The following is a 230,686-nucleotide window of genomic DNA, read 5'->3' on the forward strand; positions in this document are numbered from 1 at the left end:
CCGCACCGACTGCTGCTCCACCTGGCCGAGGGCACAGACCAGGCGGCTCGGGACCACTTCCTGGCCCTGAAACTCAAGGACGACCAGTGGGCGATCAACCAGAACCTGGTCGGCATCCACTGCACCGGCCTGAAGGCCGAAGACTTCAAGGTCCTGGCCGGCCACGGCGGCTCGATGGTGTGGTCGCCGCTGTCGAACCTGCTGCTGTACGGGCAGACCGCCGACATCGCCGCCGCCCGCGAAGCCGGCGTGCTCATCGGCCTGGGCTCGGACTGGTCGGTCTCCGGCAGCAAGGGAATGCTGGGCGAGCTCAAAGCCGCCCGCCTGGCCGCCAAGGTCGGCGAAGTGGAGCTCAGCGACCGGGACTTGGTGGCCATGGCCACCCGGGACGCGGCCCGGATCCTGCGCTGGGAGGACGCCCTGGGCTCGCTGCAACCCGGGATGCGCGCCGACCTGCTCGTCACCGCCGGCATCACGGGGGACCCGTACACGGCGCTGATCAAGGCTACGGACACCGACATCCGGCTGGTCGTCATCGACGGCACAGCCCGCTACGGCACCCGTGACCTGGTCGGGGCGATCCACCCGCACGCAGCCGTAGAAGACGTGCCGTCGGCAGGGGCGGTTGAGCCCTCGACGAGCTCGCCCCCACCGGAGCAGAACTGCGCCCGCGCCTGCCCCTGCTCACCGCTGCCGGAGACACAGGACCGACTGGACCGGAGGTAGGTCTCGCTGCGGCTGCGGCACCTGTGACCCCCGTCGCCTTGGACGGCCTGACTGCTAGCGCCGATGCCACTTTCCTTTCCGTCCTGGTCGGAGAGGACAACCTGCCCGCCGACTACGGCAAGCACCTGTCGCAACTACTGACCTGACGCTTCCTCCCTTCCACGCCCAGTGCGACGGCGCCGGGTGCCGATTCGACAGAACAGGAGCCCAGCATGCTCGTCATCAACCTCGCCCTGGTGTCCCAGACCAGGCAGATCACCGCCTCCCAGCTCACCCGGGTGGCCGCAGCCTTGCAGAAACAAGCGATGCGGGACTTCGCTCCGATCTGGAACGTCCATGCCACCGTCGACGCGTTCGACTCCCTCCACGACGTGCCACCCGGTTACTGGCCCATGATTGTCAAGGACGACATCCACCAGGCCGGGGCGGGCGGCATCCACCTCGACCACAACGGGCAGCCCTTCGCTCTGATTGAGTACAGCGACAGCTGGTCGCTGACCGCCAGCCACGAAATGCTCGAAACGCTCGGCGACCCCGGCGGCAACCGGCTCGTCGCCGGCCAGTCCCCCAAGCCTGGTCAAGGAGTGGTGGAGTTCCTCGTCGAGGTCGCCGACCCGTCTGAGGCTCCGGAGAACGGCTACACCATCAACGGCCTGCTGGTGTCAGATTTCTTCACTCCGCGTTTCTATGACCCGGTGGCCGCTCCGGGAGTGCGCTACAGCTTCACCGGTGCCGTTGATGCACCCCGCAAGATCCTTCCCGGTGGCTACATCAGCTGGCACGACCCGGTCGGCGACCACTGGTGGCAGCAGGTCTGGTTCGACACGCAAGAGCCCGTGTTCCACGACCTGGGCCGCCTGACCGCCCGCGCCGGCAGTCTGCGCTCCGCCATCGACTCGCGCACCGAGACCATCTCGCGCATCGCCAACAGCGGCCCGCAGTCGGCGCTCTTCGCCACCGCTCGCACCCGGACTGCCGCGGTGAAGGAAGCCACCGCCGCGCGGGCCGACCGGTGGAGCGCCCGTATCGAGGAGTTGCAGTCCCAGCCCGTCGTCGAGGGCACCTGGGAAGGCGGCGAGTAGAACAATGACCGCGCGGCAGAGCCAGCTCACCCGAGACGGAGGGCGTGCCGTGGCAGGCGATGAGAAACACGGCCAGGACCGCGCAGATGAGCTGCAACAAGTAATCGACCAGCTCACCTCGGGTGCTGCACCCGGCGCTCCGGCGCCGACCGGGCCGCACGGTGAGAGCCTGCGCGAGGCTGTTCACCGTCGGATGCACGAAATGGATGCTGAGGCCAAGGCCGATCAGGAGTGCACCGAGACCGCGACCGCATCTGCATCGGACGACGACTCCTCGTGAGTTCTTCGATCACGGTGGTACGCAGGAAATCCTGAGACGACAGAAGGCGTCCCCTGGAGACCCACCAGGGGGCGTAACTGAGGTGCAGTCACTTCCGTCTACCGAACGGACCACGCTTCGAAGGTGCTCTGCTGGGGGATGCGGGTGCTCCCACAATGGGCGCTGCCAGCTCCTGGGGTGTCACAGCCGCAAGCTGAAGGGCTGTTGCCACGGCCTCGTCACGCCTAGTTTCTGCGTGCTGAGTTGCTTGCTGACCACTCTGAGAACCGAAGTAGGCACCGACTAGAGTCCCCACCACTCCCGTTACACCAGAGAACATTCCGGGAATAGCTCCCTTCTGATGGACAACGATCGCTGCGATGCCAAATGCTGTGGCTACAACGACGAATCCCCCTATGCACACCCATAGGCCGTATGTCCAACGCCATGGGCTTTCCTGGTCAGGGTTTGACCCCGGATTGCTCTCACTCATTGCCTGCCTCCTTTGAATGAAGGATGGCCTTTATTTGTAATCTCTTCTGTTGCGGGGTTCGCAAATTGAAGATATAGGCCAGGAAATTCCAGCGGCTGGCAACCCCTAATGTAATATGGAGAGTTGCCGGTGAGCGATGAGGCAGCAGGGGGATCGGACTGCGAGCCGGCCGTCATTCAGCGCCGCCTGGGTCCTTGGTAGTCCGTTTCCGCTCAGCAGTTGATGTCAGCCAAGGTGAGTGATGGCCGACCTCGGATTCCTGTTGAGGGCTCAGGCCGATGCTCGGGTCGCCTCATTCAGGCTCCCGTAACAGGCTTCGAGGACCACGGCGCCTGTCTTGAGATACTTCCGGAGCTTGGGCGGTCGGTAGGACGCATCGTTCGCGTAACGGTCTTTGGCAGTTTGAGAAAGGTATTCTCGCCCGTCCAGAATTCCCTTCTCGTTTGCGGACGTTCCGATGGGCCGGTGCAATCGCGGCTGCAGCCGGTAGAACCACGTGCGCGATTTGTGCCTCCTTCCCATGCTATCCGGTTTCACCTGGAAGTCGATGATGCTTTTCGGCGTCATCTTGCCCGGCTCGGTCCCACTGAGGAACTCCGGGTTGAACTCCAGCCCGTATCTGCGAGCCTGGTCGACCATCCACAGCAGGCTGATGTCGGACAGCCCTGTCTCCGGATAGCCGCCACCGATGTCTTTGTGCACACCGGCGAACCACACCTGTTTGAGTTCCTGGCCGTTCTCGGCACCGGATTGTTGATGCCACAGCGCAGGGCGGAAGGGTCTCCGCTGCTCATCGATGGCCAGCGCCTGAAAAGCCCCCTGCACCCAGCTGCTCAGTTCGGTGTCATGAAATGCCCACCGTCGCGTCAGCCACCGGGGGCCCGGAATCCCGTACGCGCCGACCGTGTCCCACACTCCCACGAAGTGGATCTTCGTCTCGCGTGCATATGTCCGGCGAAACAGGGCGGAGGCTGTACTGGTCGGTCTCTCGCTCCGGTCGCGGTACAGAGCCCATGCATTCTCGATCATGTCAGCGTTTTCCGGGCGCAGAATACCGCAGTTGCGCACCAGGCCGGCCAGGCTGCGAGCAGTGAATGCTCCCCGGCTGAAGCCGAACAGGTAGAGCGTGTCATTAGGCTCGTAGTTTTTGACGAGGAAGCGGTAGGCGTCCACCACATTGTCGGACAGTCCCTTGCCGAACGCACCGCCGCGCAGCCGCGTCCGTCGAAGTGCGCCGACACCCGAGTGGTAGTACACGAGCTGCTCCATGTCGGCCGCTTGAGGGAGGACGGACAAGGCGAGCTTGGTGACGTTCGTCTTGCAGGGTTGGTCGGCGTCGTTCCATGTACCGTCACAGCAGACAATCAGACGTTTGTTCATGGCATTCCTTCCGGAGAAGGTGTTCATGATCGACCGGGCGAAATTGCGCTCGGCGCTGGATATTTCGGATCCCGGATTGATGGGGCTGACACGGTTGTGGTGGTACCCGTACTGACCCGTAAGAGCTATGTAACCCAGGAGACCAGAGGGCAAGCCCGCGCGCATCCGCAGTCGTCGCTTTGAACAGGACTCCCGCCCCGCGAGTCAGCAGCCGTGGGGGCGCTGGGTGGCACGGTCGAAGTCGGCATGCAGGAGCTCTCCTTGGGGACAGGACCAAAGCCCTGCGCACAGTCGGCCCCGTGCTAGGACGCACCGATGACAGCCGAGCCGTCGGGAGTTTTCGACTCCGCGGCGTGCGATGCGCCGTGCCCGGAATTGCTCCCGCCGGAACGAACGGTTCGGTAGCGCCACCGCTGGTGTCCGTGAGGCGCGTTGGACAACCTCTGTAACCCGTCGCACCATGGAAAAAGAGTGCTGGGACCGTCGTCCGGGAGGTTGCCCGACCGGTACGGCGGGTTCTCGACAACGCCTCACCCCCCTCTGCGGGAGCTCCGATGCGACGCTCCGAACTACTGGGACTGCTCATCGCCCGGACTGGTGATCTACGGCCTGGCGATAGAAGCACCAACGCCGAACTGACGGACCTCCGGCGAGCCGTCCTCGCCGCAGGCCCAGGCGCCAAAGAGGACGGGCACCACTTCGCGGGCGCCCCGCTGGACGGGGCACTTCGCCAGGAGCTGGAGTACCTGGTCGAGTCCCACACCCCTCGGAATACGGATACCGAGCCCGCCCTTCGCCTGTGGCGGCGCGAGTCGCCCGGCGACGGGGGAGTTCCGCCGGACTGGGCCGTGGCCATGTGCTCGGAGCGGACCTTCGGCCCATTCCTGGACTCCGAAGGCCGACGGGTCTGGTACGACATGTTCCATGCTGCCGACCGCTGGTTCACCGTCCGGTACGGGGCCGGCGGACCTGTGCTGCTCGCGTTGCCCTGGGCGCTGCAACCGAGCGAAGGAGACCCGGATACGGCGGACATCCCGGCCGGCACGGTGTGGATCGCGGCCCGTCTCTTGGACCCGGCAGCGCCTGTCGACGCCTGGGCCGGGCTGCGGGTCACGGCCGGGACCCTGAGCGTCCGCGGCGGCACGACACACTTCGGGACGGGAGAGCTGGTCATCGACCACGGATCCCAGATCGCGCTTGGTCTGAAGCCCGACCCCGCCGCCGTACCGGGACCTGCGACCGGACCGGGGGCCGAAGCCGCGCGGTGCGTCTTCGAACCGCCGGCCTCCGCAGACTTCGTCCTCGACCCGGAAGGCCTCCCGACCATCGGCGAGTTGACCGCCTCGCTCAGCGCGTACGGCACACACGTGGCCCTTCGACGTCTCCGGATCGCCCTCGCCCCGCCGACATACAGCACAGAGGGACGATGCGTCCGCATCCCGATGCTGGCGACAGGACTATTCCCGATCACGGACACCCGCGCCGAACTGTTCACCCCCTCCGGTACGGCAGATATCCAACGGGCCGACTGGAGCCTGCCCGTGACCACGGTGCCCGAGCCGGAACTTGGAGAGGCGGCGGGGGCAGGCGCTCTCCAACTCGGCCTGGGCAAAGGACTGTCTGCCGTCTGGCAAGGGCTGGACGGCGGCCCGGCCCGGCTCGGCGCTGCGGACCTCGTCCTGGACGGCAGATCCCTCCGCCTCACGGCTGCCGACGTCAACGCCCGCAGGTGTCGTCAGACCTGTCGTCTCTGGCAGGACAGCGAGGGCAGAGATTCGGCCATGGACATCTCCTTCGCGGAGACGGCCGAGCTGTCCTACGGCAGTTACTGCTCGGGAGCGGACACGTTCCACACGGACGTCACCGCCCATACACACCTGGACCGGCCCCAGACGGCTGCGGGCAAGCCCCTCGACAGCGCATGGAAAGGGGCGTACGGACTGCTCCACGACGGTGACGGCGTCGCACTCACCCTCCTGGCCGGTGCACCGGGCGAGCACCCGGACGCCGGGTCCCGACCCATGGCTCTCGCCCTGAGCAACGCACTGCTGACCGTGCGGCCACCAGAGCAGCTGCTGCTCGCCGGCCGTTTCACCGCTCCGGGCTGCCTGAGCACGGGCGGCCTGCAACTCCGCTTCGGGCTACTGCAGTTGCTGCCGACGCTCCCCGACCCTTATGCGGCGAACTTCACCCCGCGTACTGGACGCCGCGACCATTCCGACACCTGGGTGTCGACGCGCGTCGCATGGTCCACTCCCGCCGACGCCGCGCTGACGATGAGCTTGCTCCCGGGCGCTGAGGATGCGTCCGCGTTGCCTTTCCCGACGCCGGAAAATCTGCCGATCGAGTCGCCGCAGGGCGAAGGCCGGGATGACTTCGAGGAATGGGTCCGCAAACACGGCTCAGGCCTCACCCTCCTCGACGTGTCCTCGGCCGCGGACCAGCTGGGCGTCGGGCTGGCACTGGAGGGTGACGAACCCGCCTCGATCAACCTGGACACACTCGCCCTGCGCACGAAAGCGGCGAACACATGCGTCCTGCTGCTGCCGCAGTTCCAGTGGGAGCCGGTGCACAACCTACCCAACCCCCTGACTGGTGACATCGACAGGATGCTCACCTGTGACACTGACGGCGGACCGACGCTGATCGCCTCGAACTCGGTGACGTTGGTGCCCGTGGCACCGGTGGACGTGGCCTCCGAGGTCGTACGGGCGTACGCACATGGGGAAGCCGACGGCAGCGACGGCAACGCCGGTGTCCTGTTCACGCTGCCGTTCGGCCTGAAGGCTGTCGCGGAACTCAACCCCTACGACCGCAAGTACGAGACCAAGCCCAGCCTGCTTCTGCTCCAGGCCCAGTTCGACGGACTCAGCGGTGAGCGTCAACTCAGCATGCGGGCAGGTACCTTGCCGGCGTCCCCGGAACAAGGAGACTCGCCGGCGCCGCCGCAACTGGACGGCCGCACGGTACAGACGAACACCTACCCGTTGCCCCTCACCTCCGTCCTGGGTCCGATCCGGGGTACCTTCAACGACTTCTTCCAACAGCGAGTACCCCTGTCACGCATCGATTTCGGCGGGTACGGCGCCACCCTCTTCAGCCGCTGGGTGAACGAGGGCACCGGCGCCGTATACGTCAGCCAGGTGGCGTTCGACGCCTTCCACGGGCGCACGGCCTACGAGCGGATCCAACTGACCAGCATCCTCGAACCCTGCGACGCCGTCGTCGTACGGACTATCACGCTCGAACGCCACGGCTCCGGAACAGTCGTCCGCTGGGACAGCGGCTGGCTCGCCACCACACCCGGCCTCTTCCACAATCCGCACGTCGACCACGTCGTCCACCCGGGCGCGGTGTGCGGCATGTTCGACATCCGGGAGATTCGCGACACGGACTATCACGTGACTCTTTCCCCCGACGGGAGCGGGGCCGTCCCCGACATGCAGGCGGTCTACTACGACGCCGACATCGATATCGACGGCGTCCAACAAGGGCAGGGCGCCGACGGCCGCGTGCCCGCCCGCCGTCAGCTGGGCTTCGTCCAGTGCATCAAGTTCGACGTCGACAAGCCCGTCGAAGACCTCGGTGTCGGTGCTCTGACCCCGGAGCAGTTCAAGCAGCTCTTCGACATCGCCGGCCCGATCGGCGGCCCCGTCGACTGCACTGTCTGCGTCGGCGACTCGCCCCACACCATGCGTGTCACCGGTGTCTACGCGCACAATGCGGGCGTCAGTCCCGAATCCAGCAGGCCCGAGTTCGCCGTGGCCCTCCACGGCAGCCCGAACCTGCCCGGGGCCGGCCAGTGGAGCGTCGCTCGGATCGACATCAACGCCAAGACGGTTGGGCTGGTGGATGCGAGCCTCGGCGTGCCACTCATCCGCAGGAACACAGGGGCGGCACCCGAGCCCTACCCCCTCCGCTGGGCGGACGCCGCGGACCTGTTCGACTCCGGTTCTCGCTATGCGTTGCTGTCCGCGGGGGAGACCGGTCGGATCCTGTACCCGTGGCCCCAGGTTGAACACGGGAAGACCGAGATCACGAGTACCCAGGCACCGTTGCTCGCGGACGCGTACTCCATGTTGCGCACCGACGGCCTCTTCCCTTCGCTCGACGAGAGCATCCCGTTCGATGGGGCGTATCCGCTGTCCGTCGCTTCGGGGCAGCTCCGGTTCGTCCCCGACACGGTCGTCTTCAACCTGCCAGGCGGCGGCACACGACGGCTCGTGAACGGGGGCGGATGGCACGCGGACGCCATTTATGACAACACCAAGCCGGTCATCGTCGCCACGGCGAGCAACTGGACGGTGGATGTTCCCCGCATCACGCAGAAGTTCACCGTCGACCCGTTCCGTGAGGTCCTGTCAGTCGTGCACGATCTCCACGCCCCCGCCGTCGGCGCCACCGGCTTCCTGGCTCCCGAGGTCCATCCGGGCGGGGCGCTCAAGGAGGTCGCCGACGTGCTTGACCTGCTCAACAATCTGGTGCCCAGTACCGGCCCCGGGGCGCAGGAGAAGCCCGCGCTCCCGGGCCCGCTGCACGTCACGGCGTCGCTCAGCGGCACTTCCTTCCGGCTTAACGCCGGCGCCGACTTCAGGCTCGAAGGCACTAACGGGCAGGGTGTGGAGTGCGGAGTCGGCAAGGTCCGCGGCGCACTCAGCCTCGGCGCCGACCTCACCGCGGACCTCCTCGCCGCGAAGACCGGCGGCTCCGTCTTCTTCGAAGTCACCGGCAGCTACCAGCAGTTGGTGTTCCCGGCCATCTACGCCGGGGGACAGCTACGGTTCCGCATCCAGGGCGACGCGTCCGGCAAGGCGTCCGTGGAGATGGACGCCTGCGCGGCCGGTTCGGTGGGTGGAACGCTCATCCCCGGCCTGATCGACCTCGAAGCGGGCGTCCACTACGGCTACTACATCGGGGTCGCCGAGAACAACACGTACCGGCCCGGGGTCGTGCTCGGCATGTCCGGGCGGGCCATGCTGCTGTCCGGCCTGCTCGGCTTCAGCTTCTCGGCCGAGGGCCGGCTCATCCTCAAGCGGCTCGCTTTCGAATTGGAGCACCCGGAGAACGCAGAGGTGGATCTGCGAGGCGACATCCAAGTGGCCGGCACCGTCACCGTCGCCTGGGCGGTGAAGAAGCGGAAGTCCTTCCGCACGAGCTACCACGTCCCGTTGAACTGGCAGGCCCTCGGGGTGGCCGCCAAGGCCGGCATCCTTCCCGTGCCCTGACCTGGGAGACCCGATGGCCATCACCAGCGCGCCCCTGAATCTCCTGGTCTTCCCGCAGCGTTGGCGACCACAGCTGCCCACGCCGACGCTCGATCTCGCCGTCCTCGTCTTCCCGCAGGGTGACCCGCGGGCGTCCTTCCACGGCACGGAAACCCCCTTCGCCGACGCCGACCTCACCTTTGAAGCTGTACTCGTGCCGTCCCTCGACGTCCTGCCGGCCGTGTCGACGCCGGCGACCCGCTCCCCGCTTAACACCGTCCAACCGCCCCGCCGACGGGCACTGTTCGACGCCCTCGCCGCCAACTTCGAGATCCGGCCCGACACGGTGGAGACGGAGGAGGAGGCTCCCGACCGCATCATGAAGTTCCTGCCCACCAGCTATCGGGACGCGGCGCACCGTACGGACTTCGACAGCGACTGCTTCGTCACCGACCAGTCGTACGAGTGCACCCTCAAGTCTCTCCCGAAGGAGCCGTCGAGCGATCCGCTTGACCACCGCCTCGAATGGGAGGAAATACTGGCGCTGGTATTGCGGCAGCCCCAGCTCGCCCGCGAACTCGGCCTCATCCACTCGGCGACCCTCGCGCTGCCCGCCAACAACCCCTTCACGCAAGGCGGTTACCTCTTCGCAGACCTGGCTGCCACCAGCGCCTACCGTTCGGCGGTGACTGGCGATCCCACGTTGCTGGCCCGCTTCGCCGCCCGAATCCCGCCGCTCACGGACGCGGCCGAGCGCCCCGTCTTCGCCTCCGTACTCTTCCCCGTTGGCGGGAACGGCGACTTCGACGAGGTGTTCGCCGAGGCCGACGCCTACGACGACGGCTTCGCCCGCATGATGCACGGCGCCCAGGCACGCAGCTCCGCCCGGACCGAACCGGGACCCGAGCCACCGCCGACCGCGCTGCCCCCGGTCAAGGACGGGGTGCGGCTCGGCTGGGACGACGAACAGGTGACGGTGTGGCTCAACCGGCAGTTCGGCAAGAACGCCCGCAACCTCGGCGCCGACGCGCCGGGGGCTCCACTCGGTGTCGCCGGCTATCGCGTCGACGTACGCGAGGACGGGCATCCCGAGGCGTCCTGGACCTCGCTCGTGGCCGTCGAGGGCGACCTCGAACTGGACGGCATCGACCTCGGCACGTTCGCCGGCGAACTGGCCGTGGAGACCCTCCCCGTCGGCCAGACCTCGGATACCAAGGGCTACTTCTGGCTGCCCGGCTACTTTGCGGCCTGGACCGGCGGATCCCTCGTCCTCACCGACCCGCGGGCGTTCGCCATCACCGGCGACACCACCGGCCTCGGAACCCACGCCGTCTACCACTCAGTTGGCGCCGACCAGGTGCCGCTGAAATACGGGCACTCCTACCAGTTCCGGGTCCGCCTCATGGACCTCACCGGCGGCGGACCGACCTCCGCCGACGCTCACGACCCGGCTGCGCCGGCGCCCGTCGCGATGGTGCCGTTCCGCCGGTTTGTCCCGCCAGGCCCCGTCCGCGTCGCGACGCAGGGCGGGCCGCCGACCGAGGGCCCTGCGGATACCTGGAAGGTACGCCGCCCCTTCCTGGGCTACCCGGACATCTTGTTCACCGGAGTGCCCGACGCCATGAAGCAGCTTCTGGACGACGCGCCCCACGCCAAAGTGGACCAGCGTGAAGCCGCGCTACCGGACCCGGATGTGACGCACCTTCAGGTAGACGTCCTGGTTCGTACCCTCACCGGCGACCCAGCCGCCGACTCCGACACGGCCCGCCCGTATGTGCCGCTGTACTCCGTGCTGAAGTCGTTCCCGGCGGACGCCTCCCAGCCGCTCACGCTCCGTGCGGTATTCCAGGACACGCACGACGCGGCCGATCTCGCCGCGACCCCGCCCGGCGACCTGGACCCGCTGCCCCTGCCCACGGCCCGGGACGTCCGACTCGTCCTCACCCCGGTCGGCCGCCCGGACCCGGCGCTCGGCTACTGGGGCGCGCAGCGCTCCCGCACCGGCGCCGCACCGGTCGCCCTCGACACGAGAGCACCGTCCCGCGACGAGACGGCGCTGCTGCGCGAACCCGGAGACGGCCGCTCCGTCCGAGCCGTCTTCCTGCAGCCCGATGCGCCGGCCGGCCCCGCTCAGGACGCCCAGCTCGGCACCTCGGGCCTGCGCCATGAGGCACCGACGGACCTCGTGGACCGCTTCGCACACGACCTAGGGCTGGCCCGGTCCGGGCTCACCCTCTCGGCCCTTGACGGCACCCGACTGGTCCTCGGTGCAGCCGAGGGACTGCGGCACACTCTCGGCCCCGACCGCTCCACGATCACCTTCACCACCAAGGATGACCTCACCAGGCACTGGCTAATCTGCGTCTACCAAGTCATCGACCGTGACTGGACCTGGGACGGCCTGGACACCGTCGCCTTCGAGGTCCACCGCGACGGCATTCTCGTAGGAGAGCTGACACTGCCGGACGTCGTGAACAGGGAGGTAACCGCGCACCCGGACCGCGCACGGACCGAACTGCTCTTCATCGACACCTACGATCCCAAACCGGTAGGTACCGCACCGCCCCAGGTGACGCAACTCGCCTATACCCTCACGCCGAAGTTCCGCAGCCCGCCGCCCCAGCAGGGCGACCGCGAACCGACCTGGCGCCTCACTCTGCCGATCACAACACCTCCCACCCAGGTCCCACGTCTGCGGTCCGCGGGCTTCGCCGCCAGCGACTACGTACGCGACACCGATCGGTACACCTCCACCGGTGAGCGGCACCGCATGCTCTACCTCGAACTCGACGGTCCGCCGACCGACCCGCAGGATTGCTACTTCGCGCGCGTTCTCGCCCAGGGCCCCGACCCGATGCTTCTGCACGAGCCAGGCTCCCTGCCCGACCCGGCGGAACCACCACTGGACCTCGGCGAACCCATCCGGGTCGTCACACCGAGCAGCTCCGACGACCGTGCGGGATTCACCCTCATGCAGCCGCTGACTGACTCCGACGACCCGCAGAGCCCGCCGGACGAGGGCCGCCGCTATCTGCTCCCGCTCCCGGAAGGCCTCGACGCGGACGACCCCGCACTGTTCGGCTTCTACGTCTATGAACTACGCGTGGGCCACGACGCGACCCGCTGGAGCACCGCGCACGGCCGCTTCGGCCTACCCCTGCGAGTGGCAGGCGTACAGCACCCGCCACCGCAACTGCGCTGCGCAGTCACGCGCACAGACGTCGACGTCCGAGTCAGCGCACCCCATGCCGTCCCCGTCAACAGTGGCGTCGACATCCGCCCGTTCCCACCCCGGACGCGGATCGGCGCCCTGCTGTACGCCCAGGTACTCCAAGCCGACGGCCAGGACTGGCGCAACATCCTTCTGCAGACGCAGTACGCCTCCGCAGCCGATGACGCCCTCCAAGACGAGGCCGACCGCCACTTCTTCCGGAGCATCGTCGTCTTCACCCATGGCACCATCCGCCAGCGCCTCGCCACCATGGGCCTGCCAGACGACGCCACGCTCAGCGTCCTGGCCGTCGAACTGTTGCCGACGCGACAAGGCGAACCGCTCGGCACCGGCCTAGGCGACACGCGAGTACTGCGAACCTCCCCGCTCACTCCCGTCCCGGAAGTCTGCACACCCGTCAAACGGGGGAACGCGCTTGGGTAGCCGGCTCGTTCCGCTGGGTCGGCCCCGCCGGAACAGTAGGCCGATCGCGTCGCCCGCCAGATAGAAGGGAGTTAGACGCCATGCGAAACCCGATCACTGCGGTGAAGGAAAGCGTTACCACTGTGAGGAAGAGCGTAGGGAACGCTCCTGTCTGGTGGACTACGATTACCTGTGCTGTAGTAGCAGCTCTCGGGCAGGGAGTTCTATGGGCCTCTAGCGCCTACGGCTGGGAGAAGTCAGTACCAACTCTTCAAGTCGTTGGCCTTGTGTTGGCAGTCGTAGCCCTTCTCTCTTATGGAGGATTCTACATCGCCTCACACCGAGCACGGGTCGCCATAGCATCGAGTTTCTTGCTGACATTCCTGGTCATGCTGGCATTCCTGCTCACGGTTCCGGCATTCGATAACGCCAATCAGACGGATGCACAGAAGAACGAGCAGACCTATGCCCATCAGATGATGGGAGACTTCCGTAAGATTGTGATGACCGTCGTCATCTCTTATTTCGGTAGTGAAGCTGCGGTGGGTGCGACCAAGGTATTTGCCTTGCGTAAGGCTACTACTGAGCAGGCCAAGAATATTCAGCGGGCTGACCGCGATCTCGTGCCTCGTTCGGAGAAGAAGTCGTAGTCCAGATGTGAGTCGGCGAACTTCGACCAAGCGTGTAAATCAGTGAGTGGCTTCGTATTTCTCGATCACGTCACGTGGTACTCGGCCGCGGGCATTGACTTCGATTCCCTGGCTCTTGGCCCATTCGCGCACCTTGATGGGGTCCGGGCCATCAACTCGCCTGGTGCTAGCGCGGTGGGGAGAAGCGCTGCCCGACCTGCGGCCGACCTTGAGGAAGGGCCCTAGAGCGTCCAGCAGCAGCTGGTGGCTGTCAGGGTTGAGGTCGATTTCGTAGCTCACGCCATCAAGACTGAAAGTGTGTGTAGCGATGTCCTCACCCTCGATGTCCGTCAGATCGTCGGTGAAGACGGTCACGGTGCGCTGAACCATAGAGATTCTTCTTTCTAGTTGGATCGTAAGGAGTGAAAGAGGTCACACCTGGAGGGTCGGCTTAAGAGCGAATATCGCAGATGTGCTACTCCTGGGCTAGCAACTCATTGTTCGATAGGTGAGGAATCCTGGCTTTCATCGGTCACTTGAAGGAGCAGGTCTGTCTGAAAGTTGAGATTCGTTCCGACGGGTTGCTCGACTATCATGAACATTGATCCGTCGGAAGCCAAGTGAACACCCATCTTAACGGTGGAACCATCCTGGCTGATCTCAACGCTTGTACCTTCGACAAGTGTGCCATTGTCGCCCTGATACGCGAAGCGAGAGATGGGTGCTTTCCGCTCCTCGATGCTGAAGGTGCCCTTAATCGCGATCTCGGCGATTTCCACCGTGCCGCCCTGGACGGGGATGGCATACCAAGCGCTCTGATCCCGGGGAGCCAGATGAACCGTACCCACTTTAGAATCACCAGGGGCTAGCTGGTTGAGAGCGTCCAGTGCGGGCGCCTCACGCCAAACATCCTGGATGGTCGCCAGTGTGCCATCGCTTGTTCTTGCAAGCATTGGCGCATCAATTGCTCCGCGCGACACGATACTCAGTGCCTCCGAACTTAGTTCAGCTGACACAGTATCGGGAATTATGATCTGGACCTTCTCCATATTTAGTTTTCTAACCCTGACAGTTACGAACTCAACGCCAAGCCAGTCCCATACGGCTGCACCATCGATGTTCTCGAACGTCCGCAGCTCGATCCCCTTGGCCCTTGCTCGCGAGCGGTCGAAGTGAACCCACTCTGAGATACGGCAACTGCCTTGTTCGCCCCTACCTCCTCTTGCTTGCCTACAATTTCATCGATCCACTGAACATTCTGTGGTCTACTGCGATCCCGGCATTCGATGATCACAAGAATGGTTGCTGACCCGACGCGTGTCCGCAAGGATACGTCGACTTCTCGCAGAGTCTGGGTTGTCCTCCCTGTTATGTAGTCGGGTGACTTAATCTCAACGGGGCTGTCGGACAGTAGAGTTTCGAGCGTTGCAACAAGCTCCTCAAGCGCTCGCCCGGCATTAGCCATAGAGACTCTTCTCTGAGGTAATTCCAGCACTGTACTCTTTGGCGACGGATGCTGACGTTCTGGCTTCCGCGGTTCTGCGTGCTAATGGCTGCGATGCACGCAGAGAAAGCCGCTTTGCGGGATCCCTAGGTTAGTTCTTCTCTCGGAACAGTGGAATAACACCATCGCCTAGTTGTCCTTGGTTAGCGACCGCTTGATGCTCGGAGAAAATCTCCTCACGTGCTGGGGTCCTTGCTGTGACAGTTCGGAAAAGTCCCGGCGTTACCCTAGCCTCCCTAGCCAGCGAAATTTCGTCCATCCCGACGCTGGACAGAATTTCAACAGCACGCGGGTAGAGGGAGGGCTGTTCCACAGCAGGCATTTCGCCAGGCTCACGCCTCCTCCATCCCTTCGAGGACAAATAGGCGATCGCATTGCGATATGTCACGTCACTCATGGATCCAAGTGATCTGGAGCGGTAAAGCAAGGCCTGAAGGCTAACGCCATAAGTTTCCTTCAGGGCTGCAAGAACCCTCCAATCGGCTTTGCTCGGTAGGGTGTCTCTCAGCTCGTGCTCGGGAAGTAGGAGTTCCGCTGCGAATCGGTGTGCCTGACTTTCCACGATCTTGCTTCCCGGTTCAGCGTCTACATGCATCACCAGGTGCCCGATTTCGTGAGCAACATCAAAGCGCTGGCGATAATAGTCTTCCTTGGCTGGATTTAGCACAATTGTCGGCCTGTATCCGTCATCAAATGAATAGGCGTCAACGGCTGCAGTCTGCGCAGGGCTGAAGACCACTACAATGCCGTTGTTTTCCGCAAGACGGACCAAGTGGCCAACAGGACCTACCTTGACATCCCAGTGCTTGCGGAGCAGTTGGGCTGCCTCTTCAGGCATTGTGCTCGTTTCATCATCGACGTCTACGCTCAACCGTGGGATGTTTGACTCTGGAAACTCAACATGCCGTTCAAGAGCAGCGCCGACATCCCCAGCAATCATCCCGTAGGCAAAAGCCTGATCTCGCGCTAGCTGTGTCGTGGAGCGCAAAGACCGAAAATGCGGAGTCGTGTTATTGACCGCAGGCTGATGGGGCCCAGGCAGGAAGAAGTCCGGGTCCACACCAAGCGTCAGGCACAACTGAGCGACCGTCGCCGGCGCCGGTCGCTTCGCGTTGTTTTCGTAGGCTGCGACAGCGGTTGCACTTTTGTCGATCTTCGCTGCAAGAGCATTCTTCCGAAGACCAACCAACTGTCGCGCCAACGTCAAGCGTCGTCCGTCGAAGAGGCGAGAGGCGTCACCCACCTGCACTTCGGTGCGGCGCGAGGAGTCCATGACCATCCACTCGTTTCATTACTTGTCGTTCCCCTCCCGTGCCTCGCGACGGAGACGAACAGGAGCGTCCTGCACGCCGGACGATCCGGGGCGGGGGCCAGGGGCAGCCGGAATCGGTCGCGTACCGGGAGTTCCGAAGTCGGTAGCAAGTAGATCATGTTTCCAGTACCAAGCTTCCCCTCCTCCGCGATTCAAACGAGAGCGCCCCAGGTAAAGTTCTCGGATACCCAGTTCAAGCGCGACGCTGTGAGCGACAACGAGCGTTGTGACGTGAGAGTCTTCGCTTTCCTCACTCATCGCCTGAACTATGGCGACAAGAGCCGGATCGGGCTCATCGTCCAGCGGAAGCATGCTCTGCCCAAAGGGGCCACCGGGGAAGAACTGAGAAGCGACCTGTCGCTTGGTCGGGCTCTTCTGGGGCCAAGGGATCCGGTTGCTCTCGCCGTAGACAAACGAGGCCAGGAGGAACCGCCACTCTCCGCACCGCCAACCTGGCGAACTGTTGACGTCCGACCATGTGACGACACCCGGAGCGATGATCGGCATCTTCTGGAACTCGCCGGGAGCCAGGCCGGCGGCCACGGTGTCCAAGCCTACGGAAGCGGCCTCGGACGACGCCACCGCGTACTTGCCAGTGGAGAACACCCTGTGCAGGCGATCACAGAGAAGCTTGTGGGCAGTTGATCCAACCCACCCCTGATCGTGACCCGTGTCGGGGTCGTAGTCCTGCATCGTGCGCCGGTAAGCCGACGCGTTGGCCCAGCTAAGGGCGGGGAGCACCCCACGGGACTCAAGGTCCTCAAGCGCATCCTGCTGCTCGCTCATGACACGTGACTATACCCTAATTCAGTAATCGGCGAGTGAAAGTAAACCACTGGGTGACATGGTGGTGCTCCACTGAACCGAACATGTGCTCTATTCATGAAAGGAACCTACCCCTCAGCGCGCTGCGGTGCCAGACGGAGTCACAGTCTGGTAGCTGCCTTCTGGCCTTCGCCTGTCGCGCTGTTGGTCATTGCTCGGCTGGTCACCGGCCGCGATGTCCTCCTGGGCGGTGAGAGGCAGGCATAAGCCGTTGGGTCGAACCCTCGGCCAGACGACAGTGCCCCGGGTGTGATGTCGTCGCCTGAGCCCCGAAGCCTGACCGGTCATAGAAGAGCGAGTTCAAGCGGCTTGCCAGTAGGTGAAGCCCAGCGAAGTCAGTCCTTCGGAACGGCAGAGGCGATCAGACGGACCTCCAACCGCGGTCTGTAGGAGCTGGTACGCAGCGCCGTTGACCTGCCCCCAGCGCATCGCCGCGCGCCACAGCAGCCGTCCCAGGCCCTTGCCGCGGTGCTCCCGGAGAACACCGAAGTACTGCGGCATCAACTGAGGCGTGCCGATCGCGTCGGGACGAATCTCCATGGGCCCGATGGCGCCGGCCACCTTGCCGTTCAGGACAGTGGTGAGAACCGGACCGACGGTCCCAGCCTGCATCTGCTCGTAGAGGAAGGCGAAGCCGTCGGGGGCCATCTGCTCGGCGAAGGTGGCAAAGGTGCCTTGTACCTCCGCCGGCCACTCGTTGAAAGGTCGTACGGGGCCGTCGGGTGCCGGCCGGATGGTCGCCCTAAAGTCCTGGAGTTGGATGCGCGTACCGCGCCCGTCTGGTGCTTCGGGACCGAGGCAACGCACGATCCGTGCCTTGCCTACGCCGTGTTCGGCGGCCAGCTTCTGAGCCAGCTCTGTGGCGGCGAAGGTGCTGTCGGGCTCGATGCCGTAGAGGTGGACCTTGACCGTGCCGGAGCCTCGTCGGGACAGCGTGGGAATCAATGTCTCACCGGGCCGGTGTGCGATGCCCTCGACGAGAACGGTCTCGTCCTTGCTGTCGGACCAGCGGATGTCCTTGTCGTAGCGCAAGAACCAACGGTTGGTGGAGGCCGCGATCAGGGTGTCCGTGAAGAGGTCTTCGGTGAGGACGGACGGGTGTACCGGTCCGATCGTCGGCACGTAGGGTGCCGACACCACTGGACGTAGCCAGTCCCAGCGGAATCGCATGTGCTCAGGGTACTCATCTCGTGGTCGAAGGCTCAGGCCCCGACGTAGATTCGCCAGGGCCTGAGCGCAGATGACCGGACGGGTTCGGTCAGTTCGGGTTGTCGTCGCCGGCCGCGCAGGAGCAGGCGCTGCCTTCCATCAAGGCGTCGGCGTCCGCCTCGATTACGAGTGCCGTGGTGGCGACGAGGGTGGTGGGCAGAGCCGGGCGGATAGCTGGCGGGCGGCTGGTCTGGATCGTGACGGGAACGGGACTCATGAGTGCACCATCTCCTTGGTGTCTCCGTGCTGGCAGTAGGTGTTCAGTGGTGCCTTCGCCTCCTGGTAGACCTTGGCGAGCGGTCGACACACCCGGCATGAGTCGGAGATCGAGCAGTCCGTGCAGCCACCGGTGCGAAGCATGAGCCGATCGGAGATCGCTCCGAGTCGGCCAAGTCCATCAAGGCCCTCGGTCATGAGGTTGATCTGGTCGTCGCGGCCGATCTTGCAGATCGAGACCATGGCGTGAGGGTCGGCGTGGAAGAAGGTCACGCCCGCGTTGCAGCCCTGGAAGACCGGTCGCTTGCGAAGGAATTCCGTCGACTGGACGAGCAGCGGCTCGCCGGTCCCCGAGAAGGTCGGCTGCATGTTGGTGTAGACGTGGTGGTCCAGGCCCCAGCTCTTCACCAGGTCCACCATGGCGTCGACCTCGTGGGCGTTGTCCTCTGTGACCACGACGGACACTCGCAGAGGCAGGCCGGCATTTCGAGCGGCGGCCATGCCTCGCTGGAAGTTCTTCCACGCGCCCTTGCGCTGGGTCAGTTCATCGAAGGACTCCTCCGTGGCGCCGTACATGCTCACGACGACGCGATACGGCGGGCAGTCCCGGAACAGACGCAACAGGTCGGGTTTCCACAGGCGCGAGGCGTTGGTGGAGACCGTGAGCATCATGCCCTGGCGGTAGGCGTACCGGTAGGCACCCTCGAAGTCGGGATCGACCGTTGGCTCGCCGCCCGTGATCTGGAGCCAGAGGACCCCAGAGTCGCGGAAGACGTCGATGAGCTTGACCTTCTCGTCCCAGCTCAGGCCGGCCAGGGGCCGTTCGCCGAGGTAGCAGTGCTTGCAGCCGAAGTTGCAGTAGAGGTTGATCTCCCAACTCGCCCGCGCGAAGCCGAGTTTGGTCGGTTCGCGTATCAGGAGCGTCGAGTCGGCGGGCTTGCCGTCGAGGTCCAAACTCCAGGCCTCAGCTGCGGTCTCCACCAACCAGTCCGGCACGCAGTAGTCGGAACCGATCCGCTGCCGCAATTCCTCGTAGTGATCGGCCGGCAACCGAACACAGGTGGGGCTTCCCGGCCGGACGGCCAGGTGGCCGTCCAGGAACGGGCTGACGATCAGCTGGTGCATCCGATACCTCCTGGGGGTGGGAGCTACATGGCAGGACGCGCGTCCAACCGCTGGTGGTAGGAGTGGACGACCCAGCGACACCACTCGCAGCAGTCGCCACAAGCGAATACCGGAGCCGATAGGCCGCCTACCTCGACGGGGCCGATGAAGATCACGGGTTGATCGGAGCGACGGCAGAGCAGACAGGTGCCCCTGACCCACTGGCGACCGGTCATGCTCCGGCCTCGATGCGCTCCTGCCGAGTCCGCGTCACAACGAGCTGCTCAGGATTGTCGGCCGGCCACTCGGAACGAGCAGGGGCCCTGAGAATGGGCACACCACGGCTGAGGTCCGTCACGATCGCTCGGCATCCGGGTTTGTACTCGACCTCGTCTCCGACGCCAGGCCGCTTGCTGTCAGTCACGGCGAGGTACCCCGCCGTTCCGCTCGACGTAGACCCACAGGAGCCGCCGGGTGAGGTTGGCTACGTCGCGCATGAAGAAGAAGGCCGTGAAGCTTGGTGCCCGGCTGCCGGGACGGTTGGTCAGCTCCAGCAGCTTGTACGCCTGACGAAACAGGTCCATGACTTCGTCATCGTCATCAGCGCCCAAGTCTTCGGCCAGGAGCAGACTCAGCAGACCGACGACTCTCGTCGTCTTGAAGTCGATGTCCTCACGGGTCGACGTGCTCAGCTCCATCTTCAGCACGCCATCGGTTATGTCCGAGATCAACTCGACATCGATGGGCAAGTTGTCGACGCCGGCCTCGGGTTCCTCGGTCACGCTCGCCACCACGCTTCTCCCCTCGATGCCGCCTGCGCGGACTTGGGTTCGAGAACGAACGTAGAGCGACCAGAGCCCAACTCCCAAGGAGATTGCGTGAGTTTGCAGCAAGTCGATTGACGGGCCCGAACGGCTCCTCGACGATCGACGTGTCGCGCAAACCCACGCAAGACAGCGGACGGGAGAGCAACCATGAAGCTACGGTTCCTTGGTAAGAACTCCACCCCCGGAGACAGCCCCACCCTGTACGCCAGTGACCAGGACAGCTACGTCATCCAAGGCTGGAAGATCTTCGCCAACGACCTACTCGCGCAGCTCGACGTACCGGAAGGACAGACCGCGGTAGAGGTGCCGACCGAGCTGTTCGAGCACCTGACCAAAGACGGCCAACTGTCCGGCGAGATCAGGAAGTTCACCGCCCCGATCATGCTCGTCACGGAACAGGGAACATGCGTACTCCAAGGCCCGGAAATGCACGATCCTGAAGCCCTGAGCCAGATGCGCATGCCCGACTATGAGACCTGCATCGAGGTCCCCAAGTCCTCGATCATGGCCCTACTGGAGGAGAACGGTGGACCTGATCACCCCCGCACAACGTGACGAGCTGTTCCGCAGCTTCGAGCGTGACGCCTTCCACCTGGAGCTGCGGGACGACTACGGATCTCCCGTCGAAGACACGCCGTACGCCAGGTGGCAGCGGGGCGAGCCCGACGACTACGCGTGGCTCGACCCGTGGATGACGCTGATGAAGCGCGTCACGGGTGAAGGCAAGACGGTACGACGTGTCCGAGTGATCACGGAGCCGCACTCCGAGTACGTCGGATGGGAACACTCGCTGACCCACCTCAACATCGAGGCCGGCGAGGACATCCGATGGCTACCGCGACACCGGTTGCCCGAGAGCGTCGCCTTGCCCCTGGATGGCAACGACTGGTGGCTGTACGACGATCGTCTCCTTGCGGTCGGCCACTTCGATCCCGAGGGCCGTGTCCTCGGGTCGGAGATCGTCGAGGACCCTGACACGGTGGCCGCCTGCATCCGTGTGCGCGACCTGCTCTGGGCCGACGCCATCCCACACGCCGAGTACAAGCCCTGACCCATCAGTGAGCAACCAAGCACAAGAAGCACGAGAGGCACTGGGTGCCCGGCTACGTGGATTCCGTAAGGATGCGGGATTCGCGAGCGGCCGGGCATTCGCCGTGGCCACCGGGTGGGCCGAGTCCAAGGTCTCCCGGCTGGAGAACGGCAAGCAGAACCCCAGCGAAGACGACATCCGTACCTGGTGCATGAAGACCGACAGGCAAGAGCACCTCGCCGACCTGATCGCCACGGTGCGACACATCGACGAGCTGTGGCTTGAGTGGCGCCGGCAGTTCCAGACCGGCGCGGAGCAACGGCAGAAGAAGGCGCTGCCGGTCTACGCCAAGACCAAGGTCTTCCGCATCTGGCACCCGACGCTGGTGTGGGGAACCCTCCAGACCGCGGAGTACGCAGCGGAGACCTTCCGGCAGGTCGTCGACTACTACGAGATTCCCGACGACGCGGAAGCCGCCACCGCCAAGCGGCTGGAACGCCAGCAGTACCTGTACCGAGGCAACCGAATCTTCAACGTCGTGCTCGGCGAGCAGGCGCTCTACACGAACTTCGGAGGACCGGAGGTGATGAAGGGGCAGCTCGACCGGCTGCTGGCGGTGATGCGGCTGCCCCGGCTGAGCCTGGGCATCATCCCGCGCTCCGCCTCCATCGGTATCTGGCCCGGCAACTCCTTCTCGATGTTCGACGACAAACTCGTCCTCGTGGAGACCTACTCGGCGGAGTTCTCCGTCACGCAGCCCCGAGAGATCGAGCTGTACACCAAAGCCTTCGCCCTCTTGAAGCAGTCAGCGGTCTACGGCACTGCCGTCCGCGACCTCATCCTCACCGCCAGCCAACACTTCGATCAGATGCCGAGCGACTAGGAGAGCACCATGCAGCCTGTGACTCCGAACTGGCGTACCAGCACCTACACCGGGACCGAGAACTGCGTTGAAGTTGCCGACAACGAACCGACGAAAGTGATGGTGCGGGACACCAAGGAACGCAGCCACGGAACTATGGCCGTTCAACCGGTCACTTGGGTGGCATTCTTGGAGTTCGCTAAGAAAGGGTAGTGGTCGCCTGTCGCAAAGCCTGGGCAAAAGCTCATGGGTGCCCTCGTGTGCCGAGGTAATCAAGCACACCGAGCAGTTCGGCCAGTGCGAAAAGACTGTCTTCCGTATCAAATGCCTGCGCGGCTTGCTGGTCTGCCGAGCCCGAACCACTAACCGGGAACGATTGCTACAAATGGTGATACAATGGAGAAGTCTCGTTATCCCGTAGATGCTCTTTGTGTGGAGAGGTGGCGAATCGCGTGTTCGTCATTAAGTCAGTCCCATTTCGACCCAATCCGGACATGCTTGAAAATGCCGAGGGTGGATTTTCTGGGCATCGTCGCGCTGTGGCTGCGGCTCGCCATGAATTGAATGTCGCCTTGGGTTTGATTTCGAAGCCCGAAATTAAACCATGTACGGTGTTGCGTTTTCGGGTCTCTTGGCTCTGTAATCGTGTGCGAAGTCTGACACGCCTGCTTTTTCGGCTTTAATGCCGTGGGGTTTCGTTACCGAAACCCCTTTTTCTTTCCCTTCGTCATATTTTTGAGTTGCTTCAAGTTTTGGCGGAATTTCGAGAGTTCGTTGTCTCCTGGAGGGGAGGGCTGGTGTAGTTTTGTAACGGAGCCTGGCTCGGTGACTTTATTCGTTTGCTTTGCCTTGGATTTCCGCAGAGCCGCTGTCAGCTCCCTCTTCGCGGCATTGACTGCTTGTCGATGCTCATCTCCAACCCCTTCTGCATCCTCTAGAAGGTCCGGGTTCGGCCGAAAAGGGACTGGGGGTGGGTTGCTGCTCATCCTCGCCACCTTGTGTAGGTGCTAAAAACGACAAATCCTAGCGCGACAGTAAAGCTAAATCCAGCAATCGCCAGCGCGACCAACTTTCGTTTAATACTGCCAAGGGTGGCTTCGTAGGCGATCACGCTTGTGCTTGTGATTTCAATAAACGCCGTTTCCTTCGGGAAGCTTGCGTACGCCATGACCTCGCGAGGCCTGATACGTTCGCCTCCTCTGAAGGCAAGCGAGATTGCGGCTAGCAGGCCGGCCAAAGCCGCGGCACCCTGAGCTACGAGGTCTTTATAATTCGGGTGATCGATGCCTTTGCCAAACCCGATCAGAACGCCTGCAGCGCCAATAAGGAAGCCTGCGCATGTGTCCACGCTGCCGATGCGCGCGAGCTGGCGCCCTCTGAGCTCCGCGATGGCCTTCTCGCACATGTCAGCCGATGGCAGCTCTGGATCGGCTGCCCTCGCCGCTGCCCAAGTCGCTGGGTCCGGACTTTCCTCGGGGGCATTGTTACTTGCTACAGCCATGAGGCCATGACAGCACTGGGTAGAGAGACGCGCGATTCGAGCGCGCCCAATCGGAGGAGCCGACTCTTGAGCGTCCGGCTCTTGGCCTGGCCGGATCAGCGGGCAGCATACGAGGGCTGTCGTCGAGGTTGCCGTATCTGAGTGGCGCCATGGATCAAGAAGCAGCTAGGCGATCTGTCACCGACAGTTCTCCTCGTACCACTCCTCCATTGCAGCATTGCCAACTTCACCTGAGTAGCAGCTCAGGCGATAGCGATCCTGAGAGAGCAACTTCTGATTGTCGTCACTTAGATTGAAGTGAAAGTCTTCAGAGGCCACGATCGGCGGGACGTTTAGTTGGCTGCTTCCATGTGCGGCAAGCTTGGCTGCATCGTTTACAACATCGCCCATGTAGACAATGTCCTGAATTCCGCTGCCGTTGTATCCTGCCTTGATCATGAGGGCTCGGCCCCAGGACGCACCAATGCCGATGCGGACCGGAGTCTCATAGCCGGCCTTCACCATCTTGTAGTTGAGAATCTTGACCATTGAATTTGCGGTGTAAGCCATCCAGAACACTCGGTCAACGTCGGGTTTATTTGGAGTGTTCACAACAGCCCAGGCGGCATCTCCGGCGATATTGATCTCGCGAGTTTTTGCGTATCCGTTGAAGATTGCAACTAGCTCAGACAAGTAGGCCCGATACAGTCGGGCGAGTCTTGGCCTCTTGTAGTGGCTAGGTAGTTTCGATGAATCCCTGATGTCTACAAAGATTGCGGCACAGTTTGCGTAGAAACCGTTGGAATATGTGAGACGGTCGCGGTCCGGTAGAGAGTTTACCTCTTCATAGCTCCCACTCGTTCCCGTAAGGTACTCGCCGATTCGAAGAGCGCTAGCTTTAAAGTCATATTCCTTGTGGTTGCTGTCCATATTTCCTACCTCAGATGAGTCACTCGAAGAGTGGCTGAGACCGCCAAGAAAAGCAGGGCAACAAGCAGGCAGCGGACGGCATAGCCGCCCCAAAGATACTTCTTGTGCGCGACATGAGAGTTAGCCCACCCTTGGGCCGCGATCTCCTTCACGAGCGCTTCGGGGTCGCTTGTGAGTACCAAGAGAGCATCAATGTAGGAGGAGTCCGTCGCGTGGGCTCTCGCTGTATGGTTGAAATAGAGGAGGCTTACAGGAGGCTCTTTTGATCGAAGGCGAGGCCAGAGCACGCAACCGGCAGAGATTCCCGCCCCAAACACAAACACCCCACAAATCGCCAGAGTGGTGACGAGATAGCCACTGGGGTGCTTCAGGTCCTTGGAAATGTTGTAGAGCACTCCGCCAGTTACTCCAGTGGCCGCCAACGTTGCTCCGGCCTTCGTCTCGGCATGCCTAATCCAATCTATGGCTAGCCCGAGAACCTTCCAGGCTTGATCCGGGCTTGGCTGCCGCTGTGGAGTCGGCTCGGTGCCTGCTTGGCTGCGTCTGCCGAAGTTCAATTCATGCCCCTTCGGCGGGCTGACCGGTCAGTTTTTTGCTGCTGCTCTACTACCAGCAGGGCGTGCCTCATCTGATCCTGCTCCATGGCCTTACGTACATCAGTGACGTCATCACGCTTTCGCTTACCCGCCATGATGGCGTCGCAATATTCCGCGCCGTGAGTTTCGCACCAGGTTGATACAAGTTGCTTCCCCTGAGCCTCGGGGTCTTCCTCCGGAACGCGTTCGATGTCTACGTCAGTCCAGATCGTGGAACTTGGTCCATTCCCGCAAGGACAGCTGATGGCGAGGAAGTCGTTTGCTTGTACTTTTTTCCATACTCCCGCTGTCACAATCATCATGTGTCGCTCGGCCATCTGGGCGGACTTGGCGGCATAATTGACAGGCTTGCCGGCCCATACAGGCTCCTGCTGGGCAGGGTTCCGCGGCGTCCCGATCCTCTTGACCAGGATGCGTCCGCTTGCAATTCCTACCTTGAAGCCTGTTTCGGGAGCATCCGGCCACTTTTTCTCAAGTCGCTTAGAGAGCTCGACACTGAAGGTCTTAACTGTGATACCAGCGCACAGAGCGCGCTCGTAGCGATTCTCGCCCCAGAAGAGGGCGAATGCGCCGTCGCCTTGAATGGCGAGGAAGTCAGCATTGAATCGGTCGTAGACCTTTACGACTCCACCGGTAGTGGCCTCGTAGATGCTGGCAGTAGAAGCCGCCCGCTTGCCAGTGCCGAGCCGCGTTGAGTTCTTTAGGTCGGCTACTACCGCGACTACGTCGTCAAGTTTGAACCATTTCCGCGCTTCAATCGGAAGATCTTCGATGTCGAGGGCGTCGCCCTTTTCTACCACCTCTGGGTTTGACTCCAGTTCGATCTTGACCTTGTTGTCTAGATCGCCTAGGAGACCCTTGAGGTCCACGCTGTCAGACATTGAACGTGATCCTTTCGGCCTGCGAACGGTTACGGCAGATCTCTTGGTGTGCTCATGCCGTCCCGGTCTGGCCGCGTGACGTTCTGCACAGCGAGGTTGCCTCTGTCTCCGGTCTATCTTGCACCCCGCCACTGACATCTGATGATGCGTTGGGTTGACCAAGTCGCCTAAGGGGCAAGGGCATCGCGCCGGTGAGACAGGGGCGTGAGGCTATAGCGCAGAGACCGGCTCGGCTCGGACCATCGTGGGTAGGGCTGGGCTGTAGCGGCCCGTGCCGGCGGTACTCACGGATGAGGCTCTGGTGGTCAGCTAACCCGACTATTCCGGCGGATCATGGTTATCTTCTGGCCGGTCGCGATAACGCAGGCTGCGGTGATCCATACGTGAGTCAGTTCAATTGCGTACTCCCGGCGGTCGGATCGGCACACCAGTGCGACCAGACCCAAGACTCCGGCGAAGACGACCAAGAGGACTGCCGGAATCGCTCGCAGTGGAAGGGCTAACGCGCGGGCGGCTGTTGTTATGTCCATGCTGTGGTCACCGAGACAGGGCGGGATTGGGTGTGACCTCGGTGAACCAGGCCTGCGCCGAGCTCTCCTTGGTGGTGATGCGGACAGGTGTGAGTGCCAGCTGGGTGGAGGGGTAGTCGGGCGACATCATGAGTCGAGCCGAGCCGGAGATCGCCAGGACGAGGTCGGCGTCGCTTTTCGCCAGGGCCACGCGCAGTTCAGGTGAGTCCAGGAGTCGGAACGCGTGGCTGATGTCCCGGCCCGCGTAACCGTGTTTGTCTCGGACGACTTGACCGCAGTGCAGGGCGGCGCGGAGCTGGATGCGGTGGGCTCGGTGGGCCAACTTGTTGTGTTCGAGTAGAGCTGTGGTGAGCGTTGGGATGGTGGTGTGGACGAGTCCGGCGATGCCCACGGAAGGATCAAGGACGGTCATGACGCCGTCACCGCGGTCCAGTAGTTCGTAACGCTCGGGTGGGATGCCGGCGTCGTCGAGTCCGCGCTGAAGCGCATCGTAGATTGTCCGCCGCATGACGAGACCTACGCAGTCGGACCGGTCGGCGCGGTTGAAGCCTGCGATGTCGATGCCGAAGAAGATCCGGCTTACCTGCTGGTGCAAGCGGCCACGCTCCCCGAGTGGTACTACTCAACGCTTCTTGTGAGTAAAAATACCACTCGGCTCGCTCAGTCGGCAGCCATTGCCTTGAGGCTGTCGATGTCTTTGATGATGATCTGCCGTCGGGCGGTGGACACCGCGCCCTGCTGGCGCAGCTTGTTGAGGACTTGGACGACCGCTTCGCGTGATGCTCCAGCCCAGGACGCCAGCTCTTGCTGGGACAGGTCAAGGCGCACTACTCCGGCGGCGTCGCCTGGGATGCCAATCTCCTCCGTCAGTTCGATCAACCGGGCGACTACGCGCTGAGCGACCGGCTGAGTGGTCAGTTCCTGTCGCCGTTGATCGGACTCGCGGAGTCTGGCTGCCACTGTGTGGAACACGCTGGCCGCTGCGGTCGGGTGTGCTGCAAGGAATTCGCCGAGTTGGGTGGCTGTGACGATTGCGGCTCGTACTTCCGTCATGGCGACGACGGTGGCCGACCGTGGCCGGCCGTCTAGGGCTGCCAGCTCGCCCACGATGTTGGGGCTGCCTCGCAGTCCGAGAACGACCTCGGTGCCGTCGGCGGAGTGTGTGATGACCTTGGCGTGGCCTTCGCGTAGCAGTACGGCATGCGTCGAGGGTTCGCCTTCCCGGAGGATGACTTCGCCCGCCTTGAATCGAGCCGTGGCCCCGGCCTCCGCCAGTGCGGCCAAGGGATCCGGAGGCGTTGCCCCCTGCGCTTCGCTATCGCCAAACACCGTTGTTTCCTTTGGGAATGAGCTTGGACTCGACCTCAACGTAGACCACTTGCGCGCTCGCTGGACGAGGAGCTGCGGGTCTATCGGTCAGCGGAGAGGCCCAGAAGTTGCAGGAGCGGCGCGGTAGGCACCCGCCACGTTGCACCGACGCGTACTGCTGGCACCGGGAACTCGCCACGCCGGATCAGCTCAAAGGCCCGCGTGCGCCCTATGCCCAGGGCGCGGGCGGCGGTGACGAGGTCTATGGCGACCGGTAGTTCCAGCAGTTCGGCCCGGGTCATGCCGACCATGCGGCTCACCTCACCTGCGGTGGTGTGCTCTGTTCTGAGAGCAGATGATCCGCCCTGGTTTGTTACAAGTCAACCGCTCTTGTTCATGAGCAGATCAGGACGTACCGTTGAGGCACCTTTCTCCCAGAGGTGACCTCATGGAACAGACGCCACACACACTGCGGCAGGTACTCGGAGCCGGCCTGCGAGAGATCAGGAAAGCTCGCGGCCTGAAGCAGGAAGAGGCCGCCGCGCTGCTTCAGCAGCACGGTCTGACGACCTGGATTCGGGGGACTGTTGCGCAGGCGGAAGTGGGGGCTCGGCGTATAGCGCTGGAGGAAGTGCTGTTGCTGGCCCTCTCCTTCGAGGTGCCGCCGGCCGACTTTGTAGCCGGAGCGCCGGATGACCTCGTCGAGCTGTCGCCTGGTGTGCGGCTCACGGTTTCCGCGGTGAAGGCCTTGCTGTCCGGCAACACGGCTGCTGTGCAGGCCCTGCCCGAGCGGGCGGTCGAGATCACCGAGTCGCTGGCAGTGGCCAATCGGACATCTGACTTCCTGGCGGAGGTTCAGCGATCTGGGCAGGCAGACCCTGCCCTGGTCGAGCGGGCGGTCGCCAGCGTCGGCGAGGCCGAACGGCACGTAGCCCGCAAGATCGGAACGTCGCCGGAGTGGGTCAACCTGGTGGCGCTGCAACGCTGGGACCGGACCCTGTCGCAGGAGCGAGATCTGCGACTCCAGGAGCGTCGGCCCGAGGCATCAAAGGGTCAACTGGCCACGTTGCGAGGCCACATCACCCGGGAGTTGCTGACCGAGCTGGAACACGACCTGCGCGGGGTCCATCCTGACGACGCGCAGACCGCAAGGTAAGGCGTGCGTCATGCAAGGCACCACCTATAAGCGCTGCAAGTGTCCGGTCCGCCGCAACGCGGCCGGTAAGCGCCTGGCCTGCCCGAAGAAGCACGGCACCTGGTCCTACGTCGTCGATGTGCCACTGTCCGATGCGGGCCGCCGGGAGCATGGGCGGCAGCAGATCACTCGTGGTGGCTTTGCCAGCCAGACCACGGCTGTCGCCGAGCTGCGGCAAGCCATCCAGCTCCTGGAGATACCCAGCACCGATGACGATGCGGGTCGGCTGGAGATCGTTTCCTCCATCCGCGACCACTACCGCCGTTATCAGCAGCTGCCGGACCATGCCGACGTGCGCCGCCGTTTCAGCGCAGGCGTCTCCCTCACGATGGAGCAGACCACCGGCGAGTGGCTGGACGAGTGGATGGGTGGCAAGCGCAAGCTGGCGGCCAACACCCGCCGTTCCTATGAGGGTTTCATCCGGCGTTACCTGGGGCCCCAGCTCGGTGACATCCCGCTGGAGAAGCTCAGGCCGGCTCAGATTCGGACCGCGTACGACGCCATCGTGGCCAGCGCCGCTACCACTCCACGGCCGATCGGCCCGGCGACACTGCAACGCATCCATGCCACGCTCCGGGCAGCGCTCAATGCCGCCGTACGTCAGCGCCGCATCATCGACAACCCGGCCCTGGCGGTCGAAGTCGAGAATGCGCCCCGACCGAAGGCAGTCGTCTGGACCGTCCCACGCGTCATCGACTGGATGGCTTCTGGCAGGCGCCCGAAGGTCGCCGTCTGGACGCCCGAGCAGACCGGCTCCTTCCTCGGCCTCATGACGGCCGACCGGCTCTACGCCTACTACCACCTGTTGGTCTTCCGAGGACCGCGCCGGGGTGAGGGCATCGGATTGCGCTGGCCGGACGTGGACTTGGATGCGGGCGCGCTCGCCATCGTCCAGCAGATCGTGCAGGTGGGATGGGAGACCGCCGTCACCCGGCCCAAGGACGACAGTGACGGCATCGTTGCGTTGGACTCCGTGACCGTCACGGTGCTGCGGGCGCATAGGCAACGGCAGTTGGAGGAGAGGGAGTTGCTGGGGCCGGCCTGGACCGACACCCACTTCGTCTTCACCACCGAGACCGGCAAGCCACTGCATCCCGACTACGTCAGCCGCCACTTCGTACGGACGATCAAGCGGGCCAACACCCTCCGCGAGGGAGATACCGGCCCGGCCGTAGAGGATGTCCAAGCGACGCTCGGGCTCCCAGTAGATGGGTTCTTCGGGCCGCTGACGCGGCGGGCGGTGACCGGCTTCCAACGAGTCCGTGGGCTCAAGGCCAACGGCATCGTCGACCCACACACCTGGTACCAACTCTTTCCGGAGCATCCGCTCCGGCCGTATCCGCACCCTGGCTATCTGCCGCCGGTCCGTCTGCACGACCTGCGTCATCTGGCAGCCACCCTGGCGCTCGCTGCTGGAGCCGAAATGAAGGTGGTCTCCGCCATGCTCAGACACTCGACGATGCATATCACGGCCGACACCTACACCTCGGTACTGCCGGAGATCGCCCGCCAGGCTGCTGAGGCCGCTGCCGCGCTCGTTTCCCAACCGCCTGCCGTGCAGCCGGACGACGGCGCCGTTAGCCCCTCGCTAGCATCCGACTCCGAAAACGACCAAGGGCACCCTTCCAATGAGAAGGATGCCCAGGTCACACACAGTGCGCCGCCAGGGACTCGAACCCCGGACCCGCTGATTAAGAGTCAGCTGCTCTAACCAACTGAGCTAGCGGCGCCTGCTGACGTCGTAGACCTTAGCATCCTGATCCGGGGGAGGAAAAATCGATATCCGCACGGTGGTCCGGGCCGCGCGTACGGCCGCCCAGAGCAGGATTTCGGCGCCCGGGAGCCAGGGGCGACGGGTGTCCGGAGCGACCAGCCAGCGCGCGTCGAACGGGGCCGACGCAGCCGCGCCGGACAGCGCCGGGACGGTCACCGCGTCGCCGGTGCCGTGGCACAGCAGCGGCGGCACCGACCCCGTACGACTGTGCTCTCCGGGACGCGTGCCCCACTCCTCCCAGCCGAGCAGCGAGGGCAGCCGCTGAGCCGTACCCGGGGTGGCGAACAGGATCATCCGTCCCCGGTATGTGGCGACCGGTCCGGAGCCGGGGCCCTCGTCCCACAGGCGGTCGACCATACGGCGCCCGAAGATCGCGGGGGCGTTCACCACGTCGAAGGCGGTGCCGCAGGGCAGGACGACCGGGGCGTCAGGGCGTTCCCTCCAGAGGGCGAGAGCGCTGCGCGGATACGTTCCTGCCGAGGCGAGCCAGGCGGCACCGTCCGAGGTGACGCCCGAGATGTCGAAGCGGTCGGCGAAGGGCTCGTCCTGTGTGCTCATGGCACATAGATCTACCGGCCGTGAGCGTCCGGTCTCCGAGGGTTGTCGGAAATCGGGACAGGAGGGGGCGGGAGGGAGTATCTTGCCCGATCGGCATATGCCAGGAGTTCTTTCCTGGTTACGGGTGGGGCGACGCGGGAGTGGTGCGGCCCCTGCGTCACACGGGGTCGGCCGCCCCGCTGTCCCGGCCCTCGGTGCCGCGCAGCAGATCCCGCCCGAACTCGACCATCTTCTTGGCGTAGTCCTCGGTCCACTCGGCCTGCTCGGCGATGTCCGCAGGCGTCAGCCGGTCGAACCGGCGCGGATCCGCGAGCTGCGCCGCCGCGATCGCCTGGAACTCCACCGCGCGGTCGGTCGCGGCGCGGAAGGCGTGCGTCAGTTCTGTCGCGCGGGCCAGCAACGCGCGGGGATCGTCTATCGACTCCAGGTCGAAGAAGTGCTCCGGGTCCTCGGCCGCCTGTGCGGGCTCGAAGAGCAGGGGCGCGGGGCGTAGCCGCGATTCGTTGCGACGCGGCGTGTGCTCCGCCATGTCTTCTCCTCCTCGTACGTCACCGATGACCCGCCTCATGAGCGGGACCACCGTCCATTGTCCCCTGCACGCGCAAGGGGCCCCGGGCATACCCCTGGGGCACGGGCTCCGGCACCCTGTGAGGGGTTTCCCAGCAGCCAGGCACCGTACTCATCACCGGCCGACCGGACCTCGGAGAGCCGCCGGTCAGGGTCTCCAGACCACCCGGTGTTCCGCCAGATGCGCCAGCACCGCGTGATTGGCCTCCCACCCGTCCGGGCTGCTTCTATTGGCCGCCTCCGGCGGCGTGCCGGACTCCGTCCGGCGAGAAGGCGGCGGGGCGCTCGCCGGCCGGGCGCCCGGAATGCCGGTTCACGGTCTCCAGCTCACCCGGTGCTCCGCCAGATGCGCCAGCACCGCGTGATTCGCCTCCCACCCGTCCGGGAACTTCACCGTCACCCCCAGCTGCACCGGCTCCGTCGACGGATGGTCGTCCAGGAGGTCGGTCACACCGGCCCGGCAGACCACGATGCACGCGTGCCGGTGGCGGGAGGCGAGGACGCAGAGGCGGCCCGTCTCCAGGTGGAAGGCGGTGGCGTCGGGGCGGCCGGAGAGGGGGTGGAGGACCACCGTGACGTCGAACTCCCGTCCCTGGAGCCGGTTCGCCGTGTCCACGGTGACGTCCGTGACGCCCAACTCGGCCAGCGCCGCGCGGATCGCCGCCGCCTGGTCCCGGTGCGCGGTGCCGACCGCGATCCGGTCGGCGGTCAGCGGGGTGGGGTCGGGTGAGCGTTCGGATGTGGCCGCGCCGCCCCGGTCCAGCAACCGCCGTACGACCGTCGCCACCGCCCGTACCGCCTCCGGGTCCGTGCGGGGCGTGTGGCGGGCGGGCAGTTCCAGCAGGCCCCAACCCGACTCCGCTGCCTCGTCGATGACCCGGTCCGGGCCCGAACCGTCTGACGGGACACCGAAGTTGAGCCGCCGGTCGCCGTGGTCCGTGCCGCTGCGGAAACGGGTGTACGGGTAGAACGCGTCCGAGACCAGCGGAGCTGCCGATGCCGGGAGCCGCCACGACACCGGCAGGCGGTGCTGCGGCAGTTCGGGGTTGTGCGCGAGCAGTGTCGTCACCGCCGAGGACGAGGGGTCGTACGACAGGCCCGCCCACTGCTCCGCGCCGACGATCGCGAACGGGTCCAACTGGCCCGGGTCGCCCACGAACAGCGCCCGCTCGAACAGCCCGGCCACGGCCAGCAGCGAGTCCGAGCGCATCTGGTACGCCTCGTCGACGATCGCGTGCCGCCACGGCTCGTCCACCTTGACGTGTGCCCACTTGGCCGCCGTCGAGATGACGACCGGGAGCCCGGCGAGCTCGCCCGCCTTCGCCGACTTCCGTACGTTCGGCAGGTCGTCCAGCGCCTTGTCGTACGGGTCCGCGTCACTGCTGTGCAGACGGCCCACGGGCAGCTCGCCGTTCTTCTCGGCGAGCCGGACGACGAGGTCGTCGACCTGGGCGTTGGTCTGCGCGACCACCATCAACGGCCGCCCGGCGTCGGCCAGTTCGAGGGCCGCGCGGACGACGAGCGTGGACTTCCCGGCGCCGGGCGGGGAGTCGACGACGACCCCGCGAGCCGTGCCGTGCAGGGTGTCACGGAGGATCGCGTCGGTCGCGCGGCCGGCCTCGGCACCGGGGTCGAACACGGCGGTCACAGCACGTCCTCCTCGGTCACCGGGTCGGCGGACTCCTGCACTGCCGTCTCCTCGCCCGGAGGGCCGCCGTGCGTCCACGGTGTCTCCTCCTGGTCGGGCAGTTTCGCGCCGCCCCGCTGCTCGTGCTCGAACAGCGTGAAGCAGATCCTGTCGCCCTTCTCCGGCACGGAACCGGTCTCCGGCTCCTTGCCGCGGCCCATCTTGTCGACCACCCGGAGGACGATGAGGGCACCCTCTTCCTCGTGGCCCACGAACTCCGCGGACTGCGGCTTCCCGGCAAGCGACCGGAACACCTTCACCCGCTCCCCGAGATGCGGCCGGTCGTCCGTGCGCACGGTCACCAGGGGGCGCGGGCGGGGGCTCTTGCCCTCGCTGTACGCCATGACGACATCCGTGACCTCGCCCGCGAACGCCTCCCCGGCGAGCCGCCGCCCGGCCATCACCAGCGGGTCGTCCAGGGCCTCCTGGGCATCCAGACGGGCCTGTTCGCGCTCGCGCGTGGCCAGCTTGTTGGCCGCGGTCACCGCGTCGTCGCGGCGCGGCTGCGGGGGCTCGCCGGCGACGATCCGGTCCCGGTGGCCGGTGAACGACCAGCGGTCGCGGGTCCACCGGTCGACGGCGTGCGCGCCCTCCGGCAACGCTCGCAGCAGGTCGATCCCGTGCCACACCGCGTCCCAGGTGGGGCGGGTGACACTCTCGACGAGAGCCCTGATCTCCCGCTCGGCGGCGGTGAGTTCACCGAGCCGGTCGTCGGCCTCCAGGCCGTCCTCGGCGGCGGCGAGGGCGGTGCGGGCGCGGTCGTAGCGCTCGATGGCGGGGGCGAGCAGCTTGTTGTCGAACGCCGGGTCGGTGGCCGGGCCGGCCGGCGGGCACACCAACTGGCCCCGCGCGTCCCGCCGTAGCTCCGCGGCGAGCGCGGCCTCGGCGCCCGAGACGCCGTCCGGCGGGTCGATCCAGGCGAGCAGCGCGGCCAAGTGCTGGTCCTCCAGGCTGGATTGACCGGTGGCCCAGTGCCGGCCGAGCACCTCGGTGAGCGCGAGGAGCAGTGCGGAACCGGGCACGCGGGCCCGCTCCCCGAAGTGGGTCAGCCAGCGCCCGAGCAACGGCACGCGCGGGGGCGCGGGGTGCGGGGTCTCCGGGTCCTGTTCGGCTGTACGCCGGAAACGCATCGAGCGGCCGAGCAGCCGTACCAACTCGATGCCCGCGCGGCTCGGCACGATCAACTGCGGGGCGTCCGCGCACAGTTCGACCTCGACCTTGACCCGCTTGCCGGTCTCCGGATCGGTCTCGTTGCGCTCGGCGGCCTCCACGTCGTCCGCGTACGTGTCGATGTACGGCAGGACGACGTCCGCGAGTTCGGCCAGGAACGCGAACCTGAGGTCCCGGTCACGCGGCTGCGGTACGACGAGCAGGCGGGGCGCGTCCCGGTCCGTGCCGACGAGCGCGCCGAGGGGCGCCCCGGCCTCACCGGCGGTGGTGAGCGGCACGAGGACGAGGGGGTGCTCGGAGAGGTGCCGGTGGCGGACGGTGGCGGCGGGCTGGGCGCGGCCGGTACGAACGGCCTCCAGGCGGGCGAGAGTTGAGATCAGCGACACGGGGTCCCCTCCGGGTGGGTGACCGGGGGCGGGGTGCGGTGGTGCGGGCCGCGACTCGTGGGCTGCCGGCGTGCCGCCGGTGCGGCGACGGTGGTGTACGGGATCACGGTCATTGAGGTCATCGCAGTCATCGCGGCACACCGCCCGTCGCGCTCTCCAGCGCCGTCAGGTGCAGCTCGGCCGCGCCCTTCAGCGCCGCCGTCCGCAGTTCGGCCGCGCCCTCCAGCGCCTCGGCCCTCAACTCGGCCGCCCTGCGCAGCGCGGCCACCGCCGGGTCGTCCGGGTCGCCTGCCTGGCCGTGGGCCGCCGCCAGGACCTCGTCGACCGTCGTCAGGTCGCCCAACTCGGCGCGCAGGGAACGGCCGAGGGTGGTGACCGCGCCGGACGCGCGGGAGTGGTCGCGGCAGTGGAAGGCGAGTTCGCAGGCGGCCAGGCACTCGGGGGCGTAGGCCGCGGGGACCGACTCGACCGCGGCGGTCAGCTCGGCGGCGGGGCGGTCGGGGGCGAAGCAGGTGCCCTCGGGGAGGGAGTCGGCGATGTCCTCGATGCGGGTGAGGCGGCCCAGTTGGCGGCCGGTGACCGCGCGCTGCTTGCGGACGTCGACGGCGGACGCGGTGGGGAGGTTGGAGAAGTCCTTCGGGCAGACCAGGAGGACGCGGTGGCGGACTCGGGGAGTGGGATCCAGGCGTGCGGCGACTTCCTCCAGTGCCAGTACGTACACCGCCGACTGACGGGCCGCCGCGCCGACCTTCGCCGGGTCGGCCGAACCGTCCAGCATCGGGAAGGACTTGATCTCCACGACGGTCCAACTGCCGTCGGGGTGCACGACGACCGCGTCCGGCTCCAGGAACGCGGGCGAGCCCGCCACGTCGAGGGCGAGCATCGGGTGGTCCAGCAACGTCCAGGCGGCGGCCTCGGTGGCCTCGCGCAGGGCGAGCGCCGTACGGGCCGCGCGCCCCTCGGGGCCGATCGCCGTCAGCTCGGGCACCCGCGCGCGGGTCGGCGGCTCGGCGCCCGGATCCAGCTTCTCGTGCACCAGGCGCAGCAGCTCCGCGCCGCCGTCCGCCTTGACCCGGGCCTCGAAGGCATTGCCCCGCATGAAGGCGAACTGCGACTGCCCGAAGGCCGACGGCGAGCCGAGCGCGTCGGCCAGCACCGCCTTGTTCACCCCCGCGCCGTCCAGGATCGCCCGCCGCTTGCAGCCCGGGTTCGCCGCCAGCGCCGCGAGGGCGCGCGCGTCCAGCGCCTTGGCCGGGACGTCCGGGCCGCGCAGCTCAGCGAGCCGGTGCCGGAGCGCCGTCCCCCGCGTCCGTGGGGGAGGCACTCGGCTCGGCTCCGGTACCGAGCTGTGACTCTCGCTGCCGTGGAATTCGCTCACCCGGGGAAGTCTGGCATCCGCCACTGACAATTGAGGTTTCTGAGCCGAGAGAGGCGTCACGAGAGGCATCACGGGAGATGTCGGACGCGGTGTCACGAGAGCGGGCCGCGACGAGCGATCCGCGCCCCTCGAACCGCGCCCTGATCCGGTCCGCGGCCTTCATCACCTGCGGCGCCAGCAGGAACCCGAGCCCCATCACGACCACGCCCGCGACCGCGTCGAGGAGATAGTGGTTCGCGGTGCCCATCACCACGATCGCCGTCAGCAGCGGATAGGCGACGCCGAGGACCTTGGTGAGCCGCGTCCCGCCGTAGCGCCACAGCATCACACCGCACCACAGCGCCCAGCCGCAGTGCAGGCTCGGCATCGCCGCGTACTGGTTCGTCATCCCGCCGAGGCCGCGCGGCGCGCTCGCGTCGCCGCCCCACCAGCCGTACGAGCTGTACTCGGCCATCGTGTCCACGAAGCCGTAGCCGGGGGAGAGGAGGCGGGGCGGGCAGGTCGGGAGGAGGGTGAAGCCGATCAGGCCGATGAAGGTCGATGTCATCAGCCAGGTGCGGGCCGCCCGGTAGAACTGGCTGCGGGACCTGAAGAGCCAGATCAGGATCGCGGGCGTGATCAGGTAGTGCAGCGACGCGTACCAGAAGTCGGCCGGTACGCCGATCCAGGACTCGCGGGTGAACAGGCGGTTGAGCGGGTGCTCGGCGTTGATGTGCAGGTACTTCTCGATGCGCAGGATCGCCAGACCGTGGTCGACGGCACTTGCCGTGTCGCCCCTGGCCAGCAGCCGGCCGGCCGAGTACGAGGCGTACACCATGAGGATCAGCGGCAGCTCGGTCCACCAGCGCAACCGGGTTCGGCGGTCCGCCTCGATGCCTGGTGTCTCGGTCTGCGGCATCCGATCGCCCTCCCCCTTCTGTTCTGGTGCGGTGCCCGGTGGTCCGGCTTCCCGGTAGCCCGGTCGGGACACTTTACGGCGTATGTGCGCGCCCTGTTTCGGGCGCCCCCGGACCTCAAAGACGCAGAGATCGCCCCCCGGGTTGCCCTTTTCAAGGGTGCGCGATGATGGAGTGACCCGCCTCTCGTTTTCTCCCGGAAAGGTCCCTCATGGCACCGCGCATCCTGTTGGCCCGGCACGGACAGACGGAATGGTCGCTGTCCGGGAAGCACACCGGCAGGACCGACGTCCCGCTCCTCGAAGAGGGCCGACGCGGCGCGAAGGTGCTCGGCGAGCGACTGCACCGGGCCCCCTTCGACGGCCTCCCCGGGGTGGAGGTGCGCACCAGCCCGCTGGCACGCGCGCGGGAGACCTGCGAACTCGCCGGCTTCGGCGACCGCGCGACCACCTGGGACACCCTCATGGAGTGGGACTACGGCGCCTACGAGGGCATGACCCCGGAGGAGATCCAGGACGTACGCCCCGGCTGGCTGATCTGGCGCGACGGCGTCCCCGAAGGGGAGACCCTCCCCGAGGTCACCGCCCGCGCGGACGAGGTCGTCGCCTGGGCCCGCTCCGAGGACCGAGACGTCCTGGTCTTCGCCCACGGCCACATCCTGCGCTCGATCGGCGCACGCTGGCTGGACCTGCCGATCGACTTCGCGGCGCGGATACGGCTGAATCCGACGTCGTTGTCGGTGCTTGGGTGGGCCTACGGAGACCCGGCGATCGAGAGCTGGAACGACCTGGGCCATCTGGCGGCCTAGGCATTAAGCGCCCTGTTTTTAGGGGCGCGGGGCTGTGTCTATTTGCGGCTCCGCCGCGTGGGCGCGCCCAGCCCCCACCGACCGGTAGCCGAACAACTACGCCGCAGTACGAGGCAAACTCGAGTGCCTCTCCAGAAACGCAGACACCCCCGAAGCCCGCCGGTGAGGCAACAGCACCCGCGCAGTCCCGGCAAGCATCGTCTGAATCCGCGACGACTGCACCAGGTCCAAAAGATCAAGCACCCGCATCCCCGCAGTCGCCGCCTCGTCCGGACGCCCGCCGCGCGCGAGGTCGTCCGCGAGCTCGGCCGTGTACAACGCGATGTTCCGCGTGAAGTGCGGATCCTGAAGGTGAGCCGCCCGCCGCGCGTGCCGCGCAGCCCGCGGCCAGTCGCCCAGCGTCGACCAGCACTGCGCCTCAAGACCCTCCAACTCGGCCTCTCCGTAGAAGCTCATCCACTCGGGGTCGGCGTCCGAGCGGCCCCGCTCGTAGAGGGCCTGCGCACGGGCCAGTGCCTGTTCGCAACCGGTGCGGTCGGCGAGGCCCGCCCAGCCGCCCGCCTCGCGCAGCGCGAGCAGCGACATCAGCCGGGCGGAACCCAGCGGGCGTCCGACGCGCTGCGCGGCCTGCGCGGCGCGCACCGCTTCCCGTGGCCGGCCGGCGTCCCGCGCGAGGAAGGCCGTATTGCAGAAGGCGTGTGCCTCCAGGCCCGGGTCCCCGGTCATCCGGGCCGTGGCGAGCGCTTCCGCGTAGTGCGAGCGGGCGTCGTCGAAGCGGCCGGAGTCGTGGGCCAGCCAGCCCACGGAGATGGCGAGTTCGCCGGCGCCGGAGTGCAGTCTCTCGGCGACGGACTGCCGGGTGGTGCCCGCGTCGAGCAGGGCGTAGGCGGCGCGCAGCGGGGCCGCCGCGCGCCGGTAGAGGCCGTCGGCGCCGTGCCGGTCGTCGAGCAGCCGGATTCTGCGGACGGCCTCTTCGAGGGCGCCCGCCTCGCTCGTACCGGGGCGGCGGACGGAACGTTCCGCTGCCACGGCGTCCAAAGTGAGCCCCAGTGGGCCCAGTGTGCCGGCGGCCACCGTGACGGTGCCGCCCCTCATGAATGCGCGACGCAGCACGTCGCTCTCCTCGTGGTTCTCGTGGTTCTCGTGCGTGTCGTACGGGTCCTGCGTGTCATACGGCTCGTACACCCCCTGCGTCTCACCCGTCCCGGCTGCCTCATCCGTGATGTACGCCGGGCTTGTGGGGTGCGTCGGGGGCGCGTCCTCGGCGGTGCGCGCCCCGCGTCCGCGTACGGACGAGCGGGGTGCGAAGCCGAGGTCGGCGAGCGTGCGGCCGGGGAACATGTGCAGGAACACCCGTTCGTACGCGTAGTTGGGGCAACGGATCTCACCGGCCTCGACGCGGCCGACGTAGCGCGCGTCGCAGCTCACCCGCTCGCCGATCTCCCGCGCGGACCGGCGTACGGCCGCGGCGAACTCCGCCGGTGAGCGCTGTCCGCGCAGCCGCCGGAAGGCGAGATTGGGTCTCGGTGGTTGGGGGAACGGGGACGGGGTCACCATTGACGACGCCATGGCCGGGTCCTCTCGTGCGAACCGTCGAACCATGCCGGATTCAGGGTGACTTGTTGAGTGACGCCCTGTTTCCAGCGGGCAAGAACGTACCTGCTGTGCACGACCCGCCACACAGGGTTTGGCTACAAACCGGATATCTCATCCGGGATCTGCCATGAACTGCCATCCTTTGCGGCTGACTTGTGCCGTAGCCGTTGACGCTTCAACGCGTTGAACTCCATGGACCGGGAGCCACCCGACTCCCGACCCGCTCGTCCAAGGAGGGGTTCCGTGGTGGAGACCGGGATGGAGACCAGGCAGGGCGTCGATCCTCGAATGCCGAGCGCGGAGTGCAGCGCGCCACCGTTCGCGGACTCCGCCTGCGACCTGGTGACGGTGCCGACGCGGCAGGGGCTGGAGGCGGTCGACATCCTGCGCCGCGGCGCCTGCGACGGGGTCGGCCCCGTCCTGCACGACGACGGCGACGACACGCTCGGCTTCCTGGTACCGCCGGGCACGGCGGCGGCGTGGGACCTGCCGGGCAGCACGTGTACGGAGACCAACGGGCGGGGGCTTCACCTCGCCCCTGACCCCGAGCCTCCCGTAGAGGGCTCCGACTGGCTGCTGCCCCCCGGTGACGCCGATCTGGCCACCGACCCGGAGGTTCTGCGGGCCGCGCTGGGTGAGGCGGCTCGGTTGATCGAGGCGGCGGACGGTTGTCGGTGAGTTCCGCAGGTTGGGTCGTGATGAACCTGCGGCCCGGTGGGGGCTGGTCGCGCAGTTCCTCGCGCCCCTAAGGGGCGCGGATGTCGCGCCGGACCATCCCCGCCCGCCGATAATGGGCCAATGGGAAAGTCCAGGAACATCCGGCGCGGGGGTGTCGGCACCGCTGACGCCGTCGTCGAGGCCGTCGACGGTGGGCTCGCCGAGCTCATACCCGATCGGGAGCGGGCGCGTGCCTGGACCTTGTTGATCGACGGGGCGCCGCAGTCGTACGTCGATCTCGACGACCCGGCGTATCTCTCGTTCGAGTACCAGCGCCGCCTCGGCCACGTCATCGACCTCGCCGCGCCCGCCGGGAAGCCGATCCACGCCGTGCACCTCGGCGGTGGTGCCCTCACGCTCGCCCGGTATGTCGCCACGACCCGGCCCCGATCTACCCAGCAGGTCGTCGAGTTCGACACGGCGCTCGTCCAACTGGTCCGGCGGGAGCTGCCGTTGGACCCGAACGCGCGGATCAGGGTGCGGTCGACCGACGCCCGCGCGGGGCTCGCGAAGGTGCCCGAGGGGTGGGCGGACCTCGTCGTCGCGGATGTGTTCAGCGGGGCCCGTACGCCCGCCCACCTCACCTCCACCGAGTTCCTCGACGAGGTGCGCCGGGCCCTCAAACCCGGCGGGGTCTACGCCGCCAACCTCGCCGACGGGCCCCCGCTCGCCCATCTCCGCGGTCAAATCGCCACCGTGGCCGCCCGGTTCGCGGAACTCGCGCTGATCGCCGACCCGATCGTGCTGCGCGGCAAGCGGTTCGGCAACGCGGTGCTCGTCGCCTCCGACCACCCGCTGCCGCTCGCCGAACTGACCCGGCGCGCCGCCTCCGACCCGCACCCGGGCCGCCTCCAACACGGCAAGGAACTCACCGACTTCACCGGCGGCGCCGTACCGGTGACGGACACCTCGGCGGTCGCCTCACCGGCACCGCCCCCGTCCGTGTTCCGCTAGCCCGAGCAGCACACCCCGAGCAACGCAGACAGACCAACGCCCCCGGGCAACTTAGTAGTTGCCCACATCCACCCGCGGCGCCCCGTCGTGCCACGTGCAGATCACCGACACCTTGTCCGTGCCCTTGGTGAACTCCACGCGGAGCCAGGACTCCGTCTTCCACACCTGCATCGACCAACCCGTGCCCGGTGTCGCCGACACGAGCGACACATAGGCTGGCGCGGTGTCGAGCTCCAGCACCACCCGCCCGCCGTCGGTGGCGTAGCTCTTGACCTGGCCGGAGGTGGAGGGGGAAGGGGACGGGCTCGTGGTCGTCGTCTTCGTGGGGGTCGGGTCGGGGGTGCGGGTCGGCGTCGGGGTGTTCGACGGGCTCGGTGACGACTCGGCCCGGACCGGTGCCGAGGGCGGCGGCTGAGCGGCCTGCGCGGTCGCGCCGGCCGCCGTGATGGGCAGGGCGCGGGGCGGGTCGTAGGCCGTGCCCGTCATGACCGTGTGGACGCCCCACCAGGACAGCGTGACGGCCGCGCCGGTGGCCAGCGACCAGGCCAGCACGTGCACGAATCCGTTGACGAGTCCTCTGGGCATCGCGGCCATACTGCCTCACGCGCCCCACAGGTGTCCCGTCGATCCCCCACCGGTTGTCCACAGGCGGGAGTTGTCCACAGGCCCGGATACGGGTCGCCCGCATGGCGTACGGTGCGGCGCATGGCAAGTGTGCTCGTGGTCGAGGACGACCAGTTCGTACGCTCGGCCCTCATCCGGCATCTGACCGACGCCGCACACACGGTGCGCAGTGTCGGTACGGCACTTGAGGCGCTGCGCGAGGTCGCCCATTTCCGTTTCGACGTGGTCATCCTGGACCTCGGACTGCCCGACCTGGACGGGTCCGAGGCCCTGAAGATGCTGCGCGGGATCACGGATGTCCCCGTGATCATCGCCACCGCCCGGGACGACGAGTCGGAGATCGTCCGGTTGCTCAACGCCGGCGCGGACGACTACCTCACCAAGCCCTTCTCCGTCGACCATCTGTCCGCCCGCATGTCCGCGGTCCTACGACGCTCCCGTGCCGCCACCGGCGAGGCACCCCCGCCCACGGTCATCCGCGTCGGCGGCCTCACCGTCGACCCGCTGCGCCGCCAGGCCGAGCTGGACGGCGTCCGACTCGACCTCACCCGCCGGGAGTTCGACCTCCTCGCCTTCCTCGCCGGCCGCCCCGGTGTCGTCGTACCGCGCAAGGAGCTGCTCGCCGAGGTGTGGCAGCAGTCGTACGGCGACGATCAGACGATTGATGTCCATCTGTCTTGGTTGCGCCGGAAGTTGGGGGAGACGGCGGCCCGGCCGCGCTATCTGCACACCCTGCGGGGTGTCGGCGTGAAGCTGGAGCCACCGGGAGCGGAGTCGCTGCGATGAGGTGGGCACTGGTCAGGGTCTGTCTGGCGATCGCGGCGATGGTCGTCGTCGCCTTCGCGGTGCCGCTCGGGCTCGTCATCAAGGAGATGGCCCGCGACCGCGCCTTCTCGAACGCCGAGCGGGAGGCCGCGGCCGTCGCCCCCGCGCTGTCCATCACCACCGACCGGGACCAGCTGGAGAAGGTCGTCGCCTCCGCGGGCGCCGACTCCGGGATGGCCGTCCACATACCGGCCGGGGAGGGGAAAGCCGCCGTCGACATCGGGCTCCGGCGCGCCGCCGGCAAGGACATCGCGACCGTACGGAAGCTGGGCCGCGCCTCCACCACCGAGGTGCCCGGCGGCTCCGTCCTGCTGCAGCCCGTCGCGCTCAGCTCCGGCGAGATATCCGTCGTCGAGGTGTTCGTCCCGGAGTCGGAGGTCAGCAACGGTGTGGGCACGGCCTGGGCGGTGCTCGCCGGGGTCGGCATCGCGCTGATCGTCGGTTCCGTCGCGGTCGCCGACCGGCTGGGCGTACGGATGGTGCAGCCCGCGCAGCGCCTCGTCGAGGGCGCGCACGAACTGGGGGAGGGGAAGCTGGGGGCGCGGGTGCCCGAGGAGGGGCCGACCGAACTGCGGCTGGCGGCGGTCGCGTTCAACTCCATGGCCGACCAGGTCGTACAACTGCTCGCGAATGAGCGGGAGTTGGCGGCCGATCTGTCGCACCGGCTGCGTACGCCGCTCACCGTGCTGCGGCTCAACGCGGCCTCGCTCGGGGACGGTCCGGCCGCCGAGCAGACGCGGACCGCGGTCGCGCAGTTGGAGCGGGAGGTCGACACCATCATCCGGACCGCGCGCGAGGCCAAGCCGCAGACCGTGGCGGCCGGTCCCGGTGCCGGGTGCGACGCGGCCGAGGTGGTGCGCGAGCGGATGCGGTTCTGGTCCGCGCTCGCCGAGGACGAGGGCCGCAAGGTGCGGGTGGCCGGGGTGGAGCGGCCGGTGCGGATACCCGTGGCCCGCGCCGATCTCGTCGCCGCGCTCGACGCCCTGCTGGGCAATGTGTTCCGGCACACGCCCGAGGGCACGGCCTTCGCGGTCGACGTGCACAACAGCGACGACGCGGTGATCGTGCTCGTCTCGGACGCCGGCTCCGGCATACGCGACCCCGAGGCGGCCATGGCCCGCGGACGCGGCTCCGGCAGCGACGGGTCGACTGGGCTGGGCCTGGACATCGTGCGCAGGCTCGCCGAGGCGACGGGCGGGGACGTCCGGATCGGGTCCTCGATGCTCGGCGGCACGGAGGTGCGGATCTGGATCCAGCTGGACGGGCGGGAGCCGGAGCGCCGAGGCCATCGGGGCGCGGTGAGACGCCGTAGACGCGGCAGATTGGTCTCTACCTTTAACCGGTCCCGATCCCTTCCTTAAGCGCACCCTAAGATCGCCGACCCCCGCCCGGATCAGGCGCTTTGCCCGATTCCGGATCGCTAGCGTGCTGCCGCACCCCACCCCCGTACGGCGAAGGCAGGCACGCGATGAGTACGCACCGGCGCAGGATCAGCAACAGGAACAAGGTGATCGGCGGAGCGGTCGCCGCGGCGGTGGTCGGTGGCGGCGCGATCATGCTGACCGGCATCGCACAGGCGGCGAGCGTCGGCGCGGCCTACACGAGAACCAGCGAGTGGTCGACGGGGTACACCGCCCAGTACGTCGTCACGAACACCACCGGTGCCACGAAGAAGGACTGGACGCTGCAGTTCGACCTGCCGTCGGGATCGAAGCTCAGCTCGCTGTGGAACGCCGAGTCGAGCGTGAGCGGGCAGCACGTCACCGTGAAGCCCCCGAAGTGGGACACGGACGGTCTTGCGGCCGGCGAGTCGGCCACGGTCGGCTTCGTGGTCAACGGCACCGGCCAGCCGACCGGCTGTCTCATCGACAACGCCAAGTGCTCGACGGACGGCACCGCGACCCCTGAACCGACCGGCCGCCCGACGACCTCGTCGCCCACGCCCACGCCCACGCCCACGCCGACCGCCACACCCACCGCCACCACCAAGCCGACGCCCACTCCCACCCCGACCCCCACCGCCTCGCCCTCCCAGAGCGGCGGCACCGGCACGACGGCCGGCGCGGGCTTCGCCCCCTACGTCGACACCTCCCTCTACCCCGCCTTCGACCTGCTCGCCAACGTCACCGCGACCGGCGTGAAGAACTACAACCTCGCCTTCATCACCGACGGCGGCGGCTGCACCCCGAAGTGGGGCGGTGTGTCGGATCTGGCGAGCGACGGCGTGGCCGCCCAGATCGGCGCGCTGCGCGCCAAGGGCGGCGACGTACGGGTCTCCTTCGGCGGCGCGTCCGGCTCCGAGCTGGCGACGACCTGCGGTTCGGCGAGCGCGCTGGCGACGGCCTACGGCAAGGTCGTGGACGCGTACGGCCTCACCAAGGTCGACTTCGACGTCGAGGGCGGTGCGCTGCCCAACACGGCGGCGAACACGATCCGGGCCCAGGCGATAGCCAAACTCCAGCAGCAGCACCCGAACCTGGACGTCTCCTTCACGCTCCCCGTGATGCCCGAGGGACTGACCCAGGACGGGGTGAACCTGTTGTCCAATGCCAAGTCCAACGGCGTGAAGATCAATACGGTCAACATCATGGCCATGGATTACGGACCGGCGTACAACGGAGATATGGGAACGTACTCACAGCAAGCGGCTACTGCTGCACAAGCCCAAGTCAAGAGCGTTCTCGGACTGTCAGAAAGCGCTTCATGGAAAGCGGTTGCTGTAACGCCGATGATCGGCGTAAATGACGTTTCATCGGAGGTCTTCACGGTCGAGGACGCGAACCAGTTGGCAGCCTTCGCGAAGGCGAAGGGGCTGGGCGGCCTCTCGATGTGGTCGGCGACCCGCGACAAGCAGTGCCCCGGCGGCGCCAAGCCCGCCGCGGACGCGACCTGCAGTTCGGTCGTCCAGGCCCCGTCCGCCTTCTCCAAGGCCTTCGCGGCCTTCCAGTAGACGCCCCACGGGCCCCATGGACCACGGGCGGTCCGTAGGCCCCAGTCACCCCACGGCGGACGTACGGCCCCTCGGCTGTACGTTCGCTCCTTTTGCTCCTGGGTGTCGATTACGTTTCGACAAATGAAGGCGGCGGGTGTTGACGCATGACCAGACATAGGACTGTTATTACGCCACCGTGTTTGGTCGCGTTGGTTTCTGGTCGGTTACGAAGACCTGGGGCGTGGCGCATTCCGGCCGAACCTTGTCCGTCAGGAGCCGTTCATGCCCGACTTCTCTCTCCCCGCCGCCAGTCGCCGCTCCGTCCTGCGCGGCATAGGCGGCGCTGCCGTGCTCGGAGCCGGCATCCCCCTGCTGAGCGCCTGTGGCAGCAGCGGTAGCTCGTCCGACCCGAAGACCGTCACTCTCGGCTCCAACGCGTCCGACGCGGTGCCGAAGAAGGCGTTCGCAAGCGTCTACGCGGACTTCAAGAAGACGTCCGGCATCACCGTCAAGGTCAACACGAAGGACCACAACACCTTCCAGGAGCAGATCAACTCCTACCTCCAGGGCACGCCGGACGACGTGTTCAACTGGTTCGCCGGGTACCGCATGCAGTTCTTCGCGGCCAAGAAGCTCGCCACGTCCATCGACGACGTCTGGGCGAAGATCGGGGACAACTTCCCCGACGCGATGAAGAAGCTCAGCAAGGGCGAGGACGGCAAGTACTACTTCGTCCCGCTGACGACGTACCCGTGGGCGATCTTCTACCGCAAGAGCGTCTTCACGGCGAAGGGCTACACCGTCCCGACCACCTGGGACGAACTGGTCGCCCTGTGCAAGAAGATGAAGAGCGACGGCCTGGTCCCGATCGCCTTCGGCGACAAGGACGCCTGGCCGGCGATGGGCACCTTCGACCAGATCAACTTCCGCCTCAACGGGTACGACTTCCACAAGTCCCTGATGGCGGGCAAGGAGGCGTGGACCGACCCGAAGGTCAAGGCGGTCTTCGACCACTGGGCCGAGCTCCTCCCGTACCACCAGGACGGCTTCATGGGCCGCACCTGGCAGGACGCCGCCCAGGGCGTGGTGTCGAAGAAGTCCGGCATGTACCTCCTGGGCTCCTTCGTGGCCCAGCAGTTCACCGTCAAGGCCGACCTCGACGACCTCGACTTCTTCCCGTTCCCGGTGATCAACACCGCGTACGGCCAGGACACCGTCGAGGCGCCCACCGACGGCTTCATGGTCAGCAAGGCCCCGAAGAACCACGACGGTGTCGTCAAGCTCCTCGAGTACCTGGGCACCCCGGCGGCCGAGCAGCTGTACCTCAAGACCGACCCGAGCGTGGTGGCCGCCTCCAGCAAGGCCGACACCTCCGCGTACTCGCCGCTGCAGAAGAAGGCGTTCGACATGATCGGCGCGGCCAAGAGCCTCACCCAGTTCATGGATCGCGACTCCCGGCCGGACTTCACCTCGACGGTGATGCAGCCCGGTCTGCAGAAGTTCCTCCAGAACCCCAAGGGCGTCGACAGTCTGCTGTCCTCGATCGAGCGCCAGAAGAAGACGATCTTCGCCTCCTCATGATCTCCGAGACGACTACGACGAGCCCGGAGGCGGACGCCGTTCCGCCTCCGGGCCCCGCGCCTGCCAAGAAGCGGGTCCCGAAGGGCGCCAAGCGCCTGCTGACCCGCCGTGACCGCATCACCCTCGCCTTCATGGCGGGCGTGCCGACGGTCCTGCACGTGGCCCTTGTCTGGGTCACCGCCCTCGCCTCGATCCTCCTGGCCTTCACCTCCTGGGACGGCATCGGCTTCAGCTCCATCAAGTGGGTGGGGCTGGCCAACTTCAAGGAGCTGTTCAACGACAACCCGCAGTTCTGGCCGGCCCTCGAGCACAACGTCATCTGGTTCGTCGTGCTCATCCTGCTGCCGACCCCCTTCGGCCTGTTCCTGGCCGTCCAGCTGGACAAGAACATCCGCTTCAGCCGCGTCTACCAGACCGCGTTCTTCCTGCCGGTCGTCATGTCGCTGGCCGTCACCGGCTTCGTCTGGCAGCTCATCTACAACCCCGACACCGGCCTGATCAACAGCCTCATCGGGGCCAACAAGCCCGGCCACTACATCGACTGGATCGGCGACCCGCACCTCAACCTGTGGGCCGTCCTGATCGCCGCCTCCTGGCGGCACAGCGGGTACATGATGATCCTGTACCTGGCCGGCCTGAAGGGCGTCGACCCGTCCCTGCGCGAGGCCTCCGCCCTGGACGGCGCGAACGAGTGGCAGACGTTCAAGAACGTCATCTTCCCGACCCTGCGGCCCACCAACACGGTCGTCCTGGTCGTCACCATCATCGAGTCGCTGCGCGCCTTCGACCTGGTGTGGGTCTTCAACAAGGGCGCCCAGGGCACCGAGTTGCTGTCGATCCTGATCACCAACAACATCATCGGTGAGTCCAGCCGGATCGGTTACGGGTCGGCGATCGCCGTCGTCCTGCTGGTCATCTCCCTCGCGGTCATCATTCCGTACCTGATCGCGACCTTCCGGAAGGAGCGGCGCGCATGACCACCCCCACCGCCGCACTCGGCGTGAAGCAGCGCACCCCGCTCCGCCCGGCCCGGGTCCTGCTGCACACGTTCCTCGTCGTCACCTCGCTGGCCTGGCTCGCCCCACTGCTGTGGGCGGTCTACGCGGCCCTGCGCCCGTACTCGGAGACCAGCAACAAGGGCTACGTCTCCTGGCCGGACACGCTGAACTTCGACAACTTCAAGAACGCGTTCCAGCAGTCCGACATGATCCACTACTTCGTCAACACACTGATCATCGCGGTCCCGGCCGTGCTGCTCACGCTGCTGCTGTCGTCGATGGTCGCGTTCTACGTCAGCCGGTTCGACTTCCGCTTCAACATCGCCCTGCTGCTGGTGTTCACGGCCGGCAACCTGCTGCCCCAGCAGGTCATCATCACCCCGCTGTACCGCCTGTACCTGCTGATCGACCTGCCCGGCATCACGATGAGCGGCAAGCTCTACGACTCCGCGCTCGGCCTGGTCCTCATCCACGTGGCGTTCCAATCAGGGTTCTGCGCCTTCGTGTTGAGCAACTACATGCGGATGCTGCCGACCGAGCTGACCGAGGCGGCCCTGGTGGACGGCGCGTCCGTCTGGCGCCAGTACTGGCAGATCGTGCTGCCCCTGTGCAAGCCGGCGATGGCCGCCCTGGCCACCCTGCTCTCGATCTGGATCTACAACGACTTCTTCTGGGCGATCGTGCTGATCTCGACCGGCGAGAACATGCCGATCACCTCCGCCCTGAACAACCTCTCCGGCCAGTACTTCACCGACCCCAACCTGGTCGCCGCGGGCGCCCTGCTCACCGCGATCCCGACCCTGATCGTGTACTTCGCACTCCAGCGCCAGTTCGTCAGCGGCCTCACGCTGGGCGCCAACAAGGGCTGACCTCCCTCCTGTTGAGCCCTTCCGCGGAAAGAGAACCACCGTGCACGACCACCCCTTCACCCCGCTCACCTCGGTCCCCGTGGACCCGCGCACCGCCCGGGTCCACGAGGAGGGCTGGCAGTCCTGGAGCCCGAGCGGCGCCTACGCCCTCGACGAGAGGCCGTACCGGCCGACCAACTCCAACTGGGCGACGGTCTGTTACCGCCCCGGCGTCACCGTCCCCAGCGCTGTCTTCCAGGGCGAGGGCCTGCTCGCCCTCGACCCCGGCGACGGCTCACCGACCCGCCTCTGGGCGGCAGTTGATCCCACGGGCTCGGTCCCGTCGATCCGGCTGTCGGTAAGGGACGGTGTGGCGGAGATCGGCGCCGACGGCCCGGTGAAGGAGTGGACGGGCACCGGCATCCAGTCGGTGCTGGGCGATTGGGCCGACAGCCTCGGACTTACGGCCCCGCGCCCGGCGCCGACGGTCTGGTGCTCCTGGTACGAGTACTTCACCGCCGTCACCGAGGAGGACATCCACGAGAACCTCCGCGCGATGGACACCCTCGACCTCCCGATCGACGTCGTCCAGATCGACGACGGCTACCAGAAGGCGCTGGGCGACTGGCTGACGCTCTCCGGCCGCTTCCGCTCACGGGCGGCAGTCGCCGACGCGATCCACGCGCGCGGCCGCAGAGCGGGCATCTGGACGGCCCCCTTCCTCGTCGACCCGGCGAGCGACCTGGCCGCCGAACACCCGGAGTGGCTGGTGCGGGACAGGGCGGGCGGTTTCACGCACGCCGGCCACAACTGGGGCCACGACCTGTGCGTCCTGGACACCACCCACCCCGGGGCGGCGGCCTACCTGACCGAGGTCTACGGCACCCTCCGCACCGAGGGCTACGACTACTTCAAGGCCGACTTCCTCTACGCCGGCGCCCTGGACGGCGTACGCCACAAGGGAGTTGACGCGATCGAGGCCTACCGGACCGGGGTCGCGCTGATCCGCGAGGCGATCGGCGCGGACGCGTACCTGCTGGGCTGCGGCGCACCGATCCTCCCCTCCCTCGGCCTCTTCGACGCGATGCGGGTCAGCCCCGACACGGCCCCGCACCGCCGCCCCGAGGCCGACGACTACTCCCAACCCGGCCAGGACCCGGCCGAGTTCACCGGCGCCGCCCGCCAGTGGCAGCACGGCCGCCTCTGGACCAACGACCCCGACTGCCTGATGGCCCGCCCGGCGGTGGAGACCCGTGAACGCTGGGCGGCCCATGTCGAGGCGACCGGCGGCCTGATGGCGTCCAGCGACCGCCTGTTGTCGCTGGACCAGTGGGGCGTGGCGACAACTCGCCGCCTCCTGACGGGAGTCGAACGATGACCATCGCGTACGGCGGCGACTACAACCCCGAGCAGTGGCCCGAGGAGGTCTGGGCCGAGGACATGCGCCTGATGCGCGAGGCCGGGGTGACCATGGTCAGCATCGGCATCTTCTCGTGGGCCCTGCTCGAACCGTCCGAGGGCGTGTACGACTTCACCCTCCTGGACAAGGTCCTGGCCCTGCTCCAACAGAACGGCATAGCCGCCGACTTGGCGACGCCGACGGCCGCACCACCGGCCTGGTTCTTCCGCGCCCACCCCGAGGCACTGCCGGTGGACCGCGACGGCCGGGGACTCTCGTACGGCAGCCGCCAGACGTTCTGCCCGTCGAGCCCCGCGTACCGTACGGCGGCCCTGCGCATCGCCGGCGAGCTGGCCCGGCGCTACGCGGACCACCCGGCGGTCGCGATGTGGCACATCCACAACGAGTACGGCTGCCACAACCCGGCCTGCTACTGCGACGAGAGCGCGGAGGCGTTCCGGCGCTGGCTGCGGGCGAAGTACGGCGACAGCCTGGCGTCCCTCAACGACGCCTGGGGCACGGCCTTCTGGAGTCAGTGGTACTACGACTGGGCGGAGATCCTGCCCCCGCGCGCGACGGGCGCGGTCCCCAACCCGACCCACCAGCTGGACTGGCGTCGCTTCTGCAGCGACGAGCTGCTGGCGCTGTACAAGGCGGAACGGGACGTCCTGCGGGAGGCGGCTCCCTCGCTGCCCGCCACCACCAACTTCATGGTGATGTTCAACTTCGACGCGCTGGACTACTGGCGCTGGGCACCGGAGTTGGACGTCGTCTCGAACGACCACTACCTCCGCTCCACGGACCCCGAGTCGGAGATCGACATCGCGATGAGCGGCGACCTGGTCCGCTCGCTGGCGGGCGGCCGTCCCTGGCTGCTGATGGAGCACTCGACGGGCGCGGTGAACTGGCAGCCGGTCAACAGGGCCAAGTCCCCCGGGGAGTTGAGACGCAACGCGCTCGCCCATGTCGCCCACGGCGCGGACGGCATCGCCTACTTCCAGTGGCGGGCGGCGAAGGCCGGCGCCGAACAGTGGCACTCGGCGATGCTGCCGCACGCGGGCACGGACAGCGTCATCTGGCAGGACGTCGTCCAACTGGGCGCGGATCTAAAGGCGTTGGCGGAGGTGCAGGGCAGCACGGGCACGGCGACGGTGGCCGTCGTCTGGGACTGGGACGCCCGCTGGGCACTGGAGCTGCCGTCCCAGCCGAGCGAGGAGCTCCGCTACCTGGACCAAGTCCGCTCCTGGTACGAGCCGTTGTGGCGGTCGGGCATCGCGGTGGACTTCGTACGCCCGGACGCGGACCTGTCGCCGTACCGCCTCGTCCTGGCCCCCAGCCTGTACCTGGTCGACGAGGCGGGAGCGGCGAATCTGACCGGCTTCGCGTCGTCCGGCGACACGCTGGCGGTGGGCTTCCACAGCGGGGCCGTGGACGAGAACTGCCATGTACGGCTGGGAGGTTACCCAGGGGCCTTCAGAGACGCGCTGGGCGTGCGCACGGACGAACTGTTCCCGCTGCTGCCCGGGGAGTCCCTCGCGCTGAGCAGCGGCGGCGGTACGGCGTCCCTGTGGTCGGAGCGGGTGGCCCTCGCGGGCGCCGAGGCGATCACGTCGTACGCGGAGGGCCCGTTGACCGGAATCCCGGCGGTGACGCGGAACGCGTACGGCACGGGCACGGCCTGGTACCTGGCCACGCGCCCCGACCCGACGACTCTCGCCGGGCTCCTCGACCTCATCCGCCGGGAGGCGGGCGTGGAGCCGGTGCGGGTGACGCCGGAGGGGGTGGAGGCGGCGCTGCGGCGCGGGGCGGACGCGGACTACCTGTTCCTCATCGACCATGCGGGGAAGGGGGCCGAGGTCTCCGTCGCGGCCGACGCGGTCGAACTCCTCACGGGTGAGCCGGTGTTGGGCGGGTCGGTGTCCGTGCCGGCGGGTGGGGTCGCGGTGGTGCGGGAGCCGCGCTGACCGAGCCGGTTCGGAACGGCCGGGGTGGTTCTCAGAACGGCCCCGGTCCCCCGAAGCCCCCGAAGCCACCCGGTCCGCCGCCGAACATCCCACCGTGCGGCCCGTGATGGTGGAAACCGTCGAACAGCGCGTCCGCGAGCAACATGCCACCGACACCGGCGGCACCCGCGACGAGGGCGGTCTTCCACCACGGGGTGCTGTACCAACCCCCGGGCATGGAACGGCCGTTGACGACCCCGCCGGGGTAGTAGTACGGCGTGCTCGTGCCGGGCTGCGCCGACGCGGTGTACGTCTGCCCGCCGACCGTGACCTGACCGCCGGCACCCTGCGCGGGCAACTCGGGCCCCGGGTCCAGCCCCAGCGCGCTGCGAGCGGTCCGGATGTGGTGCAGCCCCTCGATGGCGGTCTGCGTCACCAGTCCGTACTGCATGGGGGAGTAGGCGGTGGCGAGTTGCCCCTCGGCGGCGCGGAGCCGCTCGGCGGCGTCGGCGAGGGCCTGCCGGGCGGCCGTATTGCCACCGGCGTCCAGCGTCGACAGACTCCCGCCGAGCCGCTCCACCCAGCGGGTGGCTTCCGCGCCGGCGTCGGCGTCGTAGGTCTGCGAAGCACCCCCCGGCCCGGACCCGTAACCGGTGCCGAACCGCGAACTCCCGCCGCCCGCCTGCCGCTTGCCGAAGGCGACCGCGCCGCCGACGATCAGGGCCAGCAGCACCAACACGATGAAAAACATGACGTCCTCCCGTCCGCGCCGGGATCGGATCACCCCGTACACAGGGATTGGACGCCCTGGGGCTGGGAGGCTGCTGCGGGGGGTCTGAGGGGCGGCTGTGAATGCGGCGCGGTACTACTCCGCGGCTCGCACCTGGGCGGGAGGTGCGACGGGAACGGTGGCGCCGAGCGCGGAGTTCTGCAGCGCGGTGATGCGTTCGATGACGAGCCCCACCAGTGCGGCCGCCGCGATCATGAGCGCCTCCGCCACCACGAGGAGGGCCATAGACCCGGGCGCCACCTGGTTCGTGACCACGATGACCAGCGCGTGCGTGACCCAGGCAGCCCACCACAGATTGACCAGTGTCGTGTCCCGTCTCTCGTCCCACGACGCGGAGCCGGCGCGTCCGACAGCGAGGAGGATCCCGCGAGGGGCGACGAGGTTGACCACCGGTATGAGCCACGCGCCGATCGTCCAGCCCCGACTCGGGAGCGAGGCCCCGGGGGACAGTTCCTGGGCGTTGCGCCGGGAGCGGGCGAGCCCCACGAGGAACAGCACGATCGCCAGAGTCATCAGATAGACGAAGACCATGGAGACGAGGCCCGACCTGTGCATGGACGCATCCGTCGGGTGCAGGTAGTGATCGCGAACCGCCGCCGCACGGAACACGTCCGCCACGGCCGCCGTCGCTATCGCGGCCTGCGCGGAACGGACAAGAATCCGGGGGACTTTGGGGGCGGAACTCGTCATCGTCTCTGGCCTGTCTCGGAGGCGGGAGCGGCCGTGGAGGACGCTGGGGCGGAGCGATCATAGGGGTCCGATCGCCGCACGCGTGCACGACTTTCGGGTCCTCGACCGCAGGCGCCCGGCCTCAGTGGTGCAGCGGGCCCACCACGTCCTCGACGACCCGCACCGCCTCCCCGCTCCGCACCAGCTCGGCGATGTGCTCGATGTCGTTGTGGAAGACCCGGTCCTCGTCGACGGTGGGTACGGCCTCCCGGATCTTCGCCCGCAGCGCCTCCGCGGCCGGCGAGGGCGAGAGCGGGGCGAGCAGGTCGAGGGCCTGGCCGGCGCACATCAGCTCGATCGCGATGACGTAGCTGAGCTTGTGCGCCGCGCGGTACGCCTTCAGGGCCGCCGAGTAGCCGTTGCTGACCGCGTCTTCCTGGTTGGCGGAGGTGGTGATGTTGTCGGCGGATGCGGGTACTGCCAGGCCGCGCAGCTCCATGGTCAGGGCGGCGGCCGTGTACTGGGCGATCATGTAGCCGCTGTTCAGGCCCGGTTCGCGGACCAGGAAGGCGGGCAGCTCGCTGAAGTTGCTGTTGACCATGCGGTCGGTGCGGCGTTCGGAGACCTTGGCCAGGACCGTCATCGCGTTCACCATCGTGTCGGCCTGGATGCCGACGAACGTGCTGTCGCAGTTCGCCCCGCTCAACGCCACCCCGTCCTCGCCCTCGGGGTGGATGACCGGGTTGTCGCCCACGGAGTGCAACTCCTCGACGATGACCTCGCGGGCCTGCGCGAGCGCCCGCTTCGCACCGCCGTGCATCTGCGGCACGGCACGCAGGGAGAGGCTGTCCTGGAGCCGGTGGTCGAGGAACTCCGCGCTGATCCCGCTCGACTCGGTCAGCCGCCGCAGGTTCTCGGCGACGGCGGCCTGCTCGGGGTGCCGCTTGCGTTCCTGTATGCGGGCGTCGTAGGCGCGGACCGTGCCCTTGAGCGCCTGCACCGACAGGCTCGCGGCGATGTCGGCGGTGGTCGCCGCGAGGCCGGCGTCGTGGGCGGCCAGGACGGCGATCGCGGTGACCGAGTGTGTCCCGTTGGTGAGCGACAGCCCTTCCTTGCAGGCGAGCCGGGTCGGTTGCTCCCCGATCCGGGCCAACGCCTCGGCGCCGGGCAGCAGTTCGCCGCCGTACGACGCCCTGCCCTCCCCCAGGAGTACGAGGGCCATGTGGGCCTCGGGGGCGAGGTAGCCGACGGAGCCCTCGCCGGGTACGTGCGGGGTGACCCCGGCGTTGAGCATGCGCCGGATCAGCTCCAGGGTCTCGAACCGGATGCCGGAGAAGCCTTCACCGAGGCCGACCAGCTCCATCAGCGCGATGGCGCGCACGACCTCGGTGGGCAGCGGCTCCCCGACCGACACGGCGTGCGAGCGCACGATGTTGCGCTGCAGCCGCTCGGCGTCCGCCGGGTCGATGACCTCCGTGACGTTGTCGCCGAAGCCGGTGGTGACGCCGTAGACCAGGCGGTTCTCGGCCAGGAAGCGCTCCACCAGCGCGCGGGACTTGCGCACCCGATCGACGTACGTCGCGTCGAACTCGACCCGGGCGCCGTGGCGGGCGACCGCGACGAACTGCTCGACGGTGATCGGCTCCCGGCCCAGGGTGACGGCCACGGACATCTCCTCGCGCATGACGTGCATCCATTCACTTGCGAGACGAATGAATCATTCTATTTAGAACTTGGCAAGGGTCCGCCCATGCCGCAAGGGCCTGCCCACACCGCTGGTGCCCGCCCACACCGCCGGGGCGCGGCACGCCCCCTCGGCATGCCGCGCCCCGTCCCCCGGTGTCCCCCGTCGGTCAGGCTTCCCCCACCGTCGGCAGCGCCCCCGTCCGAGCCGCCTCCCCGTACCACCGCGCACTCGACTTCGGCGTGCGCGCCAGCGTCGCGTAGTCCACGTACACCGCCCCGAACCGCTTCCCGTAGCCGTACGCCCACTCGAAGTTGTCCATCAGGGACCACAGGTAGTAGCCTCGTACGTCCGCTCCGTCGGCGATGGCGCGCCGCACCGCCGACAGGTGGCCGTGCAGGTACGCGATCCGCTCGGGATCGTGGACGTTGCCCTCCGGGTCCGGCTTGTCGTCGTAGGCCGCGCCGTTCTCCGTGACGTACAACGGCAGGCCCGGCGCCTCCCTCGTGTACCGCAGGATCAGGTCGTAGAGGCCCGTCGGGTCGATCGTCCAGCCCATCTCCGTGCGCTCGCCCGGGGTCTGGAGGAACGCCACGTCGTCCGCGCCCGGCCAGGGGGAGAACGCGCTGACGCCGTGTCCGTCGGCGCGCGGGGCCGGGCCGCTCGGTTCCGCGGCCGCGACCAGCGTCGGCGTGTAGTAGTTCAACCCCAGTGCGTCCAGCGGCTGGTGAATCCGCGTCAGGTCTCCGTCGAGGACGTACGACCAGTCCGTGATCGACCTCGTCGCGTCGAGCAGCGACTGCGGATACGACCCGTGCAGCATCGGACCGTGGAACACCCCGTTGGCCAGGTCGTCGATCTTCCGGGCCGCCGCCATGTCCTCCGGCGACTGCGAAGCGGGCCTGACCACCGAGGAGTTGAGGCTCACCGCGATCGAGTTGCGGGCCGGCATCGCGGACCGCAGGGCCGAAGTGGCCAGCCCGTGGGCCAGGTTGAGGTGGTGAGCGGCCTTGAGCGACGCCGCCGCGTCCGTACGGCCCGGCGCGTGCACCCCCGAGCCGTAGCCCAGGAACGCGCTGCACCACGGCTCGTTGAGCGTGATCCACTGCTCCACGCGGTCGCCCAGCGCCTCGCCCACGATCTGCGCGTACTCGGCGAAGCGGTACGCCGTGTCGCGCTCCGGCCAGCCGCCCGCGTCCTCCAACTCCTGCGGCAGATCCCAGTGGTAGAGGGTGAGCGCCGGCTTGATGCCGACCGCCAGCAGCTCGTCGACCAGGCGGCGGTAGAAGTCCAGGCCCACCTGGACCGCCGGGCCCCGGCCGGTCGGCTGCACCCGTGACCAGGAGACCGAGAAGCGGTACGCCGTCAGGCCCAGGTCCGCCATCAGCGCCACGTCGTCGCGGTAGCGGTGGTAGTGGTCGACAGCGATGTCACCGTGCTCACCACCGGCCGTACGGCCCGGCGTATGACTGAAGGTGTCCCAGATCGAGGGCGTACGGCCGTCCTCCCGCACCGCCCCCTCGATCTGGTAGGCGGAGGTCGCGGCGCCCCAGAGAAAGGCGGGAGGAAAGGTGACAGGTGTAACGGGCTCAGGCATGGAAGCGCTCCCATAAAGGGTCGAGGAGACCGGCGAGTTGGAGGGGGTGGGGAGGGAGGAGGGGGAGGAGAGGGGCGGGGCGGCGGCGACCCGCCCCCACTCCAACGGACGTAGCACACGAGCGAAATGACGGAGCGTCAGCCCTTGACCGCGCCCTGCATGATTCCCCCCACGATCTGCTTGCCGAAGAGGAGGAAGGCGATCAGCAGCGGCAGCGTACCGAGCAGCGCGCCCGCCATGATCACCGACTGGTCGGGGATGTAACCGGTACCGAGGGAGTTCAGGGCGACCTGGACGGTCGGGTTCTGCTGGTTGAGGGCGATGATCGGCCAGAGGAAGTCGTTCCAGGCCATCACGAAGGTCAGGAGGCCCAGCACCGCCATCGCGGGGCGTGCCGCCGGGAAGACCACGTGCCACACCACCCGCAGGCTGCTCGCGCCGTCCACCCGCGCCGCCTCGATCAGTTCTGTCGGCAGCGCCTGTACCAGGTACTGGCGCATGAAGAACGTACCGAAGGCGCTGACCAGGGTCGGCAGGATGACCGTCTGCAGATGGTTCGACCAGTGCAGGTCCGCCATCCACAAGTACAGCGGTACGACGGCCAGTTGGGGCGGGATCATCATCGTGCCGATGGTCAGCAGGAGCAGCGTGCTGGAGAACCTGAACTTCAGCTTGGCGAAGGCGAAGCCGGCGAGCGTGGAGAACAGGACCGTGCCGATGGTGATGGAGCCCGCGACGACCGTGGAGTTGAACATCGCGGTGCCCATGCCGGCCTGGTCCCAGGCCGTCTGGAGGTTCTTGAACAGGTTCCCGCCGAACCACAGCGGCGGCGGGGTCTGAGCGAGCCGCGTGTTGGTGCGCGAGGCCGCCATCGCCGTCCACACCAGCGGGGCCAGCGAGACCAGCGCGAAGACCACCAGGACGACGTAGGTCAGCGGGCCCGCGTGCATCTGCTTGCCCGCGCCCATCACCCGGCGGCGCGGTGCGCGTGCCGCCGGTACCGGCGCGTGATCCTGAGGGAGTGTCAATTCGCTAGTGGTCATTGGGACTTCCTCAGCCGTCGGGTGAACAGCAGGTTGATCGCGGCGACGATCAGCAGGATCAGGAACATCGACCAGGCGATCGCGGACGCCTTGCCGAGGTTGCCGATGATCCAGCCCTGGTCGTACATGTACAGACCGAGCGTCTGGTACTGGTGCTCGGAGCCGCCCTTCGAACCGCTGACCCCGCCGAACAGCAGGGGCTCGCCGAAGAGTTGGGTCGCGCCGATGGTGGAGACGACCACGGTGAAGAGGATGGTGGGGCGCAGCTGGGGGATCGTCACGTGGCGGAACTGCTGCCAGCGGTTGGCGCCGTCGATCGCCGCCGACTCGTACAGGTCGGCCGGGATCGCCTGCATCGCCGCGAGATAGATCAGCGCGTTGTACCCCGTCCACCGCCAGATCACGATCGACGACACTGCGAACTGCGAACCCCACGTGGACTCACGCCAGTTGATGGCATTGACGCCGACGAAGTGCAGCAGCCAGTTGACCATGCCGCCGTCCCACGAGTACAGCAGCGTGAAGACGAGGGTCGCCGCGGCCACCGAGGTGGCGTACGGAGTGAGCATCACGACCCGCCACACGGTCGAGCCGCGCAGCCGGTAGTTGAGCAGATGCGCGATCCCGATCGCCATCAACAGCTGTGGCACGGTGGAGATCAGCCCGATGGTGAACGTGTTCTTCAGGGCGTTCCAGAAGAAGTCCGAGGACAACAGGTTCCGGTAATTGTCCAGCCCCGCCCACGTCTTGTGGTCCAGCGACGACAACTGCACGTTGTGCAGCGAGTACCAGGCCGTGTACAGCAGCGGGATGAGGCCGAAGGCCCCGAAGATGATGAAGAAGGGGGAGATGAACGCGTACGGCGACGCCTTCATGTCCCAGCGGTACAGCCGGCTCCGCCACGAACTCGGGCCGGGCGCCGGCGTACCGCGACCACCGGCACCGCGGGCCGCGCCCGGCTGGTTGCCGGGCGCGGCGCCGGAGCCCGGCGCGGGGTGTGCGAGGGCCTGCTTGGAGCTGCTCACTGCCCGAGCACGTCCTTGATCTCCTTGGTGGCGGCGCTCCATCCCTGGGCCGGGGTCTTGCCCTTCTGCTCCACCTGGAGGATGCCGACGTCAGTGATCGCGGTACCGATCGGCTGGTCCTTGATGCCGAAGACCTGCACCGGGATGGTCTTCGCCGAGTCGGAGAAGATCTGCGTGATCGGCGCGTTCGAGAAGTAGGCCGTCGTGGCCGCGGCCGGCTTCAGGTTCGGGTACGCCGCCGGGGTGGACGGGAAGCTGGCCTGCTTGGCGAAGACCTTCTCCTGCTGCTCCGGCGCGGTCAGCCACTTCGCCAGCGCCACGGCGTCGGCCTGGTGCTTGGTCGCCGTGGGAACCCCGAGGAACGAACCGCCCCAGTTGGCCGCGGTCGGCGCCGCCGCCACGTCCCAGTTGCCGCTGCCGGCGGTGCCGGCCTTCTCCTGGATGTAGCCCATCATCCAGGCGGGGCAGGCCACCGTGGCGAAGCTGGCGTTGGCGAAGCCCTGGTCCCAGGTCGGGTCGAACTGCTTCAGCTTCGCCGACATGTTGCTGGTCGCGACCTCCATCGCCGCGTTCCAAGCCGCCTTCACACCGGTCGACTTGTCCCAGATGACGTTGCCGTCCTTGTCGTAGTACCGCTGGCTCTCGCCGCCGATGGCCGCGTTGTAGACGGACGACGCGGAGTCCACGAACTTGGTGCCCTTGGGCGCCTTCTTCATGTAGTCCTTGCCGACGTTGACGTACTTCGTCCAGTCGCCCTTCCACAGGGCGGCGAGCTGGGTGCGGTCGGTGGGCAGACCGGCCTTCTTGAAGAGGTCCTTGCGGTAGCAGATCGCCATCGGGCCGGTGTCGGTGCCGAGGCCTATCTGCTTGCCGTCCTTGGTGGTGGCCTGGGCGTTCTTCCAGGGCAGCCACTGGGACTTGTCGACGTCCTTGCCGAGGTCGACGAACTTGTCGGCCTGCGTCTGCACGGCCTCGGTGATGTTGCCGACCTCGATGGCCTGGATGTCGTCGGTGCCCGAACCGGCCTGGAGCCGGGTGAGGACCTTCGGCCAGTACACGTCGGTACGGGTGGTGACGTCTTCCTTGATGGTGATGTTCGGGTGGAGCTTCATGTACTCGTCGTACAGACCGGCCTGCTTGTAGCCGAAGACGCCGAAGGTACCGACGGTCAGCGTGGTCTTGCCCTTGGAAGTGCCGCCGCTCGAATTCGACGAGGTGTCGTTCGAGTCACTGGAGCAGCCGGCCAGCACCCCTGTGGTCAGTGCGGCGACGGCCGCGAGGGCCATCAGCCGATGGGACCGTCGGGTACTCGTGCGCATTGCGTCCTCCTGTTGCCTGACGTGCCGACCCCCCGGCCAACTGCATTGTTGGGCCCGTTAGTTCACGCTGCGGCTCGGGCGGGGAACGTGCGGGATGTGTATGTGTCAGGTACCGTGGGAGCGCTCCCACCGGTGATGTGTTGAAGAGTCGTCGGTTCGCGCGGGGGTGTCAAGGGAGCGGACGCGGAGAGATGCGTTCAGTTATTCGTCTGTTAGCTAACTGTGCGAGAGGCGGGGATTCGGCCGGAGGCGGGACTCCTCACGCCCCTCTTCCCTGATCAGGACTGTTACATTCCAGGCCAACGGGTGGGTCGACAGGAGGCGGAGCCAATGGCAGGCCACGGAGCGCGGAGCCGGAGTGGCGGCCGGCCGACCCTGGAGGAGGTCGCGGCGCGCGCCGGTGTGGGCCGCGGCACGGTCTCCCGGGTGATCAACGGTTCGCCAAGAGTCAGCGACGCGACCCGCGCGGCGGTGGAGGCGGCGGTGGCGGAGCTGGGCTACGTCCCCAACACCGCCGCACGTGCGTTGGCCGCGAACCGCACCGACGCCATCGCCCTCGTCGTCCCCGAGCCGGAGACCCGCTTCTTCGCGGAACCGTACTTCTCGGACATGCTCAAGGGCGTAGGCGCCGAACTCTCGGAAACCGAGATGCAGTTGCTGCTGATCTTCGCCGGCAGCGACCGCGAACGGCAGCGCCTGGCCCAGTACTTGGCGGCGCACCGGGTCGACGGTGTGTTGCTCGTGTCCGTCCACGCGGACGACCCGCTTCCCGATCTGCTGGCGCAACTGGAAATCCCGGCGGTGATCAGCGGCCCGAGGTCGGCGGCGGAGACGTTGACGTCGGTCGACTCGGACAACTACGGAGGCGCGCGCTCCGCCGTGGAACACCTGCTGTCCCGAGGCCGCACACGCATCGCCCACATCACCGGCCGCCTCGACGTATACGGCGCCCAGCGCCGCGTCGACGGCTACCGCGAGGCACTCCTCGACGCGGGCCACGAGGTGGACGAACACCTCATCCAGCCGGGCGACTTCACGGAGGAGGGCGGCCGACGCGCGATGAAGGAACTGCTGGCCCGCCGCCCCGACGTCGACGCGGTCTTCGCCGGCTCGGACGTCATGGCGGCCGGCGCCCGCCAGGTGCTGCGCGAGGAGGGCCGCGTCATCCCCGACGACGTCGCCCTCGTCGGCTACGACGACTCCGCCATTGCCCGCCACATGGACCCACCCCTCACCAGCGTCCGCCAGCCCATCGAGGAAATGGGCCGATCGATGATCGACCTGCTGCTCGCGGAAATCGCGGACCGGCGACCGGCCACGTCCCGCGGGTTGGAGCGCCGACAGGCCGTACTGGCAACGGAGTTGGTGATGCGGGCGTCTTCATGAGGGAGCGGTCGCTCGGACAAGCTGTTGCCCATGACCTCCCGTCCCCACCCCCTCCTGTCCGTCGAAGAGATCCCCGCGACCGAGCCCTACCTCCGCACGGTGGGCGAGGTGTTCCGCGCCTTCCGCGAACAGGACTCCGGCTGCGTCTCCTACGGCGTCCAACTCCCGGACGGTGAGCGCTGGTTCGTCAAGGAGGCGACAACACCCCCCGCACAGGCCTCACTTGACCGCGCCTGGGCCTTCCACCGCGCGGTACGCCACCCGGCGATCGTCCCGCACCTGCACCGCATCACCGTGACGGACGGCGGCCGTACGGCGGTGGTCATGCCCTGGCGCCCCGGCGAGTCCCTCTACGGCCCCGCCCGCGCCCGCTTCCGCGCCCTGCCCCTCGCCTCCGTGCTCCGCGCCGTCGACCGCGTCCTGGACGCGCACCTCGCGGTGGAGGCGGCGGGGATGGTGGCGGTCGATCTGTACGACGGCGCGTTCCTGTACGACTTCTTTGGCGACGTGCTCCACCTCGTCGACCTCGACGAGTACCGCCCCGGCCCCTTCGCCCTCCAGGACGACCGCCTCCCGGGTTCGGCCCGCTTCATGGCCCCCGAGGAGTGGCACCGCGGCGCCCGCATCGACATCCGTACGACGGTCTACGCCCTCGGCCGGACCGCCCGGCTCCTTCTGGACGCCGGTGACGGTGAGCGCGCCTGGCGGGGTACGGCGGGTCAACTCGCCGTCCTGGAAAGGGCGACCCGTGCCGATCCCGCCGAACGGTTCGAGGGTGTGCGGGAGTTCATGGACGCGTGGCGCGCCGCCACCTGATCTCGCCGTCCTGCCACTCGTCGGTCGGCGTCAGGCCTGCCGCCGTGGCGACCGCCGCGGATGCCCGGTGGTCCGGGTGGATGTGCGCCACGATCGTAGAGACATCCTGCTCTTCGAGCCATGACACCAGGCCCTGCGCCGCCTCGCTCGCCAGGCCGCGCCCCTGCCAGGGTGCCCCGACCACCCAGGCGATCTCCGCGACCGACCCCGCCTCCGTGATCGTCGCCTGGACCGTGCCCACCAGGCAGCCCTCCGAGCGCAGCCGCAGGACCCAGTTGCACCAGGTGACGGCAGGGTCGGGGGAGCCGGCGGCGAGGCGTTCGTAGCGGGTTCGCAGGGCGTCCGGAGTCAGCGGTTCGCCGCCGATGAAGGTGTGGAGGGACGGGGAGGAGAGGACCGTCGCCATTTCCGCCGCGTGGGCCGCGCTCAGCGGGACGAGATCCAGGCGGGCGGTGCCGGTGAGTTCGATGTCCATTGCAGGCAGGCTCCGGGGAAACGAATCAGCCGGTGACTCCGTTTCCGGAGTCACCGGCTGATTACTCAGGGTGAGTGACGGGACTTGAACCCGCGACTTCCTGGACCACAACCAGGTGCTCTACCAGCTGAGCTACACCCACCATGCCCGGTCGTTCACTCAGAAAGTTTCCGACCGGCCGAGAAAAAGTGTACAGGGTCCGAAGGGGTGCTCGCGCACGCCTTTTACGAGGTGGGCAGGACGTGCTTCGCGGCGATCGTGCGGGCCGTGTCGGAGTCGGGGCCGGGCTGCGGGACGAAGATCGCCTCGCGGTAGTAGCGCAGCTCGGCGATGGATTCGCGGATGTCGGCGAGGGCGCGGTGGTTGCCCTTTTTCTCGGGGCTGTTGAAGTACGCCCGGGGGTACCAGCGCCGGGCCAGTTCCTTCACCGAGGAGACGTCCACGATGCGGTAGTGGAGGTACTCCTCCAGGGTCGGCATGTCACGGAGGAGGAAACCGCGGTCGGTGCCGACCGAGTTGCCGCACAACGGGGCCTTGCCGGGCTCCTTGACGTGCTCCCGGATGTACGCCAGGACCAGCTCCTCGGCGTCGGCCAGCGTCGTACCGCCGGCCAACTCGTCGAGCAGGCCGGATGCGGTGTGCATCTGGCGTACTACGTCCGGCATCGTCTCCAGCGCCTGGTCCGGCGGGCGGATGACGATGTCCACCCCTTCGCCGAGCACGTTCAGCTCGGAGTCGGTGACGAGGGCGGCCACCTCGATGAGAGCGTCGTCGGACAGCGAGAGGCCGGTCATCTCGCAGTCGATCCACACCATGCGATCGTTCATGTGTCTAACCTTAAGGTGCGCGCCGCTCAGCTGAGCCGACCCTGCGGTGACCTTGTGGTGCGGGCGCACGCGCAGACCCCCGGAGATCCCCTCACGGAGACCTCCGGGAGCATGCGGTTGCTACGTCGCGCTCCGCTGACCGGGCAGACTCGCGGCCCGGCTTGTGGCGTACGCCTCACGGCCGTTCTCCGCCGACGAGGCGGAGGAGGCCGACGCGGACGCCGCCGCCGACGACAGCGCACTCGCCGCCGCCCGACGCGACTGCATCGGAACCGGGCCCTCCGGGTGCAGCGAAGGAGGCAGCCCCGCCGGACCCAGGGACCCCGGACCGCCGGGCTGACCGGGAGCGCCGTCGCCGTCCACCTGCTTGTCGCCCTGGGGCCTGCGGGCGCGGTACGCGGCCCGGTAGGCGGCCGGCGACGAGCCCAACTGGCGCCGGAAATGGCCGCGCAGGGCCACCGGCGAGCGGAAGCCGCAGCGCCCCGCGACCTCGTCCACCGAGTAGTCCGACGTCTCCAGCAGACGCTGCGCCTGGAGCACCCGCTGCGTGATCAGCCACTGCAGGGGAGCGCTCCCGGTGAGCGAGCGGAAGCGGCGGTCGAACGTACGCCTGCTCATGTACGCGCGTGCCGCCAGCGTCTCCACGTCGAACTGTTCGTGGAGGTGCTCCAGCGCCCAGGCGACGACCTCCGCGAGCGGGTCGGCGCCGATCTCCTCTGGTAAAGACCGATCGAGGTAGCGCTCCTGACCGCCGCTTCGGCGCGGGGGGACCACCAGGCGCCGGGCGAGCGCGCCGGCCGCCTCGTTGCCGTGGTCCGTCCGCACGATGTGGAGACAGAGATCGATTCCGGCCGCCGTACCGGCGGACGTCAGTACGTCTCCGTCGTCGACGAAGAGTTCCCGTGGATCCACGTGCACCGACGGATAGCGCTTGGCCAGCGTCGGCGCGTACATCCAGTGGGTGGTCGCGGGACGGCCGTCCAGCAGGCCCGCCGCAGCCAGCACGAAGGCGCCGGTGCACAGGCCGACTATGCGGGCCCCTTCTTCGTGCGCCCGGCGAATCGCGTCGAGCGCCTCCTCCGGCGGTGGCGAGGTGATCGACCGCCAGGCCGGCACGACGACGGTGCCCGCCCGCGAGATCGCTTCCAAGCCATGCGGTGTGGTGAGTTCCAGCCCTCCGGTGGTGCGCAGCGGGCCTTCTTCGCCGCCGCACACAAGGAGGCGGTAGCGCGGAACTCCGGCGTCCTGCCGGTCGATTCCGAACACCGACAGCGGTATGGAACTCTCGAAGATGGGGCCGCCGCTGAACAGCAGCACCGCGACGATCTCCTTGCGGCGTCGCCCGGAAAGCTTCCGGGCCGCGGCTTCCGGCGCGGCAGTGGAGTCGTGGCTCATACTGCTAAGCCCCCCTCGGTGGTCGCGGCTCCTCGGTTGTGTCGCTCCTGCACGTTTCCCCTCGGTCCTGCACGAGTCCCCCGCCGTAAGACGTCAAGATCGAATCTACTGTGTCCAGTGGTGCCGGGGTGACCAGTTCGGCAACCGGCACATTGTCGACATGGCAACTTGGCGTGAAGCATTCGATCACGAAGCGTTGCACTCGTGGGCCGTGCAGGGAAGTGCGCCTCGTCGTAGTGGCCAATCCCCGTAGGGTGCGCAGGGCCTCCCAGACCCTTTCGGTGCAGGTGGAACGGGGGTTGGGGGGTGGTTCGGACAACAGATGCGCGGTGGCCGGAAGTTGGCTGAAAAGCGTCGGGCGCGTGCGCGGAAACCGGTCAGTCGACCGGTGTACTTCCCCCGGCGTGCCGCCCGCCCCTGTGCGCCCCCGCCCCGGCCCGGTGCCGGTGGCCGCGGTGCGGGGGGTGTTCTTCGGCCAGCAGCCGGGCCGTGCCCCGCTCGGACCGGCGCAGCAGCACCCGGCAGGCGGCGGTGACGGCCGCGAGACCCAGGGCCGTACCGGTGGCGCCGGCGAGCGAGGTGCCGTACCAGAGGAGGACGAGGGGGACGAGGACGCAGCTGAAGACCGCCCAGCGGACCACGTCGGTCGCGGTGTCCGCGCTGGGGTGTGCCTCGGAGGTCGTGCGGTGTCCGGACATGGCGTGCTCCCTGGGGCGGTGGCTCGCCGGGTTCAACGCGTGTTCGATGCGTCGGTCACTGTAGGGCAGCCGATGGATGGACACGGACAGATGGATGGACACGGACAGTCCGCGGATAAGTGAATCCTGTGCAAACCGCCTGTACGGGGCAGCAACCATTGCGTTACGGGCGCCCCCTCGTGCATGCTCCGGGGAACTCCGCCGGAGCGTGTGCGGGATATGGGCTAAGGAGGAGTGCCGCCGTACCCTTGGGGGTATGGGGTTGGGAAGATGATTCCCGGACACAGCTCCGCCGCACACTGTTGTCCCCTCCCAAGAGGATCAAAAAGCCGAGACATCCATGGCCGGTCACGAATCTTTCGAACCCGCGGACCGCAAGCGGCCCGTCGCCGATCCCACGGCGGCCGAGCCCCTGGCGGCGGAAGAGCCACGTCATTCCTGCGATCCCGCCTTCAAACACGGCGTGGTCGTCGGCTTCGACGGCTCCACTTCCAGTGAGCGTGCCCTCGCGTACGCCATCGGCATGGCCCACCGTTCCGGCTCGGGCCTGGTCATCGTGCATGTCGCCAACCGGCTGCCCACGACTGTCTGGGCGGGGTGTGAGCCACCCGTCTTTGTGGACGTGCCGGATCACCGCACCGAGGTGCTGGGTCTTGAGCTGGCGTGCGCCGAGTACCTCGCCGAAGTGCCCTGGATTCTCGTCGAGCGCGGTGGTGACATCTGCCACGAACTCGAAGAGGTGGGGCGGGAGTACGAGGCGGACGCGATCGTCGTCGGCTCGACCCACGGGATCGTCGGGCGGATCTTCGGGTCCGTCGCGGGGCGGCTCGCCAAGCGGGCGAAGCGGCCTGTCGTCGTCATCCCGTAAGGCGTAGGTCCACATTCCGTAAGTCGTAGGTCCAACTCGCCGGGCGGCTCCGAATTCACTGCTGTGCAGAGGTGTTTGTGTCCTTGTGAAGGGCATATATCGGTCACACCGCACAACCGCACATGCATGAAGGGAGCCCGCCGTGGACAATGACGTCTCTGCGGGAAGCACGGGAAGCACCACGACTATCGTCGGCCGACTCGCCCTGGGAATCACCCTGTTGGCCTTCGGGCTGGGGTACACCGATGTCATCAACGGAGTGTCGGTATCTGACTCCGTGTCACTCGCCCACTACGTAGGCGGAGTTGCGCTCTTCGTCGCCGGGTTGTTCGCGTTCCGCGACGGCGACACCGCCACCGGTACGGCGTTCTCGGCCTTCGGGGCGCTCTGGTTCACCTGGGCCGTCAGCGCGGGGGGCTCCGCCTCGTCCAACGCGGCGGGGTTGTTCCTGGTCCTGTTCGCCCTGGTCGCTCTCTCGGTGACTCTCGCGGGTGGGGACCAACTCACCCAGGGGACCTACGGGTTGTTCTTCGTCTCCCTTGTGCTGCTTGCCATTGCGCAGTTCGCCGGTAACGACGGGCTGGGCAAGGTCGGTGGGTGGTTCGGTGTCGCTGCGGGGGCTGTTGCCTGGTATTCGGCGACTGCTGCGTTGGCTCACTGGCCGACCGTTCTTCCGCGGCGGGCTGCTGGTCGGGGCGTGACGGCCACCAGTTGACCGGCAGTTGGAAAGGCCCCCCACGTGTATGAGGCACACGTGGGGGGCCTTTCCGTGGGGTGGCCTCTGCAGGCCGGTGGGGGCTTGTCGCGCCCACGCGGCGGAGCCGCAAATTGGCACAGCCCCGCGCCCCTAAAAGATAAAAGCCCTACTCGACCGTGACTGACTTCGCGAGGTTCCTCGGCTTGTCGATGTCCCGCCCTAGCGCCAACGCCGTGTGATATGCGAGGAGTTGAAGAGGAATCCCCATCAGGATGGGATCCAACTCGTCCTCGTTCTTCGGGACGACGATCGTCTGGTCGGCCTTTTCCTGGTGTTGGTGGGCCACCGCGAGGATGCGGCCGCTGCGGGCCTTGATCTCCTCCAGGGCCGCGCGGTTCTTCTCCAACAAGTCGTCGTCCGGGACGATCGCCACCGTGGGGAGGGCGGGCTCGATGAGGGCGAGGGGGCCGTGCTTCAGCTCGGAGGCGGGGTAGGCCTCGGCGTGGATGTACGAGACCTCCTTGAGCTTGAGGGATGCCTCGCGGGCCACCGGGTAGCCCCGGACGCGGCCGATGAACAGCATCGAGCGGGCCTCGGCGTACTCGGCCGCCAGCTTCTTGATCTCGTCCTCGCGGTCGAGGATCTCGGAGATCTGGGCCGGCAGCTTGCGCAGACCCTCGATGATGCGCTTGCCGTCACGGACCGAGAGGTCACGGGTGCGGCCGAGGTGCAGCGCCAACAGGGCGAACGCCACTGTGGTGTTGGTGAAGCACTTGGTCGAGACGACACAGACCTCGGGGCCCGCGTGCACGTACATGCCGCCGTCCGCCTCGCGGGCGATCGCAGAGCCGACGACGTTCACCACGCCGAGGACCCGCGCGCCCTTGCGCTTCAGCTCCTGGACCGCAGCGAGGACGTCGTACGTCTCACCGGACTGGGAGACCGCGATGTAGAGGGTGTCGGGGTCCACGACCGCGTTGCGGTAGCGGAACTCCGAAGCCGGCTCGGCGTCCGCGGGGATGCGGGCCAGCTCCTCGATCAGCTGGGCGCCGATCATGCCCGCGTGGTACGAGGTGCCGCAGCCGAGGATCTTCACGCGGCGGATCTGCCGGGCCTCGCGGGCGTCCAGGTTCAGGCCGCCGAGGTGCACGGTGGAGAACCGGTCGTCGATACGGCCGCGCAGCACGCGGTCCACGGCGTCGGCCTGCTCGAAGATCTCCTTGTGCATGTACGTGTCGTGGCCGCCCATGTCGTAGGAGGCGGCCTCCCACTCGACGGTGGTCGGCTCGGACGTCGTCCGCGTGCCCTCGGTGGTGTATGTCCGGAAGTCGTCGGCCTTGAGGGTCGCCATCTCGCCGTCGTCGAGGGTCACTATCTGGCGTGTGTGCGTCACCAGTGCGGCGATGTCCGAGGCTACGAACATCTCCTTCTCGCCGATGCCGAGGACCACCGGGGAGCCGTTTCGAGCCACAACGATGCGGTCGGGGAAGTCGGCGTGCAGAACGGCGATGCCGTACGTCCCCTCGATCACCCGGAGGGCCTGGCGGACCTTCTCCTCCAGGGTCTCCGCCTGGGAGCGGGCGATGAGGTGGGTGAGGACCTCGGTGTCGGTCTCGGAGAGGAACTCGACGCCGTCCGCCTCGAGCTTCTTCCTCAGCTCGGAGGCGTTGTCGATGATGCCGTTGTGGACTACGGCGACCTTGTTGTCGGCCGACAGGTGCGGGTGGGCGTTCACGTCGGAGGGGGCGCCGTGCGTGGCCCAGCGGGTGTGGGCGATGCCGGTGGTGCCCTTGAAGCGCGCCGGGACCTTGGCCTCCAGGTCACGGACCCGGCCCTTGGCCTTGACCATCTTCAGGCCGGCGGCCTTCGGGGTCGTCACGACGATGCCCGCGGAGTCGTAGCCGCGGTATTCCAGCCGCTGCAGACCCTCCAGCAGAAGCGGAGCAACGTCACGCTTGCCGATGTATCCGACGATTCCGCACATATATATACGTATTCCTAGCCGTAGACGATCCGGCGCAGCTGCCGGAGGGTGAGCTCCGGCGGGGCCACGGCCCGGTATTTCAGGTCCGCCGCGATCCGGTCGAAGATCGTCGCGTTGACCAGGCCCTGGGCCTGGAGTTCGCGGTGGCGGCGACGGACGTACTCCTCGGTCGTCTCGTCGAAGTAGGCGAGCACGTCCTGGATCACCCGCAGTGCCTCGCCCCGGTTGAGGGTCGTGGAGCGTGTCAGATGATCAACGAGTTCGTCGTGCACCCGGATGATCCTGGGGCACCGCAGGGCGGTTTGCAAGAATCCTGCCCGATATCGGGCAACCGGCTGTTGAAAGTCTTATGGGGCTCTGTTCGTAAGCTGTCCATCCTGTGTCTTGCGCCCCGTTGCTCATATGGACGAGTTTCAGTCGCCATGGACATTCCTCGTATGGGAGTACCCGAAGAGCTCGCCGAGCGCATGAGCATGGCGGAGCAGCACGAGTACCTACGCTCTAAATTCTCGCGGCGCACGATGATCAGAGGCGGTGCCGTGACCCTCGGCGCCGTCGCCGGTGGCGTGTTCGTACCGGGCGCGGTCGCCCAGGCGGCCGTCCCCAGCCAGGCCTCCGCCACCTATGCCTCCACCTCCACCGAGTCGATCGACGGGGCCCTCGTCTCCCCGTTCGGCCGCCACCTCGCGTTCGGCAACGACCCGAGCTCCGAGGTCACGGTCTCCTGGCAGGTCCCGACCAACGTCAAGAAGCCGTTCGTCCGCATAGGCGCGCACCCCTGGGACCTCTCCCGCAAGATCGAGGCCGAGGTGCGCACGCTCTACACCCCGGCGGGCGTCGGCGCGAGCGGCGACCACACCCAGTACTACCTGCACGCCAAGCTCACGCACCTGCGTCCGGGCAAGACGTACTACTACGGCGTCGGTCACGCGGGCTTCGACCCGGCCGAGGCCCACCTGCTCGGCACGCTGGGCACCTTCAGGACGGCCCCCGACCGCGCCGTGCCGTTCACCTTCACGGCCTTCGGCGACGAGGGCGTCGGCTACCACGGCCTGGCCAACAACAGCCTGCTGCTGGGCCAGAACCCGGCCTTCCACCTGCACGCCGGCGACATCTGCTACGCCGACCCGGCCGGTGCGGGCAAGACCGCCGACACCGGCTTCGACTCGCGCGTCTGGGACCAGTTCCTCGCGCAGACCGAGTCGGTCGCCAAGTCCGTGCCGTGGATGCCCGCCTACGGCAACCACGACATGGAGGCCTGGTACTCGCCCAACGGCTACGGCGGCGAGGACGCCCGCTGGAACCTCCCGGACAACGGCCCCGACAAGACGAACCTGCCGGGCGTCTACTCCTTCGTCTACGGCAACACGGCGATCATCTCGCTCGACGCCAACGACGTGTCCTTCGAGATCCCGGCCAACCTCGGCATCTCCGGCGGCACCCAGACGACGTGGCTCGAGGGGCAGCTCAAGAAGTTCCGCGCGTCCAAGGACATCGACTTCGTGGTGATCTTCTTCCACCACTGCGCGTACTGCACCTCCACCGCGCACTCCTCGGAGGGGGGAGTGCGCAACGAGTGGGTGCCACTGTTCGAGAAGTACACGGTGGACCTGGTCATCAACGGCCACAACCACCAGTACGAGCGCACCGACGTCATCAAGAAGAACGCCGTCGTCAAGAAGCTGCCGATCGGCGGCACGGCGTACCCGGAGACCGAGGGTGTCGTCTACGTGACGGCGGGCGCGGCCGGCCGCAGCCTGTACGCGTTCTCCGCCCCGGACTCCTACGAGGGTCACGTCGCCGACGTCGACTCGGTCGCCGCCTTCATCAACACGAAGGACGGCAAGGTCAACGAGACGGTCGCCTGGTCGCGCGTGCGCTACCTCAACTACTCGTTCCTCCGCGTGGACGTCGAGCCCGCCCACAAGGGCCGTACGACCACCCTGACGGTCCGCGGCATCGCCGAGACCGGCGCCGAGATCGACCGCTTCACGGTCGCCCGCAAGGCCAAGTAACTCCCGTCACGGCCACGTGACTTCCGTCGTACGCCCGGAAGGCAGGGCGTAGGCACACCGCAGGCGGTCCTCAGATGCGTTTGAGGACCGCCTGTTTGGCCATCGCGAACTCCTCGTCCGTCAGCACCCCGTCACGGTGCAGCTCACCCAGTTCACGCAACCGCCGCAGCAGCGCGTCGTGGCCGTCCTCCGTCGCGGCCGCCAACTGCCCTGCGGGTTCAGGCTGTTCAGGCCGTACGTCCGTCTCGGCGGCGGGGTGCGGGAGCCGGGCCTGTACGGCCGCGGCGACCAGGGCCATCAGCGGGTCCTTCTTGAAGCCCCACAACTCGACTGAGTTGGGGTCGTACTTGGGCGGCGCCTTCGTCGGCGCGCTGCGCACCGAGAAGCGGATGTAGCCGTTCTCCAGACCGGCCGACGGACGCCACTCCACGCCGACGAGATCCGTGACGGCGAGAGTGCGGGCGCCGGCCGCCGACTTGGCGTCCTCGGTCTTCCAGTTCCACTCCAGCCGTACGTGCTCGCCGTCGAAGCTCGCGGTGCCGTCACCGGCGGACACGGACAGCGGCACGGCCGGGCCCGGCAGCAGATACGCGTCCACCGGGTCGGCCGGTACGCGGTCGAGCAGCAGGGCGCTCCGCACCTCGTCCACGAAGTACTCGGCGACGCCGTACCGGTCCGACTCGACGGGGAGCTGATAGGGGTCGTCGCCCTCGGCGAGGCGGCCGCCGGTGGCGTGCAGCAGCGGGTCGGCGCCGTCGCGCAGCCGCAGTCGCAGCCGCCCCGACTTCCGGCCCTGCTCGAACGAGACGCCTGCCAACGCCCCCAGCGGGACGACGAGTTCACCCAGGGTTCTGCGGAACAGTCCGACGTTCTTGTCCCGGCCGGGAGTCAGCCGCAGGGCGTCGCCGTCGAAGATCCAGGTGCCGTCCTTCTGGATGATTTCCGCCATGGGAGGGATTGTTCCACCGGTCAGACGACAGAATGGTCTGTACCTGTCCGGCTTCAAGGAAGGCACGGCTTGTGAGACACCTTGTGAGACAGCGCCACAGAACGACCCGCCTCCTCGGTTCGCTGCTGCTCGTCGCCGCCGCGAGCGTGTCCGTCGTCGGCGCCGCACCGCCTGCCGGGGCCGCCGCCGTCACCCCGCTGGGCCGGGTGGTCCCGGCGCCCGCGTCCGTCACCCCCGGCGGACAGCCGTACCGGATCACGAGCGCCACCCGTATCCGCGTGGGCGAGTCACGCGAGTCCCGCCGGATCGGCGAGTACCTCGCAGGCATCCTGCGCCCCTCCACCGGTTACCGGCTGCCGGTCACCTCGCGGGGCAAGGGAGGCATCCAACTCCGGCTGGCCAAGGGCACGTTCGGCGCCGAGGGCTACCGGCTCGTCAGCGGGGCCTCCGGTGTCACCATCACCGCGAGCAGGCCCGCAGGCCTCTTCCACGGCGTCCAGACCCTGCGCCAACTCCTGCCCGCCGCCGTCGAGAAGAACTCCGTGCAGCGCGGCCCCTGGCAGATCGCGGGCGGCACCATCGAGGACTCTCCGCGCTACGCCTACCGCGGCGCCATGCTCGACGTCTCCCGGCACTTCTTCACGGTCGCCCAAGTCAAGCGCTACATCGACCAGTTGGCCCTCTACAAGATCAACGAACTGCACCTGCACCTCAGTGACGACCAGGGCTGGCGCATCGCGATCAACTCCTGGCCCCGCCTCGCGACTTACGGCGGCTCGACCGAGGTCGGCGGCGGCAGCGGCGGCTACTACACGAAGGATGACTACAAGGAGATCGTCCGCTACGCCGCCTCCCGCTATCTCGAAGTAGTCCCCGAGATCGACATGCCCGGCCACACCAACGCGGCCCTCGCCTCCTACGCCGACCTGAACTGCGACGGCGTGGCACCCCCGCTGTACACCGGCACGGACGTCGGCTTCAGCTCGCTGTGTGTCGGCAAGGACCTCACCTACGGCTTCGTGGACGACGTGGTCCGCGAGCTGGCCGCGCTCACCCCGGGCCGGTATCTCCACATCGGCGGCGACGAGGCGCACTCCACCAGCCATGAGGACTACGTCAAGTTCATGGACCGGGTGCAGCCGATCGTCACCAAGTACGGCAAGACGGTGATCGCCTGGCACCAGATCACCGGAGCCCACCCCGTGAAGGGCGCCCTCGCCCAGTACTGGGGTCTCGACGACACCGACGCCGCCGAGAAGGCACAGGTCGCCGAGGCCGCGAAGAACGGCACCGGGCTGATCCTCTCGCCCGCCGACCGGGTCTACCTCGACATGAAGTACACCGAGGACACCCCGCTCGGCCAGGACTGGGCGGGGCTCGTCGAGGTGAAGCGGTCCTACGACTGGGACCCGGGCAACTACCTTGCCGGGGTGCCGAGTTCGGCGATCCGTGGGGTCGAGGCGCCGCTGTGGTCGGAGACCATCGTGACCGACGCCAACATCCAGTACATGGCCTTCCCCAGGCTGCCGGGCGTCGCCGAGCTGGGCTGGTCGCCGGCCTCGACGCACGACTGGGACACGTACAAGGTGCGACTCGCGGCACAGGCCCCGCGCTGGGACGCGCTCGGGATCGACTACTACCGGTCGCCCCAAGTCCCGTGGCCCGCAGGCTAGTCGAGCTGTATTTGTGAAGGGGGCGGGCACCCCGGGGGACCGTACCCCGGGGGGCCCGCCTGCTTGTGGTGTCAGAACCCGGCGATCGGGTTCTTCAGGGTGCCGACGAGCTGGAGCGCGCCGGACGGGTCCGCCAGGTCCACCATCTGCTTGTTGTTGCGCAGCTGGAGCCGGTTGAGGCAGGACAGCGAGAACTCGGGCGCGAACATGTCGTACTGCCGGAACTTGTCGGCGAGTTCGGGTGCCGCGTCCTGGTACTCGCGGGTGACGTCCGCGACCGTACGCCAGAAGTCGTCCTCCTCCAGGACGCCCTCGGCGGCCAGGTTGGAGGCGAGGAAGCGGAAGAAGCAGTCGAAGACGTCCGTGAAGATCGACAGGAGCTTCTTGTCCTCGGGGACCTCGACCCGCAGCCGCTCCACGGTCGGCGGCAGCACCGCGTCCGGGTCCATGACGGCGATCTCCTCGGCGATGTCCTTGTAGATCGCGCGCTGGACGACACCGTCCTTCAGGACGAGGATGACGTTCTCGCCGTGCGGCATGAACACCAGGTCGTAGGCGTAGAAGCTGTGCAGCAGCGGGGTGAAGTACGCCCGCAGATAGCGCCGCAGCCACTCCACCGGGGTCAGCCCCGACCGCTCGATCAGCGCGCCGGCGAAGGACGCGCCCTCGTGGTCCAGGTGCACCAGCGAGGCCATCGTCGCGAGGGACTCGCCGTCCTGGAGCGACGACACCGGGCTCTCGCGCCACAGGGCGGCGAGCATCTTGCGGTACGGCGAGTAGCGGTCGGTCGCCGCCTCGTACTCCAGGTGCCGGTAGCCGACGGCGGCCTGCTCACGGATGATCGACAGGCCGGTGGACTTCAACACCGGGTCGTTGTCGATGAGTTGGGCGAGCCAGTCGTTGATCGCCGGGGTCGCCTCCATGTAGGCGGCCGAAAGCCCGCGCATGAAGCCCATGTTGATGACGGACAGGGCCGTCTTCACGTAGTGCTTCTCGGGGTGGGACTTGTTGAAGAAGGTCCGGATGGACTGCTGGGCGAGGTACTCGTCGTCGCCCTCGCCGAGGCAGACGAGGTGGCCCTGGGCGACCTCGGCGGCGAAGGTGACGGTGAGCTTGTTCCACCACTGCCAGGGGTGGACGGGGATGAGGAGAAAGTCGTCGGGGTCGAGCCCCCGGTCGACGAGGGTCAGCGCGAACCGCTCGACCGTCTCCGCGCCCAACTCCCCCCGGATGAACGACTCGTACTCGATACCCACGCCCGCCGTGAACGCGGCCCGCGACCGGTGCGCGGCCAGCCACACCAGGCGGACCGGGCTCGCGGTCTCGGGGGCGTACGAGAGGTACTCGTGGATGCCGAAGCCGAGCCGGCCGTTGTTGGCGACGAAGCAGGGGTGGCCCTCGGTCATCCCGGTCTCGATGGCCTGGAAGTCGCTCTTCACCAGCTCGGCGACCGGGATCTGCGGCTTGGTGAGCTTGTAGCAGGTGCCGGAGAGGGTGGAGGAGATCTCCTCCAGGTACACCGGCAGGATCTCCTCGCTCAGCCCGAGCGCCTGCTTCAGCTCGATGAAGAAGTCCAGCGCGGCGAGGGGGAGTTCGGCGCCGTCGCGGTGCCGGCTGATCGAGTCGGCGTCGACCTGCCAGTGGTCGAGGGCGTACCGGGTGGCGGTGAACCGGTAACGGGTCAGACCGTCGTCACTGCGGACGACGTACAAGTCGCCGTCCCGCTCGACCAGTTCGGGCGTGACCAGCCGCTCGTGCGCGAACTCGGCGAGGGCCTTGCGGATGAGGAGGCGGTTGGCCTTCTCCCAGCGCTCGGGGGAGAGATGGGCCACGGCGTCGGCGAGGCTCATGCGGACACCGCCGTAGCGCTCAAGAACTGCTCCCGTGTGCAGAAGCTCAACAAGGCTTTCTTCTCCGGCTTCTGGATCTCGCGCTCGGGCACGAACCCGACCGCCTCGTTCAGGGCGTGCACGGCGGTGTTGGACACGTCCGGCTCCACGACGACACGTGCGACCGCGGGGTCCTCGAAGAGGCGGGCCATCACGGCCGTGATCACCGAGCGGGTGAAGCCGTGGACGGGTGCCTCGGTGGCCGGCGTCAGGAAGTGCATGCCGACGTCACCGGGCAACGGCTCGTACAGGCCGACCAGTTCGCGATGACGGGGGTCGTAGTACTCCATCAGGAAGGCGGGAACACCGTCCTGGAGCCCGAGCAGGGCGTGCTGATGGTCGTCGGCCGCGATCTCCATGTACGCGCGCTCGACGTCCTCCAGTTTCGCGTCCTGCATCATCCAGAACGCGGCCTTGGGGTGGGTGAGCCACCGGTGCAGCAACTCGGCGTCCTGGAGCGGGTCGAGGGGGCGGAAGGTGAAGGTGCCTGTGGTGGTGAGGGCGCTCATACGGCGAACTCCTGGAACGCGATGGCCTGTTCGACCGGGTAGTACTCGGTGCCGAGCAGCTCACGGATGATGTACGAGTTGCGGTACGCGCCCATGCCCAGGTCCGGGGACGTGATGCTGTGCGCGTGGACGCCGGCGTTCTGGAGGAAGACGCCGCGGCCCGTGGTGTCGATCGAGTAGTTGCGCGCGATGTCGAAGTTGCCCTGCGAGTCGTAACGCAGCCGCTCGTGGACGGGCTTGAGGAAGTCCGGCTCGGCGTACTTGTAGCCGGTGGCGAGGATCAGGCCCTGGGAGCGCAGGGTGTAGTCCTTCTGCTGCTCCTCCTGGCGCAGGCCGAGTTCGTAGACGCCGTCGCGGTAAGTGGCGTCGTTGAGGGAGGAGTTGGTGAGCAGCCGAGTGGGAACTGGCCCCCCGACCTTCTTCTGGTACAGCAGGTCGAAGATCTCGTTGACGAGGTCGCCGTCGATGCCCTTGAACAGGCCCTTCTGCTCGGCCGTGAGGCGGTAGCGGGTCTGTTCCGGCAGTGCGTGGAAGTAGTCGATGTACTCCGGGGACGTCATCTCCAGCGTGAGTTTCGTGTACTCCAGCGGGAAGAAGCGCGGCGAGCGCGTGACCCAGTTCAACTCGTAGCCGTGGACGTCGATTTCGCTGAGCAGGTCGTAGTAGATCTCGGCGGCGGACTGCCCGCTGCCGACCAGCGTGATGGACTCCTTGGCCTGCAACTCCGCTTTGTGCTGCATGTAACGGGAGTTGTGGATGAAGTCGCCGCCGAGCCCCGCGACGGCCTCCGGGAGATACGGCGGGGTGCCGGTGCCCAGGACCAGGTGCCGGGCGCGGTACACGTCACCGGTCTCGGTCCGGACGACGTAGACCCCGTCCTCGTCCTCGTACTCGACCTCGGTCACCGTCGTGCTGAAGCGCACGTTGGTGAGCCTGTTGGCGGCCCAGCGGCAGTAGTCGTCGTACTCGACCCGCAGCGGGTAGAAGTTCTCGCGGATGTAGAAGGGGTACAGACGCCCCTTCTCCTTCAGGTAGTTGAGGAAGGAGTACGGCGAGGTCGGGTCGGCGAGGGTGACCAGGTCCGACATGAACGGGGTCTGGAGGTGGGCGCCGTCGAGGAACATGCCGGCGTGCCACTCGAAGTCGGGCTTCGAGTCCAGGAAGATCCCGTCGAGTTCGGCGATGGGCTCGGTGAGGCAGGCGAGGCCGAGGTTGAAGGGTCCGAGCCCGATGCCCACGAAGTCGTAGGTCTTGGTGGCGGGTTCAGGAAGCGCGGTCAAGGGACTCTCCCAGGTACTGCTCGGCATGGCCGGCGATCAGGTCGAGGACGGCGGCGATGTCGTCGGCCGTCGTCTCGGGGTTGAGCAGGGTGAACTTCAGGTAGTGGCGGCCGACGACCTTGGTGCCCGCGACCACCGCGTCGCCGGAGGCGAACAGGGCCTTGCGGGCGTACAGGTTGGCGCGGTCGATCTCGGCGGGGTCGGTGACGGCGGCCGGGATGTAGCGGAAGACGAGGGTGGAGAGCGAGGGCTCCACGACCACGTCGAAGCGCGGGTCGGCGGCGAGCAGCTTCCAGCCTTCAGCAGCCAAGTCACAGACCTCGTCGAAGAGTTGACCAACACCATCGGCGCCCATCACGCGCAGCGTCATCCACAGCTTGAGGGCGTCGAAGCGGCGGGTGGTCTGCAGGGACTTGTCGACCTGGTTGGGGATGCGCTCCTGCACCATGCGCCGCGGGTTGAGGTACTCCGCGTGGTAGGTCGCGTGCCGCAGGGTGTCCGCGTCCCGTACCAGGACGGCGGACGAACTCACCGGCTGGAAGAAGGACTTGTGGTAGTCGACGGTGACCGAGTCGGCGCGCTCGATGCCGTCGAGGCGGCCCCGGTACTTCAGCGAGGCGAGCAGACCGCAGCCGTAGGCCGCGTCCACGTGCATCCACACCCCGAACTGCTCGCACAGCTCGGCTATTTCGGGCAGCGGGTCGATGGAGCCGAAGTCGGTGGTGCCGGAGGTGGCGACGACGGCCATCGGGACGAGCCCGGAGTCCTTGCAGCGCTCCAACTCCCGGGCGAGAGCCACGGTCTGCATGCGCTTGTCGGCGCCGACCGGGATCGACACCACGGCGTCCTGACCGAGTCCCAGCAGTTTCGCGGACTTCTTCACGCTGAAGTGGCTGACCTCGGAGGCGAAGATGCGCAGTTCGGCCAGGCTGTCGGTCTTGGCCTCCTCGCGGGCCAGCAGCAGCGCCTGGAGGTTGGACTGGCTGCCGCCGGAGGTGAACACCCCGTCCGCGTGCGGCCCGAGGCCGATCCGTTCGTTCGTCCAGTCGATCAGCTTGCGCTCGATGAGGGTGCCGCCGGCCGACTGGTCCCAGGTGTCCAGGGAGGAGTTGACGGCGGAGAGCACCGCCTCGCCGAGCACGGCCGGGATGACGACCGGGCAGTTGAGATGGGCGAGGTAGCGGGGGTGGTGGAAGTAGACCGCGTCCCGCAGGTAGACCTCGTCGAGTTCGTCGAGCACCGCGGCCGTGTCGTGGAGCGGGCGGTCGAGGTCGATCCGGTCGATGAGGGGGGAGAGGGCGTCGACCGAGACGCCGGTGAACGGTCGTTCCGTGGTGGCGAGTTTGGCCGCCACCCGCTCCACGCCTTCCGTCACGGAGCGGCGGTAGTGCTCCGCAGTCGTGTCATTGAGCAGGTGCGAGCGCATGTGGGGGTCCTCCGGTGGGGAAGTCCGTGCGGGACAGGTGAGCGGCGGGGTTCCGCAACATCAACTTAGGTAAGCCTAACCTAACTTAACGTCCACGAAACCCGCCCCATCCGTGACAGCCGTCACTCGCGCATCAGTGGTCCGTCAGTGGTCTGTCACCGGCTGCCTAGCGCTCGGCCTCGCGCAGTTGCTCCTCACTGAGCCCCTGTCGCCAGTACCCGACAAAGGTCACCCGTCGCCGGTCGAACCCACGCTCACCCACGAAGTGCCGCCGCAGCGCCTTCACTTGACCGGACTCGCCCGCGATCCACACGTACGGCCGCTCGGCGGGCGGGAGTTGGGCGGCACGAAGGGCGCCGAGGGCCATGGGGAACCCCTCGGTGCCCTCGTTCCCCCGCACCAGCCAGGTGACTTCGGCATCGGCCGCGGTCCCCAAGTCCTGCATGTCACCGGCGTGTTGGACCTCCAGCCACACCCGCGCACGGATGCCGGCAGGCAGCGCCTCGAGAATGGCCGACACGGCCGGTACGGCGGTCTCGTCGCCCCAGACGACCACGAGGTCGGTGTCCTCGGGCGGCCGGAACCGAATCGCCCGATTGTCCGCGACCGCCGGCCCGAGCAGCACGACCCGATCACCGGCGGACGCGCGCGAGGCCCACCCGGAGGCGGGCCCGGCGGGTTCGTGCAGCACGAAGTCGATGTCGATCTCGTCGGGATCACGACGCAGCGCGCGAAGCGTGTACGACCGCATCACCGCCCGTACGTCATCGGGCAGTTCACGCCACGCTTGCCACCACCCGTCACCGAGCTCGTACGGCACGGCCGGCTCCGACTGACCCGGATGCGGCAGAAAGAGCGACAGGGACTGATCACACCCGTCGGAGAAGAAGTACGCCAGATCGTCCCCGCCAAAGGAGACCCGAACAAGAGACGGCCCCAGCCGCTCCGTCCGCAAGACCTGGAGAGAAAAGAAGCGGAAGGGGGCGGCTACGGCCGTCGTCATCGGGGTGACTCCTGGATGGGCGTCAGGGATACATACCTAGGGGCGCGGGGAACTGCGCGACCAGCCACAACCGGCCCGCAGCTCCCCACGAAGGCTCAACCACCCCTAATTCAGCTGACCTTCTTCGCGTTCTCGATCGCCTCGGCCAGATCCTCAAGCAACGGCGCACACTTGGCGTACGACAGAATCGGCTCGGGATTACGGGCGATCACCTGGTTCGCCTTAACCGCAGGCAACTTCTTCCACGTGCCCTCAGTAATGTCAGCGGGCTGAATCGCCGAAGTCCGGTTGTCCATCATGATGATGTCCGCCCCGTACTTGTCGACGTTCTCCCAGCTCAGGTTCTCGTACCACCCACCGCTCGCCTTCAACGCCGCAGCGGACGGCTCGACGAAGTTCACGCCGAGCGCCTTGTAGTACTCGAGGTCGACGGAGAGGTTGGACCCGGAGACGTAGAAGATGTCCTGGCTCGCGGAACCGGCGAGGACCTTGATGTCGGGCTTGGCCTTGGCCGCGGCGCGCAGCCGTGCCGCGGCGTCCTCGAACCGCTTCTTGGCCGCCGTGATCGTAGAAGAAGTGGTGTCCGCGCCAAGGGACTTGGCGAGTTCCAGCATGCGCGCGAGCGGCGTCGGCAGCTGGACGTCGTACACGGAGATGCCGACGGTCGGGGCGCCCACGGCGAGGATCTTCTTCTTCGACTCCTCCGGGACGTACCAGAGCGTGCCGGCCGCGTCGAACATCGTGGTGAGGAGGACGTCGGGGGAGAGGGCCGCGTACTTCTCGATGTTGAACTGGCCCCACTCGTTGCCGATGATCGTGACCTTGCTGATGTCCAGGTCACCGGCCTGCACGTCGGCCTTGCCGTCCTTCAGCTTGGTCGGACCGAAGACGCCCTTGGACTCGATGCCGTAGTCGTGCAGCGCGGCGGCGACACCGATGAAGGAGACGATGTTCGCCGGGGTCTTGTCAGCCTTCGAGGTGGTGCCCCGGTCGTCCTTGAAGGTCCACGGCCCGGACTCGGCGGCCGTCGTCTCCTTGTCCGAGCCACCGCTTTTCGCGTCTTCGTCGCCGCAGGCCGCGAGCACGGCGCCGAGGCCGAGGGCGCCGCCCGCGGCGAGGATGCCGCGGCGGGAGAGGTGGGTGGCACGGGCGTTGGACATGTGTGGCTGCTTTCGAACAGGGCGGAGCGCCCGCCGGACAATTCGAAGGTAGGTTAGCCTAACCTCACTGGATGTCCAGCGGGCGGGGTGATCGTCATCCGACTCTGTGTCACTCCTGTTCTGCCCCTGTGAGCGCAGGTCTCGCCCACTTTGGCTTTCAACCTCCTTGTCTCGTCCGCCCGTTGTGATCACGCTCGTTCGTAGCGAGCCGCGCGCACGGATGTTCGGTGATATGCGGAGGTGGAGTGGCTACCACGGTGGACATGACGGGTGTGGAAGCGGTGGTGCGTGGCGACGCGGCACTGCTGGAGGACGACCTGGCCGAGTTCCTCGGCTCGCTGACCGCCTCGGCGCGGGCGGCAACCTCCGTGTACGACGCGGCCCTGCGCCGCGCCCTGTACGAACCGGTCGCCGACGCCGTCGGATCCAAGGTCGGCCAACAGGCGTTGCCGCCCACGCCCGGAGCACCCGGCGGCCGGGCTCCCCTGCGCCCCTCGATGGTCTACTGGGCGTACCGCAACTACCGGGGTTTTCCCGAGGAGGCGGAGAACGCCTCCGACTTCGCGGTGATCCGCCGAACGGCAGTTGCCGTAAGGATTCTGCTGAAGGCCGCCGTCGCCCTCGACGACATCCAGGACGGCAGCGACGTCCGCTACGGCGAACCCGCCCTCCACACCACCCACGGCACCCCGCTCGCCCTCAACACCGGCGCCTGGCTGATCATGTCCGCGCTGCGGCACGCCGCCGACCCGGCCGTCGTGGACAGCCTGGTGCGCTCGGTCGGCGCCGGCCTCACCGGGCAGGCCGTCGACATGTCCTCGCGTACGGCGCTCACGCGCGCGGAGTTGATGTCCGCGCCGCGCGCCACACGGGTCGACTTCTGGGAGTCGACGGCCGCCCTCAAGACCGGAACCCTGTTCTGGATGCCGCTCGACGCGGCGGTCGCGGGACTGCGGGTGGTCGAGGACGAGCGGCTGGCCCTGGACGGCGCGATGCGCCAACTCGGGCTCGCCAGCCAGCTGTTCAACGACCTGACCGACTTCGTGCCCGAACTCGGCGGCGCCAACACCCACGAGGACTTCGACGGCCTGGGCAACCGGGTCCTCCTGGAACTGCTGGACGACGCACCACCCGGCCAGGACTTCAAACCGTACGTTCTCGGTCACCCGAGACTGGAGCGCATGCTCCTCGCGCTCGCCGAGGAGGCCGTGGCCCTGAAGCGCGCCGCGAAGGACGCCGTCCACGGGGTGTGCCGCTCCGAGCGCAGCGCCGGCTACTTCGACGTGACGATCGAACGCAAGGGCCACCTCATCGACCGTCTGCTCACGACGGTCCGGCAGCGGAGCGGCGCATGACGGACATGGACATGGGCACGGGCACGGGCATGGACACGGGCGCGGGCACGGGCACGGACACGGGCACGGGCATGGACACGGGCACGGGCACGGGCGCGGGCACGGACACGGACACGGACACGGACACGGACACGGTGAGTCGGCGGCTGAGGAGCGGCACCCGCGCCTGGCACGAGGCCCTGGAAACCACCGGATTCGCCACCGCGATGCTCGCCGGAACCCTCCCCCTCGACCGGTACGTCGGCCAACTCGCCACCTACCGGGTGGTGTTGGAGATCCTGGAGACCGAACTGGCCCGCGCCACCTGCCCGTCCGTCGGCTCAGTGTGGTCGCCGGACCTGGTCAAGCTTCCGCTCGTCGAACGCGACCTGCACCACTTCGCCGCCCTGGGCACGGCCCCCGAACCCTGCCCGGCCGCCGAGGAGTTCACGGACGAGATACGGCGGACGGCGGCAACGGAACCCCGCGAACTCCTCGGCTTCCTCTACGTGTTGGAGGGCTCCACCCTCGGCGCCCTGTTCCTCCTCAGGTACGTCACCGAGGCGTACCGGCTCACGGACGGGAACGGCGTGTCGTACTACGGCAGCGGCGACCGCACCCGCTGGGCGGCCTTCGCCGAGCGCCTCGACCGGGCGCTCGGCGAACCCGACGTACAGGAAAGGGTGTTGGCCGCCGCGGAGCGGGCGTACCACCATGTCGCCGTGATCTCACGGGAGTTGTCGGTGGGACTCGACAGCCCGGCGCCCGAGCCGGTGTAGTCGGCTCGGTCAGCCCGCGAGACCCAACTCGCGGGCGATCAGCATCCGTTGGACCTCGCTGGTGCCCTCGCCGATCTCCAGGATCTTCGAGTCGCGCCACATGCGGGCCACCGGGTACTCGTTCATGAAGCCGTAGCCGCCGTGCACCTGGGTGGCGTCGCGGGCGTTGTCGACGGCGATGGTGGAGGAGTACAGCTTGGCGAGGGCCGCCTCCTTCTTGAAGGGCTCGCCGGACACGAGTCGCGAGGCCGCGTCGCGCCAGGCGAGGCGGGCGGTGTGGGCCTTCATTTCCATGTCGGCGATCTTGAACTGGATGGCCTGGTTGGCGCCGATCGGCCGCCCGAACGCGTGCCGTTCCTTGGCGTACTTCACCGACTCGTCGACACAGCCCTGGGCGAGGCCGGTGGCGAGGGCCGCGATGGCGATCCGGCCCTCGTCGAGGATGCGCAGGAACTGGGCGTAGCCGCGGCCGAGTTCGCCCAGCAGGTTCGCCGCCGGGACGCGGACGTCCGCGAAGGACAGCTCACGGGTGTCCGAGGCGTTCCAGCCGACCTTCGAGTACGGCGCCGCGACCGTGAAGCCCGGCGTCCCGGACGGCACGATGATCGCGGAGATCAGCGGCTTGCCGTCGGGCTTGCGGCCCGTGACCGCGGTGACCGTCACCAGACCCGTGATGTCCGTACCGGAGTTGGTGATGAAGCACTTCGAACCGTTGATCACCCACTCGTCGGTGTCCGGGTCCAGCCGGGCCGTTGTACGGGTCGCGCCCGCGTCGGAGCCGCCGTCCGGCTCGGTCAGTCCGAAGGCGCCGAGGATCTCGCCGGAGCACAGCCGGGGCAGCCACTCGGCCTTCTGGGCGTCGGTGCCGAAGAGATGGATCGGCATCGCGCCGAGCGAGACCCCGGCCTCCAGGGTGATCGCGACCGACGAGTCGACCCGGGCCAGTTCCTCGAGGACGAGGCCCAGCGCGAGATAGTCGCCGCCCATCCCGCCGTACTCCTCGGGGAACGGCAGCCCGAACAGGCCCATGCGGCCCATCTCGCGGACGATCTCGTAGGGGAACTCGTGCCGCTCGTAGAAGTCGCCGATCTTCGGCGCCACCACGTCGTGCGCGAACGCCTCGACTGTACGGCGGAGTTCTTCCAGCTCGGGGGAGAGACGGTGGTCCATGGCGGGTCACTGCTCCTTGTGGGGCTGTGTCGTTTTACCGAGTGCTCGGACGGTGCGGGACGGGCTGGGTCGGCCCAGTTGGTCGGCCATCCACACGCTGGTGGCGGTGAGACGGTCGAGGTCGACTCCGGAGTCGATGCCGAGACCCTGGAGCATCCACACCAGGTCCTCGGTGGCGAGGTTGCCGGTGGCGGACTTGGCGAACGGGCAGCCGCCGAGGCCTCCGGCGGAGGCGTCCACGGTGGTGACGCCGTGCTCCAGGGCCGCGTAGGTGTTGGCCAGTGCCTGGCCGTAGGTGTCGTGGAAGTGCACGCCCAACACGTCGGTGGGGACGCGCTGTTCGTTGAGCGCGGCGAGAAGTTCCAGTACGTGCCCGGGAGTCGCGACACCGATCGTGTCGCCGAGGCTCAGCTCGTCGCAGCCCATGTCGACCAACGCCCGGCAGACACGCACCACTTGGGCGATGGGGACCGCGCCCTCCCAGGGGTCGCCGAAGCACATGGAGACATAGCCGCGCACATGGGCGCCCTCGTCCTTGGCCCGGGCCACGACGGGGGCGAACACGGCCAGCGACTCGTCCACCGTGCGGTTGAGATTGGCCTTCGCGAAGGACTCGGTGGCACTGGCGAAGACGGCGACACGGGTCGCCTTCAGGGCCAGGGCCCGGTCGAGCCCGCGGCCGTTCGGCACGAGGACGGGGAGGTGTACCCCGGGGATGTCGCGCACGAGCGGGAACAGCTGCTCGGCGTCGGCCAGTTGGGGCACCCACTTGGGGTGGACGAAGCTGGTGGCCTCGATGGTGGTCAGCCCCGCGTCGGCCAGTCGCTGGATGAACTCGGCCTTGACCTCGGTGGGCACGGTCGACTTCTCGTTCTGGAGTCCGTCACGGGCCCCGACCTCGTGGATGCGCACCCGCGCGGGCAGATCGGGGGCCGGTACGACCATCGGGAGTGTCACTGGTCCTCCTCCGCAGGTGTGACGACCGCCAGCACCTGGTCCATGGCGACCGTCGCGCCGGGAGTCACATCGAGTTCGGCGACCGTGCCGGCGTGCGGCGCGGAGACGACGTGCTCCATCTTCATCGCCTCGACCACCAACAGGCTCTGCCCCGCGGCCACTTGGTCCCCCACGGCGACCTTCACCACGGTCACCGTCCCCGGCATCGGCGCGGTCAGCGAACCTGCGCCGGAACGGTCGGCCCCGCTCAGCGAGGCGGCCACCGGATCGTGGTCCCGCACCTGCCAGGCGTCCCCGTCCCGGCCCAGCCAGTCACCGGCGCGATGGAAGGTGTGCCGGACACCGTCGAGGGTGACGGCGACCTGGTCGGCGGTGACCGTGTGGCTGCCGCGCGGGACGTACTCCACGGGTTCGGTCACCTTCAGGTGGAACCCGACCGGCTTCGGCACACCGCCCAGCCGCCACCCACTCGGCACCGAGAACGGATCCGTCCAGCCCTCCCCCTTCGGCCGCAGAGCATCCAGCCGTACGGCGGCTGCCGCCTCGTAGACCTCCTCGGGCACCTCGTCCGGGATCAGGGAGTCCGCCTCGCGCTCGACGAGCCCGGTGTCCAACTCGCCCGCCACGACGGCCGGATGGGCGAGGAACCTGCGCAGGAACCCCGCGTTCGTCGGCACGCCCAGCGTCACCGTGTCCGCGAGGGCGGCCCGGAGTTTCCTGAGCGCGGTCGCGCGGTCGGGGCCGTAGGCGATGACCTTGGAGAGCATCGGGTCGTAGAGACTGCCGACCTCGGTGCCTTCGGAGAGGCCGGAGTCGGTGCGGATGCCGTCGCCGGAGGGTTCGTGCAGCTTCAACACCGTGCCGCCGGAGGGCAGGAACCCGCGCGCGCCCTCTTTAATAGACACAGTTTCGGCGCAGATCCGCGCCTCCACCGCGTGTCCGGTGAGCGTGATGTCCTCCTGCGCGAAGGGCAGTCGCTCACCCGCCGCCACCCGCAGCTGCCACTCCACCAGATCGAGCCCGGTCACCAACTCCGTTACCGGGTGCTCCACTTGGAGGCGGGTGTTCATCTCCATGAAGTAGTACGACGAGGGGTCGCTGCCCGGCACGATGAACTCCACCGTGCCCGCGCCCGCGTACCCGCACGAGCGGGCCGCCTGCACCGCCGCCTCGCCCATCGCCGCGCGGGTGCCGGCGTCGAGGAGCACGCTCGGCGCTTCCTCCACGACCTTCTGGTGCCGGCGCTGCAAGGAGCACTCGCGTTCGCCGAGGTGGACGACGTTGCCGTGGCCGTCGGCCAGGATCTGGATCTCGATGTGGCGGGGGCGGTCGACCCACCGCTCGACCAGGAGAGTGTCGTCGCCGAAGGAGGCGCGGGCCTCGCGGCGGGCGGCGGCGATCTCGTCGTCCAGGAGGGTGAGGTCGCGGACCAGGCGCATGCCCTTGCCGCCACCTCCGGCCGACGGTTTGAGGAGGACGGGGGCGCCCAACTCGTGTGCCGCCTTGGCGAGTTCGGGGTCGCGTCCGCCAGGGACGACCGGGACGTCGGCCGCCTCCACCGTCTCCTTGGCGCGGATCTTGTCGCCCATGAGGGCGATGGCGTCCGCCGGAGGACCGATGAAGACCAGCCCGGCGTCGGCGCACGCGCGCGCGAAGGCCGCGTTCTCCGCGAGGAAGCCGTACCCCGGGTGCACGGCCTGCGCGCCGGTGCGGGCCGCCGCCTCCAGGAGCCGCTCCACCGACAGATAGCTCTCCGCCGCCGGTGCGGGACCGATCCGTACCGCCGTGTCGGCCTCCCGGACGTGCCGGGCGTCCGCGTCGGCGTCGGAGAAGACGGCCACCGAGCGCACACCGAGCGAGCGCAGGGTGCGGATCACGCGGACCGCGATCTCGCCCCGGTTGGCCACGAGGACCGTGTCGAACATCGCGAGTGTGTCGACCGTTTCCGGCATCTCGGGCATCCTCATCACATCCGGAAGACGCCGAACTGGGTGTCACCCAGCGGCGCGTTGGCACAGGCGGTCAGGGCGAGGCCGAGGACCTGACGGGTCTCCAGGGGGTCGATGACCCCGTCGTCCCAGAGGCGGGCGGTGGCGTAGTAGGCGTTGCCCTGGCGCTCGTACTGCTGCCGGATCGGGTCCTTGAAGGCGTCCTCGTCCTCGGCGGGCCACTCCTCCCCGCGTGCCTCCAACTGGTCCCGTTTCACGGTCGCGAGGACGGACGCGGCCTGCTCGCCGCCCATCACGGAGATCTTGGCGCCGGGCCACATCCACAGGAAGCGGGGGGAGTACGCCCGGCCGCACATCGAGTAGTTGCCCGCGCCGTACGAGCCGCCGACCACGACCGTCAGCTTCGGCACGCGCGCGCAGGCGACGGCGGTGACCATCTTGGCGCCGTGCTTGGCGATGCCGCCCGCTTCGTAGTCCTTGCCGACCATGAACCCCGAGATGTTCTGGAGGAACACCAGGGGGATGCCGCGCTGGTCGCACAGCTCGATGAAGTGGGCGCCCTTCTGGGCGGATTCGGAGAACAGGATGCCGTTGTTGGCGACGATGCCGACCGGGTGACCATGGATGCGGGCGAAGCCGGTGACCAGGGTCTGCCCGAACTCGGCCTTGAACTCGGCGAACCGGGAGCCGTCGACCACGCGCGCGATGATCTCCCGTACGTCGTAGGGGGTACGGGAGTCGACCGGGACGGCGCCGTAGATCCCGTACGGGTCGACCTTGGGCTCGACCGCCTCGGTGACCTCCCAGGGGAGCGGCCCGCGCGCGGGGAGCGTGGCGGCGATGTTCCGGACGATCCGCAGGGCGTGCGCGTCGTCCTCCGCCAGGTGGTCGGTGACACCCGACACGCGCGCGTGGACGTCGCCGCCACCCAGCTCCTCGGCGGTGACGACCTCACCGGTGGCTGCCTTCACCAGGGGCGGCCCGCCCAGGAAGATCGTCCCCTGATTCCGGACGATGACGGCCTCGTCGCTCATGGCCGGGACGTAGGCCCCACCGGCGGTGCAGGACCCCAGCACGGCCGCGATCTGCGGAATCCCTGCCCCCGACATCCGGGCCTGGTTGAAGAAGATCCGCCCGAAGTGGTCCCGGTCCGGGAACACCTCGTCCTGCATCGGCAGGAACGCGCCCCCGGAGTCGACGAGATAGATGCACGGGAGCCGGTTCTCGAGGGCGATCTCCTGGGCGCGCAGATGCTTCTTCACGGTCATCGGGTAGTACGTCCCGCCCTTGACCGTGGCGTCGTTCGCGACGATCACGCACTCACGCCCGCTCACCCGGCCGATCCCGGCGATCACACCGGCGGCCGGGGCGGCACCGTCGTACATTCCGTCGGCGGCGAGGGGAGCCAGCTCCAGGAACGGCGAGCCGGGGTCGAGCAGCGTGTCGACGCGGTCGCGGGGGAGCAGCTTGCCGCGCGCGGTGTGCCGGTCCCGGGCCCGCTCACCGCCGCCGAGCCGGGCCGCGGCCAGCTTCTGCCGCAGCTCCTCGCCCAGCGCGCGGTGCGCCGCCTCGTTGGCCCGCCACGCCTCCGAGGCGGGGTCCGCCGCGCTCGTCAGCTCCGGTGCCTCTTGCATTCTGTGGGTCCCCTCGCACAGCGATCGGCCGGTCTCGACTGTTAATGAGCGTTAACCATTTCCTTCAGGTTAACGACCGCTAACCTCCCTGTCTAGAATTGCTTTCATGACCACGAGAACCGACGCCCCCACCCGCCGCGAGCAGATCCTCAAGGAGGCCGCGCGGCTCTTCGCCGAGCGGGGATTCCACGGCGTCGGAGTCGACGAGATAGGCGCGGCGGTCGGTATCAGCGGGCCCGGCCTGTACCGCCACTTCCCCGGCAAGGACGCGATGCTCGCCGAGCTCCTGGTCGGCATCAGCGGCCAGCTGCTGACGGGCGCGAAGCGCCGCCTGGCGGAGGCGGAGGGGGTGACCTCCTCGGAGGTACTCCTCGACTCACTCATCGAGGGCCACATCGACTTCGCCCTCGACGACCGCCCCCTGATCACCCTCCACGACCGCGAGCTGGACCGCCTCCGAGACACCGACCGCAAGCTGGTGCGCCAGCTCCAGCGCCAGTACGTCGAACTGTGGGTGGAGGTCGTACGGGAGGTGTATCCGGAGCTGGCCGAACCCAGCGCGCGGTCGGCGGTCCACTCGGTGTTCGGCCTGCTCAACTCGACTCCGCATCTGGGGCGACCGGGGTCGTTGCCCGGGCGGGGGGCGACGGCGGAGCTGTTGCATCGGATGGCCCGGGGGGCGCTCGCGGCGGCTTCGGCGGGCTGACGGGGGCGGATCCGGGCCGGGAGCCGCGAACCGAAGGCCGCCGGACCGCCGGACGAGAGAGGGAAGCCGGAAGCCGCAAGCCGAAGGCTGGAGGCTGGAGGCGCGAAGCCAGAAACAGGCGGCCAAGGGCCGAGTGTCGGGCCGCAAGCCGCGGATCGGGCGCGGGCGAGCCGCCCCCGGGGTCCGGGGCGGAGCCCCGTGTCGGGACAGTTTGGCCTACCGAGTCGGGCGGGTGGGTGGGAGAAGGGCGGGTGGGTGAGCGGAGCGACGGCGTGATGAGCGTTACGTACCCGTTCCGCTGGACGCTCCCCCTACTCGCCGGTACCGTGATGTTCTGAGCAAGCGCTTAGACATGGACCCTTGACGTAGCTGGAGGTGGCGGCAGGTGCGCCGTACGGTGTTTGACGAGGACCACGAGGCGTTCCGGGAGACCCTGCGGGCCTTCATCGAGGCCGAGGTCGTCCCCGTCTACGACGAGTGGTTCGCGGCCGGCCAGGCGCCGCGCGACTTCTACTACAAGCTCGCCGAGCTGGGCGTCTTCGGTATCCGCGTGGACGAGGAGTACGGCGGCGCGGGCATCGACTCGTACAAGTTCGAGGCCGTCCTGTACGAGGAGACCGCGCGCGCGGGTGTCTCCTTCGGCGGCTCCGGTGTGCACGTGCTGCTCGGCCTGCCCTACATCAAGCTGCTCGCCAACGACGAGCAGAAGAAGAAGTACCTGCCGAAGTTCGTCTCCGGCGAGGAGATGTGGGCCATCGCGATGACCGAGCCGGGCACCGGCTCCGACCTCGCGGGCATGAAGACCACCGCCAAGCTCTCCGAGGACGGCACGCACTACGTCCTCAACGGCGCCAAGACCTTCATCACGGGTGGTGTGCACGCCGACCGCATGATCGTCTGTGCCCGCACCGCCCCGTCCACCAAGGAGGACCGCCGGCACGGCATCTCCCTGTTCGTGGTGGACACCAAGTCCGAGGGCTACTCGGTGGGCCGCAAGCTCGACAAGCTGGGCCTGAAGACCTCCGACACCGCCGAGCTGGCGTTCGTCGACGTGAAGGTCCCGGTCGAGGACCTCCTCGGCGAGGAGAACAAGGGCTTCTACTACCTCGGCCACAACCTCGCCTCCGAGCGCTGGGGCATCGCCTTCGGCGCGTACGCGCAGGCCAAGGCCGCCGTCCGGTTCGCCAAGCAGTACGTCCAGGACCGTGTCGTCTTCGGCCAGCCCGTCGCCGCGTTCCAGAACACCAAGTTCGAACTGGCCGCCTGCCAGGCCGAGGTGGACGCGGCCGAGGCCGTCGCCGACCGCGCCACGGAGGCCCTCGACGCCGGTGAGCTGACGCCCGCCGAGGCCGCCTCCGCGAAGCTGTTCTGCACCGAGGTCGCCCACCGCGTGATCGACCGCTGCCTCCAGCTGCACGGCGGCTACGGCTTCATGAACGAGTACCCGATCGCCCGCCTGTACGCGGACAACCGCGTCAACCGCATCTACGGCGGCACCAGCGAGATCATGAAGACGATCATCGCCAAGGACATGGGCCTGTAAGGTCCCGGCAATTACCGCCCGGTACAACTGGACGCCATGAACCAGGCACTACAGGATCTCCTCGATCTGCTCGACCTCGAGCAGATCGAGGAGAACATCTTCCGCGGCCAGTCCCGCTCCGCCGTCGTCCCCCGCGTCTTCGGGGGACAGGTGGCCGCGCAGGCCGTGGTCGCCGCCGGGCGGACGGTCCCCGCCGACCGGTACGCACACTCCCTGCACGCGTACTTCCTGCGCACCGGCGACCCGGGCGCGCCCATCGTCTACACCGTCGAGCGGATCCGCGACGGCCGCTCCTTCACCACCCGCCGCGTGCTCGCCGTCCAGCACGGCCGGCCGATCTTCGCGCTGTCGGCGTCCTTCCAGTCGTACGAGGAAGGCCTCGACCACCAGGCCCCCATGCCGCCCGCTCCCGACCCGGAGACGGTCCCCACCGGCCGCGAGCGGCTGCTCGGCTACGACCACCTCGACAAGGGGATCGTTGAACGATTCCTGGAGGCCCGCGAGGCGATCGACCTCCGGTACGTCGACGACCCGCCGTACGGCAGGTTCGGCGAGCCGCGCGAACCGCACTCCCAGGTCTGGTTCCGCACCAACGGCAAGCTCGCCGACGACCCCCTCCTCCACGTCGTCCTCGCGACGTACGTCTCCGACATGACCCTCCTCGACTCGATCCTCCTCGCGCACGGCCGCGGCGGCTGGGCGGTCGGTGACGTCGTGGGCGCGTCGCTCGACCACGCGATGTGGTTCCATCGGCCGTTCCGCGCGGACGAGTGGCTGCTCTACGACCAGGAGTCGCCGTCGGCGTCCGGCGGGCGCGGGCTCGGGCAGGCCCGGATCTACACGCAGGACGGTCAACTGGCCGTCTCCGTCATTCAGGAGGGCGTGGTCCGGGTTCCTCGGGAACACTGAGGGCATGGCAGAAACAGAGGAAGGTGAGGGTGGCGGCGAGTCCACCCTCACGGTGATCGTCGCCGCCGTAGCCAACCTGGGCATCGCGCTGGCGAAGGCGGTCGCCGGCGTCATCAGCGGCTCCAGCGCGATGCTGTCGGAGGCCGCGCACTCCGTCGCCGACACCGTCACCGAACTCCTCCTCCTCACCGCCCTGAAGCGCAGCGGCAAACCCGCCGACGAGGAACACCCGCTCGGCTACGGCCCCGAGCGCTACATCTGGGCGATGCTCGCCGCCGTCGCCACCTTCGTCGGCGGCGCGGTCTTCTCGATCTACGACGGCATCCACACCCTGGTCGCCGGCGAGGACCTCGGCGACCCGCTCATCTCCTACATCGTGCTCGGCGTCGCCTTCCTCCTGGAGGGCTACTCCCTGCGGACGGGCGTACGCCAGGCGCGCGGCGAGGCGGCCCGCTTCGACGCCTCCTTCAAGCGCTACCTCCGCTACACCCCCGACACCGCGGTCAAGGCCGTCGTCCTGGAAGACTCCGCCGCCCTCGTCGGCCTGATCCTCGCGGCCGGCGGCCTGCTTGGCGGACAACTCACCGGTTCCGGCGCCTGGGACGGCATCGCATCCCTGTGCATCGGTCTCCTGCTGCTCTACGTCGCCTGGGTGCTGGGCCGCTCCAACGCCGAACTCCTCATCGGACGCCCGCTGCCCAAGCCCATGCGGGACCGCATCCGGGAGGAACTCCTCGGGGTCGAACACATCGAGGCCGTACTGGAGTTGACGACTCTCGTGCAGGGCCCGCACGAAGCACTGGTCGCCGCGAAGATCGACTTCCGGGACAAGTCGACCGCCGCGCAGATCGAGTGGGCCTGCGAACAGGCCGAACAGCGACTGCGGGAGGCGTTCCCGGCGGTGACCCGGGTCTATCTGGACCCGACACCGGGGTATGCGCAGCGGCGGGCGGAGGGGCTCAACCCCTGGCCGTGACAGGGGAGTTGGGTCCTGACAGGGGAGTTGGGCCCTGCCCCTCAGTCGAGCCCTGCCTCCGCCAGCAGATACGCGGTCATCGGGTCGTAGTACCTGGGGCTGACCACATGGTCGTCGAGCGGGACCGCGATCTGTACGGTGCCCTCCGACTCGGCGAGGAAGAGCGCCGGGTCGTTCGAGTCGGCGTAGCCGACGGAGTCGACGCCGTGGCGGCCCGCGTAGCCCGCCCAGCCGTGGTCGGCGACGACCAGGTCGGGCAGGGGGCGGCCCTCGCGCTCCAGTGCGGTGAGGATCGCCTTCATCGGCTCGCCGGAGTGGGTGTGCCAGAGCGTGGCGCCGTGTTCGAGGACGGCCACGTCCGCGAACTGCATGACGTACCCCTCCTCCGTCTGCAGCCCCTCCGGGATCACGACGATCTCGCAGCCGGCCGCGCGCAGGGCGGCGGCCGTGGCGTGGTGCACGTCGAGCAGGCCGCCCGGGTGGCCGGTGGCGAAGAGGACCCGCTGCTGATCGTCGGCCGCCTTGCGCAGCCGCGCCGCCAGGCGGTCGAGCCCGGCGATCGTCAGCTCCGGGTCGATGGTGTCCTGGCCGTAGCGGTACTCGGGATCGTCGTTCACGCCCACCCGCTCCGCCATCACCGCCAGCACGTCCTGCTCGTCGGTCCAGCGGCTGCCGAGCTCCAGGCCGAACCAGTAGTGACGGTCGCCGTTCGCGAGCTTGCGGTAGTGGGAGAGGTTGTTCTCGCGGGGCGTGGCCACATCACCCGCGATACGGGTCTTCACAAGGTGGTCGACGAGCTCGGCGCGGCTGGGGGTCCCGGGTATCGGCATGCTTCCCATTGTGGAGCAGAGGACTGTGCGCGTACCCGACGTCCCGAACGCTGGGATGTGGATCACTCACACCCGCCCGCTCACAGGTGACGCAGGCCGAACCACAACTCCATCCGTACGTCCGGATCGTCCAGGTCCGCGTCCAGCAGCGCCGCGCAGCGGGCGATCCGCTGCCGCACGGTGTTGCGGTGCACGGCCAGCGCGACCGCCGTACGGTCCCAACTCCCGTGCAGGGAGAGCCAGGTGCGCAGGGTCTCGATGAGCGCGGGGTTTGCGGCGAGCGGCGCGAGGAGCGTACGGGCATGGGCCTCGGCCTCGTCGTGGGGGACCAGTTCGGCGAGGCCTGGGCGGCCGGAGGCGCCGTGCCGGACCAGCGGGGCCCGGGTCGCGCGGGCGCGGGCCAGGGCACGCGCCGCCTGGGTGTCGGCGGCGGCCCAGTCCTGCGGAGCCACGGCGGCACTGACGCCGAGGGTCCAGCCGGGTTGCGGGGCGGGTTCGCCCTCGCCGGGGACGAGGACGCGTACGACGTCCGGCGCCAGGTCGATCAGCGCGGAACCGAGCGCGGCACCCAGCGCGGACGCGGTGACCGGGTCGGGGGCGGTATCGCTGTCCGGCGCCGCGTGCACGACGGTCCACCGGTCACCGCCGAGCAGCGACGCGACGTCCTCCGGCGGGGCACCCAGCAGCAGTCGTACGAGCGCCGACGAGCGGTCCGCTCCCGTACGGCTCTGGTGTTCGCCGGTGAGGAGGGAGAGGAGTACGGCGGCGACGGAGGCGATGGTGTGGTCGCCGGGGGCGCGGTCCGGGGCGGCGACCCCGAGGACGAAGCCCTGGCCGGTGCCGAGGGCGTAGGCGGCGAGATGGGCGCCGGGGAGGGTGTCGGTGGCGGAGGTGGGGACGGGGCGGTTCGGGGATGTGCTGTCGGCCGGGGTGACGGTGGGGGACGTAGAAGAAGAGGGCATGACCGTGGGCCGTACCACCCGCGCCAGCCCCGCCAACGCCTCCCGCGCCTCCTGCGCGTCCGTGCCCGACGCTCCCCGTCCCGCCGCCGCGATCTCCGTGCCGTCCGGGCCGTAGAGCACGGCGTGCCCGCTCACCCGCTGGGCGAGTTGTCGTAGCACCGAAGGGACCGGATCGGGGCGGGAGGCCGCTGCGGCGAGGCTCTGCTGGGCCTCGGTGACGCGGCGGAGTTCGGCGAGGCGGGCCTGGGCCATCAGTTGCCAGACCGCGCGGGCCACGGCGGAGAAGGTGGTGCGGGGCGGCACCTCGATGAGCGGCAGGTCGTAGTGGTCGCAGGCCGCGACCAGCGCTCTCGGCACGGTGTCGTGGACCGGCGCGACGCCGAAGCCGAGGGCCACACCGCCCGCCTCGACGATCCGGGAGACGTAGTCGGCGAAGTACGTGCCCGAGCCGGCCGCCTCCGGGATGTGCACGCCGGCCGTCAACAGCAGCTCGCCGCCCAGCAGATACGGGTACGGGTCCGGCATCTCCGAGGTGTGCGCCCAGTGGATCACGATGTCGGGATCGGACGGCCCGGCGATCTGCCGCAGCCCCAGGTCCTCGCGGGCCAGGAGGGCGGCGAGGGGCACGGGAGGGGTGGGCGGTGTGGGGGGAGTTGGGGGCGTGGGTGGCACGGGAGGCGTGAGGGGCGTGGGCGGAATCGTGAGGTCAGGCATGGTGGACGTTTCCTCCATCGCCTCGGGCTCGGATGGATGAAACGTACACTTCGCAGCCGCTTTCCGGCCACCTAGGGTCAGTCGCGGCGCAAGCCGTCCCCCGACACTCCCCGAGACTCCGAGCACGCGCGTAAGGAGGCCCCCGTATGGCCGTCGACTACACCGTCATCGTCGTCTACCTGGCCGGCATGCTGGCCATGGGCTGGTGGGGCATGCGCCGCGCCAAGTCCAAGAGCGACTTCCTCGTCGCGGGCCGCCGGCTGGGTCCGGTCATGTACTCCGGCACCATGGCCGCGATCGTCCTCGGCGGCGCGTCCACCATCGGCGGGGTCGGGCTCGGCTACAAGTACGGCCTGTCCGGCGCCTGGATGGTCTTCACCATCGGCCTCGGCCTGCTCGCCCTCTCCGTCTTCTTCTCCGCCCGCATCGCCCGCCTCAAGGTGTACACCGTCTCCGAGATGCTCGATCTCAGGTACGGCGGCCGGGCAGGCGTGATCTCCGGCATCGTCATGTGGGCCTACACCCTCATGCTCGCCGTCACCTCGACCATCGCCTACGCCACGATCTTCGACGTCCTCTTCGACATGAACCGCACGGTCGCGATCATCCTCGGCGGCTCGATCGTCGTCGCGTACTCGACGCTCGGCGGCATGTGGTCCATCACGCTGACGGACATGGTGCAGTTCGTGGTGAAGACGATCGGCGTGCTCCTGCTCCTGCTGCCCATCGCGGTCGTCAAGGCCGGCGGCTTCAGTGAGATGAAGGCGAAGCTGCCCACCGAGTACTTCGACCCGCTGGGCATCGGCGGCGAGACGATCTTCACGTACGTCCTGATCTACACGTTCGGCATGCTCATCGGCCAGGACATCTGGCAGCGCGTGTTCACGGCCGGCAGCGACAGGACGGCCAAGTGGGGCGGCACGGTCGCGGGTACCTACTGTCTCGTCTACGCCGTCGCGGGCGCCGTCATCGGTACGGCGGCCAAGGTCCTGTACCCGAACCTCGGCAGCCCGGACGACGCCTTCGCGACCATCGTCAAGGACGAACTCCCGGTCGGTGTACGGGGGTTGGTGCTGGCCGCCGCCCTGGCCGCCGTGATGTCGACGTCGTCCGGCGCGCTGATCGCCTGCGCCACGGTCGCCAACAACGACATCTGGTCGAGGCTGCGCGGAGCGGTCTCCGACCGGGACGAAGCGGAGGAGCAGCACGACGAGGTGCGGGGCAACCGCGTCTTCATCCTCGTCATGGGCGTCGCGGTGATCGTCACGGCGATCGCGCTGAACAACGTCGTGGAGGCGCTGACGGTGGCGTACAACCTCCTCGTCGGCGGCCTCCTCGTGCCCATCCTCGGCGGCCTGCTGTGGAAGCGCGGCACCGCACAGGGCGCACTCGCCTCCGTCGTCGTCGGCGGCCTCGCGGTGGTCGGCCTGATGGCGACCTACGGCATCCTCGCCAACGAGCCTGTGTACTACGGCCTGTTGTTGTCTCTGGCCGCCTATGTGACCGTCTCTCTCGTGACGCCGGCGACCGACGCGGCCGTACTCGCCGCGTGGCGGGACCGTCTCGCCGGGCGGGGTGCGCCCGAACGACTGTCCGAGCCGGTCGCCGTCCAACAGTAAAGTCATAGACGGACGCACAAAGCCGCCGTCGGTTGTACAAAGAAGCCCATACGCGACGAAGCGTAGGAAAGAAGGCAGTGCCCATGACCAGCAACGAGACGCCTCGAGGCCCCGTCGACTCCTCCCGCACCCCCCGCTACGCCGGACCCGCGACCTACGCCCGGCTGCCGCGCCTGGACGAGGTCGGCACCGCCGACGTCGCCGTGGTCGGGGTGCCGTTCGACGCCGGTGTCTCGTACCGGCCGGGCGCGCGCTTCGGCGGCAACGCGATCCGCGAGGCGTCCCGGCTGCTGCGGCCGTACAACCCGGCGCAGGACGCGTCCCCGTTCGCCCTGGCGCAGGTCGCGGACGCCGGTGACATCGCGGCGAACCCGTTCAACATCAACGAGGCCGTCGAGACGATCGAGGCGGCGGCGGACGAACTCCTGGGCAGCGGCGCGCGGTTGATGACCCTGGGCGGCGACCACACCATCGCGTTGCCCCTGTTGAGGTCCGTCGCGAAGAAGCACGGCCCGGTGGCGCTGCTGCACTTCGACGCCCATCTCGACACCTGGGACACGTACTTCGGCGCCGAGTACACGCACGGGACGCCGTTCCGCCGGGCGGTGGAGGAGGGCATCCTCGACACGGAGGCGCTCTCGCACGTCGGTATCCGCGGGCCCCTGTACGGCAAGCAGGACCTCAAGGACGACGAGAAGATGGGCTTCGGCATCGTGACGTCCGCGGACGTCTACCGCCGGGGCGCCGACGAGGTCGCCGACCAACTCCGGCAGCGCATCGGCAACCGTCCCCTCTACATCTCCATCGACATCGACTGCCTCGACCCGGCCCACGCGCCCGGCACCGGCACGCCCGAGGCCGGCGGCCTGACCTCCCGCGAACTTCTGGAGATCCTGCGCGGCCTGGCATCCTGCAACCTGGTGTCGGCGGACGTCGTCGAGGTGGCACCGGCGTACGACCATGCCGAGATCACCTCGGTGGCCGCGTCCCACACCGCGTACGACCTGATCACCATCATGTCCCGGCAGATCGCCGAGGCGCGCAACGCGTAGGGCGCGAGGGGCAGTTGGCGATTCGCATCGGTGACTCGTAGAGAGACAGAGATCAAGTGACGCACGACCACGACCTGGAACTCCGCCCCACGGCCGCGCAGATCACCGCCGCCCTGAACCCGCCCCCCGGGCGCAACGGCGGCGACCTGGTCGTGGAGACCCTGGCCGGGCTCGGCGCGACGACCGTCTTCGGCCTGCCCGGCCAGCACGCGCTCGGCATGTTCGACGCGCTGCGCCGCTCCGACCTCCGGTACATCGGCCTGCGGGTGGAGAACAACGCCGGGTTCGCGGCGGACGCGTACGGCCGCATCACGGGCGAGGCGGCACCGCTGCTGCTGTCCACGGGCCCGGGCGCGCTGACCTCCCTGGCCGCACTCCAGGAGGCGCGCGCGGCCTCGGCCCCCGTCCTGGCGATCAGCAGCCAGATCCCGACGGCGGGCCTGGGCGGCGGCAGGCACGGGTATTTGCATGAACTGCCCGACCAGTCCGCCTCGTTCAGGGGCGTGGTGAAGTCGGTCCACACGGTCCGTACGCAGTCACAGATCCCGTCCGCGATCGCGGAGGCCTGGAAGTCGGCACTGACGGCTCCGCACGGCCCGGTGTGGGTGGAGATCCCGCAGGACGTACTGCTGGCCGAGACCCTGCTCCCCGTGGTGACAGCGGTGGACGCGACCCCGGAGGACCTGGTCCCGCGCCCCGAACTGACGGCGGTGGCAGCCGACTTGCTGTCACGCGCGGCACGCCCGGCGATCATCGCGGGCGGGGGAGTGGTACGGGCGGACGCGTCGAAGAAGCTGCGGCAGCTGGCGGAGAAACTCCAGGCACCGGTGGTGACGACGCCGGGCGGCAAGGGGGCGTTCCCGTGGACGCACCCGCTGTCCTTGCAGTCCTGGCTGGAGGACCGTTATACGACGGACTTCCTGGAGGACGCGGACGTAGTACTGGTGGTGGGCTCGGGTCTGGGCGAACTCTCCTCGAACTACCACACGTTCGCCCCGCGCGGCCGGGTCATCCAGATCGAGGCGGACCTCGGCAAACTGGAGTCCAACCACCCGGCGTTGGGCATCCACGCGGACGCGTGGCACGCGGTGCAGGCGTTGTTGGAGACGGTGGGCGAGCGCACGGATCCGACGGCGGAGGAGCGCGTACGGGATCTGCTGGCGCGGGTGCGGGAGCGTATCGACTCGCAGGAACTGACCCTGGAACAGGGCGTGTTGGAGTCGGTACGAAGGGCCCTGCCGGCCACCTCCCCTTCCTTCTGGGACATGACGATCCTCGCCTACTGGGCCTGGTCGGCCTTCGACGCGAAGGGCCCCAACCATCTCCACTCCGCCCAGGGCGCCGGCGGCCTGGGCTACGGCTTCCCGGCGGCACTCGGCGCGGCCGCGGCGGACCCGACGCGTCCGGTGCTGGCGGTGTCGGGGGACGGGGGTGCGCTGTACTCGATCGCGGAGTTGGCCACGGCCAAGCAGTACGACCTGAACGTCACCTGGCTCATCGTCGACGACGGCGGCTACGGCATCCTCCGCGAGTACATGACGGACGCGTTCGGCGAGGCGACGGCGACGGAACTGACCCGGCCGGACTATGTGGCGTTGGCGGAGTCGTTCGGGGTGCCGGGGGTGCGGACTTCGCCGGAGGCGCTGGAGGCGGACCTCGCGAAGGCGTTGGCGGAACCGGGGCCTTCCGTGGTCGTACTCCCGGCTGTGTTGCGGATGTTCGCGGCTACGCATTTGGGGTGAGGGTGCTACTCGACTACGGGAGCACCTGCAGCGGTACCTCGGTCGGTGTCCTGGGCGCGATGACGTTTCGGTAGTGATGGTCGAAGGCGAGTACAACCGGCTCGGGCAGAGACCATGCCAGAACGGCGTTGACCGCGTCGGTCATCCCGATGGCGACGTGATCCGCGTACGTACGCATCAGACGTTCGGCTTTGCGCAGGAGCGGCCGGCCCACGGTCGCGAGTGTTCCTCGGGCGTACGTCTCTCCAAGAGGGCGAGCGCGCAGCACTTCGGCCTGGTCGCTGTCGTGCCCGTGTTCATCGTTGCAGGGACAGCTCCGCCCACGTCGCCTTTCCGATGCCGTGCAGCCGGGGGCAGCATCCCCAGTGTTCCGCCAGGGCCTGCACGAGGGTGAGTCCCCGGCCCCCTTCGTCTTCGGGGGCTGCCTCTCGGGGCTTTGGTCGACGGTCGCTCGCGTCGGCCACCTCGACGCGCAGCCGTCCGTCGTACGTGGCGAAGCGCAGACCGATCTCGCGACCGGGCGGAGTCCGTGCGTGCCGGATGGAGTTGGTGACCAACTCCGAGAGCAACAGTTCGGCGGTGTCAGCGACTTCGCCGGTGATCTTCCAGTCGATGAGCTGTAGACGAAGCAGCGCGCGGGCGAGGCCGGCGCTGCGCGGGTTGCGCGGGAGTTGCCACTGGGCCTCCCGCATGTCGGGGCTTGCGGGCTGTGCGGGCGCGGTGTGGGCTGGCATGAAGACCTCCACGGCAGGCTGCTGACCGGTCCATATCTCTAGAGATGTGAGCCGCGTCCAGTGAAGCTGCTTGCCCGTGGGCGCGTCAATAGATCTCTAGAGATGTGCGAAATTGCTCGCCGGGGATCGATGGCCAGCTGTCAGGGTGTGGTGCCTGGTGCCTAGGATGTCTAGAGATGATCGGAGGAGAGGCCTGGATGAGCGGCGGGGACACAGGGCGTCAGCCGAAGTACCAGCGCATCGCGGCGCAGCTGCGGGCGGCCATCGGGGCCGGTGAGTACGGGCCCGGTGAGCGGCTTCCCGGTGAGAACGACCTCATGGCCGAGCATGGCGTCGCGCGTATGACCGCCCGGCAGGCTCTCGGAGTGCTGCAGGCGGAGGGGCTCGTCGAGGCGCGCAAGGGCGCCGGGGTGTTCGTCCGGGACTTCAAGCCGATCCGGCGGCGAGGGCTCGAACGCCTCGCGCACGCGCAGTGGGGCGAGGGGCGTTCCATTTGGGCGACCGATGCCGGGGACCGTGAACTCGTCGTGGACTCGGTGGAGGTGGGCGAGGAGGACGCCCCGGCCGCGATCGCGGGTGTGCTGGGCCTGAGTGACGATCGATCACGAGTCTGCGTGCGCCGTCGCCGGTACGTTCTCGACGGCAAGCCGGTGCTTCTGGCCACCTCGTTCCTCGCGGCCGACCTGGCGTCGGGCACGCCGATCGCTCGACCGGACACCGGCCCCGGCGGCATCTACGCGAGGCTGGAGGAACTTGGGCGCAAGCCGGTCCACTTCCGGGAAGAGGTCCGTTCCCGTATGCCGAGCGGCGACGAGGCCGGGCGACTGGCGTTGTCGGCGGGCGTGCCGGTCATGTTGATCGCGCGAACTGCCTTTGACGCTGCGGGAGTTGCCGTAGAGGTGAACAACATGGTGCTGGACGCGGCGTCATACATCCTGGAGTACGACTTCGAGGGTTGAGCGTGCTTCACGCGGGTGAGCGGTGTTCAAGTCCCGCGTCAGGGCTGAGGGTAGTGGCCTTCTGGTCGGCGCAGTCTTGGACGATGCGCTCAAGCGGCACGTCTGGAAGTTCTCGGCCTCGTCGGGCGTGAGTGGCGGTTGTCGCTCTTGGGAGTATGGCATCCGCACCATGAGCCCGACATGGGAGATCAGGACCACGTGTCGGCTCTCGACGGTCGACGTTTCGGATGTCGTGTCGTATGTGTTCCCATTCCTCGCGACGTGAGGCTTTGGGTGGCACGGGGGCGCTTCAATGACTTCCCTCTGATCCGCATGGTCGATCCTCTTGATGATATCCGACCGGTTATCGACCGGAAATGCGCAAGAAGGGAGGGTGGCGTAACAAGTTGGCAACACGGGCAGAGGTTGTGGCGGGATCGATGACGCTTTTCGGGCAGCATGGATGCATGAATAAACGGGTGCCGAAAATGATCCTCTCGACCTTTGGTGCCGGACTGTTTCTCCTGCTTGTATGGAAGGGACCTTGGTGGGCTGATTCAGGGCACATGGGGCCCGGATTGAGTCCGGGTGTGGCAGCGGTAGTTACTGGATTTCGAACGGTGATTGTGGCTGTAGGGGCGGGAGTGGTAGCGGCGATTGGCCTGTACTACACCGATCGAAATTTTCGTCACAGTCGCGACATTCTCACGCACGTGCGAGAAAAAGATAGTGAGCAGGCGGAGCTCACGCGTGAAGGCCAAGTGATTGATAGATACAGTTCCGCCATAAAGATGCTTTCGGCTGATCCAACAACGGAGAAGCTGGGCGGGATTTATGCGCTTGAGCGAATTATGCACGACTCGCCCAAATATCACTCGACGATCGTTGAGGTGTTGGTGGCATTTATCCGCGCCAACGCGCAAACGGGTAACGTGGTGCAGGAAGGGGAAATCGACGAACGGATGCCGGATCACCTGAGTGCCGCGGCAACGGTCCTTGGGCGCCGTCCTGATCGGGATGAGCCGTTTCGGATTGACCTGAGGAGGGCGTATCTTCGCGGTGTCGATTTGAAAGGAGCCAAGCTTAGGCGTTGTCGATTGGGCAACTCGGCGCTTGAAAAAGCGGATATGCGAGGGATTGACTTAAGTGGGGGATGGCTCGGTGGTGCCAGCCTAAAGGGTGCCTATATGAGTTCTGCCTGCCTGGAATCTGCTGTGCTCACAAAAGTTGACTTGACTGAAGTGGACCTGAGTAAGGGTTCATTGCCGCGGGCCGATTTGCGTAACTCCATTTTGCGAAACGCAGTGCTGAAGACGGCGAATTTGGTCAATGCTGATTTGCGGGATGCGGATCTCACTGGCGCAAATCTGGAGTTGGCGGACCTCTCTGGAGCCGATCTGCGAGGCGCCAAATTTGATGGGGCGATCTTGGATAGAGCTACGATTGCAGGAGCGCGGCTAAGTCCATGCTACGGACTCACCATGGCTCAATTGACGTCTACCAAGGGATTCGACAGGGCAGAAACCCCGGATAATCTAGAATGAGATGCCATGGGGTCCGGTGGGTCTACGTAGTTCCACTGCCTGAGGATTGAGAGCTTTCCGATGTACGGGGTGCTGCCGTCGGCGACCTTGTCGTCGGGCTCCAGGCCGGCGAAGCCGTCGCCGCCTGACCTGGAACCGCCCCGGGGGGCTGTCGACCTCACATCCGCGGATCCGGCGTCAGTAGCGCGAACACCGCTCCGAACGGGTCCCCGAGCCACGCCATCCGGCCGACCTCCGGTACGTCCGTCGCCGCCATCAGTACGGAACCGCCGTTGGACCGCGCCGCCTCGATCGTGGCGTCGACGTCCGTCGAGTGGAAGTACGGTACCCAGCGCGGGAGTTCGCCCGCGCCGTCGCCCAGCGGTGCGACCCCGCCGAAGGAGGCGTCCTGCTGGTCCCCTTCGGCGGTGCTCAATACCCGGTACGTCATACCGGGTGCCTGCATCTCCTGGCTGCGCCAGCCGAACAGGGCCTGGTAGAAGGCGATGTCCGCCTCCGGGCCTGGGGCGTGCAGTTCCGCCCAGAGCAGGGCGTTCGGGGCGGAGGTGAGTTCCAAGCCCGCGGTCCTGCCGGGCTGCCAGAGCGCGAACTGGGCGCCCTGCGGATCGGTGGCCTGGGCCAGCATGCCCTCGCCCATGACGTCCATGGGCTCCAGGCGGACGGTTCCGCCGCCGGCCGTGACGGCCTGGACGGTGGCCGTGATGTCGTCGGTCTTGAAGTGGATCATCCAGGCGGAGTCCGCCCCTTCCTCGGTGAGCGGCCCGAGGGCGGCGACGGTCTTCCCGTCCACCTGGAAGAACCCGTATCCGCCCGTGTCAGGACCGGCGGAGACGAACCGCCAGGCGAAGACGGCGCCGTAGAACGCGGCTGCCGCCTCGGTGTCGGGGCTGCCGAGGTCGAGCCAGTTGGGCGATCCGGTGGTGAAGTCGGTGCCGAGCATGAAGTCCTCCTGCTGGACTGCTGGGACGGGGTGGACCGGGTGGAGCCGATCGGGGGCCACGATGCCGCCCCGTCCGCCGCCGTCCGCGTACGAGCACCGGCAGGACTCCGGTTTCCACCGAACGGCCGAACGGCCGGATGCCTGCGCCACCTGCCGCGGCTCAGGGCACGGAGGGGACCGGCCGGCCCGCCCCGCGCAGCAGTGCCGCCCCGAGCGGGGTGAGCGTGTGCAGGACGCTCGTGCCGAACCGGAGGCTGCTGATCAGCCCCGCGTCCCGCAGGGCCGTGATGTGCTGGCTGACGGTGGGTGCCGACACCCCTGCCAGCCGGGCGAGTTCGCCGGTGGTTGCGCCGGGTGAGATGCCCCGCAGCACCTGTGCCCGGGTCCGGCCGAGCAGCACGCCGAGGGGTTGGCCGACGGCGGTCGGCCGCGCCTCGCGCAGCACGGGGTAGACCAGTACGGGCGGCAGCGACGAGTCGGCCAGCGCGATCGGCGGGCCCCAGCAGAAGTACGACGGGACGAGGGTCAGCCCGCGCCCGTCGAGTCTCAGGTCGCGCTCGTCCGCCGGATAGTGCACATGGAGCACCGGCGCCTCCCAGCGCATCTGCGGGCCCAGCCCGCCGAGCAGTCCGTCCACGCCGCCGGCCAGCAGGGCCCGCCCCCGGACCGACCGGTCGGCCTCCACCCGGGCCAGCGCCCGGTCCCGGTAGGGCGCGACGGCGACGTCGTAGTACCGCCGCAGGGAATCCGCCAGGTCCTGACGTGTCTCGCGTTCCACGAGCCGCGGTGCCCACGACGGTGCGCCGACCGACGTGAAGCGCGCCACCTCCTGGCGCACCCGCTCGGCGGGGGTGTTCACCAGCGCCGCGAGTCCGGCCGTGAGGCCCCCGGTGCCTTCCGCCGGGGTCAGGAAGTCCGGGAAGTACGCCGTTCTCGGGAAGAGCGGCAGCAGGAAGTGCCGTAGGACCCCCTCCAGCCCGTGGTCCGTCAGGCGCGGGCGGGTCGTCCGGTACCACTCCGCGTGGGCGCTGCGTCCCTGCTGGGTCTGCAGCCGGTGCAGGCTCAGGGCGATCTCCCAGAGCGGATCCGGCTCGGACGCCAGCCGGGTGCGGACCAGGTCGGCCTCGGTGAAATGGATGCGCAGCATGACGGTCCCCCCGTCCGGCCGGTGTGGCCGCGCGAGTCATCATGGCCGCCGCCGGGCGCGGCTGACAACACCTGCAACAGGCGTTATTCGGACATGAGTTCATCCGTCCGGGGCCGCCGGGCTCGCCGGTTTCCACCGCTGACCTGTGCTTTTCGGTCGTGGCCGCAAAGCATGGGAAATCGGTCGGGCCGCTGCCAGTGTTGCTCGGGTCGTTCCGAGACCGACAGAAAGGCAGATGTCATGTATATGACCTTACGGTCCAGATGGGCCCGGTCGCGAAGGGCGTTCGCCGCGACCGCAGGAGTGGCCGCGGCTCTCGCCGTCGGCGGAGTCCTCACGGCGTCCCCGGCATCGGCCGGCACGAACTGCGCCGGCGGCTACCACTGTGTGTTCTGGTCCAGCTACAGCAGCGCGAGGCACTCGTACTTCAACAGCGACAGCAACTTCACGAACGACACCTTCAACGACACGACGTACGGCACCGCCGGCTCGGGCACGACCGTCAACGACAACGCCTGGTCCGCCAGCAACTCCAGCACCGGCGGCTACTACTCCAGGTACTACCTTGACATCAACTACGGCGGCGGCATGCTCTTCTGCGTCCAGCCGGGCAGCCAGGTCTATGAGCTGTCGGCCGCGCTGTCGGCCAGCTCCCTCTCGCTGACCACGTCGAACCCGGGCGGCTGTTACTGATCCGCGCCGCGTCATGGATCCGGCGGTCCGCCGCCGGATCCACCCCACCGGGAGGAGGAGCACGTTGGTAACCCGCAAGATCGCCGTCATCGCGACCGCCGTGGCCGTCGTCGCCTGTGCCGCCTGGGTGTTCGTCGGCCGCTCCGGTCCGTCCGCGCCCGCCGCCGGGCGATCGCAGCCGGACATCGCCCGTCTCAGCGCCGCCCTGCCCTTCTACGCGCTCCTGCACGCGCCCAGCGAACGGCAGTGGCGGATCGCCGAGGCGGAACGCCGACTTGCCATCACGTGCATGGCCGCCCACGGCTTCCGGTACACGCCGGCCGCCGTCCCGCGGCCGAGCGCGGCCACCGCCGACCACCCGCTGCCGTTCGGCCTGGAGTCGCTCACCGCCGACACCGCCGCCCCCGCGCCGGCCGCGTCGGAACGCCAGGAGAGCAAGGCGTTCCTCGCCGCGCTCTACGGTCCCGCCGACCGGCGTATCTCCGCCAAGGGCAAGTCCATCAAGGTGTCCTGGCCGGCCGAGGGCTGCCAGGCCGAGGCGGAGAAGCGCCTGCTGGGCTCCGAGCGCCCGCGTTGGCTCCAGGTGCGCATCGAACTCGGCGAGGGCGAACAACAGGCCCGCGAGAACCTCGACAAGGACCCGTCCTTCCGTACGGCCAACGCCCGCTGGGCGCGCTGCGCACTGGCCGCCGGCGTCGAGTCGGACGACCCCGTCCACCTCCTGAACAGCCTCCCCCGCGACACCGACTTCGCCACCAGTCCCGTCGCCAAGGCGGACGTCCGCTGCAAGTCCGACACCGGCTATCTGCGCACGGCCTATACCCGGCTGGCTGTCGTCCAGCAGGCCTGGATCGACGCGCATCCGGCGGTTCTTACGAGCTGGCGGTCCCTGATGCAGCGTCAGGATGGGCTTGCGAGGGGGGTATTGGGGTGACGGGACGGTCGTACGGGGTGCCCTGTACGACCGTTACGTCATCGGCGTTCTGGTTGGGCCGTGACGGCTCCGGGCCTTGTTCGCCGGACCGTGCGGCCAGGTCCGAAGGTCCGTCGAACATGGCCCGCGCGAGAACGGCCATGGCCTCCGAGTCCTCCCCCAAGGAAGAGGAGAAGGACAGCGGGACGCCACGTGCGATGTGGTCCAACGCCATTTGCTCTGGTGTACGCCCCTCCAAGAGAGCGAGTGTGCGCAGCACTTCGGCCTGGTCGCCGGTGTAGGTGAGCGTCACTGTGACGGAGGTGTCGGACATGAGGATCTCCCAGCGCAGGACGTGCACAACTGGCATGCGAATGAGCCTCGATCGCCCGGAGTAGAGGACCGGGGTTCTGTTCGGCCCAGGGTGCCCTATGCCTCCTTCGGTGGACACACGAGGTGGAGATGGACTGTGTGTCCAGGGTCGGAAGCCCCGTGGATGTCGTGAGTGCTGTAGGCCTCGCCGGGCCTGATCGCCTGCTGGCACTTCCCGCAGATCTTCACCGGCGGGCACTCCTCACCACGCGCCACAGGGCCAGGCCGGTCTCGCAACGGGAGACGTCGTCCACGCACTGTTCGCAGGACGGGGCGTGGTCGAGGATCGCTCGGTAGGCGTTCTCGCCGACGCAGGGACGGCAGCCGCGAGGGAACCACTGCGCCTCTCCTGCGTCCGCCTCGTTCGTTCGCTCGCCGAGGTCGACGGCCGTCTCGATCGTGAGCGTCACTCCGCACCAGACGCAGTGCCGGCCCCGGATCGTGCTCGGACAGGCCCTCCACATCCGGCAGCGGCACGAAGAAGGCCGGGTTCTTTTCGAGTGCTGGAGTGTCTGGTCCTTTGCCGGCCGTCATCCGCATACCTCCCGAGGTGTCTGCCGCGACCGTAGGGAAGATGACGGTAGGTGGAAACCGGTCGACGGTGGTGCAAGTCCATGTAAGCAACTGGATGTTGGAGGGCACCATGGCGTCACGGTTCATCGGTATCGATCCCGATACCGACAAGGATCACTGCCCCACCGTCTGGGTGGACGAGGAGAAGGGCGAGTTCGTCATCCAGGGCTGGAAGGCGGACGAGCGGCTTGCGGAGGAAGTCCGGGCGGCCGGCCCGCTGCCGGACTACGAAGCCGTCGTGCGTATCCCCGTGCGCATGGTCGACATCCTGAAGGAGGCGTGCGATGTCGCCGATGCCCGCGTTCAGGGAACTGATCGCTGAGGCCAAGCGCTCGGCCGTCCATCTGGAGCTGAGGGACACGTACTTCAGCAATCCCCGCTTCGAGGCGTGGCAGCGGGGAGAGCGTGTCGCCTGGGCGGACCGGGCCTCCTGGTGGGGTTCCTTCGAGGACTCGATCGCGGACGCCGTGGCGCGGGGCGTGACGGTTCGTCGGGCCCGTGTGGTCTCGGAGCCGGTGACGGAGTACATCCGCTGGGAGCACTACGTCACGCGCGGCAACGTGGAAGCCGGAGAACTCGTACGGTGGCTCCCCCGCAGCCGGACCTCGGACCTGCTCCTGCCGGGCAACGACTTCTGGCTCTTCGACGACTCCCTGATCCGTGTGCACCACTTCTCCGGGGACGGCGAGTCGGTGGAGGATGAACTGCTCGACGACCCGGAGCTGATCCGGGTCTGTGCCACGGCCTTCGAGCGCATCTGGGAGCGTGCCATCCCCCACGACCAGTACGAGACCAAGTAGGCGAGCGCGACAGTCCGGCCATGCCACCCACCTCCCCCTCGTCGAGAGTCGAGGCCGCCCGCAAGGCGCTTGCCGGCCGGCTCCGTGAGATCCGCCTGGACGCGGGGATCACGAAGCGAGAATTCGCCGCGCGCTGCGAGTGGAGCGAGGCGAAGTCCTCGCGCATCGAGAACGCCCGCACGGCACCCTCCGACGAGGACATCCGGTCGTGGTGCCGTGCGTGCGGCGCCGAGGACCTGGCGCCCGACCTCGTGGCCGCCAACCGTGACGCCGACTCCCTGTACGTCCAGTGGCGCCGCCTGCAGCGCACGGGCCTGAAACGGCTCCAGCAGTCCACGGTGCCGCTGTACCAGCGGACCCGGAACTTCAAGGTCTACTGCCACAACGTCGTACCGGGGTTCCTCCAGACGCCTGGATACGCTACGGCCCTCCTACGAGCCATCGCCGCTTTCCGAGACCTTCCGGACGACGTCGCCGAGGCCGTCGAAGCCCGAACGGACCGCTCCCGCATCATCCGTGAGGGCGACCACCGCTTCGCGATCGTCATCGAGGAGGCCGTCCTCGGATACCGCCTCGGCGACGCGGGAGTCATGTCGGGCCAACTCGGCCACCTGCTCTCCGTGATGGCCCTGCCCGCCGTCTCGCTCGGCGTCATCCCTGCGGACATCGAGCGGACGATGTGGCCCATCGAGTCCTTCACGGTCTTCGACGACGAGCGCGTGGACCACGAACCGCTTTCAGCCTCCGTGAAGATCGCCGCTCCGGACGAAGTCGGCCAGTACGTCAAGGCGTTCGGGGAGATGCATCGCCAGGCCGTCTACGGGGCTGAGGCGCGGGCTCTGATCCTCAGAGCCATCGAGGCCCTCCTCTGACCACCAGCCCATTGCGCGTGCGGTGCATGATCTGGAGAGGGTGGCCACGGTGCCCGGAGTGGTTGAACTCCCCCTGGATCAGAGGGAGTTCAACTCGACACTGCCGCCTACCAGATCGCCTCCACCCACTCCGGGTGGTCGATGAACGGGTTCCGGTTGTGCTGGTAGGTGTCGTAGATGACCTGGTTGCGGTTCTCCTCGAAGGCGCTCGGCGGGTCCGCCTCGTTCCAGGCCTTGAGGACGGAGAGCTTGCCCATGTAGGGGTTGCTGCCGTTGCCCACCTTCTCGTTGGGCTCCAGGTCGGCGAAGCCGTCGTCGCCCTCGTAGCGCACGGCCATGTAGAGGATCATGCGGGCCACGTCGCCCCGGTCCGCCGCGCGCGGCGCGAAGGAGTCGGAGTCGACGATGCTGCCGCCGCCGTTGGTGACCGCGCTGCCGCCGTTGTCGAAGTCCAGGTTGCCGCGGATGCTGTTGACCTGTACGTCCGCGGGGCGCAGGTGGTGCAGGTCGGTGCCGGGACCGGTCACCTCGCCGAAGTCGCCGTGGGACTTGGCCCACGTGTGCTCGCGGTTCCAGTCGCCGACGTCGCCGCCGTTGAGGGACTTGGCACGGGAGACGCCGCTGTACAGCAGGATCACGTTGCTGCTGTTGTTCGGGTCCTGGTCGGTGACCTTCAGCGCGTTCCAGACCGCGGAGTACGAGATCTTCGTCTGGCTGCTGATGATCGTGTGCAGCGAGGACTTCAGGCTCGTGCCCGTCTTGCCGATCGCGTTCTTGTAGTACGTCGCGTCGTACGCGGTCGTCGTGGCCGACGCCGGGGTCGCTGTCAGGGTCGGCGCGGCGAGGCCGACCAGGACGGCCGCGGTGGTCAACGCCACCGTTTTCCAGCGGTGCATGCGAGTCGCCAACATAAAGAGTGTCCCATCTACGCGGGTTGAATGGGGCGGCAAACGGGAGCGTGACATGCACATGCGGTCATGTAAATAAACGAGACGTGTCGATCAGGTGACCGGAAGCGACAATTTGCCCTGTGTCTACGCGAGTTGACGGTGGGATGACATACCAAAACGGCCCCCGACCGTGTGGTCGGGGGCCGTTGGCCGTTCAGCTACCTCAGTGTCGTGTCGTCACTTCACGTCCGACGGGTCCAGCCGGTAGATCGTCGACGTGTTGGTCGTGGTGGAGGAGGTGGAGGAGGACGAAGAGCTTGAACTCTTCTCCGTCGACGCGCTCTTGTCGTACGCGCTCTCCTTCACCGCCGTCGCGTTCTTCTGCACCCACGCGGTGATCTCGGTGTTCAGGCTGCTGTTGCCGCCCATACCGCCGCCACCGAGCTGGATGTAGTGCAACTCGCCCTTCTTCACCAGCTCCTTGAGCTTGGCGAGGGTCATCGCCTTGTCGGAGCCGGTGAAGCCCCACATGGAGATGACGGGCTTGTGGGTGCTGAGGATCAGCTGGCCCGCGCTCTGCGAATTGGACACCGCGAGCAGCCACTTGGCGCCGTCCTGGTTCTTCTCCAGGTACGAGATCAGCGCGCTGGACGTGGTGCCGCCCATGCCGCCACCGCCACCGCCGCCGAAGCCGCCGCGCGTACCGCCGGTGGCGCCACCCGGAGCCGTACCGGTGCCACCCGCCGTACCGGTGCCCCCCGACGCCGTACCGCCAGGAGCCGTACCGCCGCCGGGGAACTCCCCGTTGGTACCGCCCTGTTGGCCACCCGTCGTGCCGCCATTCGGCGCACCGCTCGGTGCTCCGCCGCCCTGCGGCAGCTCACCCGTGCCGCCGCCACCCGGCGTCATCCCGCCGGGCGCCTCGCCGCTCGCCTGGCCGCCGCCCTGCTGGGTGCCGCCGCCGGGACCGCCCTGGCCGCCGCCGAAGCCGCCCCGGCCGCCGCCCCCGCCGGGGCCGCCCATGCCGCCGCCGGTCGACGGGCCCGCCGTCGGGTTCGTACCGCCCATGCCGCCGCCGGAGCCGCTCGACGCGGCCGGAGTCACGGCGTACGCCGTCGGGCCGGCCAGGGCCGCGATGATCGCCGCCGCGATGGACGCGGTGAGCAGCCGGCCGCGGTTGCCGGAGCGGAAGACGAACAGGCCGATGATCGCCGCGACCATCAGCACACCCACCGTCGGCCACAGCCAGGTGTTCCAGCCGGAGGCCCGGCGCAGCACCACGATCGCCCAGATACCGGTGACCGCGAGGCCGGCCGGCAGGACCCAGGACCAGCGCGCGTCGCCGCTGCGGAAGGCGCGCCACAGCATGACGCCGCCGCCACCGCACAGCGCCGCGATGCCCGGGGCGAGCGCGGTCGTGTAGTACGGGTGCATCGTGCCCTGGGCCATGCTGAAGGTGACGTAGTGGAGCAGGGTCCAGCCGCCCCACATGACCAGCGCGGCGCGGGTCGCGTCGGTGCGCGGGGCGCGGCCGACCAGGACCAGGCCGGCGATCAGGGCGATCGCCGAGAAGGGGAGCAGCCAGGAGATCTGGCCGCCGAGGATGTCGTTGAACATCCGGCCGAGGCCCGCGGTGCCGGCGAAGGTGCCTCCGCCGCCACCCCCGCCTCCGCCGCCGTTGCCCTCGCCGCCGAACACGCGGCCGAAGCCGTCGTAGCCCATGATCAGGTCCCAGGCCGTGCCGTCCGTCGAGCCGCCGATGTAGGGGCGGTCCGAGGCGGGGACGAGGGAGACGGCCGTGGCCCACCAGAAGCTGGAGACGGCCAACGCGACCGTGGCCAGGGCGAGTTGGACCAGCTTCTTCTTCCAGCCGAGCTTCGACGCGAACAGGTACACGGCGAAGACGGCGGGCAGCGCGATATAGCCCTGGAGGAGCTTGGTGTTGAACGCGAAGCCGAAGCAGACCGCCGAGCCGAGCAGGGGAAGCAGCTTCTCGGTGCGCACGGCGCGCAGGCCGAGGGCCGCGCCCGCCACCATCAGCAGGACGAGGAGGGTGTCGGGGTTGTTGTCGCGGTTGATGGCGACCGTGATCGGGGTGAGGGCGAGGACCAGCGCCGCGATCGTCGCGGCCACGTGGCCGAAGTACCGCTTCACGGAGGAGTGCAGGATCCAGATCGTGCCGAGCGCGGCGGCGACCTCCGGCAGCATCATCTGCCAGGTGCCGAAGCCGAAGATCCGGCACGACAGGCCCATCACCATCAGGGAGAAGGGTGGCTTGTCGACCGTGAGGAAGTTGCCCGCGTCCAGCGAACCGAAGAACCAGGCCTTCCAGTTCTGCGTGCCGCTGTAAATGGCGCTGCTGTAGAAGCTGTTGAGGCTGGAGCCCGAGAGGTTCCAGGAGTACAGCACCGCGGCGAGGACCATGATGGCGATCAGCGCGGGCAGCGACCAGCGGGGCGCCTTCTCGGGCGGCGCCTCGGCGGGTGGGGCCGGCGGCGGCCAGTCGGCGGACGCGGGTTCGGTGTGGGGGTGTGGATCGGTGGCAGATGTCACCCGGCCATCGTGCGAACGCAGGGTGGGTAGGTGCTGTGCCGTACCTAGTGCTCGGCTGTGAATTCGCACAGGCCCGGGTAACGGCTCGTACAACCGTTCTCCAATTCGTACAACCTTTCACGCCTTCCTGTGAGTCAAGTCATGCATGACTCAGTCTCATTGGACATCCCGCCGGGCCAGAGTGCTGGCGGCCGGCGTGGGCGCCGGGGTGCTCATACCCGTGCTGGCCGCCGCGACCCCCGCTGCCGCCGCCACCCCGACGGTCAGCTGTACGTCCGCCAAGGCGGGCCTCGCCGCCAAGCTGAAGAAGGACATCACCGCGGCCCTCGCGACCCGCAAGGGAACCGTCGCCGTCGGCCTCTACGACCGCACCACCAACACCACCTGCACGCTACGGGCGACGAGTGCCTACGACTCGGCCAGTACCGTCAAGGTGACCGTCCTCGCCACGCTGCTGTGGGACGCGAAGAAGCACGACCGCCTGCTGACGACGCGGGAGTCGACGCTCGCCAAGGCCATGATCACCAAGTCGGACAACGACGCGACCTCCACCCTGTGGAAGCAACTGGGCCTGACGAAGATCAAGGGCTTCCTCACGGCGGCCGGCATGACCCAGACCAAGCCCGGCGCGAACAACTACTGGGGCCTGACCCAGGAGACCGTGACCGACGAGCAGAAGCTCCTCAAGCTGGTCACCGCGAAGAACACGGTGCTGAGCGACAACTCCCGTGCGTACATCCTGAAGTTGATGAACCAGGTGATTGCCGGCCAGCGTTGGGGCACGCCCTCCGGCGCCCCGTCGACCGTCACCGTGCACGTCAAGAACGGCTGGCTGCAGCGCTCCACGCACGGCTGGCGCGTCCACAGCCTGGGCACCTTCAACGGCGGCGGCCACGACTACATGATGAGCGTGCTCACCCAGGACAACAGCACGATGAGCTACGGCATCACCACGATCCAGGGTGTCGCGAAGGCGATCCACAAGGACCTCGCGTAGCCGGTTCACAGGGATCTCGCTCAACGGATCCACAGGGTTCTCGCTCAGCAAACGCGCTTAACTGCAAGGTCTCCCGCACGTCACCCACCCGTCCTACGGTGGCGCCCATGCGCCTGAGAACCGTACTCGCGACCGCGACCGCCGGCCTGGCGGCGGCCACCTGCCTCACCGCCGCCGCCGGGCCCGCGAACGCCAGCAACTCCCGTACCGGCAACTCCCGCACCACCAACGCCTGTTCGTCCTCCGTCTCGATCGACCGCTTCTCCGACGCGCTCGACAAGACGACGTACGACGGCACCTTCGTCGGCAACTTCTCCGCGCTCGCGCTGGACAAGGACGGCTCGCTCGCCGCCCTGGAGGACCGTTCCTCGCTGTTCAGCCTGGACGCGAAGACCCTCCAGCCGAAGAGCGTCGTCCCGCTCGCCGACGAGAACGGCGCCGCCCTCGACTCCGAGGGCCTGGTCATCGACCGCGACGGCACCCGCCTCATCACCTCCGAGACCGAGCCGTCCATCCGCCGCTACTCCCGCGACGGCAAGATCCTGGACCGCCTCCCGGTCCCGTCCTCACTACTGGTCGCGCCTGCGGGCCGGGCCGTCTCCAACCAGACGTTCGAGGGCCTGACCCTGCTGCCCGGCGGCCACACGCTCCTCGCGTCGATGGAGTACCCGATCGCCGGCGACACCTCGGGCGCCGTCCGCTTCCAGACCTGGACCCGCACCAAGGGCGACCACTTCAAGCTCGCCGCCCAGTACGCCTACAAGACCGACGCGACCTTCCTCGGCGTCCCCGAGGTACAGGCGCTCCCCGACGGCCGCCTCCTCGTCCTGGAACGCGGCTTCACCAGCGGCGTCGGCAACACCGTCCGCCTCTACCTGGCCGACCCCCGCCACGCGACGGACACCAGCAAGATCGACACCCTTACGGGCCAGCCCGGAGTCCGCCTCATCAAGAAGACCCTGCTCGCGGACATCGCCGACTGCCCGACCTTGGGCGCCACGGCGAAGCAGCCCCAGCCGAACCCCCTCCTCGACAACATCGAGGGCATGGTGATCACGGGGAGGGAGAAGGGCGCCTACAAGGTGCTGCTGGTGAGCGACGACAACCAGAACGCAGTTCAGACGACCCGCTTCTATTACCTCCGGGTACGCACAACGCCCGCCTTTTAGCTTTTAGGGGCGCGGGGAACTGCGCGACCAGCCACAACGCACCCGCACTGTGATGACGACCGAACCCAGCGGAGCGTTTTGTTGCGGAGGGATGAAATCCGTTCCTTTCCGCGTTGGTGCCTTCCGTAAGACCAGCTGATCAGGGGCGAACGGAAGGCACCGCGTGGCAGCGAAGCAGGGGGACACGCAGGGCTGGGCCAGAAGGCTGGCCGGGTACGCCTGGCGCTACCCCAAGGACGTAGTCCTCGCCCTCGGCGCCAGCCTCGCCGGCATGGCGGTCATGGCCCTGGTCCCCCTGGTCACCAAGGTGATCATCGACGACGTGATCACCGGCCACACCCGCTCCATGGCCCCCTGGGCAGCCGCCCTGATCGTCGCCGCCCTCCTCGTCTACGTCTCGACGTACATCCGCCGCTACTACGGCGGCCGCCTCGCCCTCGACGTCCAGCACGACCTCCGCACCGAGATGTACGGCACGATCACGCGCCTCGACGGCCGCCGCCAGGACGAGCTGTCCACCGGCCAGGTCGTCGGCCGCGCCACCAGCGACCTCCAGCTGATCCAGGGTCTCCTCTTCATGCTCCCGATGACGATCGGGAACGTCCTGCTCTTCGTGATCTCCCTCGCGATCATGGCCTCGCTGTCCCTGCCCCTGACCCTGATAGCCCTGGCCGTCGCCCCCGCCCTCGGTTGGATCGCCAAGCGCAGCCGCAGCAAACTGCACCCCTCCACCTGGTACGCGCAGGCCCAGGCCGCCGCCGTCGCGGGAGTCGTCGACGGCGCCGTCAGTGGCGTACGCGTGGTGAAGGGCTTCGGCCAGGAGGACCAGGAGACCGGAAAGCTGCGCGAGGTCGGCCGCCGCCTCTACGCGGGACGCCTCCGCACGATCCGGCAGAACGCCCGCTACACCCCCGCCCTCCAGGCCGTCCCCGCCCTCGGCCAGGTCGCGATGCTCGCGCTCGGCGGCTGGCTCGCGGTGCGCGGTCACATCACGCTCGGCACGTTCGTCGCGTTCTCCACCTATCTCGCCCAACTCGTCGGCCCGGTCCGCATGTTGGCCGTGGTCCTCACGGTCGGCCAGCAGGCCCGCGCGGGCACCGAACGCGTCCTGGAACTGATCGACACCCAGCCCTCCATGACGGACGGCACCAAGGAGCTCCCCGCCGACGCCCCGGCCACGGTCGAGTTCGACGACGTCTCCTTCGGCTACGACCACGAGCGCCCCGTCCTCAACGGCCTCAGCTTCGAGATCCGCCCCGGCGAGACCCTCGCCGTCGTCGGCTCCTCCGGCTCCGGCAAGTCCACGGTCTCGCTCCTCCTCCCGCGCTTCTACGACGTCACCCACGGCGCGGTCCTCATCGGCGGCCACGACGTCCGCGAACTCACCCTCGACTCCCTCCGGGCCGCGATCGGCCTGGTCCCCGAGGACTCCTTCCTCTTCTCCGACACGGTCCGCAACAACATCGCCTACGGCCGCCCCGACGCGAGCGACGAGGAGATCCTCACCGCCTCCCGCGCCGCGCAGGCCGACCGGTTCATCGCGGAACTCCCCGACGGCTACGACACCACGGTCGGCGAGCACGGCCTCACCCTCTCCGGCGGCCAGCGCCAGCGCGTCGCCCTCGCCCGTGCGATCCTCACCGACCCGCGCCTGCTGGTCCTCGACGACGCGACCTCGGCGGTGGACGCCCGCGTCGAGCACGAGATCCACGAGGCCCTGAAACAGGTCATGGAGGGCCGGACCACGCTGCTGATCGCGCACCGGCGCTCCACACTCAACCTCGCCGACCGCATCGCCGTCCTCGACGGGGGCCGCCTCGCCGACATCGGCACCCACGACGAACTCCAGGAGCGCTCACCGCTCTACCGCCGCCTCCTCACCGACCCCGACGAACTCGGCGGTGTCTCGCCCGGCCACGCCCTGCCCACCGCCGAACCGGCCGAAGACACCTCCGTACGCGCTGAGTTGGACGCGGAGTTCGACGCCGAGCGCGGGCTCACGCCCCGCCTGTGGACCGGCGACCGCGAACCCAAGGACACCGCGCTGTCCGGGATGCCCGCGACGCCCGAACTCCTCGCTCAGGTCGACGCGTTGCCGCCGGCGACCGACGTCCCCGACATCGACGAGGCGCGCGCGGTCCGTGCCGAGGACTCGTACGGCCTGCGCCGACTGCTGCGCGGGTTCGGCACCCCGCTGCTGATCAGCCTCGGCCTCGTCGCCGTGGACGCGAGCATGAGCCTGCTCCTGCCGATCATGATCCGGCACGGCATCGACCAGGGCGTGACCAAGATGGCGATCGGCGCGATCTGGTCCGCCTCGCTGCTGGCCCTCGTCGCCGTGGCCGTCCAGTGGGCGGCGCAGCGGGGCGAGACGAGGATGACCGGACGCACGGGGGAGCGGGTGCTCTACACCCTCCGCCTCAAGATCTTCGCCCAGCTCCAACGCCTCGGACTCGACTACTACGAGCGGGAGTTGACCGGCCGGATCATGACGAGGATGACGACGGACGTGGACGCGCTGTCCACCTTCCTGCAGACAGGGCTGGTCACGGCCTTCGTCTCGGTCGTCACGTTCTTCGGCATCATGGTCGCCCTGCTGGTGATCGACATCCAGCTCGCGCTCGTCGTCTTCGCCACCCTCCCCCCGCTGGTCATCGCCACGTTCTTCTTCCGACGGGCGAGCGTGAAGGCGTACGAACTCGCCCGTGAGCGTGTGTCGTTGGTCAACGCCGACCTCCAGGAGTCGGTGTCGGGGCTGCGGATCGTGCAGGCGTTCCGACGCGAGAAGGACGGCGGCCGACGGTTCGCCGAACGCAGCAGCAGCTACCGCGAGGCGCGCACCCGGGGCCAGCGGCTGATCTCGATCTACTTCCCGTTCGTACAACTGCTGTCCTCGGTGGCGGCGGCGTCCGTACTGATCGCGGGCGCGGGAAGGGTGGACGACGCGACCCTGACGACAGGCGCGTTGGTCGCGTACTTGTTGTACATCGACCTGTTCTTCGCCCCGGTCCAGCAGCTCTCGCAGGTCTTCGACGGCTACCAGCAGGCCACGGTCTCCCTGGGCCGCATCCAGGAACTCCTCCAGGAACCGACGTCGACCCGAGCGGCCGACGAGCCACTGGAAGTCCTCTCCCTCCGCGGCGACATCGCCTTCGAGGACGTGCACTTCGCGTACGGCGACGACGAAGAGGCCATCGGGGGAGTGGAGTTGAGCATCCCCGCCGGCCAGACGGTCGCCTTCGTCGGCGAGACGGGCGCGGGCAAGTCGACGCTCGTGAAGTTGGTGGCCCGTTTCTACGACCCGACGGGCGGCCGGGTCACGGTGGACGGCACGGACCTCCGCTCGCTCGACATCACGTCGTACCGCCACCACCTGGGCGTCGTCCCGCAGGAGGCGTACCTCTTCCAGGGCACCGTCCGCGACGCCATCGCCTACGGCCGCCCCGACGCCACCGACGCCGAGGTGGAGGCGGCGGCCCGCGCGGTCGGCGCGCACGAGATGATCGCCACGCTCGACGGCGGCTACCTCCACGAGGTCGCCGAACGCGGCCGCAACCTCTCGGCGGGCCAGCGCCAGCTGATCGCCCTGGCGCGGGCAGAACTGGTAGACCCCGACATCCTCTTGCTGGACGAGGCGACAGCAGCCCTGGACCTCGCCACGGAAGCCCAGGTCAACCAGGCCACCGACCGCCTCGCCGGCCGCCGCACCACCCTCGTCGTCGCCCACCGCCTGACAACGGCGGCCCGCGCGGACCGGGTCGTGGTGATGGATCACGGCCGGGTCGTGGAGGACGGCACGCACGACGAGCTGCTCCAACTGGGCGGCACGTACGCCGAGTTGTGGCGCACGTTCGTCGGAGAGGACACGCCCGCGGCCGCCGCCTGAACCTCGCGGGCCTGCGGCCGCAACCAGTGCCGGACGGAGTCCGGCCGCCGTCTCGAAGCCCGGGAGGCCCGCCAGGGCCGAGCGGTGCGAGGGCGGCATGGGAGGTTCAGCCCACGGGCGGGTTGTCGAGGACGGCACACACGACGAGCTGCTCGCGCTCGGCGGGTACTACGCCGAACTGTGGCGCACCTTCGTCGGCGCACCCGAGTCCGAGGAGCCGGTCACCGCGCCGCGCTGAGGGTCGCGCAACCGTCCGACATACGTCTTGCGTCCGTACATCAGTACGCTGTCCGGCTGCTGTACGGGAGGGACGACTGTGGACATGGGTGCGCTACGACGGCGGGTGGCACTCGGTATGGCCGTGCTCACCGCGTCCGGGCTGTTCGCGCTCGCGGCCCCCGGCACCGCCCAGGCGGCCTCGGTCTGCCCGGGGCGGGAGGTGGCGACGCTGCCCTTCTCCACCGGCACCGTCCACGTCTTCCGCCGGGGCGACTACGTCTGCGCCTACACCGCCCCCAGGACCGCCGGCACCAAGCGCCCGATGTCGGTCAGCGTCCAGGCCCGCGGCAACCGCCCGGTCGTCGACAAGGGCCGCTACACCCACCGGGCCGGACCGGTCACCGTGCACGCCGGGCACCGGTGCGTACGGGTCAAGGGCGCGGTCGGCGGCGGGTCGGTCAGCTCGGGCTGGATTCTGTGCTGAACCACCGCACAGCGCCCTGAGTGAACAACCTCCTCTGGTGTGACGGGAGTTGCTCCGATAGCTTCCGGTTCACAACTGCCTCACAGGGGAGATGGCATGCGCAAGGCGCTCAGATGGCTGCTGGCGCTCACCGTGCTCATAGGCACGCTGAGCACGGCCGGGGTGGCCACCGCCGCCCAGGCCGGCCGAACCGGTCAAACCGCAGACATCAAGGACCAGCTGCTGGCGATACCCGGCATGAGCCTGGTCCAGGAGAAGCCGTACACCGGCTACCGCTACTTCGTTCTCAACTACACCCAGCCGATCGACCACCGGCACCCGTCCAAGGGCACGTTCCAGCAGCGCATCACCGTGCTGCACAAGGACGTCTCCCGCCCGACGGTCTTCTACACCAGCGGCTACAACGTCTCCACGAACCCCAGCCGCAGCGAACCCACCCGGATCGCGGACGCCAACCAAGTCTCCCTGGAATACCGCTACTTCACACCGTCCCGCCCCGAGCCGGCCGACTGGTCCAAGCTCGACATCTGGCAGGCGGCCAGCGACCAGCACCGCGTCTTCAAGGCCCTCAAGTCGATCTACACCAAGAACTGGCTCGCCACCGGCGGCTCCAAGGGCGGCATGACCGCCACCTACTTCGAGCGCTTCTACCCGCGCGACATGGACGGCGTCGTCGCCTACGTCGCCCCCAACGACGTGGTGAACAACGAGGATTCGGCCTACGACCGCTTCTTCACCAAGGTCGGCACCAAGGAGTGCCGCGACCGCCTGGACGCCGTACAGCGCGAGGCGCTGGTGCGCAGGGAGCCGCTGGAGCAGAAGTACGCGGCCTACGCGGCGGAGAACGGCTTCACCTTCACCACCGTCGGCAGCCTGGACAAGGCCTATGAAGCCGTCGTCCTCGACTACGTCTGGGGCTTCTGGCAGTACAGCCTGCTCGCCGACTGCGACATCATCCCGGCCAACGCGGCGACCGCCACCGACGACGAGATCTGGACCTCGGTCGACACGATCTCCGGCTTCTCCTTCTACACCGACCAGGGCCTGTCCCCGTACACCCCGTACTACTACCAGGCGGGCACCCAACTCGGCGCGCCCACCATCCAGTTCCCGTACATCGAGAAGAAGTACATCCACTACGGCTACCAGCCGCCCCGCAACTTCGTCCCGCGTGACATCCCGATGCGCTTCCAGCCCAAGGCGATGCGGGACGTGGACAGCTGGGTCCGCCACCACGCCGACCACATGCTGTTCGTCTACGGCCAGAACGACCCGTGGGGCGCCGAGCGCTTCGCCGTCGGGAAGGGCTCGAAGGACTCGTACGTCTTCACCGCGCCCGGCCTGAACCACGGCGCGAACGTCGCCGCCCTGACCGCCGACCAGAAGGCGCTCGCCACCGCCCGCATCCTGGCCTGGGCGGGCGTCCCCGCCCCGACGACGGCACAGGCGAAGGCACTCGCGCCCTACGACGCGAAGCTTGACCGGCAGGACGTGCAGCGCGAGCCGACGCTCCGCCCGTAGCAACATCCGTACCGCGCCCGGCCGTTGGTGGTCAGCCGACTACACCGGCCGGGCGCAGCCCACCGGTTGTGCGCCGCCGAGCTGCACGTACAGGGCGGTCGACGCGGGGCAACTCGCACGCTTCAGCACGGCCTTGACCACCTTGTACTGCGGCTTCTTCTGCCCCGAGCCGTCGCACGCGGTCTCCCGCACCTGGCCGGCGCCGGAGCTGTAGACGCAGTCGCCGACGATCGTGCGGGGGCCGCCCCCGCCGCCCGGGTCGCCGGGGTGCGGGGGTTCGAGGTTGCGCATACAGGCGTAGCCCTTCGGCACGGCGTCGTCACCGCCCGCGTCCGACGATCCCTGGGCGCTGATGTGCAGCACGAAGTCGGAGGTCGCCGGGCAGGCGGGACCGTCGCTCACATCGCCGTCGTAGCGGGCGATGACCCGCGAGGCGGCCCGCTCGCTGGTGCACGGCACCTCGGTGAAACTGGTCGTGCCGAAGGAACTGCACTCGTCGATGCCGAGGAACACCGCGCCGTACCCGGTGGGTTGGGTGACCGTCGAAGAGGTCGGGGACGCGGACGCCTTCCCGCCGAGCCGGCCGTCGCCCGCGTCGGAACCGTTCGCGGACGAGCAGCCGGTCACCAGGGCAGCGAGGAGCGCGCACCCCACCCCCACGCTCCATCTCCCACGCATCGATCCCCCCGACTGCCCCCGCCCAGCGTGACCCTCGGCAGCGGGCGCACGCCAGCCGTGCGGGGTGCTTTGGGCCAGTTGGCGGGGGCGGGGCGGGTGGGGAACGTACCTCTAGTACGACAGTCCGTGCCCGATCGGATACAGCACCTGCGTCGGGTCGTCCGCGCGCTGGACCGCCACCGGGAGCTTCCCGCGCGGCGACACCCGGCCCGCGATCACCCGTGCCGCCGCCCGGAGTTCGACGTCGGTCCAGGAGTAGGACGCCAAGTAGGCGGGGACTCCGGGCAGTTGGGCGACATCGTACGGGTTGCGGACGGCGACGGCGACGACCGGCTTCCCGGTGGCGACCAGTTGCTCGACGAGACCCTTCTGCGCATCGGCCGCTGTGACGTTGTAGGTCGCCACCACCACCGCGTCCGCCGCACGCGCCGCCGCCACGGCCTTCGCGACGGTCGCGGCGGAAGGAGCCGTACCGGTGGACAGGGCGGTCGCCGTGAATCCCAACTTGCCGAGGGCCGCCGCGAGCACGCCGGTGGGTGGCCCCGTAGTACCGGTGGGGGAGGCCGGATCGGCGCCGACCACCAGAACCTTCCCGTGCGTACGACGGGACAGCGGCAGCAGCCCCGCCTTGTTGACCAGCAGGGTGGTCGTCCGCTCGGCGATGCGGTCGGCGGTGGCGAGGTGTGCCGGGGTCCCGACCGTGCGGTCCACACCCGCCCGGCTGACGTACGGATCGTCGAGCAGCCCGAGCCGGGTCTTCAGCCGCAGCACCCGCAGGATCGACTCGTCGAGGCGCGCCTCCGTCAACTCCCCGCCCCGCACGGCATTGAGGACGGCGTTCCAAGCCACGTCCAGGGACGGCGGGTTGAGCAGCTGATCCACGCCGGCCTTCAGCGCGAGCACCGGCACCCGGTCGTCGCCGTACTTCTGGCGTACGCCCTCCATGCCCAGCGAGTCGGTGATCACGACTCCGTCGTAGCCGAGTTCGCCGCGCAGGATGCCGGTGACGATCGGGTGGGAGAGGGTTGCCGGGTCGCCGGAGTCGTCGAGGGCCGGGACCATGATGTGCGCGGTCATGATCGAGTCGATACCGGCCTTGACCGCCGCCCGGAAGGGGACGGCGTCCAACGCGCCCCACACCTCACGGCTGTGCGTGATGACGGGGAACCCGAAGTGGCTGTCCACGGCGGTGTCGCCGTGCCCCGGAAAATGCTTGGCGGTCGCGGCGACGCGAGCCGACTGATAGCCCTTCACCTCGGCGGCGACCAGGCCTGCCACCGCGTCCGGGTCGGCGCCGAAGGACCGTACGCCGATGACCGGGTTGGCCGGGTTGACGTTCACGTCGGCGTCGGGGGAGTAGTCCTGGTTGACGCCCATCGCGCGCAGCTCGGCGCCGGAGATCCGGCCGAGGGTGCGGGCGTCGGCACGGGAGCCGCCGGCGCCGATCGCCATCGCGCCCGGGAAGAGGGTGGCGGGCGCGCCGATACGGCACACGATGCCGTGTTCCTGGTCGGTGGCGATCAGCACGGGCAGCCCGCGCGGCTGTTCCAGTGACGCCTTCTGGATGCCGTTGGACAGGTCGGCGATCTGGTGCGGGGCGCGGGTGTTGTGCGCCCAGGTGAAGTAGATGATCCCGCCGACCCGGTACTTCGCGATCAGCTCGGCGGCCGTACGGACGCCGATCTCGCTCAGGTTGGCATCGATGTCGGCCTGGTCGGGGGCGGTGGCGGAGTGGCCGTAGACCCGCATCACGAACAGCTGGCCGACCTTCTCCGGCAACGTCATACGGGAGATCAGCGAGCGGAGTCTGTTGTCGTCGGCGTGTGCGGTGCCGCCGACCGCGAGGGACGCGGTGACGCCCATGGTCGCGGCGAGAACGGTACGTCTGGAGGGCACGTGCGCTCCTTCCGGAGGTGTTCCACTTCGGATCCTCGGATCCGCTGAAGGAAACTTCCAAGAGTTCACGAATATCCGGGAAGTTTCTGCCAGTCAAGGGAACGCACAGTACCCAGCTGAGGGGCCGCCATCGGCGCAGTTGGAGGGGGGCGCGCCGATGACGGCGTGCCGCCGGCCGCGGTACGGAGGAGAGGGTTTGTCAGCTTTCGCAGCCAGCAGCGAGGCCGACGCCGTACCGCGGAGACTCGTCCGGCAGCATGCGGGTTGGACGGAGCGGAAGGGGTCCGGGTTCCCGCTTCGGTCCGATTTCCGGAAGTTGGTGAATCCGTGCACAAAGGGGCGGATGCGACCGCTCACAGGGACGTACGGGCGAACGGCAGTCGTCCATCCCGTGGACGTCCCGGCGAGTCGGACGACCGCCGCCCGATCATGAGGGCATGCCCGTAGTCGACATCCCCGGTTCCAAGTCCATCACCGCCCGCGCGCTCTTCCTGGCGGCGGCGGCCGACGGCGTCACCACCCTCCGGCGCCCCCTCCGCTCGGACGACACCGAGGGTTTCGCCGAGGGACTGACCCGGCTCGGCTACCGCGTGGGCCGGACCCCGGGCGCCTGGCAGATCGACGGCCGCCCGCAGGGCCCGGCGGTCACGGAGGCGGACGTGTACTGCCGGGACGGCGCGACGACGGCCCGTTTCCTCCCCACCCTCGCCGCGGCCGGCCGCGGCAGCTTCCGCTTCGACGCGTCCCCGCAGATGCGCCGCCGCCCTCTCCTCCCCCTGACCCGTGCCCTGCGCGACCTGGGCGTGGACCTGCGCCACGAGGAGGCCGAGGGCCACCACCCCCTCCGTATCGAGGCGTCCGGCGTCGAGGGCGGTGAGGTGGTGCTCGACGCCGGCCAGTCCTCCCAGTACCTCACCGCCCTGCTCCTCCTCGGCCCTCTGACCAGGAAGGGCCTGAGCATCAAGGTCACCGACCTGGTCTCCGCGCCGTACATCGAGATCACGCTCGCGATGATGCGGACGTTCGGGGTGGAGGTACGGCGGGAGGGGAGCGTGTATGTGGTCCCACCGGGCGGCTACACGGCCACCACCTACGGCATCGAGCCCGACGCGTCCACCGCGAGCTACTTCTTCGCGGCGGCGGCCGTGACGGGCGGCGAGGTGACGGTCCCCGGGCTCGGCGCGGGCGCGCTCCAGGGCGACCTGGGCTTCGTCGACGTACTGCGGCGCATGGGCGCGGAGGTGGAGACCGGCGCGCACGGCACCCGGGTGCGCGGCACGGGCGAGTTGCGCGGCCTCACGGTCAACATGCGGGACATCTCGGACACCATGCCGACCCTGGCCGCGCTCGCCCCCTTCGCCTCCGGCCCGGTCCGCATCGAGGACGTCGGCAACACCCGCGTGAAGGAGTGCGACCGCCTGGAGGCCTGCGCGGAGAACCTCCGGCGGCTGGGCGTGGAGGTGGCGACGGGCCCGGACTGGATCGAGATCCGCCCGGGGACAACTCCCGTCACAGGCACGGAGATCAAGTCCTACGGCGACCACCGCATCGTCATGTCCTTCGCGGTGACCGGGCTGCGGGTGCCGGGTATCTCGTTCGACGACCCGGGCTGCGTACGGAAGACTTTCCCGGGTTTCCACGAGGCGTTCGGCGCGCTGCGGGGCCAGTTGCCGGGCTAGCCGTGTCGCCGGGGGAGGACGGACGGGGATGGCGGAGACGACGAGCAGTGGCACCGCCGGAGTTCCGCGAGCCGCGCTCCTCGACTCGGGCGGCGTCCTCATGCGCCCGATCGGCGGTCGCTGGAACCCCCGGCTGGACCTCGGCTGCCGCAAGCCCGATCCGCGGATGTACCGGCACGCGAGCGAGGCGCTGGGGACGAGCCCCGGGGAGTGCGTGTTCGTGGACGACGACGCGGAGTTGGTGGCGGCGGCGATCGAACTCGGTTATGCGGGACGGGTGTTGTGCAGGGAGGGCGAGTCGTCCGGGACCGTGGGCGGGTCGGCGGGTTCGGTCCCGTCCATTAGGACGCTGACCGAAGTTCTCGACCTGTTCTGAAGATCTGAGTCCGAGAGTCCGAGAGTTCGAAGGGGAGTTGGTACGTGGGTTTCGCACTGGATGCTCCGGTCCTGACCGGCGAGTTCGTACGCCTGGAGCCGCTCGGGCACCGGCACGCGGCCGAGCTGGCGGTGGCGGCGGAGGAGAACCGGGGTTCGTACGCGTTCACCTGGGTGCCGAGGGCGGACGAGGTGGAGGCCTACATCGACGCCCAGTTGGGCCGCGCGGCGACCGGCATGCTCGCGCCGTACGCCCAGGTGTCGACGGCGACCGGGAGGGCGGTCGGCGCCACGGCCTACTGGGAGCCGCGTTCCTGGCTGACGGACGATCAACTCGACGCCGTCGAGGTCGGGTTCACCTGGCTGGCCGGTTCGGCGCAGGGCACGGGCGTCAACGCCGAGGCCAAACTCCTGCTGTTCCGGCATGCCTTCGAGGAGTGGCACGTGTCCCGCGTCGACCTCAAGACGGACGCCCGCAACGACCGTTCCCGCGCCGCGATCCAGAGTGTCGGCGCCCGCTTCGAGGGCGTGCTGCGCAACTGGTCCCGGTCCTGGGCGCCGGGCGAGGACGGCCGGTTGCGCGACTCCGCGATCTACTCGATCACGGCGGCGGAGTGGGCGGAGTGCAGGGCGGGGCTGGAGGCGCGGGTGCGGCGGTACAACTCGCGCGCGGACAGCTTGAGTTGATCGCGTACCGCACCCAGCACCGGATCACCCTCGGCCCCCGCCCGTACGGCCGCGAAGACGTTCCGTGACGGTGGAGCGCCCTCGGTCGTCAGGAGCGCCAACTGCCGGTGCCCGTACAGCGGTTGGACCAGCCGGGGGATCAACGCGACGCCCTGCCCCGCCTCGACCAGCGCCGCCAGCGCACCCCAGTCGTTCACCGCGTGCCGGATGTCCGGGGTGAAACCGGCCGCCGCGCAGACCGACCGGGCCACCGCGCCGCAGCAGCTCCGGGCGTCCCCGATGATCCAGGCGTCGGTGGCCAGTTCACGCAGGGACACCCGGGAGCGGTCGGCGAGGGGATGGTCGGGCGGTACGGCCAGGTCCAGGACGTCGGTCAGCAGGTCGGTCCTGCGGTAGCGGGTGTCGGTGTGGGGCGGCGCCGCCGCGAAGTCCACCGCGACCGCGAGGTCCAGCTGCCCGCCGTCCAACGCAGTGAACAGGTCCGGCGGTTCCGCCTCGACGACGTCCACGCGGACATGGGGGAGCCGCTCGGCCAGCGCCCGCAACGCCCCCGGGAGCAGCCCCAGGATGCCGCTGGAGAAGCAGCCGATCCGCACCGCACCCCGGCCGCCCTCCCCGTAGGCCGCCAAGTCGGCTCGGGCCCGCTCCAGTTGGGCGGCGATGACATCGGCGTGGGCCAGCAGCACCCGTGCCTGACCGGTCAGCCGTACGCCCCGCCCCTCGCGTTCGGTCAGCGGAACCCCTGCCTCCCGGGCAAGCGCGGCGATCTGCTGCGACACCGCCGAGGGCGTCAGATGCAGGGCCTCCGCCGCCTTCGCCAGGCTGCCCCGGCGCTGGAGTTCGCGCAGGACGACGAGGCGGCGCAGGTCGACTGTGAAGTTCCCGCTTACCTGTTCCACCGCAAAAGATTAACTGGACCGACGGATCGGGGGCGGCGAGTATCACCGTCATGACCGCCTACCTCATCCTCCACGGCTGGCAGAACCACCGCCCGAAGGACCACTGGCAGCACTGGCTCGCCGACCGGCTCCGTGCCCTGGGCCACGAGGTCGCGTATCCCCAACTGCCGAACCCCGACGACCCCGACCTGGAGGTGTGGCTCAGTGAACTCCGCCGCCACCTCGACCTCGCCCTCGAACTCGACGGGCCCCGGGTCGTCCTCGCGCACAGCGCCTCCGCACTGCTGTGGCTGCACGCCGTCGCCCGCGGGGTGGTCGGGGACGGTGACGCGGACCGGGTGCTGCTGGTCGCACCGCCGTCCGCCTCCGTCGTCGTACGCCACCCGGAGATCGCCGAATTCGCGCCGCCCGCCCCGGAGTTGGCGCTCCCCGGAGACACCCGGCTGGTCGCCGGCGACGACGACCCGTACTGCCCGGAAGGCGCCCGGACCGTCTTCGGCGACCCGTTCGGCATCCCCACCGAGATCATCCCGGGCGCGGGCCACCTCGATCTGGACGCCGGGTACGGGTCCTGGCCGGCCGTACTGGAGTGGTGTCTCGACGGGAGGGCGAAGCTCACGGCTCGTCCGGTGTGACACCCGCTCCCGCGCGCAGTTCAGGGGTGCTCGCGCCCACGCCCGCCACCGCGAGCACGCACAGCAGGCCGCCGGTGAACAGGGCCGTCGCGCCGGAGGTCCAGCCGGCGACCAGGCCGCCCCGGAGGTTGCCGAGGTTGGGGCCCGCCTGGCCGATGATCTGCTCGGCCGCCGTGACCCGGCCCAGCAGGGCGTCGGGGGTGCGGGTCTGCACGATCGTGCTGCGGGAGACCACCGAGGTGGCGTCGGCGGCACCCGCCACCGCCAGCAGCCCAAGTCCGGCCCACGGGTTGGTCATCAGGCCGAAGCAGGCCAGGGCGGCACCCCAGACCGCCGCGCCGCAGAGCATCACCGGGCCGGGGCGGGCCAGCCGGGTGACCGGGCCCGAGAGGGCCGTCGCCGTGACCCCGCCCACGGCGAGCGCGGAGAGGAACAGGCCCAGCGTCCGCGGGTCGCCGCCGAAGCGCTCGGCGTTGATCAGGGGGAAAAGGCTGGTCGGCATAGCCAGGACCGTGGCCGCCAGGTCGGTGATCAGCGCGCCGCGCACCACCCGGTGCCCGGCCAGGAAGCGCAGGCCGTCGAACATGCCGTGCAGGCCGGGGCGCGCCTTCTCGCCCTCGGGCGGCAGCGGGGGGAGGCCGAAGCCGCCGTAGAACGACGCGCCGTAGCTGAGGGCGTCCAGGAGGTAGCAGACGCCGATGCCCCACCAGCCGAGCACCACGCCCGCCACCGCCGGGCCGAGCAGCATCATCGCCTGGCCGGTCACCTGGTTCAGGGCGAGACCGGCGGCCACCTGGTCCTTGGGCAGCAGTCGGGGCACGAACACGCCCGACGCGGGCGCGCCGATCGCGGCGAACGCGGACTGTGCCGCCACCAGTGCCAGCACCACGGCCACCGGTACGTGCCCGGTGAAGCCCTGCACGGCCAGCAGGAGGGAGCAGGCAGCGCACCCGGTGGTGCCCGTGAGATAGACGCGGCGCCGGTCGGCCCGGTCGGCCCAGGCGCCCGCGACCAACCCGAAGCCGATCATCGGCAGGGCCTGCGCCACACCGACCGCACCGGTCCACACCGTGCTGTGGGTCATGTCCCACACCTGGTACATGACGGTGACCATGGTCATGAAGCCGCCGAGCGTGGACACCGTCCGCCCGATCAGCAGCCGCCGGTAGACGGGGGAGGTCCGCAGGGGCCGGACATCGATGAACGTACGGCTCAGACTCATGAGGGCATGACGGGGCGCGGGGCGGGTTGCTGGGGCACCGGGGGACCCTATGCGCCTTCCGCCGCAGCGGCCAGCGAATTATGCGGTCGATGATTTACGCGGAGTCGTTGAGCAGCCGCGCGAGGTGATCGTGACCGGCGGCCAGCAGCTCGGGCAGCGGCGCGGCGGCCTCGTACCACCGCTTCTCGTACTCCCAGCAGAGCCAGCCGTCCCACCCGTGCCGGGACAGCACCTCGACGCACTCGGCGAGCGGGAGGACACCGGAACCCAGCGGCAACGGGGTGGTGTCCTCGGCCGACGCGATGTCCTTGACCTGGACGTATCCGAGATACGGCCCGAGCGCGGCGAACGTCTCTGACGGCTGCTCGCCACCCAGCCAGGTGTGCATCACGTCCCACAGGGCCCCCGCCTGCCGGTGCCCGACCGGCCCGAGCACGCGCAGCGCGTCAGCGCCGGTCCGGTGCGAGTCGTGCGTCTCCAGCAGGACCCGTACGCCGAGATCGGCGCCCCACTCCGCCGCGGTACCCAGCCGCCGCGCGGCCGTGGCATCGGCCTCCATGACGGGCTGCTCGGTGCCGCCGCCGGGAAAGACCCGCACGAAGGGCGCGCCCAAGTCCCGTGCCAGTTCCAGGAGTTCACGGATCTCCGCGAGGACGACGTCGTCGTCGCCCGGCGCCGCCACGCGTGCGTACCCGGCGAGGCCCAGGACTTCGACGCCGGCCGCCTTGAACTCGGCAACCACGTCGGCCCGTTGGGCAGCGTCGATACCGGGGTGCACGGGCTCCTCCGGATGCGCACGCAACTCCACGCCGTGGTAGCCGTGCGTGACGGCGAGCTGCAGCACGTCGGCCACGGGGAGCCCGGGGACACCGAGGGTGGAGAAGGCGAGCTTCATACTCGGGACCCTACTCGTCACTCACCGGTCCCGTGCAGGTCGAGACGCCAGTCCTGGCCGACGAGATCCTGACCGAAGGAGCGGTGCGGCTTCTCGGCGACGAGGACGAACCCGTGCCGCTGGTAGATACGGCGGGCGGCGCCGAGGATGTCGTTCGTCCACAGCACGAGGTCGCGATAACCGACTCCGCGTGCGAACTCGACGACGGCCGACACCAGCCGATCCCCGATCCGCAGTCCCCGCGCGTCCGGCTCGACGAGCAGCAGCCGCAGCCGCGCCGCCCCCGGTGCCTCGTCCCGCACACACATCACACACCCCACCGCCCGCCCGTCCAGCTCGGCGATCCACACCCGCTCCAGATGCGGATCGTGATCCTCGGCGAAATCGGCGACGATCCGCGCCACGAGCCCTTCGTAGTCGGCGTTGAAGTCGTACTCGGCGGCGTACAGCGCCGCGTTCCGCTGCACGATCCAGCCCAGGTCACCGGCCCCCGGCTCCCGCAGCACGACATCCTCGGCCCGCGGCCGGTGAGCATCCGTGTCCGACAGGATGGTCCGTACGGTGTGCAGCGCTTCGGAGAGCCGCGGCCGGTCGGCGTCGGCCACGGTCGCGAGCAGCGCCCCCACGGATTCGTCCGCCCGCTCGGCCAACAGCTGCGCGGTCTCCCGCCCTCGCACGGTGAGCGTGACCTGCCGCCGCCGCGGATCGCGCTCCGAGGGCGCCCGCTCGATCAGCCCGTCCTGCTCGAACCGGTTCAGAATCCGGCTCAAGTACCCGGCGTCCAGCGAGAGTTCGGAACGGAGATCAGCGGCGTCCGTACGAGGGGAGTGCGCGAGTTCGTACAGGACGCGGGACTCGGTGAGGGTGAAGGGGGCGTAGAGGTGGCGGCTGTAGTCGAGGGCGCCGATGACGTTCGTGTAGAAGCGGTTGAAGGCGCGGATGTCCTGGACGGTCATGATCAGTCCCCGGTGCTCGCTCAGGGTAGTTGACTCAGTCAGAGGTATTGCGGTTCCGACGGTAGTACGCGGGGCCGTCCTCCGTCCATGCCGCTGCCTCACATCTCTACGACGACCTTGCCCTTGGCGTGGCCCTGTTCGAGATACGCGAAGGCGTCGGCGATCCGCGCGAACGGGAAGACCCGGTCGGTCACCGGCCGCAGCTCGCCCTTGTCGACCAGTCCGGCCAGCAGGTCGAGGTCCGCTCCGCTGGGGTGCATGAACAGGAACCGGTAGCCGACCCCCTGCTTCCGCGCCTGACGGCGGACCTTGGCACCGGCCAGCCACAGCGCGGCGGCGACCAGCGGGCCGGAGTCGAAGTCCTCGCGGGCGTTGACCGGCTCGGGCAGTCCCGCGACGGAGACCGTCTTCGCGCCCCGCTTGAGGACGGCGAAGCTGTCCCGCAGATCGTCCCCACCGGTCAGGTCGAACGCGCCGTCGTAGTCGCGAAGGACGTCCCTGAACTTCTCCCGCTGGTAGTCGACGACAGTGGTGGCCCCGAGGGACCGCACCAGTTCCTCGCCACGGGGTGACGCGGTGGTGGCCACCTCCGCCCCCATCCAGGAGGCCAGCTGGATGGCGAGGGTGCCCACGCCTCCGGCCCCACCGGAGATGAACACCCGGTCGCCGGCGGTGACGCCCAGTTCGTCGCGCAGTCCCTGCAGAGCGGTCAGCCCGGCCAGCGGCAGCCCGGCCGCGTCGGCGAAGTCCAGCGAGTCGGGCATCTTCCCCACCAGCGCTTCGTCCACGACGGCGTAGTGCGCATAGGCACCCAACTTCTTCTTGTCGACCCTGGCGAACACCCGGTCCCCGACCGCGAACCGGGTGACGCCGGCACCGACCGCCTCGACCTCGCCGGACAGTTCACTCCCCGCCACCTGGGGCAGGTCGAGGCGCTGCACCAACCGCATCGCACCCTGGCGGACCTTGTAGTCGATCGGGTTCAGCCCCGCCGCCCGTACCCGGACGAGCACCTCGCCGGCGCCAGCCGTCGGCTCGGGGACCTCCCGCAGCTCCATGGCGCTCGCGTCCCCGTACCGGGTCAGCACGAATCCCTGCATGTCAGTGGCCATCAGTAGCCCGCCCTCCCGAATGTGTACGATGCTTACATCACGCTGCACGCCACGCTACGAGGGGGATGTGAGCAGTGTCAACTTCGGAGAAGCCCCGCTATCACCACGGTGATCTGCGCGCGGCTCTGCTGGGCGCTGCCATGGATCTCCTGGAGGAGGACGACGGCGGCCTGTCGTTGCGCGCGGTGGCCCGCCGGGCCGGTGTCTCGGCGACCGCGCCCTACCGGCACTTCGCCGACAAGGATGAGCTGGAGTCCGAACTCGCGGCCCAGGGTTTCGCCGACCTGGGGCACCGCCTCGCCGCTGCCGCCGCGCAACCGGCGACCCCGGAGGACCTAGCCCAACTCGCCGTCAACTACGTCCGGTTCGCCCTGGACCGGCCGGCACTGTTCCGGCTCATGTTCGGCACCCCCTGCACCACCCCGGAGGACGCGCGCGCCGTCGCCGCGGCGGAACTCGGCGCGTTCGTCCTGACCCACGTGAGCCAGGCCTTCCCCCAGGCCGACGCCGAGGCCCTGGCCACGGCCAGCTGGTCACTAGTCCACGGCCTCGCGTTCCTGCACCTGGACGGCAAGCTCCCCTCGGGGAATGCGGAGGAGGTCGAGGCGCGGGTGACGGCGGCGATCACGGCGATTCTCGCGCTGCGGGGGACGGCCTGACGGGCTGATGGCGAGGGGGCCCGGTCGGTGACTGAGCGCGGGATTCCGCCTACCCCGACCGGGTCGCGGCGGAGGCCACCGGCCCGCACGGGCCACGCGGCGACGGTCTCAGTCCCACCAGAACCGCCAACTGGACTGCCCCACCAGCCCGTTCGCGTACTCGGGGAACGGCGTCGGCGGATCGTCCACGATGTTGTCGGCGGTCGACAGCACATGCTCCAACGCGAGCCGCTCCGCATCCCCGACATCGAGAGGCGGCCGGGCGACCGACACGGTCAACGCACTCCCGAACCCCGCCACGACCCGCGCCCCGAACCGCTCCTCCCAACTGCGCAACAGCGCGCACATCAGGGGAAGCGGCGCCTCGGCCGCCCACCCCAGGATCGCCGGCACGTCGGCACTACGGCGAGCGGGCACAAGGGCGAGGGAACAGGTGTGCACGAAGGGTTCAGTACCGAGGACATCCGCTACGGTCCGCCGGGCAGCCTCATCCGGACTGACCCCGGCACCCGTGTCGGCCCCGCCCGCCGCGAGCCCGGGCCAGCTCTCGAAGGGCGGCCCCGGGTCGTGCGGCCAGGGCGCGACGTACTCCCGGACTTCCTCCGGCACGCTCGCCGCCCATTCCTCGTCCGACACCGGATTCGACCAGCGCGGCAGCCGTTGGCGCCGGTACTCGGCGAAGTCCGCCGCGAGCACGGCATCGAGCCGGATCGCGTCGATCTCGCCCAGGTCCTCGGGTCGGCCATGGTCATCCGGCCAGCAGATGAACGGATACAGCCCCGTGACCTCGGCCGACTCCAGCAGCCGGGGCCACAACTCCGCGAGACCGTCCGGCAGTTCGTCGGAGAACCACACCTCCACCTCCCCTCGGGTCTCGAAGCGGCCGGAGGGAAGGGAGATTTCGTTGGGCAGGGAGAAGACCATGGGGGGACGATAAGGGGGAGCACTGACAGTGGAGGTTGGGGCGAAGGGGAGAGCCGGGGCGGAGGTAAGTCGGTTCAGGACGAGGTGACTTGAGGGGCCCTTCTCGAAGAGGGTGTCTCTTGCCTCGTCACTGCCGGTGCTGTCCCGTCAGCCCCGCAAGAAAGGCATCCTCGGCCGCATAGTCGAAGTACCCCGCGAAGTACCCGTCGTCGACGGGAGGTCGTCCCTTCCCCGCCGCCTCCACCAGCCAGTCCAGTGCGGGTGCGATCGTGGTCGCGTAGGTCCCGGCCGCCCGGTAACCGAGCGCTGTCGCGGCGGAGGTGTCGAGGACGATCGGGTGCGGGGAGTCCCAGGGGGTGAAGCCCAGCCCGGGCGGTGCCGTACCGTCCAACAGGACTTCCTCCCACTCGTGGCCGAGGTACCCCGCGATGGTCCGGCAGATCTCCCGCGCGCTAGGCGCGTCCGGATCGGCGCAGTTGAGGACACGGGTACCCGGCCGCCCGGCGACCGTCTCGATGAGCGCGGCGAGATTCGCGGCGGCGGTGGTGTGGACGACCCCGGTGCCCCCACGGGCCAGCAGCAGGACCGTACGACCGTCCAACACCCGCTTGACGACGGCCCATTCACGCGCCGGTGACGCCCCGATCCCGTGGATCTGCGACGGCCGCAACACGCTGATCGGTAACCCGCTCCCCAACACCACCTGCTCGGCGGCGACTTTGTTCGCGCCGTACCCCTCGCGCGAGCGGTAGTCGATGTCGCTCCTCGGCGCGAGTGTCGCCTGGCTCTCCCGGATCGGCCCCTCAAAACGAGGCGGCGTATCGGAGTTGACGTGATTGCCCGCCGCGTCGACGTACACGGCCCGACTGGAGATCACCACAGTGGACGCGGCATCCGCCGCCAGTGCCACCAACGACCCCGCGTCGGCCGCGGTGAAACAAAGACAGTCGACGAGCAGATCGGCCCCGGCCCCGAGAGCGGCCCGCGTCTGCCTCTCATCGGCACGTTCCGCCGCGATGAACTTCCCCCCAGCGGCGACCAGTTCGGTCGGCATCCGCGCCGGCTCCCGCCCGACGACATCCACCCGCCAACCACCCGCCAGCAACCGCAGCGCAGCCGCCCGCCCGACAAGACCGGTTCCACCGAGAATCAGGGCACGAGGCATTGGGGGATCGTAGGGCACGATCGCCCGAGATCTCCCGCACTTTTCGAGTCCGGTCGCTCCAGCACTTTTCCACGCTGGTCGGCGAAACCAAGCCTGTCCGGGCTCCCGCGAACTCCCGCACTTTTCAACGCCGGTCGGGGACACTCAGCCCGTCCAGCTCCCGGGACCTCCCGCACTTTTCAACGCTGTTCGGCGACACTCGACCCGTCCGGCGCCCGCGATCGCCCGTACTTTCCAACGCCGGTCGCTCCAGCACTTTTCCACGCCGGTCGGCGAAATCCAGTCCGTCCGGCTCCAGCGACCTCCCGCACGTTCCACCGCGATCGTCTGCACTTTCCAACGCCGGCCCGCATCACCCAGCCTGTCCGGCTCCGGCGGTCTCCCCCGCTTTCCAACGCCGGTCGGCGAAATCCAGCCCGCCCCGCTCCCACGACCTCCCGCACTTTTCACCACAGGCCGGCATCATCCAGCCCGTCCGGCGTTTGAGGACGAGGCCCCTTCAGGGCCGAAGCGGGGGCCTGGGGGCGGCAGCCCCCAGCAACGCCCGCATCAACGAACAGCCCCTCAAAACCACCGGCACCGACAACGCCCCGCCCCGCCCCCCGGGGTCACTTCCGAGGCACCCCAGAAGACCCCCGAACCATCAACTCCCCCCGAACCGTCGCGATCCCCCCCGGCGGCGGCTCCTCCCGCCCCATCGCGATCCGCCCCGCCCGAGCCCCCGCCTCCGACAACGGCAACCGCACCGTCGTAAGAGAAGGCACCGCATCCACACTGAACGGCAGATCGTCGAACCCGGCGACGGAGACGTCGTCCGGAATCCGCAGCCCGGACTCCCGCAGCGCCGCACTCGCCCCCACCGCGACGGAGTCGTTCGCCGCGACCACGGCGGTCAACGACGGGTCCCGCCGCAACAGCTCCAGCGTGGCCTCGTACCCCGACCGCCGGTCGTACCGCCCGTGCACGGTCCACCGGGGATCCTCGTCGATCCCGTGCGCGGCCAGCGCCTCACGGTGACCCTCCAGCCGGTGCCGAGTGGTCGTGCGTTCCTCCGGCCCCGCGATGTAGCCCAGCCGTCGATGCCCGAGCCCGATCAGGTGCTCGGTCAGCTCCCGGCCACCCCCACGGTTGTCGAACGTCAACGCGAACGCCCCCGTGTCCGGCGCCGGCGGCCGTCCGCACAGGACCACCCGCGTCCCCGCCTCCCCGAGCTTCCGCAGCTTCGCCGCCACGGCGGCCGCGTGCGGCGCGTTCTCCATGGCGCCACCCGTCAGGACGACGGCCGCCGCCCGCTGCCGTTGCAGCAGGGTCAGGTACGTCAGCTCGCGCTCCGGAGAGCCCCCTGTGTTGCACACCACAGCCAGCCGCTCCCCGCCCGCACGCCCGCCCGGCCCCCCGATCTCGGACTGGATCGCGCTCGCCATGATCCCGAAGAAGGGGTCGGCGATGTCGTTGACGAGAATCCCGACCAGATCCGACGTGGCCGCGGCAAGCGCGCTCGCGGGACCGTTGAGCACGTAGTCGAGCTCGTCGACCGCACGCAGCACCCGCTCCCGCGTGGTCGCCGCGACCGGGTAGTTGCCGTTCAGTACGCGCGACACCGTCGCGGGGGAGACCTGGGCGCGGGCCGCCACGTCCGCCAGGGTCACCGTCATGTCGTTCGTCCTCCGGTCGCGCATCTTGTCGTACGACGTTGTACATAGGCTGCTCAAAGGAAGCCCCCGTCCGAGCAGACGATAAGGCCATCCACCCCTGTCGTTCGCCCCCTCGAACAACTCGACCCCATCACGGTCTTGTACAGACCAGTGGGCAAAGGCTAGCTTCTGCATATATAGAAAGCGCTTGCTGCATGCATGGGACATGCGGTGAGACATGCGTGGAGACGCATGTGGACGAAGGGAAACACGTGACACGCAAGACGGTGCGTATCGCCATGAACGGCGTGACCGGGCGCATGGGCTACCGACAGCACCTCGTCCGCTCGATCCTCGCACTACGAGAGCAGGGTGGTCTAGACCTCGGCGACGGAACCGTGCTGTGGCCGGAACCGATCCTCGTCGGCCGCCGTGAGCACGCGCTGAAGGCGCTTGCCGAGCAGCACGGACTGGACCCGGAGAACATCTCCACGGACGTCGACGCGGTCCTCGCCGACCCGACCGTGGACATCTACTTCGACTCCCAGGTGACCTCGGCCCGCGAGGGGGCGCTCAAGAAGGCCATCGCGGCCGGGAAGCACATCTACACCGAGAAGCCGACGGCCACCGACTTCGAGGGCGCGCTGGAACTCGCCCGCCTCGCCGACGCCGCCGGCATCAAGCACGGCGTCGTCCAGGACAAGCTGTTCCTCCCCGGCCTGCTCAAGCTGAAGCGGCTCATCGACGGCGGCTTCTTCGGCCGGATCCTGTCCATCCGGGGCGAGTTCGGCTACTGGGTCTTCGAGGGCGACTGGCAGAGTGCCCAGCGCCCGTCGTGGAACTACCGCTCGGAGGACGGCGGCGGCATCGTCGTCGACATGTTCCCGCACTGGGAGTACGTCCTCCACGAGCTGTTCGGCCGCGTGAAGTCCGTCCAGGCCATCGCCGCCACCCACATCCCGCAGCGCTGGGACGAGAACGGCAAGCCCTACGACGCCACCGCCGACGACTCCGCCTACGGCATCTTCGAGCTCGACAGCGGCGCCATCGCCCAGATCAACTCCTCCTGGGCCGTCCGTGTCAACCGCGACGAGCTCGTCGAGTTCCAGGTCGACGGGACCGAGGGCTCGGCCGTCGCCGGGCTGCGCAACTGCCGTGCCCAGCACCGCAGTTCCACCCCCAAGCCGGTCTGGAACCCGGACCTCCCCGTCACCGAGGTCTTCCGCGACCAGTGGCAGGAAGTGCCGGACAACACCGAGTTCGACAACGGCTTCAAGGCCCAGTGGGAGCTGTTCCTCCGCCACGTCTACGCCGACGCCCCCTACCACTGGGACCTCCTGGCCGGCGCCCGCGGCGTCCAGCTCGCCGAGCTGGGCCTGAAGTCGTCCGCCGAGGGCCGCCGTTTCGACGTACCGGAGATCACCCTGTGACCATCCAACTCCCGGACTTCAAGGGCGGGTTGCGGCCCTACGAACCCCGTCCCGAACCCTTCGCCGTCACCTCCGGCACCCCCTTCACCTCGCGTACGGTGTTCTCGGCGGCGCATGTCGTCGCGGACCCGTTCGCCGACACGAGCCCCGACTCGCCCGCCGCCGTCGACTGGGACGCCACCCTCGCCTTCCGCCGCCACCTGTGGTCGCACGGGCTCGGTGTCGCCGAGGCGATGGACACCGCCCAGCGCGGGATGGGCCTGGACTGGGCGGGCGCGGCCGAGCTGATCCGCCGAAGTGCCGCCGAGGCCAAGGCCGTTGGCGGCCGGATCGCCTGCGGTGTCGGCACCGACCAGATCACCGGCGGCACCCTGGCCGACGTACAGGCCGCGTACGAGGAGCAGTTGGCCCTCGTCGAGGAGTCCGGCGCGCAGGCCATCCTGATGGCTTCGCGGGCGCTCGCGGCCGTCGCGAAGGGACCCGAGGACTACCTGGAGGTCTACGGTCACCTCCTGCGCCAGTCCGCCGAGCCCGTCGTCCTGCACTGGCTGGGCCCGATGTTCGACCCGGCCCTGGAGGGCTACTGGGGCTCGTCCGACCTGGACGCGGCCACCGACACGTTCCTCGAAGTCATCGCGGCCCACCCCGACAAGGTGGACGGCATCAAGGTGTCGCTCCTGGAGGCTCAGCGGGAGATCGACATCCGGCGCCGACTGCCGAAGGGCGTCCGCTGCTACACCGGCGACGACTTCAACTACCCCGAGCTGATCGCGGGCGACGACCAGGGCTTCAGCCACGCCCTGCTCGGCATCTTCGACCCGCTCGGCCCGCTGGCGGCGGAGGCTGTCCGCGTCCTGGACACCGGGAACACGGCCGGCTTCCGTGAACTCCTCGACCCCACCGTCGAGTTGTCCCGCCACCTCTTCCAGACACCGACCCGCTTCTACAAGACGGGCGTGGTGTTCCTGGCCTGGCTCGCGGGCCACCAGTCGCACTTCACCATGGTCGGCGGCCTCCAATCCGCCCGCTCCCTCCCGCACTTCGCCCGCGCCTACGAACTCGCCGACGGCCTGGGCCTGTTCCCCGACCCGAAGCTCGCGGAGGAACGGATGAAGAACCTGCTCGCCCTGTACGGAGTGACCCAGTGAGCGATCCCGACCTGTCCCGCTTCTCCATCAACCAGATGACGGTCAAGCAGCTGTCGATTCCCGAACTGGTCGACGCCTGCCTGGAGTTGGGCGTCCCCGGCGTCGGCCTGTGGCGCGAGCCGGTCCAGTCGTACGGCCTGGAGGCCACCGCGAAACTGGTCCGCGACGCGGGGCTCGCGGTGACAACGTTGTGCAGGGGCGGCTTCTTCACGGCGATCGACCCGGACGAGCGTGCCCGGGCCCTGGACGACAACCGCAGGGCCGTCGACGAGGCGGCCACGCTCGGCACGGACACCCTCGTGCTCGTGTCCGGCGGGCTGCCGGCCGGTTCCAAGGACCTGCACGGCGCGCGGGAGCGGATCGCCGACGCGCTGGGCGAGCTGGGGCCCTACGCCGAGGAGCGGGGCGTACGGCTGGCCATCGAGCCGTTGCACCCCATGTTCGCCTCCGACCGCTGTGTGGTCTCGACGCTCGCCCAGGCCCTCGACCTGGCCGAGCGTTTCCCCGCGCGGCAGGTCGGCGTCACGGTGGACACGTACCACATCTGGTGGGACGACCGGGCGCCCGAGCAGATCGCCCGGGCGGGCGCGGGCGGCCGTATCCACACCTTCCAGCTCGCCGACTGGACCACCCCGCTGCCGGAGGGCGTGCTGAACGGCCGCGGGCAGATCGGGGACGGCTCGATCGACATGCGGGAGTGGAAGGCGTACGTCGAGGCGGCCGGATACACCGGTCCCATCGAGGTCGAGCTGTTCAACGACGCGCTGTGGGCACGGGACGGGCGCGAGGTGCTCGCCGAGACGGCGGCGCGGTTTGTGGAACATGTGACCCGGCAAATGTGAGAGTCACCTTCACACAGCTCCTCTATATAAATGCAGATCAGGGTCCGTGCGATGCACGCAATTCCTGTGACTGACCTGTCGATTCACGTTTTTCGGAGCCTTCCGGAACCGTATCTCCCCAGGTCGTGTCTATAGGATCGTGCTCACCGCGGGCCCGGGATAAAGCCCGGAAGCGCGGTCTTCCGGGCTTTTTCTTGTATGAGAGAAGCCTGAGAGATGCATAAGAGAAGTAATTCGAGAAACGCAACGAGGAGTTATCTGTGAACGTGCGAATCGCAGCCGTGTCCGTGGTCTCCGCCGCGCTCGTCGCCGTCGGCACCACCGCCGCCGTCGCCGCCCCGGCGCCGAGCATCACCCTCAAGGCCAACCACGCCGCCGTGAAGCTCGGCGACCCGGTCACCTTCACCGGCAAGACCGCCGGTCTGAAGGAGGGCAGCAAGGTGACGCTCCAGCTCAAGACGGGCGCCACCTGGAAGTCCCTGCCCGTGACCGCCAAGGTCAGCCACAGCGCCTACAAGCTGACCGACAAGTTCCAGAAGAAGGGCGTCCAGGTCCTGCGCGTCAAGGACGGCGCCACCGTGTCCAAGGGTGTCTCGGTCACCGTCCGCTGACGCCGACCGACCACCGCTCGACACACCCCTGAGCCCTGCCCCACCCCGTTCGATCCGGGGTGGGGCAGGAGGTCAGGAGTATGCCGTACCCACCTGCCAAGATCCGCACCGCGCGGGTTACTTCTTCTTCGCCGCCCGCTTCGTGAGCACCGCGAGTACGGCCGGGATCAGCATCTCGACGACCCGCGTGACGGTCGCCGGCGGCAGCCCCGTTTTCTTGGCCACCGCGTTCGCCACCGGCTTGGCCGCCTTGGCCAGCACCCCGGCCATGAGCCCGCCGGTCGCGAAACCGCCCAGCGTGACCACGCCCTGGAGGGGAGCCTCCTGAGGCGTCTCGACGGTCGCCGCCTCGCCGGACAGCGCCGAGACCGTCGTACCGACGACCTCCCGCGCACCCGTCTCGTCCGTGCCCAGCAGCCCCGCGATCTCCTGGACCTTGTCGCCGCCCAGCTCGTCTAGGACGTCGTCCTGGAAGGCCGTAGCAGAGTCTTCGCTCATGTCTCAAACGCTACGTGTGCCCGGTTTGTTCGGCACCCGGAAGCCGTCTTGAAGAATTCTCAAGATGTCGTACAACCCTCCGCCCAGTACGTGGGTCGTACTAGGCATCAGGACTCTTGGAGGGGGATCTGGGGGGATCACGAGGGGTTCTGATGTTGGAGGGGAAAACCCGAGGGGGCTTGGTCGACGGACCGGGCCCCCTCGAATTTATGGTCTCTAGAAGAACACCCCGCACCGCAACAGCACGTTCGCGTACGGCCGCGCCTCGCCCGTCCGTACGACCAGCCGCGCGCCCGCCGACAGCTCCTTGAGCCTCTCGTGGGAGACGAGGTCGAGGTCGGGGAAGCGCGAGTCGAGCAGAGCGGTGGCCGCCCGGTTGGCGCCGCGCACCTCACTCGCCGCTGTCGCTCCCTCCACCACCAGCTCGGCCAGCAGCCCGTCCAGCACCTCCGCGAACGACGGCACCCCGGCCCGGAACGCCAGGTCCACCACCCGGGGACCCTTCGGGATCGGCATCCCGGCATCGCACACCAGCACCCCGTCCCCGTGCCCCAACTCGGCCAGCGCACCGGAGAGATGACGGTTGAGAATCCCTGCCTTCTTCACAGCGCGGCGACCTCGTCAGCCGTCGGGAAGGACTCCTGCGCGCCCTTCCTGGTGACGGCCGCCGCCCCGACCCGTGCCGCGTACGCCGCGGCCTCCTCCAGCGACGCACCCGCGCCCAGCTTCCAGGCAAGCGCCGCGGTGAAGGCATCGCCCGCGCCCGTCGTGTCCACGGCGTCCACCTTCACGGACGGCACCCGGGTGACCCCCTCCCGCGAGGCCACCAGCGCACCCTCCGCGCCCAGCGTCACGACCACCGAACGCGGCCCCTTCGCCAGCAGGATCCGCGCCCAGTCCTCGGGCCGCTCGCTCACACACGCGTCCCCGAGGATCACCTTCGCCTCGTGCTCGTTGACGATCAACGGGTCGCAGGCGGCCAGGAGTTCGGACGGCAGCGGCCGGGGCGGCGACGGGTTCAGCACGAAGCGGCTGCCGTCCGCCAGGTTCCGTACGACCTCCACGACCGTCTCCAGCGGGATCTCCAGCTGTACGGAGACCACCCGGGCGGCCTGGAAGAGACACGCGGCGGCCTGGATGTCCACGGGGAACAGCTTCCCGTTGGCCCCCGGCGACACCACGATGCTGTTGTCGCCGGACGGGTCCACCGTGATCAGCGCGACCCCGGTCGGGGCGCCGCCGACCAGCACGCCGACCGTGTCGACACCGGCGGCCCGCTGCGAGTCGAGCAGCAGCCGGCCGTGCGCGTCGTCGCCGACCCGGGCCAGCAGGACCGTACGGGCACCGAGCCGGGCGGCGGCGACCGCCTGGTTGGCACCCTTGCCGCCGGGGTGGACGGTCAGGTCGGAACCGAGGACCGTCTCGCCGGCGCCCGGCCGCCGCTCGACGCCGATCACGAGGTCGGCGTTGGCCGATCCCACGACCAGGAGGTCGTAGTCGTACATCAATTGACTCCCCACAGTGGTGACTTGGCCTGGTGACTTGGCGTGGTGTCCTGTCCGCTGTCAGCCGGTGAATCCGGCCACGTTCTCCTTGGTGACCACCTTCACGGGCACCATCACCGACTTCTCGACCGACTTGCCCTCGGCGACCTTCAGCGCGTTCTCCACAGCGATTTTGCCGAGTTCCGTCGGCTGTTGTGCCACGGACGCGTACAGAGTGCCCGCCTTGACCGCGGTGAGCCCGTCCGGAGTGCCGTCGAAACCGACGACCTGGACCGACTTTCCGGCCTTGGAGCCCAGCGCCTTGATCGCGCCCAGCGCCATCTCGTCGTTCTGCGCGAAGACTCCGTTGATGTCGGGGTGGGCCTGCAGGAGGTTGGTCATGGTGTCCAGGCCCTTGGTGCGGTCCCAGTCGGCGGGCTGCGAGGCGACGACCTTGATGCCGGGGTAGGCCTTCAGGCCCTCGGTGAAGCCCGCGCCGCGTTCCCGGGCGGCGGAGGTGCCGGCCTGGCCCTGGAGGACGACGATCGTGCCGGTGCCGCCGAGCTTGTCGGCGAGCGCCTTCGCGGCGAGCTTGCCGCCGGTGACGTTGTCGGAGGCGACCAGCGAGGCGGTGTCGGCGTTGTTCACCGACCGGTCGACGGCGACGAGGGGGATGCCCGACTTGTTCACGGCACGAGCGGCGGGGGCCACCGCGTCGGAGTCGACGGGGTTCACGATGATCGTGCCGAGACCCGAACTGGTGAAGTTCTGCAGCTGGTTGGCCTGCTGCGAGGCGTCGTTCTGCGCGTCGGTGACGGTCAGATCCACCCCCAGCTTCTTCGCCTCGGCCTGCGCACCGGCCTTCAACTGCACGTAGAAGGGGTTGTTCAGCGTGGACAGCGACAGTCCCACCTTCCGGTCGGTCGCCGACGACGACCCCGAGTGCAGGAAGGACATCGCCCCTACGACGGCTGCCGCCACCACCGCGGCCAGCAGATACGTCAGCGCCTGCTTCCCCTTGCCGTCACCCGTTCCGGCCGCCACCGGAGTCGCCCCGGACCGGCGTCGCACGGTGTCGAGCAGCACCGCGAGCGCGATGACGACACCGATGACGACCTGCTGCCAAAAGGCCGACACGGAAAGGAGGTTGAGGCCGTTGCGCAGTACCGCGAGGATCAGCGCGCCGATCAGCGTGCCGGACGCCTTGCCGGTACCGCCCGCGAGGGAGGCGCCGCCGATGACGACAGCGGCGATCGCGTCCAGTTCGTAACCGTCGGCGGCCTGCGGCTGCGCGGAGGAGAGCCGGGAGGCGAGGACGATGCCCGCGGCGGCGGCGAACACACCGGACAGGGCGTAGATCGCGAGCTTCTGCTTGGAGACGCGCAACCCCGAGAGACGCGCGGCCTCTTCGTTGCCGCCGATCGCGTACATGGACCGCCCGATGTACGTCCGCCCGAGCACGAAGGCGGCGATCAGCCCCATCACGATCATCACCAGGACGGGCACCGGCAGCCAGCCGCCCAGCGTGTCACCGAGGTGCGAGACCGAGTCGGGGAAGGCGATCGGGGAGCCCTGCGAGATCACCAGCGACAGACCGCGCGCCACCGACAGCATCGCCAACGTCGCGATGAACGGCGGCAGTTTGCCGTAGGCGATGAGGAAGCCGTTGACGAGACCGGCCGCGATACCCGTGGCGATCGCGAGGACGACGGCGAGGACGACCGGGACGCCGTGCTGCGTGGCGCTCCAGGCGAGCACGGTGGCCGACAGGGCCGCCACCGAACCGACCGACAGGTCGATGCCCGCCGAGACGATCACGAAGGTGACACCGAAGGCGAGGATGGCGGTCACGGCCGCCTGGACACCGACGTTGAGGAGGTTGTCGGTGGTCAGGAAGTCGCCGGACAGCGCCGACATGGCGATGACGAGGACGATGAGCGCGGTCAACGCCCCGTTGTCCAGGAGCAGTCGGCGGATCACCGAGGCGCCACTCGCGCCCGGCGTGCTCTTGAGCGTGTCAGTGGCCACGGTGGCCCTCCACAGCGGTAGTTGCTTGAGCGGTGGTCGCTCGGGTCGGTGTGCTGGATGTGCTGGGTGTGCTGACGGCGAGTGCCATCACGGAGTCCTGCGTGGCCTGTTCGGCGGAGAGTTCGCCCGCGATGCGCCCCTGGGCCATGACCAGCACCCGGTCGCTCATGCCGAGAACCTCGGGCAGATCACTGGAGATCATGAGGACGGCGGCACCGCCGGCGGTGAGCTGATTGATCAGCTGATAGATCTCGACCTTGGCGCCGACGTCGATACCGCGCGTCGGCTCGTCGAGGATCAGCACCTTGGTGTCGGCGAGGAGCCACTTGCCGATGACGACCTTCTGCTGGTTGCCGCCGGACAACGTCCGTACCTGTTGGCCGAGTCCGGCCATCCGCACGCCGAGCTGCTTCGCGATCCGCGCGGCGGCGGCCCGCTGCCCCTTGAGGTCGACAAGTCCACCCTTGGTGGCGGCCCGCATGGTGACGAGCCCGAGGTTCTCCTCCACGGACTGGTCGAGCACGAGCCCCTGGCCTTTGCGGTCCTCGGGCACGAGCCCGATGCCGGCGGTCATGGCCGCGTTGACGTCGTGCTTGGGGATCAGGTCACCGGAGACAGTGACCGCCCCCTGGTCGTACGGGTCGGCCCCGAAGACAGCCCGTACGACTTCGGTACGACCCGCCCCGACGAGCCCGGCGATACCGACGACCTCACCGGCCCGCACCTCGAAGCTGATGTCGTGGAACACACCGTCCCGGGTGAGCCCTTCGACGGAGAGCAACGCGGCGCCGGCGTCGGCCCGTTCACGCGGATACTGCTGCTCGATGGACCGCCCGACCATGAGCCGTACGAGCTCGTCCTCGGGCGTGGTGGCCGGCACCTCCCCCACGCTCTTCCCGTCCCGGATGACGGTGACGCGGTCGCCGATGGCGGCGATCTCTTCAAGGTGATGGGTGATGAACACGATCCCGACACCGTCGGCGCGCAGTTGACGCACGATGGAGAACAGCTTCTCGACCTCTTCCGAGGTGAGGACGGCGGTAGGTTCGTCCATGATCAGCACACGCGCGTGGAGGCTGAGTGCCTTCGCGATCTCGACCATCTGGAGCCGCGCGATACCGAGTTCACGCACCCGAGCGCGCGGCGACACCTGCACACCCACCCGCTCCAGCAGAACGGCGGCGTCGGCCTCCATCCGCTTCCGGTCGATCATCCCGAGGCGCCGCGGCTGCCGCCCCAGAAAAATATTCTCGGCGACCGTCAGATCGGGAACGAGGTTGAACTCCTGGTAGATGGTGGCGATCCCGAGGTGCGCGGAGTCCTGCGCACTGTGGATGCGCACTTCCTCGCCACCGGCCAGGATCCGACCGCCGTCAGGACGATAAGCACCGGAGAGCATCTTGATGAGGGTGCTCTTGCCCGCACCGTTCTCACCGAGCAGCACATGGACCTCGCCCCGGCGCAGATCGAAGTCGACGCCGTCCAGCGCGACGACACCGGGGAAGGTCTTGCGGATGCCCTCGATGCGCAGCAACTCGTCGTCGTTGCTCACGACTTGCTCCTTCGAACAGGTTGAACAGGTTGAACAGGGGGTTGCGGGGGGCCGGGTGCCCGGCTCGGGGTGGGGGCGGGGCCCGGTCGATCGGGGGGCGGGGCGGTGTCGGGGCCCGGCGGAACAGGGGGCCGTCCGGGATACGGCTCACCGCACGAGCGGCGCACGACCAGCCGCGCGGGAAGGGTGACGGACTCCGGCACCCGCCCCTCGATCCGGTCGACAAGGGCGCGCACGGCGGCTCGCCCCAGGTCACCGGTGGGCTGGGCGATCGCGGTGATCGGCGGATCGGTGTGCACGAACCACCGGATGTCGTCGAACGCGGCCAGCGCGAGGTCGTCGGGAACCCGCAGCCCACGCGCGCGTACGGCGTCCAGGGCACCCAGGGCCATCAGGTTGTCGGCGGCGAAGACGACTTCCGGCGGCTCGGCCAGATCGAGAAACCCTTCAGTCACCCGCCGCCCGCTCTCGGCCTGGAAGTCGCCCTGCCCGATGTACTCGTCGGGAAGGGGAATCCCGTACTCGGCGAGCGCGTCCCGAAAGGCGGCGACGCGCTCACTGCCGGTGGTGGTGGCAGCGGGCCCCGCGATGATGGCGAGCCGGCGATGCCCGAGCCGGTGCAGATGCGCGACGAGATCCCGGATCGCGGCCCGCCCGTCGGCCCGCACGACGGGCACGTCCACGCCCGGGATCCACCGGTCCACGAACACCATGGGCGTGCCGGCGCGGGCGGCGTCCAGCATGCCGGGGGAGCCGCCCTCGGTGGGGGAGAGCAGAAGACCGTCGATACGGCGGTCCAGCAGGGTCCGCACGTGGTGGTCCTGCAGCTCCGGCCGCTCGTCGGCGTTCCCGATGATGACGCTGTACCCGAGGGCGCGGGCCTCCTCCTCGACGGAGCGGGCGAGTTCGGTGAAGTAGGGGTTGAGCACGTCGCTGATGACCAGCCCAAGAGTTCGGGTCTGATCGGTGCGCAGCGAACGGGCGACGGCGTTCGGGCGGTAGCCCAGCGCCTCGACGGCGGCCAGCACGCGCGTGCGTGCGTCGTCACTGACCGACGGATGGTCGTTCAGGACCCGCGACACCGTGGCCACGGAAACCCCGGCCTCGGCAGCGACGTCCTTGATGCTCGCCATCGCCGCTCCACCTCCTTGTGGAATCGATTACATGGAGGATTGGAATCGATTACATGCGAGTTAACAAGGGGGTGAGACCGGATTGTGATGAACCGTGTTCAGGCGCGGGCGAGTCCCCGGCGGGCCATGCGCCAGGTGTGGAGCGCGGCTCACGCGGCGCTCCACACCTGGCGTCAAGAGTGCTGGATCAGTTTCTTGATCTCGGGCAGCTTCTTGTCGGAGTCGACGTTGACGAAGATGACGTCGTCGTCGGACGACTGGTCCAGCGCGATGGCGACGCTCGGATCCACTCCCTTGATCGCATAGGCGGTCGTCGAGGTCGGCGCCGTCTGGCCGTCACTGTCATCGCCCGGCGTGTCGTCGCACGGGGGAAGGGTGGCGGCACCCAGCTTGTCCCCGACGGTGAAGCCCTTGGCCTCCGCGCCCGAGTACCGATGACTCCGGTAGTCGACCACGTATGCGCAGGACGACGCGGACTCGCCGTCGTCGCTGCTGTTGCTCGACGATGTACAGGCAACGGACATCGTGGCCAGGACCGCTGTCAGTGATGCCCACACGGCCGCCGTCCTGCCGACCGGGAGTACGGCTTTCATCCAGCCTCCTCTTGGAGCGTCCGCTCCGGTTCAGTAGATGCTTCGGAGGCCCAGTACGTCCCCCTTGCCGAGCGTCCTTGCTCTCGTCGAGCACTCGATCGAGCTGCCGAACATGGTGAGGTTGTTGTGTGCCCCCGTGATGTCCTTCAGCCCGAAGATGTGCCCGGCCTCATGAGTACCGACGCTGCGGATGTCGTATTTGTTCGAGCAGCTGGCGGTCGGCTTGTTCGTGAAGTCGTTGTCGTGGGTGTTGAAGCGGGTGTCGGCCTCACGCAGATCGTTCTTGACGCCTGGTGTGGGCCAGGTCCACGCGCAGGTCGTGGCGACGACCGTGTCCTTGAGATCACCCGCGTCCCAGGTGCTCAGACCGTCCCGGGAGGTGCACTGGGAGCTGGTGTTGATGTCCGCCTCGTAGCTTGTGTAGTCGAGGAAGTTGGCCTGGTGCGCGCCCACTTGGTCGGTGTAGCCGCAGTTGTTGCTGCTTTCGGTGATGTTGTCGAGTGCCTCGTAGAACGTCCACAGGGCATCGCTCTTGGACAGTCCTCCGGGCAGGCCTCCATCGCCGATGTACCAGTTGTAGGTGCCGTACTCCTTCTGGTCCTTCGTCGCGTACGTTCCGTCGCTGCACGCGCCGGGCGAGCCGGCGGCGTCCGCGTCCGCCACCTCTGCCCCCGTGCTGGAGTCGGAGGCGTCGGCGTCGGTGCCGTCCGCTTCCTGCGACAGGTCGCCCGCGGTTCTGGCGGGGTTCGTCAGGACGTCGGCCGCGTCGGACCCTTCGGTGGAGAGGTCCACGCTCGCACTGGTCAGGTCGTAGGAGACGATGCCGGTGGAGGCGACCTCCAGCGTGAACCCGTGGTTCGTGCCGTCCGTCGACAGCGAGTCGACGCTCACGGCGGTGCCGGGTTCGGGGACTGTCAGTCCGGTGCCGTCGTAGGTGACGATGCGCCCGACCGCGTCGCACTTGATCACGGACGAGCCCGAAGGCAGATCGGTGACCGTCAACTCCCCCTCGCTCAGCTCGCAGACGTCCGCCCCCGTCGTACCCGCCTGAGCACTGCCGGCCAGCGCCGACAAAGAAACCGCGAGCGCCAGCGCCATCGTCGTTCTGCCGATGGCTCTTGGGTAAAGCCCAGCCATTCCCCACCCCCGTAGGTCCGCCCGCTGTGCGGGACTTGAACAGATTCGGAAGAGGGTAGCCTTCAAATCCTTGCAAAAACTGTCTAGTTAAAGACAAAAAATCTTGGCCGTATGGCCAATTCTCGACGGGTATGTCGGCCGTCCAGGGCCATGACGTGGCCTGTCCGACGCGGGATGGCGAGTCGGTCGTACTGCCGGAGCAAGATTTCTGGCAATGCCTGTCGAACTGAGCCGGTGCTGCGCTGCAATGTGAGCCACTGGCACCCGCGATTCGAGCTCGCCACACGTTGCCCATTGCCGTCTGCCGCTGCTGGTGCCGGATCCTCGGCCAACGTATCTCCCGTTCACTGCGGGGACTTCGTCAAGCGGCCGCGAGCTCGCACCATACGAGCTTCCCTCGCTTGCCGTTCCGGGACAGCGGCTGCCAGCCCCACTGATCGGCACAGGCCCGGACCAGCGCGAGCCCGCGCCCGTCCTCCGCGTCACCGAGCTCCTCCAACTGCCTTGGCGGCTCTGGCGGTTCGGGGTCGGCGTCCCAGGCCCCGAGTCGCAGTACCCCCGCCGTCCACCCCACCCGCAGCGCGGCGGGCCCCTTCGTGTGCTGTACGGCGTTGGCGACCAGCTCCGTCGCGAGGAGTTCGGCGGTGTCCGCCAGTCGGATCAGGCCGTGCATGGTGAGGATCAGCCGGAGAGTGCGGCGGCTGATGGTGACGGCACGCGGGTCGTTCGGGATGTGGAGGCAGTACTCCCAGGGGATGGGTGCGGGCGGGTTTTCGGGCATGCGGCAACTCCGGTTCGGTGGTGGGGATTTCGGAGGACTGCGGGATGCCGCGGGCGGTGGCAGTGCCACAGCCGTCCTGGCAGGACGGAGTGGTGCGCTTCCGGTGTCCCGGGGTTTCCGCAGGGTGTGCGTCGCATCACTGAAGGTAGGCCTAGTATTTTAGGTTTCGCAAGCCGGTCGCGTAATCTGACCCCCGAACGAGTCGCGCCCACCGGCGCGTTGGGAGGAACAGTCGTGGCATTGAGGCGCGAGCCAACGGCACGTCAGATGCGCCTGGCGATCGAGTTGCGCAGACTCCGCGACGCGGCAGGCCTCGCGGCCCGCGAGGGGGCGGCGCTGCTGGGAGTGAGCCCCGCGCAGATCAGTCAGATCGAGGCGGGCCTCGCCGGCGTGAGTGAAAAGCGGCTGCGTCGCCTGGCGGCCAACTACGCAGCCACGGATGGGGAGTTGATTGACGCCCTCGTCGCCATGGCGACCGACCGGACGCGAGGCTGGTGGGAGGAGTACCGGGGATCCCTGCCCACGTCCTTCCTCGACCTGGCCGAGTTGGAACATCACGCGACGTTCCTGCGTGAGATCCAGTTCCAGTACATCCCCGGCCTGCTCCAGACCGAGGATTACGCTCGCGCCATTTTCTCCGACAGGATCCCTGAACTCCCCGATGGAGACCTGGAGTTGCGCGTGCGGCACCGGATACAGCGCAAGGTGATCCTCGAAGGCCCCGATCCCAAACCCTACGAGGGGATCATCCACGAGGCAGCACTCCGCGTCCGCGTCAGCGACCGCGCCGCCTCGCGGGCCCAACTCGCCAGCCTTCTCGAAGCCTCCGAGGCGGGCAATGTCACCGTGCGGGTCGTCCCGTTCGATCTGGATGGCTTCGGCGGGTCCTGGGCCGCCATGATGCTGGCAGGCGGTGCCGTACCCAGGCTGGATACGGCCGTCGGCGATGCGCCTCACGCTGCAGCTTTCGTCGATTCCGAGGCCCAGCTCGGCGTATTTCGAACGCTCTTCCGTAGGGTAGAAGGCATGTCGCTCAGTCCCGAGCGGTCCCGTGACTTCATTAATGGGCTGGCCAAAGAGCTGTGAGGCACTCCATGGACATGCGCGAGCACTGGCGGAAGTCGTCGTACTCAGGCGCCGGGGACGGCAACTCCTGCGTAGAGATCGCCAACCGCCCCGCCCACATAGCTATACGCGACTCCAAGACCCCGGCTCGTGCGACCCTCACCTTCCCCACCCCCGCCTTCACCGCCTTCGTCGAAGCCCTCAAGCAGCACCCCCTCAGCCGACTCCCCTGAGCACTGTCACACCCTCCCGGTACCGTCGACCCATGCCCACCCAGCAGCCGACACCCCCGGGGAACCCCACAGGCGAGCGCCGCCTCGCCGTCCTCGAAGGTGTCCTGGAGCGGATCACCTACGCCAACGAGGAGAACGGCTACACGGTCGCCCGTGTCGACACCGGCCGCGGCGGCGGCGATCTGCTCACGGTCGTAGGCGCGCTCCTCGGTGCGCAGGCCGGCGAATCCCTCCGGATGGAGGGCCGTTGGGGGTCGCACCCGCAGTACGGCAAGCAGTTCACCGTGGAGAACTACACGACGGTCCTCCCGGCCACGATCCAGGGCATCCGCCGCTACCTCGGCTCCGGCCTCGTCAAGGGCATCGGACCCGTCTTCGCCGACCGCATCACCCAGCACTTCGGCATGGACACCCTCCAGATCATCGAGGAGGAGCCGAAGCGGCTGATCGAGGTGCCGGGGCTCGGGCCCAAGCGGACCAAGAAGATCGCCGACGCCTGGGAGGAGCAGAAGGCGATCAAGGAGGTCATGCTCTTCCTCCAGACCGTCGAGGTGTCCACGTCCATCGCCGTGCGCATTTACAAGAAGTACGGCGACGCGTCGATCTCCGTCGTCAAGAACCAGCCGTACCGCCTCGCCTCCGACGTCTGGGGCATCGGCTTTCTCACCGCCGACAAGATCGCCCAGTCCGTCGGGATTCCCCATGACAGTCCGGAGCGCGTCAAGGCGGGGCTGCAGTACGCCCTCTCCCAGGCCACCGACCAGGGCAACTGCTATCTCCCCGAGGAGCGGCTGATCGCCGACGCGGTGAAGCTGCTGCAGGTCGACACCGGCCTCGTCATCGAGTGCCTCGCCGAACTCGCCCTCCCGGACGAGGAGTCGGGCGACCCCGGTGTCGTACGGGAGAAGGTCCCGGGTCCCGACGGCAGCCCCGACCCCGTCACCGCCGTCTACCTCGTCCCCTTCCACCGTGCCGAACTCTCCCTCGCCGCCCAGCTCCGCCGCCTCCTGCACACGGCGGCGGACCGTATGCCCGGCTTCCACGACGTGGCCTGGGACAAGGCGCTGGGCTGGCTGAAGGGGAGGACGGGTGTGGAGCTTGCGCCCGAGCAAGAGGCCGCCGTCCGGCTCGCGTTGACGAAGAAGGTCGCCGTACTGACCGGCGGGCCCGGTTGCGGGAAGTCGTTCACCGTGCGTTCGATCGTCGAGCTGGCCCGCGCGAAGAAGGCCAAGGTCGTCCTCGCCGCCCCAACCGGCCGTGCCGCCAAGCGACTTGCCGAACTCACCGGTGCCGAGGCATCGACAGTCCACCGGCTGCTGGAGCTGAAGCCCGGGGGCGATGCCGCCTACGACAAGGACCGTCCCCTGGACGCGGACCTGGTCGTGGTCGACGAGGCCTCCATGCTCGACCTCCTCCTCGCCAACAAGCTCGTCAAGGCCGTACCCCCGGGAGCCCACCTCCTCTTCGTCGGCGATGTGGACCAACTCCCCAGCGTCGGCGCCGGCGAGGTGCTGCGGGACATGCTGGCCGAGGGCGGTCCCATTCCCGCAGTGCGCCTCACGCGCGTGTTCCGGCAGGCCCAGCAGTCCGGCGTGATCACCAACGCACACCGGATCAACTCCGGGCAGCAGCCGCTCACCGACGGCATGAAGGACTTCTTCCTCTTCGTCGAGGACGACACGGAGGAGGTCGGACGGCTCACCGTGGACGTGGTGGCGCGTCGGATTCCGGCCAGGTTCGGGCTCGACCCGCGCCGGGACGTACAGGTGCTCGCGCCCATGCACCGGGGACCTGCGGGCGCGGGCAACCTCAACGGACTGCTGCAGCAGGCGATCACGCCCGGCCGGCCCGACCTCGCGGAGAAGCGGTTCGGCGGCCGGGTCTTCCGGGTCGGCGACAAGGTCACCCAGATCCGCAACAACTACGAGAAGGGCGCCAACGGCGTCTTCAACGGCACGGTCGGCGTCGTCACCTCACTCGACCCGGTGGAACAGAGCCTCACGGTGCTGACGGACGAGGACGAGGAGGTTCCGTACGAATTCGATGAACTGGACGAGCTGGCGCACGCGTATGCGGTGACAATTCACCGGTCGCAGGGAAGTGAGTATCCGGCCGTGGTGATCCCGGTCACGACGAGCGCGTGGATGATGCTCCAGCGGAACCTGTTGTATACGGCCGTCACCCGGGCCAAACAGCTGGTCGTGCTGGTCGGATCGCGCAAGGCCATCGGACAGGCCGTGCGTACGGTCTCGGCGGGGCGGCGCTGCACGGCACTGGACTTCAGACTGACCGTAAAAAATGATCGATCAAATGAGTCATGAAGGTCACACAGCACTTCCAGTTGCCGGGGTGGAGGGGGCAGGATGAGGAAGTTGGCGGCACTGAGTGCCGCCGATAGGCCCAATGGTCGACCCCGAGTGCACTCTCCTGCGCCAAATGGGGGATGGTAGAGACAGTCAGGGCAACCTCGAAGAAGAGGCACAACGTCGGTGAGGGATGACGTGAGCGACAACTCTGTAGTACTGCGGTACGGCGACGGCGAGTACACCTACCCGGTGATCGACAGCACCGTCGGCGACAAGGGCTTCGACATCGGGAAGCTCCGTGCCCAGACCGGTCTGGTGACGCTGGACAGCGGTTATGGGAACACCGCCGCCTATAAATCCGCCATCACCTACCTCGACGGTGAGCAGGGCATCCTCCGGTACCGCGGCTACCCGATCGAGCAGCTGGCCGAGCGCTCCACCTTCGTGGAGGTCGCCTACCTGCTCATCAACGGCGAGCTGCCTACCGTCGACGAGCTCACCGTGTTCAAGAACGACATCACGCAGCACACCCTGCTGCACGAGGACGTCAAGAACTTCTACAAGGGCTTCCCGCGCGACGCCCACCCGATGGCGATGCTGTCGTCGGTCGTCTCGGCGCTGTCCACCTTCTACCAGGACAGCCACAACCCGTTCGACGAGAAGCAGCGCAACCTCTCCACGATCCGGCTGCTCGCGAAGCTTCCGACGATCGCGGCGTACGCGTACAAGAAGTCGATCGGCCACCCGTTCGTCTACCCGCGCAACGACCTCGGCTACGTCGAGAACTTCCTGCGCATGACCTTCTCGGTCCCGGCCCAGGAGTACGACCTCGACCCGGTCGTCGTCTCCGCGCTCGACAAGCTGCTGATCCTGCACGCGGATCACGAGCAGAACTGTTCGACCTCCACGGTCCGTCTGGTCGGCTCCTCGCAGGCCAACATGTTCGCCTCGATCTCGGCCGGCATCAACGCGCTGTGGGGCCCGCTGCACGGCGGCGCCAACCAGTCGGTCCTGGAGATGCTGGAAGGCATCCAGGCCAACGGCGGCGATGTCGACTCCTTCATCCGCAAGGTGAAGAACAAGGAGGACGGCGTCCGCCTGATGGGCTTCGGCCACCGGGTGTACAAGTCCTTCGACCCGCGCGCGAAGATCATCAAGGCTGCCGCGCACGACGTCCTCTCGGCCCTCGGCAAGTCCGACGAACTGCTGGACATCGCGCTGAAGCTGGAGGAGCACGCGCTCTCCGACGACTACTTCGTCTCGCGCAACCTCTACCCGAACGTCGACTTCTACACCGGCCTGATCTACCGGGCCATGGGCTTCCCGACCGAGATGTTCACGGTTCTGTTCGCCCTGGGCCGCCTGCCGGGCTGGATCGCCCAGTGGCACGAGATGATCAAGGAGCCCGGCTCCCGCATCGGGCGCCCGCGCCAGATCTACACGGGCGTCGTCGAGCGGGACTTCATCCCGGTCGAGGGCCGCTGATCGCTCCGCTGGGTCCGCGTAGTTCGTTTACTGCGGGCCCGGTGGGGGCTGGTCGCGCAGTTCCCCGCGCCCCTAAAAGCAGCAGTGCCCGGCGTCCCTGAGGGAAGGGGCGCCGCAGCAACTCCGGAGCACTGCAAAACTCCGGACCACGGCAAGACCGCGCCCTTTCGACCCCCTCGCCCCACGTCGGCGAGTGAGCCGAAGGGGCGCGTCGGTGTCGAGAGGGCGAGCGCGCGGAGGCCCGCAGGGTCGAGCACGATCGGGCTCTCGACACCGACTTCTGCGCCCCGGAGGCGAACCGAGCCTCAAAAAAAGATGGAAGAAGGCGCCCTGCCGACGGTCCCCCCACGGGCCGGCGTACAGGGCGCCTTCCCATGTCCCGGTGCGGATTCCCCCCACGGGATCCGGCCGGGCGCCTTGGAGAACCAGCGCCTGAATCGCTGTCGTGCCGAAGCCCGATGAAACTGGACTTCGTTGAACTGAGCAGAACGAGCAAAACTCCTCGTACTACTGGGTGGAGCCAGTGATGTGTGCGATCTGCCGGGACACCGCACGACGGGAGGGCCGCTCAAAGCTCCCCGGTGTACGTGTCCCGGCAACGCATCTCTGAGGAAGTCCCCCAAGACATCCTCAGATGCCAGTTCGCGCCCCCCAAGACGCTTGCTGACATCGTCAACTTAGACCTTCGAACCCCTTCGATGGTTACGTTCACACCACTGTGATCTGCGTCTCTTGCATATGTCCCTTAGGTGCGCAAGAGCCCCGATGTCGTGGTCGGGGCCCCAGCGTAAGGATGATGCGCGAGCCTTGTGAAGAGCTTATGTGAGGCCGTCCTCCGTCTCTAGGGGGACTCTTACTTCAGGTTCCCGTAACTCCCGGTAACTTTGCGGAACTTCAGCGAAATGTCCTAAGTCGCAGGCTGTTGGAGATCACGAACACCGAGGAGAAGGCCATCGCGGCCCCCGCGATCATGGGGTTCAGCATGCCCGCGGCGGCCAGCGGAAGAGCCGCCACGTTGTATCCAAAAGCCCACACGAGATTGCCCTTGATGGTGCTCAGCGTCTTCCGGGACAGCCGGATCGCGTCCGCGGCCACCCGCAGGTCCCCGCGCACCAGCGTCAGATCGCTCGCCTCGATCGCCGCGTCCGTCCCCGTACCCATCGCGAGACCCAGGTCGGCGGTGGCGAGCGCGGCGGCGTCGTTGACCCCGTCGCCCACCATGGCGACGGTCCGCCCCTCGCCCTGCAGCCGTCGTACGACGTCGACCTTGTCCTCGGGCAGCACCTCGGCGATGACATCCCCGGGGGCGATCCCGACGGCGGCCGCCACGGATTCCGCGACCGCGCGGTTGTCGCCGGTCAGCAGCACCGGGGTGAGCCCGAGCGCGCGCAACTCCCGTACGGCCTCCGCGCTGGTCTCCTTCACCGCGTCGGCGACCGCGACGACTCCGCGCGCCGCTCCGTCCCAGCCGACCACCACGGCCGTACGGCCGCCGCTCTCGGCCTCGGACCTGGCGTGGGCCAACTCCTCCGGAAGAACGTCGAAGAGGCGCCCCACGGCCACCTCACGGCCCTCCACGCGCCCGCGTACGCCACGGCCGGGCACGTTCTCGAAGTGCTCGGCCGACGGCAGCGGTCCCACCCGCTCCTCCGCGCCCGCCGCCACGGCCCGCGCGACGGGGTGCTCGGAGGCGTGCTCCAGGGCGCCCGCGAGCCGCAGCAACTGCCGCTCGTCGGTGCCTTCGGCGACGTAGACCTCCTGGAGGGTCATGCGGCCGGTGGTGATCGTGCCGGTCTTGTCGAGGACGACCGTGTCGACGCGGCGGGTGGACTCCAGCACCTCGGGACCCTTGATCAGGATGCCCAGTTGGGCGCCGCGGCCGGTGCCGACCATGAGAGCGGTCGGGGTGGCCAGGCCCAGCGCGCACGGGCAGGCGATGATCAGCACGGCGACGGCCGCGGTGAACGCGGCGGCCACATCGCCCGTGACGCCTAGCCACACCCCGAACGTGGCGACCGCGATCAGCAGGACCACCGGCACGAAGATCCCGGAGATCCGGTCCGCGAGCCGCTGCACCTCGGCCTTGCCGTTCTGCGCGTCCTCCACCAGCCGTGCCATGCGGGCGAGTTGAGTGTCCGACCCGACCCGGCTCGCTTCTACGACCAGCCGTCCGCCGGCGTTCACCGTCGCGCCGGTGACCGTGTCACCCGGTGCCACGTCCACCGGTACCGACTCGCCGGTCAGCATCGACGCGTCGACCGCCGAGACGCCCTCGACGACGGTGCCGTCGGTCGCGATCTTCTCCCCGGGCCGTACGACGAAACGGTCGCCGACCGCCAACTCGGCCACCGGGACCCGTACTTCACGTCCGTCCCGCAGAACTGCCACGTCCTTGGCGCCCAGTTCGAACAGCGCGCGCAGGGCCGCTCCCGCGCGGCGCTTGGAACGGGCCTCCAGATAGCGGCCCAGCAGGATCAACGCGACGACTCCGGCGGCCACTTCGAGGTAGATCGTCGAGGCGCCGTCCGTGCGCGAGACGGTGAGACGGAACTCGTCGTGCATGCCGGCCATGCCCGCGTCGCCCCAGAACAGCGCCCACACCGACCAGCCGAACGCGGCCAGCGTGCCGACCGAGACGAGGGTGTCCATGGTGGCGGCGCCGTGCCGGGCGTTGGTGAACGCGGCCTGGTGGAACGGGAGTCCGCCCCAGACGACGACCGGCGCGGCCAAAGTGAGCGCGAGCCACTGCCAGTTGTCGAACTGCAGGGCCGGGATCATCGAGAGAAGGACCACGGGCAGCGCGAGGACGGCGGAGACGGTCAACCGCTCGCGCAGCGAGGCGAGTTCGGGATCGGCCTCAGGAGCGGACGGTGTCTCGGGTGCCGGCGGCGCGGGTTCCTCCGCGGTGTACCCGGTCTTCACGACGGTCGCGATCAGGTCGGCGACCTGGATGCCCGCCGGATAGCTGACCTTCGCCTTCTCGGTCGCGTAGTTGACCGTGGCGCTGACGCCGTCCATGCGGTTGAGCTTCTTCTCGACGCGGGCCGCGCAGGAGGCGCAGGTCATCCCGCCGATGAGCAGCTCGACCTCGGCCGCTTCGGCGGTTTCGGGGGCCGCGGCTATAGGAGTTTCTGCGGTGGTGCCGATCGTGGTGGTGCTGGTCATGTCCGGACTCCAGACATCGGACCGGACCGCACGGAGCCAGTATCAGCTGGTCGGCACGGCCCGGTCGGAGAACAGAAGTGTGGTGCCGGTGCTGCTTCAGGCCTGGCCGACGAGCTCGAAGCCCGCCTCGTCGACGGCCGCGCGGACGGCCTCGTCGTCGAGCGGGGCGGCGGATACGACGGTGACCTCGCCGGTCGACGCGACGGCCTTCACCGAGCTGACACCGGGCAGCCCGGAGATCTCGCCGGAGACGGAGCCCTCGCAGTGTCCGCAGCTCATCCCGCTCACCTTGTAGACGGTGGTGACGGAACCCTGGGTGTCGGTCTGGGCGGTCATGTCGTTCTCCTCGTGGAGGCGTGTGGAGGCAGTTGGGGTCGGAGTGGCCCACGGTGGCTCACTCTGGAACCCAGAGTATACCCCTAGGGGGTATTTCTCCAAGAGGGGTCGCGACGGGCCAGCGACCGCACCCAGGCGACGCCGAACAGCGCCACGAGTGCCGTTCCGCCCACCGAGAACATCGTGAAGAGATGCTCCTGCTGGTCGGTCGGAGTCGGGATGTACCCCTGGGCGAACAGCTGCTTGTCCAGGCCCGCGCCCGACAGTCGGGCCACCAGCCAGATCGCGATGCCGTGCGTCGAGTCCCACAGGGCGTGCAGCAACGAGACGCCGAGATACGTGCCGACGACCGGGCCGGCGAAGCGGAAGCGACCGTTCAGCTGTCGGTAGGAGAGCAGGACGGCGCCCGCGACCGCCGTCCACAGGCCGTGCCCGAAGGGCGCGAGAACCCCGCGCAGGATCTCGGTCTCCAGGAGGGCCCGCAGATCGATGCCTTTGGTGGAGACGGCCGCGTTGAAGGCGTACCCGGCGCTCTCCAGGGCCGCGAAGCCGAAGCCGACCGTCGCGCCGAGCACCAGGCCGGCGCGAATCCCGTGCAGGCGGGGCTGCCGGCGCAGCACGAACATCAGTGCCCCCAGCTTCACGGCCTCCTCGATGAGACCGACGCCGACGAACATCCACAGGGAGGGGTGCAGCAGGTAGTACTCCATCACCGAGGCGCCCAGCACCCCGAGCGTGCCGCCGGTCAGGAAGCAGCCCAGGATCACGCTGACGCCCAGGTCGCGCCCGTGCCGCTCGTACGCCCACAGGACGAAGGTGACCGGCACCAGGAAGCTGCCGAGCAGGATCAGCGTCGGCAGGAGGGTGGTGTTCTTCGTCGCGTACGTGACCAGCGCGGTCAGTACCCACAGTGCCAGCCCGCCGCCCAGGCAGTGCTTCCACAGGCCGGTACGGATCTGGGGGTACGTCGGCGGCGGCTGCTGCGGCCCGGGGATACGGGCCCGGGGCGCGCCGGGCGGCGGAGAGTAGGTCACGGCAAATCCCCTCGTACTCCTACAGGGCAGATTTACCGGAACTTTATGGTAGATACGCCTCATGTCGCAGCCCGGGACGCTCGTCCTGATCATGGCCATCGCCGTACTGGCGCCCCTACTGGCCTACGGGATCGGCCGCTGGCTACCGGTCCCGCTGGTCATCTTCGAGATCCTGCTGGGCATCGTCGTAGGCCCGGACGTACTCGGCTGGGCGGGCGACGGACAGGTGATCGACACCCTGTCCAACCTCGGTCTGACGATGCTGATCTTCCTCGCCGGATACGAGATCGAGTTCGACAGGATCCGAGGCGACACGCTCAAACGGTCGGTACGCGCGTGGCTGATCTCCCTGGCCGTCGGCCTGGCCCTGGCCACCCTCCTCTCCGGCTGGTCCAAGGGCGTCTACGTCGGTACGGCCCTCACCAGCACCGCCCTCGGCACGGTCCTGCCGGTGCTGCGCGACGCGGGGGACCTGCACTCGCGCTTCGGCTCCGTGATGCTGGCGTTCGGCGCGGTGGGGGAGTTCGGGCCGGTCATCGCGATGGCGCTGCTGCTGAGCGGCCGCGCGCCCGGCCGCTCCACGGCCCTGCTGGCCGCGTTCGCGCTCCTCACTGCCGGGGCGGTGTGGTGGGCGATGCGCCCGCGTCCGCCGTGGTTCTCCCGGGTCATCGCCAAGACCCTGCACAGCAGCGGCCAGTTCGCCGTACGGCTGGTGGTGCTCCTCCTGGCAGTCATGCTGGGCATCTCCCAGGCCCTCGGCCTCGACACCCTCCTCGGCGCCTTCGCCGCCGGCCTGATCACCCGCCTGGTGCTGCACGGCGCGGCCCCGGAGAGCGCGGGTTCGGTCCTGGAGAGGGTCGAGGCGATGGGCTTCGGCTTCCTGGTCCCGGTGTTCTTCGTCGTCACCGGCATCGAGTTCGACCTGGACGCCCTGCTGTCAGGCGGCCACGCCCTGCTGCTCCTGCCGGTGTTCCTGGCCCTCTTCCTCCTTGTCCGAGGCCTTCCGGTCTACGCCCTCGCCCCGCGCGATCTCCTACGACGGGACCGGCGCGCCCTCACCCTCCTCGCCTCGACCGCGCTGCCCCTGGTCGTCGCCATCACCACCATCGGGGTCGACGACAAGGTCCTGAAGACGGCGGACGCGGCCGCGCTGGTGGGCGCGGCGATGGTGTCCGTGCTGGTGTTTCCGCTGGTCGCGCTGCGGTTGCGGGGGGAGCGGGTGGGGCCCGAGGGAGCGGTCAGGGGGTCCGAGTCGTGGTGAGGTCCGCGGTGGCCCGGTACTCGGTGAGCAGGGGTTCCAGATAGCGGATCAGGACGTTCTTCAACTCCCGGACGTACGCGTCGCGTTCGCTGCCCTCGTGGGAGAGGACCAGTTCCAGGCCGGCCTTGTAGAGGCCCAGGCACAGGTGTGCGGTACGGGTGACGTCGGCGGCGGGGGCGCCGGGCAGGAACGCCGCGATGAGTGCCTCGACCTGGCCGAGCAGGTGCGCGTGCAGCGCGTCGTGCTCTTCGGTGAGCCGGCCGGGGATGTCCGGGCCGTGCATCAGGGCGAAGAACACCGGGTGCTGGCAGCTGAAGGCGGTGAAGCGGTCGACGAGGGTGCCGATGGCCTCCTCCAGCGGGGTCGACGGGTCGACCGCGGCGAGCGCCTCGCCGGTGGTCTCCCGCATCTGGTGGATGAGCCGGTCGCCCAGCTCGATCGCGATCGCTTCCTTGTTCGGGAAGAACTGGTAGAGCGTGCCCGGTGAGACGCCGGCCTCGCGGGCGATGGCGTTGGTGCTGGAGGCCGTGTAGCCGGTCGTGCAGAAGACGTTGGCGGCGGCCTCCAGCAGCTGGGCGATGCGGCGCTCGCCGCGGGCCTGGCGGCGGGGGCTTGTCTTCTCCTGGTCCACGGACACGAGTTATCCCCAGCTCTCCGAACGACGTTGACAAACACGAGCGGCCGCTCGCATTCTGGTGCTCCGGCGAAACGCGAGCGATCTCTCGTGTTTGCCATTCTATTGCAGGGCCGACCCATGCCTCCGGTCTGCTCGGAGGCCGGGTCAAGGTGAAGGGGAGCACCGCACGATGACCGAAGTCAACAGCCCACCGCGCCTCGGGGGATGGACGCGTTTCGTGACCGCCCGCCCACGGTTGTCGCTGCTCGTGGCCCTCGTGCTCACCGCGCTGGCCGTGGTGGCCGGCAGCGGAGTCGCCGACCGGCTGGGCAGCGGCGGCTGGGAGGACCCGAACGCCCAGTCGACGTACGCGACCAAGGCACTGGAGCGCGAGTTCCCGGCCTCGCAGCCCAACCTCCTGCTCCTCGTCGACTCCGGCGGCGCCTCGGTGGACGACCCGGCGGTCGCCGCCGAGGCCGACCGCCTCACCGCCCGGCTGACCGGCGAGCGGGGCGTCATAGGTGTCGGCTCCTACTGGCAGACCAAATCCCCCGCCCTGCGCGCGAAGGACGGACACGAGGCACTGATCGCCGCCCACCTCACGGGCGACGAGAAGACGACGACCGACACCCTGGACCGCATCGCGCCCGCCCTCCGCGGCACCCACGGCCCGGTGCGGGTCAAGGTCGGCGGCATCGTCGCCGTCCGCCACGAGATGCAGACGACCATCAAGGAGGACCTCGCCCGCGCCGAGATGATCGCCCTGCCCGTGACCCTCCTCCTTCTGGTGATGGTCTTCGGCTCCGCGATAGCGGCCCTGCTCCCGCTCGGCATCGGCATCGTCGCGATCCTCGGGACGAACGCGGTGCTGCGCGGCCTCACGGAGTTCACCGACGTCTCGGTCTTCGCGATCAACCTCACCACGGCCCTGGGCCTGGGCCTTGCCATCGACTACGCCCTCTTCATCGTCCGCCGCTTCCGCGAGGAACTGTCCACCGGCGCCGAGCCCTTGCCCGCCATCGCCACCACCCTGCGCACAGCCGGCCGCACGGTGCTCTTCTCCGCCCTCACGGTCGCGGTGTCCCTGGCCGCGATGCTCGTCTTCCCGATGTACTTCCTGCGCTCCTTCGCCTACGCGGGCATCGCCGTGGTGCTCCTGGCAGCGGCAGCCGCCCTGATCCTCCTCCCGGCAGCACTCCTGCTGCTCGGCCACCGGGTCAACTCCCTGGACCTACGACGCCTGTTCCGCCGAGGCAGGCCCGCGCAGACGTCCGGTTCCGGCGAGGAAGGCACGGCCTGGGCCCGCCTGGCGACCCTCGTGATGCGCAGGGCCCCCTTCTTCGCCCTCGCCACCACAGCCGTCCTCGTCCTCCTCGGACTGCCCTTCCTCGGCGTCAAGTTCGGCACCGCGGACGACCGCCAACTGCCCTCGGGCGCCGAGTCGCACGTCGTGCAGCAGCACATCCGGGACGGCTTCCCCGGCAACCCCGGCGGCGGCCTCGAAGTGCTCGCCGAGGGCCGGGCGACACCGGCGCAGTACACCGAGTACAAGGCCAGAATCTCCCGACTCCCCGAGGTGACCCGGGTGGACGGCCCCCTGGTGAAGGGCGACTCCGCGTACTTCACGGTGCTGCCCAAGGGCGAGGCGGTCGACGCCGCGGCCCAGCGCCTGGTCGGTGACCTGCGCGCCACGGACGCCCCCTTCACCACCAAGGTGACCGGTACGGCGGCCGTCCTGGTCGACTCCAAGCACGCGATAGCGACCCGCCTGCCCTGGGCCGCCGTCCTCATCGCCGTGGTCACCCTGCTCCTGGTCTTCCTCCTGACCGGCAGCGTGCTGATCCCGATCCAGGCGGTACTGCTCAACGCGCTCAGCCTCACCGCGATGTTCGGCGCGGTGGTCTGGGTCTTCCAGGACGGCCACCTCTCCGGCCTGCTCGGCTTCACCAGCACCGGCTCCATAGAAACCACCCTCCCGGTCCTGATGTTCTGCGTCGCCTTCGGACTCTCCATGGACTACGGCGTGTTCCTGCTCTCCCGCATCAAGGAGGAGTACGACCGCACGGGCGACCACAACGAGGCGGTCCGCCACGGCCTCCAGCGCACGGGCGGGCTGATCACGGCGGCGGCGGTGATCCTGGCGGTGGTGATGATCGCGATCGGCACGTCCCGGGTGACGAACACGAAGATGCTGGGCCTGGGCATCGCGCTGGCGGTGTTGATGGACGCGATGGTGGTCCGCAGCCTGCTGGTCCCGGCGATCATGCGCCTTACAGGCGAGGCCACTTGGTGGGCACCGGCCCCGCTGCGCCGCTTCCACGACCGGTTCGGTGTAAGCGAGGGAGGAGAGAACCCCCTTAGGGGCGCGGGGAACTGCGCGACCAGCCACGACGTACCCGCAGACAAAAACGGCGATGGGAGCCCAAATGAAAGCGGTGGTGTTCGAGCAATACGGTGAACCCGCCGAGGTACGGGACGTACCCGACCCCAGCCCCGCAGCCCACGGAGTGACCGTGAGGGTCGAAGCCACCGGCCTCTGCCGCAGCGACTGGCACGGCTGGCAGGGCCACGACCCCGACATCACCCTGCCCCACGTCCCGGGCCACGAACTCGCCGGCGTGATCGAGACGGTGGGCACCCGGGTGACGAACTGGCACCCCGGAGACCGCGTCACCGTACCGTTCGTGTGCGCCTGCGGAACCTGCCCGGCATGCGCCGCCGGCGACCAGCAGGTGTGCGAACGCCAGACCCAGCCGGGCTTCACACACTGGGGTTCCTTCGCCCAGTACGTCGCCCTGGACCACGCCGACGTGAACCTGGTGGCGATCCCCGACGGAATGTCCTTCGCGACAGCGGCTTCGCTCGGCTGCCGGTTCGCCACGGCGTTCCGCGCGGTGGTGCAGCAGGGGCGGGTCGCGGCGGGGGAGTGGGTCGCGGTGCACGGCTGCGGGGGAGTCGGCCTGTCGGCGGTGATGATCGCGGCGGCGTCGGGCGCCCGTGTCATCGCCGTCGACGTGTCGCCCCAAGCGCTGGACCTGGCAAGGAAGTTCGGGGCGGCGGAGTGCGTGGACGGTGCGAGCACCCCGGACACGGCGCAGGCGGTACGCGACCTGACGGGCGGCGGCGCCCACCTCTCCCTGGACGCCCTGGGCTCACCCGCGACTTGCGCCGCCTCGGTGAACGGCCTGCGCCGCCGAGGCCGCCACATCCAGGTGGGCCTCCTCCCGTCGCCCTCCGGTACGACCCCGGTCCCCATGGCCAGGGCGATCGCCCTGGAACTCCAACTCCTCGGCAGCCACGGCATGGCCGCCCACACCTACCCGCCCATGCTGGAGCTGGTCAGAACAGGCGTACTGCGCCCCGACCTCCTGGCCACCTCCACGATCACCCTGGCCGAGACCCCGGCCGCACTGGCGGCGATGGGCACGGCACCGGGGGCGGGGGTGACGGTCATCGAGCCGTGGAGCTGACCTCCGAGACGACCCCTGAGTGGCAACCGCATCGGCCGTCAGCGGTCCGGCGCAGGAACCAAGTGCGCCGCGATGCTCCGGAGCTTCTCGCAGGTCTCCTCGTGTTCGCGGGACGGGTGTGAGTGCCGGACGATTCCGGCGCCGGCCTGGAGCCAGCAGTGGCCGCCCTGTTGGAAGACGCTGCGCAGGACGAGCGCGGCGTCGAGGGCGCCGGAGGAGTCGTAGGTGAGGACGGCACCGGCGTAGAGGCCGCGGGGTTGGTCCTCCAGCGCGCGGATCAGGTCGTAGGCGGGTGTCTTGGGGATTCCGGTGGCGGTGACGGCGGGGAACAGGGCGGCGAAGGCCTGCCACGGGGTGCGGTCGGCGCGGAGGCGGCCGACGACCGTCGAGGCGAGATGCTGGACGGTGCCGCGTTCCGCGACGGTCATGTACTCGGTGGCGCAGGTGTCGTCGCAGACGAGGGCGAGGTCCTCCAGCGCCAGTTTCACGGAGATGGCGTGTTCGTGGATCTCCTTCGGGTCGCTCAGCAGGTCGGCGCGCAGTCGGGCGTCCTCGTCCGGCGTGCCGGTGCGGGCCCGGGTCCCGGCCAGCGGACGGCTCACCACCCGCCGGTCGCCGGTGACTTCGACGACGGTCTCCGGGCTGAAGCCGGCCGCGCCGATACCGCCGAGGTCCAACAGGAAGGACCGCGCGGGTGTGTTGGCCCGCCGCCCCACGACATAGGTGGCGGTCAGATCCAGCGGCACGGGCACCGCGACCCGCCGCGACAGGATCACCTTCGTCAACGGGCCTGGCCCGCGCAGGTCGTTCAGGGCATCGGCGACGGCGTCGCGATAACCGCCGGTGTCCTCCAACGGCACACTGACTCGCTCGGCAGATACAGGGGCGCCCAACTCCCCCGGGGCACGGAACTCCCCCTGGGTGCGGACGAGCCCGACCAGCTGGTCCAGCCCACCCGCATCCGCCGCGCGCACCAGCACCCGGTCGCCCTCGACCCGCACCTCGCTGGCCGGCACGACCAGATACAACAGGTCTCCCTCGCCGCCGCCATCGCCGTCGACGTCACGCATGTGCACCCCCGCCAGCGCCGCCCCCAACTCGAAGGCGGCCCAGCCGTAGACCCGCCACCCGGTCACCGGCAGCGCGGCGAGCCACTCGTCGACGGCAGACAGATCCCGTACACCTTCCGTACGACAGACCTCGGGGCCCAGCCGGAACGTGGCGAGCGCGCCGCCGGCGTACGACCATTCCGGGCCGTTCTCGTACACCGCGTACTGGTCGTACAGGCCGCTGCGGGCGAGCCGGGCCATGAGGGCGAGGGGATCTTCCGTCAACGGCGCATGGGTTTCCAGGTAGTTGACACGGCGATCGGTGGTCATCGCGAGGAACCCTCTTCCGGGCGGCGGCCCAGCGCACTGATCAGGGGGTAGGAGTTGACGACGAAGCGCGGGTCGGCCAGCAGGGCGAGGAAGGCGTCCACCTCGGCGGTCGTGACACCCAACTCGGCGAGGCCGGCGGTGACTTGCTCGGTGTTGGCGCGGTGCAGGCCGATCCCCGTACCGCCGCCGGGCCAGGCCTCCGCGTACGTCGTCGCCGTGACCTCCGTCAGCCCGGCCCGCAGCATCGCCCGCACCACGTGCCGGCCCCACAGCGGTTCGGCACCGGCCTTCTCCAGCAGGGTCATCAGGGAGCCGTGCACGCGCTCGAAGAGCAGTACCGCGCTGTCGTCGGGCGCGGCGAGCACGGGAGTCCAGCCGCAGTCGAACTCCTCGAGGACCAGCCAGCCACCCGGCCGCAGGGCACCGACCAGCAGCTCCAACACCCTTAGCCGCTCGGGCAGATGGAGCAGTACGAGCCGCGCGTGCACCAGGTCGAAACCGTCGCCGGGCAGCGGATCGCGGGTGATGTCGTGCCGCAGCAGCCGTACGTTCGCCGCCCGGGGCCGGGACGCGGCGCGGGCCGGCTCGATGTCCGTGACCGTCACCGCGCCCTCCGGCCCGACCTGCTCGCCCAGCCAGTCGCCCAACGACCCGCCGCCACCGCCGACTTCGAGACACCGCCACCCCGGGCCGAGCCCGGTCCGCTCCAACGCCCTTCTGGACGCGGTGTCGTAGCGGGATTCGAGTACGGAGAAACGCCCTGCCGTCTGGACGGCAGCGTTGTCGAAAAGATAACGAGCCATATGGGAAATGCTCACACCGTCAAATGCCCGCTGAGCAGGGAGTGTCGGGTGGCGATGGAATTACTCCGCACCAAAAGTGGATTGTCGTATGACTACCCGTGCGCTTCCCGTGCCGGACCAGGCCCACCGGACCATGCTGGACGCCGATGCGGCAGTGGACGCCAACGCGGCACCGGTGCAGTCCGGCCGGTACCGCGTCGGCGCACCGACTCGGGATCAGTCGTCCCTACGGCCCCGGTTGCCGGGCCGGGAGGCGACCCAGGCCCGGACCGTGTCGGCGTACCAGTACGGCTTGCCGCTCTCCACGTGGTCGGGCGGGGGCAGCAGGCCGTGCTTGCGATAGGAGCGGACGGTGTCCGGCTGGACCCGGATGTGGGCCGCGATTTCCTTGTACGACCAGAGCCGTCGGTCGGTCATGAGTGCACCTCCCTGCGCGCGCTGCGGCGGCGGCCGGGGGCGGCCGTCGGGGGAGCCGTGCGCTGCGCTGGCGATCACAAAGCCTGTGCCCGGTCAACGACACAGAGTGAGGAAGGGGCAGTGCCTGTGGGTCGGGTGTGACGCAAGACCCGCGTACACGCGACATGTGTGACACGAGGGGGGCTTTTGTGACACAGGTGACGCAAAGGCGCACGCGGGCGCAAGGGCGCGGCGCGTTGACACGTGAGGGGAAGGGTTGGCACAGGAGGGAAAGGGGGGCGCAGCAAGGTGGGCCGGACCCGCTGCGTCAGGCCCGGCCCACCGGCTTCCCTGCACCCCCCGTTCCCGGCACCCCCGTGCCCCCCGTGGTGCCCCCCCGTGCCCCCGTCCACCGGCCCGGCGACCCCTGGAGGCCTGCGCGTCCCCAGGGATCAACGGGCGGCCAGGCGCTCAGCCTGCATCAACGCGCGCGACCGGTCTTGGAGAAATCCGCACCACGGCCCGGAGCGAGCAGCAGACTCGTCGCCTCGCCCGTCATCCGGTCCCCGGCCGGCGCCCCGGTCCGCCCCGTGGGCGGACTCACCCGGGCCACCGTGAACTGACCCGGCGTGCACCCCGTCATCGCCCTGAACTCGCCGCTCAGGTGCGCCTGGTCGTAGAAACCGCAGACCGCCGCGGTCTCCGCCTGGCTGCGACCGGCCGCGAGGAGTCGCCGGGCGCGCTGCAACCGCAGTACGCGGGCCGCCGCCTTGGGGCCGAGTCCGATCTGCTCCCGGAAACGGTTCTCCAACTGCCGTACGCTCCAGCCCACTTCGTCGGCGAGGTGGGGCACCGGCATCGCGCCCCAGGTGCGCACCAGCTCCGACCAGGCCCGTACCACCCGCGCCGAACTCGGCGTACCGGCCGCCGACCAGCGGGTGAACACGTCGTCCAGCAGCCCGAATCGGGCGGTCCAGGTCGGCAACGCGGCGAGCGCGGCGGCCAGTTCGCCGATGCTCGCCCAGCGGGAGCCGAGGTCGTGGGGCAGTTCGTCGGGGTCCACCACCCGGTCGGCGAGTTCGTGCTGAGCCGTCCCGAACAGCGTGAACGCGGCCCACGGCATCAGCAGCACCTCGACCCCCGCGAGCCGCCCACTGTGCTCACCGAGCGCCGCAGTGGTCGTAGGCCCACAGAAAACGGAAGCAAGCTCCGCCGTCTCCCGCCCGGCCCGAGAGATCCGCACGGTCCCCTCGAACCCGAGCAACAGAGTCGCGGCCCCGATAGGCACCTCGAGCCGAGCCCGAGGCCGCGCCAGCGCGAGCCGTATCCCGCGATAACTGATGACCCCGGGTCGCAGTCCGGGGTGGGGCGAACCGAGCACGGTCTCCCAGGACCCGCCGGGCCCCTGCCCGGCACGGACGCGCACAGCAGCAACAGACATCCACTGATAGTCCTACGGCACGACAGCGCCCCGATAGGGGCGCGGGGAACTGCGCGAGCAACCACGACGGACCCGCACCCGACAAACGACCAGCCGTCCACGTATCGTCCGAATGTCTGGACAAAACATTGACAGCGCTCGGCCCACGGGACTACAAACCGTGGAGAGCCGAAACGAATGGGGATGTCGATGGCGTACGACCTGATCACCATGGGGCGGATAGGGGTGGACCTCTATCCGCTGCAGACGGGCGTGCCACTGCCCCAGGTGACGACCTTCGGGAAGTTCCTCGGCGGCTCGGCGACGAACGTCGCGGTGGCCGCGGCCCGCCTGGGACGCGCCACGGCCGTGATCACGCGCACGGGCGACGACCCCTTCGGCACCTACCTGCACGAGGCGCTGCGCGACTTCGGCGTCGACGACCGCTGGGTCACCCCGGTCCCCGGCCTGCCCACCCCGGTCACCTTCTGCGAGGTCTTCCCGCCGGACGACTTCCCGCTGTACTTCTACCGGCAGCCCAAGGCCCCGGACCTGGAGATCGACGCCCACGAGCTGGACCTGGACGCGATCCACGAGGCCCGCATCTTCTGGATCACCGGCACCGGCCTGAGCGAGGAGCCCAGCCGTACGGCCACGCTCGCGGCCCTCGCCCATCGCGCCAAGTCCGGTACGACGGTCTTCGACCTCGACTGGCGGCCGATGTTCTGGAAGGACCCGAGCGCGGCCCGCCCCTTCTACGAGGAGGCCCTGCGCCACACCACCGTCGCCGTCGGCAACCTCGACGAGGTGGAGGTCGCCACCGGAGTGCGCGAGCCGCACGCCGCAGCTCAGGCGCTCCTGGACGCCGGTGTCGAACTCGCCGTGGTCAAGCAGGGCCCCAAGGGCGTCCTCGCGGTCAACCGGGCCGGAGAGTCCGCCGAGGTGCCCCCGCTGCCCGTGAACGTCCTCAACGGACTCGGCGCCGGTGACGCCTTCGGCGGCTCTCTGTGCCACGGCCTGCTGGCCGGCTGGGACCTGGAGAAGATCATGCGGTACGCCAACGCGGCCGGCGCGATCGTCGCCTCGCGCCTGGAGTGCTCGTCCGCGATGCCCACGGTCGCCGAGGTCGAGGGCGCGATCGCGGCCGGAGCAGTGCTGTGAGGGCCGGCCGCGTGGCGGGCGCCGAGCACGAGCACGGGGGCGGCGACGGTCTCACCGGTCTCACGGATCCCTCCGGACCCTCGGGCCACGAGGGAGGCACCGCCGGTACCGGTACCGGCACCGGCCCCCGCGTCGACATCTCCGAACTCGTCCGCGTCCGCGCCCGGCACCCCGAGGCGATCGCCGAGGCCGCCGCCCGCCGCGTCCGCAGGCCCCTCCTCAACGACGCCGGCCGGCTGATGATCGTCGCCGCCGACCACCCGGCCCGCGGCGCGCTCGGCGTCGGCGACCACAAGTTCGCCATGGCCAACCGCGCCGAACTGCTCGAACGCCTCTGCCTCGCGCTGTCCCGGCCCGGCGTCGACGGCGTCCTCGCGACCGCCGACATCCTCGACGACCTGCTCCTCCTCGGCGCCCTCGACGGCAAGGTCGTCATGGGCTCGATGAACCGCGGCGGCCTCCAGGGCGCGAGCTTCGAACTCGACGACCGCTTCACCGGCCACCGCGCCCAGGACATCGAGCGCCTCCGTTTCGACGCGGGCAAACTGCTTCTGCGCATCGACTACGACGACCCGGGCTCGCTGACCACCCTGGAGTCCACCGCCCGTGCCATCGACGACATGGCCGCGCGCCGACTCCCGCTGTTCGTCGAGCCGTTCATCAGCCGCCGCACCGACGAGGGCAAGCTGAAGAACGATCTCTCCGCCGAGGCCGTCATCAAGTCCATCGCCATCTCCTCGGGCCTGGGCGGCACTTCGGCCTACACCTGGCTCAAGCTCCCGGTCACCGAGAACCCGGACGACATGGCCCAGGTCATGGAGACCTCCACCCTCCCCGCCGTCCTCCTCGGCGGCGAGGTCGGCGACGACCAGGACGGCGCCTACGAGAAGTGGCGCGGCGCCCTCCAACTCCCCACCGTCCGCGGCCTGGTGGTAGGCCGCTCGCTGCTCTACCCGCCGGACGGAGACGTCTCCGCCGCCGTGGACACCGCCGTAGGACTGCTGTGAGGGCCGCGTTATGACGACCGCCGAGCCGTACGTTCCCGAGCTGTACGTCCCCAAGGGCTCCGCCGCCAACGCGCAGTACGCCGTGGACATCGACCCCAAGCGGGCCGGATGGACCCACAGCAGTCTGCGGGTCGTCGAGCTGGAGCCGGGCGGGACGCACCACTTCACCACCGGTGACAGCGAGTGGATCGTGCTTCCGCTCAGTGGTGGATGTACCGTGCGAATTATGGACGAAGAGTTCCAACTCCTGGGCAGGGAAAGCGTGTTCGCCGGAGTCACCGACTTCGCGTACGTACCCCGCGACGCCCAGGTCAAGATCGCCTCCGGCGCGGGAGGCCGCTTCGCCCTGGCAGGAGCGAAGTGCGAGCGACGACTCCCCGCTCGCTACGGCCCCGCGCCGGAGGTTCCCGTGGAACGGCGAGGCGACGGCACCTGCCTTCGCCGCGTCCGCAACTTCGCCTCCGCCGACGCCTTCGCCTGCGACAAGCTCATCGCCGTCGAGGTGATCACGCCCGGCGGCAACTGGTCCTCGTACCCGCCCCACAAGCACGACGAACAACGGCCGGGCGAGGAAGCCGAGTTGGAGGAGATCTACTACTTCGAGATCGACGGCCCGAACGGTTTCGGCTATCAGCGCGTATTCCCCTCCCGTGAGGGCGGATCCGACGTCCTCGCGGAGGTCCGCTCCGGCGACGCCGTGCTCGTGCCCGATGGCTGGCACGGCCCGTCGATCGCCCAGCCGGGTCACGACATGTACTACCTGAACGTCATGGCGGGGCCAGGTGAGACGAGGGAGTGGCGGATCTGCTTCCACCCGGCCCACGTAGAAAGCACAGAGGTTTACCGATGACCTCAACGACGAGGCTCACGGTCGCGCAGGCGCTCGTACGCTTCCTGTCCGCCCAGTACACCGAACGCGACGGCGTACGACGGCGGTTGATCGGCGCGACCTGGGGCATCTTCGGCCACGGCAACGTGGCCGGCCTCGGCCAGGCACTCCTCGAGTACGAAGACGACATGCCGTACCACCAGGGCCGCAACGAACAGTCCATGGTCCACGCGGCAGTCGGCTACGCGCGTCAGTCGAATCGCCTGTCCGCGCACGCCGTGACGACATCCATCGGCCCCGGCGCCACCAACCTCGTCACCGGCGCCGCGCTCGCCACGATCAACCACCTCCCGGTGCTGCTCCTCCCCGGCGACACCTTCGCCACCCGCGCCGCCGACCCGGTGCTCCAGCAGCTCGAAGTCCCGTACGCGGGCGATGTGTCGGTCAACGACTGTCTGCGCCCGGTGTCGAAGTACTTCGACCGCGTCACCCGGCCGGAAGCCCTGATCCCCGCGGCCCTGAACGCCATGCGCGTACTCGCCGACCCCGTCGAGACCGGTGCCGTAACTCTCGCGCTCCCGCAGGACGTTCAGGCCGAGGCCCACGACTGGCCGGACGAGTTCTTCGCCGAACGCACCTGGTACGTACGGCGACCGGCCGCCGACCCGGCCGAACTCGCCGAAGCGGTAAGGGCAGTTCGGGCGGCCAAGCGTCCCCTGATCATCGCGGGCGGCGGAGTCCACCACAGCCGTGCCGAGGCCGCCCTCGCCGAGTTCGCGGCGGCCACCGGCATCCCCGTCGCCTCGACCCAGGCCGGCAAGGGCTCCCTGAACCACGACCACCCCCAGGACGTCGGCGGCATCGGCCACACCGGCACCGCGACCGCCGACGAACTCGCCCGCCTCGCCGACCTGGTGATCGGCATCGGCACCCGCTACACCGACTTCACCACCGCCTCCGGCACCCTCTTCGAACGCCCCGGCGTCCGCTTCCTCAACCTCAACATCGCTGCCTACGACGGCCACAAGCTCGCCGGCCAGCCGCTGATCGCGGACGCCCGGAGTGGACTGGCCGCGCTGGCCGAGGAGTTGGGCCCGGACGGCTACCGGGTAGCACCCTCGTACATCGCCGAGTACCGCGAGGACAAGGAGCGTTGGGAACAGCGCGTCGACGCCTGCTACGAGGCCGAGGAGCCCGACGTACGCCCCACGCAGCCCCAAGTCCTGGGCGCGCTGGACGAGATCGTCGACGAGTCGGACATCCTGATCAACGCGGCGGGCTCGCTCCCCGGCGATCTGCACAAGCTGTGGCGGACGCGGTCGTTCGACCAGTACCACGTGGAGTACGGCTACTCCTGCATGGGCTACGAGATCCCGGCCGCCATCGGCGTGAAGCTGGCCGCCCCGGACCGGCAGGTGTGGGCGCTGGTCGGCGACGGCACGTACCTGATGATGCCGACGGAGATCGTGACCGCCGTACAAGAAGGCATCGCGATCAAGGTCCTGCTGATACAGAACCACGGGTACGCGTCGATAGGCGGGCTGTCGGAGTCGGTGGGCGCCGAGCGGTTCGGCACCGCCTATCGCTACCAGTCCGACGACGGCAGCTACACCGGCGCCCCGCTGCCCGTCGACCTCGCCGCGAACGCGGCCAGCCTCGGCATGCGCGTGCTGCGCGCGAAGACCGTCAGCGACCTGCGCGAGGCACTCGCCGTGGCGCGGGCCGCGGACACTCCCACATGTGTCTACGTGGAGACCGAAACCGCAGACACAGTGTCGGGCGCGCCTCCCGCGCAGGCCTGGTGGGATGTACCTGTGGCCGCGACCGCGACCCGATCGTCCGCGGTCAAGGCACGTGAGCTGTACGAACGGCACGTCTCCACCCGACGCCGCCATCTGTGAAGGAGCATCTGGCCATGACGAAGATCGTCAACCACTGGATCGGCGGCAAGACCGTCGAAGGCGCGTCGGGCACGTACGGGCCGGTCACCGACCCGGCGACCGGCGCGGTCACCACCAAGGTCGCCTTCGCGACCGTCGACGAGGTCGACGCGGCCGTAGCCGCCGCCAAGGACGCGTACGCGACCTGGGGCACCTCGTCCCTCGCCAAGCGCACCACGATCCTGTTCAAGTTCCGCGCGCTGCTGGACGCCAACCGGGACGCGATCGCCGAACTGATCACCGCCGAGCACGGCAAGGTGCACAGCGACGCGCTGGGCGAGGTCGCGCGCGGCCTGGAGATCGTCGACCTGGCGTGCGGGATCACCGTGCAGCTGAAGGGCGAGCTGTCGACCGAGGTCGCGTCCAAGGTGGACGTCTCGTCGATCCGCCAGCCCCTGGGCGTGGTCGCGGGCATCACGCCGTTCAACTTCCCGGCGATGGTGCCGATGTGGATGTTCCCGATCGCCATCGCGACCGGCAACACCTTCGTCCTCAAGCCCTCCGAGAAGGACCCGTCGGCGTCCCTGAAGATCGCTGAACTCCTCGCGGAGGCAGGCCTTCCGGACGGCGTCTTCAACGTCGTCAACGGCGACAAGGTGGCCGTCGACCGCCTCCTGGAGCACCCGGACGTCAAGGCGGTCTCCTTCGTAGGCTCGACGCCGATCGCCCGCTACATCCACACCACAGCGGCCGCGAACCACAAGCGCGTCCAGGCCCTCGGCGGCGCCAAGAACCACATGCTGGTCCTCCCGGACGCCGACCTCGACGCGGCGGCGGACGCGGCGGTCTCGGCGGCCTACGGCTCGGCGGGCGAGCGCTGCATGGCCATCTCGGCCGTCGTCGCCGTCGGTTCGATCGGCGACGAGCTGGTGGAGAAGATCCGCGAACGCGCCGAGAAGATCAAGATCGGCCCCGGCAACGACCCGACGAGCGAGATGGGCCCGCTGATCACCAAGGTCCACCGCGACAAGGTGGCGTCCTACGTCACCGGCGCGGCGGCCGAGGGCGCTGAGGTCGTCCTCGACGGCACCGGCTACACGGTCGAGGGCTTCGAGGACGGCCACTGGATCGGCATCTCGCTCCTCGACAAGGTGCCGACGACGGCGAAGGCGTACCAGGACGAGATCTTCGGCCCGGTCCTCTGCGTCCTGCGCGTCGACACGTACGACGAGGGCGTGGCGCTGATCAACAGCTCCCCCTTCGGCAACGGCACCGCGATCTTCACCCGGGACGGCGGCGCCGCCCGCCGCTTCCAGCTGGAGATCGAGGCCGGCATGGTCGGCGTGAACGTCCCGATCCCGGTCCCGGTGGGCTACCACTCGTTCGGCGGCTGGAAGGACTCCCTCTTCGGGGACCACCACATCTACGGCAACGACGGCACGCACTTCTACACCCGAGGCAAGGTCGTCACCACCCGCTGGCCCGACCCGGCCGACGGCCCGTCGGGCGTGGACCTGGGCTTCCCGCGCAACCACTGATCAACACCGAGCAGCACCGAATGGGGCCGTCCGTATCGCGGACGGCCCCTTCTTTTTGCCTACGACGGCTGCGGTTCCCGTAGCAACCCGAACCGGGGCCGACGCTGCCCCAGGCGGCCGATTACGGAACCCTGAGCGGACTGGATCAACGAATTCCGTAGGTGAACACCCATTGACGTGATGGTTTCCGTCAATGTTCCATCAGGCCCGTGACCGACACCCTCCGCACTGCCGAAGCAGCCGAAGCCGCCGTTTCCAAGGCGCCGTCGGACAGCCCCCAGAGCCCGCAGACGCTCAAGCGCTCCATCGGCATCGTAGGCGGCACGCTCCTGACGCTCTCCTGCGTAACTCCCGCCTCCACGCTCTTCGTGGTCGTCCCCGACCTGTTCGGCACGCTCGGCACCGCGACCGCCCTCACGATCGCGATCGGCTCGGTCCTCTGTATCGCCGTGGCGTTCTGCTACTCGGAGCTGGGCACCCTCATCCCCAGCGCGGGCGGCGAGTACGCGATGGTGTCGACACTGGCGGGCCGCCTGGCGGGCTGGCTGGTCTTCGTCCTGTCCCTCCTGGTGGTGATGATCGTCCCGCCGGTGATAGCGATGGGCACGGCGGACTACTTGACCCCGATAGCCCACCTGAACCCGTCGATGACCGGCGCCGGCGTAATGCTGCTGGCCACCCTCGCGGGCCTGTTGGACCTGCGGGCCAACGCGTGGATCACGGGCATCTTCCTGGTCCTGGAGGTCATAGCGGCCGGTGTCGTAGCCCTCCTGGGCTTCACCCACAGCCACCGGGGCATCGGCAGCCTGACGTCGATGCAGGTGGCGGGCACCGGCGGCCACACGGACACGGTGACGGCGATGCTGGTGGTCTCGGGCCTGGCGATCGCCCTCTTCGTCACGCAGGGCTTCTCAACGGCGGTCTACCTCTCCGAAGAACTGGAGAACCCGCGCCGCAACGTGGCCCGCACAGTCCTCGCCACCCTCGCGATCTCCACGGTGATCATCCTGGTCCCGGTGGTCGCGATCACGATGGGCGCATCGGACCTCTCGACCCTGACGGGCGGCGACATCAGCAGCATGGTGACTGCCTGGTCCAACTCGGCGGTGGGCACCTTCGTCAGCCTCTGCGTAGCCCTCGCGATCATCAACGCCGGCATCGTCATGGTCATCCAGAACTCCCGAGTCCTCTTCGCCTCGGCCCGCGACAAGGCCTGGCCCGCCCCGGTCAACACGGTCTTCTCCAAACTCGGCCGCTTCGGCTCCCCTTGGGTGGCCACCCTCGCCGTAGGCGTTCCCGGCGCGATCCTCTGCTTCGTCAACCTCGACACGTTGTACGGCGTGACAGGCGTCTCGGTAACCGGCATGTACCTGCTCGTCGCAGTAGCAGCCCTACTCTCCCGACGCGGCTCCCACAGACACACGCACGCGTGGCGCATGCCGTTGTGGCCCACAATGCCGATCCTCCTGATCGCGGTACTGGCCTACATCCTCACCCAGCAGGAAACGACCTACTTGCTGTGGACGGGAGGGATAGTGGCAGCGGCAACTCTGTACTGGGCCTTCTATCTCCGCCCGCGCAGGGACACGCGCTGGCTGATCTCACTCCCCGAGGAGGACGAGGCCCCGAAGGGGCAAGTCCTCTAGGGGCGCGGGGAACTGCGCGCCCAGCCCCAACGCACCCGCACCCGGCACTCAACAGAAGCCCCCACCTCATTAGCCGTACACCAACCGCGGTACACAGTCATCCCCGGTTCACCCCAGGGTCTGCCCCAACTGTCAGAGACGCCCCGTACCGTTGAACGCATGGATCTTCGACTGCCCGGGCTGCAAGGCCTACGACGACTACGACGCCCCCGGCGCTGGCTGGCAGCCACCGCAGCCGTCGCCGTGCTCGCCGCCGCCGGCACCTGGACGGCCGTAGCCTCGGACGACGCACCCCCGGTCCACCAGACAGACCGGACGATGGCCATCGACGGCGTCAGCCTGGACACCTCGTACTTCACAACGGGCGGATCAACGCGCCGCCCAGCAGTCCTCCTCGCCCACGGCTTCGGCGGCAACAAGAACGACGTACGAAAAGAAGCCGAGGACCTGGCCCGGGACGGCTACGCGGTACTGACCTGGTCCGCCCGCGGCTTCGGCAAGTCGACCGGCAAGATCGGCCTGAACGACCCGTCCGGCGAGGTCAAGGACGTGTCGAAGCTGATCGACTGGCTGGCGAAGCAACCGGACGTCCAGCTCGACAAGCCGGGCGACCCGCGCGTGGGCATGGCGGGCGGTTCCTACGGCGGAGCCATCTCGCTCCTGGCCGCCGGCTACGACGACCGGGTGGACGCGATCGCCCCCGCGATCACGTACTGGAACCTCGCCGACGCCCTGTTCCCGAACGGCGTCTTCAAGAAGCTCTGGGCCGGCATCTTCATCAACTCCGGTGGCGGCTGCGCCAAGTTCGAGCCCGCGCTGTGCCAGATGTACGACCGGGTGGCAGAGTCAGGCAAGCCGGACGCGCAGGCACGCGCGCTCCTCGAAGCCCGCTCCCCATCCGCCGTAGCCACGCACATCAACGTCCCCACCCTCCTGCTCCAGGGCCAGACCGACTCCCTCTTCCCGCTCGGCCAGGCCGACGCCGCGGCGAAGGCGATCCGGGCCAACGGCGCCCCCGTGGACGTCGACTGGATCGCGGGCGGCCATGACGGCGGCGACATGGAGACGAGCCGCGTCCAGGCGCGGGTCACCTCCTGGTTCGACCGCTACCTCAAGGACGACAAGAACACCGACACCGGCCCCGCCTTCCGTGTCACCCGCACCGGAGGCGTCGACTCCACGGACGGTGCCGCCCTGCTGCGCGGCGCGAGCGGCAGCGCCTACCCCGGCCTGGAGAGCGACCCGCGCACGATCGCCCTCACCGGCCGCCGCGAGCAGAGCTTCACCAACCCGGCCGGCGCCAGCCCGCCCGCGATCTCGGCCCTCCCCGGCCTCGGCAGCACCGGCGGCCTCTCGCAGCTGTCCTCCCTGGGCATTGGCGTCTCCCTCGACTTCCCCGGCCAGTACGCGGCCTTCGACTCGGCACCTCTCACCAGCGGCCTCCGCATCACCGGCTCGCCCATGGTCACCGTCCACGTCAAGTCGACCAGCGACGACGCCGTCCTCTTCGGCAAGGTCTACGACGTGGGCCCGAGCGGCACCCAACAGGTGCTCCCCTCCCAGCTGGTGACCCCCTTCAGGGTCGAGGGCGCCAAGTCCGGCAAGGACGTCACGATCACCCTCCCGGCCATCGACTACGACGTCCAGAGCGGCCACCACCTGCGCCTGGTCCTCGCCTCGACGGACCTCGGCTACGCCTCCCCGGCCGCCCCGGCGACGTACACCGTCACCCTGAAGAGCGACCTCAAGGTGCCGACGGCCCCCGGCGTCACCACCGCGGCGGCGACCCTCCCGTCCTGGGTGTGGTGGCTCCCGCTCGCGGGCGCGGCGGCCGCACTGGCCCTGCTGCTGACCGGCCGCAGGCGTACGGCGTCGACACCCCCCGCCCCCGAACTGTCCGAAGTCCCGCTCCAGATCACCGACTTGAGCAAGCGGTACGCGAAGTCGGCGGACCGGTACGCGGTACGGGACCTGTCCTTCCGCGTCGAGAAGGGCCAGGTGCTCGGCCTCCTGGGCCCGAACGGCGCGGGCAAGACGACCACCCTGCGCATGCTGATGGGCCTGATCAAACCGGACGCCGGCGAGATCAGGGTCTTCGGTCACGCGATCCGCCCGGGCGCCCCGGTCCTGTCCAGGGTCGGCGCCTTCGTCGAGGGCGCGGGCTTTCTCCCGCACCTCTCCGGCCGCGAGAACCTGGAGCTGTACTGGCAGGCCACGGGACGCCCGCCCGAGGATGCCCACCTGGAGGAGGCCCTGGAGATCGCGGGCCTCGGCGACGCGCTCGCCCGCGCGGTCCGCACCTACTCCCAGGGCATGCGCCAACGCCTCGCCATCGCCCAGGCCATGCTCGGCCTCCCCGACCTCCTCATCCTCGACGAACCGACCAACGGCCTCGACCCGCCCCAGATCCGCGAGATGCGCGAGGTACTGATCCGCTACGCGGAAGCAGGCCGCACGGTCATCGTCTCCAGCCACCTCCTCGCAGAGGTCGAACAGTCCTGCACACACCTCGTGGTCATGGACCGAGGCCGCCTCGTCCAGGCGGGCCCGGTCGCGGAGATCATCGGCGCGGAGGACACCCTCCTGGTAGGCCTCGCAACAGACATCCCGGACCCCTTGGTGGAGAAAGTGGCGGCCCTGCCCGGAGTCGAGTCGGCAACACGAACAGACGGCGCCCTCTTGGTCCGCCTGGCGGCAACGCCGCTCAGGGGCGCGGGGAACGGCGCGACCAGCCACAACGGCGCAGCAGACGAACAACTGCAAACTGCCGGGGGCACCCTCGCAACCGCCACCCGCGAAACCGACGGCACTGAAACACTCACCGCCGCCCGCCTCCTCGTAGAGCTGGTGCGCCTGGAGGTCCCGGTCTCCTCCCTCGGCCCCCACCGCCGCCTGGAAGACGCCTTCCTCACCCTGATCGGAGGTTCCGCATGAGCACGCTCGCCGAGCCCGTAGAGGTGGCCTCCGGCTACCGAGCGGGCCGCACATTGCCCCTCCGGGTCGAGCTGGTCCGGCAGTTGAAGCGGCGCCGCACGCTGGTCATGGCCGGCATCCTCGCCGCGCTGCCCTTCATCCTGGTGGCCGCCTTCGCGATCGGCGGCACCCCGGGCGAGCGCAACGGCCAGGTGACGCTGATGGACACGGCCACCGCGTCCGGCGCCAACTTCGCCGCGGTGAACCTGTTCGTGTCGGCGGGCTTCCTGCTGGTCGTCCCAGTCGCCCTGTTCTGCGGGGACACGGTCGCCTCGGAGGCCAGCTGGTCCTCCCTGCGCTATCTGCTGGCGGCACCCGTGCCGAGAGCCCGTCTCCTGTGGTCGAAGCTCGTGGTCGGACTCGGCCTCAGTCTCGCCGCGATGGTCCTGCTCCCACTCGTCGCCCTGGCCGTCGGCACCGCCGCCTACGGCTGGGGCGCGCTGGAGCTGCCCACCGGCGGCGCGATCGGCGCGGGCACGGCGGCCGAACGCCTGCTGGTGGTCGTGGCGTACATCTTCGTGTCCCAACTGGTCACCGCCGGGCTCGCGTTCTGGCTCTCGACGAAGACCGACGCACCCCTGGGCGCGGTCGGCGGCGCGGTCGGCCTGACCATCGTCGGCAACGTCCTGGACGCCGTCACGGCCCTCGGCCACTGGCGCGACTTCCTGCCCGCGCACTGGCAGTTCGCCTGGGCGGACGCCGTACAGCCCCATCCGGAGTGGTCCGGCATGATCCAGGGCACCGCGGTCTCCGTTACGTACGCCTTGGTGCTGTTCGCCCTGGCCTTCCGGGGTTTCGCCCGCAAGGACATCGTGTCCTAGGTCACCGGAGGATCTCCCACCGGTCTCGACGGGCCATGATCGCGACCCCTTCGAGACTCTTCCGCAACTCCCCGTAGCGCACATTCCGGCCCCCTCCGCCGTCACAGTCGCAAGAAGGCGACGTCAACGGACCGAGGGGGCACGGGAGATGGAGACCGACCAGAGCGACCGAACACGACCGGGGCAGGAGTACGCGCGCCACCGCACCCGGCGACTGCGTGCCACCCTGCTCGCTCTCACCGCGGCGGGCGGTCTACTGCTCACCGGTTGCGGCGCGGGCGAAGGCAGCCACTCCAACACCTCGGACGGGGCGAACCGGACCGGCTTCCCGGCCCCGGCCCCCGCCACCACCTCCGGCGGTGACAACAGCAGCGAACAGGACGGCGAGCAGACCAGCACCCCCGCCGACAAGGTCGCCCCGTCCCCCGACTACCTCTCCACCTTCGCCCTCGACGTCGACACGGCCTCCTACGGCTACGCCCGCCGCGTCCTCGCCGACGGCCAACGGCCCGACCCCTCGACGATCCGCCCCGAGGAGTTCGTCAACAGCTTCCGCCAGGACTACGACCGCCCCGACGGCAACGGCTTCACGGTCACCGTCGACGGCGCCCGTACGGACAAGTCCAACTGGTCCCTCGTCCGCGTCGGCCTCGCCACCCGCACCGCCGACGACAGCGACGAACGCCCGCCCGCCGCCCTCACGTTCGTCATCGACGTCTCCGGTTCGATGAGCGAGATGGGCCGTCTGGACCTCGCCAAGAAGTCCCTCGACGAGATGACGGACCGGCTGCGCGACGACGACTCGGTCGCACTCGTCACCTTCAGCGACGAGGCCGAGACCGTCCTCCCGATGACCCGCCTCGACGGCCACCGCGGCAAAGTCCACCACGCCATCGACGAGTTGGAGACCCAGGCCTCGACCAACCTCGGCGCGGGCGTCGAGACCGGCTACGCCACCGCCACCGAGGGCCTCCGCGAGGGCGCCACCAACCGGGTCGTCCTCATCTCCGACGGCCTCGCCAACACCGGTGACACCAGCGCCGATTCGATCCTGGAACGCATCGCGAACGAGCGCCGCGACCACGGCATCACCCTCTTCGGCGTCGGTGTCGGCAGCGACTACGGCGACGCCCTGATGGAGAAACTCGCCGACAAGGGCGACGGCCACACCGCGTACGTCTCGAACGACGCCGACGCCCGCAAGGTCTTCGTCGACCAACTCCCGCAGAACATCGACCTCACCGCCCGCGACGCCAAGGCCCAGGTCGCCTTCGACCCCGAGACGGTCGCGCAGTTCCTCCTCATCGGCTACGAGGACCGCAAGGTCGCCGACGACGACTTCCGCAACGACAACGTCGACGGCGGCGAGATCGGCCCCGGCCACACCGTGACCGCCCTCTACGCCGTCCGCACCAGGCCCGGCGCCGACGGCCACCTCGCCACCGCGAGCGTCCGCTGGCTCGACCCGAACACCCGCGCCCCGCACGAGGAATCGGGCCAACTGGAGACCGCCGCCCTGCACGACTCCCTCAGCAGCGCGTCCCCCCGCTTCCAAGTCACCGCCGTGGCGGCCTACTTCGCCGACGACCTCCGCTCACCCGAGGACAGCGCGGGCTCCCTCCCCGGCAACCCGGGCCTCGACGAACTCGCCACCCAGGCCCACGCGTTGGCGAAGAAGACAGAGGACAAGGACGTACGACAACTCGCCGAGGCGATCGACGAGGCAAGCCGAATGAACTGAACCCACTCCCACCCGCCCGGCCCCATTGACCTTCCCCTACTTGCGAGTAAGTTGACGCCCCAGTCACCGTCTCACCGTCGACCGGGAGCAGTCGTCATGGGCGTACGCAAGGATCTGAAGCGGGCGCGGCAACGCACCGACCTGGCGGCCCGCACCCGGGTCGAACTCACCAGGGACGCGCGGGGCGTCGTACGAGAGGCGAGCACGCTGCCGCTCGCCCCGCGCCCGGCGACCGGCAGCACCGCCGACCTCCCGTTCACCAACGCGGCGGAGGCCCCCGACACCGTGGTCCTCCGCCGCGAACAGGACGGCACCTGGCACCCCGTGACCGCGGCCGCCTTCGCCCGCGAAGTCACCGTTACCGCAAAGGGGTTGATGGCCGCGGGCCTCGAACCGGGCGGCCGGGTCGCGGTGATGTCCCGGACCCGCTACGAGTGGACGGTCCTCGACTTCGCGATCTGGGCGGCCGGCGGCCAGACGGTACCGATCTACGCCACCTCTTCGGCGGACCAAGTGGAGTGGATCGTAAGGGACTCGGGAGCCCGTTTCGTCGTCACGGAGACCGCCGAGAACACCGACACGGTCACCAAGGGCACGGCCCGCCACCCCCAACTCCCGCGCATCTGGCAGCTGGACGCGGGCGCAATGGCTGAACTCGCCACGCTGGGCGGGGAGATACCCGACGACGAGGTCGCCAAGCGCCGCGCCTCCCTCACCCCCGACACGATCGCGACGATCTGCTACACCTCCGGCACCACCGGCCGCCCCAAGGGCTGTGTCCTCACCCACGCCAACCTGCACGCCGAGGCCGCCAACACGGTCGAGTTGCTGCACCCCCTCTTCACGGAGGTCACCGGCCAGGTCGCCTCGACGCTCCTCTTCCTCCCGCTCGCGCACATCATGGGCCGCACCCTCCAGATCGCCTGCCTGATGGCCCGCATCGAGATCGGCCACTGCCCGAGCATCAAGCCCGACGAACTCCGCCCGGCGCTACGGGAGTTCGGGCCCACGTTCCTCGTCGGCGTGCCGTACCTCTTCGAGAAGATCCACGACGCCGGCCGCGCGACCGCCGAGAAGATGGGCCGCGCCGCCTCCTTCGACCGCGCCGACCGCATCGCCGTCCGCTTCGGCGAGGCGTACCTGAACAAGTTCCTCGGCACCGGCAAGGGCCCCGGCCCCGGCCTCTACGCCGCCTGGGCCCTCTACGACCTGCTGGTGTACCGCCGTATCCGCAAGGAACTCGGCGGCCGCCTGCGGTACGCCATCAGCGGCGGCTCCCCGCTCGACCGCGACCTCAACCTCTTCTTCTCCGCCGCAGGGATCATCGTCTACGAGGGCTACGGCCTCACCGAGACGACAGCCGCCGCCACCATCGTCCCGCCGCTGCGGCCCCGCCCCGGCACGGTCGGCCTCCCGGTGCCCGGCACCACGATCCGCATCGCCGACGACGGCGAGGTGCTCGTCAAGGGCGGGGTGGTCTTCGGCGCGTACTGGAACAACCCGGCGGCCACCGACGACGTACTGCAGAACGAGTGGTTCGCGACCGGGGACCTGGGCGCGCTCGACGCGGACGGCTATCTCACCATCACCGGCCGCAAGAAGGACATCCTCGTCACCAACGGCGGCAAGAACGTCTCCCCGGCCGTCCTGGAGGACCGCCTGCGCAGCCGCGCCCCGGTCGGCCAGTGCCTGGTCGTCGGCGACAACCGCCCCTTCGTCGCCGCCCTGATCACCCTCGACCCAGAGGCCCTCGCCCACTGGCTGTCCGTCCGCGGACTTCCCGCCGACACCCCGCTCGCCGACCTCGTCGAGGACCCCCGCCTGCGTGCCGACGTCCAGAAGGCCGTCGACCACGCCAACCAGGCCGTCTCCCGCGCCGAGTCCATCCGCGCCTTCGCCCTGGTCGAGGGCGAGTTCACCGAGGACAACGGCCTTCTCACTCCGTCCCTCAAACTCAAGCGCCACGTGGTGACAGCGGCCTACGCGGAGGACATCGAGGCCCTGTACGCGAAGTCGAAACGGCCGTAACACGAAGAGCGGGCCGCCGATGTGCTCGGCGGCCCGCTCTCGTGGTGCTGGTGGGGTCAGCTGCCCACAGCGCCGTTGCCCGACAGGACCGGGATGTTGTCCAGGATGTGCGACAGCGGCTCGTCGCCCTTGGCCTGGGTGGAGTTCTCGGTGCACTGCTGGTTCTGCGGGGCCGACAGGATCGGCACGTCCTGGAGGACGGTGACCGGCACCAGGCCGACGATGGAGGCGGCGTTCACCTTGGCCGGCAGGCCGACACAGGGCTTGTTCAGGGTGCCCTGGACGAGGGAGAGCTGGGGGCTCATGTCGCCCTTGGTCTCCTGGTTGCCGTACTTCTGCTCGGCGCCGTTGCCGTTGGTGGTGGTGACACCGTCGTCGTTGCCGATCGCCATCGCCGGGGTGGCGACGGCAGCCGAGACACCGGCGATGGAGGCGGCAACAGCCGCGGTCGCCCACAGCTTCTTCATGTTCAATCCCTTTCGGAGGACGGACTCCCGTTGCGGAGCCGCGCGATGATCAACTGGGTGATGGCTGGTTTGGTTGCGCCCTTTGCCCCGAATGGAGCAATAAGTCGGCTCACGCACAGGCGAGTGAGCTTCCCCGGACGGGGACGCTGCCCGCGGGGGATCGGCACGGTGGTGAACTCCGTGGACGACAGGGATACTTGGCGCGGAAAGCCGTCGACGGCCACGTGCGTCATCTCCTGGACGGTGCGCACCATGAGCCGCGGACCGCCCTCGGCATAAGCATTGTTGAGTTTCGATCCGGTCCTGAATTGCGGAGAAGGTAAACCAGCGGGCCGCCGAGAAATCGGCGGCCCGCTGTGCGCGTCCGCGAATCAGCTGCCCGCGGAGCCGTTGCCCGAGAGGACCGGGATGTTGTCCAGGATGTGCGACAGGGGCTCGTCGCCCTTCGCCTGGGTCGAGTTCTCGGTGCACTGCTGGTTCTGCGGCGCGGAGAGGATCGGCACGTCCTGCGCGACGGTGACCGGCACGACGCCGACCAGCGAGGCCAGGTTCGCCTTGGCGGGCAGGCCGATGCAGGGCTTGTTCAGCGAGCCCTGGATGAGCGCCATCTGGGGGCTCATGTTGCCGTACGTGGCCTGGTTGCCGTAGACCTGCTCGGAACCGTTGCCGTTCGCCGTGGTGACGCCGTTGTCGTTTCCGATCGCCATCGCCGGGGCGGCGACGGCAGCCGAGGCTCCGACGACGGAAGCGGCGACAGCCGCAGCAGCCATAACCTTCTTGATCACTTCAATGATCCCTTCTGGAGTAACCCCGTCCACCGGAGCGACCTGAACAACTGGTGCCGGGCCGCATGGTTGCTCCGATTCACTCCAATGGCCCAGATGAATCCAACCGGGTGAAGCCACGCAACCAATCCGGCCCACCCCGGTTGATGGGGGAGCAGGAATTGTGTCTCTGCCAGGAAAGGACCGCAGAAATGCTCAAGAAGGCAATGGCTGCGACGGCTGTCGCGGCTTCCGTCGTCGGCGTATCGGCGACGGCCGCCCCGCAGGCGCTGGCCATCGGCAACGACAACGGCGTCACCACCACCGACGGGAACGGTGCCCAGCAGATCTACGGCAACTCCAAGTCGGCCGGCGACATGAGCCCCCAGCTCGGGCTCGCCCAGGGCGACCTGAACAAGCTCTGCCTCGGCGTGCCGGTCAAGGTCAACGCGGCCTCGATCGTCGGCGTGCTGGTGCCGGTCACCGTCCTCCAGGACGTGCCCGTGCTGTCGGCCCCGCAGAACCAGCAGTGCGCCGAGAACTCCACCCAGGCCAAGGGTGACGAGCCGCTGTCGCACATCGCGGACAACATCCCGGTGCTGTCGGGCAACGGCGCCATCGGCAGCTGAAGCTGACCGCCCGTCAATGAAGCGGCCAGGACGGCCCGTCGGAAATTTCCGTACGGGCCGCCCTGGCCGCTTTCGTGTAGCCGCCCTCCAGTCGTCCTCCCTTGACTCCCCTTGGAGAGAAGCGTTTCTGCGTCGATGCGGCCATCGCGTCAATTCGGTGCGGACGATCGAGTGAATTGTCAGGTGACACGCGTTCTTCAGTTTCTTCCTGTGTCTATCCCTCGTTTTACAGGCTGCAGGTCATGGTGCGAGCCGCCCAAGCTGTGCTCGCTCGGTTTCGGCCGTCATAGGGCATGACCGCAGAGAAGGGAACGTTCATGAAGAAGAGCGCTGCTGTTGTCGCTGGTGCGATCATGGCTCTCGGTATGGCCGCCCCGGCCTTCGCCGACGCCGGTGCCGAGGGTGCCGCCATCGGTTCGCCGGGTGTCCTCTCGGGCAACGTGGTCCAGGTTCCCGTGCACATCCCCGTCAACGTGTGCGGCAACTCGATCGACGTGATCGGCCTGCTGAACCCGGCGTTCGGCAACACCTGCGTCAACGACTGACGACGTAACGCACCAGCCGTTCCGGCTGTGTCACGGCCGGCCTTGGACACTTTCCTGTTCCAAGGCCGGCTTTTTTTCCCACTTCTTCAAGCAGGAAGACAACGAGATTGCGACAGACCCTGGGTAAGGGAATGGTCGCGGCCGCCGCCGCGACAAGCATTCTGTCCCTGTGCGGCAGCCCCGCCGTGGCCGAGACGTACACGGCCGGCGCTGCCAAGGATTCGCCGGGCGTCCTGTCCGGCAACAGCCTCTCGGTCCCGGTCGACGCCCCGGTCAACGCCTGCGGCAACTCCGTCGACGGCGTCTCCGGGCTCAACCCGACCTTCGGCAACTCTTGTGCCGGCGGCAAGGAATCGCACCGGCACGGCGAACACACCGGACACCACCGGTGGGCCGAGCAGGCCTACGGCGACTCCGACGACGACTCGGGCTACGGCTACGGGGACGACTCGGGTTATGGCCATGGCGGCGACTCGGGTTACGGCTACGGCGACCACTCGGGCCATGGTTACGGTGACCACTCCGGTTACGGCTCCGGTGACCACTCGGGCTACGGCTCCGGTGAGTGGGGCCATGGCCCCGGTCACCCGGGCCACGGCACCGAGGACTGCGAGGAGACGCCGCCTCCGACCGGCGGCGACCACCACACCCCGCCTCCTACGGGCGGTGACCACACCCCGCCGCCTCCGCCCACGGGTGGGGACCACACACCCCCGCCGCCTACCGGTGGGGACCACACACCTCCTCCGCCGACCGGTGGGGATCACACTCCTCCGCCTCCCACGGGTGGAGACCACACCCCGCCGCCTCCCACAGGCGGTGACCACACGCCTCCGCCGCCTACCGGTGGGGACCACACGCCTCCGCCTCCCACGGGTGGAGACCACACGCCCCCGCCTCCGACCGGCGGGGACCACACCCCTCCACCTCCCACGGGTGGAGACCACACCCCGCCGCCCCCCTCGGGCGGGAACCACACTCCGCCTCCCGGTGGCGGGAACCACACCCCGCCTCCTGGTGGCGGCAACCACACGCCTCCGCCCACCGGTGGGGGCCACACCCCGCCGCCCGTCCTGGCGCACACCGGCAGTGAGGCCATGCTGGCCACCTCGGCCGTCAGTGCCGCGCTGATCGCGGGTGGCACGATTCTCTACCGACGAGGCCGATCCGCGTCCCGTAGGTGATGCACGCACGGGGTGCCGGACGTCACCGCCCGGCACACCCGCACCGTACGCACCGTCAGCGGCGTACGAAATCCAGTGCGCCCCGCCGAGCAGGCGCCGGGATCATGCCGCCGCGCGGCTCCGAGTGCAGCCGGCGCCGGACTCCCCGCACCAGCGCGCCCGCCGTGAACGTGGCGCCGTGCACGAAGCGCATCGCCGGGCCGAAGCCCGAGGCCGTCACCAGGCCCGCCATGAAGAGGCCGGGGTGCGAGGACTCGAAGTCGCGGCCCACTTCGGGGGAACCGTCGCCCACCGTGGCCAGCGACCCCCTCAACTCGCCCGAGAGCAGGCCGAGTCGGCCGGTCGTCGCCTTGAACCCCGTTGCCGCGATGACGTGTTCGGTCTCCAGGGAGCGTGTTCCGCCCGCCCGGCCCACCGTCTCCAGGCGTACCCCGCCCGGCACCGCGTCGGCAGCCGCGACCTCGTGGCCGAGCAGCACCTCCACCACCGGTTCGACCCGGTCCCGCACCCACCAAGCACCGGCCGGGCCAAGGGCGTTGGCCGCGATCCTGGCCCGGGTCGCCTCCGGGAGACGGTGGAAGAGGCCGGGGCGCTCCGAGTAGAACCAGTTGCGCCAGCCGGGGCCCAGGCCGCTGTGCGGGGAGCGGGCCTCCTGCCACCACGGGCGCTCCCACGCCGGCGGCACGTCGTTCCAGTACAGCTCGTCGGCGCGCGCCAACACCCGTACCCGCGTGCCCTGTTCGGCGAGCAGGGCCGCCGTCTCCAGTGCCGCCTGGCCGCCGCCGATCACCGTGACGTCCTTGCCGCGGAAGTCGTCGAGCGTGCTGTGGTGGCTGCTGTGCGAGACGAGAGTGCGGTCCAATCCCCGTAGCGCGGACGGGATTTCGACGAACGGCATGACGCCGACCGCGAGGGCGACGGTACGGGCGTGGAACGCCGTGCCGTCGTCGGTCACCGCCTCGAAGCCGCCCGGTACCGGCGCGATCCGCGTCACCGTCCGCTCGTCCACGGCGGGCACGGCGTTGCGCGCGAACCACAGGCCGTACGAGGCGAACATCTCGACCGGGATCGGCTCCCCGTGCCGGGACTCCACGCCCTGGCCCGCGCAGTACACGTCGAGCGGCCAACGGCCCTCGGGGTCCGACAGGTTGGAGGCCCAGGGCTCCGACTTGAGGAACATGCCCCGGGGCATGTGGTCGCGCCAGGACGCCATCGGCCGGCCGAAGACGCGCAGGTTCAGCCCGGCGGCCGCGGCGTGGGACGCGATGGACAGGCCGTACGGGCCCGCGCCCACCACCAGCAGGTCGTACATCAGCAACTGCTCGCTTTCTCGTCGTCGGTCATTTCGGTCAACTCGGCTGAATCGGTGGATTGTTGGGCCAGGGTGCTCTCGCCCGCCTGCCGTACCACCCGTGCCGGGGTCCGCGCCGGGACGGCTCCGCCCAGCCGCTCGCGCAGCTTGCGCAGCACATGCCGGGCCCACAGTCCCCACATCGCGCGGCCCGGTGCCCGGTCGTCCGGCGCGTACCAGGCCAGCTCGCGCCCGCCGGGCGCCGGGCGCAGCGCGCTGAGCGGCGCGTAGTTCTCCACCACGAACGACCGTCCCGGCCGCGGCACCCCGTCCGGCAGCGGACGGTGGGTCAGATCCAGGTGCAGCGCGCGGACGACGTCCAGGCCGGCGGAGTCGGCGAAGAGCCGGAACTGGGCGCCGGGCCGCGGGTTGAAGTCGAGCAGGTGATAGCTGCCGGTCGTGCCGCAGCGGCGGAAGTCCAGGTCGAAGATGCCGCGGTAGCCGAGCTCGGCGGTGAGGCGTTCGGCGAGTGCCTGCACCTGCGGGTTGGGCGTCCAGCGGCCCACCGCCGTCAGACCCGCACCGCGCGGCCAGGCACGCTGCTTGCGGCCCGGGCCGCCGCCGCGTACGGCGCCGGAACGGTCGGCGTACCCGTGGAAGAACCAGTCGCGGTCGGGCCCCGACGGCAGGAACGCCTGCAACAGCAGTCGGCTGCCCGCCTCCTCGGCGCGCAGATACAGCTCGCGCGCCTCCTGCGCGCTGCGCACCACCACCGTGCTGCGCAGCCCGGTCCCGGCCGGCAGCAGCCAGGGCCGGCTCCACTTCGCCACCACCGGCAGCCCCAACTGCCAGGCGGCGCTCGCGGCCTGCGCCGGGCTCTCCGGGATCAGCGTCACCGGGTGCGGGATGTCCGCGCTCGCGCACACGGCGGCCAGTTCCGCCTTGTCGGCGACGCGTTCGGGCAGCGCGCCGGGCTGCTGCGGCAGCAGATAGGAGGGCGCGAGTTCCTTGCCCAGCCGGCCGACCGCGACGGCGCTCGCGTCGTCCATCGGGATCAGTACGGCGGGACGCGCGATCCGCGCCGCAACCCGCCGGAGCGTGACGGCGATGTCCGCGGGAGACGCGCCGGGCGGTGGCGGGGGATGCATCTGGCAGACAAAGCGGGAACTGCGTACGGGACTTCCGGCGCAATCGGCGACGACATGCACCTCCACTCCCGCCCTGCCGAGCGAACGCACGGCCCCCAGCGTTCCGTGGTGAAAGGGATTCCGGTCGATCCGCAGCAGAACTGCGGGGACACGGATGTCGAGCAACGACACGGACTGTTTCCTTCGGTTCGGTTCACCCGTGCGGGCGATGGAGGAACTCGGAAGCCGTAACGGCGGTGGCGTAATTCATATTCATATGACTGAGTGTCAGTAGAAGGAAAAGCGAAGTCGGAACAGCACACGAGAGTGGAGAGAGGAGCAGGCATGGCCCCACAGCAACGACGGTCCCGGACCGCCCGGCTGGCCTTCGTCGCGGCTACGGTCGCCGCGTCGGCGGCTTTCGCGTCGGGTCCCGGGTTCGCGGCGGGAGCGGAGGTGGCGCGGGCCACTGATCCGCCTGCTCCCGTGACCACCACGCCCGTGACCACGGCTCCGGTGATCACCCCACCCACGACCCCAGCCGTCGTCGAACCGGTGAAGACACCCGAACCGGTGAAGACGCCCGCCCCGGCCTTCGGTGCCTTCCTCGACTCCGGGGCCCGTGGCGTGGCCCGCATGGCCGCGCTGAGCAGCTGGCTGGGCGGCGCCGAACTGCGCGTCGGCCACACCTACCTGCCCGGCAACCACTGGAGCGACATCGAGGGCGCCCCCGGTCTCCTCGACGTGTGGGCGGACTGGCGCACCGAGAAGACCGACCGGATGCTCGTCCTCAACGTGCCGATGCAGGAGCACAACGAGGACGGCGTGTCCGACTGGCAGGTGCGGCGGCTGCTCCAGCAGGGCGCGGCCGGACAGTTCGATCAGCACTTCAAGGCCCTCGCCACCCGGCTGATCGACCTGAAGGTGCCGGACACGGTGATCGTGCTCGGCTGGGAGATGAACGGCACCACGTACACCTCTCGTTGCGGGCCGGACCCGGAGGCCTGGAAGAAGTACTGGAACAGGATCGTCACCACGATGCGCTCGGTGCCGGGCCAGAAATTCCGGTTCGACTTCACTCCGAGCCGCGGCCGGGACGCCGTTCCCTGGACGCAGTGCTATCCGGGGGACGACACGGTCGACATCGTCGGAATGGATTCGTACGACCAGCCTTCCGGGCTGACGTTCGACGAGCAGGTGAAAGAGCCCTACGGACTTCAGGAACACGTGGACTTCGCCAAAACCCACGGCAAGCCCATTTCCTATCCTGAATGGGGACTCTTCCGTAACGGCGACAACGCGGAGTACATGAAGCGCATGCTCGCCTGGATGGACGAGCACAAGCCGCTGTACAACACGGTGACCGACTACTGCCCGCACGGTGTGTGGCAGTGCTCCCAGAACCCGAAGTCGTCCCAGGTCTACCGTTCGGTCCTGTTCGGCCGCACCGAGGACCCGACCACGCCGCCGACCACGCCCACGACACCCACGACCCCGGTCACCCCGGAGCCGCCCAAGCCGACCACGCCCACCACACCGCCCGCCCCGACGCACCCGGCCAACTGCTCGCCGGTGGAGCTGGGTGACTGGGTGGAGTACTGGCTCGGCGGGAAGCTGTGCGTGAAGTTCGACTGGTGGCAGCGCGACCGCTGAACCAGAGGTGGCGGCGGGCCGCTCACGGTCCGTCGCCACCGCGCTCCTTCCACTTCCGCAGTATCGCCTTGCCCCGCCGGCGCGCGGCGACATCGCAGACGACCGCCGCCATCAGCGGCGCCGTGCGCCGCCGGGCCAGCAACAGCCGCTGGTTCACGACCGGTTCGGGCCGCCAGTGATGCTTGTACGGCTCGTTCCCGCGCAGCAGACTCAGCGTCCCGGGCCCGTCGGTGCCGGTGTGCTCGGCACACGCGTCGAGCAGCATCACCGCCACATCGGCCTTCCGCTCCCGCAACCGCGGATGGGCGCCGTACAGATACCCGCCCGCGAGCCGCCGCGACAACAGCGTCAGGTCCACGGCGACCACGTCCTCGTCGAGCCGGAACTCGGTGACGACGGCGTCGCCGGAGCGCACCATCGGCCCGACCGAGCGCACCAGGTGCTCGCAGAACCGGGTCTGGAGATGCTCGGACGTCACCTTCCGCCCCTGCCACTGGAGTTGATGCAGCTCCAGCAGCCGCCGCAGCGCCGAGTCCACCCCGTCCGGCTGTACGACGTGCCGCTCGACGCCGAGTGCCGTCAGCTTGCGGAGTTTGGCGCGGACGCGTTGGGCCTTGGAGGAGGGGAGACGGGCGACCAGTTCGTCCATCGGTACGGCGGGCAGCTCCAGGCACAGCGAGTCGTGGACGCGGCGGCGCGGGCCGCGCCAGCGGTCGTAGACGCGCTCGACCGCGCCGCCGGGCCGTACCTCGCGGAAGTCGATCAGCGCGGTGCGGGCGGCGGACGCGAGGCCCTCGGTGAGCGCGGCGACCGCCGGGTCCCCGTGCTCGTCGTCCAGCAGGACGTCCCCGTAGTCGGAGATCGCCCCGCCGAGCGGGACCAGCGCGGGCACCGGACGCCGTACGAGCATCAGGGGCGCGGCGGCGACGAGTTCGCGGCCGTCGCGCACAACGAGCAGGCGCAGACGGCCGGTTCGGCCGTACGACAGCCACCAGGAGTGCAGCCAGGCGTGGGACTGGAACGGGGTCGCCGCGCCGCACTTCTGGTACAACCGGCCCCAGGCCGGGGCCAGTTCGGCGAAGGCCTGGGCGTCGGTGACGAGTTCGGTCGAGTACACCGGTGTCACAGGACGTCGGCCGCGGTGGCCGGGCTGGGCACCGAGGCGGGGCGGCCGGTCTCGTCGGCGGTCCGGCGCGGTCGTACGAGCAGCAGCAGGCCGCCGAGGAGACCGCCCGCGCTCGCGCCGACCAGGCCGGTCACCGCGGCCGGGGCCGAGGAGGGCCCGGCCGGCTTGATGGCGCGGGCGAAGGTCTGGAGTTCGACGTGGGTGGAGTCCTTGGAGTCGTTCGCGTGCACGGTCAGCGAGCGGGACACCGCGTTGGCCATGTCGGCGGCGAGGTCGGCGCGCGAGGAGGTGGCCGTGACGGCGACCATCGGCGCGTCCGGCGAGGTCGCCGTCTGCACGCTCGACTGGAGCGTCTTCACCGGCACCCCCGCCCACACCTGCGCGTCCCCGAGCACCGCGAGCTGCGTGGCGACCCGGCCGTAGGCCTGCGCGAAACCGAGCGCGGTCGAGGAGTCGGCCTTGTCCGTGGGGACGGCGATGACGTAGCTGGTGGCCGTGTACGTCGGCGTCTTGGCGATGCCGAACACACCGCCGAGCAGTCCGCCCGCGACGGCGCCGGCCGCGAGGAGGGACCAGGCCGGGAGGGCCGTGGCGCGGGCGAGGGGGCGGTGCTGTCGGTTCTCGGTCATGAGGAACTGGCTCCCTGGGGTGCGGGGGACGGCGACGAGGTGGAGACCGCGGCCGCGTACACGTCCATGAGTTGGGCGGCGCTGCGGGTGATGCAGTAGTGGTGGGCGGCGTCCGGGGCGGTGCGCGGACGCGGACCCTGCGCGCGGGCCGCCGCCAGCGCGCGGGCGAAGACGTCGGGGCCGCCCTGGACGCGCCGGGCGGCGGCCGCGGCCTGCGGCGGCAGGTCCTCGATGGCGGGGCAGGAGGCGTAGAGCACGGGCAGCCCGGACGCCAGTCCTTCCACGACGGCCAGGCCGAAGGCCTCCTCGGGCGAGGGTGAGGCCAGCAGGTCCATCGCGGCGGTGAGGGAGGGCAGGTCGGGGCCCGGGGTGCCGTCCGGTGTGTAGGGGCGTTCGCCGGTGAACAGCACCCGGTCGGCCACCCCGCAGTCGTGGGCCGTGCGGCGCAGGAGGTTCTCCTCGGGGCCGCCGCCGACCAGCAACAGCCAGTAGTCGGAGGGGAGTTGGGTGAGGGCGCGGATCAGGACGTCGAAGCGTTTGCCCGCCGCGAGGCGGCCGATGCCGCCGACGACGTACGCGCCCTCCGGCAGACCGAGGCGTTGGCGGGTGCGCAGTCGCTGGACCGGGTCGAAGCGGAAGCGGGCCAGGTCGATGCCGTTCGGGACCACTTCGATGCGCGGGCCCGGCACACCCCACTGCTTGAGGCGTTCGGCCACCGTGGGGGAGACGGCGACCGTGGAGCGGCCCAGGCGCTCGCTGGCGAGATACAGGGCGCGGACCCCGGCGCTGAGCCTGCGGCCCTCCATCTGCGAGTCGCCCAGGGAGTGTTCGGTGGCGACGACCGCCTTCACGCCCGCGACCCGGGCGGCGAGCCGGCCGTAGACGCAGGCGCGGTAGAGGTGGGTGTGGACGAGGTCGTAGCCGCCGGTGCGGATGATTTTGACCAGGCGGGGGAGGGCGGCCAGGTCGCGGTTGCCGGTCATGCCGAGGTGGCGGACGCGCACTCCGTCGGCGGTGAGGCCGTCGGCGACCGCGCCCGGGTTGGTGAGCGTCACGACGTCGCAGTCGACCGGCAAGTGGCGGATGAGCAGCCGCAGTTGCTGCTCGGCGCCGCCCACGCCGAGCCCGGTGATGATGTGCAGGGCCTTCATGCGAGCCCCTCCACCGGGCGGCGGCGCAGGCGGTGCAGCCGGTACTTGAGGAAGAGGCGTACGGCGGTGTCGTTCTGGCCGATGTGGACGCGGGGGAGTGCGTGCACGCCGTTGAGGTCGCCGGGGTTGATGGCGCAGGCGTAGGTGTAACCGGCCGCGCGTACGGCGTCCATGGCACGGGTGTCGATCGTGCCGTAGGGGTAACAGAAGCCGTCGATAGGGGAGTTGAGCAACTCCTGTAGCTGGGAACGGCTTTCGGCGACCTCGGCCTTCAAGGTGGCGTCGTCCGCCTTGGTGAGGTCGACGTGGGTCAGGCCGTGGGAGCCGATCTCCACGCCCTCGGCGGCCGCGCGGCGGATGCCGTCCGCGGTGAGGAGCGGTTTGCGGGGGCCCAGCGGGTCCCAGGCGTTGTCGCCGCCGAGCCTGCCGGGGAGGACGAAGAGGGTGGCGCCGAAGTCCCGACGGGCCAGCAGGGGAAGGGCGTTGGCGACGAAGTCGGCGTAGCCGTCGTCGAAGGTGAGACCGACCAGGCCGTGGCCCTCGCCCCGGCCGCGGGCGGCCAGCAGGTCGGCCATGGACACGCCCCGCAGACCGCGCCTGTGCAGCCAACTCAGCTGCTGTTCAAGGCGGTCGGGGGTGACCGTGATGCGGTAGGGGTCGTCGGAGCAGTCGCCGACGGAGTGGTACATCGCCACCCACGGGACCGGGCCCGTGACGCGACTGCCGGTGGTCGGGGAATCAACGGGAGCGGCCATGGATGAGCCTTCGTGTGACGGAGCGGACGGATTCCAGTGCGGGGGCGAAACCCTGGGCGCCCAGGGCCCAGCCGAGCAGGGCGAAGACGACGGTGACGGTCGTGCAGCCGACCGTGAGACCGAGCAGCGGTGAGGGCATCGCGCGGGCGGCGAACGCCCCGGCGACCGTCGCGACCGCCGCCGCGCGCACCGGGCGGCTCAGCTCGACCAGGACGTGCCGGGTGCGGAGGGGGACACTGCGCGGGCCCGAACCGCAGAGCAGGAGTACGGCGGTGGTGGTGATGCCGGTGGCGTTGGCGATCGCGATGCCGGTGACGCCCCAGGGACCGACCGTCGAGGCGCCGATCCAGGAGGTCACGACGATGCCGGCGGCCATCGCGGCGACCGGGTACCAGGTGGGGCGGCCCGCCGAGAAGTAGGAGCGGACCAGGACGCCGACCAGGGTCTGGCCGAGCAGTCCGAGGGCGTACACGCGCATGACGCCGGCCGTGGCGGCGGTGTCGTGGGCGGTGAACGCGCCCCGCTGGAAGAGGAGTTCGATGATCTGCGGGGCGCAGGCGATCACCGTGGCGGCGCCGAGCAGGACGAGGCAGGCTGCGAGCGCGAGGTCCCGCTCCACGCGGTTGCGGGCCTTCTCCGTGTCGCCCTCGGCGAGCGCCCGCGCGACCACCGGGAAGGTGACCGTGCACAGCATCAGCGAGAGCACCATCGGCATCTGCGCGACCTTCTGCGCGTAGTTCAGATGCGAGATGGCGCCGGCCGGGAGGTGGGAGGCGAGGAAGCGCTCGATCAGGACCTGGGACTGGCGGCAGAGGGCGAAGAGCAGCACGGTCGCCATCAGCGCGAAGTTCATCGGGCGGGCGGACTCGGTGGTCTCCGTGTCGGGTGACGCCGGTTTGTGACTCCTCAACTGACGTACCAGTGCGGGGAGTTGGGTCAGCACCATCAGGCAGCCGCCCGCCGCCACGCCGAGCGCCGCCGACCGTACGCCCCAGTGCGCGCCGAACGCGTACATCCCCGCGATGATGCCGATGTTGTACGCCACGTAGATCGCCGCCGGTGCCACGAAGCGGCGGTGGGCGCGGAGGGCCGCGCTGCAGTAGCCGGCGAGGCCGAAGCTCAGGACGCAGGTCGCGGTGATGCGGGTGCAGCTGACCGCCAGCGCGGGGTTGGGCAGGCCGGGGGCGAGGGCCTCGACCAGGTAGGGGGCTGCTGCGATGAACAGTGCCGATACCGCGATGAAAGCCAGGGTGAGGCGGGGGAGGGTGGCCTTTACCAGGGTGCGGACCGGGTCGCCGGGGGTGCCTTGCGCTCTGCGGGCCAGGGCCATGCTGAATGCGGGGATCAGGGCGAAGGCGAGGCCGTCCTCGATCAGGAGGGTGGCGGCGAACTCGGGGATTGTCCAGGCGACGAGGAAGGCGTCGGTTTCGCTGCCGGCGCCGAAGAGGCGGGCGAGGGCCTGGTCTCTGGCGAGGCCCAGGAGGGAGCCGGTGATTGACAGAACGGCGGTGATTAGTGCGGCTTTTGCCAGGAAGCGGCGGGATTCGGGGGCCTGGGTTTGTTCTGGCGAGGGGGCTGGGATCAGGGGTGGTTCGGTTGGTTGTCGGGTGCTGCGCCGTGGGGGCTGGTCGCGCCCCGCGGCGGAGCCGCTGATCGATACAGCCCCGCGCCCCTTAAAAGCTTCGTCCTGCTCGGTGTTGCCCGTCACCGTCATTGGGCCATGGCCCCTTCGGCGGTCGCTCGCACCGGAGTTGCCGCCGTCAGCCGCTCCTCCTCGTTCGCGCCCACCAATGACCACGATGCCGCCACGCCGAAGACCACCGCCGTCAGGACCGTCGACGGGCCGCCGATGTCGGCGTACATGAAGTCGATCAACTGCCAGATGAGGAGTCCGGCGGAGACCAACGCGCAGTCCAGGCCCGGGAGTCCGGCGCGGTGGGTGCGGAAGAGGCCGCGCAGTGCGCACACCAGCAGGGACAGCCAGCTGCCGGCCAGGGTGAGGAGGCCGATGAGGCCCTGTTCGCTGAGGACCAGGAGGTACATGTTGTGGGGGGAGAGCAGGGGCTGCTTGAGAAAGGCCGCGCCTGCGCCCTCGGTGTCGCTGCCTGAGGACAGGGCCAACGAGGCGTTGCCGTCGCGGTGTTCGGGGAAGCCCTTCAATCCGACGCCGGTCAGGGGGTGTTCGCGCCACATCGCGGTGGCCGCCGCCCACATCGTGTAGCGGTCGGTCACCGACTGGTCCGGTGCGTCGGTGACTTGGGTGATGCTGCTGATCCGCTCCTGGAGCATCGCCGAGCCGACGCCGAAGCCGCCGACCAGGACGACGCCTGCCGCCGTTACGGCCGCGGCCACCTTCAGGGCGCGTCGCAGTCCCGCCAGTGCCAGTTGCAGCGCGCAGGTCGCCGCCGTCGCGATCCAGGCGCCCCGGCTGAAGGACAGGGCCAGCGGCAGCAACAGGGCGAACGTGCAGCCTACCGCAACTGCCCGCTGCCGTACGTCATTTCGGCCCAGGCCCAGTGCCAGCGCGAGCGCGCAGATCAGACCGAAGGACACGACCGTCGCCATGCCCATCACGTCGGTCGGTCCGAAGGTGCCGACGGCGCGGATCTCCTCGCCCTGGTACGAGGCGCCGGTCCCGGTGACGTACTGCTTGATGCCGATCGCGCCCTGCCACAGGGCGAGTCCGACGAAGGACCAGGCCAGCAGGCGGAAATCGCGTCGGTCGCGGATCAGGAGGACCACGGCCGCCGGGACCAGCACGAAGATCTGGAGGTAGCGGCCGAGGCCGCTGAGGCCCGCGCCCGGCGAGGACGCGCCCATGGCGGCGATCGACAGGCCGAGCACCGGAAGTCCCATGACCGCTACGGCCGTTGGGGTCAGGGGGCGTTGCCGGTCGCGCAGCAGCCGGATACCGCAGTACAGCACCACCAGCCCGGAGACCGCGTCGGCCGGGCCCGCGCCGCCCGCGCCCGGGGCGAGCGGCAGGCCGAGCAGGGCGATCACGGCGATGACCGGCAGGACCGGGGCGAACGTGCGCAGGCGGTGGTTCACGGCTCAGCTCCCCGTCGGACGTACGAGCGCGGCGGCGGTGCGGGCCAGGATGCAGATGTCCTGCCACAGCGACCAGTTGTCGATGTACGCGTTGTCGAACCGGCAGCGGTCCTCGATCGAGGTGTCGCCGCGCAGCCCGTGGATCTGGGCGAGGCCGGTGATACCGGTCTGCATCCGGTGGCGGGCCGCGTAGCCGGGGTAGGTCTGGCTGAACTTCGCGACGAAGTAAGGGCGTTCGGGGCGCGGGCCGACCAGGCTCATGTCGCCCCGGAAGACGTTCCACAGCTGGAGCAGCTCGTCCAGCGAGGTCTGGCGCAGGAAGCGGCAGAAGCGGCTCATCTCCAGCTCGCCCGCGACGCTCCAGCGGGTCGCCGCCTCGTGCTCGTCGACCGGGCGGTGGGTGCGGAACTTGAGGAGTGTGAAGGGGCGGCCGTCCTTGCCGATGCGCTCCTGGCGGAAGACGACGCCGGGTCCGTCGGTGAGGCGGAGGACCGCGGCACACATCAGCAGCAGCGGGCTGACCGTCAGCAGCAGCGTCCCGGACACCAGCACGTCCAGCGCCCGCTTGCCGGAGCTGCCCGGTCGCCGTGACCCCAACTCCAGCCGCCTGCAGGCGAATCCGGCGAGCTGGTCGCGCATCTCGTACGAGGGCGACTCAGCGTCGACCTCCCAGACCACGCAGCCCGACTCCGCCAACGCCCGCAGCAGCGGCCCGCGTTCGGACCGCACGGAGGGATGCACGGTGAGGACGGCCCGGACGCCGTTCTGGATGAGGGCGCGTTCGACCTCCTCGCCGGTGGTCAGTACGGGCAGGCCCTCGGTGCCGTCCGGGTGGTCGGCGACGATCCCGACCGGCTCGACCCCGCACTTCGGGTGCCGCAGTACGGCCGCCGCCACGCGCTGGGCGGTCGTCGCCGGGCCGATCACCAGGGCGGTGCGGGGGCGGCTGAGCAGGGCCTTGCGGCGGCGCCGGTGGACCACGCCGCGTGCCACGCAACTGGCCGCCGTCTGCAGGGCGAAGCCCAGGAGCAGGGTGCGTGCGGACAGCGCGCGGTCGGGGTCGTAGGCCGCCGTGAGGGTGCCGAGCGCGAGCCAGGCGACGGCGATCCGGCCGCAGACGGTGGGCAGTTCGTCGAGGACGCGCGGTACGGCCCGGGGGAGGTGCGGGCGCAGCAGTATCGAACCGGCAATCAGCAACGCCACCAGGAGCGGCCTGCGCTGGCCGGCGGTCAGCGCGAGCGCGCCCAGCAGGGCGGCGGAGAGGTCCGCGCCGAGCAGCGGCAGCGGCGAGGTCGGTCGCGCGGGCGGGCGGCGGACCGGGAACCGGAAACCGCCGCCGGTGCGGCGGGGGATGACCGAGACGTTCGAGAACCCGTGGTCCCGTGGCTGTCCGCCGGGGGAGGGGACGGTGCTTTCCGCAGTCACGAGTGGATGGACTCCCTGCACTCGGTGGGCACGACGGGTTTGCCGCCGAGCAGTTCGCGATAGACCTCCGCGACCGCTCCGGCGGTGTGCCGCATGTCGTGCGTGGACTGGACGTACCGGCGCCCCTGATGGCCGAGGGACTCACGCAGCAGCGGGTCGAGCAGCAGCTCGGCGACGGCCCCGGACAGCACCGCCGGGTTCTCGGCCGGGACCAGGCAGCGGGGGGCGAGGGCGGGGGGCAGGCTCTCGCGGGCGCCCGCGACATCCGTGACGACGACGGGCCGCCCGCAGGCCATCGCCTCCAGGGGTGCGAGCGCCATGCCCTCCCAGCGCGAGGGCAGGACCACCAGGTCGGCGGCCTGGTACCAGGGCAGGGGATCGGCGACGGCCCCCGCGAACAGCACGGAATCCGGGGCGAGTTGACGCAGCGCGGCCCGGTCGGGCCCGTCGCCGACGAGCACCAGCCGCGCCTTCGGTACCCGCCGGAGGACCGCGTCCCACGCCGTCAGCAGGACGTCCTGGCCCTTCTGCCGGCACAGCCGCCCCACGCACACCACCAGCGGCGCCGCCGGATCGACCCCGGCGAGCTGCTCGATCCCGGCCCGTACGGTGTCCACGGCGGCCGGGTGGAAGCGCTCGGCGTCGATCCCGTTGGGGATCACGCTCCAGCGGCCCCGGACACCGGCCCGCAGTCCGGTCGTCCGCTCGGCCTCGCTCACGCACACCGTGCGGGTGGCCCACCGCGCACCCCACCGCTCCCAGCCGACGGCGAGCGCGGCGGTGACCCCGCCGACCGCCTCGAACGACCAGGCGTGCGGCTGGAACAGGGTCGGAATCCGCCCCCGCACGGCGAGCCGCCCGGCCAGCCCGGCCTTCGCGCTGTGCGCGTGCACCAGATCGGGCCGCACCTCTTCGACCAACCGGGCGAGCCGCCGTACCTCGGAGACGAGCGCGGGACCCGGCGACCGGGTCGCCTCCCACAGCCGTACGTCGGCGCCGAGCGCCCGGACCCCGTCCGCGAGGCTGCCGCCGTCGGGGCAGGCGACCGTGACGTCCAGGCCGGACGCGAGCTGGGCCCGCGTCAGATCCGTGACGACACGGGCGACCCCGCCGTCCACGGGCTGGGCGAGGTGCAGGACCCGTGGCCGATGGTCGGTTGCTGGCTGGTGCATTGCGCGGTTTCCTCGCTCACGGGTGGCGCTCGGGACTGCGGGCGGGAACGCGCGTCACTGCTGGGCGTCGACGGCGACGAAGAGCGCCCCGAACCACGCCGCGTCCCGCTGGGAAACGAGCCGGAAGGCCAGCTGGTCACCGCCCGGCCGCAGCGCCTTGCCGAGATCGAACACATCGGAGTCGTAGCCGAGCGTGTTCGCATACGCGGGCGCACGCTCCGAAGGCGCCGCCCCCGGGTCGCTGATCGTGGAATTCAGCACATCGTCATGGGGATTGGCGCCGTCACCGAGCGCGGTGGCGTTCGTACGACCGGTCGAGAGCGTGAGCGAATCTCCGGTGCGGCCGCGATCCCCGTTGTACGCCACCACGCCCGCGCGTCCCCCGGCGTGCGCGGGCGTGTGCAGCCCGCGCAGTCGGATCTCCGCGCCGGTCCGGGAGTCCAGCGCGTCGAAGCCGTCCCACAACTCCAGTCGGCGCAACGGCTCCTGCGGCTTCTCGTACGCCACGACGAGCGTCCAGCCGCCCCACGCCCCGGCCGCCGACCTCCCCATCGCCGTGTTGACCTGGGCCACGGTGTAGAGACCCGAACCACTCTCCTGGACCAGCCCGGTGACATCCGCCGAGGCCTGGAACGCGTCCGCGCCGCCCGCCACCCGGTGCCCGACGACCGTGTCCGCGAGCACCGCCTTGTACTCGCCGCCGGGCTCCGCGATCAGCACCCGCCCGTTGTCCGCGGGCGGCTTCTGCTCGCCCACCCGGAGGTTCCCGCCCCAGTACAGGCGTGCGTACGTGGCCCGGGCGCCCTCGGGCAACCGGACCTCGGCGCGGGAGGAGTTGTACGTGTTGGGGTCGCGGTCGACGTCGACGTAGAACATGTCGAAGTCGCCGTTGGCCGCACTCTGTCCCTCGCGTACGGCCGGGCAGGCGGCCGAGTCCGCGCGGCAGCTGATGGAGGTGTTGGCCGCGCGGACCATGCCGCCGTGCTGGAGCGCGTGAAAGCGCTGGGCGAGGGGGACGCGCTCGGCCTCGGCGGGGGCGGACGCTCCGGAGGCGGCCGGGGCCCAGATCGTGACGAGGGCCAGGGCGCCCGTCGACGCCCGGCGCAGCAGCGGACCCAGGGAATTGCGCATGACCGGAGATGCCCTTTCGAGAAGTACGGCCCCTATATGCGATTTGCTGGCTATAGGGGTACTTCGGGAGGTGCGCAACTCTAGTGGCTATCCGTATTAATCCGGCGAAACGTGACAAGTGTGTCGGAATGGTGAAGTTCGGCCCTGTGGGACATCACCCCATTGGCGGCACAACCCCCGTGGGCGTCGCGCGTTGACACAGCGCCGGGCATCCCCGCCCGGATGTTTGTTTCAACCCCAAGGAGCACCTCTCCATGTCGCGTATCGCGAAGGGCCTGGTCCTGACCTCCGTTGCCGCCGCCGCCATGGCGGGCACCGCCGGCATCGCCGCCGCCGACAGCGACGCGCACGGCGCCGCCGCCCACTCCCCGGGCGTGCTGTCGGGCAACGTCGTCCAGGTTCCGGTTCACATCCCGGTCAACGTCTGCGGCAACACCGTCAACGTCATCGGCCTGCTGAACCCCGCGTTCGGCAACGAGTGCGTCAACGACTGACGTCCGCGCGCATCCCTTCGGCCGGCCGTTTCCCCGTGGTGTTTCCGCGGGGGGACGGCCGGTTGGCGTTGGGGGTGGTGTCGAGGGGCGTTGCCCCGAATGGGCGGTAGCGGTGCCGGTCCGGCGGTCCGGTCTTGACATGGCCCTCACCAGGCACGACGTCGACCGTACGGCTGACGGAGGGTCACCCGGCGCGATCGACCGGTTGCAGATGGTGGTGAGCGCTTTCACGGTGGGCTCAAGATCCGAAGCACCACCGAAAGGAACACCCCATGCGTGGTCTGCCCGCACGGCGCATCGCGTCCTCCGTACTCTGTGCCACCGTCCTGATCGGAATCGCCGGCCCCTCGGCCGTCGCGGCCGACAACGACTCGGCGCGGAAGCACGTCCACGCCGCGTCGAGCGTGCCGGTCCCTGGAGCCGACGGGCTGCTCGCCCAGGTCAAGGGCCTCGGCGACGTCGGCAGCGTGCTCACCCCGGTCACCGACCTGCTGAACCAGGTGCTCAAGGCCGACAACGGCCAGCTCTCCGCCGACCAGGCGCAGAAGCTCGTCGACACCGTCAACGAGGCCGTCGCCAAGATCACCGCTGCGGCCCCGGCCGCTCCGGCTGTTCCGGCCGCTCCGGCTGTTCCGGCGGCGCCGGCCGTACCGGCGGCTCCCGCTGTCCCGGCTGTCCCGGCCCTTCCGGCGACGCCCGCGCTGCCCGCCACCCCTGCCCTGCCCGCGACTCCCGCCCTGCCCGCGCTGCCGAAGAGCGGTGACGACTCCAAGGGCAAGAAGGCGCCCGCCGACCTCGCCGGGGACGCCCTGGCCTCCCTGCAGAAAGCGGTCGCCAGCCTGCTCACCGCCGTCACATCCGGCGATGTCGGCGGGGTCGTCCCGGCGGTCACCGGTGTGGTGACGGGACTCGTCAACGTGGTCGCGGCCACGCTGCTGGGCGGCGGTCTGCCCGCGCCGAGCCTGGCCGGTCTCCCGGCGCTGCCCGCGCTGCCGTCCACGTCCTCGCTCCCCGCGGTGCCGGCGGCACCGGCCCTGCCCGCCGTGCCCGCGGTTCCGGGAGTGTGACGCGAGCAGTCGTGGAAAAGCCGTTGGGCCGGTCCTTTCCGGGACCGGCCCAACGGCCTTTTCATATGAGGATGGGAAACGCCGATGAGACACACGCTGCATTCGAGTGGGGAGCAGAAAGTTTCTGCGCACGGGGTTTCCAGCCCGGTCGGAAATCGTTGGACACGGCGACAGAATTCCCTCTGGTGACATGAGTTGCCGAAGAAAGGAACACGATGAAGTCCCTGAAGGCTGCCGCTGTCGTTGCCGGGTCCGTCGCCCTCGCCGGTGCCGCCGCGCCCGCGTTCGCCTACAGCCCCGCCGACGTGACGCCCACCAGCCTCACCGGCGCCGTCAACACCCTCACCAGTGGTCAGCTCCAGCCCGCCGACGTGATGCCGCTGCAGCACCAGTCGGACGCGCTCGACACCGAGAACAAGCAGTCCCCGCTCAGCACCGTCAAGGGTGCGGCCGGCGCGCTGAACCAGCACAACCCGCTGCTCGGCGGACTGCCGCTGCAGAGCTGAATTTCTCCGGTGGTGTTCGAGGGGCGTCGAGAGGCGTCCCTCGTTCGTGTGGCGGGGCGCCCGCGCCATCGGCCGGACGGGTGAGAACGCGGCCGGTGGTCTTCCGGCCCGTCGATAAGGTCGCGCGGTGACCTCAACCTCAAGCGAAACGCGCCCCTTCCGCGTCGCCGACCTCGGCACCCTCGTCGTCCTGGCCTGGAGCGGCGAGGCCCCCGACGGGGACATGCCCTATCTCCTCGCCTACACCCTGGGCGACGCCGCGGACGGCCCCGAGGCCGCCACCGCCGCCGTGGAACGGCTGCTGACCGACAACGGGCTCCCGGTCGGTGGCAACGTCGTCGACGGCGCCACCAAGCCCAGCCTGCCGATCACGATGCTCGTCGAGTCCGGGCAGGCCGTCCTCAACATGCCGCAGCTCAACGCCCAGTGCGTGCCGCCGCCCGAGTGGCTCGCGGCGGTCGGCGAACGCGGCTTCGCCTACCTCGTGTTCACCACCCGCCCGTGGCCCGAGGCCGAGCCCGGCAAGCCCGTCACCCCCGAGGCGCTGGCCGCGTTCGCCGGCTCCGAGGAGACCCTGAACGCCGCCGCGCACGTCATCCTGCCCGCCCGCAGCCTGCGCGGCTGATCACCGGACAGCGGGCGGGAACGCCGATTCCGGCCCGCTGACGGGAAGTCGATTCCGGCCTGCTGATGGGAATTCGGGAAAAGCTGACTACTGCGGCACTCGGGGGAATCTTGAACTGATGTCCTTCCCGGCATCGTTACCCGGTCAGCACGCAGAGCCTCAGAAGGCAGAGCCTCCGAATTCCGAAAGGGACCGTACTCGAGATGAAGTCGACCACCCGAGGAACCATCGCCGCCGTCATCACGGCCGTGGCGGCCGCGGCCGGCGCCGCCACCGCGACCCCCGCCGCCGCGCTCGGCACGGTTCCCGTGCCCGTGCCGCTGGAGGGCGCGGAGAGCGCCCTCGGCATGGAACTCCCCCACCTGGGCGGAGAGGTGCCGGTGCCCATGCCGGGCACGCCCGAGGGCCCGCGGTACGTCGAGGGCCGGCTCATCCCCGAGCGGGCACTGCCCCAACTCCCGGTCCACGGCGGCCTGCCCGGCCTCGGCCTGCGTGCCCCGCTGCCGCACGTCCTCGGCGACGGCTTCGACCACGTCGGCGTCAGCACCCCCGCCTCGGACCTGCGCACGCTGGCCCCGGGCCTGGCCCTGGACGCCCCGCTGACCCCGCCCAACCCCGACAACTTCGGCCTCCCGGACCTGAAGGCGCCCCAGGTGGGCGTGCTGGCGCCGGTCCTGCAGACCGTGCCGGGCGCGGACCTGGTCACGGGGGCCGGCCTCTAGGCCTCGTAGCGCAGCGGTGGACATGGGCCCGGGTGGTGCGACCCGGGCCCTTCCGTTTGCCCTGAGCCTTTCGGACGGTGACCGTGCGGGGTGTCGGACGGTTAGCCCCTCGGACGAAGCGGAACGGACGAGGGAGTTGGCCATGAGCGTGAGCGTCGGTGGAGTGCCGGTGGGCGGGGAGGCGTTGAGCCCGGTGAGACCGGGGCCGGTGCGCAGGACGCGGCGGGACGCGTTGCGCGGGGTGTTCGGTGCCGCGCTCGCCGTGGCTCTCGTGCCCGTCGTCGCGGCCTCGCGGCCCACGCGCTCCGGTGCGGATCCCGGGGACACCGCCTTCGACGAGACGTACCGGGGCCGTCGTATCCACGGTGTGCTGAAGGGCAGTTGGGAGGTGACGGTGGACGGCCGGCCGTTGCATCTGATGCGCCGGGCCGACGGCACCTGGCTCAGCATGGTCGACCACTACCGCTCGTATCCCACCGCGCTGGAGGCGACCCGCGCGGCTGTCGACGAGCTGAGCCCCGGCCGTGAACTGCGCGAGGCGGACGGGCAGATGGGGCAGATGCACATGGGGCAGATGCACATGGGGGGAGACCATGGCGTACACGCGTAAGGACGTCAGCACCCTCACCGCGGCCGAGAAGCGGCGGTTCGTGGCGGCGCTCCTCGAGATCAAACGGCGGGGCGAGTACGACGAGTTCGTGCGCACGCACATCGAGTTCTTCGTGCCCGACGGGGAGTACGGACTGCGCTCCGCGCACATGGCGCCCTCCTTCCTGCCCTGGCACCGGCAGTTCCTGCTGGACCTGGAGCGGGCCCTGCGCCGCGTCGACTCCTCGGTGACGGTGCCCTATTGGGACTGGACGCGGGACCGCTCCGCGACCGCCCTGCCCTGGACGAAGGACCTGCTCGGCGGCACCGGGCGGCGCTCCGACCACCGGGTGACGACCGGGCCGTTCGCCTACGCGACGGGCAACTGGACGATCAAGGAGGGGATCACCGACGAGCCGTACCTCACCCGGGACCTCGGCCACGCGGCCGCGCCGATCGCGCTGCCGACGAGGAGCGACCTGGACGGGGCGCTCGCCGATCCCGTCTACGACACGGCGCCCTGGGACTCGACCTCCCGCAAGGGGTTCCGCAACCGGCTCGAAGGGTGGGGCACCGGGTCGGGCAGCGCGTCCTGGCGCAACCACAACCGGGTCCACAAGTGGGTCGGGGGTGTGATGCTCGGCGGCGCCTCCGTCAACGACCCGGTCTTCTGGCTCCACCACGCCTTCATCGACCTCCAGTGGTCGCGCTGGCAGAGCAGGCACCGCGGCGCCCGCTATCTGCCGGCGCGGCCGCCGGGGCCGGGCGACGACCAGGAGGGGCGGGTCGTGGCACGGCAGGAGCGGATGCCGCCGTGGGACGTGACGCCGGAGCAGCTGGAGGACATCGGCACCATTTACCGGTACGCGTGACGCGATGAACCGCCGCGGCTGACCGGTCGCGGACACGGGGAGAGCCCCGGCGCCTGAGGTGCCGGGGCTCTTCGCGTACGTCCGTCCGCGTGTGCGGTCGAATCAGTGGCCGTAGCCGTTGTCGCCGTAGCCGCCCGGGCCGGGGTGACCGCCCTTGCCGTGGTCGCTCACGTTGGCGCAGGTGTTGCCGAAGGCCGGGTTCAGCAGGCCGATCACGCTGATGGTGTTGCCGCAGACGTTGACCGGGATGTGGACCGGGACCTGCACGACGTTGCCCGACAGGACGCCGGGCGAACCGACGGCCGCACCCTGCGCGCCCGCGTCCGCCATGGCCAGGCCGGCGCCGCTGAGCGCCACAGCACCCGTGCCGAGGGCGACTACGGCCGCCTTCGCGATGCGAGACATCACGTTCTCCTTTGGTTCGATGAGTACGACGGCACGACTCGCCACCGCACTCCGAGTTCAACGCCGTGGCCCATGCCTGGTAACGGCGACAGCGCGGGGATCACCTTTTTGAACAGGACTTCGAGCGCCGGGAGTGGATGTTCGACGGCCGGAAATTCGGTGCCCTCGGCGGGGGGATGTCCACTAATCTCCCGGCATGGCAACCGACCAACTGTTCCGTCTGTTCGCCGAGCAGAACCGAGTGCGCGCCTTCGCGGCGGTGGCCCTGGGCGCGGAGACCACCGAGCAGGTCGCCGAGGTGGCCGGCCTGACCCCGAGGGGTACGGCCGTCGCCCTGCTCAAGCTGCGCGAACAGGGCGTGGTGAAGACCATGGACGACGGTGAACTGCGCGTCGACTACGACCTGTTCAAGAACCTCGCGCGCCAGGGCGAGGAGCCCGCCGAGGACGGCCCGGTCACCGGTGACGAGCACACCGACATGATCCTGCGGACCTTCGTCCGGGGCGGCCGGCTGGTCCGCCTCCCCGCCCAGTGGACCCGCAAGCAGGTGGTGCTCCAGCACATCGCCGAGCAGACCTTCACGCCTGGCGTCCAGTACCCCGAGCGCACGGTCAACGAGAAGTTGCGCGCCTGGTGCGAGGACGGAGAGGTCGACCATGTGACGCTCCGCCGCTACCTGGTGGATCTCCACCACCTGCGGCGGGGCGACGGCATCTATCAGCGCACCGAGGCGTGATCTCCCTGTCCTGATCTCCCTGTCCTACGGCAGCTGTCGTACGGGTGAACCCGCCAGGTAGGCCTGGATGTCCTCGACGGCCTGGCCGTAGTACGTCGTGTAGTTGGCGTGCGACACATAGCCGAGGTGGGGTGTCGCGAGGAGCCTCGGTGCCGTGCGGAGCGGGTGGTCGGCGGGGAGTGGCTCGGTGTCGAAGACGTCGAGGCCGGCGCCGGCGATCCGGCCCTCGTGCAGGGCGGCGAGCAGGGCGTCCTGGTCGACGATCGCCGCGCGTGAGGTGTTGATCAGGTACGAGGTCGGCTTGAGGAGGGCGAGTTCGGCCGGTCCGAGGAGACCGCGGGTGCGGTCGCCGAGGGCCAGGTGGATCGAGACGAAGTCGCTGCTCGCGAGCAACTCCTCCTTGGAAGCGGCGAGTTGTACGCCCACCTCGTCCGCGCGCTCCTTGGTGAGGTGCTCGCTCCACGCGGTGACGCGCATGCCGAAGGCCAGGCCCACCTGGGCGACGCGGCTGCCGATCTTGCCGAGGCCGAGCAGTCCGAGGGTACGGCCGTGCAGGTCGGCGCCGACCGTCTGCTGCCAAGGGCCGCCACCGCGCAGGGAGTTGCTCTCTTCGACGATCCCGCGGGCGAGGCCCAGCAGCAGGGCCCAGGTCAGTTCGACGGGCGGGGTCGAGGAGCTGGCCGTACCGCACACGGTGACGCCGTGCGCCTCGGCGGCGGCGTAGTCGATGACCGTGTTGCGCATGCCGGAGGCGACGAGCAGCTTCAGGCGGGGGAGCCGGGCGAGGAGCGAGGCGGGGAAGGGGACGCGTTCGCGCAGGGTGACGACGATGTCGGCGGTGGCGAGGGCGGCGGCCAACTCGCCCTCGCCGTCGAGGTGTTCACGCAGGCTCACGACCTCCACGGTGTCCTCGACCGACGACCAGTCGGCGAGTTCGGTCGCGACGTTCTGATAGTCGTCGAGGACAACACAGCGCAGGCGCACGGCGGTTGGGTTCCTTCGGTCGGGTCCGGGGTCCCGTTTCCCCGGTGATCACCCGGAACGCTACTCCCCTGGATCGCTGCTCTTCGCGAGGGTGATGGCCTTGCGGGTCGGGCGGCCCAGGGCCCAGAAGAGGACGCCGAGGAGCATGAAGACGGCGAGCGGTACGGCCTCGGTGAGGAGGTACTTCCAGCGCTCGGCGTGGGTCCAGCCGTCCACGGCGTACTCGCCCTTCTTGAACCAGTGGTCGCCGAGTCCGGGAGCGATCAGCTGCACGCTGGCGAACAGGATGAGCACGGTGAGGACCACGCTGATGGTGCGGGGGAAGGGCGCCCTGTAGGGGCGGGGGACGTCCGGGGCCTTGTAGCGCAATACCGCGAGGGCCGGGAAGATGCCCAGGTAGCTGATGAGGGTGGTGGAAATGGCGAGGCCGAGGACGGCGCCGAAGAGCTTCGCCGCGCTGCCGTTGGTGAGTTGGTGGGCCAGGACCAGGACGAGGGTGGAGACCAGGCCGCTGAGGATGTTGACCCGCACCGGTGTGCCGAACCGGCTGGAGATGACGCCGAGGAAGCGGGGCGCGGCGCCGTCGTAGCCGGAGACGGCGAGGGCGCGGTCGGAGCCCATGACCCAGGTGACGCCGGAGGACAGCACCGTGAGGATGAACAGGACCGCGGCGATGTCCCCGAGCACCGTGCCGGCGCCGCTGCTGGTGACCGTGCCGTCGGCGGCCACGTCACCGCCGTAGACGGTGAAGACCTGGCGGATCGCGTCGAGGAAGCCGCCGAGGCCGGTGATGGCCTTGACCGGGAGGACGAGCAGGATGCCGAGGATGGGGAGCGCGTAGAGGACTACGGCGAGGGCGGCGCTGCGGAAGATCGCGAACGGGACGTCCTTCTGCGCGTCGGTCATCTCGTCGCCGGCCGTGTTGGGCAGCTCGAAGCCGACGTAGTTGAACATCAGGACGGGCACCAGGCCGACGAAGCCCGCGTACGTCGGTGAGAAGTCGCCGGGGCCGAAGCCGTGCAGGCCGTGCTGGATGCCGTAGACGACGACCGTGATCGTGAACAGGCCGAGGAGGACGAAGCGGCTCCAGGCGCCGATGGTGGGGATCCACTTGCCGACGTCGAAGGAGAGGATCGCGGCGAGGACGCCGACCCAGATGAAGACGAGGGCGAAGACGTAGAAGGCGGGGGTGCTCAGGTCCTTGCCGTGGTTGAAGAAGGTCGTGTACGCCGTGACGGCGGAGACGGCGAGGGTGCCGCCGAGCCAGACCGGGTTGGTGATCCAGTACAGGAAGTTGTTGACGGCGCCCGCTAGGCGGCCGAAGGCCCGGCTGGTCCAGATGTAGGGGCCGCCCTCCTCCGGGAACGCGGCGCCGAGTTCGGCGGTCAGCAGCGCGGAGGGGATGAAGAACACCGCGGCCAGCACGATGAGCCAGGTGAACGCCTCGGCGCCGGACGAGGCGACCGTGCCGATCGTGTCCACGCCGACGATCGTGCAGAGGAGGAAGAAGAGGATGTCGAAACGGCCGAAGTGCTTGCGCAGCTTCTGCCGCTCCGCCTGGGCTGCGGCCGGCGCACCGGCCGGCTCGGAGGTTATCTGACCAGCGGCCACCGGGGCTCCTGCGGGGATGGGGAGGGGCGGGATTCGGCCAATGATCGGGGGCCATGGGAAACCCCACAAGCGTTCGGGGCCAAGTTTTGACCATTACGTATCCATCCGGACGTAACGGAAACCGGGCGGAAACACGGGCGTCGGTTGTGGCGGGTCGTGGCCGGTTGTGGGCTGTCCATCGCCGGGTTGGTGATCCAGGTCGCGAGGGACAGCCCCGGTGCTCTGCCGGTCACACAGTGGGCCACTTGAGATGGACGGCGGTCTCCTGGAATCCCAGAGTGCGGTAGAAGTCGGCCGCCCTGCGGGTCGGCACGGTCACCTCGACGTCCTTCGCCTCCCGGGCACGTGCCTGCGCGGCCCGGACCAGTGCGGCACCCGTACCACGGCCCCGCAGGGGTGCGTCCACCGTGAGTTCCAGCAGTTCGAGGATCGTTCCGCCGGCGAAGAGGGTGGGTACGCGCAGCGCGAGCAGGTAGCCGATCACGTGCGTGTCCTGACCGGCTTCGGCGACCAGGAACTCGGCTCCGCCGTCCGCGGCGGACTCGATGATCCGAGGGAACGTGACGCCGTCGAAGACCGCGCGGTCGGGCCGGTGACTCGTCACGAACCCGGTCAGCAGACGGTAGACGGCGTCGGCGTCCGAGGGGGTGGCGTCGCGGACGGTCGGGATGGTCACCTCGGCGAGATTCCCGGGCGCGGAGCGGGAGTTGATCGGTAGCTCGGTTTGCGCGCCATGCCGCCCCAGATCAACGGTTCGGGGAGAGCGGACGGCGGGACGGGGACGTCGGGACGCCAGTCGTCCAGAGGGACGAGGCCCGGTCGTTGCAGGGTGAAGTCGGCGAAGAACTGCCGGAGTTGATCCGCTGTGCGGAGCTGGCCGCGTCCTGTTTCCCCCTGGTAGAGGCGGAACAGCGTGGTGGCGCCGGTCGGATCGGCGTCGGACACCAGAGAGTTGAGGGCAAGGGCGCTGCCCGGGGCCAGACGTTCGCGGAGGGTGGCGAACTGGGCCGCGGTGGCGGCTGTTTCGGGCAGGAAGTGGACGACGCCGGAGACGATGACGCCGAGCGGGGCGGTGAGGTCGATCAGGGTGTGCAGGTCGGGGTGGTCGAGGACGGACGCCATGTCCTGAACGTCACCCAGGAGCAGTACGGACCGTCCGGGTTCCAGCAGTGGTCTGCCCTGGGCAAGGACGACGGGGTCGTTGTCGACGTAGACGACCCTGGTGTCGGGGTGGTGGCGGGCGGCGACCTCGTGCACGTTGTCCTGGGTGGGCAGGCCGGCCCCCAGGTCGAGGAACTGGGTGATGCCCTCGGCGGTCATCGCGGCCACGACCCGCACCAGCCAGCGGCGCATGGCGCGGGCCAGCAGGGGTGCTTGGGGGTTGGCGGCGGTGATGCGGTCGGCGGCCGCGCGGTCGGCGGGGTAGTGCGTGTGGCCGCCGAGGAAGTAGTCGTAGATCCGGGCGACGTTGGGTATGTCGGGTGCGTCGGATGCGTCGTGCTCGATACCGGGCGATGCCTGTGGCGCGACCGGATCGTCAGCCATGAGTGATCACCTTTCGCTCAACGAGCTTTTAACTGGCTTCGCCACGCGGCGAGTTGCGCGGGTGCCGCTCCACGACCAGAGGCTGTGCGGAGTTCGTCGGGCACGGCTTGGCAGGACACCATCTTCCGTCCAGGCGTCCGGGGCGGGAAGACGGCACCGGGTTCCGCGGAGGTCCGCATCGCCTCACTCTCCGGGGGCGGAGTGCTCGGCGTCGGCGGCGTGGAGGACTTCGCGGATCAGCAGGTCGAGGTCGTCGGTGGTGGTGCGGTAGTTGCACAGGGCGGCGCGCAGGACGGTACGGCCGTGGACGGCGACGGTGGCGAGGTAGGCGCGTCCGTTGTCCTGGACCCGGCGGGCGACGCGGGTGTGCAGGCCGTCCGGGTCGCCCCCGTCGGGGTCGGTGATCCGGAAGCAGGCGACCGGCCACGGACCGCCCGCCGGCAGGTGGAGCCGGGGTTCGGCGGTGATCCGCGCGCGCAGCCCGTCGGCGAGGGCAAGGTAGTGCTCGATCAGGCCGGTGACGCCGTCGCGGCCCAGGTGGTGCAGGGTGGCCCACAGGCCGAGGGCCCGGGTGCCGGGACGGGTCAGCTCGATCGTGGCATGGGACAGCCAGGGCAGGGCGTCCGGTTCACCGGCGGTGAGGTAGGACGCCTGGTGGGCGAAGGCCGTGTGCAGGTGCTCGGGGTCCGGGACGAGCAGCGCCCCGCAGCCCACCGGGACGCTGAGCGTCTTGTGCGGGTCCACGGTCAGTGAATCGACGCCGCCGACGCCCCCGTAGTGGGGCGCCAGGGCCGGCACACCGGCGCCGAGTCCGCCCCACGCCCCGTCCGCGTGGTGCCACATCCCCACGCTGCGGCACAGTTCCGTGACCGGTTCGAGGGGATCCACGGCGCCGGTGGCGGTGGTGCCGAGTGTGGTGACGGCGCAGAAGGGCAGCAGGCCCGCGTCCAGGTCGGCGGTGACCGCGGCGCGCAGGGCGGCGGGGTCCAGGCGGTCGTGCGGGTCGGTGGCGACGGGGCGCAGCCGGTGGGCGGGCAGGCCGATGCAGGCGGCTGCCTTGGCGACGGACATGTGTGCCTGGGCGCTGTAGTACAGGGTGAGGCGGGCGTGGTCGTGGTCGAAGGCGGGGCCGTCGCCGGAGCCGCGCCGGGCGAGGAACCAGGTGCGGGCGGTGGCGAGGGCGAGCAGGTTGGCCATGGAGCCGCCGCTGGTGAGGACCCCGCCCGTGCCGGCGGGCAGGCCCGCCAGGTCGGCGAGCATGCGCACGGTGCCGCGTTCCAGGTCCATCAGGGCGTTCTCGCCCATCCCACAGGTCGCGTTGACGGCACAGGCCAGCAGATCGGCGACGATCCCGGCCGGTGCGGGCGGCGAGTTGACCCAGGCGAAGAACGCGGGGTGTCCGTTCCCGGTCGGGTACGGTGCGATCTCGTCGCGCACGAAGTCCAGCACCCCGCCGAACTCCCCGCCCTGTTGCCGCAGTTGTCCCGCACGCAACCGGGACCGCACCCGCGCAGGCAGCGGACGGCTCACCGGGCCCTGCGGCAGTTCGCTCAGGTACCGGGCGACCCACTCGGCCGCCGCCACGAGTTCGTCCCGCAGCACCTTCGCGTGGACCGCGGGCGGCTCCGGGGACGGGCCGAACTCGTCGAACTCGGCGAACTCGCCGGACCGGGACGGAGCTTGGTCGTGCAAACGCTGAGCCATGGCGGCGTGGGGGGCCTTTCGTCGTCACAGGACCCCCTGGTCGGCGAAGCGAGGGCCATGATCGTAACGAGCCGCCACATCGGCCGACACGTGTGCCGGCACCACTCGACGTGGCGTCCACTGACCGGGCTGGAAAGGACTGAAGCCGCCATGCCCGCACGTCGAGGACCAGGATCAAGGGTCCTGCTACGGGGTGGGTGCGGACAGATGCTGTGGGCGCCCCCGGCAGGACTCGAACCTGCGGCCAAGCGCTTAGAAGGCAACGTGACTAGCCGGGACTCTAGCCTGCGGAAACGTGACCTGACTAGCTCTCAACACCCATACAGGCACCTTGCGCAGGACTCCCTAGTGAAGTTGCTTCGGTGTCTCACTGGTGTCGGCTGGCCACGGTGCCAGCCGCTCAGGTGCCCTCAGTCAGACAGCGAGGCTCTGAGTGCCCCTGTGAGCGCCGTTCAGGGAACCCCTGGGGTGATGGACTCCGGAGGGGAGCCAGTGGCCCACGGGGGCGTACAGGAGGGTCAAGGGCTGAGCGGGGGAGGAGTGGCAGGCAGGCAAGGTGAGGCATCCGTGTGTGGATATGAATACAAGGGGCCTGCCCTATGCAATGCACTGCCTTTCGGCCTGGCTTTCCTCCCAGTCTGTCGCCGCATTCCTCGCTGCATTCCAGGGTGAATTCAGGTCGGCAACCCCAAGGGAATCTGACTGTGGAGCGAATCGGTACAGACCGACCCGGGCATGTTTAATCCGGGCGGACATGGTGTGTGTGAGACCCTTTAAAAATGTGCCATAGAACTTGACGTACAAGGGGCCGTATGTGCCCTCTCGGACATCTCTGTATTCGTTCTCATGGGGTACGGGCTATAGTCCTCAATGCTCTGTAACGGGAAATAACACAGGGCAAGTAATGCATACGCCGTGCTGGCCCTTGTTTCTTCGTGCTTAGATCCTCTTGCGGCTCACTCCGGCAAGATGCCTGATATCCTCGCGGCAATCTCAGCCTCAGAGGAGTGAAGTATGGCACGCAAGACAGTCATCATCTGTGACATCTCCGGGAAGGAAGGAGCCGAAGAGGTCTCCTTCTCGTGGGATGGCCAGGCGTACACCATCGACCTTGCCGAATCGGAGAAGGGAAAGCTTGCCAAACTCCTCGGTCCCTACCTGGAGAAGGCGTCCAAGGTGAAGGTTGAGACCATCAAGGCCACACCCAAGAAGAAGAGTGGTGAGGTTAACCTTCAGGCCGTTCGAGAGTGGGCCAACAGCAACGGCTACCAGGTGAGCAACAGGGGGCGTGTCCCGGTGAAAATCATGGAGGAGTATCTCGCTTCTCAGTGAGGCCAGGGCTTCTTTCCCGCTACAGAGAGAAGGGCCGGGGAATTCCCGGCCCCTATCCGTGGCTCTACTGTCCTACAGGAACACCCCTGCTCCACAGTTCCTCTGCGTGCTCGGAGAAACGGGAGAACATCCCATCGTCACCCATGGAGCGGAGATGCAGGAGGGGTGAGTCGTGGCCAACCAGCCTGGCAAGGTGCGGGGTAACCAATGCCTCATTGTCGAATCGGAATACCGACAGGGAGACGTGGTTCACTGCATCAGGAGCGGAGGAGAAGCGAGTCTCGATACCCTCCACGTCCCCCAGCTTCTCTACGTTCTCCAGGGTGATCCTGATTCGAGTAGAGACGGTAAGAGCTACGTCCTCAATCTGCTCCCGTTGCCTGGTTACTTCTCCGCTGGGGTCGCCGAGGAGAAACCTCACTCGGCATCCATCTTGTGCTTTCCTGCGAATGGTTCCAAGGAAGTGGGGTACCTGAGTCCATAGGAAGTAGTTCGTGTAGCCAGCGAAGAACAATTCCTCGGTGGAGTTCTCTGTGAGTTCCGCCCAAACCGTCGAGGGGCAGGCCGACCGATATGGGTAGCTGTGAAGGATCTCCCTGTCCCCGCCCGTCTTGATCCGCTCCTTAACCACCTTGGGCCAGATCATCTCTTCGTCAACTCCCAGTGCATTACAGGCGTCTTCGCGGTTCCTGGCATGGGGGATCAGTTCGGAGTCGCTGACCCACCGCTCCACCGTCTTCCCTGAGACACCCACCCTCAGAGCCAGTTGCCGGGGTGACAGACCAGCGGACTCCATAGCTGATCGTAGGGCAGTGTTCAAGGCTCCCCCTAGGGACGTTTGGGCGTTCTTTGAGGCTACCGCCGAAAGTGCCCAACTGTCCCTGCCCATGGCTCAGTACGCCCCTTGTGGGTGGCCACGATGCAGGCATGGCGGATGAGGCAGCAGTGGACGGACTCCCATACATGACCCTCGCGGTGTACCGGCTGAACCCTGAGACGGGAGAGAAGACAGTCATCAAACCGGTTCGGACAGTGGTGGCTGGTGAGGTACTGATGACCTCCGAATTTCCTCCCCGTTCTTGCTATCGATGCAGGAGTAAGCGAGGTGGGTAGAAGAGGTGATATAAGAAGGGGCCGGGGTAATCCCGGCCCTTAATCGTTGGGGGAAATATGGGTGCTATATCTCTGGTCCTAGCTCCGTTCACCGTCCTCGTTTCGGAGCGTCAGCCTTGGTGGGGTGTCCTTGCTGTTCTGCTCGCCTTGTTCGGCCTCGTTATCTGGCTGGGTAAGAAGGGCTGGAAAGATGAAGGGGATACCTTCGCGGCTGCTCTCCTCTCTTACGGTGGGACTTTCGCATTCCACCTTATTGACTCCGCAGTGGGTGATGGAGGCTGGAACCTCTTCGATAAGAGGAATATCTATGTTGCCCTTTGGGCTTTCGTGGCCTGGACGGGGTTCATGATGGTCAAATACAACAGGGAGCAAGAGGAGCAGGCAAGACGCGAGAAGGCGGATCGGATAAGAAAGAGGATAGACGAGTCAAGAGGTGAATAGCCTTAAGGTGACTCGCAGGATGAACTCAGGAACGAAGGGGCGGGGATCATCCCCCGCCCTTTGTCATGCCGCCATCTCTAGTTCAGCCTTGATCTTCCGGTACTGGCCGGACACGTAAGAGCCACTGACCCCGATCTCCCTGGCTACCTCTGCTGCTTTCATCCCGGCCAGGAATCCATCCTTGATTGCCTTCTGGTTGTCGGTGAGCTGAACCTCTTCAGTGATATCGGAACCCCGAGCCGGCTGAACCTCTGAATTCTGAACCTGAACCGTGCTCTGAACTGAACTCTTCCGGCTCACAGTCTTGGTCACAGTGAACTCCTTCACCTGTTCACTCAGGTTCAGTTCAACCTCTCGGAACTTTCTCCGGTAGATAGGGGAAACCTCAGCAGCACATACCAGGATGACAGGCGAGATGGAATGGATGACTACTCCCACCCAATCCCCGTGAGCTACCGAACTCCAGGTGTTCAGGAACAGTGAGGATATCCCGGTGGTCCAGCGAAATACCGCTGGCCACCTTCCGCCGCTCAGGCCATGTCTGGACAGGGCAGCGTCAGCAGATATGGACAAGATGAATGCGGCATCGGTGAGTAAACCTAGAGCCCATCCTGACCAGCTCCATGCCGAGTGAGCAGAGACGAGAGGTGTGGAAGTCATGAGGGAGTAGAACACTGCTCCGGCAACAATAAACCAAAGCATGAGGTTCACAACCTTCCGAGTTCTGGTTACGGACTTCAGTTCACTTGTGGTGTCGTAGTTCATGGTTCAGATCTCCTAATGTGCTAGTGGTGGTTCAGAGGTTCACAGCGGTCCAGTTCAGTGGTTCAGGTTCAGGGCCCTCGCAACGGCTCGGACCCAACACGGATAGTGGGGAGGAAAGGACTGAGGCGGGGGAGAGGAGAGGCCGCGACGACTCCGCTAGGAGGAGTGGCCTCATGAAGGGGCAAGCATTCTGGTCCACTCGCAACGGCTCGTGGTCCGAATAGCGATGATGAGAAAGGATGAGCGGGGAGGGAGTATGAGCACGAGCAACAGATGCAATGCCAGGGCGCCAGTCCCTGGGATTGGACTTTGACTCTCGGGTGACTCATGCCAGGGGCTTCGCTACGGCTCAGCCCTGGAAGTAGAACTATGGAGGTGCGTAGGGCCCATGCCCGGAGCGCCTATCCTGCGGAACCTTTAAGCACGAGAGGGTACGAGGGAGAGGCTTCGCAAGGGCTACGCCTCTCCTTTCCCCCGCCCTCTTCTTCTCCCCGCTCCAAGCGCAGCGTAGGGCCCTTGCCCGGAGCTGTGCTCAATGCATAACTACGTCGGGGGATAGTAGGTAGAGCGGAAGTGTTCTGTTCTTCCGTTCTATATACGCAAGGGGGGAACAGAGAACAGGAACAGTTCTCACTTGGCCAGGCGGTAGATGGACTGGTTGACTCTCGACTACCTGGCTCCGCCTAATTCGGCATCAGACATCAGGTTCGAGACTCCCGGCTAGGGCCGTCGTCTCGGTATGCACCGTGCCGTACTAGCGGATAGTCGTAGCCCTTACTTAGGGCCATAAGTCGTGGGGCATCATCGGGCTACAGGTTCCTACTCTTAGGGCCATAAGTTCCCTAGCGTTGGGTGGTGACCGTTGCTCCTACCCTTAGGGCCATAACTCAGACCGTGGGTGCGTCCTCGTAGAAGTCCTCGTCACGCATCCATGTCCGGTCGGTGAAGTCCCCAACCTGGAGATAGAACGTTGTGCTAGCCCCTCGCTTACTTCCGATGGTCTCGACTGTCAGCCAGCCACTTTCGACTAGGGCCTGCACTCCTCGTTCTGTATAGGACCGGAGATTCCCTGCCCGGTTCTTCCTGCCTACCGCGTCAGCCAGGGAGCGCCAAGGGATAGTCACCTGGGAGTCGTCTCCGCACAGCCGGGCTATCTGCTTAGCTGTCAGCATTCCGCTGAGGGGCACGTACTGAATCACGTCCCGATACCAGAGGTACGCCTGTCCGGCCGGGGGCATGTTCTCTGCGGCAAGGGGTTGTCCTCGCTTGGACAGTAGCCGCCCGTGCTCCGCGATCCTGTCTGAGTGTCGAGCGAGGAAACCCGTTCCTTTCGCCTTGAACGAGACTCCACCAGGTATCAGCGCGACAATGGATACCTGTCCGGGAATCCTCTTGGGCCACTGCTTCGCAGCCTTAGCCGTACCGACCCATGTTCCCTGTGTGAACTGTTCGCCAATCTTGCTGAGGTCTCCGGTGTAGATGTCTTCGTAGTTGTTGTAGCTCATGCTCGTATCTCCATTGGTAGTGGTTGCTTGTCGTACCCATAGCCTTCATCCAATCGACTCGGTGTTATTGGGAGGCTGGTTGGTTCGGATGTCTGAGCATCCATGGTAGGGAGCCGCAGCCGTCATCCGGCGTAGGCTCCCTACCAAAGAAACTCAGTCAGCTAGCTATTCTGAAAGGTTCAGCCGGCTCGGGGTTCTCATTTCCCTCTGGCTATGCCGGTAGTGGCTGTGTACCTTCTCGACCAGAACACCCCTGGGCACTGCTTGAGCTTGGGGTCCTGGTGCTTGTGCATCTCAATCCGGAAGCTGAATGCCTCGCCGCAGTCAGAACAGATGAGCTTGTGTTCCCTTCCCTTGATTCCCTCGGAGTACATGTCGTCTCCTCTCAGTAGCTCAGGAACCTTTTCAGTTCGTCGGTGTCATCTGCTGTGAGTTCCTGCCATGCCTCATCTATGAGGAGTTTCAACAGTGGGAGTGGCTCACCGGCACTCTCCAGGTATTCAGCCCACAGCTCCGCGATTCGCTCAGTCACTCTCAATCTCCTTCAGCTTCTCCAGGATGTATCCGGCATTTCCCTGCCCTATCGGGTCGAGTTGCTTCACGTCGTATTCATCGAAAGAGCCACGGTCCATCGCGGTAACCAGTACCGCCCCGAAGAACAGAGCAGACTTCCTAACCCCTGTCGGCCGGACCCTCTCGATTGCGTTGCCTATCTCGTCTCTCAGTTCATCCGGTCCGTCGTGATAGACGCGGCCTTCATGTATCCAGGTCTGTACTCCCATGGACTCAACCACTGCCACGATGGACGGCAGTAGGTTCTTTCGTCTTCGGTATGCCATGCATTCCTCCCCGCTCAGTTGTCTTGCATCAGGTTTCGTGCCAGTCGCTCGTATCGTTCTGCGGAGATAAGGACTGCTGCGGCCTTCCCGTATCGGGTTAGTTCGATGGTCTGTCCTTGCTCTGCCTCTCGTACGAGACTGCCGAGAACTGCCTTAGCCTCGGATGCTGCGATACGTGTAGCCATTGGTCTTCTCCTTGGTTGGTTGTGTGGGCGCAGGCTCTCGCCGTAGCCCGTGTGCTGTCAGATCCAGTCGTCTTCTTCGTCGTTTTGTGTCACCTCGTTCAGCTTGTCGAGTAGGAACTTCTCTGTTGCGGGGGAAGGAGCACGGAAAGGCATGGACCCATCACCGGTGTAATCCTTCATTTGCTGCGCGTACTCACTCACAGAACCCCGCTCGTGCTTGCCGACTAGCCAGTCATCAAAGTCGCTGACGGCAGGATCAATCCCCTGCCGATCAGCCCATTCGAGTAGCGGTGCGTAGGGGTAGAACTGCTCCATCTGGCCTTGGACTCGGTCGTACTTCCACTGGTCCTGAATCAGAGCCTCAAGGGATTTACCACCCTTCATGAGGGCGAGTACCTGAACGGGCATGTTCTGGTTGCGCTTGTCGCTCAGATCCTTCAGCCGCTTAAGCTTGGGCTGACGAGTGGTGCCAATCTTGACGTTCCCGTTGGCCAGTCGAATGACGTACGTGTATCCGGGGGTGTGCTGCATCTCGGGGTTGGCCTCATGGATAGCGGTAGCCATCTCTCGTGCTTCTCGCTTCCGGTCCCAGAAGAAGTCCCAGCGGTGAGCGGGACATAGAGTCAATGAGGGTGCCCCAGGTATCTGTCCGAGCGTGACGGTCTCGCCCTGCTCTGTGCATCCGTCCATTACGCATTTGGTCATGTGGATTGCTCCTTGGTAGTGGTGGTGTGGGGTCCGATCGCTCGGGCCCGTGAATGTGTTTGTACGGGCTTCTGATGGCCCATCCCTGCGGCTCTGATGTATCGATACCTGCGCGGCCTCAAGCGGCCTTAGAAAGCCATCCAGGGGCACTCTCGGGCTTGTTGCTGGTCCATCGGTACTGGCTTACCTGGATGTCGAGATGCAGGCCCATGGCTATCGGGTTCCTGCACTTGCCTCTTGGGCTGTAGTGCCTGCCCAACTTCTCGCGGGTGCTGAACTCCTGTCGGCAGGAAACGCACTTGTATGAGTGGTCGGGAAGCGTTACGTAGTGACGTCGGGACATAACTGTCTCCTTCGTGGTTAGTGGTTGGTGAGTACGGCAGGGCGTCGTAGCCCTGCCTGCTGCGGAGGAATGTTGGTCCGACCGTGGTGAAAAAAAGAGGCCCAGTTCCAGTGCTATCAGCAGGTGCCGACATTGCCCCGTACATGCATGGGCGTTGGTCTGGCCCTGAGTAACGGGAAAGGTAAGGAGTGGGACTCCCTGAGCGGCGAGATGGCCGGTGAAGAAGCCGGGCAAACGTCAGGGGCTCTTGGAGTTTCCTGGAGTCCGGTGAACTTCTTCAGTACCTATTCTATCCCTCGGGACTGACATTGACCGGGCACTCCCGGGTACCTTCGTTGGTGGCTGTGTTGGTCCACCTGCGGGCAAAAGAAAAGCCCCAGCCAGCCGAAGCCAACCAGGACTCTTCGTCCACCACCACGTGGAGACCAGCCATCGTGCGTCGGGGGGAACACCCTCTACTTATAGAGAGGCCCCCGACTCGGCCCCTCGGACAGGCCGGATCACGAGTTGTTACCGTTTCGTTATCCGGTCGGTCGGTACCCTCGGGGGAACTGCCCTCACTTATTGAGTAGGGCCCGACTCGACTTCTCGGGCAGGCTGAGGTCTTGAATTCCTTCAAAGATCATCCTCGGGCATGACAGGAACTCTCACCCTTCTACTCCCCAGGTACGAGAAAGGGCCCACTGGCTACGTCGCCAGGGGCCCTCTCGAAGCCTCTCAGTCAGTCAGGGTCAGTACCTGTCACCCATCTTCCGTGCAGCCTTCACAGCCCTACTCACGGCCATGTCTGCCGCGTACCTCCGGAGCATGGTGGGGTCCTTCCACCCTTGGATGGTCATCACGTCCTCACCGCTCATTCCGGCGGAGAGCATGTCGTCTGTGGCTGTGTGCCTGAACTGGTGTGGGTGGCATCCCTCGTAACCGGCTTCCTGTGCCCGCCTGTTGAGCATCCGGTAGAGACCTGAGTACGTGAGCCGAGACCTGTTCCGGGTACCGAGCCAAAGATCCTGACCCTTGCTCATCTTGTGGGGTTCCCTGGCCCTCAGGTAGCGCGTGAGGGCAATGACCGTACGGGGCTGGAGGGGAATGACCCTGCCCTCTCCCGTACTCCTGGCGTCCTTCAGTGGAACCACCTGAGCCAACCCCTGTGACAGGTCGAGAGAATCCAGCCTGAGCGTCAGCAACTCCTCTGCCCTCAGCCCTTCTGTCAGGACCCTCATGATTGCGTGGTCCCTCAGCTTCTCGAACTCCCTCACTCGTGGGTGGCCGTTGCCGGTCACCTTCAATAGGTCGGTGACGAAGTCGGCGGAGAGAGTCTGTGGCTTGCCTGCCTTGGGAGGGGCGTACCTCTGGAGCTTCTTGTCCCGGTAGGGATTGGTCATGTCGTGCTCCTCCTCCATCCACGTGAAGAAGGGGCGCAAGTTCCTCTGAACGGTGTTGGTCCCGCCCTGGTTGTGGCTCTCGTAGTACGCCCTGAAAAACAGGTTCAGCGTGGCGGTGTCCACGCTGGTGAAGTCCTCTTCCATTCCCTCTCGGCTGATCCACTGGTCAAGGGCTCGGACTGCCTTGGTGTAGGCCGTGACCGTCTTCTCCGTGTAGGGCCGACCGTGCTTGTTGTTGCTGGCCCTGAGGTGGGTTGCGTAGTCCTGAGCGGTGGCCTGCCTGACCTCTGCCTGGTCTGGTTCGGCGGGGATGGCTCGAAGGGTGGTGGTCCTGCCGGTTCCCTGAGATGCCCTGAGAGGTGACTTCTTGGCCTGTGCCGACACGGGGTGACTCCCTGGTGTCCGGGCTAGGCAAGGTGCAATCCGCTAGGCGCCTTACCCAACCGAGTCTGGTAGGTAAGTCACGCGGCTTTCGATGATCCTTCTGACCCATAACCCCAGGTCAGAGACTCAATGGCGCCCCCGGCAGGACTCGAACCTGCGGCCAAGCGCTTAGAAGGCGCCTGCTCTATCCACTGAGCTACGGGGGCCGGGTGTGGTGGCCTCGGTCGTGGTGTGCCCGGGTGTGGGCCGGTCCGTGACGTTGCCGGGGACAAGGATAGGGCTCCCGGGTCCTTGTCCCTGTTGCTTCCCCTCCGTGGCTCGATGTGGAGGTTCGGTGAAGCGGTCCTGATAATCGCAGGCAGGTACGAATCGTGCATCGCTTTTGGCATCCGGCGCCACGGGTGTTGTGCACTCGTTATGCCTGGACTGTGCCCATGCCCCAGTCATCCCTTCCGTCCGTTGTGTTCCGTCGGCGCGCAGGCATGCGCATATGCTTCAGAATTCCCCCAAAATTGGGCATTCTTCACATGTGGTGACCTTGGACGTACGGCCTCAGCTGCTCGACGCACTCTCCGCCCTGCGCGACCGTGTCGCCGCCGCACGCTTCCCGCTGCCCCTGGCGGGGGCTCCACGCGCGCGTGCCAACCGCGACGAACTGCTCGCCCAGCTCGACGACTATCTGGTGCCCCGCCTGAAAGAACCCGAAGCACCCCTGCTCGCCGTCGTCGGCGGTTCCACCGGCGCGGGGAAGTCGACGCTCGTCAACTCCCTTGTCGGGCGCCGGGTCAGCGAGGCCGGCGTGCTGCGGCCGACGACCCGCACACCGGTGCTGGTCTGCCATCCGGAGGACCATCACTGGTTCAGCGGGATGCGGGTACTGCCCGACCTCACGCGCGTGTGGGTGCCCCATCAGGACCCGGGGGACGAGTTGCTCCTCCCCGGTGAGGACGGCATGCGTGTGCTGCGGATCGAGACCGCCGACACCCTCCCGCGCGGAATCGCCCTCCTGGACGCCCCCGACATCGACTCCCTGGTGGCCGACAACCGGGTGCTGGCCGCCGAACTGATCTGCGCGGCCGACATCTGGGTCATGGTCACCACCGCCGCCCGCTACGCCGACGCCGTGCCCTGGCATCTGCTGCGCACGGCCAAGGAGCACAACGCGACCCTGGTGACCGTCCTCGACCGGGTGCCCCACCAGGTGGTCTCCGAGGTGTCCAGGCAGTACGGCGCCCTGCTCGCCAAGGCCGGACTCGGGGACGTTCCCCGCTTCACCGTGCCCGAACTGCCCGAATCCGCCTGGGGTGGGGGGCTGCTTCCGGCCAGTGCCGTGGCGACGCTGCGGAGTTGGCTCGTGCAGCAGGCCCAGGACCCGGGGGCCCGGCATGAGTCGATGGCGCGTACCGCGTACGGCGTCCTCGACTCGCTCAAGTCGCGGATGCCCGAACTGGCCAGTGCCGCCGCCGCCCAGTACGCGGCGGCACTGCGGCTCACGGCCGCCGTCGACGGGGCGTACGACAGCGAGCACGCGCGTGTGCGGGGGCGGTTGCAGGCCGGGGCGGTGCTCGCCGGGGACGCGTTGAAGCGCTGGCGCGCCTTCCCGCTGGACTGCTCCGCCGGCGAACTCCTCGACGCCCTCGCGGAGAGCCTCGCCGCGCTCCTGCTGTGCTCCGTCACGGCCGCCGACGAACGCGTCGACGACGCCTGGCGGCGCGAACCGGCCGCCGGCGCCCCCGAACTCACCGACCGCGATCCCTCCCTGGAGAGCGCCGAGCACCGCATCGGGATGGCCGTACGGCGGTGGCGGCGCGAGCTGGAGGAGTACGCCGAGGAGGAGGTCGCCGACCTCGACCGGAGCATCGCGCCCGATCCCGAGGTCGTCGCCGCTCTCGTCGCCACCGCGCTGCTGGGCGGCCGTAGGGCGCGGTCCGCGGGCGAGGGGCTCGCCGAGCGGATCGGGGCTCACGGCGCGCTACGGCTGCGGGACCGGGCCGGGCGGCTGCTCAACGACCATCTGGACCGGGTCGTGCACACCGAGCGCGAACGCCGGCTCGCCCCGCTCGACGCCCTCGAAGTGCACCCCGAACCCCAGGCCGAACTCATCGCCGCGCTGTCCGTACTGCAGAAGGAGAGGTGACCGGTGACTGCCGTCACTGACCAGGACCACACGGACGAGATGGATCACGCCGACCACACCGGTCATGCCGACGACGGGCGGGACGCGGACGCCAAGGACGAGCGTTCCGAAAACTCCCCTCCCGTAGAGGACGCGGAGGAAACGGGTGACCTGGAGGACGCCGACGACCACGCGCGCGTGTCGGCCGACGCCGACCCCTCAGGTCGTACGGAATCCAAGGCGTCCGCGGACCCGACGGACCCCGAGGAATCGACCGGCTCCTGGGACGACGGGCTGATCGCGCGGCGGGTCAACGAGACCACCGCCGCGCAGCAGGCCGCCGCCGTGGAGAACAGGGCCTCCCGCGCGCACGCCGCGTACACCGCGCACGCTGCTCAAGCCGCCCACGTCCCGGCTCCGTTGGCGTACGACGGGCCGCTACGGTCCCGTCTCGACGCGCTGCGGGAGCTGGTCGGTCTCTCCCGGACCCGGCTCGACAGCGGGACCCTCGCCGAGGCCGGGCGGGTGCTCGACGAGGCGGCGGCGCGGCGCAGACTCTCCGGGCAGCACACCGTCGTCGCCATCGCGGGCGCCACCGGCAGCGGCAAGTCGCAGCTGTTCAACGCGCTCGCCGGAGTGGCCATTTCGGAGACGGGCGTACGACGGCCCACCACCGCCGCGCCCATCGCGTGCAGCTGGAGCGACGGCGCGGCCACCCTCATCGACCGGCTCGGCATCCCGGGACGGCTGCGCCGACGCCCCCTCCAGAGCGCCGAGATGGAGGCCCAGTTGCGCGGGCTCGTCCTGGTGGACCTGCCCGACCACGACTCGGCGGCCGTGGCGCACCGCGAGCAGGTGGACCGGGTGCTCGCACTCGTCGACGCGGTCATCTGGGTCGTCGACCCGGAGAAGTACGCCGACGCGATCATCCATGAGCGCTATCTGCGGCCCATGGCGGGCCACGCTGAGGTCATGTTCGTCGTCCTCAACCAGATCGACCGGCTTCCCGGGGAGGCGGCCGACCAGGTCCTCGACGATCTGCGGCGGCTGCTCGACGAGGACGGGATCGCCCTGGGGGAGTACGGCGAACCCGGCGCCACCGTGCTCTCCCTGTCCGCGCTCACCGGCGACGGCATCCCCGAACTGCGTGAGGTTCTGGGCCAGTTCGTGGCGGATCGTGGAGCGGCGGCACGGCGAATTTCGGCCGATGTCGACGCGGCCGCCTGGAGGCTGCGGCCCGTCTACGCCACGGGGCGGCGCACCGGGCTCAGCGAGGAGGCGCGGGACGAGTTCGCCGCGCGGCTCGCGGACTCGGTGGGCGCCACCGCCGCCGGGGAGGCGGCCGAACGTGCCTGGCTGCGCAACGCCAACCGCGCGTGCGGCACGCCCTGGCTGCGGCTGTGGCGCTGGTACAACGACCGGCGCGAGCCCGCCACCGGCCGATTGTCCATCCGCGCGCAGGCCGACGAGGAGGCCACGGCACGCCAGCGCGTCGAACAGGCGGTCCGTACGGTCGCCGACCGCGCGTCCGGCGGACTTCCGGCGCCGTGGGCGCAGGCGGTGCGGGAGGCGGCCGTACGCGGGGCGCAGGGGTTGCCCGAGGCGCTGGACGAGTTGGCGGCGCGGGCCGGGCTGCCGGTCGGGCGGCCGCCGAGGCCGGGGTGGTGGCCGGCGGCCGTACTCGCGCAGGCGTCCATGACGATCCTCCAAGTCGTCGGCGGGCTTTGGCTGTTGGGCCAGATCATCGGGTTCATGGCGCCGAATCTCGGGGTGCCGGTGCTGCTGATGGTGGCCGGCATCATCGGCGGCCCGCTCGTCGAGTGGAGCTGCCGGCTGGCGGCCCGCGGACCCGCCAGGCGCTACGGCCACGACGCGGAGCGGCGCTTGCGGGAGGCGGCCGCGGGGTGCGGACGGGCGCGGGTGCTCGATCCGTTGGCCGCGGAGCTGCTGCGGTACCGGGAGGTGCGGGAGCAGTACGCGCGGGTCACGGGGGCCGGCGTCGGGGGCGGGTGAACTGCGGTCCGAACGTCGTTCCCTCGTCCGGGTGATGAGGATTTCCACAGGTGGGCGGTGGTCCACAGCGCTCGGCGGGCTCGGCTCGGCGGAGGCAGTCTGACTGCAGCCGTACGGGACGGGCCCGTACGCGTTTCCGCTCGGTCCGCAGGGCCGGGTGAGGGAGGGATGCGCGATGAACGACACCACGATCTGCGCGGTCGGGAATGTGGCGACGCAGCCGATGTACCGGGATCTGGCGGCGGGACCGTCGGCACGGTTCCGGCTCGCGGTGACCTCGCGGTACTGGGACCGCGAGAAGAACGCGTGGACGGACGGGCACACCAACTTCTTCACGGTGTGGGCCAATCGCCAATTGGCGACGAACGTGGCGGCGTCGCTGTCGGTCGGTGATCCCGTCGTCGTCCAGGGCCGGTTGAAAGTCCGCACGGAAGTGCGCGAGGGGCAGCCGAACTGGTCCTCGGCCGACATCGACGCGGTGGCGATCGGCCACGACCTGGCACGCGGGACCTCGGCGTTCCGGCGGGCCAACAAGTCGGAGACGGCGGCCTCTCCGCCCCGGCCCGAGCCCAACTGGGAGACACCGGCAGGGGATTCAGCCACCGATTCCGCCGCCCACGCCGTTTCCTCCGACCAACAGCACGCGGAGCCGCTCGCGGTGACGTGATGTCAGTGAATGCCCCGAGCTGATCGAACTGCGGCTTATCGATGAATGCGCTCCGAACGGCCCGGTGGATTTGTCGATAAGCCCTGCTCGCAGGCGATCTTGGGGATAACGATTCCGAGTCGGATCGGTTATCCGATGACCCGACTGGAGAACGGGGTCCGCGCGCGTCCTTAGGATGCCGGGCATAGCTCGGGCACAGCTCCCGGCGCTTTGATTCTGCTGGTGGGACCACGCCCCCACGTCGACGGGTCCTGCTCGAAGGGGAATTCCGTGTCATCTGCGTTGTCTGTGTTTTCCGCGCTGTCCCTGCGCGGTCGCCGGGGTGCTGTGCGCCTCGTCGCCGCGACCTGGGCGTGCGGACTCGTCGCCGCCGGAGTGCTGGCCGGGGCCGGCCCGGCCGTCGCCGACGAGACACCGCAGACCCAGGGCGGGGCGACGGCCACCATAGGCGGGCTCAAGACGTACGGCGAGGCCGTGATCCACGAGGACGGCGGCGACCAGCAGGTCTCCGCGGGCCTGTTCGAGATGTCCGTGGACGGCGGCGGCACCCTGCAGACGTACTGCGTCGATCTCCAGAACCCCACCCAGCGGGACGCCAAGTACCACGAGACCGCGTGGAGCGGCACCTCACTGGGCGCCAACAAGAGCGCGGGGAAGATCCGTTGGATCCTCCAGCACTCCTACCCGCAGGTGAACGACCTCGCGGCGCTCTCCGCGAAGGCCGGCACGAAGGGGCTGACCGAGCAGGACGCGGCGGCCGGTACCCAGGTGGCGATCTGGCGCTACTCGGACGGCGCCGACGTCGACGCGGTCGACCCGCAGGCGGAGAAGCTCGCCGACTATCTGCAGAAGAGCGCGCGGGACGTCGCCGAGCCGAAGGCCTCGCTGACCCTCGACCCGCCCGCGGTCTCCGGGCACCCCGGCGAGCGGCTCGGCCCGGTGACCGTGCACACCAACGCGAACGGGGTGACGGTGACGCCGCCCGCGGACGCCGCCACCAGCGGGGTGCGGATCGTCGACAAGGACGGCAAGGCCGTCACGTCGGCGGTGGACGGCAGCCAGGTGTTCTTCGACGTGCCCGAGGACGCGGCAGCCGGGTCGGCCGAGCTGACCGTGCAGGCCTCCACCACCGTGCCCGTCGGCCGGGCCTTCACCTCCGAGAGCAGAAGCCAGACGCAGATCCTCGCCGGTTCCAGCGAGTCGACGGTCTCCGCCGCCGCGAGCGCGGACTGGGCGGAGACGGGCGCCATACCGGCACTGTCGGCGCAGAAGAACTGCGCCGAGGGCGGTCTGGACATCACGGCGGCCAACCAGGGCGACGAGACGTTCACCTTCGAGCTGATGGGCGTCGAGCACGGCATCGACGCCGGGAAGTCGGCGACGGTGACGATCCCGCTCCAGGAGGACCAGGTGTACGACTTCACGATCACGGCGCCGAACGGCTACGAGAAGCGGTTCGCCGGGATCCTCGACTGCCGTACGCAGAGCGACGCGGGCGGTGACGTGACGCAGACCCTCAGCGAGCCGAGCCCCGCG

Annotated in this window: 207 protein-coding genes, 3 tRNA genes and 1 pseudogene (1 of these 211 cut by a window edge); 95 read left to right on the forward strand and 116 right to left on the reverse strand. The window is 68.7% G+C overall.

Features of this window, described 5'->3' with window-relative positions; all coding sequences use genetic code 11:
- From OO70_RS13515 to OO70_RS13525, 3 genes are all read left to right on the forward strand, one after another.
- Positions 1-726: amidohydrolase family protein (locus OO70_RS13515; RefSeq protein ID WP_199827303.1), on the forward strand; the 726-nt coding region annotated here is incomplete at its 5' end.
- Positions 727-938: 212 nt separating this feature from the next.
- A complete protein-coding gene (locus tag OO70_RS13520) occupies positions 939-1,808 on the forward strand; it encodes a hypothetical protein (RefSeq protein ID WP_043669156.1) in 870 nt (289 codons plus the stop codon).
- A 49-nt stretch (positions 1,809-1,857) separates the two neighbouring features.
- A complete protein-coding gene (locus tag OO70_RS13525; protein ID WP_043669159.1) occupies positions 1,858-2,088 on the forward strand; it encodes a hypothetical protein in 231 nt (76 codons plus the stop codon).
- A 742-nt stretch (positions 2,089-2,830) separates the two neighbouring features.
- Here the strand turns inward: OO70_RS13525 and OO70_RS13535 are convergent.
- A complete protein-coding gene (locus OO70_RS13535; protein ID WP_063749711.1) occupies positions 2,831-3,940 on the reverse strand; it encodes a DUF2235 domain-containing protein in 1,110 nt (369 codons plus the stop codon).
- A gap of 848 nt (positions 3,941-4,788) precedes the next feature.
- Between OO70_RS13535 and OO70_RS13540 the strand changes: the two genes are divergently transcribed.
- The 3 genes from OO70_RS13540 (at position 4,789) to OO70_RS13550 (ending at position 13,428) form a co-directional block, all read left to right on the forward strand.
- The gene (locus tag OO70_RS13540; protein ID WP_158711462.1) at positions 4,789-9,165 is read left to right on the forward strand and encodes a hypothetical protein; all 4,377 of its coding nucleotides are present in this window, start codon (positions 4,789-4,791) and stop codon (positions 9,163-9,165) included.
- Positions 9,166-9,178: 13 nt separating this feature from the next.
- Positions 9,179-12,799 carry a hypothetical protein gene (locus tag OO70_RS13545; RefSeq protein ID WP_043669168.1) on the forward strand — a complete coding sequence of 1,207 codons (3,621 nt, stop codon included), beginning with the start codon at positions 9,179-9,181 and terminating at the stop codon, positions 12,797-12,799.
- 368 nt (positions 12,800-13,167) lie between these two features.
- Positions 13,168-13,428, forward strand: a complete 261-nt coding sequence (locus OO70_RS13550; RefSeq protein ID WP_158711463.1) for a hypothetical protein — start codon at positions 13,168-13,170, stop codon at positions 13,426-13,428.
- 39 nt (positions 13,429-13,467) lie between these two features.
- On the opposite strand, the gene OO70_RS13555 is transcribed toward OO70_RS13550, so the two are convergent.
- From OO70_RS13555 to OO70_RS13575, 9 genes are all read right to left on the reverse strand, one after another.
- The gene (locus OO70_RS13555; protein WP_043669174.1) at positions 13,468-13,797 is read right to left on the reverse strand and encodes a histone-like nucleoid-structuring protein Lsr2; all 330 of its coding nucleotides are present in this window, start codon (positions 13,795-13,797) and stop codon (positions 13,468-13,470) included.
- A 104-nt stretch (positions 13,798-13,901) separates the two neighbouring features.
- Positions 13,902-14,456, reverse strand: coding sequence for a hypothetical protein (locus tag OO70_RS54545; protein ID WP_158711464.1), 555 nt, complete (start codon positions 14,454-14,456; stop codon positions 13,902-13,904).
- A 23-nt stretch (positions 14,457-14,479) separates the two neighbouring features.
- Positions 14,480-14,872 (reverse strand): restriction endonuclease, encoded by a 393-nt coding sequence (locus OO70_RS57030; RefSeq protein ID WP_106971674.1) that lies wholly within the window; start codon positions 14,870-14,872, stop codon positions 14,480-14,482.
- A gap of 130 nt (positions 14,873-15,002) precedes the next feature.
- Positions 15,003-16,184, reverse strand: coding sequence for a helix-turn-helix domain-containing protein (locus OO70_RS52350; protein ID WP_078651415.1), 1,182 nt, complete (start codon positions 16,182-16,184; stop codon positions 15,003-15,005).
- Positions 16,185-16,202: 18 nt separating this feature from the next.
- A complete protein-coding gene (locus tag OO70_RS52355) occupies positions 16,203-17,009 on the reverse strand; it encodes a hypothetical protein (RefSeq protein ID WP_078651388.1) in 807 nt (268 codons plus the stop codon).
- 339 nt (positions 17,010-17,348) lie between these two features.
- Positions 17,349-18,218, reverse strand: coding sequence for a GNAT family N-acetyltransferase (locus OO70_RS13565; RefSeq protein ID WP_043669180.1), 870 nt, complete (start codon positions 18,216-18,218; stop codon positions 17,349-17,351).
- 88 nt (positions 18,219-18,306) lie between these two features.
- Positions 18,307-18,474, reverse strand: coding sequence for a hypothetical protein (locus OO70_RS55325; protein ID WP_199827304.1), 168 nt, complete (start codon positions 18,472-18,474; stop codon positions 18,307-18,309).
- A complete protein-coding gene (locus tag OO70_RS13570; protein WP_043669183.1) occupies positions 18,471-19,598 on the reverse strand; it encodes a radical SAM protein in 1,128 nt (375 codons plus the stop codon). The genes OO70_RS55325 and OO70_RS13570 overlap by 4 nt, the downstream gene beginning before the upstream one ends.
- Positions 19,599-19,993: 395 nt before the next feature.
- A complete protein-coding gene (locus tag OO70_RS13575) occupies positions 19,994-20,359 on the reverse strand; it encodes a hypothetical protein (protein WP_324604855.1) in 366 nt (121 codons plus the stop codon).
- A gap of 192 nt (positions 20,360-20,551) precedes the next feature.
- On the opposite strand from OO70_RS13575, the gene OO70_RS13580 reads away from it, so the two are divergent.
- Genes OO70_RS13580 through OO70_RS52365 form a run of 4 tightly spaced genes read left to right on the forward strand, consistent with a single transcriptional unit; the run spans position 20,552 to position 22,509 of the window.
- Positions 20,552-20,959 (forward strand): hypothetical protein, encoded by a 408-nt coding sequence (locus OO70_RS13580; protein ID WP_043669186.1) that lies wholly within the window; start codon positions 20,552-20,554, stop codon positions 20,957-20,959.
- Positions 20,931-21,455: a DUF6879 family protein gene (locus tag OO70_RS13585; RefSeq protein WP_043669189.1), complete on the forward strand. Its 525-nt coding sequence runs from the start codon at positions 20,931-20,933 to the stop codon at positions 21,453-21,455. Before OO70_RS13580 ends, OO70_RS13585 begins: the two co-directional genes overlap by 29 nt.
- A 7-nt stretch (positions 21,456-21,462) precedes the next feature.
- Positions 21,463-22,317 (forward strand): helix-turn-helix domain-containing protein, encoded by an 855-nt coding sequence (locus OO70_RS13590; RefSeq protein ID WP_078651390.1) that lies wholly within the window; start codon positions 21,463-21,465, stop codon positions 22,315-22,317.
- A gap of 9 nt (positions 22,318-22,326) precedes the next feature.
- Positions 22,327-22,509: a DUF397 domain-containing protein gene (locus OO70_RS52365; protein WP_078651391.1), complete on the forward strand. Its 183-nt coding sequence runs from the start codon at positions 22,327-22,329 to the stop codon at positions 22,507-22,509.
- Between the two features lie 769 nt (positions 22,510-23,278).
- Here OO70_RS52365 and OO70_RS54550 read toward each other — a convergent pair.
- From OO70_RS54550 to OO70_RS13605, 7 genes are all read right to left on the reverse strand, one after another.
- A complete protein-coding gene (locus OO70_RS54550; RefSeq protein WP_158711465.1) occupies positions 23,279-23,701 on the reverse strand; it encodes a hypothetical protein in 423 nt (140 codons plus the stop codon).
- A gap of 273 nt (positions 23,702-23,974) precedes the next feature.
- The gene (locus tag OO70_RS52370; RefSeq protein WP_078651392.1) at positions 23,975-24,706 is read right to left on the reverse strand and encodes an adenylate/guanylate cyclase domain-containing protein; all 732 of its coding nucleotides are present in this window, start codon (positions 24,704-24,706) and stop codon (positions 23,975-23,977) included.
- 5 nt (positions 24,707-24,711) lie between these two features.
- Positions 24,712-25,101: a Pycsar system effector family protein gene (locus OO70_RS57035; RefSeq protein ID WP_407702774.1), complete on the reverse strand. Its 390-nt coding sequence runs from the start codon at positions 25,099-25,101 to the stop codon at positions 24,712-24,714.
- Between the two features lie 158 nt (positions 25,102-25,259).
- A complete protein-coding gene (locus tag OO70_RS54555; protein WP_158711466.1) occupies positions 25,260-26,183 on the reverse strand; it encodes a hypothetical protein in 924 nt (307 codons plus the stop codon).
- Between the two features lie 537 nt (positions 26,184-26,720).
- Entirely contained in the window at positions 26,721-27,308 is a 588-nt protein-coding gene (locus OO70_RS13595) for a hypothetical protein (RefSeq protein WP_043669194.1), read from the reverse strand.
- A gap of 65 nt (positions 27,309-27,373) precedes the next feature.
- A complete protein-coding gene (locus OO70_RS13600) occupies positions 27,374-28,042 on the reverse strand; it encodes a Crp/Fnr family transcriptional regulator (protein WP_158711467.1) in 669 nt (222 codons plus the stop codon).
- Between the two features lie 80 nt (positions 28,043-28,122).
- Positions 28,123-28,332: a helix-turn-helix domain-containing protein gene (locus OO70_RS13605; RefSeq protein ID WP_106971675.1), complete on the reverse strand. Its 210-nt coding sequence runs from the start codon at positions 28,330-28,332 to the stop codon at positions 28,123-28,125.
- A gap of 137 nt (positions 28,333-28,469) precedes the next feature.
- Here OO70_RS13605 and OO70_RS13610 point away from each other — a divergent pair, with 137 nt between their 5' ends.
- Entirely contained in the window at positions 28,470-29,177 is a 708-nt protein-coding gene (locus OO70_RS13610) for a helix-turn-helix domain-containing protein (RefSeq protein WP_043669197.1), read from the forward strand.
- A 367-nt stretch (positions 29,178-29,544) separates the two neighbouring features.
- Positions 29,545-30,516: pseudogene (locus OO70_RS57040) on the forward strand (peptidoglycan-binding protein); the annotation flags it as partial.
- Positions 30,517-30,872: 356 nt separating this feature from the next.
- Here OO70_RS57040 and OO70_RS13615 read toward each other — a convergent pair.
- The 7 genes from OO70_RS13615 to OO70_RS13640 form a co-directional block, all read right to left on the reverse strand.
- A tRNA-Lys gene (locus OO70_RS13615) sits at positions 30,873-30,946 on the reverse strand.
- Complete coding sequence (locus OO70_RS51795) at positions 30,937-31,548, reverse strand: bifunctional DNA primase/polymerase (protein ID WP_063749712.1); 612 nt, start codon at positions 31,546-31,548, stop codon at positions 30,937-30,939. Before OO70_RS51795 ends, OO70_RS13615 begins: the two co-directional genes overlap by 10 nt.
- Before the next feature lie 157 nt (positions 31,549-31,705).
- Positions 31,706-32,077 carry a hypothetical protein gene (locus tag OO70_RS13620; protein ID WP_043669201.1) on the reverse strand — a complete coding sequence of 124 codons (372 nt, stop codon included), beginning with the start codon at positions 32,075-32,077 and terminating at the stop codon, positions 31,706-31,708.
- 351 nt (positions 32,078-32,428) lie between these two features.
- Entirely contained in the window at positions 32,429-33,763 is a 1,335-nt protein-coding gene (locus tag OO70_RS13625) for an AAA domain-containing protein (protein ID WP_043669205.1), read from the reverse strand.
- Positions 33,760-35,358: a hypothetical protein gene (locus tag OO70_RS13630; protein WP_043669208.1), complete on the reverse strand. Its 1,599-nt coding sequence runs from the start codon at positions 35,356-35,358 to the stop codon at positions 33,760-33,762. The genes OO70_RS13625 and OO70_RS13630 overlap by 4 nt, the downstream gene beginning before the upstream one ends.
- A gap of 127 nt (positions 35,359-35,485) precedes the next feature.
- Positions 35,486-36,682, reverse strand: a complete 1,197-nt coding sequence (locus OO70_RS13635) for a hypothetical protein (protein ID WP_051741176.1) — start codon at positions 36,680-36,682, stop codon at positions 35,486-35,488.
- Positions 36,633-37,634 (reverse strand): phosphatase PAP2 family protein, encoded by a 1,002-nt coding sequence (locus tag OO70_RS13640; protein ID WP_043669211.1) that lies wholly within the window; start codon positions 37,632-37,634, stop codon positions 36,633-36,635. Before OO70_RS13640 ends, OO70_RS13635 begins: the two co-directional genes overlap by 50 nt.
- Positions 37,635-37,843: 209 nt before the next feature.
- On the opposite strand from OO70_RS13640, the gene OO70_RS13645 reads away from it, so the two are divergent.
- Positions 37,844-38,440, forward strand: a complete 597-nt coding sequence (locus tag OO70_RS13645; protein WP_043669214.1) for a histidine phosphatase family protein — start codon at positions 37,844-37,846, stop codon at positions 38,438-38,440.
- Between the two features lie 96 nt (positions 38,441-38,536).
- Here OO70_RS13645 and OO70_RS13650 read toward each other — a convergent pair whose 3' ends face one another.
- The gene (locus tag OO70_RS13650) at positions 38,537-40,009 is read right to left on the reverse strand and encodes a hypothetical protein (RefSeq protein ID WP_043669217.1); all 1,473 of its coding nucleotides are present in this window, start codon (positions 40,007-40,009) and stop codon (positions 38,537-38,539) included.
- Between the two features lie 270 nt (positions 40,010-40,279).
- Between OO70_RS13650 and OO70_RS13655 the strand changes: the two genes are divergently transcribed.
- Positions 40,280-40,714: a hypothetical protein gene (locus OO70_RS13655; RefSeq protein WP_407702768.1), complete on the forward strand. Its 435-nt coding sequence runs from the start codon at positions 40,280-40,282 to the stop codon at positions 40,712-40,714.
- A gap of 120 nt (positions 40,715-40,834) precedes the next feature.
- Complete coding sequence (locus OO70_RS13660) at positions 40,835-41,707, forward strand: spermidine synthase (RefSeq protein ID WP_043669220.1); 873 nt, start codon at positions 40,835-40,837, stop codon at positions 41,705-41,707.
- A 51-nt stretch (positions 41,708-41,758) separates the two neighbouring features.
- Here OO70_RS13660 and OO70_RS13665 read toward each other — a convergent pair whose 3' ends face one another.
- Entirely contained in the window at positions 41,759-42,301 is a 543-nt protein-coding gene (locus tag OO70_RS13665; RefSeq protein WP_043669222.1) for a hypothetical protein, read from the reverse strand.
- Between the two features lie 111 nt (positions 42,302-42,412).
- Between OO70_RS13665 and OO70_RS13670 the strand changes: the two genes are divergently transcribed.
- The 8 genes from OO70_RS13670 (at position 42,413) to OO70_RS13705 (ending at position 52,878) form a co-directional block, all read left to right on the forward strand.
- Positions 42,413-43,117, forward strand: coding sequence for a response regulator transcription factor (locus OO70_RS13670; RefSeq protein ID WP_043669225.1), 705 nt, complete (start codon positions 42,413-42,415; stop codon positions 43,115-43,117).
- Positions 43,114-44,517 carry a HAMP domain-containing sensor histidine kinase gene (locus OO70_RS13675; RefSeq protein ID WP_043669228.1) on the forward strand — a complete coding sequence of 468 codons (1,404 nt, stop codon included), beginning with the start codon at positions 43,114-43,116 and terminating at the stop codon, positions 44,515-44,517. Before OO70_RS13670 ends, OO70_RS13675 begins: the two co-directional genes overlap by 4 nt.
- 107 nt (positions 44,518-44,624) lie before the next feature.
- Positions 44,625-46,106, forward strand: a complete 1,482-nt coding sequence (locus tag OO70_RS13680) for a glycoside hydrolase family 18 protein (RefSeq protein WP_043669231.1) — start codon at positions 44,625-44,627, stop codon at positions 46,104-46,106.
- Positions 46,107-46,370: 264 nt separating this feature from the next.
- Positions 46,371-47,669 (forward strand): ABC transporter substrate-binding protein, encoded by a 1,299-nt coding sequence (locus OO70_RS13685; RefSeq protein WP_043669234.1) that lies wholly within the window; start codon positions 46,371-46,373, stop codon positions 47,667-47,669.
- Positions 47,666-48,646, forward strand: coding sequence for a carbohydrate ABC transporter permease (locus OO70_RS13690; protein ID WP_043669237.1), 981 nt, complete (start codon positions 47,666-47,668; stop codon positions 48,644-48,646). Before OO70_RS13685 ends, OO70_RS13690 begins: the two co-directional genes overlap by 4 nt.
- Entirely contained in the window at positions 48,643-49,536 is an 894-nt protein-coding gene (locus tag OO70_RS13695; protein WP_043669240.1) for a carbohydrate ABC transporter permease, read from the forward strand. The genes OO70_RS13690 and OO70_RS13695 overlap by 4 nt, the downstream gene beginning before the upstream one ends.
- A gap of 40 nt (positions 49,537-49,576) precedes the next feature.
- Positions 49,577-50,893, forward strand: a complete 1,317-nt coding sequence (locus OO70_RS13700) for a glycoside hydrolase family 36 protein (protein ID WP_043669243.1) — start codon at positions 49,577-49,579, stop codon at positions 50,891-50,893.
- Complete coding sequence (locus OO70_RS13705) at positions 50,890-52,878, forward strand: beta-galactosidase (protein ID WP_043669246.1); 1,989 nt, start codon at positions 50,890-50,892, stop codon at positions 52,876-52,878. Before OO70_RS13700 ends, OO70_RS13705 begins: the two co-directional genes overlap by 4 nt.
- Before the next feature lie 31 nt (positions 52,879-52,909).
- Here the strand turns inward: OO70_RS13705 and OO70_RS13710 are convergent, their stop codons facing one another.
- The 7 genes from OO70_RS13710 to OO70_RS13740 form a co-directional block, all read right to left on the reverse strand.
- The gene (locus OO70_RS13710; protein ID WP_043669249.1) at positions 52,910-53,608 is read right to left on the reverse strand and encodes a hypothetical protein; all 699 of its coding nucleotides are present in this window, start codon (positions 53,606-53,608) and stop codon (positions 52,910-52,912) included.
- A 114-nt stretch (positions 53,609-53,722) separates the two neighbouring features.
- On the reverse strand, positions 53,723-54,337 hold the full coding sequence (locus OO70_RS13715) for a DUF4328 domain-containing protein (RefSeq protein WP_043669252.1): 615 nt from the start codon (positions 54,335-54,337) through the stop codon (positions 53,723-53,725).
- Positions 54,338-54,458: 121 nt separating this feature from the next.
- Entirely contained in the window at positions 54,459-56,000 is a 1,542-nt protein-coding gene (locus OO70_RS13720; RefSeq protein WP_234336839.1) for an HAL/PAL/TAL family ammonia-lyase, read from the reverse strand.
- 169 nt (positions 56,001-56,169) lie between these two features.
- A complete protein-coding gene (locus tag OO70_RS13725; protein ID WP_043669257.1) occupies positions 56,170-57,597 on the reverse strand; it encodes a GH1 family beta-glucosidase in 1,428 nt (475 codons plus the stop codon).
- A 137-nt stretch (positions 57,598-57,734) separates the two neighbouring features.
- Complete coding sequence (locus OO70_RS13730) at positions 57,735-58,640, reverse strand: carbohydrate ABC transporter permease (RefSeq protein ID WP_043669260.1); 906 nt, start codon at positions 58,638-58,640, stop codon at positions 57,735-57,737.
- Positions 58,637-59,665, reverse strand: coding sequence for a carbohydrate ABC transporter permease (locus tag OO70_RS13735; RefSeq protein ID WP_043669263.1), 1,029 nt, complete (start codon positions 59,663-59,665; stop codon positions 58,637-58,639). Before OO70_RS13735 ends, OO70_RS13730 begins: the two co-directional genes overlap by 4 nt.
- A complete protein-coding gene (locus OO70_RS13740; protein ID WP_043669265.1) occupies positions 59,662-60,984 on the reverse strand; it encodes an ABC transporter substrate-binding protein in 1,323 nt (440 codons plus the stop codon). Before OO70_RS13740 ends, OO70_RS13735 begins: the two co-directional genes overlap by 4 nt.
- 330 nt (positions 60,985-61,314) lie before the next feature.
- Here OO70_RS13740 and OO70_RS13745 point away from each other — a divergent pair, with 330 nt between their 5' ends.
- Together OO70_RS13745 and OO70_RS13750 are read left to right on the forward strand one after the other, a co-directional pair.
- Positions 61,315-62,370: a LacI family DNA-binding transcriptional regulator gene (locus tag OO70_RS13745; RefSeq protein WP_043669269.1), complete on the forward strand. Its 1,056-nt coding sequence runs from the start codon at positions 61,315-61,317 to the stop codon at positions 62,368-62,370.
- 30 nt (positions 62,371-62,400) lie between these two features.
- On the forward strand, positions 62,401-63,186 hold the full coding sequence (locus tag OO70_RS13750) for a serine/threonine-protein kinase (protein ID WP_043669271.1): 786 nt from the start codon (positions 62,401-62,403) through the stop codon (positions 63,184-63,186).
- Here OO70_RS13750 and OO70_RS13755 read toward each other — a convergent pair.
- From OO70_RS13755 to OO70_RS13775, 5 genes are all read right to left on the reverse strand, one after another.
- Positions 63,158-63,661: a GNAT family N-acetyltransferase gene (locus OO70_RS13755; RefSeq protein WP_043669274.1), complete on the reverse strand. Its 504-nt coding sequence runs from the start codon at positions 63,659-63,661 to the stop codon at positions 63,158-63,160. The genes OO70_RS13750 and OO70_RS13755 overlap by 29 nt on opposite strands.
- A 69-nt stretch (positions 63,662-63,730) precedes the next feature.
- A tRNA-His gene (locus OO70_RS13760) sits at positions 63,731-63,803 on the reverse strand.
- A gap of 82 nt (positions 63,804-63,885) precedes the next feature.
- Complete coding sequence (gene orn / locus OO70_RS13765; RefSeq protein WP_078651394.1) at positions 63,886-64,488, reverse strand: oligoribonuclease; 603 nt, start codon at positions 64,486-64,488, stop codon at positions 63,886-63,888.
- Positions 64,489-64,608: 120 nt separating this feature from the next.
- Positions 64,609-65,883, reverse strand: coding sequence for a helix-turn-helix domain-containing protein (locus OO70_RS13770; RefSeq protein WP_043669281.1), 1,275 nt, complete (start codon positions 65,881-65,883; stop codon positions 64,609-64,611).
- Between the two features lie 377 nt (positions 65,884-66,260).
- A complete protein-coding gene (locus tag OO70_RS13775) occupies positions 66,261-66,581 on the reverse strand; it encodes a hypothetical protein (protein ID WP_043669884.1) in 321 nt (106 codons plus the stop codon).
- A 340-nt stretch (positions 66,582-66,921) separates the two neighbouring features.
- On the opposite strand from OO70_RS13775, the gene OO70_RS13780 reads away from it, so the two are divergent.
- On the forward strand, positions 66,922-67,449 hold the full coding sequence (locus OO70_RS13780; protein ID WP_043669284.1) for a universal stress protein: 528 nt from the start codon (positions 66,922-66,924) through the stop codon (positions 67,447-67,449).
- Between the two features lie 142 nt (positions 67,450-67,591).
- Positions 67,592-68,164, forward strand: a complete 573-nt coding sequence (locus tag OO70_RS13785) for a GPR1/FUN34/YaaH family transporter (protein ID WP_043669287.1) — start codon at positions 67,592-67,594, stop codon at positions 68,162-68,164.
- Between the two features lie 148 nt (positions 68,165-68,312).
- Here OO70_RS13785 and glmS read toward each other — a convergent pair whose 3' ends face one another.
- Both glmS and OO70_RS13795 read right to left on the reverse strand, forming a co-directional pair.
- A complete protein-coding gene (gene glmS, locus OO70_RS13790; protein WP_043669289.1) occupies positions 68,313-70,130 on the reverse strand; it encodes a glutamine--fructose-6-phosphate transaminase (isomerizing) in 1,818 nt (605 codons plus the stop codon).
- 14 nt (positions 70,131-70,144) lie between these two features.
- Positions 70,145-70,402, reverse strand: a complete 258-nt coding sequence (locus OO70_RS13795) for a hypothetical protein (RefSeq protein ID WP_043669293.1) — start codon at positions 70,400-70,402, stop codon at positions 70,145-70,147.
- A 165-nt stretch (positions 70,403-70,567) separates the two neighbouring features.
- On the opposite strand from OO70_RS13795, the gene OO70_RS13800 reads away from it, so the two are divergent.
- The gene (locus tag OO70_RS13800; RefSeq protein WP_043669296.1) at positions 70,568-72,145 is read left to right on the forward strand and encodes a purple acid phosphatase family protein; all 1,578 of its coding nucleotides are present in this window, start codon (positions 70,568-70,570) and stop codon (positions 72,143-72,145) included.
- Between the two features lie 70 nt (positions 72,146-72,215).
- On the opposite strand, the gene OO70_RS13805 is transcribed toward OO70_RS13800, so the two are convergent.
- Positions 72,216-73,094 (reverse strand): DUF4429 domain-containing protein, encoded by an 879-nt coding sequence (locus OO70_RS13805; protein ID WP_043669301.1) that lies wholly within the window; start codon positions 73,092-73,094, stop codon positions 72,216-72,218.
- 83 nt (positions 73,095-73,177) lie between these two features.
- Here OO70_RS13805 and OO70_RS13810 point away from each other — a divergent pair, with 83 nt between their 5' ends.
- A complete protein-coding gene (locus tag OO70_RS13810; protein ID WP_043669304.1) occupies positions 73,178-74,767 on the forward strand; it encodes a beta-N-acetylhexosaminidase in 1,590 nt (529 codons plus the stop codon).
- 71 nt (positions 74,768-74,838) lie between these two features.
- Here the strand turns inward: OO70_RS13810 and OO70_RS13815 are convergent, their stop codons facing one another.
- From OO70_RS13815 to OO70_RS13840, 6 genes are all read right to left on the reverse strand, one after another.
- Positions 74,839-76,617, reverse strand: coding sequence for an IucA/IucC family protein (locus OO70_RS13815; RefSeq protein ID WP_043669308.1), 1,779 nt, complete (start codon positions 76,615-76,617; stop codon positions 74,839-74,841).
- The gene (locus tag OO70_RS13820; RefSeq protein ID WP_043669311.1) at positions 76,614-77,165 is read right to left on the reverse strand and encodes a GNAT family N-acetyltransferase; all 552 of its coding nucleotides are present in this window, start codon (positions 77,163-77,165) and stop codon (positions 76,614-76,616) included. Before OO70_RS13820 ends, OO70_RS13815 begins: the two co-directional genes overlap by 4 nt.
- Positions 77,162-78,445 carry a lysine N(6)-hydroxylase/L-ornithine N(5)-oxygenase family protein gene (locus OO70_RS13825; RefSeq protein ID WP_043669314.1) on the reverse strand — a complete coding sequence of 428 codons (1,284 nt, stop codon included), beginning with the start codon at positions 78,443-78,445 and terminating at the stop codon, positions 77,162-77,164. Before OO70_RS13825 ends, OO70_RS13820 begins: the two co-directional genes overlap by 4 nt.
- A complete protein-coding gene (gene desA / locus OO70_RS13830; RefSeq protein WP_043669317.1) occupies positions 78,429-79,871 on the reverse strand; it encodes a lysine decarboxylase DesA in 1,443 nt (480 codons plus the stop codon). Before desA ends, OO70_RS13825 begins: the two co-directional genes overlap by 17 nt.
- A gap of 166 nt (positions 79,872-80,037) precedes the next feature.
- Positions 80,038-80,874: a siderophore-interacting protein gene (locus tag OO70_RS13835; protein WP_043669320.1), complete on the reverse strand. Its 837-nt coding sequence runs from the start codon at positions 80,872-80,874 to the stop codon at positions 80,038-80,040.
- 110 nt (positions 80,875-80,984) lie between these two features.
- Positions 80,985-82,034, reverse strand: coding sequence for an ABC transporter substrate-binding protein (locus OO70_RS13840; protein ID WP_043669323.1), 1,050 nt, complete (start codon positions 82,032-82,034; stop codon positions 80,985-80,987).
- A 263-nt stretch (positions 82,035-82,297) separates the two neighbouring features.
- Between OO70_RS13840 and OO70_RS13845 the strand changes: the two genes are divergently transcribed.
- Positions 82,298-83,389 (forward strand): polyprenyl synthetase family protein, encoded by a 1,092-nt coding sequence (locus OO70_RS13845; protein ID WP_078651416.1) that lies wholly within the window; start codon positions 82,298-82,300, stop codon positions 83,387-83,389.
- Positions 83,386-84,147: a biliverdin-producing heme oxygenase gene (locus tag OO70_RS13850; RefSeq protein ID WP_234336840.1), complete on the forward strand. Its 762-nt coding sequence runs from the start codon at positions 83,386-83,388 to the stop codon at positions 84,145-84,147. Before OO70_RS13845 ends, OO70_RS13850 begins: the two co-directional genes overlap by 4 nt.
- A gap of 9 nt (positions 84,148-84,156) precedes the next feature.
- On the opposite strand, the gene OO70_RS13855 is transcribed toward OO70_RS13850, so the two are convergent.
- Genes OO70_RS13855 through OO70_RS13870 form a run of 4 tightly spaced genes read right to left on the reverse strand, consistent with a single transcriptional unit; the run spans position 84,157 to position 89,857 of the window.
- Complete coding sequence (locus OO70_RS13855) at positions 84,157-85,317, reverse strand: acyl-CoA dehydrogenase family protein (RefSeq protein WP_043669329.1); 1,161 nt, start codon at positions 85,315-85,317, stop codon at positions 84,157-84,159.
- A gap of 6 nt (positions 85,318-85,323) precedes the next feature.
- Positions 85,324-86,262 carry a hydroxymethylglutaryl-CoA lyase gene (locus OO70_RS13860; protein ID WP_043669889.1) on the reverse strand — a complete coding sequence of 313 codons (939 nt, stop codon included), beginning with the start codon at positions 86,260-86,262 and terminating at the stop codon, positions 85,324-85,326.
- Positions 86,263-86,270: 8 nt separating this feature from the next.
- On the reverse strand, positions 86,271-88,199 hold the full coding sequence (locus OO70_RS13865; RefSeq protein WP_043669892.1) for an ATP-binding protein: 1,929 nt from the start codon (positions 88,197-88,199) through the stop codon (positions 86,271-86,273).
- A 41-nt stretch (positions 88,200-88,240) separates the two neighbouring features.
- Entirely contained in the window at positions 88,241-89,857 is a 1,617-nt protein-coding gene (locus OO70_RS13870) for a carboxyl transferase domain-containing protein (RefSeq protein ID WP_043669332.1), read from the reverse strand.
- 106 nt (positions 89,858-89,963) lie between these two features.
- On the opposite strand from OO70_RS13870, the gene OO70_RS13875 reads away from it, so the two are divergent.
- The 4 genes from OO70_RS13875 to OO70_RS13890 all read left to right on the forward strand — a co-directional run bounded on the left by OO70_RS13875 (position 89,964) and on the right by OO70_RS13890 (position 93,991).
- Positions 89,964-90,563, forward strand: a complete 600-nt coding sequence (locus tag OO70_RS13875; RefSeq protein WP_043669335.1) for an SACE_7040 family transcriptional regulator — start codon at positions 89,964-89,966, stop codon at positions 90,561-90,563.
- Between the two features lie 385 nt (positions 90,564-90,948).
- The gene (locus tag OO70_RS13880) at positions 90,949-92,106 is read left to right on the forward strand and encodes an acyl-CoA dehydrogenase family protein (RefSeq protein WP_043669338.1); all 1,158 of its coding nucleotides are present in this window, start codon (positions 90,949-90,951) and stop codon (positions 92,104-92,106) included.
- Positions 92,107-92,142: 36 nt separating this feature from the next.
- A complete protein-coding gene (locus OO70_RS13885; protein WP_043669341.1) occupies positions 92,143-93,015 on the forward strand; it encodes an acyl-CoA thioesterase in 873 nt (290 codons plus the stop codon).
- Positions 93,016-93,019: 4 nt separating this feature from the next.
- Positions 93,020-93,991, forward strand: coding sequence for a cation diffusion facilitator family transporter (locus tag OO70_RS13890; protein ID WP_043669344.1), 972 nt, complete (start codon positions 93,020-93,022; stop codon positions 93,989-93,991).
- A 41-nt stretch (positions 93,992-94,032) separates the two neighbouring features.
- On the opposite strand, the gene OO70_RS13895 is transcribed toward OO70_RS13890, so the two are convergent.
- Both OO70_RS13895 and OO70_RS13900 read right to left on the reverse strand, forming a co-directional pair.
- Entirely contained in the window at positions 94,033-94,821 is a 789-nt protein-coding gene (locus OO70_RS13895) for a phosphatase (RefSeq protein WP_043669347.1), read from the reverse strand.
- Positions 94,822-94,901: 80 nt separating this feature from the next.
- Complete coding sequence (locus OO70_RS13900; protein WP_407702769.1) at positions 94,902-96,497, reverse strand: PucR family transcriptional regulator; 1,596 nt, start codon at positions 96,495-96,497, stop codon at positions 94,902-94,904.
- Between the two features lie 146 nt (positions 96,498-96,643).
- Here OO70_RS13900 and OO70_RS13905 point away from each other — a divergent pair, with 146 nt between their 5' ends.
- From OO70_RS13905 to OO70_RS13915, 3 genes are all read left to right on the forward strand, one after another.
- Complete coding sequence (locus tag OO70_RS13905) at positions 96,644-98,116, forward strand: sodium:solute symporter (RefSeq protein WP_043669353.1); 1,473 nt, start codon at positions 96,644-96,646, stop codon at positions 98,114-98,116.
- Positions 98,117-98,199: 83 nt separating this feature from the next.
- Positions 98,200-99,168 carry an agmatinase gene (speB, locus tag OO70_RS13910; protein ID WP_043669357.1) on the forward strand — a complete coding sequence of 323 codons (969 nt, stop codon included), beginning with the start codon at positions 98,200-98,202 and terminating at the stop codon, positions 99,166-99,168.
- A 56-nt stretch (positions 99,169-99,224) separates the two neighbouring features.
- On the forward strand, positions 99,225-100,910 hold the full coding sequence (locus OO70_RS13915; protein WP_043669360.1) for a thiamine pyrophosphate-binding protein: 1,686 nt from the start codon (positions 99,225-99,227) through the stop codon (positions 100,908-100,910).
- A 13-nt stretch (positions 100,911-100,923) separates the two neighbouring features.
- Here OO70_RS13915 and OO70_RS13920 read toward each other — a convergent pair whose 3' ends face one another.
- On the reverse strand, positions 100,924-101,124 hold the full coding sequence (locus tag OO70_RS13920) for a hypothetical protein (protein ID WP_043669363.1): 201 nt from the start codon (positions 101,122-101,124) through the stop codon (positions 100,924-100,926).
- Between the two features lie 82 nt (positions 101,125-101,206).
- On the reverse strand, positions 101,207-101,644 hold the full coding sequence (locus OO70_RS13925) for an ATP-binding protein (RefSeq protein WP_051741225.1): 438 nt from the start codon (positions 101,642-101,644) through the stop codon (positions 101,207-101,209).
- A gap of 197 nt (positions 101,645-101,841) precedes the next feature.
- On the opposite strand from OO70_RS13925, the gene OO70_RS13930 reads away from it, so the two are divergent.
- On the forward strand, positions 101,842-102,603 hold the full coding sequence (locus tag OO70_RS13930) for a GntR family transcriptional regulator (RefSeq protein ID WP_043669898.1): 762 nt from the start codon (positions 101,842-101,844) through the stop codon (positions 102,601-102,603).
- A gap of 356 nt (positions 102,604-102,959) precedes the next feature.
- A complete protein-coding gene (locus tag OO70_RS52385; RefSeq protein WP_078651395.1) occupies positions 102,960-104,126 on the forward strand; it encodes a pentapeptide repeat-containing protein in 1,167 nt (388 codons plus the stop codon).
- 157 nt (positions 104,127-104,283) lie between these two features.
- On the opposite strand, the gene OO70_RS13945 is transcribed toward OO70_RS52385, so the two are convergent.
- Positions 104,284-105,066 carry a VOC family protein gene (locus OO70_RS13945; protein WP_043669368.1) on the reverse strand — a complete coding sequence of 261 codons (783 nt, stop codon included), beginning with the start codon at positions 105,064-105,066 and terminating at the stop codon, positions 104,284-104,286.
- Between the two features lie 160 nt (positions 105,067-105,226).
- Positions 105,227-106,213, reverse strand: coding sequence for an ArsR/SmtB family transcription factor (locus tag OO70_RS13950; protein ID WP_043669371.1), 987 nt, complete (start codon positions 106,211-106,213; stop codon positions 105,227-105,229).
- Positions 106,214-106,459: 246 nt separating this feature from the next.
- Here OO70_RS13950 and OO70_RS13955 point away from each other — a divergent pair, with 246 nt between their 5' ends.
- Positions 106,460-106,906 (forward strand): hypothetical protein, encoded by a 447-nt coding sequence (locus OO70_RS13955; protein WP_158711468.1) that lies wholly within the window; start codon positions 106,460-106,462, stop codon positions 106,904-106,906.
- A gap of 64 nt (positions 106,907-106,970) precedes the next feature.
- Positions 106,971-107,840, forward strand: coding sequence for a hypothetical protein (locus OO70_RS13960; RefSeq protein WP_043669377.1), 870 nt, complete (start codon positions 106,971-106,973; stop codon positions 107,838-107,840).
- 536 nt (positions 107,841-108,376) lie between these two features.
- Here the strand turns inward: OO70_RS13960 and OO70_RS55970 are convergent.
- Complete coding sequence (locus OO70_RS55970) at positions 108,377-108,601, reverse strand: hypothetical protein (RefSeq protein WP_234336841.1); 225 nt, start codon at positions 108,599-108,601, stop codon at positions 108,377-108,379.
- A gap of 233 nt (positions 108,602-108,834) precedes the next feature.
- Between OO70_RS55970 and OO70_RS52390 the strand changes: the two genes are divergently transcribed.
- Genes OO70_RS52390 through OO70_RS13975 form a run of 3 tightly spaced genes read left to right on the forward strand, consistent with a single transcriptional unit; the run spans position 108,835 to position 110,436 of the window.
- Positions 108,835-109,086 (forward strand): hypothetical protein, encoded by a 252-nt coding sequence (locus OO70_RS52390; protein WP_078651417.1) that lies wholly within the window; start codon positions 108,835-108,837, stop codon positions 109,084-109,086.
- Complete coding sequence (locus OO70_RS13970; RefSeq protein WP_043669380.1) at positions 109,049-109,564, forward strand: DUF6879 family protein; 516 nt, start codon at positions 109,049-109,051, stop codon at positions 109,562-109,564. Before OO70_RS52390 ends, OO70_RS13970 begins: the two co-directional genes overlap by 38 nt.
- A gap of 20 nt (positions 109,565-109,584) precedes the next feature.
- Positions 109,585-110,436: a helix-turn-helix domain-containing protein gene (locus OO70_RS13975; RefSeq protein WP_043669383.1), complete on the forward strand. Its 852-nt coding sequence runs from the start codon at positions 109,585-109,587 to the stop codon at positions 110,434-110,436.
- A gap of 107 nt (positions 110,437-110,543) precedes the next feature.
- On the opposite strand, the gene OO70_RS13980 is transcribed toward OO70_RS13975, so the two are convergent.
- Both OO70_RS13980 and OO70_RS13985 read right to left on the reverse strand, forming a co-directional pair.
- Positions 110,544-111,347, reverse strand: coding sequence for an endonuclease I family protein (locus OO70_RS13980; RefSeq protein ID WP_043669386.1), 804 nt, complete (start codon positions 111,345-111,347; stop codon positions 110,544-110,546).
- A gap of 216 nt (positions 111,348-111,563) precedes the next feature.
- Positions 111,564-113,879 (reverse strand): ArnT family glycosyltransferase, encoded by a 2,316-nt coding sequence (locus tag OO70_RS13985; RefSeq protein ID WP_043669389.1) that lies wholly within the window; start codon positions 113,877-113,879, stop codon positions 111,564-111,566.
- Between the two features lie 145 nt (positions 113,880-114,024).
- Here OO70_RS13985 and OO70_RS13990 point away from each other — a divergent pair, with 145 nt between their 5' ends.
- The 6 genes from OO70_RS13990 (at position 114,025) to OO70_RS14010 (ending at position 122,155) form a co-directional block, all read left to right on the forward strand.
- Positions 114,025-114,876, forward strand: a complete 852-nt coding sequence (locus tag OO70_RS13990; RefSeq protein WP_051741178.1) for a serine hydrolase — start codon at positions 114,025-114,027, stop codon at positions 114,874-114,876.
- Positions 114,877-114,983: 107 nt separating this feature from the next.
- Positions 114,984-116,045, forward strand: coding sequence for an esterase-like activity of phytase family protein (locus OO70_RS13995; RefSeq protein ID WP_043669391.1), 1,062 nt, complete (start codon positions 114,984-114,986; stop codon positions 116,043-116,045).
- 163 nt (positions 116,046-116,208) lie between these two features.
- A complete protein-coding gene (locus OO70_RS14000; RefSeq protein WP_043669393.1) occupies positions 116,209-119,931 on the forward strand; it encodes an ABC transporter ATP-binding protein in 3,723 nt (1,240 codons plus the stop codon).
- 97 nt (positions 119,932-120,028) lie between these two features.
- On the forward strand, positions 120,029-120,169 hold the full coding sequence (locus OO70_RS54560) for a hypothetical protein (protein WP_158711469.1): 141 nt from the start codon (positions 120,029-120,031) through the stop codon (positions 120,167-120,169).
- An 84-nt stretch (positions 120,170-120,253) separates the two neighbouring features.
- Positions 120,254-120,634 carry a hypothetical protein gene (locus OO70_RS14005; protein ID WP_199827306.1) on the forward strand — a complete coding sequence of 127 codons (381 nt, stop codon included), beginning with the start codon at positions 120,254-120,256 and terminating at the stop codon, positions 120,632-120,634.
- A 96-nt stretch (positions 120,635-120,730) separates the two neighbouring features.
- On the forward strand, positions 120,731-122,155 hold the full coding sequence (locus OO70_RS14010) for a S28 family serine protease (RefSeq protein WP_043669399.1): 1,425 nt from the start codon (positions 120,731-120,733) through the stop codon (positions 122,153-122,155).
- Positions 122,156-122,194: 39 nt separating this feature from the next.
- Here OO70_RS14010 and OO70_RS14015 read toward each other — a convergent pair whose 3' ends face one another.
- Both OO70_RS14015 and OO70_RS14020 read right to left on the reverse strand, forming a co-directional pair.
- Positions 122,195-122,833, reverse strand: a complete 639-nt coding sequence (locus OO70_RS14015; RefSeq protein ID WP_043669402.1) for a hypothetical protein — start codon at positions 122,831-122,833, stop codon at positions 122,195-122,197.
- 111 nt (positions 122,834-122,944) lie between these two features.
- Positions 122,945-124,729, reverse strand: a complete 1,785-nt coding sequence (locus OO70_RS14020) for a glycoside hydrolase family 3 protein (RefSeq protein WP_043669405.1) — start codon at positions 124,727-124,729, stop codon at positions 122,945-122,947.
- Between the two features lie 437 nt (positions 124,730-125,166).
- Between OO70_RS14020 and aroA the strand changes: the two genes are divergently transcribed.
- From aroA to OO70_RS14035, 3 genes are read left to right on the forward strand one after another with little or no spacing between them, the layout of a single operon-like run.
- On the forward strand, positions 125,167-126,408 hold the full coding sequence (gene aroA / locus OO70_RS14025; protein ID WP_043669408.1) for a 3-phosphoshikimate 1-carboxyvinyltransferase: 1,242 nt from the start codon (positions 125,167-125,169) through the stop codon (positions 126,406-126,408).
- A gap of 28 nt (positions 126,409-126,436) precedes the next feature.
- Complete coding sequence (locus OO70_RS14030; protein ID WP_043669411.1) at positions 126,437-126,784, forward strand: HAD-IA family hydrolase; 348 nt, start codon at positions 126,437-126,439, stop codon at positions 126,782-126,784.
- Between the two features lie 44 nt (positions 126,785-126,828).
- Positions 126,829-127,470: a GNAT family N-acetyltransferase gene (locus tag OO70_RS14035; protein WP_043669417.1), complete on the forward strand. Its 642-nt coding sequence runs from the start codon at positions 126,829-126,831 to the stop codon at positions 127,468-127,470.
- On the opposite strand, the gene OO70_RS14040 is transcribed toward OO70_RS14035, so the two are convergent.
- Complete coding sequence (locus tag OO70_RS14040; protein ID WP_078651397.1) at positions 127,377-128,369, reverse strand: LysR family transcriptional regulator; 993 nt, start codon at positions 128,367-128,369, stop codon at positions 127,377-127,379. The two genes, OO70_RS14035 and OO70_RS14040, sit on opposite strands and share 94 nt — an antisense overlap.
- Before the next feature lie 50 nt (positions 128,370-128,419).
- Here OO70_RS14040 and OO70_RS14045 point away from each other — a divergent pair, with 50 nt between their 5' ends.
- The gene (locus tag OO70_RS14045; RefSeq protein WP_043669420.1) at positions 128,420-129,004 is read left to right on the forward strand and encodes an RBBP9/YdeN family alpha/beta hydrolase; all 585 of its coding nucleotides are present in this window, start codon (positions 128,420-128,422) and stop codon (positions 129,002-129,004) included.
- Here the strand turns inward: OO70_RS14045 and OO70_RS14050 are convergent.
- The 4 genes from OO70_RS14050 to OO70_RS14065 all read right to left on the reverse strand — a co-directional run bounded on the left by OO70_RS14050 (position 128,985) and on the right by OO70_RS14065 (position 133,189).
- A complete protein-coding gene (locus tag OO70_RS14050; protein WP_043669423.1) occupies positions 128,985-130,226 on the reverse strand; it encodes an MFS transporter in 1,242 nt (413 codons plus the stop codon). The two genes, OO70_RS14045 and OO70_RS14050, sit on opposite strands and share 20 nt — an antisense overlap.
- Before the next feature lie 94 nt (positions 130,227-130,320).
- Positions 130,321-131,121: a sugar phosphate isomerase/epimerase family protein gene (locus OO70_RS14055; protein ID WP_043669426.1), complete on the reverse strand. Its 801-nt coding sequence runs from the start codon at positions 131,119-131,121 to the stop codon at positions 130,321-130,323.
- A 17-nt stretch (positions 131,122-131,138) separates the two neighbouring features.
- Positions 131,139-132,077 carry a bifunctional helix-turn-helix transcriptional regulator/GNAT family N-acetyltransferase gene (locus OO70_RS14060; protein ID WP_043669429.1) on the reverse strand — a complete coding sequence of 313 codons (939 nt, stop codon included), beginning with the start codon at positions 132,075-132,077 and terminating at the stop codon, positions 131,139-131,141.
- Positions 132,078-132,175: 98 nt separating this feature from the next.
- The gene (locus OO70_RS14065; RefSeq protein WP_199827307.1) at positions 132,176-133,189 is read right to left on the reverse strand and encodes an NADP-dependent oxidoreductase; all 1,014 of its coding nucleotides are present in this window, start codon (positions 133,187-133,189) and stop codon (positions 132,176-132,178) included.
- Positions 133,190-133,263: 74 nt separating this feature from the next.
- On the opposite strand from OO70_RS14065, the gene OO70_RS14070 reads away from it, so the two are divergent.
- Positions 133,264-133,848 (forward strand): TetR/AcrR family transcriptional regulator, encoded by a 585-nt coding sequence (locus tag OO70_RS14070; RefSeq protein WP_043669432.1) that lies wholly within the window; start codon positions 133,264-133,266, stop codon positions 133,846-133,848.
- 108 nt (positions 133,849-133,956) lie between these two features.
- Here the strand turns inward: OO70_RS14070 and OO70_RS52395 are convergent, their stop codons facing one another.
- The 3 genes from OO70_RS52395 to OO70_RS14085 form a co-directional block, all read right to left on the reverse strand.
- Entirely contained in the window at positions 133,957-134,772 is an 816-nt protein-coding gene (locus OO70_RS52395; RefSeq protein ID WP_078651398.1) for a DUF4253 domain-containing protein, read from the reverse strand.
- Positions 134,773-134,899: 127 nt separating this feature from the next.
- Positions 134,900-135,937, reverse strand: coding sequence for an NAD-dependent epimerase/dehydratase family protein (locus OO70_RS14080; protein ID WP_043669436.1), 1,038 nt, complete (start codon positions 135,935-135,937; stop codon positions 134,900-134,902).
- A 608-nt stretch (positions 135,938-136,545) separates the two neighbouring features.
- Positions 136,546-137,592 (reverse strand): LacI family DNA-binding transcriptional regulator, encoded by a 1,047-nt coding sequence (locus tag OO70_RS14085; protein WP_043669915.1) that lies wholly within the window; start codon positions 137,590-137,592, stop codon positions 136,546-136,548.
- Positions 137,593-137,843: 251 nt separating this feature from the next.
- Here OO70_RS14085 and OO70_RS14090 point away from each other — a divergent pair, with 251 nt between their 5' ends.
- The 4 genes from OO70_RS14090 (at position 137,844) to OO70_RS14105 (ending at position 141,602) form a co-directional block, all read left to right on the forward strand.
- Positions 137,844-139,001: a Gfo/Idh/MocA family protein gene (locus tag OO70_RS14090; protein ID WP_043669918.1), complete on the forward strand. Its 1,158-nt coding sequence runs from the start codon at positions 137,844-137,846 to the stop codon at positions 138,999-139,001.
- A complete protein-coding gene (locus tag OO70_RS14095) occupies positions 138,998-140,149 on the forward strand; it encodes a dihydrodipicolinate synthase family protein (RefSeq protein ID WP_043669439.1) in 1,152 nt (383 codons plus the stop codon). The genes OO70_RS14090 and OO70_RS14095 overlap by 4 nt, the downstream gene beginning before the upstream one ends.
- Positions 140,150-140,184: 35 nt before the next feature.
- Positions 140,185-140,991 carry a sugar phosphate isomerase/epimerase family protein gene (locus tag OO70_RS14100; protein ID WP_051741227.1) on the forward strand — a complete coding sequence of 269 codons (807 nt, stop codon included), beginning with the start codon at positions 140,185-140,187 and terminating at the stop codon, positions 140,989-140,991.
- 260 nt (positions 140,992-141,251) lie between these two features.
- The gene (locus OO70_RS14105; protein WP_043669444.1) at positions 141,252-141,602 is read left to right on the forward strand and encodes a hypothetical protein; all 351 of its coding nucleotides are present in this window, start codon (positions 141,252-141,254) and stop codon (positions 141,600-141,602) included.
- 117 nt (positions 141,603-141,719) lie between these two features.
- On the opposite strand, the gene OO70_RS14110 is transcribed toward OO70_RS14105, so the two are convergent.
- The 9 genes from OO70_RS14110 to OO70_RS14150 form a co-directional block, all read right to left on the reverse strand.
- Positions 141,720-142,100 carry a DUF937 domain-containing protein gene (locus OO70_RS14110; RefSeq protein ID WP_043669447.1) on the reverse strand — a complete coding sequence of 127 codons (381 nt, stop codon included), beginning with the start codon at positions 142,098-142,100 and terminating at the stop codon, positions 141,720-141,722.
- Between the two features lie 216 nt (positions 142,101-142,316).
- The gene (rbsD, locus tag OO70_RS14115) at positions 142,317-142,706 is read right to left on the reverse strand and encodes a D-ribose pyranase (RefSeq protein WP_043669450.1); all 390 of its coding nucleotides are present in this window, start codon (positions 142,704-142,706) and stop codon (positions 142,317-142,319) included.
- Positions 142,703-143,605 carry a ribokinase gene (locus tag OO70_RS14120; protein ID WP_043669453.1) on the reverse strand — a complete coding sequence of 301 codons (903 nt, stop codon included), beginning with the start codon at positions 143,603-143,605 and terminating at the stop codon, positions 142,703-142,705. The genes rbsD and OO70_RS14120 overlap by 4 nt, the downstream gene beginning before the upstream one ends.
- A 60-nt stretch (positions 143,606-143,665) precedes the next feature.
- Complete coding sequence (locus OO70_RS14125) at positions 143,666-145,612, reverse strand: ABC transporter permease/substrate-binding protein (RefSeq protein ID WP_043669456.1); 1,947 nt, start codon at positions 145,610-145,612, stop codon at positions 143,666-143,668.
- Positions 145,602-147,164: a sugar ABC transporter ATP-binding protein gene (locus OO70_RS14130; RefSeq protein WP_043669459.1), complete on the reverse strand. Its 1,563-nt coding sequence runs from the start codon at positions 147,162-147,164 to the stop codon at positions 145,602-145,604. Before OO70_RS14130 ends, OO70_RS14125 begins: the two co-directional genes overlap by 11 nt.
- On the reverse strand, positions 147,161-148,297 hold the full coding sequence (locus OO70_RS14135; protein WP_078651399.1) for a LacI family DNA-binding transcriptional regulator: 1,137 nt from the start codon (positions 148,295-148,297) through the stop codon (positions 147,161-147,163). The genes OO70_RS14130 and OO70_RS14135 overlap by 4 nt, the downstream gene beginning before the upstream one ends.
- Positions 148,298-148,470: 173 nt before the next feature.
- Entirely contained in the window at positions 148,471-148,890 is a 420-nt protein-coding gene (locus OO70_RS14140) for a DUF6281 family protein (protein ID WP_051741182.1), read from the reverse strand.
- A 30-nt stretch (positions 148,891-148,920) separates the two neighbouring features.
- A complete protein-coding gene (locus tag OO70_RS14145) occupies positions 148,921-150,027 on the reverse strand; it encodes a zinc metalloprotease (protein WP_043669462.1) in 1,107 nt (368 codons plus the stop codon).
- A gap of 361 nt (positions 150,028-150,388) precedes the next feature.
- Positions 150,389-150,808 carry an ATP-binding protein gene (locus OO70_RS14150; RefSeq protein ID WP_043669466.1) on the reverse strand — a complete coding sequence of 140 codons (420 nt, stop codon included), beginning with the start codon at positions 150,806-150,808 and terminating at the stop codon, positions 150,389-150,391.
- A gap of 234 nt (positions 150,809-151,042) precedes the next feature.
- Between OO70_RS14150 and OO70_RS14155 the strand changes: the two genes are divergently transcribed.
- The 4 genes from OO70_RS14155 (at position 151,043) to OO70_RS14170 (ending at position 155,897) form a co-directional block, all read left to right on the forward strand.
- Entirely contained in the window at positions 151,043-151,894 is an 852-nt protein-coding gene (locus OO70_RS14155; RefSeq protein ID WP_106971677.1) for a helix-turn-helix domain-containing protein, read from the forward strand.
- An 8-nt stretch (positions 151,895-151,902) separates the two neighbouring features.
- Complete coding sequence (locus tag OO70_RS14160; RefSeq protein WP_043669470.1) at positions 151,903-152,106, forward strand: DUF397 domain-containing protein; 204 nt, start codon at positions 151,903-151,905, stop codon at positions 152,104-152,106.
- A gap of 32 nt (positions 152,107-152,138) precedes the next feature.
- Positions 152,139-154,427: an SF1B family DNA helicase RecD2 gene (gene recD2, locus OO70_RS14165; RefSeq protein WP_043669473.1), complete on the forward strand. Its 2,289-nt coding sequence runs from the start codon at positions 152,139-152,141 to the stop codon at positions 154,425-154,427.
- A gap of 180 nt (positions 154,428-154,607) precedes the next feature.
- Positions 154,608-155,897 carry a citrate synthase gene (locus OO70_RS14170; RefSeq protein WP_043669475.1) on the forward strand — a complete coding sequence of 430 codons (1,290 nt, stop codon included), beginning with the start codon at positions 154,608-154,610 and terminating at the stop codon, positions 155,895-155,897.
- Between the two features lie 894 nt (positions 155,898-156,791).
- Here the strand turns inward: OO70_RS14170 and OO70_RS14175 are convergent.
- The 3 genes from OO70_RS14175 to OO70_RS14185 all read right to left on the reverse strand — a co-directional run bounded on the left by OO70_RS14175 (position 156,792) and on the right by OO70_RS14185 (position 160,432).
- Complete coding sequence (locus tag OO70_RS14175) at positions 156,792-159,062, reverse strand: heavy metal translocating P-type ATPase (protein WP_043669477.1); 2,271 nt, start codon at positions 159,060-159,062, stop codon at positions 156,792-156,794.
- Between the two features lie 96 nt (positions 159,063-159,158).
- A complete protein-coding gene (locus OO70_RS14180; RefSeq protein ID WP_019056516.1) occupies positions 159,159-159,398 on the reverse strand; it encodes a heavy-metal-associated domain-containing protein in 240 nt (79 codons plus the stop codon).
- An 83-nt stretch (positions 159,399-159,481) separates the two neighbouring features.
- Positions 159,482-160,432, reverse strand: a complete 951-nt coding sequence (locus tag OO70_RS14185; protein ID WP_043669480.1) for a PrsW family intramembrane metalloprotease — start codon at positions 160,430-160,432, stop codon at positions 159,482-159,484.
- Between the two features lie 61 nt (positions 160,433-160,493).
- Between OO70_RS14185 and OO70_RS14190 the strand changes: the two genes are divergently transcribed.
- Positions 160,494-161,693 carry a cation:proton antiporter gene (locus tag OO70_RS14190; protein ID WP_043669483.1) on the forward strand — a complete coding sequence of 400 codons (1,200 nt, stop codon included), beginning with the start codon at positions 160,494-160,496 and terminating at the stop codon, positions 161,691-161,693.
- Here OO70_RS14190 and OO70_RS14195 read toward each other — a convergent pair.
- Positions 161,671-162,330 (reverse strand): TetR/AcrR family transcriptional regulator, encoded by a 660-nt coding sequence (locus tag OO70_RS14195; protein ID WP_043669484.1) that lies wholly within the window; start codon positions 162,328-162,330, stop codon positions 161,671-161,673. The genes OO70_RS14190 and OO70_RS14195 overlap by 23 nt on opposite strands.
- 169 nt (positions 162,331-162,499) lie before the next feature.
- Between OO70_RS14195 and OO70_RS14200 the strand changes: the two genes are divergently transcribed.
- Together OO70_RS14200 and OO70_RS14205 are read left to right on the forward strand one after the other, a co-directional pair.
- Positions 162,500-164,767 carry an MMPL family transporter gene (locus OO70_RS14200; RefSeq protein WP_043669486.1) on the forward strand — a complete coding sequence of 756 codons (2,268 nt, stop codon included), beginning with the start codon at positions 162,500-162,502 and terminating at the stop codon, positions 164,765-164,767.
- A complete protein-coding gene (locus tag OO70_RS14205) occupies positions 164,736-165,779 on the forward strand; it encodes a zinc-dependent alcohol dehydrogenase family protein (protein WP_043669490.1) in 1,044 nt (347 codons plus the stop codon). Before OO70_RS14200 ends, OO70_RS14205 begins: the two co-directional genes overlap by 32 nt.
- Positions 165,780-165,817: 38 nt before the next feature.
- Here OO70_RS14205 and OO70_RS14210 read toward each other — a convergent pair whose 3' ends face one another.
- From OO70_RS14210 to OO70_RS14225, 4 genes are all read right to left on the reverse strand, one after another.
- Positions 165,818-167,158 (reverse strand): salicylate synthase, encoded by a 1,341-nt coding sequence (locus OO70_RS14210; RefSeq protein WP_043669494.1) that lies wholly within the window; start codon positions 167,156-167,158, stop codon positions 165,818-165,820.
- Positions 167,155-167,961 (reverse strand): class I SAM-dependent methyltransferase, encoded by an 807-nt coding sequence (locus OO70_RS14215; protein WP_043669497.1) that lies wholly within the window; start codon positions 167,959-167,961, stop codon positions 167,155-167,157. The genes OO70_RS14210 and OO70_RS14215 overlap by 4 nt, the downstream gene beginning before the upstream one ends.
- A gap of 216 nt (positions 167,962-168,177) precedes the next feature.
- Positions 168,178-168,378, reverse strand: a complete 201-nt coding sequence (locus OO70_RS14220) for a helix-turn-helix transcriptional regulator (protein WP_019065707.1) — start codon at positions 168,376-168,378, stop codon at positions 168,178-168,180.
- 460 nt (positions 168,379-168,838) lie between these two features.
- On the reverse strand, positions 168,839-169,798 hold the full coding sequence (locus tag OO70_RS14225) for an AraC family transcriptional regulator (RefSeq protein ID WP_078651402.1): 960 nt from the start codon (positions 169,796-169,798) through the stop codon (positions 168,839-168,841).
- Positions 169,799-169,987: 189 nt separating this feature from the next.
- Here OO70_RS14225 and iolC point away from each other — a divergent pair, with 189 nt between their 5' ends.
- The 10 genes from iolC to OO70_RS14275 all read left to right on the forward strand — a co-directional run bounded on the left by iolC (position 169,988) and on the right by OO70_RS14275 (position 185,401).
- Complete coding sequence (iolC, locus tag OO70_RS14230) at positions 169,988-170,938, forward strand: 5-dehydro-2-deoxygluconokinase (RefSeq protein ID WP_043669929.1); 951 nt, start codon at positions 169,988-169,990, stop codon at positions 170,936-170,938.
- Positions 170,939-171,075: 137 nt separating this feature from the next.
- On the forward strand, positions 171,076-171,945 hold the full coding sequence (locus tag OO70_RS14235) for a Cgl0159 family (beta/alpha)8-fold protein (protein ID WP_043669932.1): 870 nt from the start codon (positions 171,076-171,078) through the stop codon (positions 171,943-171,945).
- Positions 171,946-171,955: 10 nt separating this feature from the next.
- Complete coding sequence (iolB, locus tag OO70_RS14240) at positions 171,956-172,795, forward strand: 5-deoxy-glucuronate isomerase (RefSeq protein ID WP_043669500.1); 840 nt, start codon at positions 171,956-171,958, stop codon at positions 172,793-172,795.
- A complete protein-coding gene (gene iolD, locus OO70_RS14245; protein WP_043669503.1) occupies positions 172,792-174,675 on the forward strand; it encodes a 3D-(3,5/4)-trihydroxycyclohexane-1,2-dione acylhydrolase (decyclizing) in 1,884 nt (627 codons plus the stop codon). Before iolB ends, iolD begins: the two co-directional genes overlap by 4 nt.
- Positions 174,676-174,689: 14 nt before the next feature.
- On the forward strand, positions 174,690-176,192 hold the full coding sequence (mmsA, locus tag OO70_RS14250) for a CoA-acylating methylmalonate-semialdehyde dehydrogenase (protein ID WP_043669506.1): 1,503 nt from the start codon (positions 174,690-174,692) through the stop codon (positions 176,190-176,192).
- A 209-nt stretch (positions 176,193-176,401) separates the two neighbouring features.
- On the forward strand, positions 176,402-177,838 hold the full coding sequence (locus tag OO70_RS14255; RefSeq protein WP_043669509.1) for an APC family permease: 1,437 nt from the start codon (positions 176,402-176,404) through the stop codon (positions 177,836-177,838).
- A 159-nt stretch (positions 177,839-177,997) separates the two neighbouring features.
- Positions 177,998-180,772 carry a CocE/NonD family hydrolase gene (locus OO70_RS14260; protein ID WP_043669513.1) on the forward strand — a complete coding sequence of 925 codons (2,775 nt, stop codon included), beginning with the start codon at positions 177,998-178,000 and terminating at the stop codon, positions 180,770-180,772.
- Positions 180,769-181,632, forward strand: coding sequence for an ABC transporter permease (locus OO70_RS14265; protein ID WP_043669516.1), 864 nt, complete (start codon positions 180,769-180,771; stop codon positions 181,630-181,632). The genes OO70_RS14260 and OO70_RS14265 overlap by 4 nt, the downstream gene beginning before the upstream one ends.
- Before the next feature lie 148 nt (positions 181,633-181,780).
- Positions 181,781-183,373, forward strand: coding sequence for a vWA domain-containing protein (locus OO70_RS14270; RefSeq protein WP_051741184.1), 1,593 nt, complete (start codon positions 181,781-181,783; stop codon positions 183,371-183,373).
- A gap of 96 nt (positions 183,374-183,469) precedes the next feature.
- Positions 183,470-185,401, forward strand: coding sequence for an AMP-dependent synthetase/ligase (locus OO70_RS14275; protein ID WP_043669519.1), 1,932 nt, complete (start codon positions 183,470-183,472; stop codon positions 185,399-185,401).
- A 56-nt stretch (positions 185,402-185,457) separates the two neighbouring features.
- On the opposite strand, the gene OO70_RS14280 is transcribed toward OO70_RS14275, so the two are convergent.
- Entirely contained in the window at positions 185,458-185,868 is a 411-nt protein-coding gene (locus OO70_RS14280) for a rodlin (protein WP_043669522.1), read from the reverse strand.
- A gap of 371 nt (positions 185,869-186,239) precedes the next feature.
- Entirely contained in the window at positions 186,240-186,653 is a 414-nt protein-coding gene (locus OO70_RS14285; protein ID WP_043669525.1) for a rodlin, read from the reverse strand.
- 191 nt (positions 186,654-186,844) lie between these two features.
- Here OO70_RS14285 and OO70_RS14290 point away from each other — a divergent pair, with 191 nt between their 5' ends.
- The 3 genes from OO70_RS14290 to OO70_RS56840 all read left to right on the forward strand — a co-directional run bounded on the left by OO70_RS14290 (position 186,845) and on the right by OO70_RS56840 (position 188,990).
- The gene (locus OO70_RS14290) at positions 186,845-187,261 is read left to right on the forward strand and encodes a rodlin (protein ID WP_043669528.1); all 417 of its coding nucleotides are present in this window, start codon (positions 186,845-186,847) and stop codon (positions 187,259-187,261) included.
- 317 nt (positions 187,262-187,578) lie between these two features.
- On the forward strand, positions 187,579-187,806 hold the full coding sequence (gene chpD / locus OO70_RS14295; protein WP_026178071.1) for a chaplin ChpD: 228 nt from the start codon (positions 187,579-187,581) through the stop codon (positions 187,804-187,806).
- A 107-nt stretch (positions 187,807-187,913) separates the two neighbouring features.
- Positions 187,914-188,990 (forward strand): chaplin family protein, encoded by a 1,077-nt coding sequence (locus OO70_RS56840; protein WP_078651403.1) that lies wholly within the window; start codon positions 187,914-187,916, stop codon positions 188,988-188,990.
- 55 nt (positions 188,991-189,045) lie between these two features.
- Here OO70_RS56840 and OO70_RS14300 read toward each other — a convergent pair whose 3' ends face one another.
- Both OO70_RS14300 and OO70_RS14305 read right to left on the reverse strand, forming a co-directional pair.
- Positions 189,046-190,302, reverse strand: coding sequence for an NAD(P)-binding domain-containing protein (locus OO70_RS14300; RefSeq protein WP_043669533.1), 1,257 nt, complete (start codon positions 190,300-190,302; stop codon positions 189,046-189,048).
- Entirely contained in the window at positions 190,302-191,600 is a 1,299-nt protein-coding gene (locus OO70_RS14305; protein WP_043669536.1) for a carboxylate--amine ligase, read from the reverse strand. Before OO70_RS14305 ends, OO70_RS14300 begins: the two co-directional genes overlap by 1 nt.
- Positions 191,601-191,753: 153 nt before the next feature.
- Between OO70_RS14305 and OO70_RS14310 the strand changes: the two genes are divergently transcribed.
- The gene (locus OO70_RS14310; RefSeq protein ID WP_043669538.1) at positions 191,754-193,061 is read left to right on the forward strand and encodes a glycoside hydrolase family 26 protein; all 1,308 of its coding nucleotides are present in this window, start codon (positions 191,754-191,756) and stop codon (positions 193,059-193,061) included.
- A gap of 22 nt (positions 193,062-193,083) precedes the next feature.
- Here the strand turns inward: OO70_RS14310 and OO70_RS14315 are convergent, their stop codons facing one another.
- Genes OO70_RS14315 through OO70_RS14355 form a run of 9 tightly spaced genes read right to left on the reverse strand, consistent with a single transcriptional unit; the run spans position 193,084 to position 203,501 of the window.
- On the reverse strand, positions 193,084-194,187 hold the full coding sequence (locus OO70_RS14315; RefSeq protein ID WP_051741186.1) for a GNAT family N-acetyltransferase: 1,104 nt from the start codon (positions 194,185-194,187) through the stop codon (positions 193,084-193,086).
- The gene (locus OO70_RS14320; RefSeq protein WP_043669547.1) at positions 194,184-194,816 is read right to left on the reverse strand and encodes a YveK family protein; all 633 of its coding nucleotides are present in this window, start codon (positions 194,814-194,816) and stop codon (positions 194,184-194,186) included. The genes OO70_RS14315 and OO70_RS14320 overlap by 4 nt, the downstream gene beginning before the upstream one ends.
- A complete protein-coding gene (locus tag OO70_RS14325; protein WP_043669548.1) occupies positions 194,813-195,967 on the reverse strand; it encodes a glycosyltransferase in 1,155 nt (384 codons plus the stop codon). Before OO70_RS14325 ends, OO70_RS14320 begins: the two co-directional genes overlap by 4 nt.
- Positions 195,964-196,722: a polysaccharide deacetylase family protein gene (locus OO70_RS14330; RefSeq protein WP_043669549.1), complete on the reverse strand. Its 759-nt coding sequence runs from the start codon at positions 196,720-196,722 to the stop codon at positions 195,964-195,966. The genes OO70_RS14325 and OO70_RS14330 overlap by 4 nt, the downstream gene beginning before the upstream one ends.
- Complete coding sequence (murJ, locus tag OO70_RS14335; RefSeq protein WP_078651404.1) at positions 196,706-198,436, reverse strand: murein biosynthesis integral membrane protein MurJ; 1,731 nt, start codon at positions 198,434-198,436, stop codon at positions 196,706-196,708. Before murJ ends, OO70_RS14330 begins: the two co-directional genes overlap by 17 nt.
- Complete coding sequence (locus OO70_RS14340; RefSeq protein WP_043669552.1) at positions 198,433-199,773, reverse strand: O-antigen ligase family protein; 1,341 nt, start codon at positions 199,771-199,773, stop codon at positions 198,433-198,435. The genes murJ and OO70_RS14340 overlap by 4 nt, the downstream gene beginning before the upstream one ends.
- Positions 199,774-199,776: 3 nt before the next feature.
- Positions 199,777-201,198 (reverse strand): exopolysaccharide biosynthesis polyprenyl glycosylphosphotransferase, encoded by a 1,422-nt coding sequence (locus OO70_RS14345; protein WP_043669555.1) that lies wholly within the window; start codon positions 201,196-201,198, stop codon positions 199,777-199,779.
- Positions 201,195-202,370 (reverse strand): glycosyltransferase, encoded by a 1,176-nt coding sequence (locus tag OO70_RS14350; RefSeq protein WP_043669558.1) that lies wholly within the window; start codon positions 202,368-202,370, stop codon positions 201,195-201,197. Before OO70_RS14350 ends, OO70_RS14345 begins: the two co-directional genes overlap by 4 nt.
- 54 nt (positions 202,371-202,424) lie before the next feature.
- Positions 202,425-203,501 (reverse strand): hypothetical protein, encoded by a 1,077-nt coding sequence (locus OO70_RS14355; RefSeq protein WP_043669561.1) that lies wholly within the window; start codon positions 203,499-203,501, stop codon positions 202,425-202,427.
- 254 nt (positions 203,502-203,755) lie between these two features.
- Here OO70_RS14355 and chpG point away from each other — a divergent pair, with 254 nt between their 5' ends.
- The 7 genes from chpG to OO70_RS14390 all read left to right on the forward strand — a co-directional run bounded on the left by chpG (position 203,756) and on the right by OO70_RS14390 (position 208,375).
- On the forward strand, positions 203,756-203,995 hold the full coding sequence (gene chpG / locus OO70_RS14360) for a chaplin ChpG (RefSeq protein WP_043669565.1): 240 nt from the start codon (positions 203,756-203,758) through the stop codon (positions 203,993-203,995).
- A gap of 272 nt (positions 203,996-204,267) precedes the next feature.
- On the forward strand, positions 204,268-205,062 hold the full coding sequence (locus OO70_RS55975) for a hypothetical protein (protein WP_043669568.1): 795 nt from the start codon (positions 204,268-204,270) through the stop codon (positions 205,060-205,062).
- A 215-nt stretch (positions 205,063-205,277) separates the two neighbouring features.
- Positions 205,278-205,568 (forward strand): hypothetical protein, encoded by a 291-nt coding sequence (locus tag OO70_RS14370; protein WP_043669571.1) that lies wholly within the window; start codon positions 205,278-205,280, stop codon positions 205,566-205,568.
- Positions 205,569-205,695: 127 nt separating this feature from the next.
- A complete protein-coding gene (locus tag OO70_RS14375) occupies positions 205,696-206,193 on the forward strand; it encodes a DUF5949 family protein (protein ID WP_043669574.1) in 498 nt (165 codons plus the stop codon).
- 203 nt (positions 206,194-206,396) lie between these two features.
- Complete coding sequence (locus OO70_RS14380) at positions 206,397-206,915, forward strand: hypothetical protein (RefSeq protein ID WP_043669576.1); 519 nt, start codon at positions 206,397-206,399, stop codon at positions 206,913-206,915.
- A gap of 142 nt (positions 206,916-207,057) precedes the next feature.
- Complete coding sequence (locus OO70_RS14385; RefSeq protein WP_043669578.1) at positions 207,058-207,525, forward strand: tyrosinase family oxidase copper chaperone; 468 nt, start codon at positions 207,058-207,060, stop codon at positions 207,523-207,525.
- Positions 207,509-208,375 (forward strand): tyrosinase family protein, encoded by an 867-nt coding sequence (locus OO70_RS14390; RefSeq protein WP_043669580.1) that lies wholly within the window; start codon positions 207,509-207,511, stop codon positions 208,373-208,375. Before OO70_RS14385 ends, OO70_RS14390 begins: the two co-directional genes overlap by 17 nt.
- A 102-nt stretch (positions 208,376-208,477) precedes the next feature.
- Here OO70_RS14390 and OO70_RS14395 read toward each other — a convergent pair whose 3' ends face one another.
- Positions 208,478-208,780 (reverse strand): chaplin, encoded by a 303-nt coding sequence (locus OO70_RS14395; RefSeq protein ID WP_043669582.1) that lies wholly within the window; start codon positions 208,778-208,780, stop codon positions 208,478-208,480.
- Positions 208,781-208,976: 196 nt separating this feature from the next.
- Between OO70_RS14395 and OO70_RS14400 the strand changes: the two genes are divergently transcribed.
- Positions 208,977-209,516: a DUF2087 domain-containing protein gene (locus tag OO70_RS14400; protein ID WP_043669586.1), complete on the forward strand. Its 540-nt coding sequence runs from the start codon at positions 208,977-208,979 to the stop codon at positions 209,514-209,516.
- Between the two features lie 24 nt (positions 209,517-209,540).
- Here OO70_RS14400 and OO70_RS14405 read toward each other — a convergent pair whose 3' ends face one another.
- The 5 genes from OO70_RS14405 to OO70_RS14425 form a co-directional block, all read right to left on the reverse strand.
- Positions 209,541-210,500: a D-2-hydroxyacid dehydrogenase family protein gene (locus tag OO70_RS14405; RefSeq protein WP_043669589.1), complete on the reverse strand. Its 960-nt coding sequence runs from the start codon at positions 210,498-210,500 to the stop codon at positions 209,541-209,543.
- Positions 210,501-210,560: 60 nt separating this feature from the next.
- Positions 210,561-212,111, reverse strand: coding sequence for an APC family permease (locus OO70_RS14410; RefSeq protein WP_051741188.1), 1,551 nt, complete (start codon positions 212,109-212,111; stop codon positions 210,561-210,563).
- 229 nt (positions 212,112-212,340) lie between these two features.
- Entirely contained in the window at positions 212,341-212,787 is a 447-nt protein-coding gene (locus OO70_RS14415) for a GNAT family N-acetyltransferase (protein ID WP_051741190.1), read from the reverse strand.
- On the reverse strand, positions 212,784-213,656 hold the full coding sequence (locus OO70_RS14420; RefSeq protein WP_051741192.1) for an SAM-dependent methyltransferase: 873 nt from the start codon (positions 213,654-213,656) through the stop codon (positions 212,784-212,786). Before OO70_RS14420 ends, OO70_RS14415 begins: the two co-directional genes overlap by 4 nt.
- Positions 213,657-213,839: 183 nt before the next feature.
- Complete coding sequence (locus tag OO70_RS14425; protein ID WP_043669592.1) at positions 213,840-215,360, reverse strand: pyridoxal phosphate-dependent decarboxylase family protein; 1,521 nt, start codon at positions 215,358-215,360, stop codon at positions 213,840-213,842.
- A 1,014-nt stretch (positions 215,361-216,374) separates the two neighbouring features.
- On the opposite strand from OO70_RS14425, the gene OO70_RS14430 reads away from it, so the two are divergent.
- Positions 216,375-216,692 (forward strand): histone-like nucleoid-structuring protein Lsr2, encoded by a 318-nt coding sequence (locus OO70_RS14430; RefSeq protein WP_043669595.1) that lies wholly within the window; start codon positions 216,375-216,377, stop codon positions 216,690-216,692.
- Between the two features lie 64 nt (positions 216,693-216,756).
- Here the strand turns inward: OO70_RS14430 and OO70_RS14435 are convergent, their stop codons facing one another.
- Positions 216,757-217,581 carry a helix-turn-helix domain-containing protein gene (locus OO70_RS14435; protein ID WP_324604856.1) on the reverse strand — a complete coding sequence of 275 codons (825 nt, stop codon included), beginning with the start codon at positions 217,579-217,581 and terminating at the stop codon, positions 216,757-216,759.
- 281 nt (positions 217,582-217,862) lie between these two features.
- Here OO70_RS14435 and OO70_RS54565 point away from each other — a divergent pair, with 281 nt between their 5' ends.
- Complete coding sequence (locus OO70_RS54565) at positions 217,863-218,246, forward strand: hypothetical protein (RefSeq protein WP_158711470.1); 384 nt, start codon at positions 217,863-217,865, stop codon at positions 218,244-218,246.
- A 63-nt stretch (positions 218,247-218,309) separates the two neighbouring features.
- On the opposite strand, the gene OO70_RS54570 is transcribed toward OO70_RS54565, so the two are convergent.
- The 9 genes from OO70_RS54570 to OO70_RS14460 form a co-directional block, all read right to left on the reverse strand.
- Positions 218,310-219,011 carry a hypothetical protein gene (locus OO70_RS54570; RefSeq protein ID WP_158711471.1) on the reverse strand — a complete coding sequence of 234 codons (702 nt, stop codon included), beginning with the start codon at positions 219,009-219,011 and terminating at the stop codon, positions 218,310-218,312.
- A gap of 887 nt (positions 219,012-219,898) precedes the next feature.
- Positions 219,899-220,516, reverse strand: coding sequence for a hypothetical protein (locus tag OO70_RS54575; RefSeq protein ID WP_158711472.1), 618 nt, complete (start codon positions 220,514-220,516; stop codon positions 219,899-219,901).
- Positions 220,517-220,713: 197 nt separating this feature from the next.
- Positions 220,714-220,890: a hypothetical protein gene (locus OO70_RS54580; RefSeq protein ID WP_158711473.1), complete on the reverse strand. Its 177-nt coding sequence runs from the start codon at positions 220,888-220,890 to the stop codon at positions 220,714-220,716.
- 11 nt (positions 220,891-220,901) lie between these two features.
- Positions 220,902-221,048: a hypothetical protein gene (locus OO70_RS54585; RefSeq protein WP_158711474.1), complete on the reverse strand. Its 147-nt coding sequence runs from the start codon at positions 221,046-221,048 to the stop codon at positions 220,902-220,904.
- Positions 221,041-221,355: a hypothetical protein gene (locus OO70_RS14445; protein ID WP_158711475.1), complete on the reverse strand. Its 315-nt coding sequence runs from the start codon at positions 221,353-221,355 to the stop codon at positions 221,041-221,043. The genes OO70_RS54585 and OO70_RS14445 overlap by 8 nt, the downstream gene beginning before the upstream one ends.
- 14 nt (positions 221,356-221,369) lie before the next feature.
- On the reverse strand, positions 221,370-221,540 hold the full coding sequence (locus OO70_RS57045; RefSeq protein WP_078651407.1) for a type II toxin-antitoxin system Phd/YefM family antitoxin: 171 nt from the start codon (positions 221,538-221,540) through the stop codon (positions 221,370-221,372).
- A 57-nt stretch (positions 221,541-221,597) separates the two neighbouring features.
- Positions 221,598-222,104, reverse strand: coding sequence for a hypothetical protein (locus OO70_RS14450; RefSeq protein WP_043669601.1), 507 nt, complete (start codon positions 222,102-222,104; stop codon positions 221,598-221,600).
- A 1,215-nt stretch (positions 222,105-223,319) separates the two neighbouring features.
- Entirely contained in the window at positions 223,320-224,354 is a 1,035-nt protein-coding gene (locus tag OO70_RS14455; RefSeq protein ID WP_043669604.1) for a tyrosine-type recombinase/integrase, read from the reverse strand.
- A 130-nt stretch (positions 224,355-224,484) separates the two neighbouring features.
- A tRNA-Arg gene (locus OO70_RS14460) sits at positions 224,485-224,560 on the reverse strand.
- 323 nt (positions 224,561-224,883) lie between these two features.
- On the opposite strand from OO70_RS14460, the gene OO70_RS14465 reads away from it, so the two are divergent.
- The 4 genes from OO70_RS14465 to OO70_RS14480 all read left to right on the forward strand — a co-directional run.
- The gene (locus tag OO70_RS14465; RefSeq protein ID WP_043669608.1) at positions 224,884-226,491 is read left to right on the forward strand and encodes a dynamin family protein; all 1,608 of its coding nucleotides are present in this window, start codon (positions 224,884-224,886) and stop codon (positions 226,489-226,491) included.
- A 3-nt stretch (positions 226,492-226,494) separates the two neighbouring features.
- On the forward strand, positions 226,495-228,483 hold the full coding sequence (locus OO70_RS14470; protein ID WP_043669611.1) for a YfjP family GTPase: 1,989 nt from the start codon (positions 226,495-226,497) through the stop codon (positions 228,481-228,483).
- 175 nt (positions 228,484-228,658) lie between these two features.
- The gene (locus tag OO70_RS14475) at positions 228,659-229,150 is read left to right on the forward strand and encodes a single-stranded DNA-binding protein (RefSeq protein WP_043669613.1); all 492 of its coding nucleotides are present in this window, start codon (positions 228,659-228,661) and stop codon (positions 229,148-229,150) included.
- Positions 229,151-229,420: 270 nt separating this feature from the next.
- Positions 229,421-230,686: the 5' portion of a Cys-Gln thioester bond-forming surface protein gene (locus OO70_RS14480; protein WP_234336842.1), read on the forward strand. Its footprint extends 150 nt past the window's final position; the window shows 1,266 of its 1,416 coding nt (coding positions 1-1,266); the start codon lies at positions 229,421-229,423; the stop codon falls past the right edge of the window.

Origin of the sequence: Streptomyces xylophagus, from assembly GCF_000716435.1 — a bacterium.
Taxonomy (GTDB): domain Bacteria; phylum Actinomycetota; class Actinomycetes; order Streptomycetales; family Streptomycetaceae; genus Streptomyces; species Streptomyces xylophagus.

Bases quoted from the DNA above. Each gene is read 5' to 3' on its own strand.
- OO70_RS13520 (WP_043669156.1), top strand. From the start codon at position 939: ATGCTCGTCATCAACCTCGCCCTGGTGTCCCAGACCAGGCAGATCACC.
- OO70_RS13535 (WP_063749711.1), bottom strand. From the start codon at position 3,940: ATGAACAAACGTCTGATTGTCTGCTGTGACGGTACATGGAACGACGCC.
- OO70_RS13545 (WP_043669168.1), top strand. From the start codon at position 9,179: ATGGCCATCACCAGCGCGCCCCTGAATCTCCTGGTCTTCCCGCAGCGT.
- OO70_RS13550 (WP_158711463.1), top strand. From the start codon at position 13,168: ATGCTGGCATTCCTGCTCACGGTTCCGGCATTCGATAACGCCAATCAG.
- OO70_RS13555 (WP_043669174.1), bottom strand. From the start codon at position 13,797: ATGGTTCAGCGCACCGTGACCGTCTTCACCGACGATCTGACGGACATC.
- OO70_RS54545 (WP_158711464.1), bottom strand. From the start codon at position 14,456: ATGGAGAAGGTCCAGATCATAATTCCCGATACTGTGTCAGCTGAACTA.
- OO70_RS57030 (WP_106971674.1), bottom strand. From the start codon at position 14,872: ATGGCTAATGCCGGGCGAGCGCTTGAGGAGCTTGTTGCAACGCTCGAA.
- OO70_RS52350 (WP_078651415.1), bottom strand. From the start codon at position 16,184: ATGGACTCCTCGCGCCGCACCGAAGTGCAGGTGGGTGACGCCTCTCGC.
- OO70_RS52355 (WP_078651388.1), bottom strand. From the start codon at position 17,009: ATGAGCGAGCAGCAGGATGCGCTTGAGGACCTTGAGTCCCGTGGGGTG.
- OO70_RS13565 (WP_043669180.1), bottom strand. From the start codon at position 18,218: ATGCGATTCCGCTGGGACTGGCTACGTCCAGTGGTGTCGGCACCCTAC.
- OO70_RS55325 (WP_199827304.1), bottom strand. From the start codon at position 18,474: ATGAGTCCCGTTCCCGTCACGATCCAGACCAGCCGCCCGCCAGCTATC.
- OO70_RS13570 (WP_043669183.1), bottom strand. From the start codon at position 19,598: ATGCACCAGCTGATCGTCAGCCCGTTCCTGGACGGCCACCTGGCCGTC.
- OO70_RS13580 (WP_043669186.1), top strand. From the start codon at position 20,552: ATGAAGCTACGGTTCCTTGGTAAGAACTCCACCCCCGGAGACAGCCCC.
- OO70_RS52365 (WP_078651391.1), top strand. From the start codon at position 22,327: ATGCAGCCTGTGACTCCGAACTGGCGTACCAGCACCTACACCGGGACC.
- OO70_RS54550 (WP_158711465.1), bottom strand. From the start codon at position 23,701: ATGTGCGAGAAGGCCATCGCGGAGCTCAGAGGGCGCCAGCTCGCGCGC.
- OO70_RS52370 (WP_078651392.1), bottom strand. From the start codon at position 24,706: ATGGACAGCAACCACAAGGAATATGACTTTAAAGCTAGCGCTCTTCGA.
- OO70_RS54555 (WP_158711466.1), bottom strand. From the start codon at position 26,183: ATGTCTGACAGCGTGGACCTCAAGGGTCTCCTAGGCGATCTAGACAAC.
- OO70_RS13605 (WP_106971675.1), bottom strand. From the start codon at position 28,332: ATGGTCGGCATGACCCGGGCCGAACTGCTGGAACTACCGGTCGCCATA.
- OO70_RS13610 (WP_043669197.1), top strand. From the start codon at position 28,470: ATGGAACAGACGCCACACACACTGCGGCAGGTACTCGGAGCCGGCCTG.
- OO70_RS51795 (WP_063749712.1), bottom strand. From the start codon at position 31,548: ATGAGCACACAGGACGAGCCCTTCGCCGACCGCTTCGACATCTCGGGC.
- OO70_RS13620 (WP_043669201.1), bottom strand. From the start codon at position 32,077: ATGGCGGAGCACACGCCGCGTCGCAACGAATCGCGGCTACGCCCCGCG.
- OO70_RS13640 (WP_043669211.1), bottom strand. From the start codon at position 37,634: ATGCCGCAGACCGAGACACCAGGCATCGAGGCGGACCGCCGAACCCGG.
- OO70_RS13645 (WP_043669214.1), top strand. From the start codon at position 37,844: ATGGCACCGCGCATCCTGTTGGCCCGGCACGGACAGACGGAATGGTCG.
- OO70_RS13650 (WP_043669217.1), bottom strand. From the start codon at position 40,009: ATGGCGTCGTCAATGGTGACCCCGTCCCCGTTCCCCCAACCACCGAGA.
- OO70_RS13660 (WP_043669220.1), top strand. From the start codon at position 40,835: ATGGGAAAGTCCAGGAACATCCGGCGCGGGGGTGTCGGCACCGCTGAC.
- OO70_RS13665 (WP_043669222.1), bottom strand. From the start codon at position 42,301: ATGGCCGCGATGCCCAGAGGACTCGTCAACGGATTCGTGCACGTGCTG.
- OO70_RS13670 (WP_043669225.1), top strand. From the start codon at position 42,413: ATGGCAAGTGTGCTCGTGGTCGAGGACGACCAGTTCGTACGCTCGGCC.
- OO70_RS13675 (WP_043669228.1), top strand. From the start codon at position 43,114: ATGAGGTGGGCACTGGTCAGGGTCTGTCTGGCGATCGCGGCGATGGTC.
- OO70_RS13680 (WP_043669231.1), top strand. From the start codon at position 44,625: ATGAGTACGCACCGGCGCAGGATCAGCAACAGGAACAAGGTGATCGGC.
- OO70_RS13685 (WP_043669234.1), top strand. From the start codon at position 46,371: ATGCCCGACTTCTCTCTCCCCGCCGCCAGTCGCCGCTCCGTCCTGCGC.
- OO70_RS13690 (WP_043669237.1), top strand. From the start codon at position 47,666: ATGATCTCCGAGACGACTACGACGAGCCCGGAGGCGGACGCCGTTCCG.
- OO70_RS13695 (WP_043669240.1), top strand. From the start codon at position 48,643: ATGACCACCCCCACCGCCGCACTCGGCGTGAAGCAGCGCACCCCGCTC.
- OO70_RS13705 (WP_043669246.1), top strand. From the start codon at position 50,890: ATGACCATCGCGTACGGCGGCGACTACAACCCCGAGCAGTGGCCCGAG.
- OO70_RS13710 (WP_043669249.1), bottom strand. From the start codon at position 53,608: ATGTTTTTCATCGTGTTGGTGCTGCTGGCCCTGATCGTCGGCGGCGCG.
- OO70_RS13715 (WP_043669252.1), bottom strand. From the start codon at position 54,337: ATGACGAGTTCCGCCCCCAAAGTCCCCCGGATTCTTGTCCGTTCCGCG.
- OO70_RS13720 (WP_234336839.1), bottom strand. From the start codon at position 56,000: ATGCGCGAGGAGATGTCCGTGGCCGTCACCCTGGGCCGGGAGCCGATC.
- OO70_RS13725 (WP_043669257.1), bottom strand. From the start codon at position 57,597: ATGCCTGAGCCCGTTACACCTGTCACCTTTCCTCCCGCCTTTCTCTGG.
- OO70_RS13730 (WP_043669260.1), bottom strand. From the start codon at position 58,640: ATGACCACTAGCGAATTGACACTCCCTCAGGATCACGCGCCGGTACCG.
- OO70_RS13740 (WP_043669265.1), bottom strand. From the start codon at position 60,984: ATGCGCACGAGTACCCGACGGTCCCATCGGCTGATGGCCCTCGCGGCC.
- OO70_RS13745 (WP_043669269.1), top strand. From the start codon at position 61,315: ATGGCAGGCCACGGAGCGCGGAGCCGGAGTGGCGGCCGGCCGACCCTG.
- OO70_RS13750 (WP_043669271.1), top strand. From the start codon at position 62,401: ATGACCTCCCGTCCCCACCCCCTCCTGTCCGTCGAAGAGATCCCCGCG.
- OO70_RS13755 (WP_043669274.1), bottom strand. From the start codon at position 63,661: ATGGACATCGAACTCACCGGCACCGCCCGCCTGGATCTCGTCCCGCTG.
- orn (WP_078651394.1), bottom strand. From the start codon at position 64,488: ATGAACGATCGCATGGTGTGGATCGACTGCGAGATGACCGGCCTCTCG.
- OO70_RS13770 (WP_043669281.1), bottom strand. From the start codon at position 65,883: ATGAGCCACGACTCCACTGCCGCGCCGGAAGCCGCGGCCCGGAAGCTT.
- OO70_RS13775 (WP_043669884.1), bottom strand. From the start codon at position 66,581: ATGTCCGGACACCGCACGACCTCCGAGGCACACCCCAGCGCGGACACC.
- OO70_RS13780 (WP_043669284.1), top strand. From the start codon at position 66,922: ATGGCCGGTCACGAATCTTTCGAACCCGCGGACCGCAAGCGGCCCGTC.
- glmS (WP_043669289.1), bottom strand. From the start codon at position 70,130: ATGTGCGGAATCGTCGGATACATCGGCAAGCGTGACGTTGCTCCGCTT.
- OO70_RS13800 (WP_043669296.1), top strand. From the start codon at position 70,568: ATGGGAGTACCCGAAGAGCTCGCCGAGCGCATGAGCATGGCGGAGCAG.
- OO70_RS13805 (WP_043669301.1), bottom strand. From the start codon at position 73,094: ATGGCGGAAATCATCCAGAAGGACGGCACCTGGATCTTCGACGGCGAC.
- OO70_RS13815 (WP_043669308.1), bottom strand. From the start codon at position 76,617: ATGAGCCTCGCCGACGCCGTGGCCCATCTCTCCCCCGAGCGCTGGGAG.
- OO70_RS13820 (WP_043669311.1), bottom strand. From the start codon at position 77,165: ATGAGCGCCCTCACCACCACAGGCACCTTCACCTTCCGCCCCCTCGAC.
- desA (WP_043669317.1), bottom strand. From the start codon at position 79,871: ATGCGCTCGCACCTGCTCAATGACACGACTGCGGAGCACTACCGCCGC.
- OO70_RS13835 (WP_043669320.1), bottom strand. From the start codon at position 80,874: ATGACGACGGCCGTAGCCGCCCCCTTCCGCTTCTTTTCTCTCCAGGTC.
- OO70_RS13840 (WP_043669323.1), bottom strand. From the start codon at position 82,034: ATGTCCAACGCCCGTGCCACCCACCTCTCCCGCCGCGGCATCCTCGCC.
- OO70_RS13845 (WP_078651416.1), top strand. From the start codon at position 82,298: ATGACGGGTGTGGAAGCGGTGGTGCGTGGCGACGCGGCACTGCTGGAG.
- OO70_RS13850 (WP_234336840.1), top strand. From the start codon at position 83,386: ATGACGGACATGGACATGGGCACGGGCACGGGCATGGACACGGGCGCG.
- OO70_RS13855 (WP_043669329.1), bottom strand. From the start codon at position 85,317: ATGGACCACCGTCTCTCCCCCGAGCTGGAAGAACTCCGCCGTACAGTC.
- OO70_RS13860 (WP_043669889.1), bottom strand. From the start codon at position 86,262: ATGGTCGTACCGGCCCCCGATCTGCCCGCGCGGGTGCGCATCCACGAG.
- OO70_RS13865 (WP_043669892.1), bottom strand. From the start codon at position 88,199: ATGTTCGACACGGTCCTCGTGGCCAACCGGGGCGAGATCGCGGTCCGC.
- OO70_RS13870 (WP_043669332.1), bottom strand. From the start codon at position 89,857: ATGCAAGAGGCACCGGAGCTGACGAGCGCGGCGGACCCCGCCTCGGAG.
- OO70_RS13875 (WP_043669335.1), top strand. From the start codon at position 89,964: ATGACCACGAGAACCGACGCCCCCACCCGCCGCGAGCAGATCCTCAAG.
- OO70_RS13885 (WP_043669341.1), top strand. From the start codon at position 92,143: ATGAACCAGGCACTACAGGATCTCCTCGATCTGCTCGACCTCGAGCAG.
- OO70_RS13890 (WP_043669344.1), top strand. From the start codon at position 93,020: ATGGCAGAAACAGAGGAAGGTGAGGGTGGCGGCGAGTCCACCCTCACG.
- OO70_RS13895 (WP_043669347.1), bottom strand. From the start codon at position 94,821: ATGCCGATACCCGGGACCCCCAGCCGCGCCGAGCTCGTCGACCACCTT.
- OO70_RS13900 (WP_407702769.1), bottom strand. From the start codon at position 96,497: ATGCCTGACCTCACGATTCCGCCCACGCCCCTCACGCCTCCCGTGCCA.
- OO70_RS13905 (WP_043669353.1), top strand. From the start codon at position 96,644: ATGGCCGTCGACTACACCGTCATCGTCGTCTACCTGGCCGGCATGCTG.
- speB (WP_043669357.1), top strand. From the start codon at position 98,200: ATGACCAGCAACGAGACGCCTCGAGGCCCCGTCGACTCCTCCCGCACC.
- OO70_RS13925 (WP_051741225.1), bottom strand. From the start codon at position 101,644: ATGCCAGCCCACACCGCGCCCGCACAGCCCGCAAGCCCCGACATGCGG.
- OO70_RS13930 (WP_043669898.1), top strand. From the start codon at position 101,842: ATGAGCGGCGGGGACACAGGGCGTCAGCCGAAGTACCAGCGCATCGCG.
- OO70_RS52385 (WP_078651395.1), top strand. From the start codon at position 102,960: ATGCGCAAGAAGGGAGGGTGGCGTAACAAGTTGGCAACACGGGCAGAG.
- OO70_RS13945 (WP_043669368.1), bottom strand. From the start codon at position 105,066: ATGCTCGGCACCGACTTCACCACCGGATCGCCCAACTGGCTCGACCTC.
- OO70_RS13950 (WP_043669371.1), bottom strand. From the start codon at position 106,213: ATGCTGCGCATCCATTTCACCGAGGCCGACCTGGTCCGCACCCGGCTG.
- OO70_RS13955 (WP_158711468.1), top strand. From the start codon at position 106,460: ATGACCTTACGGTCCAGATGGGCCCGGTCGCGAAGGGCGTTCGCCGCG.
- OO70_RS52390 (WP_078651417.1), top strand. From the start codon at position 108,835: ATGGCGTCACGGTTCATCGGTATCGATCCCGATACCGACAAGGATCAC.
- OO70_RS13970 (WP_043669380.1), top strand. From the start codon at position 109,049: ATGTCGCCGATGCCCGCGTTCAGGGAACTGATCGCTGAGGCCAAGCGC.
- OO70_RS13975 (WP_043669383.1), top strand. From the start codon at position 109,585: ATGCCACCCACCTCCCCCTCGTCGAGAGTCGAGGCCGCCCGCAAGGCG.
- OO70_RS13980 (WP_043669386.1), bottom strand. From the start codon at position 111,347: ATGTTGGCGACTCGCATGCACCGCTGGAAAACGGTGGCGTTGACCACC.
- OO70_RS13990 (WP_051741178.1), top strand. From the start codon at position 114,025: ATGACTCAGTCTCATTGGACATCCCGCCGGGCCAGAGTGCTGGCGGCC.
- OO70_RS13995 (WP_043669391.1), top strand. From the start codon at position 114,984: ATGCGCCTGAGAACCGTACTCGCGACCGCGACCGCCGGCCTGGCGGCG.
- OO70_RS54560 (WP_158711469.1), top strand. From the start codon at position 120,029: ATGGGAGGTTCAGCCCACGGGCGGGTTGTCGAGGACGGCACACACGAC.
- OO70_RS14005 (WP_199827306.1), top strand. From the start codon at position 120,254: ATGGGTGCGCTACGACGGCGGGTGGCACTCGGTATGGCCGTGCTCACC.
- OO70_RS14010 (WP_043669399.1), top strand. From the start codon at position 120,731: ATGCGCAAGGCGCTCAGATGGCTGCTGGCGCTCACCGTGCTCATAGGC.
- OO70_RS14015 (WP_043669402.1), bottom strand. From the start codon at position 122,833: ATGCGTGGGAGATGGAGCGTGGGGGTGGGGTGCGCGCTCCTCGCTGCC.
- aroA (WP_043669408.1), top strand. From the start codon at position 125,167: ATGCCCGTAGTCGACATCCCCGGTTCCAAGTCCATCACCGCCCGCGCG.
- OO70_RS14030 (WP_043669411.1), top strand. From the start codon at position 126,437: ATGGCGGAGACGACGAGCAGTGGCACCGCCGGAGTTCCGCGAGCCGCG.
- OO70_RS14045 (WP_043669420.1), top strand. From the start codon at position 128,420: ATGACCGCCTACCTCATCCTCCACGGCTGGCAGAACCACCGCCCGAAG.
- OO70_RS14050 (WP_043669423.1), bottom strand. From the start codon at position 130,226: ATGAGTCTGAGCCGTACGTTCATCGATGTCCGGCCCCTGCGGACCTCC.
- OO70_RS14055 (WP_043669426.1), bottom strand. From the start codon at position 131,121: ATGAAGCTCGCCTTCTCCACCCTCGGTGTCCCCGGGCTCCCCGTGGCC.
- OO70_RS14060 (WP_043669429.1), bottom strand. From the start codon at position 132,077: ATGACCGTCCAGGACATCCGCGCCTTCAACCGCTTCTACACGAACGTC.
- OO70_RS14065 (WP_199827307.1), bottom strand. From the start codon at position 133,189: ATGGCCACTGACATGCAGGGATTCGTGCTGACCCGGTACGGGGACGCG.
- OO70_RS52395 (WP_078651398.1), bottom strand. From the start codon at position 134,772: ATGGTCTTCTCCCTGCCCAACGAAATCTCCCTTCCCTCCGGCCGCTTC.
- OO70_RS14080 (WP_043669436.1), bottom strand. From the start codon at position 135,937: ATGCCTCGTGCCCTGATTCTCGGTGGAACCGGTCTTGTCGGGCGGGCG.
- OO70_RS14085 (WP_043669915.1), bottom strand. From the start codon at position 137,592: ATGACGGTGACCCTGGCGGACGTGGCGGCCCGCGCCCAGGTCTCCCCC.
- OO70_RS14100 (WP_051741227.1), top strand. From the start codon at position 140,185: ATGACGGTCAAGCAGCTGTCGATTCCCGAACTGGTCGACGCCTGCCTG.
- OO70_RS14110 (WP_043669447.1), bottom strand. From the start codon at position 142,100: ATGAGCGAAGACTCTGCTACGGCCTTCCAGGACGACGTCCTAGACGAG.
- OO70_RS14120 (WP_043669453.1), bottom strand. From the start codon at position 143,605: ATGTACGACTACGACCTCCTGGTCGTGGGATCGGCCAACGCCGACCTC.
- OO70_RS14135 (WP_078651399.1), bottom strand. From the start codon at position 148,297: ATGGCGAGCATCAAGGACGTCGCTGCCGAGGCCGGGGTTTCCGTGGCC.
- OO70_RS14140 (WP_051741182.1), bottom strand. From the start codon at position 148,890: ATGAAAGCCGTACTCCCGGTCGGCAGGACGGCGGCCGTGTGGGCATCA.
- OO70_RS14145 (WP_043669462.1), bottom strand. From the start codon at position 150,027: ATGGCTGGGCTTTACCCAAGAGCCATCGGCAGAACGACGATGGCGCTG.
- OO70_RS14150 (WP_043669466.1), bottom strand. From the start codon at position 150,808: ATGCCCGAAAACCCGCCCGCACCCATCCCCTGGGAGTACTGCCTCCAC.
- OO70_RS14160 (WP_043669470.1), top strand. From the start codon at position 151,903: ATGGACATGCGCGAGCACTGGCGGAAGTCGTCGTACTCAGGCGCCGGG.
- recD2 (WP_043669473.1), top strand. From the start codon at position 152,139: ATGCCCACCCAGCAGCCGACACCCCCGGGGAACCCCACAGGCGAGCGC.
- OO70_RS14175 (WP_043669477.1), bottom strand. From the start codon at position 159,062: ATGACCAGCACCACCACGATCGGCACCACCGCAGAAACTCCTATAGCC.
- OO70_RS14180 (WP_019056516.1), bottom strand. From the start codon at position 159,398: ATGACCGCCCAGACCGACACCCAGGGTTCCGTCACCACCGTCTACAAG.
- OO70_RS14190 (WP_043669483.1), top strand. From the start codon at position 160,494: ATGTCGCAGCCCGGGACGCTCGTCCTGATCATGGCCATCGCCGTACTG.
- OO70_RS14200 (WP_043669486.1), top strand. From the start codon at position 162,500: ATGACCGAAGTCAACAGCCCACCGCGCCTCGGGGGATGGACGCGTTTC.
- OO70_RS14205 (WP_043669490.1), top strand. From the start codon at position 164,736: ATGAAAGCGGTGGTGTTCGAGCAATACGGTGAACCCGCCGAGGTACGG.
- OO70_RS14210 (WP_043669494.1), bottom strand. From the start codon at position 167,158: ATGACCACCGATCGCCGTGTCAACTACCTGGAAACCCATGCGCCGTTG.
- OO70_RS14215 (WP_043669497.1), bottom strand. From the start codon at position 167,961: ATGGCTCGTTATCTTTTCGACAACGCTGCCGTCCAGACGGCAGGGCGT.
- OO70_RS14220 (WP_019065707.1), bottom strand. From the start codon at position 168,378: ATGACCGACCGACGGCTCTGGTCGTACAAGGAAATCGCGGCCCACATC.
- OO70_RS14225 (WP_078651402.1), bottom strand. From the start codon at position 169,798: ATGTCTGTTGCTGCTGTGCGCGTCCGTGCCGGGCAGGGGCCCGGCGGG.
- iolC (WP_043669929.1), top strand. From the start codon at position 169,988: ATGGCGTACGACCTGATCACCATGGGGCGGATAGGGGTGGACCTCTAT.
- iolB (WP_043669500.1), top strand. From the start codon at position 171,956: ATGACGACCGCCGAGCCGTACGTTCCCGAGCTGTACGTCCCCAAGGGC.
- iolD (WP_043669503.1), top strand. From the start codon at position 172,792: ATGACCTCAACGACGAGGCTCACGGTCGCGCAGGCGCTCGTACGCTTC.
- mmsA (WP_043669506.1), top strand. From the start codon at position 174,690: ATGACGAAGATCGTCAACCACTGGATCGGCGGCAAGACCGTCGAAGGC.
- OO70_RS14260 (WP_043669513.1), top strand. From the start codon at position 177,998: ATGGATCTTCGACTGCCCGGGCTGCAAGGCCTACGACGACTACGACGC.
- OO70_RS14265 (WP_043669516.1), top strand. From the start codon at position 180,769: ATGAGCACGCTCGCCGAGCCCGTAGAGGTGGCCTCCGGCTACCGAGCG.
- OO70_RS14270 (WP_051741184.1), top strand. From the start codon at position 181,781: ATGGAGACCGACCAGAGCGACCGAACACGACCGGGGCAGGAGTACGCG.
- OO70_RS14275 (WP_043669519.1), top strand. From the start codon at position 183,470: ATGGGCGTACGCAAGGATCTGAAGCGGGCGCGGCAACGCACCGACCTG.
- OO70_RS14280 (WP_043669522.1), bottom strand. From the start codon at position 185,868: ATGAAGAAGCTGTGGGCGACCGCGGCTGTTGCCGCCTCCATCGCCGGT.
- OO70_RS14290 (WP_043669528.1), top strand. From the start codon at position 186,845: ATGCTCAAGAAGGCAATGGCTGCGACGGCTGTCGCGGCTTCCGTCGTC.
- chpD (WP_026178071.1), top strand. From the start codon at position 187,579: ATGAAGAAGAGCGCTGCTGTTGTCGCTGGTGCGATCATGGCTCTCGGT.
- OO70_RS14300 (WP_043669533.1), bottom strand. From the start codon at position 190,302: ATGTACGACCTGCTGGTGGTGGGCGCGGGCCCGTACGGCCTGTCCATC.
- OO70_RS14310 (WP_043669538.1), top strand. From the start codon at position 191,754: ATGGCCCCACAGCAACGACGGTCCCGGACCGCCCGGCTGGCCTTCGTC.
- OO70_RS14320 (WP_043669547.1), bottom strand. From the start codon at position 194,816: ATGACCGAGAACCGACAGCACCGCCCCCTCGCCCGCGCCACGGCCCTC.
- OO70_RS14325 (WP_043669548.1), bottom strand. From the start codon at position 195,967: ATGAAGGCCCTGCACATCATCACCGGGCTCGGCGTGGGCGGCGCCGAG.
- OO70_RS14330 (WP_043669549.1), bottom strand. From the start codon at position 196,722: ATGGCCGCTCCCGTTGATTCCCCGACCACCGGCAGTCGCGTCACGGGC.
- murJ (WP_078651404.1), bottom strand. From the start codon at position 198,436: ATGACGGTGACGGGCAACACCGAGCAGGACGAAGCTTTTAAGGGGCGC.
- OO70_RS14350 (WP_043669558.1), bottom strand. From the start codon at position 202,370: ATGCACCAGCCAGCAACCGACCATCGGCCACGGGTCCTGCACCTCGCC.
- OO70_RS14355 (WP_043669561.1), bottom strand. From the start codon at position 203,501: ATGCGCAATTCCCTGGGTCCGCTGCTGCGCCGGGCGTCGACGGGCGCC.
- chpG (WP_043669565.1), top strand. From the start codon at position 203,756: ATGTCGCGTATCGCGAAGGGCCTGGTCCTGACCTCCGTTGCCGCCGCC.
- OO70_RS55975 (WP_043669568.1), top strand. From the start codon at position 204,268: ATGCGTGGTCTGCCCGCACGGCGCATCGCGTCCTCCGTACTCTGTGCC.
- OO70_RS14370 (WP_043669571.1), top strand. From the start codon at position 205,278: ATGAAGTCCCTGAAGGCTGCCGCTGTCGTTGCCGGGTCCGTCGCCCTC.
- OO70_RS14380 (WP_043669576.1), top strand. From the start codon at position 206,397: ATGAAGTCGACCACCCGAGGAACCATCGCCGCCGTCATCACGGCCGTG.
- OO70_RS14385 (WP_043669578.1), top strand. From the start codon at position 207,058: ATGAGCGTGAGCGTCGGTGGAGTGCCGGTGGGCGGGGAGGCGTTGAGC.
- OO70_RS14390 (WP_043669580.1), top strand. From the start codon at position 207,509: ATGGCGTACACGCGTAAGGACGTCAGCACCCTCACCGCGGCCGAGAAG.
- OO70_RS14395 (WP_043669582.1), bottom strand. From the start codon at position 208,780: ATGTCTCGCATCGCGAAGGCGGCCGTAGTCGCCCTCGGCACGGGTGCT.
- OO70_RS14400 (WP_043669586.1), top strand. From the start codon at position 208,977: ATGGCAACCGACCAACTGTTCCGTCTGTTCGCCGAGCAGAACCGAGTG.
- OO70_RS14420 (WP_051741192.1), bottom strand. From the start codon at position 213,656: ATGGCTGACGATCCGGTCGCGCCACAGGCATCGCCCGGTATCGAGCAC.
- OO70_RS14425 (WP_043669592.1), bottom strand. From the start codon at position 215,360: ATGGCTCAGCGTTTGCACGACCAAGCTCCGTCCCGGTCCGGCGAGTTC.
- OO70_RS14430 (WP_043669595.1), top strand. From the start codon at position 216,375: ATGGCACGCAAGACAGTCATCATCTGTGACATCTCCGGGAAGGAAGGA.
- OO70_RS14435 (WP_324604856.1), bottom strand. From the start codon at position 217,581: ATGGGCAGGGACAGTTGGGCACTTTCGGCGGTAGCCTCAAAGAACGCC.
- OO70_RS54565 (WP_158711470.1), top strand. From the start codon at position 217,863: ATGGGTGCTATATCTCTGGTCCTAGCTCCGTTCACCGTCCTCGTTTCG.
- OO70_RS54570 (WP_158711471.1), bottom strand. From the start codon at position 219,011: ATGAACTACGACACCACAAGTGAACTGAAGTCCGTAACCAGAACTCGG.
- OO70_RS54575 (WP_158711472.1), bottom strand. From the start codon at position 220,516: ATGAGCTACAACAACTACGAAGACATCTACACCGGAGACCTCAGCAAG.
- OO70_RS54580 (WP_158711473.1), bottom strand. From the start codon at position 220,890: ATGTACTCCGAGGGAATCAAGGGAAGGGAACACAAGCTCATCTGTTCT.
- OO70_RS14445 (WP_158711475.1), bottom strand. From the start codon at position 221,355: ATGGCATACCGAAGACGAAAGAACCTACTGCCGTCCATCGTGGCAGTG.
- OO70_RS57045 (WP_078651407.1), bottom strand. From the start codon at position 221,540: ATGGCTACACGTATCGCAGCATCCGAGGCTAAGGCAGTTCTCGGCAGT.
- OO70_RS14450 (WP_043669601.1), bottom strand. From the start codon at position 222,104: ATGGCTACCGCTATCCATGAGGCCAACCCCGAGATGCAGCACACCCCC.
- OO70_RS14475 (WP_043669613.1), top strand. From the start codon at position 228,659: ATGAACGACACCACGATCTGCGCGGTCGGGAATGTGGCGACGCAGCCG.